Source organism: Schlegelella aquatica (assembly GCF_026013905.1).
GTDB classification, from domain to species: Bacteria; Pseudomonadota; Gammaproteobacteria; order Burkholderiales; family Burkholderiaceae_C; genus Caldimonas; species Caldimonas aquatica.
This window is the reverse complement of the sequence record NZ_CP110257.1, coordinates 2184862-2404759: the sequence shown is the minus strand read 5'-3', so window position 1 is coordinate 2404759 and position 219898 is coordinate 2184862. Positions and strand designations below refer to the sequence as shown.

Genomic DNA, 219898 nt, shown 5'->3' with positions numbered 1-219898 from the left:
GTCCGCCCATCTCGACCACGGCCTGGCCGGCGGCCAGCGACACCAGCCGAACGCCGTCCACCACGCCTCCCACGGGCACCGTGCGGGGGCTTCCGTTGATGACGAGCAAGGCCTTGTTGCCGAAGCTGCCGGTCAGGGCAACGGTCTCTGCGCGCACCGCGGCGGCGCACAGGCCCGCGGCTGCCAGGAGGAGAAGGTGGAGCCGCGAGTGCATGGGGCGCAAAGGGCGATCAGTCGCGGAAGTTGTTGAAGGACAGCGGCACCTCGGTGACCTCCTTGCGCAAGAGGGCGATCACCGCCTGCAGGTCGTCCTTCTTGGTGCCGCTCACGCGCACCGCATCGCCCTGGATGCTGGCTTGCACCTTCAGCTTGCTGCCCTTGACGAGCTGCTGGATCTTCTTGGCCAGATCCGACTCGATGCCGGCCTTGACCTTGACGAGTTGCTTGACCTTGTCGCCGCCGATCTTCTCGATCTTGTCGGCGAAGTCGAGGAAGCGCACGTCCACGCCGCGCTTGGTCATCTTGGCCAGCAGGATGTCGCGCACCTGGCCGAGCTGGAAGTCGCTGTCGGCATAGAGCGTCAGCTCCTTGTCCTTGTGCTCCACGCGCGCGTCGGAGCCCTTGAAGTCGAAGCGCGTGCCGATCTCCTTGTTGGACTGATCGACGGCGTTGCGCACTTCCACGAAGTTGGGTTCCAGGACGGTGTCGAAGCTCGGCATGGCGGTAGGGGCGGGCGAGAGGCCCGAGACGCGAATCGGCGAAAATTCTGCCATGCAAATCGAGCGAGGCGTGAGCCTGAAGCCCTACAACACCTTCGGCCTGCCAGCGGTGGCGCGCACCCTGGTGCGCATCGAGGCCGACGCGGACGTGCGCGCACTGCTGGCGCACCCGGAGCTGGGGCGCGCGCGCAAGTTCGTGCTGGGCGGGGGCAGCAACATCGTGCTCACGCGCGACGTCGAGCAGCTCGTGCTCAAAGTCGAGGTGCGCGGCTTGCGTCTGGTCGAGACCCGCGAGGACGCCTGGATCGTCGAAGCGGGGGCCGGTGAGAACTGGCACGACCTCGTCACGTGGACGCTGGAGCAGGGACTGCCGGGCCTCGAGAACATGGCGCTGATTCCGGGCACGGTCGGTGCGGCGCCGGTGCAGAACATCGGCGCCTATGGCGTCGAGCTCAAGGACCGTTTCGACTCGCTGGACGCCGTCGACCTCGTGACGGGCCGCACCGTGACCCTGACAGCGCCGATGTGCCGATTCGGCTACCGCGACAGCATCTTCAAGCACGAGTTGGCGGGCAAGAGCCTCATCACGCGCGTGCGCTTGCGCCTGCCCCGCCCCTGGCAGCCGGTGCTCGGCTACCTCGACCTGGAGCGCAAGGTGGCCGAGACGGGCATCACCGCGCCCGACGCGCGCCAGATCTACGACTGGGTGTGCGAGATCCGCCGGCAGAAGCTGCCGGACCCGCGCCTGCTCGGCAATGCCGGCAGCTTCTTCAAGAACCCGGTGGTCACGCCCGAGCAGTGCCGCGACATCATCGGCCGCGACCCGGAGATCGTGCATTACCCGATGCCCGACGGCACCTACAAGCTCGCGGCCGGCTGGCTCATCGACGCTTGCGGCTGGAAGGGCAAGTCCATCGGGCGCGCCGGGGTGTACGAGAAGCAGGCGCTCGTGCTCGTCAACCGCGGCGGGGCGATCGGGGCCGAAGTCGTCACCCTCGCCCGCGCCATCCAGGAAAGCGTGTACGGCCGCTTCGGCATCCGGCTCGAGCCGGAGCCGGTCGTCGCCTGAGCGGACCGGGCTCGATTTCCACCGGATCGCGCCGTCGGGGCCTCGGCACGGGCCTCGGCGCTCCGGGTCGGACGTCGCCGGCCCGGGGCCCTGCGCGATGTCGGCAAGGTGTTCGGCCGGCGCTTCCCGTCGGCCGCTTGCGTCAACCGAAGTGGCAGATGTAGTGGTAGGGCTCGGTCGTGCGGATCTCGAAGCTCGAGTCGCCCGGCACCGAGAACGACTCGCCGGCGCCGTAGCGCTTCCAGGACTGTTCCCCGGCGAGCTTGACCTCGCAGCTGCCGGCCACGCCTTCCATGATCTCCGGCGCGCCGGTGGTGAACAGCAGCGTGCCCGGCAGGATGACGCCGACGCTCTTGCGCGAGCCGTCCGCCAGCGTGAGGGTGTGCGAGACGCACTTGCCGTCGAAGTAGACGTTGGCCTGGGTGCGCACGGAAACATTGTGGAGGGTGTCGGTCATGGTGAGGGGGCCGAAGGGGCGGGCCGGACGAAAACGGCGCCCATGGTAGCGTGGTTCGCGCCGCATCCCACCTCGACGCGCCCGTCTCGGGCTCCAGGTCCGCTGGGCCATTCGAGGCAAAATAGCAACCTTTGCCTTGCGTGGGCGCGAGCGCATGTCGCGCCGCGTGGTCCGCGGCTTACGAGACGGTCGATCATGGCAACCATCCTGCAGAGTCTTCCCGTCGGCCAGAAGGTCGGCATCGCGTTTTCCGGCGGCCTGGACACCAGCGCCGCGCTCCACTGGATGCGCAAGAAGGGCGCGGTTCCGTACGCCTACACGGCCAACCTGGGCCAGCCCGACGAGCCGGACTACGACGCGATTCCGCGCCGCGCGATGGAATACGGCGCCCAGCAGGCCCGCCTGATCGACTGCCGCGCGCAGCTGGCCGCCGAAGGCATCGCGGCGTTGCAGTGCGGGGCCTTCCACATCTCGACGGCCGGCTTGACCTACTTCAACACCACGCCCTTGGGGCGCGCCGTCACCGGCACCATGCTCGTGGCCGCCATGAAGGAGGACGACGTCCACATCTGGGGCGACGGCTCGACCTTCAAGGGCAACGACATCGAGCGCTTCTACCGCTACGGCCTGATCGCCAACCCCTCGCTCAAGATCTACAAGCCCTGGCTGGACCAGACCTTCATCGACGAGCTGGGCGGTCGCGCGGAGATGTCGGCCTTCCTGCAGGCCTCGGGCTTCGACTACAAGATGTCGGCCGAGAAGGCGTACTCGACCGACTCCAACATGCTGGGCGCGACGCACGAGGCCAAGGACCTGGAGCACCTGTCCACCAGCATGAAGATCGTGCAGCCCATCATGGGGGTGGCCTTCTGGCGCGACGACGTCCCGGTCCAGCGCGAGGAGGTCAGAGTGCGCTTCGAGGAAGGGCGGCCGGTCGCGATCAACGGGGTGGAGTACCGCAACCTCGTCGATCTCATCCTGGAGGCCAACCGCATCGGCGGCCGCCACGGCCTGGGCATGAGCGACCAGATCGAGAACCGCATCATCGAGGCCAAGAGCCGCGGCATCTACGAGGCGCCCGGCCTGGCGTTGCTGTTCATCGCCTACGAGCGGCTGGTGACCGGCATCCACAACGAGGACACCATCGAGCAGTACCGCGACAACGGCCGGCGCCTGGGCCGGCTGCTGTACCAGGGCCGCTGGTTCGACCCACAGGCCATCATGCTGCGCGAGGCCGCCCAGCGCTGGGTGGCCCGTGCCATCACCGGCGAGGTGCGCATCGAGCTGCGCCGCGGCAACGACTACTCGATCCTCGACACCACCTCGCCGAACCTCACCTACAAGCCCGAGCGGCTGACGATGGAAAAGGGCGAGCTGAGCTTCACGCCGCAGGACCGCATCGGCCAGCTGACGATGCGCAACCTCGACATCGAGGACACGCGCGGCAAGCTCCAGGTCTACACGCAGGCCGGCCTGCTCACCACCGGCTCGGCCACGGCGCTGCCCGGCCTGCCCGCGGCCGAACAGGGCGAGTGATCGCGCAGGGCGCCGCGCGGCCGTCCGCGAGGCCGGCGGCGCGGCCGGGGCTGTCCGCCGGCCCCTGGCACGGGGCCTGACGACGCGGGGTGGGCCTTCGGGCCGCCTCAAAGGTCCGTGCGCAACTTCCAGATCTCGGGGAACAGCACCACGTCCAGCATCTTGCGCAGGTAGCCCACGCCCGAGGTGCCGCCGGTGCCTCGCTTGAAGCCGATCACACGCTCGACGGTGGTGACGTGGCGGAAGCGCCAAAGGCGGAAGGCGTCTTCCAGGTCGGTGAGCTCCTCGCCGAGCTGATAGAGATCCCAGTGGTGCTCGGGGTCGCGGTACACCGTGAGCCAGGCCTGCTCGACCTCGTCGCTGGCCACATAGGGTTGCGTCCAGTCGCGCTCGACGTGGCTCGCCGGCACCGGCAGGCCCCGCCGCGCCAGCAGGCGCAGCGATTCGTCGTAGAGCGAGGGCGCGCGGTAGAACGCCTCCACTTCGCGCAGCCGCTCCGGCTTGTGGGCGTGCGGCTTGAGCATCGCGGCGTTCTTGTTGCCCAGCGCGAACTCGATGCAGCGGTACTGCCAGCTTTGGAAGCCGCTGGAGTTCGACAGATACGGCCGGATCGCGGAGTACTCGGGCGGGGTCATCGTCGCCAGCACGTCCCACGCGTGCACCAGCTGCTCCATGATCTTCGAGACGCGGGCCAGCATCTTGAAGGCGGGCGCGAGTTCGTCTCGCGCGATGCAGCCGATGGCCGCGCGCAGCTCGTGGATCATCAGCTTCATCCACAGCTCGCTCGTCTGATGCTGCACGATGAACAGCATCTCGTTGTGGTCCGGCGAGAGCGGATGCTGGGCCGACAGCACCTCGTCCAGGTGCAGGTAGTCGCCATAGCTCATGTCCTTGGAGAAGTCGAGCTGCGCCCGCTCGCTCCGGACGATCTGTTCGGGGGTGTTCGTCGTGTTCATCTGAGGGCTCCGCGGTGTCTCCTGCGTCGCGCGCGAGGGATCAGGTCACCGCATGACGTTGGTTGAACTCGGGCCGGCGCCATTCGCCGCTTTCGAGCACGGCGCGCAGGTGCTCGACGGCGTCCCACACGTCCACATGGCGGCAATACAGCGGTGTGAAGCCGAAGCGCAGGATGTCGGGCATGCGCGCGTCGCCCGCACGGAAGTCGCCGATCACGCCGCGAGCGATCAGCGCCTGCACGATCGCGTAGCCGCCTTCTTCGCGAGTGAGGCAGACCTGGCTTCCGCGCAGCGCGTCCTCTCGCGGGCTCACCAGCGCGAGGCCGTGGCCGGCGCAGCGCTCTTCGACCAGGTCCATGAAGAGCTGCGTGAGGGCGAGCGACTTTTCGCGCAAGGCCGCCATGCCGCCCAGCGGCTCGGCGGCGAGCACGGTGTCGACACCGCATTCAAGCGCGGCCATCGACAGGATCGGCGGCGTGCCGCAGAGGTAGCGGGCGATGCCCGCCGCGGGCTTGTAGTCGGGCGTGAACTCGAACGGCGAGGCGTGGCCCATCCACCCGGCCAGCGGCTGCCAGAAGCGGTCCGCGTGACGCGGGTGGACCCACACGAAGGCCGGTGCGCCCGGGCCCCCGTTGAGGTACTTGTAGCCGCAGCCGATGGCGAAGTCGGCGTCGCACCCCTTGAGGTCCACCGGCACCGCCCCCGCCGAGTGCGCCAAGTCCCAGATCGCCAGCGCACCGGCCTCGTGGGCGCGGCGGGTGAGGACGGCCATGTCGTGCATGCGGCCCGTGCGGTAGTTGACGTGGGTGAGCATCAGCACCGCCACGTCCGGCCCGAGGCGTGCCTCGATCTCGTCGGCCTCCACCAGCTCGAGCGCCCACCCCAGCTCCTGCGCGACGCTCTGCGCGATGTAGAGGTCGGTGGGGAAGTTGCTGCGCTCGGACAGGATCACGCGGCGCTCGGGTGCGTCCGCCTGTGCGAGCCGGCTGGCCGCCACCAGCACCTTGTAGAGGTTCACCGAGGTGGAGTCGGCCGCCGTCAGCTCGCCGGCTTCCGCCCCCACGAGCCTTGCGATCTTCGCGCCCACCCGGTGCGGCAGGTGGATCCAGCCGGCCGTGTTCCAGCTGCGGATGAGGTCCTGTCCCCACTCGCACTCCACCACCTCCCGGATGCGTGCGGGCGTGGCGCGGGGCAGCACCCCCAGCGAGTTGCCGTCGAGGTAGATGACGCCCTCGGGCAGCACGAACTGCTCGCGCAAGGGAGCCAGAGGGTCGGCCCGGTCGCGGGCCTCGCAGTCTTGACGTGTGAGCATGTCGTCCTCGTGTCGTAGAGGCGGTGCCCGCTCTCGGCGGCCGGCACCGCGGTGGGTCAGAGTTCGCGCAGCACGGCGCGCACCGGGCTGGCGTCGGCCTCCATCAGCTTGAGCGGCAGGGCGATGAGTTCGTAGTCGCCCTGCGGCACGTCGTCGAGCACCAGGTTCTCCAGCACGCGCAGGTCGCGCCGCCGCAGCACCTGGTGGGCGTCCAAGGTCTTGCTCGGCGCCGGGTCGACCGACGCCGTGTCGATGCCCACCAGGATCACGCCCCGGTCGGCCAGCCACTCCAGCGTCTCGGGCGCGTAGGCCGCGAACTCGTCCACCCAGCGGTCGACCGGGGCCCGCTCGAAGGTGCGCACCAGCACGCGCGGCGGCATCCCCGCGGCGTGCGGAGCCAGGTCCTCCGGACGGATGAGCGGCCCCCGCCCGAGGCAGTGCACCACCCGGCACGGCCCCAGATAGGGGGCGAGGTCGAGGCGGCCGACCGCCTGGCCCTCCGCGGCGTAGTGCAACGGAGCATCGGCGTGCGCGCCGACGTGCGGCGAGAGCGTGAGGCGGCTCACGTTCACCGGGCAGCCGGGGCCGAGTTCGGCGGTCCAAGACTGCTGGTAGGGCGTGTCGCCCGGGAAAACGGGACTGCCGCTGGCGACGGGCGGCGAGATGTCCCACAAGCGCTTCATCGTGTCCTCCATGGCGCCCCTGCGCCCGTCCCGGGGGGCAGGGGCGCGGCCGTGCGCAAGGTCGCGGGATGTGGCTTTCGGCAGGAAGGCCGGACCGTAGCACCGGTGCCGAGGGCGTGGTGTCGGTTATTTCCAACGAATGAGGGTAACCCCGAATGGGCGCTTCGTCACGCCGAAAGAGGCGGCAGCCCGTGCCGCGCGCGGGCGCGTTCGCAGGCGTCGTCGCCCAGGCCCAAGGGGGAGCGCGCGCCGAACTCCCGGCAGGGCGAAGGGCGCCATTCGTAGATGCCACACCACGCGCGTTCTCCCACGCGCCCGACGAGCGCGGCACAGCGCGGACGGGCGTGGTCGGTGCCCCTCATGCGGCAAGTGTGATCGTTGACTTCGACGACCAGCCCGCTGGGCACGCGCCCGCCCGCGTCCTCGCATTCCTCTCGGGCGAAGTCGACGCGGAAGCTGGCGCAGCAGGCGCCGCAGCGGGTGCAGGGGTTGTCGGCGGGAGCGGTCATCGCAGGCGCGGGCGTGGACACCGGTATTGTCCCTCGGTGTTCCCGTCGCTGGGCTTCCCGGCGCTCTCAGGGGGCAGGGATGCGGATCAGAGATGCTCTGGGAGATGTGCGTCTCCGGGGCGCTGCGGGAGGGGCGGTGCGGCGGCGAGCCAGCCGCTAAGCTTGCCCCATGGGCTATCGCTTCCTCGCCGATGGACTGGTGCTGTTGCACCTGGCCTTCGTCGTCTTCGTCGTCGGCGGAGGCTGGCTCGCGTGGCGGTGGCCTCGTCTGGCGTGGCTACACCTGCCGGTGGCCGCCTGGGGCGTGTGGATCGAATGGAGCCGGGGGATCTGCCCTCTCACGCCGCTCGAAAATGCCTATCGCCGCCGTGCGGGCGAAGCGGGCTATTCCGGGTCGTTCGTCGAGCACTACATCCTGCCGGTGCTCTACCCGGCCGGGCTCACGCCCGAGACCCAATGGGTGCTGGGCGCGATCGTGCTGCTCGTGAACGTCCTGGCCTACGCGGGCCTGTGGCGCCGTCGCCGGCGCAATCTCACTCGATCCGGCCGAGCAGAAGGTGCTCCATGAGTGCCTTCTGCACGTGCATGCGGTTGTGGCTGCGGCTCGGCGCTCGTGCGCCTTCACATCGCGGGCGCGATGTGAGCCTGCGCCGGAACCGCATGCCCGGCCCTTCGGGCCGCCGGCCCGGCTTCTAGCCGATCCGGCCGAGCAGAAGGTACTCCATGAGTGCCTTCTGCACGTGCATGCGGTTCTCTGCTTCGTCCCAGACGACGGACTGGGGGCCGTCGATGACCTCGGCGGTGACCTCCTCGCCGCGGTGGGCCGGCAGGCAGTGCATGAAGAGGGCGTCCGGTTTGGCGACCGCCATCATCTCGGCATCGACGCACCAGTCGGCGAAGGCCTTGCGACGCTGCTCGTTCTCGGCCTCGAAGCCCATGCTGGTCCACACGTCGGTGGTCACCAGGTCGGCGCCCCGGCAGGCGTCCATCGGGTCCTTGAAGACCTGGAAGCAGCTGCGGTCCTGGATGCCCGCCACCTGCGGGTCGACCTCGTAACCGGTGGGCGTGCTCACGTGCACCTTGAAGCCGAGGATCTCGGCGGCCTGCAGCCAGGTGTTGGCCATGTTGTTGCCGTCGCCCACCCATGCGACGACGCGCCCTTCTATGGAGCCGCGGTGCTCGATGTAGGTGAAGATGTCGGCGAGGATCTGGCAGGGATGGAACTCGTTGGTCAAGCCGTTGATGACGGGCACGCGCGAGTTCGCGGCGAAGGCGTCCAGCTTGGTCTGCTCGTAGGTGCGGATCATCACCAGGTCGACCATGCGCGAGATGACCTTGGCGGTGTCCTCGATCGGCTCCGAGCGCCCGAGCTGGCTGTCGCCGGTCGTCAGGTGCACCACCGAGCCGCCGAGCTGGTACATGCCGGCCTCGAAGCTCACGCGGGTGCGGGTGGATGCCTTCTCGAAGATCATGGCCAGCGTGCGGTCCACCAGCGGGGTGTACTTCTCGTAGTTCTTGAACCGCTTCTTGATGATCGCCGCGCGCTCGAACAGATACGCGTATTCCTCGGCGCGCAAGTCCTTGAACTGCAGGTAATGCTTGATGAGGGGCAGTCCCGGTTTCATCGCTGGCTCCCGGTCAGGCGGGCGTTTCGGCAAGGAAGCTCTTGATCAGCGGGCAGAGGATCTCGACGACCTGTGAGGCTTCGCCCTCGGTCATGATGAGCGGTGGCACGAGCCGGATCACCCGGTCGGCCGTCACGCTGACGAGCAGGCCCGCTTCGAGCGCGCGTTGCAGCAGCACGCCGCAGGGGCGATCGAGTTCGACGCCGATCATCAACCCCTGTCCGCGGATGTCGGCGACGCCGGCCACGCCCGCCAGTTCGCGCTCCAAGCCGGCCTTGAGGGCCGCCCCGACGCGCGCCGCATTGTCCAGCAGGCCCTCTTCTTCCATGATGCGCAGCGTCTCCAGCCCCGCACGCATCGCCAGCGGGTTGCCGCCGAAGGTGGTGCCGTGGTTGCCCTGCTGCAGCACGTCGGCCGCTTTCGGCCCCGCCACGACCGCACCTACCGGCACCCCAGACCCCAGGCCCTTGGCCAGCGGCATCACATCCGGCTTGATGTCCGCCCACTGGTGCGCGAACCACTTGCCGGTGCGGCCGATGCCGCATTGCACCTCGTCGAGCATCAGCAGCCAACCGCGCTCGTCGCAGATGCGCCGCACGGCCTGCAGGTAGTCCACGCGTGCCGGGTTGATGCCGCCTTCGCCCTGGATGGTCTCGAGGAAGACCGCGACCACATTGGGCCGGCTGCGCGCCACGTCTTCGAGGGCCGCCACGTCGTTGAGCGGCACCCGCACGAAGCCGGGCACGAGCGGCTCGAAGCCCTTCTGCACCTTCGGATTGCCCGTGGCCGACAGCGTGGCGATCGAGCGGCCGTGGAAGGCGCGCTCGTAGACGACGATCTCCGGCAGGTCGATGCCCCGGTCGTGCCCGTACTTGCGCGCGATCTTGATCGCCGCCTCGTTGGCCTCCAGCCCGCTGTTGCAGAAGAAGACGCGGGCGAGGCCCGAGAGCTCGACCAGCTTGGCGGCCAGTTGCTCCTGCAGGGGCACGCGGTAGTAGTTCGAGCAGTGGATCAGCTTGGCGATCTGGTCCTGCAGCGCCGGCACCAGCTTGGGATGGGCGTGGCCCAGCGTGTTGACGGCGATCCCACCCAGCGCGTCGAGGTATTCACGGCCCTCGGTGTCCCACACGCGGCAGCCTCGCCCGTGCGACAGCGCGATCGGCAGGCGGCCGTAGGTGTTCATCAAGGGACTCTCGACGCTCATCGGTATCTCCCAGCAAGACAAAAACGAAAATGCGGAGGCGGCTCGCCACCCCATGCTTCGGGCGGGACGGGCCGGCTCCGCGTCGGCGTTCCATTCTATCGGGTGCGACGGGCCGACAGCGCAATGAAAGCCGGCGCTGGCACCATCCCGGCTGGATTCCGCTCGCCGCCCGCCGGCGTGGCGCGGTTCCCGTCCCGGCAGGCGCGAGGACACTCTTATATAAGATATCATTTCGAGGAGTGAAGCCGCGGCTGCGCACACTACACTTCGCATCCCGCTCGCAACCCGCCACAAGCGGCCCATTCACCTCCCGCCCATGACGACCTCCAAGCCCCGCGAGTTTTTCATCCAGGGGATCACCACCGATGGCCGCGTCTTCCGCCCGAGCGACTGGGCCGAGCGTTTGGCGGGGGTGATGTCGCAGTTCCGGCCGGGCGGACAGGTCCGGGGCCCGACGGCGCACTTGAGCTACTCGCCTTACTGCCTGCCCACCGTGGTCAACGGCGTGAAGTGCGTCGTCGTCAACGAAGCCGTGCGCGAGATCGAGCCCATGGCCTGGGACTTCGTCATGAATTTCGCGCGGGACAACAACCTGCAGGTGGTGGAGGCCTGCCTGCTGCCCGAGGAGCCGCGCAAGGCATGAGGGGCTGCTCGAGCGCCGCCCGCTGAGCCGGCACCCCGAAGCGAAGGTCCGATGCCGGCATACCCCCTTGCCCAAGAGCTGCGATTGCGATCGTCCCCGCGCGCCTGCGCAGGCCGGCGGCGCCCCTGAGCGACCATGAGCCACCAATGAAAAAGGCCCGCGCAAGCGGGCCTTTCGTTCACACAACCCGGTGTCGATTCTCAGGCGGACAGGGCCTTGATGGCGGCCGACAGGCGGCTCTTGTGGCGAGCGGCCTTGTTCTTGTGGAAGATGCCCTTGTCAGCGATCGAGTCGATCACCTTCTGGGCGCTCTGGAACAGCTCGGCGGCGCGAGCCTTGTCGCCGGCCTGAACGGCCTTCTGCACGTTCTTGACGGCGGTGCGGAACTTCGAACGCAGCGCGGAATTCGCGGCGTTGAGCTTGACGTCCTGGCGGGCGCGCTTGCGGCCAGAGGCGATCCGAACGGTCTTCTTGGCTTTGGACGAGGTGGCCATGTGCTTACTTTTCCGGGTTGAGCAAAGCCGCGAAGTATAGCATCCGCGCGCCGGGGCGGCCAGGGGTGCCCCGCAAGGCGGCAGGGCCCGTTCCTATAATGCGCCGGTCTTGCGCCGCCGCCCGCGGCGCCGCCCTCCGGCGTTGCCCCATGAACCTCCTCCGCGCCGCCTCCACTGTCTCACTGTTCACCCTAGCTTCGCGCATCACCGGCCTCGCCCGGGAGCTGCTCGTGGCGGCGGCCTTCGGCGCGAGCACCTGGACGGACGCCTTCAACGTCGCATTCCGCATCCCCAACTTGCTGCGGCGGCTCTTCGCGGAGGGGGCGTTCTCGCAGGCCTTCGTGCCCATCCTCGCCGAAACGCGCGCCCAGCGGGGCGACGAGGCCACGCGCGACCTCGTGGATGCGGTGGCCACCCTCTTGTTCTGGGTGCTGCTCGCGCTGTGCGTGGCGGGCGTGGTCGCAGCCCCGCTGCTCGTGTATGCGATGGCGGCCGGCCTTCCGCGGCCGGGGTTCGACGCCGCGGTTTCGATGACCCGCTGGATGTTCCCGTACATCGGCTTCATGTCGCTGGTCGCGCTGGCCGCGGGGGTGCTCAACACCTGGAAGCGCTTCGCAGTGCCGGCGGCCACGCCGGTGCTTCTCAACCTCGCGATGATCCTGGCGGCCGGGGTCCTGGCCCCCCGGTTCGCGGCCTGGGGCATCGAGCCGATCTACGCGATGTCGGCGGGGGTCGTCGCCGGGGGGCTGTTGCAGCTCGCCTTGCAGGTGCCGGCGCTCCTGCGCATCGGCATGCTGCCGCGGCTGCGCGGTCTGCGGGCCGCCTGGCACCACCCCGGGGTGCGGCGCGTCGTGCGGCAGATGGGACCGGCCGTGCTCGGGGTGTCGGTGGCGCAGCTCTCGCTGCTGATCAACACCCAGATCGCTTCGCACCTGCCGGCCGGCAGTGTGTCCTGGTTGACCTACGCCGACCGGCTGATGGAGTTCCCGACGGCGCTACTCGGTGTGGCATTGGGCGTGGTGTTGTTGCCGCAGCTGGCCTCCGCCCAGGCCCGCAAGGACGACGAGGGCTACTCGGGCCTGCTGGACTGGGGGCTGCGGCTGGTGGTCCTGCTCGCCTTGCCCTCGGCCGTGGCGCTGCTCGTCTTCGCCGAGCCGCTGGTCGCCTCGCTCTACCACTACGGTGCCTTCGCGGACCACGACGTCCGGCAGACGGTGTGGGCGCTGATGGGCTACGGCGTCGGCCTGCTCGGGCTCGTCGGCGTCAAGGTGCTGGCGCCGGGCTTCTACGCCAGGCAGGACATCCGCACCCCCGTGAAGATCGGCATCGTGGTGTTGGGGCTGACCCAGGCGATGAACGCGGCCTTCGTCCCCTTCATCGGGCACGCGGGGCTGGCCCTGTCGATCGGAGTGGCCGCGGTGGTCAATGCCTCCTGGCTGCTGCACGGTCTGAGGCGGCGCGGCGCCTGGCGGCCGGCGCCGGGGTGGGGGGTGTTCCTGGCCCGGGTGGTGCTTGCCACGGCGTTGCTCGCGGCATTGCTCGTTTACGCCGCGCAGGCCCTCGACTGGACGGCCCTGCGGGCCAGCCCCTGGGCGCGGCTCGGGTGGCTGGGCGCGACCCTGGTCGCCGCTGCCGTTCTGTACTTCGGCGCGTTGTGGGCGACGGGGCTGAGGCCGCGGGAGTTCCTGCGGCGCGGGCACTGAGCCGTTCTCCGTTGCACCGGCAGCGGGGCGGACGCGCCCCGCCTCCCGGGGCGAGGCGGGCCTCGCCCTCGTGGGGAGGAAGAACGCGCCTCCAGCGCCTACACTTGAGGCGATGCACATCGAGAAGCCCACGCCGCTCGACTACTTTGCCGCGCTGGTCGCCGACGACGAGAGCCTGCCGCTGACGGAGGCGGCGCTCGCCCTCGCCCAGGACGAGTTCCCGGACCTCGACCTGCAGGCCGTGCTCGCCGAGATCGACGCGCTGGGGGCGCGACTCAAGCGCAGGCTGCCGGCCGACGCCGGGCCGGTGCAGCGGCTGCGGCTGCTCAATCACTACTTCTTCCAGGAGCTGGGCTTCGGCGGCAACGTCAACGACTACTACGACCCGCACAACAGCTGTCTCAACGTCGTGCTGCGCACGCGCCGGGGCATTCCGATCTCGCTGGCGGTGCTCTACCTGGAGCTTGCCGGCCAGGTGGGGCTGAAGGCCAGCGGCGTCTCCTTCCCGGGGCATTTCCTCGTCAAGCTGCGCATGCCGCGTGGCGAGGTGGTGATGGACCCGTTCTCGGGCTTGTCGCTGTCGCGCGAGGAGCTGGACGACCGGCTCGAGCCCTACAAGCGCCAGCGCGGGCTGGTGGGCGAGTTCGACATGCCGCTCGGGCTGTTCCTTCAGGCTGCGACCTCGCGCGAAGTGCTGGCGCGCATGCTGCGCAACCTGAAGGAGATCTACCGCACCCGCGAGGACTGGCCCCTCTTGCTTCGCACCTGCGAGCGCCTCGTCATCCTGCTGCCGGACAGCCTCGACGAGCGGCGCGACCGCGGCCTGGCGTACGCGGAGGTGGGCCGCGACGAGGAGGCCATCGCGGACCTGAGCGTCTACGTGGCCCAGGCCGACGAGGCCGACGACCGCCTGGCCATCGCCGAGCGCCTGGACGAGCTGCAGCGCGGGCGCACCCAGCCGCGGTGGCATTGACCGCCCGTCAGCGCCGCTCCTTGGTGACGCGGCGGCCGGCGCCGTGCACCGGGCGACGGCGCTCAGACCACCACGGTCGCGGCCTCGCCTTGCGGGCGCGGGGCGATGCGGCCGATGCGGTAGACCGTCTCGCCGTGGCGGGCCAGGATGTCGGCCGTTCGGGCGGCGTCGGCTTCCGCGACCACCAGCACGAAACCGATGCCGCAATTGAAAGTGCGGTGCATTTCGTGCTCGGCGACCCCGCCTTCGCGCTGCAGCCAGGAGAAGATCTCCGGCCGGGGCCAGGTGCTCTGGTCGATCACCGCCTGGGTGCCGTCGGGCAGGCAGCGCGGGATGTTCTCGACCAGGCCACCGCCGGTGATGTGGGCCATGCCTTTGATGTCCACCTCGGCCAGCGCCGCCAGCACGGGCTTGACGTACAGGCGCGTGGGCGCCATCACCCGGCTGCGGAACTCCTGGCCATCCAGCGTCGCGGGCAGCTGGGTGCCCGCGCGCTCGACGATCTTGCGCACCAGCGAGTAGCCGTTGGAGTGCACGCCGCTGGACGCCAGGCCCAACACCACGTCGCCCGGGGCGATGCGACGCCCGTCCACGATGCGGTCTTTCTCGACCACGCCGACGCAAAAGCCCGCCAAGTCGTACTCGCCGGCCGGGTACATGCCGGGCATTTCGGCGGTCTCGCCGCCGATGAGCGCACAGCCCGAATCCTCGCAGCCGCGCGCGATGCCCCCCACGACACGGGCCGCGGTGTCGACATCCAGCTTGCCGCAAGCGAAATAGTCGAGGAAGAAGAGCGGCTCGGCCCCTTGCACCAGGACGTCGTTGACGCTCATGGCCACGAGGTCGATGCCGACGGTGTCGTGCATGTTCCACTCGAAGGCCAGCTTGAGCTTGGTGCCCACGCCGTCGGTGCCGCTCACGAGCACCGGTTGCCGGTAGCGCTTGGGCACCTCGAACAGCGCGCCGAAGCCGCCGATGCCGCCCAGCACGCCTTCGCGCAGCGTGCGTTTGGCCAGGGGCTTGATGCGTTCGACGAGGGCATCGCCGGCGTCGATGTCGACACCGGCATCGCGGTAGGACAGGGGAGGTTGAGACATGATCGGCGGTGCCGGCGCGCGGCGGCCGGCCTATAGAATTTGCGCGATTCTACCGGCGCCCGGGGGCCTGGCCCCGCGAGCGCGCTCGTCCCGAACTTCATGACCTTCTCCAACGCGCAACGTCAAGCGATGGCCTGGGCGGCCATCGCCGCGGCGGCCCTGTTGCTGCTGTGGCTGCTGGCCCCGGTGCTGATGCCGTTCCTGGTCGCCGCGGTGCTGGCCTACGCGCTGCACCCCGCGGTCGAGGCGCTCGCGCGCCGCCGGGTGCCGCGCATGGTGGCGGTGGGCCTGGTGGAAGCCGGCGCGATCCTCGCCCTGCTCGGGCTGCTCTTGCTGATGGTGCCGATCCTGTCCAAGGAGTTGCCCCTGCTGCGCGAGCAGATCCCGATGCTCGCGGCTCGGCTCAACGAGACGCTGGCGCCCTGGCTCGCCGAGTACGGCATCGACCTCAAGCTCGACATCGCGAGCATCAAGGCCTTCGTGCTCAAGTACCTCGACGCGAACCTCGAGGACTGGCTGGCCACCGCGCTGAGCTCCGCGCGCATCGGGGGCAGCTTCGTGCTGGCCATCGCGGGCAACGCGGTGCTGGTGCCGGTGGTGCTGTTCTACCTGCTGATGGACTGGCCCCGGGTGGTCGATCGCGCGCGCCAGGCGGTCCCGCCGCGGTTCCGGCCCGCGGTGGAGGGTTTCGTCGCCGAATGCGACGCCGTGCTCGGGCAGTACCTGCGGGGGCAGTTGCTCGTCATGGCGCTGCTGGCGATCTACTACAGCGTGGGCCTGGCGCTCTTTGGCTTCGATCTGGCCGTGCCGATCGGGGTGTTCACCGGTCTTGCGATGTTCATTCCCTACCTCGGCTTCGGCCTCGGGCTCGTGCTGGCGCTGCTGGCGGGCGTGCTCGAGTTCCAGAGTCTCTACGCCCTGGTGTCGGTCGCCGTCGTCTACGGTTCCGGGCAGGTGGTCGAAAGCCTGTTTCTCACCCCGCGGCTGGTAGGTGAGCGCATCGGCATGCATCCCATCATGGTGATCTTCGCGCTGCTGGCGTTCGGCCATCTGTTCGGTTTCATCGGCGTCCTGGTGGCGCTGCCGGTCAGCGCACTGCTCGTGGTGGCGGTGCGCCGGATGCGGGTGGCCTATCTGGGCAGCCGGCTCTACCTGGGGTGAGCATGAGGCAGTTGCCGCTCGGCCTCGGGCCGCAGGAAGTTCCGACGTTCGACAACTATGCTGTGGGGCCCAACCGCGCGGCCGTCGAGCATCTGTGCGGGCTCAACGGCCAGCACGCGCCGGCGCCCGTCTATCTTTGGGGAGAGCCGGGCACGGGCAAGACGCACCTCTTGCGGGCCCTGGCCCACGAGGTGGCCTCGCTCGGGGGTCGGGTCGGCTGGTTCGACCACACCGGCGGGCCGAGCGAGTTCGACGAAGGCTGGCGGCTCGTCGTCTTCGACAGCTGCGAACGCTACGGTCCGGCCGACCAGCATCGGGCGTTCGCCACCTTCGTGCAGGCCACGACGCACGGGCAGCTGATTGCAGCAGCCGGCCGCTGGCCGCCGGTCGACCTGCCTTTGCGCGAGGACCTGCGCACGCGCCTCGGGTGGGGGCCGGTCTTCCAACTCCTGCCGCTGTCGGAGGCGGAGTGCCGGGCCGTGCTGCGCCAGGCCGCGGACCGCCGCGGCGTGTTCCTGTCCGACGAAGTGATGAGCTACCTTCAAACCCGTTTTTCGCGCGACCTGGGCAGCCTCATGTCGATGCTGGACCGCTTGGATCGCTTCGCGCTGGCCACACAGCGAGCGGTGACCATCCCGCTGCTCAAGCAGATGCTGGCCGAGGAGGGGGCACCCGTCGCGCAAGGAGAGTTCCGATGAGTGCCGAGGCCCGGCCCGGCGCAGCCGGGTTGCCGCGCAACCTGTGCCTGTTCGACCTGGACCACACACTGCTGCCGATCGACTCGGACCACGCGTTCGGCGAGTTCCTGGTGCGCGTGGGGTGGGCCGACGCGCAGGAGTTCCGCCGGGGCAACGATGCCTTCTACGCGCAATACCGTGCGGGGCGCCTCGACATCGACGCCTACATCGAGTTCACGACCGCCCCGTGGCGCCACCGCAGCGCCGAGGAGCGCCGCTGGCTGCAGGGGCGCTTCGTCGAGGAGGTGGTGCGCCCGCACCTCAAACCCGCGGCGCTCGATCTCGTGCGGCGGCACCGCGAGGCGGGCGACCTCATCGCCATCGTGACCGCGACCAACGAGTTCGTGACGCGCCCGATCGCCGAGCTGTTCGAGGTGGAGCACCTGCTGGCCGTCGAGCTGGAGCGCGACGAGACCGGTACCATCACGGGACGCATACGCGGCGTGCCGTCGTACCAGGCGGGCAAAGTGACCCGCGTGGACCAGTGGCTCGCCTCGTTGGGCGCTCGCTGGGAAGACTTCGAGCGCACGAGCTTCTACAGCGATTCGCCCAACGACCTGCCGCTGCTGGAGCGCGCGAGCGACCCGGTCGCGACCAATCCGACGCCGGCCCTGCATAAGACCGCACAAGAACGCGGCTGGCGCATCCTGAAGCTGTTCCATGATCAAGAAATTCATCCATAAGCTGCTGGGCAAGAAGGCCGCCGACACGGCGGCGCCCGCCACCGTGCGCGGCCCGCTCCACCTGGGCAAGCGGGCCGAGGTGCCCAAGAGCGAGCACGGCATCGACGTGTCGCTGGTGGACGAGCGCGCCATCAAGGTGGTGCGCACGCTGACCGACGCCGGCTACGAGGCCTACATCGTCGGCGGCGCGGTGCGAGATCTGCTGCTCGGGCTGCGTCCGAAGGATTTCGACGTGGCCACCAATGCGACGCCGGAGCAGGTCAAAGCGTTGTTCCGCCGCGCCTTCATCATCGGGCGGCGCTTTCGCATCGTGCACGTGGTGTTCGGGCGGGGGCGCGAGCACGAGGTGATCGAGGTCTCCACGTTCCGGGCGTACCTCGATCCCTCCGCGGCCGAACAGGTGAACGGCAACGAGAAGACTTCCAAGGCGGAGCTGGCGGGCAAGAGCCACGTGGTCGACGCGAGCGGCCGCGTGCTGCGCGACAACGTCTGGGGCCCGCAGATCGAAGACGCCGCGCGGCGCGACTTCACGATCAACGCGATGTACTACGACCCGCAGCGCGAGATCGTGGTGGACTACCACGGCGGCATCAAGGACGTGAAGAAGCGCCTGCTGCGCATGATCGGCGACCCGGAAACGCGCTACCGGGAGGACCCTGTGCGTATCATCCGCGCGATCCGGTTCGCCGCCAAGCTCGGCTTCGAGATCGAACCCAAGACGCGCGGGCCGATGCACCGGATGGCCGCCTTGCTCGACAACGTGCCGGCCTCGCGCATGTTCGACGAGATGATCAAGCTGCTTCAGACCGGGCACGCGCTGGCCTCGCTGGAGCAACTGCGCAAGGAAGGGCTGCACCGTGGCGTGTTCCCCATCCTCGACGTCGTGCTCGACGAGCAGCAGCGGCACGACGGGCGCGAGCGCTTCGTGCAGCTGGCGCTGGCCGACACCGACCGGCGCGTGGCCGAAGGCAAACCGGTGGCGCCGAGCTTCATGCTCGCCTGCTTGCTGTGGCACGACGTCCTCGACCGCTGGGAGCGCCGCCAGTCGGCCGGCGAGCATCCGTTCCCGGCCTTGCAGGGAGCCATCGACGAGGTGTTCGATGCCCGCGTGGGCGACATCTCCGGACGCGGCAAGCTGGGCGCCGACATGCGCGAGATCTGGATGATGCAGCCGCGCTTCGACAAGCGCGTCGGCAATGCGCCTTACACCCTGGTGGAGCAGCCGCGGTTCCGCGCCGGCTTCGACTTCCTGCGCCTGCGCGCCGATGCCGGCGAAGTGGACGCCGAACTGGCCCAGTGGTGGGAGGCCTTCTCGCAGGCCGACGAGCACCGCCGCCGCCAGCTCATCGAGCAGGCGCGCGAGCAGGACAGCCGGCGCCGCGAGGCGGGCGAGGGAGCGCCCGCTGCGAAGAAGCGACGCCGTCGCCGTCGCAAGCCGCAGGCCGTGGCCACCCCTGCGGCCGACGCCGCCGATGCAGGCTGAGGCGCACGTTCCCCACCCGGGCTCGCACGGCCCGGCCGTGCTTGCCTATGTCGGGCTCGGTGCGAACCTGGGCGATGCCCTGACCACGCTGCGCGAGGCGGTGGCCGCCTTGCGGGCGTTGCCCACCGTCGACGAGGTTCGTGTCTCGCCCGTCTACCGCAGCGCGCCGATCGAGTCGAGCGGGCCCGACTATCTCAATGCCGTCGCCGCGGTGGTGACCACGATGCCGCCGCTGGACTTCCTCGCGCGGTTGCAGGCCATCGAGCAGGCCCATGGGCGGCTGCGGCCTTATCGCAATGCACCGCGAACGCTCGATCTGGACCTGCTGCTGTGGGGACAGGACCGCATCGCACTCCCCGAGCTGGAGGTGCCGCATCCACGGATGCACGAGCGGGCCTTCGTGCTGGCGCCGCTCGCCGATCTCGATCCCGATCTGGTCGTACCCGGTCGCGGTCCGGCCCGGGTGCTGCTCGACGCCGTCCAGGACCAGCGCCTGATCCGCCTGGCGCACTCCCTGGTTCCCGGCGACCCCGCCTGCGGAGTCACTCCATGACGTCTCATGCCCTCGGTGTCTCGGTGCAGACCATCGGCCTGCTCGTCGCCTCCAACGTCTTCATGACCTTCGCCTGGTATGGGCACCTCAAGAACCTCGCTACCGCGCCTTGGTACGTAGCGGCGTTCGTGAGCTGGGGCATCGCGCTGTTCGAGTACCTCCTGCAGGTGCCCGCCAACCGCATCGGCTACTCGAGCGGCGTCTTCTCGCTCGCGCAACTGAAGATCATGCAGGAGGTCATCACGCTCACGGTGTTCGTGCCCTTCGCGATGGTCTACATGAAAGTGCCGTTCAAGTGGGACTTCGTCTGGGCCGGGCTGTGCCTGGTGGGCGCGGTCTACTTCATCTTCCGTTCGTGAGTCCGGCCGGGCGGCGGGGGCGCGGCCCCGAGCTGTCACAATACGGCCATTTTTGCCCCGCGGGCGACCCTCGCGGGCGATGTGCCACACGACCCACACGGTTTCATCATGATCTTCGGCAAGCTGTTGCCTCGCGAGGGCAATTTCTTCGAACTGTTCAACCAGCACGGCGAGAAGATCGTCGAAGGCGCACGGGCCTTCATGGCGATGGTGCAGAACTACTCGGACCCGGCTGAACGCGAACGCTACGCGGTGCAAGTCGATGCGGCCGAGCGCCAGGCCGACAAGATCACCGCGGAGGTCAACCGGCTCCTGCACAAGACCTTCATCACGCCGATCGACCGCGAGCAGATCCATTCGCTGATCAATGCGATGGACGACATCCTCGATCTGCTGCAGGACTCGTCCGAGACCATGTCGCTGTACGACGTGCGGTCGATGACCGAGGAGGTCGAGCGGCTCACGGACCTGAGCGTCAAGTGCTGCGAGCGCGTGCGCCATGCGGTGTCGCTGCTGGCACAGTTGAGCAAGCGCGACGCGGCCGAGGCGGCGATCAAGACTTGCGAAGAGATCGACAAGCTCGAGTCCGATGCCGACCGCGTGATGCGCGCGGCCATGTCCAAGCTGTTCCGCGAGGAAGAGGACGTGCGCGAGCTCATCAAGCTCAAGGCGATCTACGAGCAGCTCGAAGCGATCTCCGACCGCTGCGAGGACGTGGCCAACCTGATCGAGGGCGTCGTCCTCGAGAACTCCTGAGTCGCGCTCCATGGACGCAGTACAGGTCGGCTTCTGGGTCGTCGTGATGCTGGTCGCGCTCGCGATCGCATTCGACTTCATGAACGGCTTCCACGATGCCGCGAACTCCATCGCCACCGTCGTCTCCACCGGGGTGCTCAAGCCGCAGCAGGCGGTGCTGTTCGCCGCCACCTTCAACTTCGTCGCGATCTTCGTGTTCCATCTGAAGGTCGCGGCCACGGTCGGCAAGGGCATCGTCGTGCCGGGCGTGGTGGACCACTATGTGGTCTTCGGGGCACTGATCGGCGCGATCGCGTGGAACGTGATCACGTGGTTCTACGGCATCCCGTCGAGCTCCTCGCATGCACTGATCGGCGGCATCGTCGGGGCCACGCTCGCCAAGGCGGGCTCGAGCGCGCTGATCGGCTCGGGCATCCTCAAGACGGTGGCCTTCATCTTCGTCTCGCCGCTGCTCGGCTTCCTGCTGGGTTCGTTGCTGATGGTGGTCGTCGCACACTTGTTCAGGCGGACCTCGCCGTTGCTGGTGGACAACTGGTTCCGCCGTTTGCAGCTCGTCTCGGCGGGGCTGTATTCGCTTGGCCACGGCGGCAACGACGCGCAGAAGACCATCGGCATCATCTGGATGCTGCTGATCGGCTCGGGCTACGCCGCCGCCACCGACACGGCGCCGCCGACCTGGGTGATCTGGGCGTGCTACATCGCGATCGCGGTGGGCACCATGTTCGGCGGCTGGCGCATCGTCAAGACGATGGGGCAGCGCATCACCAAGCTCAAGCCGGTGGGCGGCTTCTGTGCCGAGACGGGCGGGGCGATGACGCTCTTCCTGGCCACGGGGCTGGGCATCCCGGTGTCCACCACGCACACCATCACCGGCGCCATCGTCGGCGTCGGCTCGACCCGGCGTGCCTCCGCGGTGCGCTGGGGCGTGGCTGGCAACATCGTGTGGGCCTGGATCTTCACGATCCCGGCGTCGGCCTTCATCGCGGCGGTGTTCTACTGGGTCGGCCTGCAGATCTTCTGACGCGCCCGCGCCAAGGGCGGGGCGCTGTCTGCGCCCCGTCACTGGCTGATCTTGCGGGCTTCCTCGATCTGCGTCTCGAAGTAGCGCTGGAAGCCGTAGGCGATGGTCGCCATCAGCACGCCGGCGCCCACCATGAGCGCGACGATCACGCCGATCACCGCGCCCCATCCCGTGCGGTGCTCGGGGCCCTGGGGGTTGTGGCGCGCGTTCCACTTCTCGTCCGGCGTGAGGCCGTAGAGGATCGCGCAGAACATGCCTTGCGCGATCATGAGGCCGAGCAGCGGCACGAGCACCCACGACAGCCGGTCGTCCTGGCCGAACTCGATCATTCGTTGCACACCGATCACGCCCAGCGCAGTGGGCAGCGGGTGCAGCCAACCGAGGATGTCGCGCAGCCCATGCAGGTAAAGGCGGTGCAGCCCCAGGCTGCCTCCGAGGACGGCAATCCAGGTGGCGAGCGTCTTGGACTTGTACGGCCGCGCCGCAGAGCCGGTGGGGAAGGTCGCATTCATGGGAGCGCTACTGTAACGACAACGGCTCCAGCCCGGCGCAAGGAGCCACGCTTGGGCGGTGCGGCTGCACGCTATAATTTCGGGTTCTCAGCGCCGGCTGCCGGGCTTTGCCTCAGGCAGCACGTATCTACGGTGCTGACCTAGCGATCCGGCTGCCGAGCGCCTGTGTGTCTCCTGGTGCATCGCGCCCAACGAGAATTTCGAAGGAAAACATCATGGTCGTGATTCGACTCGCACGGGGCGGCTCCAAGAAGCGCCCGTTCTACAACATCGTCGCTGCCGACTCGCGTCACCGCCGCGACGGCCGCTTCCTGGAGCGTGTGGGCTTCTACAACCCCGTGGCCTCCGGCGCCGCCGAGAAGCTGCGCGTGGCGCACGATCGCGTCGAGTACTGGCTGAGCAACGGTGCGCAGCTGTCGCCCACCGTCGCCCGTCTCGTGAAGGAAGCCAAGGCAGCCACCCCGGCCGCCTGAGCTCGCTTCCACACGCCTGCCTTGATGCCGTGTCCGCCTGGCCTGGCGCAGCCGACGACGAGGTGGCGTGGCCCGACGATGCTGTCGAGGTCGGTCGCATCGTCGACGCCTGGGGGGTGAAGGGCTGGATCAAGGTCCAGCCCTACTCGGCCGATCCTCAGGCCCTGTTTTCCTCACGCCGCTGGTTCCTCCAGCCGCCGAACGGCCCGCGGCCCGCCGCCAAGCCCGGCGCGCCGGCGGCAGGTCCGATTCCCCGCCTGCTCAAGATCACCCACGCCCGTGAACACGGCGACTGGGTGGTGGCCTGTGCGCAGGAATTGCCCGACCGCACTGCGGCCGAGGCGCTCAAGGGGGCGCGGGTCTTCGTGTCGCGCGCCAGCTTTCCGACCGCCGCGCAGGACGAGTACTACTGGGTCGACCTGATCGGTCTGGAAGTCGTCAACCGCGAGGGGGCCGCGCTCGGGCGCGTGACGGATCTGCTGGACACCGGTCCGCACTGCGTGCTGCGCGTGCAGGCCGAAGTGCCCGGCGGCGAAGCGATCGAGCGGCTGATTCCCTTCGTGTCGGCCTACATCGACTCGGTGGATCTGGCCGCCCGCCGCATCGTGGCAGACTGGGGTCTCGATTACTGAGCGCCCCTGCCGGGCGGCCCGCCTGCCACCTCCTGCCCCCTTGCGGGCCGTTCATCTGCCGCTTGCTCGCCCGATGCGATTCGACGTCATCACGTTGTTCCCCGAGCTCTTCGAGCCCTTCCTGACGCAAGGGGTGACGCGCCGCGCCTACGAGAGCGGACAGGTGGACGTGCACTTGTGGCCGCTGCGCGAGCATGCGCTGGACAACTACCGGCGGGTGGACGACCGGCCGTACGGCGGCGGGCCCGGCATGGTGATGCTGGTCGAGCCGTTGGAGCGGGCGTTGGCCGCCGTGCGCGAGGCGCGGCGCGCCTCGGGCGCCCCAGCGGGGCCGGTCGTGTCCTTCTCGCCCGCCGGGCGTCGCCTCGACCAGCGGCTCCTGCGCGAATGGGCATCCGGCGAAGGAGCGATCCTGGTCTGCGGGCGCTACGAGGGCATCGACCAGCGCTTCATCGACCGCCACGTGGACGTGGAACTCAGCCTCGGCGACTTCGTCCTCTCGGGCGGCGAGATCCCGGCACTGGCCCTGCTGGATGGGATCGCGCGGCTGCAACCGGGTGTGCTGAACGACGCCCAGTCGCACGAGCAGGACAGCTTCTCCGACGGGTTGCTGGACTGCCCGCACTACAGCCGCCCGGAGGTGCTCGAGACGGATGAGGGGCCCTTGCCGGTGCCGGCCGTGCTGCTGTCGGGCCACCATGCCCAGATCGCGCGCTGGCGCCGGGAGCAGGCGCTGCGCCTGACGGCCGAGCGCCGGCCGGACCTGATCGAGGCGGCCCGGGCGGCGCGTCTCCTCAGCACCGAAGACGAGCGCTTCTTGGCTCGGCTATAATCGCAGGCTTTTCGATCCTCTACCCGCCCATGGCGGCCGGGGTGAGGCTTGCGGGTGCCCCGGCGGGGCGCCGGCGGCTTCATCCCAGGCAGCCTCTCACAAGCTCTTCGAAGGTTTGCGGCGCGGCACGATCACAGGAGAAACCATGGATCTGATCCGTCAGCTCGAGCAGGAAGAAATCTCCCGGCTCAACAAGAACGTCCCCGAATTCGCCCCCGGTGACACGGTGGTCGTCAACGTCAACGTCGTCGAAGGCAACCGCAAGCGCGTGCAGGCCTACGAGGGCGTGGTGATCGCCAAGCGCAATCGCGGCCTGAACAGCAGCTTCATCGTGCGCAAGATCTCCAGCGGCGAGGGCGTCGAGCGTACGTTCCAGCTGTACAGCCCGCTGATCGCCTCGATCGAAGTCAAGCGCCGCGGCGACGTGCGTCGCGCCAAGCTGTACTACCTGCGCCAGCGCAGCGGCAAGTCGGCCCGCATCAAGGAGAAGCTGGCCTAAAGCCTTCGAAGGCTCCCGGCTTGTCCTTCCCGCAGCCGCCTCGCGCCCACCGCGCAGGCGGCTTTTTCGTTTCGCACCGCCCATGGCATTGATCCTGGACCCGCAGCAAGTGCCCGTCATCGGCGTGGATGCCCACCTGCCGCCGGTGCCGGCCGAGCGCCTGCAACCCGAGCGGTTGCGGGAGCGCTTTCGGGCGCCGCCGGCGTGGCAGCCGGAGGTGAGCGCGGAGCGGCGCCTCGGCGGGCGCGAGCCGGCGCATGCCTCGGTGTTGGTGCCGCTGGTGATGCGCGACGAACTCACCGTGCTGCTGACGCGCCGCACCGAGCACCTGCGCGACCATGCCGGCCAGATCAGCTTTCCCGGCGGGAGGGCCGAGCCGCACGACCCGGACCCCGCCGCCACGGCTCTGCGCGAAGCCGAGGAGGAGGTGGGGCTCGCGGCGGAGCACGTCGAGGTGATCGGGCAGTTGCCGATCTACTCGACCGTGACGGCCTTCATGGTGACGCCGGTGGTCGCTTTGGTCCGGCCCGGGTTCGAGGTGCGCCCCGACCCCTCCGAGGTGGCCGAGGTCTTCGAGGTGCCCCTGGCGTTCCTGATGCAGCCCGCGCACCATCGCCGCCATGCGTTCGAGTTCGCCGGCGACCGGCGCGAGTTCTTCTCGATGCCGTGGGAGCGGCTGCGACCCGACGGCGGCGTCGACCGCTACTTCATCTGGGGCGCCACCGCGGCGATGCTGCGCAATCTCTATCGCTTCCTGGCGGCCTGACCGGCACCCGGCCCGCATGCGAAGGCCGGGCAGTGGCTTAGGCGCGGCCGAGCGCGGCGGCTATGATCCCGGCCATGAGTTTTTTCTCGGTGCTTTTCGCGTTGCTGATCGAGCAGCTCAAGCCGCTGCGGCGAGGCAACATGGTGCATGAGGCCCTGATGGGGTGGGTGCGCTGGACGGGGCGCAACTTCGACGCCGGCAAGGACGTCCATGCCTGGGTCGTGTGGATGGTGACGGCGCTGCTGCCGGCGCTCGCGACCTGGCTCATCTTCTACGCGATCGCGCAGTTCAGCATCTTGCTGGCCTTCGTGTGGAACGTGCTGGTGCTCTACCTCACGCTCGGCTTCCGGCAGTTCAGCCACTACTTCACCGACATCCGCGATGCCCTCGAACGCGGTGACGAGGTCGAGGCGCGGCGCCTGTTGGCCGAATGGCGGCACTTGGATGCGAGCGAGTTGCCGCGTACCGAGCTGCTGAGGCATGTGATCGAGCATTCGCTGATCGCTGCACACCGGCACGTGTTCGGGGTGTTCTTCTGGTTTGTGCTGCTCAGCACGCTGGGCTTCGGCCCGGCGGGGGCGGTGCTGTACCGGATGGCGGAGTTCTCCAGCCGCTACTGGGCCTATCGCAGCCGCACGATCGGGGTGCCGACCAACGCCCGCCTGATGGAGCTGGCCCAGCGCCTGTTCGGCTGGCTGGACCACGTCCCCGCGCGCCTGACGGCCTGCGGGTTTGCGATCGTCGGCAATTTCGAGGAGGCGGTGGACAGCTGGCGCCGGTACGCCGCGCTGTGGCGGTTCTCCAACGACGGCATCATCCTTTCGGCCGCCTCCGGTGCGGTGGGGGTGCGCCTGGGCGGCAGTGCCGCGCCCGGGATCACGCCCGACCGCACCAAGAGCTTCGAGGCCGGCGCGGTGAGCGATGCGGGCGAGGCCGAAGGCTCGACCGGCGGCATGGTGCCCGAGCTGGGGCACCTGCGCAGCATCGTCGGGCTCGTGTGGCGCTCGGTCGTGCTGTGGATGCTGCTGCTGGCGCTGCTGTCGTTGGCCAACTTGATCGGCTGACGCGCCGGCCGCCGCTGGGCTGCGCGGTCTTCAGTACGTCGGCCGGTCCAGCTCCTCGTGGATCTCTCGGTAGATGCGGTGGCGCGAGGCTGCGATGCGTCCCGCCTCCACCGCCGCCAGTACCGCGCAGCCGGGTTCGTGCAGGTGGGTGCAGTTGTAGAAGCGGCACCCCTTGGCGTGGGCCCGGATGTCCGGCATGTAGGCCGCGAGTTCCGCCGGGGCGATCTGGCGCAGGCCGAACTCCTGGAAGCCCGGGGAGTCGATCAGCGCGCTTTCGCGCTCCGAGTCGAGCCAGTACCACTGCGTGGTCGTGGTGGTGTGCCGCCCGGAGTTGAGGGCCTGGGAGATGTCGCCCACTTGCGCGCGGGCGTCGGGCACCATCAGGTTGATCAGCGTGCTCTTGCCGGTGCCCGAGGGGCCGAGCACCAGGGTGGCTTTGCCTTGCAGCAAGGGCGCAAGGCGCGTGCGGGCCGCGTCGGCCTCGGCCTTGAGGCTGGCCTCGATCACCTCATACCCCATCTCGCGGTAGGGCGCGAGGCGCTCGCGTGCAGTCGGGGCCCCGGGCAGGTCCACCTTGTTGAGCAGGATGCGCGCCGGGATGTCGGCGGACTCGGCGGCGATGAGCGATCGGCTGAGCTGCGACTCGCTGAACACCGGCTCGGTGGCCACGAGTACGAGCAGCTGGTCGATGTTGGCAGCGAACGACTTGGTGCGGAAGTCGTCCTGCCGGAAGAGCAGGTTGCGGCGAGGCTCGATGGCCTCGATCACGCCTTCGTCGCCGGTGTTGGAAAGCGTGGCCTGCCAGCGTACGCGGTCGCCGACGACGCAGTCGCTTTTCTTGCCGCGCGGGTGGCAGATGAGCCGGCGCCCGTCGGGCGTCTCGACCACGTAGTGACGGCCGTGTCCGGCCACGACCAGGCCCGTATCCAGTTCGACGTGCTTCACGGTGCAAGAGGGCGGGCGCCGGGTCAGGCCAGCAGCCGGTCCACCTTGGCCGCGCAGATGAAATCGTTGATCGAGATTCCGCCCACCGAGTGTGTGTTGAAGCGCACCTGGCAGCTGTCGTACTTGACGAGCAGATCGGGGTGATGGTCCTCGGCGTGCGCGATCCAGGCGAGCGCATTCACGAAGGCCATGGTTTCGTGGTAGTTGCGGAAGCGGTAGGTCTTCTCGATGGCGCCCTGGTTGAGCGCCCAGCCGGGGGCGGCGGCCAGGTGCGATTGCACCTCGGCATCGCTCATCGGTTGGCCGCCGTCCAGCGGCTGGCATTTGCGGGTGGACAGGTCGTTCATCATCGGGTCCTCGTCGTGAATGCGAAGTTCATCAACCGGTGTGCAGGCGCATCGCGGCCAGCCGCTCCGCGGCAGGCGGGTGCGAATAGTAGAAGCGCACGTACACCGGGTCGGGGGTGAGCGTGGAGGCGTTGTCCTCGTAGAGCTTGAGCAGCGCGGCGGCCAGATCGCGCCCGCTGGCTTGCTCGCAGGCGTAGGCGTCGGCCTGGTATTCGTGACGCCGCGAGAGCGCAGCCATCCAGGGCGTGACGAAGAACATGAACACCGGCCCGGCGAGCATGAAGAGCAGCAGCGCGACCGCGTGGTTGGGCGCGGCGAGGTTCGGCTCCACGCCGAGGCCGGTATAGAACCACGTTTGCCCGCCCAGCCAGCCGAGGAGCGCGAAGCCCGCCAGGCTGAAGGCGAAGATGCCGACCATGCGCTTGAGCACATGCCGGTGGCGGAAGTGCCCGAGCTCATGCGCGAGCACCGCCTCGACCTCGCCGGGCGAGAGCTTGGCCAGCAGCGTGTCGAAGAACACCACCCGCTTGGCGGCCCCCAAGCCGGTGAAGTAGGCGTTGGCGTGCGCGGAGCGCCGCGAGCCGTCCATCACGAACAGGCCCTTCGCCGAGAAGCCGCAGCGCGCCATGAGGGCTTCGACCCGCGAGCGCAGCGCCTCGTCCTGCAGGGGCTCGAACTTGTTGAAGAGCGGCGCGATCACTGTGGGGTACAGCACGAGCACCAGCAGGTTGAAGCCCACCCACACCGCCCAGGCCCACACCCACCACGACGGCCCGGCCGAACCCATGAGCCACAGCATGAGGGCCGCTAGCGGCAGGCCCAGCACGAGGCCGACCAGGGCGGCCTTGAGCAGGTCTGCGAAGAACATGCGCCAGGTCATGCGGTTGAAGCCGAAGCGCTGCTCGATGCGAAAGGTGCTCCAGGCCTCGAAGGGCAGGTCGAGGAGGGCGCCGATGAAGGCGAAGGCCGTCAGCAACGCGAGCTGGTAGACCATGTCGCCCAGGCGCGGCTGCACCGCGTCGCGCACGGCCACGTTGAGCGCGTCCAACCCGCCGAGCAGTGTCCAGCCGAGGACGACGGCGGCTCCCACGGCGGCCGTGAGCATGCCGAAGCGGGTCTTCGCGATGGTGTAGTGCGCCGCGCGCCGGTGGGCCTCGGGGGTGACGGTGCCCACGAAATCAACGGGGACCTGGTCTTGATGGGCCGCCACATGGCGGATCTGGCGGCCGGACAGCCACAGCCGCACTCCCAGCGAGGCGAGCAGGGCGACGGCGAAAAGGCCGGAGAGGATCGCAGATTGCATAGTCCGCAAGTGTAGAAGGCCACGGGCAAGGGGCCCCGAATCGCGGAAAATCCACCCTCTTGCCGGCAGGCGCCGCGAGCCCTCCTCGGGGCTCGTCTCGCACCGGCTCCAAGGAGATTGCATGACAGACCTGACCCCCGTGCCGTCTGCCGAGGCGGGCGGCGACGGCGCCATTCCCGCAGCACTGCCCTATTCGGACCAGAACCTCATCTGGATCGACCTGGAGATGACCGGGCTCGACCCGCTGCGCGACCGCATCATCGAGATCGCCGTGGTCGTGACCGACGCGCAGCTGGCCACGCGCATCGAGGGACCGGTGTTCGCGATCCATCAGAGTGACGAGGTGCTCGATGCGATGGACGCGTGGAACAAGGGCACGCACGGCCGCTCCGGCCTGGTCGACCGGGTCAAGGCCAGCCGCATCTCGGAGGCCGAGGCCGAGGAGCAGGTCATCGACTTCCTCCGGCGCTTCGTGCCCAAGAACGCCTCGCCGATGTGCGGCAACTCCATCTGCCAGGACCGGCGCTTCCTGGCGAACTACATGCCGCGACTGGAGGCCTTCTTCCATTACCGCAACCTGGATGTGAGCACGCTGAAGGAACTGGCCAAGCGCTGGAAGCCGGACGTCGCCGCTTCTTTCAAGAAGGCGCAGAAGCACACCGCATTGGCCGACATTCACGAGTCGATCGATGAGTTGGTCCACTACCGGGAGCAGTTCCTCCAACGCTGATCGCTGGCACCCCGAGCCCGGCGAGGCCGCCGAGAACCCGTGCCTGAGTTGCGGCGCCTGCTGCGCGCGGTTCCGGGTGTCGTTCTACTGGTCCGAGGCGGACGACGCGCCCGGCGGCTGGGTGCCGCACGGGCTCACGGTGCAGGTGTCGCCGCACCTGCGCGCGATGCGCGGCACCGAGGCGGGCTGCGGGCGCTGCGTCGCGCTGGATGGCGATGTGGGCGCGCGCGTGGCCTGCCGCATCTACGCCCGGCGACCTTCACCGTGCCGCCAGTTCGGCCGGCACGGCGAGGGCGGGGACGCCAACCCCCGCTGCAATGCGGCGCGGGCGGCGCACGGACTGCCGCCGTTGCCCGATCCGGTGCAGGTGCACCCCTTGGCGGCTTGAGGTCGATTCCCGGAGGTGGGTGCGAGGGGGCGGGCCGGCCGGACGCCCGTCCTCATGCCCCCGGTCGTCGCTCGTGATTCGCCGCGGCGCCGCTTCCCGTCGCCCAGCGGGCCTGCCACTCGGTGACGGCGCGGCCCAGCAGATCGGGCAAGGGCGCTGGGCGAAGGTGCAGGTCGAGCACCGCGGCCGCGGCGCACAGCGCCTCCACCGGCCGCGTGGCATCGAAGGCCGATGCGCCTGTCTGCTTGGACAGCTTCTCGCCCTGCTCGTCGCGCACCAGGGGCGTGTGCAGGTAGCGGGGTGTGGGCAGGCCGAGCAGCCGTTGCAGGTGGATCTGTCGCGGCGTGTTGTCCGCCAAGTCCTCTCCCCGCACGACGTCGGTCACCCCTTGGGCGGCGTCGTCCACCACCACGGCCAACTGGTAGGCCCACAAGCCGTCGGCCCGCTTGAGCACGAAGTCGCCCACCTCGCGGGTCAGATTCTGAGATTGCGCGCCGAGCCGCCGGTCGGTCCAGTCGATGGCGATGTCCTCCCAGCCCTCGGGCGTACGCCGCGCGGTGAGCGCACGCACGGCCCGGCCGGCGCGCCCCTGCAGCCCGCCGCGGCAGGTGCCCGGGTACACCAGCTCGCCGTGGCGCGGCCGCTCGATCCCCGCATCGGCCAAGGCCTGCAGCACGTCCTTGCGACTGCACGCGCATGGATAGGCCCAGCCGGCTGCGAGCAGGCGGTCCAGCGCAGCTTGGTAGTGCGCTTCGCGGGTGGATTGCCAGACGACCGGTTCGTCGGGGTGCAGTCCGCAGGCCGCCAGCTGGTGCAGGATGACCGCATCGGCCCCCGGCACACAGCGGGGCCGGTCCACGTCCTCGATGCGCACCAGCCAGCGGCCCCCGTGGACGCGGGCGTCCAGCCAGCTGGCGAGCGCCGCCACCAGGGAGCCGGCGTGCAGCGGACCGGTGGGCGAGGGAGCGAAGCGGCCGACGTATCGGGGCATGCGTGATCGTGTGCCGACGCTCAATGGCGCCAGCCGCCGTAACGCTCGAGCAGGGCCGCGCGCGTGGCGGGCCGCTCCAGCTGTTCGATCCACCATTGCAGCGCGAGGCCGGGGCGGCCGGCGCCCCGGGAGGAGGCCGCGACGCTGCCGGTGCGCCAGGCGTAGTAGAGCCGGATCGGGATGCGGGGCCGCGCCACCTCTTTGCGCACCAGGCGCCCCACCTCCACGTGGCCGTGCACCAGCGGCTCGGGCAGGAAGCCGCTGCCCAGGCCGCGCAGGATCGCCTCCAACTTCGACGCCACGCTGGGCACCGTGAGCACGTCCTGCCCGGGCAGCAGGTTCACCGTCAGCGGGCGCAGGCGTTCGGCCGAGTCCGCCACCGCGACCGCCCGGTGGTGCACCAGCAGCTCGTCGGTCAGCGGCTCCGGCGCTTGAGCGAGCGGGTGGTGCGGCGCGACGACGAACACAGGATGGAGGTCGCCCAGCGGCTGCACCGTGATGCCGGCCGGGGCATTCGGTTCGCCCGTGATGCCGAGTGCGAGATCCGCTCGGCCGGTGACGAGCGCCTCCCATGTGCCCGCGAGCACCTCCGACAGCAGGCGCAGCCGGGTGCCCGGCCCTTGCGGCGGGTTGAGTTGGTAGAACGCCTCGCACAGCTCGAAGACGGTGAGGCTCGAGAGGATGCTGTCCACCGCGATCGACAGCTGTGTTTCCCAACCGCAGGCCACGCGCTTGACGCGGTGCGCCACGGCGTCGATCTCCTGCAGCAGCCGCCGGCCTTCGGCCAGCAGTTCCTCGCCGGCGGGGGTGAGACGCGCCTGGCGCGAGCGTCGGTCGAACAGCAGCACGTCCAACGCTTCTTCCAGCTGCCGCACGCTGTAGGTGAGGGCCGACGGCACCTTGCCCAGCTCGCGCGCCGCGGCGGCGAAGCTGCCCGTGCGTGCGATCGCGTCGATCATCGCGAGCGCTTCGGGGGTGAGGGCGTGTCGGCGGTCCGGCATGGGTTCAATTCCGTTGAATGATGCCATCAAGCGCGCGCGCCGGCGCTGGGCCCCGCACTCCCCAAGATGAGAGGGTGCGACAGAAAGGACCACGATGATCACCTTGCGCCGCTCCCTGGAGCGCGGCTACGCCGACCACGGCTGGCTCAAGAGCTTTCACAGCTTCTCGTTCGCGGACTACCACGACCCGGCACACATGGGCTTCGGCAACCTGCGGGTCATCAACGAGGACAGGGTGGCGCCGGGAACGGGTTTCGCCACGCACGCGCACCGCGACATGGAGATCGTCTCCTATGTGCTCGAGGGCGCCCTGGCGCATCGCGATTCGCTCGGCAACGGCGCGGTCATCCGGCCCGGCGAGGTCCAGCGCATGAGCGCGGGCAGCGGCATTCGCCACAGCGAGTACAACGCCGCGGAGCAGACGACGCACTTCCTGCAGATCTGGATCCTGCCTCACACGCCGGGGCTGCCTCCCGGGTACGAGCAGAAGCGCTTCGAGGAAGCCGACAAGCGCGGGCGCCTGCGGCTGGTGGCCTCGCCCGACGCCGCCGAGGGATCGGTGAAGTTGCACGCCGACGCGCGCATGCACGTCGGGCTCTTCGACGGCGAGGAATCCGCCGACATGCCGCTGGATGCGGCGCGCAAGACCTACGTGCACGTGGCGCGTGGCCAGTTGGAGGTCAACGGGATCGCGCTCGGTGCCGGCGACGCCGCCAAGCTCGAAGGCGAGAGCCGCCTGCGGCTGACTGGCGCACGCGCGGCCGAGGTGCTGGTGTTCGACCTGGCGCCTTGATCGCAGCCACGCCGCTGCCCCCGCGCCCAGGGCCGGGCTTCGCCCGAGCAGCCGAAAGGCGCTGCGTGTCGTAGAGTTGGCCTCCATGCAACTGGCCGACTTCAAGATCCTTGCGCTCCTGCCGTGGCAGGACTGGCTCGCGCTGCTCGCGTTCTTTGCCGCCTGGATCGGCTATGCGCTCTTCGCCAAGCGCCGCACGGAGTCCGTGCAGTCGCTCCTGGCCACCACCAACCGCTACCGGCGCGAATGGATGCGACAGGTCACCTACCGCGAGGTGCGGGTGGTGGACGGGGTCGTGATCCAGAACCTCTCGTCCAGCCCGTCGTTCTTCGCCTCGACCACCATCCTCATCATCGGCGGCTTGCTCGCGCTCCTGGGCACGAGCGAGAAGGCGACCGAGTTGGTCAAGGAGATCCCGTTCGCCGCGCGCACCTCGACGCTGGTGTTCGACCTCAAACTGCTGCTGCTCACCGGCATCTTCATCTACGCCTTCTTCCGGTTCACGTGGTCGCTCAGGCAGTACACGTTCGGTGCCCTGATGGTGGCCTCGGCGCCCGACCCTGGCGTCTTCGAGCGCGGCGAGGCCTCGCGCGAGGAGTTTGCCGAGCGCGCCGGGCGCATCGTCGGCATGGCGGCCGAGACCTTCAACGACGGCCTGCGCGCCTACTACATGTCGTTCGCGGTGGTGGGCTGGTTCTTCTCGCCGTGGTGGTTCGCGATCGGCACGGCCGTCGTGGTGTGGATCCTCTACCAGCGCGAGTTCCACTCCGATGTGCTGGCCGTCCTGCGGGCTTAGGAGAATCGGAGGGGCGGGGGCCGGCCGGGCCTAGCCCACCGGCGCCAGGGCCGGGTCCAGCAACTCCCGCTCGTCGAAGACGAAGCAGGCACCGCGAAAGTGCGCGCCGCCTGTCTCCTCGAAGTACCTGAGGATGCCGCCCTCGAGCTGGTAGACGCGCTCGACCCCTTCGCGCTGCATCAGCAGGGCGGCCTTCTCGCAGCGGATGCCGCCGGTGCAGTAGCTCACCACCGTCTTGCCTGCCAGCTCGTCGCGATGTGCGCGCAGGGCCTGTGGAAACTCGCTGAACTTCTCGATGCGCCAGTCGATCGCCCCGTCGAATGCGCCCGCGTCCACCTCGAAGGCGTTGCGCGTGTCGAGCGTGACGACCGGACGGCCCTCGTCGTCGTGCCCTTGCGCGAGCCAGCGCGCCAAGGTGGCGGGCGCGACGGCGGGCGCACGGCCCTGCTCGGGGCGGATCGTGGGGTGGTTCATGCGGATGATCTCGCGCTTGACCTTCACCAGCAGCTTGCGGAAGGGCGCGGCGTCGGACCAGCTCTCTTTGGGCTGGAGGTCGGCGAAGCGGGCGTCGGCCCGCAGCTCATCCACGAAGGCGCGTATCCGCCCGGGCGCGCCGGCCAGGAACAGGTTGATGCCTTCCTCGGCGAGCAGCACGGTGCCCTTGAGTTCGAGCGCGGCCGCGCGTGAGCGGACGCTCTCGCGCAATGCGGCGCAATCGCTCAAGGTCACGAACTTGTAGGCGGAAATGTTGAGCACGCGGTTCACGCGCGGCATTCTAGGCTCCAGCCCCTGCCTACAATCCCCGGCATGGCTTTCGTACACCTGCGCACCCACACCGAATACTCCGTCGTCGACGGCACCTTGCGCATCGACGACATGGTGGCCGCAGCGGCTTCGGATCAGCAGGTCGCGCTCGCCATCACCGACCTGAACAACCTGTTCGGTGCGATCAAGTTCTACAAGGAGGCCCGCGGCAAGGGCGTCAAGCCCCTCATCGGTGCTGACGTGTGGGTCGAACCCGAGGCGGGCGAGCGCCAGCCGAGCCGCTTGCTGCTGCTGATCCAGAGTCGGGAGGGCTACCTCAATCTCTGCGAGCTGCTCGCGCGCGGCTGGACGCAGAACGTGCAGCGTGCGCAGGCGTGCCTCAAGTGGGAGTGGCTGGAGGCGATGAACGGTGGCCTCATCGCGCTGTCGGGCGCGGAGCAGGGGGCCGTCGGCCAGGCGCTCGCGGCCCGCGACCCTCGCCGTGCCGAGGCCGTCGCCCGGCGGCTGGCCGGCATCTTTCACAACCGCTTCTACATCGAACTGCAGCGCTACGGCCAGCCGGGCAACGAGGCCCACGTGCGCGCGGCCGTGCCGCTCGCGGCCAAACTCGGGCTGCCGGTGGTCGCCACCCATCCCGTGCAGTTCCAAACCCCCGAGGACTTCGAGGCGCACGAGGCGCGCGTATGTATCGCCGAAGGCGAGACGCTGGCCAACCCGCGGCGTATCAAGCGCTTCACGCGCGAGCAGTACTTCAAGACGCAGGCCGAGATGGAGGCGCTGTTCGCCGACATCCCGAGCGCGATCGCCAACACGGTGGAGATCGCCAAGCGATGCAACCTCACGCTCGTGCTCGGCAAGCCGCAGTTGCCGGACTTCCCGACGCCCGAGGTCGACGGCCGCCGCATGGCGATGGAAGAGTACTTCCGCTATGCCGCGCACGAAGGCCTCAAAGAGCGTCTGGAGCACTTGTATCCCGATGCCGAGGAGCGCGAGCGGCAGCGGCCGCGCTATGTCGAGCGGCTCGACTTCGAGATCGCCACCATCCTGAAGATGGGCTTCCCGGGCTACTTCCTCATCGTGGCCGACTTCATCAACTGGGCCAAGAACAATGGCTGCCCGGTGGGCCCGGGACGCGGCTCGGGCGCCGGCTCGCTCGTGGCCTATGCGCTGAAGATCACCGACCTCGACCCGCTGCGCTACAACCTGCTGTTCGAGCGCTTCCTCAATCCCGAGCGCGTGTCGATGCCCGACTTCGACGTGGACTTCTGCCAAAGCAACCGCGACCGGGTCATCGACTACGTCAAGGAGAAGTACGGTCGCGAGGCCGTCTCGCAGATCGCCACCTTCGGCACGATGGCGGCGAAGGCGGCATTGCGCGACGTGGGCCGCGTGCTGGGCATGGGCTACGGGCACGTGGACGGCATCGCCAAGCTGATTCCGGCGCCACCGGGCAAGACGGTGACGTTGAAGCGCCCCGGCGACAAGCCCGACCCCGGCCTCATCTACGCGCGCAAGGAGGCGCCCGAGATCGAGGAGCGCGAGAAGAACGAGGAAGAGGTCGCCGAGCTCCTGGCGCTGGCCGAGCGCGTCGAGGGCCTGGTGCGCAACATCGGCATGCACGCGGGCGGCGTGCTCATCGCCCCCGGCAAGATCACCGACTTCTGCCCGCTGTACATGCAACCGGGCAGCGATGCGGCCGTCTCGCAGTACGACAAGGACGATGTCGAGGCCATCGGCCTCGTGAAGTTCGACTTCCTGGGGCTGGCGACGCTCACCATCCTCGAGATGGCCAAGGAGTTCATCGTCCGGCGCCACCCGGACCAGAAGGACTTCGACTTCGCGAAGATCCCCCTCGACGACCGTGCGACGTTCCAACTGCTCTCCGAAGGCAAGACGGTCGCCGTGTTCCAGCTGGAATCACGCGGCATGCAAGGCATGCTGCGCGATGCCAAGCCGAGCGTGTTCGAGGACATCATCGCGCTGGTGGCGTTGTACCGCCCGGGCCCGATGGACCTGATCCCCAGCTTCTGTGCTCGCAAGCACGGCCGCGAGGAGGTCGTCTACCCGCACCCGCTGATGGAGGAGGTGCTCAAGGAGACCTACGGGATCATGGTCTACCAGGAGCAGGTGATGCAGGTCGCCCAGCGCCTGGGCGGCTACTCGCTCGGCGGCGCCGACCTCCTGCGCCGCGCGATGGGCAAGAAGAAGCCCGAGGAGATGGCCAAGCACCGGGTCATCTTCGCCGAAGGGGCGGCCAAGAACGGCATCGACGCGGACAAGGCGAACGAGATCTTCGACTTGATGGAGAAGTTCGCCGGTTACGGCTTCAACAAGTCGCACGCCGCGGCCTACGCGCTGCTGGCCTATCACACCGCCTGGCTCAAGGTGCACTACCTGGCCGAGTTCGTCGCAGCCAACATGAGCGTGTCGATCGACGACACCGACAAGCTCAAGGTGTTCTACGACGACGCGGTGCAGCTGGGCATCCGCTTCGAACCGCCCAATGTCAACACCGGCACCTACCGCTTCGAGCCGGTGGCCGACAAGGTCGTGCGCTACGGCCTCGGGGCGATCAAGGGCACGGGGCAGGGTGCGATCGAGGCCATCGTCCAGGCCCGCGAGGCCGGCGGCCCCTTCAAGAGCCTGTTCGACTTCTGCGGCCGCGTCGACCGCAGCCGCGTCAACAAGCGCGTGGTGGAGGCGCTCATCAAGGCCGGGGCGTTCGACGCCGTGGAGCCGGACCGCGCCCGCCTGCTCGCCAGCATCTCGCTGGCCTTCGAGTACGCCGACACGCAGGCTGCGCACGCGGACCAGGGCGGGCTCTTCGACTTCGGCGACTCGCACGCGTCCTCGACACAAGAGCCCGAGCTCGTGGCCGTGCCGGCGTGGACCCTCAGGGAGCGCCTCACGCACGAGAAGGTGGCGATCGGCTTTTATCTGTCCGGACACCTGTTCGATGAGTACGAGGCCGAGGTGCGGCAGTTCGCCCGCCGCAAGATCGCCGACCTCATCGACAGCCGGGAGCCGCAGCTGCTCGCCGGCATCGTGAGCGACCTGCGACTGGTCAACGGCCAGCGCGGGCGCGTCGCGATCTTCAAGCTCGACGACAAGAGCGACGTGATCGAGGCGGTGGCCAACGACGAACTGCTCGAGGCGCACCGCGATCTGTTCCGCGACGACGAACTGCTGATCGTGCAGGGCAAGGTCCAGCCGGACCGCTTCTCGGGCGGCCTGCGCCTGAACGTGCAGCAGGTCTGGGACCTGGCCGCCGCCCGGTGCCGGTTCGGCAAGTACCTGCGGGTGGCGGTCAACGGCAGTGCCCCGCCGGTGGTCGAACTGGTGCGCCAGCATCCGCCCAAGCGGGTCGAGACGGAGCAGGGCGAGCTGGTCCAGGGCTTGCCGGTGCGGCTCCAACTGTGGCGCGAGGGCTACTGCGGCGAACTGGACCTCGGGGACGAGGGGCGGTTCTTCCCGAGCGACGAGGCGTTGCGCCGCTGGCGGCAAGGAGCGCACGAGTCGCAGGCCGCGATCGTTTACGAGTAGTCACAGCTCGCCGACACCCGGGCGCCCTGGTGGCCCCCGGCCAGGTTACGCTTGGGGATGGGCAACTTTCCCTGCAGTCCATGAAGCGTGTCCTGTTCCTGTCTTCCCTTCTCGCGGCGTCGTTCGCGCCCGCGGCCCACGCCCTCGACGTGGGCGTGTCGATCGCGATCAGCCAGCCCGGCGTCTACGGCCGGGTGGACATCGGCCCTCAGCCGCCGGCCGTGCTCTACCCCCAGCCCGTCGTGATCGCGCAGCCCGTCGCCTACGCCCGGCCGGTGTACATGTGGGTGCCCCCGGGCCACGCGAAGAATTGGGGCAAGCACTGCCACCGCTACAACGCCTGTGCCGTGCCCGTCTATTTCGTGCGCGACGACCCCTACGGCGGCGGCCACCCCCACAAACACAAGCACAAGCATCGCGACTGAGGGCGGGGGCCCGGCGCAGCACCGCCCTGATCCGCGCCGCGGCTCAAGGGCGGGTTTGGGGCCATCGGGCGGTGTTTCTCCGAGGTTTGGCGGCGGGGGTGCTCACTACACTGGCCCGCATGGGAACGCCTCACACCCGCACCGGCCTGATCCTGATGGGCGGCGGCGCGCGCGCCGCCTATCAGGTCGGCGTTCTCCGCGCGATCGCGGAGATCGCCGAGCAGGCCGCCGCTCCCACCACCAATCCCTTCCCGATCATCGCGGGCACTTCGGCGGGCGCGATCAATGCCGCGGGCCTGGCCTGCGGGGCCGACGACTTCGGGCACGCGGTGCGCAGCCTCGACGCGGTGTGGTCGGCGCTGCACGCGGAGCAGGTCTACCGGGCGGACTCGCTGGGCATCCTGCAGACGGGGGCACGCTGGCTGTCGATGCTGTCGCTCGGCTGGCTCATCGCCCGATGGCGCCGGGCGCGGCCGCGCTCGCTGCTCGACAACTCTCCCTTGCACGACCTGCTCGGCCGGCTCATGGACACGCGCCGCATCGACTACGCGCTGCGCCATGGACACCTGCACGCGCTGGCCGTCACGGCGTCGAGCTACGCCTCGGGACACCATGTCACCTTCTACCAGTGCCGCGAGGATATCCAGCCCTGGACGCGCACCCAGCGCCTCGCGGTGCGCACCCGCATCACCCGTGATCACTTGCTGGCCTCGTCGGCCATCCCGTTCGTGTTTCCCGCCGTGCCGCTGGAGATCGACGGCCACATCGAGCACTTCGGTGATGGATCGATGCGGCAGGCCGCACCCATCTCGCCTGCGGTGCATCTCGGTGCGCAGCGGATTCTCGTGATCGGGGCGGGCCGCATGCACGAGCCCGCCGAGCGGCGGCCCGTCTCGGCCGACTATCCCACGCTCGCCCAGATCGCCGGCCATGCGCTGTCGAACATCTTTCTCGACGCGCTCGCCACCGACGTCGAACGCCTGCAGCGCATCAACCACACCTTGAGCCAGATGACCCCCGAACAGCGGGAACGCACGCGGCTGCGGCCGATCGACGTGCTCGTCATCGCGCCCAGCCAGCGGCTGGACGACATCGCCGACCGGCACGTGGGCGCGCTGCCCGCGCCGGTGCGCGCGTTGTTGCGAGGCATGGGCGTCACCAGCCGACCGGGCGACACCCGGGGCGCGGTGCTGGCCAGCTATCTGCTGTTCGAGCCGGAATACGTGCTCGACCTGATCGCGCTCGGACGCGCCGACACCCTGGCGCGGCGTGCCGACGTCGAACGCTTCTTCGGGTGGGAGCGGCCCGCGTCGGCGGCCGGGCACGACAGAGGCCGGCCGGCCGACCGCGAGCCCGCGATGGCCGATCAGCGCGAGTTCGCCGACGGCTGCGCCGACGCCGCCGTGGGCTTCAAGGCGGTGGCCAGCGCGTAACTCGCGCCTTCGATCCTGAGCCCCGCCTGCGACAGCCGGGCGGCGCTGGCCGGCCCGATCCCCGGCACGCGCTGGATGAAGTCGTCCCAGCCGCGAAACGGCCCCTTGCGCCGTTCGTCCAGGATGCGCTGTGTCAGCTTGGGCCCCAGCCCCTTGACCTCGGCCAACTGCACTGCCGTGGCGCGGTTCAACTCCACACGCACGGCACCCGCCGTGTGCCCGAGGCTCCACGGCAAGGCCAGCATCAGCGCAAGAGCCGCGCTGCGGAAGATGGTCATGTGTCGTGCCTCCCTCGGATCTTCGTTGCGGGCACGCCCGCCGTCCGTGCCATCTATCTTAGCCCCCGGGGGCGTGCGCCTCACCCCCTCCACGGGGGTCGCGGCCCGGTTCCGGGCCGCCGAGCACCGCGCCTCAGTCGTCTTCGAGCCGGCGCGGGGGATAGCTGTCCCAACTCTGGCACCCCGGGCACTGCCAGAAGTAGTGCGAGGCCTCGAAGCCGCAGGCGGCGCAGCGATAGCGCTGCAAGGGCTTGGCCGTCTGAGCGACGACCTGGTGCAGCGCCTGGACCTCGTCGGCGGACAGGGGTTGTGCCTGCCGGGCGGTTTCGTCCAGCAGGTGCACCGCTGCCGACACCGAGGGCTGGCGCACGAGTTGGGACGCCAGCCACTCGCGCCGCGCCTGCGCTTGAGGCTCCAGCTGCCGCAACGCCGCGAGCAGGTCCACCGACGGCAGCCGCTCGTACAGCGCCCGCAGCCGCTCGCGCGCCTGCGGGGCCAGTCCTGCGGCTTGGGCACTCGCGGCGTAATCGCAGGCGACGAGGCCGAACGACGCGGGGTTGCTGCCCAGGAGCTCGTTCCACTCCTGCACCGCCTCGGCATGGCGGCCGGCGCGTGCCAGGCGCTGGCCGGCCAACACGAGAGGCCGAGGGGCCTGCGGGGCGGCTTCGCGGGCTCGGCGCAGTGCCTCCTCGGCGGCCGAGGCGTCCCCGCGCGCGTCGGCATCCAGCGCCAACTCGCACCAGCAGTGCGAGATCCGGCTGGCGAAGGAGCCGGCCCCGGCACCCTCGAGCTTCTGCGCCATCTGAATGGCCTTGTCCCACTCCCGCGAGCGTTCGTACAGCGTCAGCAGGGCGAGCCACGCGTCGGTGCGAAAGGCGGTGTCCTCCAGCGCGCGATAGGCCGCCTCGGCCCGGTCGAACAGCCCGGCCTTGAGGAAGTCCTGCGCCAGCGCGTACTGCGCCCGCTCGCGCTCGGCGCGCGGCAAGTCCCCGCGGTTGAGCAGGTGCTCGTGGACGCGCACGGCGCGCTCGTACTCTCCGCGCCGACGAAACAGGTTCCCCAAAGCGAAGTGCAGGTCGGTCGTGTCCGGGTCCTGCTGCACTGCTTCGATGAAGGCATCGATCGCCTTGTCCTGCTGCTCGTTGAGCAGCAGGTTCAGCCCCTTGAAATAGGGGCGAGGCGAAGCACGCTCGTCACGCTGCAACTGGCGCAGGTCGATGCGCGAGGCCAGCCAGCCGAGGGCGAACGCGACCGGCAGCCCGAGCAGCAACCATTGGAAGTCAAAGTCCATCACGCGGGGGCATCAGCGGCTCGGGCGAAGGGGGCGGGGCCGCCTCCCCACGCGCGGGGGTTTCGCCCGTGGTGGAAGCGGAGGCGGCCGGCCGGTGCGATCGCGCGGCGCGGCGATGGCGCCACCAACTGGGCAGCATGGCGAGCGCACCGGCCACACAGCCGAGCGCAAACGCCGCCAACACGACGAACACCATCGGCGCCCGGGACTCGTAGCCGAAGAACCACTTGAGCGCCACTTCGTGCTGGTTGTTCAGCGCGAAGGCGAAGAGCACGAAGAAAAGAAAGGCTCGGAAGAGCCAAACCAGGGCTCGCATCGCGGGCATTCTAGCCTCGCGAGCAGCGCAAGGAGGGGATCGAGAGGCGGTGCGTGGTCGCGGCAGCGACCGCGGCGCGAGATGGCCCGAAGGTGGCCCGAAGGTGGCCCGAAGGTCGCGCTCAGGCGGAAGTGGCCTTGTGCGTCGCCTCGGAAGCGGCGGGAGCCTTGCGCGATGAAGGCTCGTCGGGCTCCACCGGCAGGTGGGCGTCGACCGCCTCGCGCAAGGCCTTGCCAGGCTTGAAGTGCGGCACCAGTTTCTCGGGGATGATCACCTGCTCGCCGGAGCGGGGATTGCGCCCCACCCGCGGCGGGCGGCGATTGATCGAGAAACTGCCGAAGCCCCGGATCTCGATGCGATGCCCACGCGCGAGCGCGTCGGACATCGCGTCGAGGATGGTCTTGACCGCGAACTCGGTGTCGCGGTGGGTCAACTGGCCGAAACGCTCGGCCAGCTGGTTCACCAGATCGGATCGGGTCATATCCTCGACGTGTGATCTCGGGGCTGGGCTTGCCAACGCGGGCTGGATCAGCCGTTGTTCTGCTGGTCGCCGCTCAGCTTGGCCTTCAGCAGCGCGCCCAGGCTGGTCGTGCCGGCCGTCTCGCGATCGGCCGACAGGCGCTGCAGCGCTTCCTGCTGGTCGGCGTTGTCCTTCGCCTTGATCGACAGCTGGATGCTGCGGGCCTTGCGGTCGATGTTGATGATCATCGCCGTGACCTGGTCGCCTTCCTTCAGCACGTTGCGGGCGTCTTCCACGCGCTCGCGGGAGATCTCGGAGGCACGCAGGTAGCCGGTGACGTCGTCGGCCAGCTGGATCTCGGCGCCGCGCGCGTCCACCGTCTTGACCGTGCCGGTCACCGTCGCACCACGGTCATGGACGGCCGTGTAGTTGCTGAACGGATCGGCGTCGAGCTGCTTGATGCCCAGCGAGATGCGCTCGCGCTCGACATCGATGCCCAGCACCACGGCTTCGACTTCCTGGCCCTTCTTGTAGTTGCGCACGGCGGACTCGCCCGGCTCGTTCCAGGACAGATCCGACAGGTGCACCAGGCCGTCGATGCCCGAGGCCAGGCCCACGAACACGCCGAAGTCGGTGATCGACTTGATCGGGCCCTTGACGCGGTCGCCGCGCTTGAAGTTCTGCGCGAACTCCTCCCAGGGGTTGGGCTTGCACTGCTTCATGCCCAGGGAGATGCGGCGCTTGTCCTCGTCGATCTCCAGGACCATGACCTCGACTTCCTCGCCGAGCGTCACCACCTTGGAGGGGGCGACGTTCTTGTTGGTCCAGTCCATCTCGGAGACGTGCACCAGGCCTTCGATGCCAGGCTCGATCTCGACGAACGCGCCGTAGTCGGCGATGTTGGTGACCTTGCCGAACAGGCGCGTGCCGGCCGGGTAGCGGCGCGAGACGCCGACCCAGGGGTCGTCGCCCATCTGCTTGAGGCCCAGCGAAACGCGGTTCTTCTCGGCGTCGAACTTCAATACCTTGGCCGTCAGCTCCTGGCCGACTTGCACCACCTCGCTGGGGTGGCGCACGCGGCGCCAGGCCATGTCGGTGATGTGCAGCAGGCCGTCGATGCCGCCCAGATCCACGAACGCGCCGTACTCGGTGATGTTCTTGACCACGCCGTGCACGATGGCGCCTTCTTGCAGCGTCTCGAGCAGCTTGGCGCGCTCTTCGCCCATGGAGGCCTCGATCACCGCACGACGGCTGAGCACGACGTTGTTGCGCTTGCGGTCGAGCTTGATGACCTTGAACTCCATCGTCTTGCCCTCGTAAGGCGTCATGTCCTTGACGGGGCGGGTGTCGATGAGCGAGCCGGGCAGGAAGGCGCGGATGCCGTTGACGAGGACGGTCAGGCCGCCCTTGACCTTGCCGGAGACGGTGCCGGTGACGAAATCGCCGGATTCGAGCGCGCGCTCGAGCTGCAGCCACGAAGCCAGACGCTTGGCCTTGTCACGCGACAGGATGGTGTCGCCGTAGCCGTTCTCGAGCGACTCGATCGCCACCGAGACGAAGTCGCCGACCTGGACTTCCAACTCGCCCTGGTCGTTGCGGAACTCGTCGATCGGGATGTACGCCTCGGACTTGAGGCCGGCGTTCACCACCACGTAGTTGTAGTCGATGCGCACGACTTCGGCGGTGATCACCTCACCGGAGCGCATTTCACCGCGCTTGAGCGATTCCTCGAACAGGGCGGCAAAGGACTCCGACCCTTGGGTGGCGGTTTGGGTTTGAGACATTCAGGTTCCTAAGGTGCCAGCACCGCTGGCGGGGTCAATCGCAACCGGGAGGCTGCGGGTCAGGTTGCAGATCCGGCCCCCGGATGTGCCGCGCGGCACGGGAGGGCGGAAGGCCGGGCCCAATCTCGCGAACGTCGGGGGCGGGGCGGGCCGCCCGGGCGTGGGCACCCGCGCAAGGCACCCTTCAGAACGGCCGACGCGCCTGCCACCAGGCCAGCACCTGCTGCACCGAAGCCTCGATGCTGAGCGCGGAGTTGTCCAGCGACCTCGCGTCTTCGGCAGGTTTGAGCGGTGCGGTGGCGCGGTTGCGATCCCGCTCGTCGCGCGACTCCAAATCCTGGCGAAGGTGGTCGATGTTAGCCGAAAACCCCTGAGAAATCAATTGCTTATGCCGGCGCTCGGCGCGCGTGGCGGCTGGGGCGGTCAGGAAGACCTTGAGGGCGGCGTCGGGGAAGACGACAGTGCCCATGTCGCGTCCGTCGGCCACCAGACCGGGGGCCCGCCGGAACGAGAGCTGCAACGCGTGCAGCGCCCGGCGCACCGCGGGGTACGCGGAGATGCGCGAGGCCGCCAGGCCGATCTCCTCGTGTCGGATGCGCTCGGTGATGTCCTCGCCGGCCAAGAGGATGCGGGGGGGATCGAAGCGCAGGGGGAGCTGGGCCGCAACGGCCGCGACCGCGTCCTCGTCCGCCAGGTCCGCGTGCGCGTGCAGCGCCGCCAGTGCCGCGCTTCGGTAAAGGGCACCCGAGTCGAGGTAGTGGTAGCCCAAGGCAGCCGCCACCCGGCTGGCGAGCGTGCCTTTGCCCGACGCCGTCGGCCCGTCGATGGTGATGACCGGCACGTCGGACGCGTCCGCCTGCACGACGGCGAAGAAGGTCTCGAAGTAGTCCGGGAAGGTCTTGGCCACGCACTTGGGGTCGAGGATGCGCACCGGCACGCGCTGCCCGGCCAAGGGGTTGAAGGCCGCGAGCGAGAAGCACATCGCCACCCGATGATCGTCGTAGGTGTGGATGGCCGCGGGCTTCCAGTGCTGCGGCGGGGTGATACGCAGCCAGTCCGCGCCTTCTTCGACCTGAGCGCCGAGCTTGGCGCACTCGGCGGCCATCGCGGCGATGCGGTCGGTCTCCTTGACGCGCCAGCTTGCGATGTTGCGCAGCGTGCAAGGCCCGTCGGCGTAGAGCGCCATGACGGCCAGCGTCATCGCTGCGTCCGGGATGTGGTTGCAGTCGAGGTCGATCGCACGCAGCGGCCAGGCACCGCGCGACACTTCCAGGCAGTTGGGCCCGCGCCGCACGCGCGCGCCCATCGCCTCGGCAGCCTCGACGAAGCGGATGTCGCCCTGGATGGAGCCCTCGCCGACGCCCTCGATGCGCACGGGCGCAGCTTCCGTGGCTGCCAGCGCGCCGAGGGCCACGAAGTACGATGCCGAGGAGGCGTCGCCCTCCACATGGATCTCGCCCGGCGAACGGTAGCGGCTGTCCGCGGGGACGACGAAGCGCTGCCAGCCGTCGCGGGCCACCTCGATGCCGAAGCGGCGCAGCAGGTTGAGCGTGATCTCCACGTAGGGCTTGGAGATGAGTTCGCCCTGCACCTCGACGGTGATCTCGCGCCCGGCGCTGGCCAGGGGCAGGGCGAGCAGCAAGGCGGTGAGGAACTGGCTGGAGACATCGCCGCGCACCCGGATCGGCGCGTCGATACGCAGCGCCCCGCCCGCCAGGCGCAAGGGCGGATAGCCTTCCTGCCCCAGATACTCGATGTCGCAGCCGATCTGGCTCAGCGCGTCGACCAGATCGCCGATGGGGCGCTCGTGCATCCGGGCCACACCGCTCACCTCGAAGCGGCCGCCCTCCTGCGCGGCCAGCAGCGACAACGCGGCGGCCAAGGGGCGCATCGCCGTGCCGGCATTGCCGAGGAAGAGCGAGGCCTCGCGCGTGTGCAGGCGCCCGCCCAGCCCGGTGACGACGCACTCGACGCCCTCCCGCCGCACCTCGCAGCCGAGCGTGCGCAGGGCTTCGATCATCACCCGCGTGTCGTCCGAGTCGAGCAGGTCGTGGATGCGTGTGGTGCCCTCGCTCAACCCGGCGAGCAGCAGCACGCGGTTGGAGATGCTCTTGGAGCCCGGCAGACGGACGGTGCCGGAGGCCGCGCGCAGCGGCGGCAGGTCGAGGAACGGGATCGCGTACATGCGGTCGGTGAGGAACTCAGCGCAGCGCGCCGGGCTTGGGCGTGTTCATCTGCCAGCCCGCGCGCGCTTCCGAGGCACTGCGGATCAGATCTTCCAGCGCCTCGGCATTGCCGCTGCGGATGACATGCTCGAGCGCATCGAGCGTGTGCCGGAAGCGCATCGACTGCTTGAGGACTTCCTCGCGGTTGGCGAGCAGGATGTCGCGCCAGACGGCCGGGTCGCTCGCCGCGATGCGCGTGAAGTCACGAAAACCGGGGCCCGCCAGCGAGAGAAAGTCCTTGCCCGCCGGCTGCTTGGCGATCGAGCTGAAGTAGGCGAACGCCAGCAGGTGGGGCAGGTGGCTCACGGCGGCGAAGGCCGCATCGTGGTTCTCGGGGCTCATCTTGAGCACCTGGCAGCCGATGGCCGCCCATACATCGGTGGCCTTTTGCACCAGCTGCGGGTCGGTTTGCGCCAGCGGCGTGAGGATCACCTGCCGGCCGGCGTAGAGCATCGCATCGGCGTGTTCGACGCCGGCCACCTCCTTGCCCGCGATCGGATGCGCCGGCACGAAGGACGCGACGCGGTCCTTCAACACCCGGCGGGCCGCATCGACCACGTCCCGCTTGGTCGAGCCCACGTCCATGAACAGCACGCCGGGCTCCACCAGGTGGCGGATGGCCTTGAAGGTGGCTTCGCTCGCCGCCACGGGGACGGAGATCAGCACGATGTCCGAGCCGCTGACGGCCAGCAGGGCCGACTCGGCCGCGGTGTCGATCACGCCCAGGCGCTTGGCCTTCTCGGTGGTGGAGGGGGACTTGCTGTAGCCGATGACCCGTCGCACCAGGCCCGCGCGCTTGAGCGCCAGCGCGAAGGAGCCGCCCATGAGGCCACAGCCGATGACCGCGAGTTGGTTGAACATCTCGGCGCCCGCGCTCCGGTCAGTGCACATCCACCGGATAGGTGCCCAGCAGCTTGAAGAAGGCGCACGCGTCTCGCAGCTCCTTGAGCGCCTGCGCCACGTGCGGCTGGTCCGGATGGCCCTGGATGTCGATGTAGAAGTAGTACTCCCACTGGCCGGAGCGCGCCGGGCGGGACTCGAAGCGCGTCATCGACACCCCGTACTGCTTGAGCGGCACCAGCATGTCGTGCACGGCGCCCGGGCGGTTCACGACCGACACCACCAGACTCGTGCAGTCGTGGCCCGACGCCTTCGGTTGCGGATGGCGGTCGGGGTGCGTCACGATGGCGAAGCGCGTGCGGTTGTGCGGGTCGTCCTGGATCGCGGGCGCCACGACATGCAGGCCGTATTCGCTGGCCGCACGTTCGCTCGCGATGGCGGCCAGGCTCGGGTCCTCGCTGGCCAGGCGCGCGCCCTCGGCGTTGCTCGCCACGGGGCGGCGCTCCACCTGCGGCAGATGGTTGCTCAGCCACAGGTGGCACTGCGCCAAGGCCTGCGGGTGGGCGCACACGGCGGCGATGCCCTCCAGCCCATTGTGCTTGCGCAGCAGGTTGTGGCGCACGTACAGGCTCGTCTCGCCGATGATGAAGAGCGGCGTGGTGAGGAACAGGTCGAGCGAGCGGGCCACCACGCCCTCGGTGGAGTTCTCCACCGGCACGACGCCGAAGTCCGCCGCACCCGCCGTGGTGGTGCGGAACACCTCGTCGATGCTGGCACAAGGCACCCGCACGATGGACGAGCCGAAGAAGCCGAGCGCGGCCAGCTCGCTGAAGGTGCCCGCGGGCCCCAGGTAGGCGACGCGCGTGGGGGTCTCGAGTGCGCGGCACGCCGACATGATCTCGCGCCAGATCGGAGCGACCGACTCCGTCTTCAGCGGCCCCTGGTTCACCGCCTTCAGCCCGTCGATGACCTGGGCCTCGCGCTCGGGGCGAAAGACGACCGAGCCCTCCTTCTTCTTGATCTCTCCGACCGCCTGGGCGAGCGAGGCGCGCTTGTTGAGCAGCGCCAGCAGTTCGCGGTCGACGGCGTCGATCTGGCGGCGCAGCGCGAGGAGATCGTCGTCGAGGGCCGGCACGGAAGGGGGCAGGGGCGTATCAGCCATGAGCAGCCGCAAATTCTCGCATGTAGTCCACCAGCGCTTGCACACCCTCGACCGGCATGGCGTTGTAGAGGCTGGCGCGCATGCCGCCCACGCTCTTGTGGCCTTTGAGCTGCAGGAGCCCGCGCTCCTTGGCGCCGGCGAGGAAGGCCTCGTTCAAGCGATCGTCCGGCAGGAAGAACGGCACGTTCATGCGCGAGCGGCAGCCTGGGGCCACGTTGTTGACGTAGTAGCCCGAGCCGTCGATGTGCCCGTAGAGGAGTGCGGCCTTCGCGACGGCGCGCCGCTCCATCTCGGCCACACCGCCTTGGCGCTTGAGCCACTGGAACACCAGGCCCGCGATGTAGATGGCGTAGGTCGGCGGCGTGTTGTACATCGAGCCGTTGTCGGCCACGATGCGGTAGTCGAAGGCCGAGGGGCAGACCGGCAGGGCGTGGCCGAGCAGGTCCTCGCGCACGATCACGATCGTGAGCCCGGCCGGGCCGATGTTCTTCTGTGCGCCCGCAAAGGCCAGCCCCACGCGCGACCAGTCGATCGGCCGCGAGAGGATGTGCGAGGAACAGTCGATCACCAGCGGCGCTCGGCTGCCCAGCGCGGCCAGGTCGGGCAGTTCGTGGAACTCCACGCCGTGGATCGTCTCGTTGCTGCAGATGTGCACGTACGAGGCCTCCGGGCTCAGCCGCCATTGGGCCGGCGAGGGCAGCGAGGTGTGCTTGTCGGACTCGTTGCTTGCGGCGAGCCGGGCCTCGCAATAGCGCTGCGCCTCCTTGTACGACTTGGCCGACCAGGAGCCGGTGACGACGAAGTCCACCACGCCCCCGCGCGAGAGGTTGAGCGGCACGATCGCGTTCTCGCCGATCCCGCCGCCTTGCATGAAGAGCACCTTGAAGTGCGCGGGCACTGCCAGCAGTTCGCGCAAGTCGGCCTCGGCCTGGGCGATGATGGCGCCGAACTCCCGGCCCCGGTGGCTCATCTCCATCACGCCCATGCCGCTGCCATGCCAGTCGAGCATCTCGGCCGCGGCTTGTCGCAGCACCTCCTCGGGCAATGCGGCCGGGCCAGCGGAGAAGTTGTAGGGACGGCGCTCCATGTCGTGTCTCGCGCTCACTTCTTGGGTTTGTCGGCGGATGCCCCCGAACCGGCGGCCGGCGGGCTGTCGGGCAGGCCCAGGTGTTTGCGCATGGCCGCTTGCAGTTGGCGGATCTTGGGCTCGACCGTCGGCTTGGTCTCGTCCACCAGCTTCTGCAGCAGGCTTTGCTGGACCTCCGGCAGCACTTCCTGGTACTTGCGATAGGCCGGCGACTCCAACCAGGCGATGACCTGCTTGAGCTCGTCTTCGGTCATCTTCTGTTCGAGCGCGGCGCCCAGCGTGGTGGGCAGCAGCTTGACGGCGCGATCGCGGATCAGGGGCGTGGTCTCGTCCAGGTACTTCTTGACCTCGGCCTCGATGTTCCTGGCGGCCTGCTGCCGCTTGGCCTCCGGCACCTGGGGCAGCACGCGGGCGGCTTCGGCCATCAACTGGTTGGCCGGCTGGCTCGCGAGGTTGCGAGCGATACCGTCCACCGCGGGCTGCTGCAGTTCCAGCAGCCGCTGCACGAGTTCCTTCTTGGTCTCGGCGGCGTGGGCGCCGAGCGCCAGGGCGGAAAGGGCGGTGGCGAGGAGAAGATGGCGAATTCGGATCATGCAGGGCTCCCTGTGCTCGGTGTGTGGAACATCGTGGACGGGCCGGTGCATGGCGCACCAGACCGTCCAGGCTCCACTATCTCAAACTAGTGGGACTCCTGCCCGTTCGGGTCTTCTTCCGGCCCTTCCGGATCGGCGGCCTTGTCGGCCGCGTCGTTCTCGACGATGCGCTGCAGCCCGCTGAGCTTGGAGCCGTCATCCAGCGCGATGAGCGTCACGCCTTGCGTGGCCCGGCCCAACTCGCGGATCTCGCTGACGCGCGTGCGCACGACCACGCCCCGGTCGGTGATGAGCATGATCTCGTCGCTCGGACGCACCAGGGTCGCGGCCACCACCTTGCCGTTGCGCTCGCTTTGCTGGATGGCGATCATGCCCTTGGTGCCCCGGCCGTGGCGCGTGTACTCGACGATGGGGGTGCGCTTGCCGTAGCCGTTCTCGGTGGCGGTGAGCACGCTCACCCGCGTGGCCGGGTCTTCCATCGCGTGGGTGTCGTCCTGGTCGGCCACCAGCATGGCGATCACGCTCTGGCCCGGCTCGAGGGACATGCCCCGCACCCCACGGGCCTGGCGGCCCATCGGCCGCACGTCGTTCTCGTCGAAGCGTACGGCCTTGCCGCCGTCGGAGAACAGCATCACGTCGTGCTTGCCGTCGGTCAGCGCGGCGCCGATCAGGTAATCGCCTTCGTCCAGGTCGACCGCGATGATGCCCGCCTTGCGCGGGTTGCTGAATTCGTCGAGAGCGGTCTTCTTGACAGTGCCCTGCGCGGTGGCCATGAACACGTAATGGTCGGCCGGGAAGCTGCGGAACTCGCCGGTCAGCGGCAGCACGACGGTGATCTTCTCCTCGGGCTGCAGCGGGAACATGTTGACGATCGGCTTGCCCCGGCTGGTGCGGCCGCCTTGCGGCACCTCCCACACCTTGAGCCAGTAGACCCGGCCGCGGTTGGAGAAGCACAGGATGTAGTCGTGCGTGTTGGCGATGAAGAGCTGGTCGATCCAGTCATCTTCCTTCGTCGCCGTGGCCTGCTTGCCGCGCCCGCCGCGACGCTGGGCGCGGTACTCGCCCAGCGGCTGGCTCTTGATGTAGCCGGCATGGCTGAGCGTCACCACCATGTCCTGCGGCGTGATCAGGTCCTCGGTGTCGAGCTCCTGGGCGTTGTGCTCGATCACGCTGCGACGCGCGCCCAGCTTGGTCTGGCCGAACTCCTGTTTGAGCGCGGTCAGCTCCTCCGAGATGATGGCCGTCACCCGCTCGGGCTTGGCGAGGATGTCCAGCAGGTCGGCGATCTGGGTCATGACCTCCTTGTACTCGCCGATGATCTTGTCCTGCTCCAGGCCGGTCAGGCGTTGCAGGCGCATCTGCAGGATTTCGCTGGCCTGGTCGTCCGAGAGGCGATAGAGTCCGTCGGCCTGCAGGCCGTACTGCGAGGGCAGGCCCTCGGGGCGGTAGGCGGCACGCCCGCCCGGCGTGTCGGCCTCGGCGCGCGCGAGCATCTCGCGCACCAAGGAGGAGTCCCAGGCGCGGCTCATCAGCTCCTGCTTGGCGATGGGTGGCGTCGGCGAGTTCTTGATGATCTGGATGAACTCGTCGATGTTCGCCAGCGCGACGGCCAGACCCTCCAGCACATGGCCGCGCTCGCGGGCCTTGCGCAGCTCGAACACCGTGCGGCGGGTGACGACTTCGCGGCGGTGCTCGAGGAAGATCTCCAGCAGGTCCTTGAGGTTGCAGAGCTTAGGCTGGCCGTCCACGAGGGCGACCATGTTGATGCCGAAGGTGTCCTGCAACTGCGTCTGCTTGTACAGGTTGTTGAGCACCACCTCCGGCACTTCCCCGCGCTTGAGCTCGATCACCACGCGCATGCCGGACTTGTCCGACTCGTCCTGGATGTGGCTGATGCCCTCGATCTTCTTCTCATTGACGAGTTCGGCGATCCGCTCCAGCAGGTTCTTCTTGTTCACCTGGTAGGGGATCTCGTCGATGATGATCGCTTGGCGCGCGCCCTTGTCGATCTCCTCGAAGTGGCACTTGGCGCGCATGACGACCTTGCCCCGGCCGGTCCGGTAGCCCTCCCGCACGCCGTTGAGGCCGTAGATGATCCCGGCGGTCGGGAAGTCGGGCGCCGGGATGATCTCCATCAATTCGTCCACCGAGGCCTGCGGGTTCCGCAGCAGGTGCAGGCAGGCGTCGACCACTTCGTTGAGGTTGTGCGGCGGAATGTTGGTGGCCATGCCCACTGCGATGCCGGCCGAGCCGTTGACCAGCAGATTGGGCAGCAGCGTCGGCAGCACCAGCGGCTCTTTCTCGGAGCCGTCGTAGTTGGGACCGAAATCGACCGTTTCCTTGTCGATGTCGGCCAGCATCTCGTGCGCGATCTTGGCCAGACGGATCTCGGTGTATCGCATGGCCGCCGCGTTGTCGCCGTCCACCGAGCCGAAGTTGCCCTGGCCGTCCACGAGCATGTGGCGCAAGGAGAAGTCCTGCGCCATGCGCACGATCGTGTCGTAGACCGCGCTGTCGCCGTGCGGGTGGTACTTACCGATCACGTCACCGACGATACGGGCCGACTTCTTGTAGGGCCGGTTCCAGTCGTTGTTCAGTTCGTGCATCGCATAGAGCACGCGCCGATGCACCGGTTTCAGGCCGTCGCGGGCGTCGGGCAGGGCTCGCCCCACGATCACGCTCATCGCGTAATCGAGATAGGAGCGGCGCATCTCCTCTTCGAGGCTGATAGGGAGAGTCTCTTTGGCGAACTGCGTCATGCGGGCGGAAATGGCGGTAGGCAGGCAGCGGGATTGCTGGCTGCATGGCGCCGCTGGGGCGGCGATCGTCAGGCGGCGCCCGAGGGTGGGAACCCGGGCGACGGACCTCCGGCCGACAGGACGCCAAAAGCGACCATTCTAATCGGGGGCAGTTGTGGTGACTCAGCAACATCGAGGATCGGTCGAAGGAAGGCGATAGACAAAAACTTGTCCATGTGACGTGCTATGGCACAATGAATCGTCGGGACCGAAACGCGCGAGTTACGGCGTGTTTCCTTCGATCCGTCTGTTTTTGAATGGACGCTACGCAGCCTGTCTGCGGCTTTTCTTGAGAGGAGAAACATGAACAAACTGAACAAAGTGGCGATGCTGTTTGCCTCGGCCGCACTGGCTTCCGGCGCGCTCGCCCAGTCGGTCGACAACTGGCGTAACAGCGATGGCAACGTCTGGAAGAACGGCACCAACGAACTGTGCTGGCGCAATGCCACCTGGACGCCCGCCACGGCCGACCAGAACTGCGACGGCGCCCTGAAGCCCGCTGCCGCTCCGGCTCCGGCCCCCGCGCCCGCCCCGGCGCCCGCTGCGGCGGCTCCCGCTCCGGCGCCGGCTCCGGCCCCCGCGCCCGCTGCCCCGACGAGCGAGAAGGTCACCTTCGCCGCCGACACTTTCTTCGACTTCGACAAGGCCGTCCTCAAGCCCGAGGGCAAGGCCAAGCTCGATGACCTGGTCAGCAAGATGCAGGGCATCAACCTGGAGGTCGTGATCGCTGTCGGCCACACGGATTCGATCGGCTCCGATGCCTACAACCAGAAGCTGTCGGTGCGCCGCGCCGAGGCCGTGAAGGCCTATCTGGTGAGCAAGGGCATCGAGAAGAACCGCGTCTACACCGAAGGCAAGGGCGAGAAGCAGCCCGTCGCCGACAACAAGACCTCCGAAGGCCGCGCGAAGAACCGTCGCGTGGAAGTGGAAGTCGTCGGCACGCGCACCCGCCGCTGATCCACGGTTCAGGCTTCAGCGGCCCCTTGGCCGCCGAGGCAGGCCTCGGAACCCCGCTGCGGCGGGGTTTTTTATTGCCCGCCCGCCCCTGCAGTGACCGCGAGGGCCGGGCCGCAGGCGCTACCATTACGGGATGTCTCAGACCCTCAACGCAGATCCCCAGGAACTGGCGAAATTCAGCGAACTGGCCCACCGTTGGTGGGACCCGGAGAGCGAATTCAAGCCTTTGCACCGCATCAACCCGCTGCGCCTGGACTGGATCGACAGGCTGGCCACGCTCAAGGGCAAGCGCGTCGTGGATATCGGCTGCGGGGGCGGCATCCTCTCGGACGCCATGGCGCGCCGGGGCGCCGCCGAGGTGCTGGGCATCGACCTGTCCACCAAGGCGTTGAGCGTGGCCCGCCTGCACGCGATGGAAGCGGGGACGCCCCACGTGGAATACCGCGAGGTGTCGGCCGAAACGCTGGCGGCCGAGCGCCCCGGTGAGTTCGACGTCGTGACCTGCATGGAAATGCTGGAGCACGTGCCTCAGCCGGATTCGGTGGTCCGCGCAGCCGCTGCGCTGGTCAAACCCGGAGGGTGGGTATTCTTTTCGACGATCAATCGCAACCCCAAATCGTTTCTATTTGCGATCGTCGGAGCCGAATATGTATTGCGCCTGTTGCCGCGCGGCACGCACGAATATGCCCGATTCATTCGCCCCAGCGAATTGGCGGGTTGGAGTCGCGCGGCGGGTCTGGACTGGGTGCAGACCCGCGGGCTGGAATACAACCCGTTGACCGACCGCTATTGGCTGTCGGACGACGTGAGCGTGAATTACCTCGTGGCATGTCGCAAGCCGTGATGCGGACCGCCCGATGGAGGCCCCCGCAGCCCGTGGGCGCGGTGCTGTTCGACCTGGACGGTACGCTGGCGGACACCGCGCCCGACCTGGCTGCGGCAGTCAACCGGATGCGGGTGCGCCGAGGGCGCGACGCCCTGCCTTTGGAGCTGCTGCGCCCGGTCGCTTCACACGGGGCTCGCGGGCTGCTGCGGGTGGGCATGGACGTGGGGCCGGAGCACCCGGACTTCGAGGGGCTCAAACGCGAGTTCCTCGACGAGTACGAGCGCGCGCTGGCCGTGCACACCCGCCTTTTCGATGGCGCGTCGTCGCTCCTCGACGCGCTGGAGCGGGCTGGCGTGGCGTGGGGGGTGGTGACGAACAAGGTGATGCGTTTCGCCGCTCCGGTGCTTGAAGGCCTGGGCCTCGCCGCGCGCGCGGGCGTGCTGGTGGGCGGAGACACCACGCCTCATCCCAAGCCGCACCCGGCACCTTTGCTGGAGGCGTGCCGCCGGCTCCAGGTCCCGGCACACCGGGCGGTGTACGTGGGCGATGACCTGCGCGACGTGCAGGCGGCGCGGGCGGCGGGGATGCCGGCGATCGCGGCGCGCTATGGCTACCTCGGCGATGGAGAGCCGATCGAACGCTGGGGAGCCGATGAGATCATCGACCACCTGGAAGAACTCGTGACGTTGTTGCACATCAAGCCCTCTTGAAGCAGGGCGAAGCGGCTCCACCTACAATGGCGACTCAAGGGGCCGACCTGGTTTCGACGTGGGTGCGGAATCAGTGCGGTGCATGCCGAGCACCAGTTCGCTCGTAAATCCACTGGAACAAGTTAACTGCGAACGACGAACGTTTCGCCCTCGCCGCTTAAACACCGGTGAGCCTCGCAACGGTTGGCCGATGGGCCGGGCCCGCAAGGGCTGCGAGGTCATTCACATCGGCTGGTACTGCGCCGGGTCACACGGCTCAGTACGAGATCCAGTGACTGGCGGCTTGGGTAGCGTGCTGCTGCGCGACCCAGCCGTGAGACTCAAATCAGACAGCTAAGCATGTAGATCTGCCTGAGGATGGCTTGCGGACGCGGGTTCGATTCCCGCCGGCTCCACCAACCGCCTGAAACCCGACCCCTCTCGGTCGGGTTTCTTTTTGCGCAAAGCGCGCGTGTGGGCGCGGTGTTCGCATGTGGCCTCGCGAGCGGCTCAGCCAGAAAGCGGCCTTTCAGGCCCGGCCGGCGCCTCTCTGTTCCGCACGCCAGTGCTCAGCGCTGCCAACCGTAGGTCCAGAACGCATCGTCGGCGCCCGGGCGCTTCAGCCGCTGCCAGCCCAGCGCATCGAAGAAGCCTTGCGCCTGCGGGTTGTCCTCGGCGACATAGGCGCGCCAGCGGTGGCGGGTCTGCATCGCGGGCAGCGCGAGCAAGGCGTGCAAGGCGCGCCTTCCCCAGCCTTGGCCGCGGCGCGTCGGATCGACGGCGACGTCGGTGATGACCCAGGCGTCGTGCTCGGCATCCGGGGTGAGGCCGATGACAGCGACGAGGGCGCCGTCGGCGAGCACCGCCCATTGCTCGCCCTCGGTGTCGGCCAGCACGTGCGCGAGCCATTCATCGTCCATGGGGCCCAGGTGCCGGTCCAGCAGTGGATCGGCGTACCAGCGCCGGTAGACGACGAAGTCGTCGGCCTGGAAGCGCCGCACGTTCAAAGTGGAACAGACAGCGTCGCGTTCGGTCATCCCTCGATCCCGATCTGGATCTCGATGCGGTTGGCGGGGGACTCGGGGCCGTGCCAGGCGTGATAGATCTCGCGGCTTTCGCCGCTCGTGCGCAGGCCCGCCTGGGCGATGGCTTGCAGCAGCGGTTGGTAGCCGCGGGTGAACAGTTCGGCCAGCGGCCCCTCATGGATCCGCCGCACACAGCGCAGCGCGGGCAGCAGGGGCAGGTCACCGCCCGTGGCCGGCAGACAGAAATCGAGATCGAACGGCGTGTGCGCGTCCTGCGGCAGGCCCCGGGCTGCGAAGATCGGCGCTCCGTTGACCGTCAGGCCGCGCGAGCGCGCTTCGGCGTGCAGCTCGGCGTAGGCCTGCGCGGCGTGCGTGCCGACGGTTTCGAGGCACAGGCGGTGCGTGCGGCGCAGCACCGCAGTGGGTGGGGTGGTGTGAAGCTGCATGCACGCTCCTGGCGGGATGTCCTCGGATTCGTCGTTCAGCCCAGCCCGACCAGCAGTGCGGCCAGGGCCAGGTGGGTGGTGGCATGGGCGGCCATGGCGGCTTCCAGGTGGTGGCGGCAGAACAGCCACCCATACACCACGGCGCCCAGCCCGTTGAGCAGCAGCGTGCGTGCCACCAACGCCGCATCCAGCTCGACCAGTGCCGCCAAGGCCGGCAGATGCGCGGCCCCGAAGGCCAGCGCCGACAGCGCAACAGCCAGCCCGAGCGCCAGGCGTGCACGCGCGGGGCCCAAGGCCCGCAGCAGCCCCCAGGCCAGCAGGCTCATCGCGCCCCAACGGGCGATGACCTCCTCGGCCAAGCCGCCGTACAGCAAACCGACGACGAGGCGTGATCCGGCCGTGCCGGCCTGGGCCTGCACCAAGGCGTGCCAGCCCTCGCCCCACGCGGGCGCCAACAGCCTGTCCAAGCCATGCACGGCGATGCCGACGAGGAGCCCCCATCCCACGCTTGTCGTCCACACCCCGAGTGGCTCGCGCGCCGGCGCTGTGCCGGCCAGGTGGCTGCGCAGACCCACCCGATGCGCCAGGGTAGCTCCCACGGCGCTGGCGGCGAGCACGAGCAGCAGCGGGTTCAGTGCCAGCATCGCGCGTTGCGCCCACGGCGGCAGTGTCGCCAGTTCGGGCGTGGCGGCCAGCAGCGCCGCAGGCGGCTGCAGCAGCAAAGCGGCCACGCCCAACAGACCGGCGGCCAGCACCGGCAGGGCGCGGCGCGACCAGGTCGAGGGCGCGGGATCGGGGCGGTTCATGGGCAGACTGCGAAAAGCGATGGAACGGCCCGAACCGCGACGATGCGCAGCATCGAGATGCCGAGGACGCCTCAATTATCATACAAGCGTATTTTTATGGAAGCTTCGCCATGGGCCGCCCCAAGTCCATCGACCGCGATGCCGTGCTCGACGTGGCCGAGGCGATCGTTCGCACCCAGGGGGCAGCGGCGCTGACCCTCGACGCCGTGGCCCAGGCGGCGGGTATCAGCAAGGGCGGCGTGCAGTCGTGCTTCGGCACCAAGGCCGCCTTGGTGGACGCGCTGTTCGAGCGCTTCGGGCAGGCCTACGAGCGCCGTTATCGCGAGGTGGCCGACACGGATCCCTCCCCGGTGGGCCGGGTGCGCGCGCATGTGGCGGCGACCTTCGGGTCGGACGAAGTCTCCAGCGCCAAGGCGGCGGGTCTGCTGGCGGCGCTGTTGCAATCGCCGCAAGAGCTGGAGAGCACCCGCCAGTGGTATCGCGAGCGTCTGCAGGGCCTGTGCATGGACACGCCCGAGCACCGATCAGCGTGGCTGGCCTTTCTGGCGGCCGAAGGCGCCTTCATGGTGCGCTACTTCGGCCTGGTGGAGATGAACGAGCGACTGTGGCGCGCGATCGAGGCCGAGTTGCAGCACACCCTCGCGCCCAGTGGCCCGGATCCCAGTGCCGACCCCAGGCGCCGCCCACCCCGTCGAAGGCGTTCGTAGAAGCCCCGCGTCAGCCCGTCGAGGCTTCCCGTCTGCGCCCGGGCCTGCTGATGAAATGGTGAAAGAGCCGCGGCCCCGGCGTGGAGGCCTCGTGATCGACATATCCATCGAGCGGCACGTTCATCCCGAAGACGAGGCGTGCCATGGCCTCACCCCCGCCGCGCGGCGTCGATGGCGGCGACGTCGATCTTGCGCATGGTCATCATGGCCGCGAAGGCGCGCTGGGCCTCGGGGCCGCCCGCGGCGAGCGCTTCGGTGAGCGTGCGCGGGATGATCTGCCAGTTCACGCCCCAGCGATCCTTGCACCAGCCGCATTCGCTTTCGCGGCCACCGTTGCCGACGAGGGCGTTCCAGTAGCGGTCGGTCTCTTCCTGCGTGTCGGTGGCGATCTGGAACGAGAACGCCTCCGAGTGCGGAAACCTCGGGCCGCCGTTGAGCCCGATGCAGGGAATGCCGCAGACGGTGAACTGGACGACCAGGACATCGCCTGCCCGGTTGCCGGGGTTGTCCATGGGCGAGCGATGCACGGCGGTGACGGCGCTGTCGGGAAACACCGAGGCGTAAAAGCGTGCGGCCTGCTCGGCTTCGCGGTCGTACCAGATGCACACGGTGTTCTTCGGGATCATCGCGACCTCCTCAGTGGGATGGTTGGGCCCGGCCCGCGCCGGCAGGGTGTTCATCGAAGCCTCCAGACCGGATGAGAGGCTGGACAATATGCGTTGATATCAACACAATAAAGTCATTGTGACCCGCCAGTTCCCGTTTGACAAGACGGTCGAGGTCGCGCAGGCCTGCTTGTGTCTGCACGCGCAGCGTGCCGCGCGGGTGTTGGCCCGTCACTTCGACGAGGTGTTTCGCCCGTTGGACCTGACCAACGGCCAGTTCTCGCTGCTGATGGCGTTGAACCGCCGGCAAGCGCCGACGGTGGGCGAACTCGCGCCCTTCCTGGCGATGGACCGCACCACGCTGACGGCGTTGATCAAGCCCCTGGAACGCAGAGGGTTGCTGGAAGTCGCTGCCGATGCGCATGATCGCCGCAAGCGCCGCGTACGCTTGACGGCGTCGGGGCATGCGCTGCTCGAGCGGGCCTACCCGCTGTGGTGTGAGGCGCATGCCGCCCTGGAGCAGCAATTCTGCGACGCCGCCACGCTGCGGGCGTTGCTGCAACAGGTCGTCGATCGCGCACAGACACGAGACGGGGCGACGGCCCGCAGCAGCGGTTGACAGCCGCGGGTGAACAGCTCCGCGAGCCGGCCTTCGTACCTCGGGCCGGCACAGCGTAGGCGCGGATGGTGCTCCCCTCGTAGGGCGCCGGCGGGACGCAGAACGCGACGTCGAAGGCGAGGTGCTGGTCCCGCGGCACGTCGTGCGCCGTGAGGGGCGGTGTGTGGGCTGGCAGGCCCCGCGTGGCGAGTTGCTTGACGCTCGCGAAGCAGCCTCTGTATCGTTGGTGCGGGACGCGTGTGGCGTCGGAAGCGTGGGTCGAATCCCGTCTTTTTTGTGTGCACGGGCTCAAGTTCGTGCGACTGGGGTCGATGACATATTGCTTGTGCTTCCGGCGCGGCCGTTTGTGAGCGGCGTCCGGACTGTCGAGGGAACATCGCAGGACCATCGTGCACCGACGTGACTGGCTGAAAGGGGCTGTGGCCTGGGGAAGTGCAGGCTTGATCGGCTGCAGCGCCGAGCGCGGGGTGCTTGCCCTTGGCGTGCATCCCTGGCCGGGCTACGAGTCCTTGTTCCTGGCCGAGCAGTTCGGCTGGATTCCGACTGCCGTGCAGTTGCGCAAGGGGCGGCGGGCAGGCGATTCCTTGGCTGCGCTCGCTGAAGGATCGCTGGATGGGGCTGCCATCACCCTGGATGAGATGATGAGGGCCCGCACGGAAGGGCTGCCGCTGGTCGCTGCGCTGGTATTCAACGACTCCATCGGGGCGGACGCGGTGCTGGTGCGTCCCGAGATCCGTGAATGGTCCCATCTCGTCGGCCGGCGGGTGGCGGTGGAGCATTCGGGCACGGGCGAGCTGGTCCTGAGCAAACTGCTCGAACTCTCGGGTTTACGACGCGACGAACTGAAGGTGCTGGACATCCCGCCGGACGGCCAGGTGCGTGCCTGGCAAGAAGGGCGCATCGACGCGGCCGTGACCTACGAGCCGGTGGCGAGTCGCCTGACGGCCCTCGGGGCTCGGCGCCTGTTGGACAGCAGTGCGTTTCCCGACCTGATCCTGGACGTGCTCGCGGTCCGTCGGGACCGGGTGGCCGGGAGGGACGAGGCACTGCGAGGTCTCGTCGCCAGTCACTTCCGTGCCCTGGAGCACCTGCGCGTGAGCCCCGATGACGCGTTGCGCAGGATCGCGGCGTGGCGGGGAACGACGGTCGAAGCGGTGCGGCGGTCTTTCTCGGGCCTGGAATTGCCCGGTCTGGAGCGCAACCACGCTTATCTGTCCGGCGCGGCGCCGAAGCTGGCGCGTACGGCTGCGGCGGTGAACCGGGTGCTGGTGGCCGGCGGTCTCGTGGCTCGGGGCGACGATCTGAAAGACCTCGCGGACGGGCGGTGGCTGCCCACCGAGCCGGTGGGAGATCTCAGATGAGGTTCGCACGCCGATGGGCGGGGTGGTGTCTCGCAACCTGGCTCACGTGGTGGTTCGCGGCCGGCGTGGCGGGCGCGAGCACGCTGACAGTCGATGCGCCGCCTTTGCGACTGGCCGTGTATGCGTACCGGTCCAAGGCCGTGATGGAGGAGCGCTTCCGGCCGCTTGCCGATTACCTCGCATCGCGTCTCGGGACACGGGTGGAGCTGCACGTGCTCACCCTGGACGAACTCGAGGATGCCGCCGCACACCGTCGGATGGACATGTTGATGACCAACCCGGTGCACTATGTGCAGCTGAGGGCACGCAATCACCTGACGGGGGCCCTGGCGACGCTGGTCTCGATCGAGGACGGGGTGCCGACCGAAAGCCTCGGGGGGGTGATCATCGTGCCGGCACGCCAAGGGGCGCCGCGCACGCTCAAGGACCTCAAAGGCCGCCGCATCGGCATTCCGGGGACGCGATTCCTGGGTGGCTACGCGGCGCAGGCCTACGAGCTCGAGCAGGTGGGCATACGGGTGCCGCGTGATGTTCAGTTGGTCGACCTCGGTTCTCACGATGCCGTGGTCCATGCAGTGACCAGCGGCAGAGTGGAGGCGGGATTCATCCGCACCGGCATCTTGGAGCACATGCGCGCCGAAAGCCCGGCACTCGAAGGTGCGGTGGAGGCGATCCACGTGCAGCGGCTGGCGGAGTATCCGTACCTGGTCTCCACGCGGCTGTATCCCGAGTGGCCTTTCGTGGTGCTGCCGCACCTGCCGCGCGAGCAGGTCGCGCGCATCGCCAGCGCGCTCTACAGCCTCTCGCCCGATCATCCGGCTGCGCGGGCGGCCCTCATCGCCGGGTTCAACCCGCCGGCCGACTACCTCTCGGTGGAACAGGTGATGCGCCGCCTGCGGTTCCCGCCCTTCGACCGGGTGGGCGAGCTGAAGTGGCAGGACGTCTGGGATCGGTACCGCGCGGCGATCCTCGTGGGCTCCGGGCTCACGGTGGTGCTCGCGGGCCTCGTCGCCCTGTTGCTCGTCAAGCAGCGCCAGTTGCTGACCGAACGGGCACGCCTGGCCGAGTTGAAGAACGAGTACAAGCGGGCGGCCACGCACGACGCGCTGACGGGCCTGCCGAACCGCCTGTTGCTGCACGACCGCCTCGCGCACGCGATCGCACGCGCCAAGCGCTACCAGACGCTGGTGGCGGTGGCGTTCGTCGACCTGGACGGCTTCAAGCCCGTCAACGACCGGCTCGGCCACGATGCCGGCGATGCGTTGCTCGTCGCGCTCGCCAGGCGCATGCAGGACGCCTTGCGGGCGACGGACACGCTCGCGCGCCTCGGGGGCGACGAGTTCGTGGCCGTGCTCGCCGATCTGCCGGACCGCGAGATGGCGTTCAAGCTCGTCGATCGACTGAACGAGCTGTTGTCCCAGCCGTTCCCCCTCGCAGGCGAGGAGGTGAGGTTGTCGGCCAGCATCGGGGTCGCCTTGTACCCGGCTGACGGGGTCGACGAGGCGGATCAACTCGTGCGCCTGGCCGACCAGGCCATGTACCGCGCCAAGCGCGACGGCAAGAACCGCGTGGCGGCCGCGTTTCCCATGGCCGCCTGAGCGGCGCACTCGATAGAAAGAAGAGAAAGAAGACGGGGCGATCAGCGTGCCGACGTCCCCGGCGGGGAAGGATCGGCGTCGGCACCGAGGACCTTGCGCTCCGGGCGCGTGCACAGCCACACCGCGACGATGAGCAGCAGCGCGTAGAGGGTGCCGCGCAACCAAGTGGGCACCTGGGCGAACCACAGCATCGCGGCGCTGCCGGCCATCATCGTGCAGGCCAACCACTTGGCGCGGCGCGAGACCGCGCCGTACTCGCGCCACTCACGGATCGGCGTGCCGTAACGCGGGTGGTTGAGCAGCCACACCTCCAGTTGAGGCCAGCCGCGCCCGGCCGCCCACGCGGCGAGCAGCACGAACGGGACGGTCGGCATCACCGGCAGGAAGATGCCGATGAATCCGAGGGCCAGGGCGGCCAGGGCCAACAGGCGCCAGAGGAGTTGTTGCGTGCGACGGATCACGACGGACTGGAAGACGCGCCCCGGTGGGGGCCGCAGCGCCGATTCTCGCTCCAACGGCGAGGCACGTGGCCGGGCCGGGGGCGAACCCGCCGGCTCTTCAGGCCAGGAAGCGGTCGAGCATGCGTCGGCTGGCTTTGTCCAGGGCGCCCAGGTCGTCGATGCGGAAGTGCAATCCGTGGCCGTCGGTGACGAGCAGGCCGCCGCCCGGCAGGCGACGGATGTCCTCCTCGGCCTTGAGCAGCAGCCGGGCGGGGCCCCGGTCGGTCTCGACCTCCCAGGTGCTGGGCGTGGCGAAGCTGGAGACGTGGACGAGCCGGCGGATGCGCGGCGCGAAGTCGCGCACGGCGAGCTCTTGCTCGAGCAGCTGCCGCAGGGGCTCCGGCAGGGCGGACAGGCGGTCGATCCAGGCGAGTTCGTGGCCGTCGGGGCCGACGAGGGAGACGCCCTCGTCGGGCGCCGAAAGCGGGAAGGCACGCACCGGCGTCACCCCTTCGTGCACGTGCCCGTCAGGGGCGGTGAGCACGAGACGGCCGCGCGGGTTGCGGTGCAGGTCGAGGTCGCAAGGCATGGTAGGGGTTGCGGGCATGGGGGTGCTCGTCAGCGGGTCAGGCGGCGCGGGCGGCGCCGTCCTTCTCCCAGGAGCCCGGTTCGGGCAGGGGGGACTCGTGGTCCACGTTGCGGGCCTGGGCCTCGTACAAGCGCCAGTACGCGCCCTTGCGTGCCATCAGTTCGTCGTGCGGGCCCACCTCGACGATCTCGCCGCGGTCCATGACGACGAGGCGGTCGGCGCGCCGCAGCGTGCTGAGGCGGTGCGCGATCGCGATGGTGGTGCGACCCTGCACCAGGTTGTCGAGCGCCTTCTGGATCTCCTTCTCCGTCTCGGTATCGACCGACGAGGTCGCCTCGTCGAGGATGAGGATGCGCGGGTCGATCAGCAGCGCGCGCGCGATGGAGATGCGCTGACGCTCGCCGCCCGACAGACCCTGGCCGCGCTCGCCGACGAGCGAGTCGTAGCCGTGCGGCAGGCGCATGATGAACTCGTGGGCGTGCGCGGCGCGCGCGGCGGCGATGATCTCCTCGCGCGTGGCGTCGGGCTTGCCGTAGGCGATGTTCTCGGCGATGGTGCCGAAGAAGAGGAAGGGCTCTTGCAGCACGAGGCCGATGTGACGGCGGAAGTCGGCCACCGCCACCGAGCGGATGTCGGTCCCATCCACCCGGATCGAGCCCTCGGTGACGTCGTAGAAGCGGCAGATCAGGTTGACCAGCGTGCTCTTGCCCGAGCCGCTGTGGCCGACCAGGCCGATCATCTCGCCCGGCGCAATCGACAGGCTCACCCCCTTGAGCACCTCCCGGTGGCCGTAGCGGAACCGCACGTTGCGCACGTCGATGCGGCCCTTGACTTCAGGCATGGGCACCGGCTGGGCGGGCTCCGGCACGCTGGAGACGTGATCGAGGATGTCGAAGATGCGCTTGGCGCCCGCCGCCGCCTTCTGCGTGACCGAGACGATGCGGCTCATGGAGTCGAGCCGGGTGTAGAAGCGGCCGATGTAGGCGAGGAAGGCCGTGAGCACGCCCACGGTGATCTGGTCCTTGGCGATCAGCCAGATGCCGAAACCCCAGACGACCAGCAGGCCCACCTCCGTCAGCAGCGAGACGGTGGGCGAGAAGAGCGACCACGTGCGGTTGAGCCTGTCGTTGACCGCGAGGTTGTGGCGGTTGGCGTCGCGGAAGCGCTGGGCCTCGCGCTTTTCCTGGGCGAAGGCCTTGACGACGCGGATGCCGGGGATGGTGTCGGCCAACACGTTGGTGACCTCCGACCAGACGCGGTCGACCTTCTCGAAACCGGTGCGCAGCCGCTCGCGCACGATGTGGATCAGCCAGGCGATGAACGGCAGCGGCAGCAGCGTCACCAGCGCGAGCCACGGGTTGATGGAGAACAGGATGAGCGCGGTCATCGCGATCATCAGCACGTCGGTGGCGAAGTCCAGCAGGTGCAACGACAGGAAGATGTTGATGCGGTCGGTCTCGGAGCCGATGCGCGCCATCAGATCGCCGGTGCGCTTGCCGCCGAAGTACTCCAGCGAGAGCTTGAGCAGGTGCTCGTAGGTGGTGGTCCGCAGGTCCGCGCCGATGCGCTCGGACACGAGCGCGAGGATGTAGGTGCGCGCCCAGCCGAGCAGCCAGGCCACGAGTGCCGCGCCGAGCAGGCCGGCCAGGTAGAGCGCCACCACTTCGGGCTCGATGGGTTTGCCGTTCTGGTAGGGGATCAGCACCTCGTCCATCAACGGCATCGTGAGGTAGGGGGGGACCAGCGTCGCTCCGGTGGAGCCCAGCGTCAGCAGGAAGCCGGCCAGCAGCTGCCAGCGGTAGGGCCGGGCAAAGCGCCACAGACGCAGCAGCGTCCAGGTCGAGGGGGAGGTGGACTCGGGCTCCGGGGTGCAGCGAGGGCATTCCTCCTCGTCGGGCTCCAGCGGCAGGTCGCAGCGTTCGCAGGCCCGCTCCGGGGCCGGCAGGGGCGTGCCGTGGGCCAGGCTCTCCACCTGTTGACCGAAACGCTGGACGAGGCGCTGGGCCTCGCGCTGGTGCGCCAGGGTGTAGTGCCACCGGGCGAGCAACCGCTCGCCGTTGCCCAGCTCGACCGTGCCGACGCCGGATTGTTCAGCCAGCTGCAAGCTCAAGCCGGAGGTGAGCGTCCACTCCGACCACGGTTCGGCCCCCGGCATCCGGCCCAGCAGGCGACGGTTTGTCACAACCAGCCACCCCTGGCCGAAGCGCAAGGACGCGTCCAAGTCAACCGGGAGCGCCGCCAGGACGTTTTCACCTTCAACCAGCCGGTGCCCGAGTTCCTTGCGCCAGGCGCCAGTGGCCGGGTCCGGTTCAATCTTCGTCATTGGGGGTCGGTTTGTCATTGTCGAAAGCGGTGCGGCGCGAGAGCGCCAGGGGGCAGGGCACGCCCGGGAGCCGGGGTGCGCGTGCGCCGAGCAAGGGGCTGCAAGCTTATCCCAGCGTGCAAGGCCAACTGCTCTCTCACGCACAGCCCCCTTTCGCGGTTGACAATACCGCCCGCTCGGCCGACCCCGCCGGGCGCCGGGCCGCCCACGGTGTGCGCTTGCGCACGGGTGGCGCCGGGGCGCCCGGCCTCTCGACCCCCCGATCCGACTCCCACGTGCGACCCCAGCCATGAGCCACAAAGACATCCGCATCTTGCGCGTTCTGTACCTCGACGGCCCCAACATCTGGACGTACCGGCCCGTGCTGGAAGCCTGGGTGGACATCGGCGAGCTGGAGGAGTCCCCGTCCAACATGATTCCCGGCCTGTACGAGCGCCTGAGCAGCTGGCTGCCGGGGCTCGTCGAGCACCGCTGCGGTGTGGGCGAGCGCGGTGGCTTCCTCCAGCGCTTGCGCGAGGGCACCTGGCCCGCGCACATCATGGAGCACGTGGCCATCGAGTTGCAGAACATGGCCGGCATGCAAACGGGCTTCGGCAAGGCCCGCTCCACCTCCAAGCGGGGCGTGTACAAGCTCGTCTTCCGCACGCGGCAGGAGCAGGTCGGCCGCGCCGCGCTGCAAGCCTCGCGCGATCTCGTGATGGCGGCGATCGAGGACCGGCCGTTCGACGTGGCCGGCACCGTGCAGCGGCTGCGCGAGATGGTGGACCGACTGTGCCTGGGCCCCAGCACGGCGTGCATCGTGGAGGCGGCCACCGACCGCCGCATTCCGCACATCCGGCTCACGGAGGGCAACCTGGTGCAACTGGGGTACGGCGCGCGTCAGCGCCGCATCTGGACGGCCGAGACCGACCGCACCAGCGCGATCGCCGAGAGCATCTCCAGCGACAAGGACCTCACCAAGCGTCTGCTCGAGACCTGCGGCGTGCCCGTCCCCGAGGGGCGCGTGGTGTCGAGTCCGTCCGACGCATGGGACGCGGCCGAGGAGATCGGCGTGCCGGTGGTGGTCAAGCCCTCCGATGCCAACCACGGGCGCGGCGTGTCGATCGAACTGACGACGAAAGAGCAGGTCGAGGCCGCCTACGAGGTGGCGCTCGCCGAGGGCAGCGAGGTGATCGTCGAACGCTTCGTGCCCGGTTACGAGCATCGCCTGCTCGTCGTCGGCGGGCGGGTCGTGGCCGCCTCGCGCGGCGACGCGGCCTCGGTGGTGGGGGACGGCCGCTCCACGGTGGCCGAGCTCGTCGCCAAGCAGATCAACAGCGACCCGCGGCGCGGCGAGGACGAGATCTTCCCGCTGGACATCGTGCGCGTCGACGACCCGCACGTGAGGCTCGAGCTGGAGCGGCAGGGCTACACGAAGGAGTCGGTGCCGCCGGCCGGTCAGACGGTGCGCGTGCTGCGCAACGGCAACCTGGCGATCGACGTGACCGACCAGGTGCACCCCGACGTGGCCGAGATGGCCTCCCTGGCCGCGCGCGTGGTCGGGCTGGACATCGCCGGTGTGGACTTGGTGGCCGAGGACGTCTCGCGCCCGCTCGCCGAGCAGCGCGGCGCCATCGTCGAGGTCAACGCCGGGCCGGGTCTGCTCATGCACCTGAAGCCGGCCGAGGGCCAGCCGCGCCCGGTGGGCCGGGAGATCGTCAACCATCTCTTCCCGGCCGAGGAAGATGGCCGTATCCCCGTCGTGGGCGTGACCGGCACGCGCGGCACGGCGCTGGTCTCGCGCCTTGCGGCCTGGCTGATCCACCTGGGCGGCCGGCACACCGGCGTGGCCTGCGGCGACGGGCTGTACCTCAACCGCCGGCGGGTGGATGCCAAGCCCTGCGCGACCTGGGAAGCCGCTCAACGCCTGCTGATGAACCGCGCGGTGGAAGCAGCCGTCATCGAGAACGGGGCGCGCGCCATCCTCACCGAGGGTCTCGCGTACGACCGCTGCCAGGTGGGCGTGGTGACGGACGTCAGTGGCGCGGGCGTCGTGCCCGATTGCTACGTCGAGACGGGCGAGCAACTCTACGACGTGCTGCGCACGCAGGTGGACGTGGTGCTACCCGAGGGCACGGCCGTGCTGAACGCGGAGGACGAGCGGGTGGTGCGCATGGCCTCGCTGTGCGATGGCGACGTGCTCTTCTACGGGCGCGAAGCCGCGCACCCGGTGATCGAGTCGCACGTGGCGGCGGGCGGCCGGGCGGTGTTCGTGCGCGGGCCGCGCGTGGTGCTGGCCCGTGGGCGCGAGGAAACGCCCCTGATCGAGTTGCGTTGCCTGCCGCAAGCGCCCGCGGTCCCGGCGCCCGAGATGCTCGCCGCCCTGTTGGCCGCCGTCGGCGCAGCCTGGGCGCTGGGCCTCGCGCCGGACCTCATCCGTGCCGGCATCAAGACGTTCCAACCGGAGGTGCCTCGCTGTCCCGAGCCCGCCGCGGCCCCTGCGCCGCTGGCGCTGGCGGCGTGAGTGGTGAGCGGCCCGGGCGCGGTGGTCCTGCGGCGCGCCCCCGGCGACCGGCCCCGCGGGGTCGGTCCGGCGACTCTCTGAAAGAGTGAATCGAATGGAAGTATCACGACTGCGGGCCCTGCGCGGTCCGAACCTGTGGAGCCGGCACACCGCCATCGAGGCGGTCGTCTCCTGCACCGAGGCCGAGCGCCGGCTCGAGTCGATGCCCGGCTTCGAAGGGCGCCTGCGGGCCCTGTTCCCCGAGATCGGGCCGCTGCGCCCGCTCGGCGGTGACGGCCCCATCAGCATGGCGCATGCGCTGATGCAGGCGGCGCTGGGCTTGCAGGCGCAAGCCGGTTGTCCGGTCACCTTCAGCCGCTGCACCCCCACGGTGGAACCGGGCGTCTACCAGGTGGTGGTGGAGTACAGCGAGGAGGTCGTCGGGCGCCTGGCGTTCGAGCTGGCCGAGGCGCTGGTGCGCGCCGCGGCCGAGGACCGCAGCTTCGATCTGGCCGGCGCGCTCGCCCGGTTGCGTGAGCTCGACGAGGACGTGCGGCTGGGGCCGAGCACCGGCTCCATCGTGCAGGCTGCGGTGGCGCGCGGCATTCCGTATCAGCGCCTGACCGAAGGCAGCCTGGTGCAGTTCGGCTGGGGCAGCAAGCAGCGGCGCATCCAGGCCGCCGAGATGGACCGCACCAGTGCGATCGCCGAGTCGATCGCGCAGGACAAGGAGCTGACCAAGAAGCTGCTGCACGCCGCGGGTGTGCCCGTGCCGCTCGGCCGGCCGGTCAGCAGCGTGGAAGACGCCATCGCCGCGGCCGAGGAGATCGGCTGGCCGGTGGTCGTCAAACCGCGCGACGGCAACCAGGGCAAGGGCGTGACCGTCAACATCCAGACGGTCGATCACCTGACGATCGCCTACCGCGCGGCGGTGGCGATCAGCGAGGAGGTGATGGTCGAGCGCTTCATCCCGGGCTACGACTTCCGTCTGCTGGTCGTGGGCGACAAGCTCGTGGCCGCGGCTCGCCGCGACCCGCCTCATGTGATCGGCGATGGGGTGCACACCGTGCGCCAGCTGGTGGATCAGGTGAACCAGGACCCGAGGCGCGGCGACGGTCACGCCACGTCGCTCACCAAGATCCGCATCGACGACATCGCGTTGGCGCGCCTGGAGCTGCAGGGGTTCACGCCGGAGTCGGTGCCGCCCAAGGGTTTGCGCGTCGTGCTGCGCAACAACGCCAACCTGAGCACCGGCGGTACCGCCACCGACGTGACGGACGACGTGCACCCCGAAGTGGCTGCCCGCGCCGTGGCGGCTGCGCGGATGGTGGGTCTGGAGATCTGCGGCGTGGACGTCGTCTGCGAGACGGTGTTGCAGCCGCTCGAAGAGCAGGGCGGCGGCATCGTCGAGGTGAACGCGGCGCCCGGGCTGCGCATGCACTTGAGCCCCTCGTACGGCAAGGGCCGCGCGGTGGGTGAGGCGGTGATCGCCAACATGTTCGACGAGGGCGAGGACGGCCGCATCCCCGTGGTGGCCGTGACGGGCACCAACGGCAAGACGACGACGGTGCGGCTCATCGCGCACATCCTCTCGCGCCAGGGCTTGCGGGTCGGCATGACCAACACCGACGGCGTCTACATCGGCTCGCGTCGCATCGACACCGGCGATTGCAGCGGCCCGCGCAGCGCCCGCAAGGTGCTCATGCACCCCGACGTGGATGCAGCCGTCTTCGAGACGGCCCGCGGCGGCATCCTGCGCGAGGGGCTCGCCTTCGACCGCTGCAAGGTGGCCGTGGTCACCAACATCGGCGAGGGCGATCACCTCGGCCTCAACTACATCACCACGGTCGAGGACCTCGCCGTGGTCAAGCGCGTCATCGTGCAGAACGTGGCGCCCGACGGCGTGGCGGTGCTCAACGCGGCCGACCCGGTCGTGGCCCGCATGGCAGACAACTGCCCCGGCTCGGTCACGTTCTTCGCGATGGACCGCTATCACCCGCTGATGGCAGCGCACCGTGCGCAGAACAAGCGCGTCGTGTTCGTGCAAGACGGCCAGATCGTCGCGGCCGAGGGGCCGGTGGTGCATCGCATCCCGCTGGCCGAGATCCCGATCACCCGCGGCGGCACGATCGGCTTCCAGGTCGAGAACGTGATGGCGGCCACGGCCGCCGCGTGGGCGCTCGGCATCGACTGGGAGGTGGTGCGCATGGGTTTGCTCACCTTCGAGAACGATGCCGACAACGCGCCCGGTCGCTTCAACGTCTTCACTTATCGCGGCGCGACGCTGATCGCAGACTACGGGCACAACCCCGACGCGATGGCAGCCCTGGTGGGGGCCGTGGAGGCGATGCCCGGCGAGCGGCGCATCGTCGTCATCAGCGGTGCCGGGGACCGGCGCGACGAGGACCTTCGCGCGCAGACGCGCATCCTCGGCAAAGCGTTCGACGAAGCGATCCTCTATCAAGACCAATGCCAGCGCGGCCGCGCCGACGGCGAGGTGCTCGCGTTGCTGCGCGAAGGCTTGGAAGGGGCTCCCCGCACGCGGCGTGTCGACCAGATCCGGGGCGAGTTCCTCGCCATCGACACGGCGCTCGAGCGCCTGCGCCCGGGCGACTTGTGTCTGGTGCTGATCGATCAGGTCGAGGAGGCGCTCGCGCACATCGCGCGTCGGATCGCAGAAGGCTGAAAGCCCGCGATTTGTGTGAGGATCACGCCTTCACACCAACGAGAGGAGCGTGAAGGTGTCGAGCCTGCTTCCACCCTGTTCTTTCAGCGCCGTTCCTGCAGCCCCACACGATCGCGCGGAGATCGCCGCGCTGCTGGCCCGCTGCGGGCTGGGCCGTGAGCACTTTCGTGTCGAGACGGGCGAGTTCTTCGTGGTGCGGGAGCAGCCGCATGTCGCGGCGTGCGCCGCGATCGAGCGACGGGGCGAGGTTGCGCTGCTGCGCTCGGTGGCGGTGGACCCCGCGCGGCGCGCCGAAGGTCTGGGCCGCGCCGTGGTGCTGGCAGCGCTGCACCGGGCGCTGGAGGCGGGCGTGCGCGAAGTCTGGCTGCGCAGCGAGGACGCGCAGGACTACTGGGCGCTGCACGGCTTTCGCATCGCGCCGTCGCAGGCTGCCCCCGCAGCCCTCCTGGAGGTGCAGGAGTTGGAGTCGCAAGAGTTGGACGGCCGGCGTGGGGCGCCTGCCACCCTGATGCGCCTCGACCTGTCGGCCGGCCTCCTCGTGCGCCCGGCCGAGAAGGCCGACATGGCGCAGGTGCTCGCGATCTACAACCACGAAGTGCGCACCAGCACCTCGACCTATCAGTATGCGGAGCGCACGCTCGAGGAGCAGGTCGCGCAGTGGGAGCTCAAGCGCAGCGACGGGCATGGCTTCTTCGTCGCGACCACGCTCGACGGGCGCATCGCGGGCTATGCGACGTATGGACTGTTCCGCCCGCGCGAAGGCTGGCGCTTCACCTGCGAACACTCGGTGTACCTGCACGCCGACTGGCGCGGCCGTGGCGTGGGCAAGCTGCTCATGGCGCCGGTGATGGCTCACGCGCGTCGGCGGGGCTTCCACGTGATGGTCGGGGTCGTCGACGCCGCCAACGAAGCCTCGGTGCGCTTGCACCGCTCGCTCGGATTCGACGTGGCGGGCATCATCAAGGAAGGCGGCTACAAGTTCGACCGCTGGCTGGACGTGGCCCTGCTCCAGGCCCGCCTTTGAGGCGGGCGTGCCGGCTTCGGCTACCATCGCGCCCGTTTTCGGTACGTCGGAAGGAGATCTGCGATGGCGATGGATGTGGTCGACTACGAGGTCCGCGGTGCGGAGATGCAGTTCGTCGAGATCGAACTCGATCCCGGCGAAGCGGCGATCGGCGAGGCCGGCAGCCTCATGTTCATGGACGCCGGCATCGAGATGGACACGGTGTTCGGCGATGGCTCCAAGCAGCAGGGCGGCTTCTTCGGCAAGCTGCTCGGCGCGGGCAAGCGGCTCATCACCGGCGAGTCGCTGTTCACCACCGTCTACACCAACCAGGCCTCCGGCAAGAAGCGCGTGGCCTTCGCCGCCCCGTACCCGGGCAAGATCCTGCCGATGGACCTGCGCAGCCTGGGCGGCACCTTGCTGTGCCAGAAGGACTCGTTCCTCTGTGCGGCGCGAGGCGTGTCGCTGGGCGTCGCGTTCCAGCAGAAGCTGTCGGTCGGCTTCTTCGGAGGCGAAGGCTTCATCATGCAGCGGCTCGATGGCGACGGGCTGGCCTTCGTGCATGCGGGCGGCACGGTGGTCAAGCGCGAGTTGCAGCCGGGCCAGACGCTGCTGATCGACACCGGCTGTGTCGTCGCCTACACGCCCAGTGTCGAGTTCGAGATTCAGTACGTGGGCAAGATCAAGACGGCTCTTTTCGGCGGCGAGGGCGTGTTCCTGGCCAAGATGACCGGCCCGGGCACGGTGTGGCTTCAGTCCTTGCCGTTCTCGCGGCTGGCCTCGCGCGTGTTCGCCGCGGCACCGCAACTCGGGGGCTCTCGTGAGGAGGGCTCTCTGCTCGGCGGTTTCGCCGGCGGCGGGTTGCTCGGCAGCGTCCTGGGCGGCGACGACGAGTAAGCCGCACCCTCGCCCCAGGGACTGCTGCCCTCCAAAAAAATGGCTTGGATGCGGCCGATGCCGCGTCCAAGCCCGAAGGAGGTCGGAAACCTCTTGTTCAACCTGGGAAGCCTGGCGGCACGGTTGCGGCGTGCCGCGCAGGGACGTGGGGAGTCACCCGGCGGCGAGCACCCCCGCCGCCTGGGCGCCGGGCGTGCTTAGAACGAGTGACGCACGCCGACGACGAACTCGGTGATGTCGTTGTCGTCGGCGGTGGTCAGACCGCTCGGCACCGAGCCGTGCCAGCGGGTGCGCGTGCTGCCCGCCACGTTGTCGTCATTGCGGAACTGCGTGAGCGACGTGTACAGGGCGGTGCGCTTGGAGAAGTCGTACTGATAGCCCACGCCCAAGGCCTGCGTGTCGTTGTTGCCGCCCTTCGGGTTGCTCAGCACGTACTGCGCACGCACCAGGTGGCTGCCGAAGCGGTAGTCGCCCCCCAGCCAGGCGCCCTTGCCATCCGCGTTGGCGGCGGTGCCGTCGTTGAAGTGGAGGTAGCCGCCCATCACCCGCGCGTTGCCGAAGCTGTAGGCCGCGGCGAGGGTGGTGGTGCGGGCCTTCAGGGCGGACTCGTTCTTGTCGTCGACGTAGGACAGCATCGCGTCCAGGGGGCCGGCGGTGTAGCGCGCGTAGATGTCGGCCACGCGCGTCTTGCCCACGCCGGCCGTGTTCTCACCGAAACCCCACAGGGCACCCACACGGAAACCGTTGAACGACGGGGTTTCGTACTTGATCGAGTTGTTCACCCGGGCCGGGCCGCCGGTGAAGTTCGTCGAGGAGCCTCCGCCGCGCACCGGCTCGTAGGCGCTGCCTGGGCCGAACCCGCCGATGACCGTCGTGCTGGGACCATAGCTGCTGTTGGTGAAGGCGCTGAAGTCACCGGACGCGAGATACAGGCTGCTGTACTGACGGCCCAGCGTCAGCTGACCGGCGGTCGAGGAGCCCAGGCCGACGAAGGCCTGGCGACCCCAAAACACGCCGCTCTGGCCGACCGAGCCGTCGTCGAGGTTGATGCCGTGTTCCAGCGTGAACAGCGCGCGCAGACCGCCGCCCAGATCCTCCACGCCGCGCAAGCCCAGCCGCGAGCCGTTCAGGCCGCCGGACTGCAAACGGGTGAGGGTTTCGTCGCCGTCGGCGACCTGCAGGAACGCATCGGCCACGCCGTAGATGGTGACCGAGCTCTGCGCCTGAACGGCACCGGCTGCCGCCAGAGCGAGAGCGGACAGAGCCAGCTTCTTGATTGCCATGAGATCTCCTTGTCGTTGGAACTTCGCCGCCGTGGGCGGCGACCGTGCGTCGAGGCCCGGGCTCAAGCCCCGGCACTCGAACGAGCGGCAAGCTTAGGGTTCACCCTCTTGACTTGGGTGGTCGAGTTTCCTCAATAGCGCATTTCCGTTTCGGCAACGATCGCCGGAAGCCGCGCGGGGCAAGGCCTGGGGGCCGGGTGGTGGTCGTGCCGCCGTGGGACGCTGTCACCGTTTCGCGACACCGAGGCGGCTTTCCCTGTTCTTTTCAGCAGGAGTAGCGGGCTTGGTGAGCAAGGGCAATGATTTCTCGCCTTCTTCCTCGTAAAAGATCGTTAAGCTTGTGTCTTGCATGAACCGATGACGCAGCGCGGCCCTTTGGAAAAGGCCCCACGAATGCTGCGCGTCCTTGGAGGGAACCTTGTCTACACGCGTCGACCGCCTCGTCTCGCGCTGGCTCGCCATGGTGTTGCCAGCGGCCGTTCTGGTTCTGTTCGCCCTCGTTGCGCCGGCGGCCCGGGCGCAGTCGAAGCATCTGGCCCCGGGGTTCGATGCGCTTCCGGCCGACGCCAAAGTGATCGTCGCGCCGCTGGACGTCGAGCTCTTCTCCATCAGCGCCGGCGGCGTCCTCGAGCCGCGTGCCGATTGGACGGCACAAGCCCAAACGCATATCCGCAATGCCCTCAAGGCGAGGGTGGCGCAGTTGGGGCTTCGTTCAGACGAGATGGATGACGCCTCCGCCGACGAACTGGCCGAAGTTCTTCATTTGCACGCCGCCGTGGCGCAGGCCATTGCCTTGCATCACAGCTTCGGCGGTGCGTGGGCGCTTCCCACCAAGGAAGGCAAGCTCGATTGGACCTTCGGTGACACGATGAAGGTGTTGCAGGAGCGCACGGGCGCGCGGTACGGGTTGTTCACCTGGGTTCGTGACAGCTACGCCAGCGCCGAGCGGGTCGCGACAATGATCGTGCTCGCGGCGCTCGGTGTGGGCATCAGCGGCGGGGTGCAGATCGGCTACGCCTCGCTCGTCGATCTCGAGACCGGCCGCGTGGTGTGGTTCAACCAGCTTGCCCGGGGTGTCGGGGACTTGCGCGAGGAGTCCAAGGCGTTCGAATCGGTCAATGCGCTGCTCGCCGGGTTTCCTGTCACCAGGAAATGAAGCGGCGCGCCCTGGTCGCCCTCGGCTGCGCTCATTGCGCCGGCTGGCTTGCCCGTGGCGCATGGGCGCAAGAGCCGGCGGTCTTGAGCTTGCCTGGGCGCTTCTCCCGTCCCGACCTCGCCACGGATGAGGGTGGGTTGTGGGCCTTGATGGACCGGGAGGAGACCCGATTGCGCCGCAGCCCGTTCGTGGTGCGCGACCACGGGCTGCGCGAGTACCTGCACGGGCTCGCATGCCGGCTTGCCGGCGAGCATTGTCCCGACATCCGGGTGTATCCGGTGCGCACGCCGTGGTTCAACGCCAGCATGGCGCCCAACGGGATGATGCAGGTGTGGACGGGCCTGCTGCTGCGGGTAGAAAACGAGGCGCAGTTGGCGGCGGTGCTGGGGCACGAGATCGGTCACTACCTGCGCCGTCATGCGCTCGAGCGCCTGCGCGACGCCCGCTCGCGCAGCGCCTTCGGCCAGATCCTCGGCGTCGCACTCGGGGGGGTGGGGCTCATCGCGCAACTGGCCCTGCTCGCCGGGGCCTATGCTTACTCGCGAGAGCACGAGCGGGAAGCCGACGTGCTCGGACTGCGATTGATGCGGGAGGCGGGCTACGATCCCCGCGAGGCGGCGAAGGTCTGGGACAACCTGCGTGAAGAACTGGCCGCGGGCGCCGGCGGGGACCCGGCCAAGAAGAGTGTGCTGTTCGCCACCCATCCGGCCACGGACGAGCGCAGTGCCTCGCTCAAGGTACTGGCCAGTGAAGGCGGCGGCGCCACGGGCGAGCAGGAATATGCCCGGCGCATCGCGCCGTTCTTGTACGAACTGATGGAAGACGAGCTTCGGCGCGCGCAGTACGACGAGACGCTCGTCCTGTGCGAACGGCTCTTGCGTCGCCAGCCCGAGCGCGCGGACCTGCTGTACTTCCGCGGAGAGGCGAGGCGCCTGCGTAACGGGCCCGGCGACGCCGAGCTCGCGCTGGAGGACTTCCAGCAGGCCCTCGCCCGTGGCAGCGAGCCCCCGGCGCTGCACCGCAGTCTCGGATATGTCTACCTGCAGCGGGCGGATCGGCCCGCGGCGCGAAACTCGTTCAAGCGATACCTGGATGCCGCGCCTCAGGCCGCGGATGCGGCTCTCATTCAACACTACCTTACGGAACTCGGTTCATGAAGCGACTGCTCCTCTTTGTCGTGGCCCTCGTCCTTGCCGGGTGTGCCCAAATGACGAAAGTCGGACCCGGTGAAACCGTGGTGGACGGCAAGCTCGTGGTCAAGCTCGATGGCTCGTGGAACCAGTCGGCGCTGAAGGTGGTGCCGACGGCCACCACCTGGACGGTGGACGGCCTGAGCGTGGACCGGTTGCACTTCTTCGTCGGCTTGCCCGACGGAGCTACCCTGGCGCCGGTGGCCAAGGACGCGCGGCCTCTCGTGTTCAAGGCGGCCATGCCTGCGCACGAGATCGTCTCGCTGTACCAAGGCCTGTTGACCCGCGACGGATCGAGCTTCACCTTGTCTCGCCTGGAGCCGGTGGAGTTCCTCGGCGCGCCGGGCTTCCGGTTCGAGTACCTGCTGGTGCGCAAGGGCGACGACGTGCGGCTGCAGGGGGTGGCGTACGGAGTGGTCCGTGATCGTCAGCTCTACCTCATGGACTACGCTGCTCCGCGGTTGGGCTTCTTTCCTCGTCACCGCCCGCAAGTGGAGCTGATCGCGCGGGGCGCGCGTTTGAAGAGCTGACCTTCGGTGCCGACGTCAGAAGCCGGAGCCGGGTTGTTGCAGGAAGGCCAGTTCTTCCGGTGTCGAGGGGCGGCCGAGGATGGCATTGCGATGCGGGAAGCGGCCGAAGCGGGCGATGATGTCGCGGTGGAGACGGGCGTAATGCAAGGCGCCGTCTAAGTCCGGGTACTCGGTGCAGAGCCGGGTGAAGAGCTCCACGCTGCGCTCCTGGGCGGCGAGGTCTTCCGCGTGCTCGAACGGCATGTAGGCGAACCAACGCTGCAGGGGCGCCAACTCGCGGTCCAGCCCCTGGTCGGCCAGTGCGCAGGCCGCGTCGAGCGCGAGTGCATCGCCTGCGAATGCGCGCGGCGTGTCGCGGAAGGCGTTGCGGGTGAACTGGTCCAGCACCAGGATGCGCGCCAGCCGGCCCGCGGGCACGGCATCCCACTCCCGATGCCCGCCCGCGAGCGCGGACTCGATCAACCCACCGAACTGCCGGCGTATCGCGGCATCGAAGGACGCGTCCTTCAGGAACCACTCGCGTCGCGGTTGCCCATGGCCCGGCTGTTCGGGCCGGAGGTACCAGAACTCGAGCACCTGGTGTGCCGAGTCCGGGAGCCGCTTGCTCATGCGCGCAACTTCGCCGTCTCCGGGTGGCGCTCCATGTAGCGCCGCACGTAAGAGCACAAGGGGTTGACCTTGAGGCCCTCGCGCTCGGCATGGGCCAGCGCCTCGCGCACGAGGGCTGCGGCGATTCCCCGGCCCTGGAGGGCCGATGGCACGCCGGTGTGGGTCATGTGCATGACCCCGTCTCGCAGTTGGTAGTCGGCCACGCTCAACTGCCCCTCGATGAGGGCTTCGAAGCGCTGGCGCTCGGGGTTGTGGGTGACGTCGATGCTGTGAGCCATGGCAGTTTCGCAGTGTGGGTCGCCCATTGTGGTCTGGATCCGCGGTCCTTGCAGGCCACCACGCGGTGGGGTCGTCTGTGGGGCGAGATGAGCCGGGCGGCCTCCCCACCGGGGGGCCGGCAGTCCGCGTGCCTGCGAAGGGTGTGCGCACGCGCGCTTTCAGCTGCCGGGAGCGGGCGTTGCCTCGGCCCCCGGCCGCGGGCTCCCCTGCTCGAGCCGCACGATGTCATGCTGGCCCAGCCGGATCTGGGTTCCGTAGCTGCGGTACTGCTTGTCGAGCGCATCGACGCGGGCCTTGAGGGCCTCGCGATCGGCGATGGCACTCCAGTGGCGTTCCAGCGTGTGCTGCGCGAGATCCATGAGTTTGGCGTTGAGTGTGCGCTCGGCGGCGTCCATCAGCAGCGCGACGGCCTCGTCGGGCCGGCCGGACAGGGTGTGGGAGACCGCTTCCTCGGCGCGGGCGCAGGTGGACGCATAGCACTCGCGGATGAGGGCATCGAAGTCCGGTCGTCCGTGCGCGGCCCGGCTGAGCAGTTCGCAACTGGCGCGCGAGACGGCAAACCGTGCAGCCAGCGTCTGAAGATGTTCGGACAGCTCGGGGAACTTGACCTCACGGCGCAGCAGCCGGGCGAGGACGGCCAGCAGGTTGCTGGCCGCCTCGAACTCGAAGTCGGGCGCGCGCAGTTCCTGCAGCAGACCTTGGGTCCTCATCACGGCTTCGGCGATCTGGCGCTCGAGCAGCGCGCGCACGATCTGGATCACTTCCTCGAAGCGTCGCAGCCGGGCGCTCTGCGGCTGGCCTTCCCGAGACGCCTTGATCGAGCTCAGGCACTGGGTCACGCCGCGGAGGTCGCCTGCGTCGAACTTGAGCAGGGCCAGCAGGACGAGCCCTTGGAGGTCGAACACCTTGGAGTTGAGCCCGAGGATGACGGCGCGCTGCAGGGCGACGCCCGCTTCGTGCGGAGTGCCGTGATAGAACGCCAGCACGCCCAGCTTCTGCACGCGCGCGACGCAGCCCGGGGCCAGGTCGCAGCCGCGCCTGAGCGCGGCCAAGGCGGCGTCGGGCTCGCCGCTTTCCAGCAGCACGCGGCCCATCACGTCGTAGGCGTCGGCGTAGTGGGGTTGGTCATTCAGCAGGCTTTCCAGCGTCCGGCGGGCCTTCTGCACGCCGCCGGCCTGGTACTCGGAGCGCGCGATGCCCAGCCTGGCCCAGGGCAAGGCCCGCGTGGCGAGGATCGCCTCGAACAGCTTCTGCGAGCTGTGAGGCTTGCCGAGCTTGAGCCAGAGCTCCGCGCCGATGCGCGCCGCCTGAATCCAGCATGCGCTGCGCGTTTCGAAGCGGGCCTGACAGAGCTCGGCCGCTGCGAGGTAGTCGCGCGCCTCGATCTTCTGGATGACGTCGCGCAGGACGCGTTTGCGATGCCGGGCTTGCACCAGGCGCTCGCGCAAGGCCTCCTCGGTGTGCGGCTTGATGAGGTAGGCGTCGAGCGCGGCTTCGGCGGCTTCGGCCACGCGCTCGTAGCCTGCCTCGCTCGAGATCATCACGACGACCGTGGACAGGGGCAGGATCTGGGCGAGACGCAGGTCGTCGATCAGGTCCTGCCCGGTCATGGCCTGACCCTCGAAGTGGTACTCGCACACCACGATGTCGAAATGGCGGTACTCCAGCGCCTTGCGAGCGTCTGCCGCGCGACTGGTTTGCACGACCTGCCTGACTCCGAAGTCCCTCAGCATGTTGGTGAGAATGCTGCGGGAGGCCGGGTTGCCGTCCACGACCAGGGCGGTCGCACAGCCGATTTCTGCGTCCAGCGGTTTCATCCTGCTGTGGGACCGCCTGGAAGCGGTCGCGCTCCTCCGACACCGCAGTGTGAGGCCCAGCCGTGAGGGAGATCAAGGAAATAAGTGGGGAAACATGAGTCATCGTGGAGGCATATCGGGCGAACGGACCTGGCCTGGTGCGACGCTGGACGAGGGGGCGGACCTTCCGCCGCAGTCGAGGTGGTTCTTCGCGCTCTGGCCGCCCGCGCCGGTTCGCGAGGCGCTGGCCCAGCAGCAGGCGCGCTGGACGTGGCCGCGCCGCGCGCGGCTCGTGCCTGCCGCGCGACTCCATCTCACGCTGCATTTCCTGGGGCCGCTGGAGCCGTCCCGGCGAGCACTGCTGATGTCGCTGCCCGCCGTGCCCTTCGAGCCGTTCGAGTTCGCCATCGAGCGTGCAGGCCGATGGCGCGGCATCGCGTGGATGGGGCCCGGCGAAGTGCCCTTGCCGCTGCTGGCGCTTCATGCGGCTTTGGGAGAGCAACTGCGCGAGCGGGGGTTCGAACTGGAAGACCGCGCTTACGCTCCCCACGTCACGATGGCCCGCGAGGCGGCGGGAGCGTGTGAGCCGCGCGTCATCGACCGGGTGCAGTGGACGGTGCGCGAGTATGTGCTGGCCGCCTCCGTGCCGGGAGAGCGGCGCGACTATGCGGTGTTGCGGCGGTTCTCGGCTTGGTCGGGCGGGGCCGCGTCGGTGCGGTAGAGCGGCAACCGGGCGCCGCAGTGGCGGCAGAAGTTCGCGTCCGGCGGGTGGTCCTCGGTGAGGCACTCCGGGCAGGTGCGTGTGGTGACCGGCCGGTGGCGCAGGCTCGTCATTTCTGCCGTCACGATGCCGGTGGGCACCGCCAGCACGCCCCAGCCGAGCAGCATCATCAGCGAGGCGATCGCGCGGCCGAGGTCGGTCTTCGGGGTGATGTCGCCGAACCCGACGGTGGTCATCGTCGTGATCGCCCAGTACACGCCGATGGGGATGTTGTGGAAGCCGTGTTCGGGGCCTTCGACCACGAACATCAGCGTGCCCATCACGAGCACCACCATCGCGACGAAGCCCAGGAACACGATGATCTTGCGCCGGCTGCTGGCGAGGGCCCGCGCGAGCATGCGGTACTCGGCCGCGTAGAGGGTGAGCTTGAAGATCCGGAAGATGCGCAGCAGGCGCAGGATGCGCACGTCGATCAGCGCATGCAGCTCCGGCACCAGGATGGCCAGGTACGTGGGCAGGACCGCGAGCAGATCGATCATGCCGAAGAAGCTACGTGCATAGCGCCACGGGTGTCGCACGCAGGCGAGCCGCGCGATGTACTCGGCGGTGAAGAGCAGCGTGAAGGTCCACTCGAGGGCGTCGAACCAGGCCCCGTAGCGCCGGTTGAGGGCCTGCACGCTGTCCAGCACCACGACCAGCACGCTGAGGAGGATGGCGCCGATCAGTGCGATGTCGAAGAGACGCCCGGCACGGGTGTCGGCCTCGAAGATGACGATGTACATCTGCTCGCGCCAGCCCTCGGTGGGCCGACCGAACTCGGCGGCCTGCTCCTGCACGGAGGCGGCCGAAGGCGAAGGCAGGATGGCGCGGTCGTCGGGGCGTGGAGGAGGGTTCATCGCACGGAGCAGGCAGGGCGGGCCGGCGAGGCCGAGGGGCCGACGCGAGGCCGCAGTGCCGCCAGCTTAGCAGTTGGCGGACCAGGGGCCGCGCGCCCTCTGCGAGATGGGCCGCCCGGGGCCTCACGCCACGCTCAGGGCCTCGAGCACGGGTCTGCCGACGAGGCGCCGCGCGAGGACGCCTCCAGACCCGCACTGGTGACCCGCGCCGGGAGGCCGGATGAGGGGCAGGGGTTTTGGCGCCATGGCGTCGTAAGCTCTCGGTCATGAACAAACACGAACCGACCACCGCAGAACTCACCTACGTGCGCGGCGCCCCCGCCGTGCAATTGCGCGCGCCCGATGGTGCGCAGGCCACCGTGTTGCTGCTGGGCGCCCAGGTGGTGTCCTGGATACCGGCCGCAGGGCAGGAGCAGCTCTACTTCTCGGACCGCGCCCATCTGGAGGAAGGCAAGCCCGTGCGCGGCGGCGTGCCGGTGATCTTTCCCCAGTTCGACCAGCTCGGCCCTTTGCCGAAGCACGGCTTTGCACGTGACCGCCGCTGGAAGCTCGTGCGAGCGGAGGTGGGCGGCGACGATGCGCTGGCCGTGCTGCACCTGGGAGACGACGAGGCGACCCGGCGCCTGTGGCCGCACCGCTTCGACGCCGAGCTCACCGTGGTCGTGGGAGGTGCGCGTCTGGACATCGAACTCGCCGTGGAGCACCCGGGCCCGGCGGACGCGCGCTCCTACAGCTTCACGGCGGCGTTGCACACCTACCTGCGCGTGCGCGAGGTGGAGGAAGCCAGCGTCGAGGGGTTGGGCGGACTGCGCTTTCGCGACAAGGTGCGCGGCGTCGAGGACTGGGAGCACCGGCACCGCCTCACTGTCGACCAGGAGGTGGACCGGATCTACTTCGACACACCCAAGCCGATCGTGCTCCACGATGGCCGGCGCCGCGTCAAGGTCGAGAACCAGGGCTTCAAGGATGCGGTCATCTGGAACCCCTGGGTCGAGAAGACGGCCTCGTTCGACGACATGGCGCCGACCGACTTCCGTCGCATGCTGTGCATCGAGGCGGCGTGCATCGAAGAGCCCGTCACGCTGCGACCGGGCGAGCACTGGTGGGGCCGGCAGACGCTCACCGCGTATTCCTGAGCGCTTGCCTGGCGCAGAAGAACCCCCAGGAGGATCGTTCCTTCCGCCTTGCGCGCGTCTTGCTTGTCAGTGCGCGCTGACACGGCCCGCGTCCCCGGGCCGACATTCGGCTCACGGCTTGCTGCGTAGAGTGGACTGCATCGATCGGTTCACATTGCACGGGAGGCTGCCATGCTGTCCGTCTTGCCTGCCTGGGTCGCCGCCGTCGCGCTCTGCGCTGCGAGCGTGGTCGCGTCGAGGCCTGCCGCCGAGCCTTCGGTGCGGGCGCTTGCATCTCCAGGCTGGAAGGACGGTTGCTCGGCGATGCCCCGCGACGAGACGGGCCGCCGGCCCGGTGTGCGTCTGGTGGCAGGCCCACGCTCGATGCCCCGCTACTGCGGAGACAGCGATGGGCAGCGCCCTCCTGTGCCGGGCACGTCGCCGGGAGAGCCGGGCTGGGTCCGGCTGGACTCCTCGGCGCCGGTACCGGCGGGTCGGCTCGTCGTGTGACCCCGATCGTTCATCCGCGAGGCCGCGCGAGGCGCGGTCCTCGATCGATGCCGCCGCACGGCGGCGCAGGGAACGCAAAGGAGTGAGCGATGAAAAGGACCTTGACGATGCTGGGCGCGGTGGCCGCTGCGGTGGCGCTGACGGCGTGCGGTGACCGCGAGCCGGACGACCGCACCGCGGGACAGAAGCTCGACTCGGTGATTGCCAAGGCAGACCGGGAGACCGAGCAGATGCAGGCCCAGGCCGAACGGGCGGCGCAGCGCACGCGCGAGGCCGCCGGCGCCGCGGCCGACGCCACCGAACGCGGCGTGGAGCGGGCGGGCGATGCGATCTCGGATGCGGCCATCACCGCGTCGGTGAACGCCGAGTTCGCCAAGGACAACCAGCTCAGCGCGCTCGGGATCGACGTCGATACCGAGAACGGTCGGGTGACGTTGTCGGGCAAGGCGCCCAATGAGGCGGCCCGCGAGCGGGCCACCCAACTGGCTTCGAGCGTGCGCGGCGTGGTGGCGGTCGATAACCGACTGCGGGTGGAGAACACACAGAGCCGCACGACGCAGTAAGGAGGCGCCGGACGTCAGGCGGCGGCCGCGCGCGAAGGAGATGCGCGGTCAGCCGTCGACGGGGTGCATCTGTTCGGGCGCCGGCTCGAACGGCAGGCGCAGCGGCGGGCGAGGCACCCGCCGATCGGCGCACTCGGCGTGGTCGATCAGCCGCAACGCGGCCGCGCGCGCTTCGGTGAGGAAGTCCAGCATGATGGGCGAACTGTCGGCCAGCGTGCGCCGATCGCCATGGAACTCGGGGTGCCATTGCACCCCGCGCGCGTAGCCCTTCGTCCAGCGGATGGCTTCGACCACGCCATCTTCGCTGGAGACCGCTTCCACTTCGATATCCCGGCCCAGCTGGCGGATGGCCTGGTGGTGGATGCTCGTCACGCGCAGGCGCAGGGCGCCGCGGTAGATCTGCGCGAGCCGGCTGCCGGGCACGAACGTCACTTCGTGTTCGAGCCGGTCGTACAGGTCCGGGTCCACATGCGGCTGCGCGTGCGGGCACTGCGTGGCGACGTCCTGGTAGAGCGTGCCGCCGAAGGCCACATTGAGCAGCTGGCAGCCCCGGCACACCCCGATCACGGGCTTGCCGTGCTGGAGGAAGGCTCTCAGCAGGGCGAGTTCGTAACGGTCGCGTACCGCGTCGCCGGCCCACCGTGGATCGAGCGGCTCCTGGCCGTACGTTTGAGGCGCCACGTCGGCTCCGCCTTGCAGCACCAGCCCATCCAGTTCGTTGACGTACTCGACGACGGACAGATGCCTTGCGGCGCGGCGGCTGTCTTCTGCCACGGCGGGGATCATGAAAGCCATGGCGCCGTGCTCCATGATCCAGTGCGCCAGCGACTGTTCGAGGTACTGCAGGGTCTTGTTCTTGAATCCCAGCTCGGCGGGGACTTGGTACATCAATCGCGCCGAGATGCCGATGCGCAAGGGGCGGGTCGTGCCCGCGGGCGAGTTCATGCCGGTTCTCTTCCTTCGGTCTTCTCGCCGGCTCGCGGGCCGGTTGCCCATGCCGGGGCAAGCAGCGAGCCGGCGAAGACGCCGATGCTCGCAGTGTGCCGCGAACTGCATCGCCACGCACGAAGGGGCCGCATCGTGACCGGCCGTGTGCGCGAGAATGAAGCGATGCGTTGGATCGACTTCGAGTTGCGCGGCGACTTCATCACGCTGGACCGGCTGCTCAAGGCCACGGGGTTGGCAGAGACCGGCGGGCAGGCCAAAGCCCTGGTGGCCGAGGGCAAGGTGCAGGTCGATGGGCGCGACGAGCTGCGCAAGAGCTGCAAGCTGCGCGCGGGCCAGGTGGTGGCGGTGCCTGGGGCGCGCGTGCGGCTGCACCCGCCCGTCGCGCTCGCGCCTGCGATCCCCGCGACTTCCTAGATGAGCGAAGAGCGGGGCGCGGTCACGTGGCTGGCGAGGTACTCGCGCACGGCCACGGCCTGCGGGCCGACGGCCTCGACGGCGCTGCGGATCTCTTCCTCGCCCACGCCGAGCTCGGTCACCCAGTACTCGAGCTCGGCGGGGTCGTCCACGTCCACGGCAACGCGTTCATGGCCGGGGCGATCGAAAACCTCGCTCGTCATTGCAGTCCTCCTTCGGTCGGCGGGCGGCGTGCGGCCGGCCTCGCCGTGGCGGCAGGCAAGGCGTGTACCCCGCGGGGGTGCCTTGGGCGACCACCCGGCGCGACCGGCTCCCCGGGCACCAGGCGGCGGTGATCCCTGCGCCCGCGCAGCGGGCAGGCGTCCGGCGAGCGGTCCTTTATGGGGTTCGAAGTAGAGCGGCCACTCTAATCAGGGAAGAAGTACCGATTTTTCCTCCTGTTGCTGCACTTTTGATCCGTTCATGAGGTCTCATATCGGTCCCAAACCCGGAAACCTCATGAAGCCATTCGCCTCCTGGCCCCGTTGGGTACAAGTCGTCGCCGGCGCCCTCGCCGGCTTTTCCGTGTTCGGCGCCGCCGTGGCGTTCGACTACCACGCCACCTCGGGCTCTGCCGGTGCCCCGCGCACCGAGCTGGCCGCCCAGTTCGAACGCGAAGCCCCCAGCTGGCTCGATCATCCCCGCAACGTGTCCGACTTCGCGCAGGCCGTCGCGGCCGGCGAGGTGGCCGCCGTCGGCGTGGACGGCGACCGCCTGCTCGTCACCACCCGCGCGGGAGACCGCTACAGCACGCAGCTGCTGTCCTCGCGCGACGGCCTCAAGGAGCGGCTGGAGGCGATGAGCCGTGAGCACGGCTTTGCGCTCACGCCCGTGCGCGTGGATGAGCGCAGCACCGGCGAGAAGATCCTGGCGAGCGCGGGCACCGTGTTGCAGCGTGCGATGGGCTTGCTCACCGTGGTGGTGATGGCTCTCATCGTCGTGTACCTGGTGCGTCAGACGCAGGGCTCCGGCGGCAAGGCGAAGCTCGCGGAGCGTCCGACGACGCGGTTCGACGACGTCATCGGCTCTGCCGAGGCCAAGGCCGCATTGCAGCAGGTGACAGCCTTCATGCGGGACCCGCAGAAGTACCTCGCGCTCGGCGCGAAGCCGCCGCGCGGCGTGCTGCTCGAAGGCCCTCCCGGCACCGGCAAGACCCTGCTCGCGCGAGCCCTGGCCGGCGAGTGCGGGGCCAACTTCATCGCGGTGGACGGCTCGCACTTTTCCAGCATGTTCTATGGGGCGGGCATCACCAAGGTGCGCGAGCTGTTCGCGACGGCTCGCAAGCATGCGCCGTGCATCGTCTTCATCGACGAGTTCGACGGCATCGGCAAGCGCTCCACCGGGGCCAAGGTGGCCGGCGGGCAGTCGGAGGAGAACCGCATCATCAACAAGCTCCTGGTGGAGATGGACGGGTTCGAGGCGAGCGAGAACGTGGTGGTCATCGGTGCGACCAACCATGTGGGGAACGTCGACGAGGCCCTGCGTCGACCCGGCCGCTTCGACCTGGTGGCACGGGTGGCACTGCCCAACGTGCACGAGCGGCACGCGTTGTTCGCCTTGTGCCTGGCGCGTGTGAAGGCCGAACCGGGATTCGACCTGGAGGCGCTGGCCCGCTCGTCTTCCGGCTTGTCGCATGCCGACATCACCAACGTGGTGAACCGGGCGGCGGTGATGGCGGCCGAAGAGGGCCGCGAGGAGGTCACGCAGGAGCACGTGCATCGAGCGCTCGAGGCGCACCAGCTGGGCGGCGAGGTCTCCAGCGTCAAAGCGATGTTCACACCGGAGGCGCGCCATCGCATCGCCATCCACGAGAGCGGCCACGCGGTGGTGGCTCACGTGCTGGGCGCAGGCACCGTGGAGCGCGTCACCATCGAGCCTCGCGGCCAGGCCCTGGGCGTGACTTTCGTCACGCGCGAGAACGAGATCCCACTCTATGGCGAACACGAACTGCGCTCCCGGCTCGCGATGATGCTCGCCGGGCGCGAGGCCGAGCTGATGGTCTTCGGCAACACCACCTCCGGCGCCTCCGACGACCTCAAGCGGGCGTCGGAGCTCGCCGTGGACATGGTGAGCGCCATGGGCTTCAGCCGCGAGTTCGGCCTGCTCAGCCTGCACGGCGTGCCCGAGAAGCTGGTGGGGCCGCACATCCAGGAGCGCGCCTTGGCCGAGGCCCGTACGCTGCTGGAGGAAGCGCAGTCCGCCTGCCGCGAAGCGTTGCACCGCCATCGGGACGCGTTGCACCGACTCACCGATGCCCTGCTGCAGCACGAGACGGTGTCGGGGGCGGCGCTGCGCGCCCTGCTGCCGGTGACGGACGACTCGGGCACCCCCGCGCTGCACGCCCCGGCCTTGCGCGTCGCGCTGCAGGGGGATGCGCAGGCTGCCTGAGGAGGGGCCGCGCCGGACGGCGTGAGCAGGGCCGGCCGAGGCAGGCAGGGAGCTTGCTGGAGCGGTGGGCGCTTTGCCCATCGAGCCTCGGCCATCATGCATCCCGTCGTGCGAGCTGCTTCGCCTGCCACCCGCGCCCCCGGCGCGCACGCAAGACTCGCTGCTGCCGCGCAGGCGGGCGATGACGACAGGCCCGCGACGGAGCTCGCCCGGTGCGAGGAGCCCGGCCCCGCGGCGCCCTTGTGTTCAGAGCAGGCGCCGCTCGTCGTGGTGTTGAACCGCCGCTCGGGTGCGCGCCCGGCGCACGAGGCGGCCGACCTCATCGAGCGCTTGACCCGCGAGGCCGGGCGCGCCTGCCGCGTGCATGCCGTGCGGCGCGGGGCGCATGTGCCGGCGGTGGCGCGAGCGGCGGTGGAGGAGGCGCGGCGCCTGGGAGGCATCCTCGTGGCCGCCGGCGGCGACGGCACGCTCAACGCCGTCGCGCAGGAAGCCTATCGGGAGAGCCTGCCGTTCGCCGCTTTGCCGCAGGGTACTTTCAACTACTTCGGCCGCGAGCACCGCCTGTCGCTGGAGCTCGAGCAGGCCCTCGCGTCGCTGCTGAAGGCGCGGCCGCGCGCCGTCCAGGTGGGAGAGGTCAACGGCCGGCTGTTTCTCGTCAACGCCAGCGTGGGCTTGTATCCACGCGTGCTCGAGGAACGCGAGGCGGCCACCCGCGAGCACGGGCGGCATCGGTGGGTGGCCCTGTGGTCCGGGATACGCACGGTCCTGCGCGAGCGTCGGCGTCTCGCGCTGCGGGTGGAGCTCGACGGGGAGCCGCGGCTGCTGGAGGCGGCCACGATCTTCGTCGGCAACAACCGCCTGCAGTTGGACCGGCTGGGGGTGGCTCAGGCAGAAGCGCTCGATCATGGCCAACTGGTGGCCCTGTGGGTGCGGCCGCTCGACCCGGTTTCCACACTCGGGCTGCTGTGGAAGGGCGCCACCGGGCAACTCGAGCAGGCCCGGGCGGTGGAGAGCTTCGGCTTCCGCGAATTGGAGGTGGAGTCGCTCAGTGGGGCCACTCGCCCGCGCTGGCTGAAGGTCGCGATCGACGGTGAAGTGCTGTGGCTGCGCACCCCGCTGCGGTTCCGCCCCGCGCCGCGGCCCCTGTGGTTGATGGCCGAGCCTCCGGGGGCCTGAGGCGGTGAGCCTGCTGCTGCACTTGTCCGACACCCATTTCGGCACCGAACTGCGCGGGCCTGCCGAGGCGCTGCGCGAGCTGGTGCGCGAACAGCAACCGGCGCTGGCGGTGATCTCGGGCGACCTCACGCAGCGTGCGCGGCGCGCTCAGTTCCGGGCGGCGCGCGCGTTCCTGGACGCTCTGGGAGTGCCCGCGGTGCTCGCCATCCCCGGCAACCACGACATCCCGTTGTTCAACGTGCTGGGCCGCCTCCTTGCGCCGTACCGCGGCTATCGGCGATGGGTGCAGGCGGACCTCGAGCCCGAGTTCGAGGACGACCGCTGGCTGGTGCTGTGCGTCAACACCACCCGCCGCTACCGGCACAAGGACGGAGAGGTGTCGAGGGCGCAGGTCGAACAGGTCGCCGCGCGATTGCGGCGCGCGCGAGGCGGCGATCAGATTCGCATCGTCGTCACGCACCAACCGGTGCTCGCCGTGCGCGACGAGGACCGGCACAACCTGCTGCACGAGCGGGAGACGGCTGTGCGCGCCTGGGTCGCGGCCGGTGCAGACCTGGTGTTGGGCGGACACATTCACCTGCCGTATCTGCGAGCCCTCGATGAGGCCTATGCCGGGCTTCCTCGCCGAGCTTGGGCGGTGCAGGCCGGGACGGCCGTTTCGCACCGCATACGCGACGGCATCCCCAATTCGGTCAACCTCATCCGCGCGCTTGCGGGACGGCAATGCGAAGTGGAACGCTGGGACTGGGACGGTGCCTGCAAGCGCTTCGCGAAAGTGTCGCTGCGCCGGCTGAGGCTGGACCCTTGAATCCGGCCAGGCCCCGGTCGCCGAGTGCGGCCCCCCGGCTTGTGCCCGACCCCCCGAGGGGGTGGTCGGCCCGGCTTCGGGCCAACGGGCGCCCCGGGTTGGCCAGGCGCAGCGGTCATCGCCAGATCTGCGCGTCGACCTGTCCGCGCAGTGTCTTGTGCTCGGCCGCGCGGAAGCGCGGCTCGCGGCCCCGCTTCTTCTGCTCGAAGTAGTCGCGGGTGAGGGCGGCCACCGTCCCGGACAGCAGGACGATGGCCACCAGGTTGATCGTGGCCATGAGCCCCATGGAGGCGTCGGCCGCGTTGAACACGGTGGCCACCGTCTCGTACGAACCCCACATCACCATCGCCATCGCGGCCAGGCGCAGTCCGGTGACGGGGCCCCGGCCGCCCAGGCCCAGGTAGACCATGCAGTTCTCGGCGTAGACGTAGTTGGCGATGATGGACGTGAACGCGAAGAAGAAGATCGCGGTGGCGACGAAGTAGTCCCCCGCCGCTCCGATGTGCACCGAGATGGCGGCCTGGGTCAGCTTGGTGCCGGTGAGCTCGGAGCCGGGCTGGAGGGTGCCCGACAGCAGGATCATGAGGGCGGTCGCGGTGCAGATGACGATCGTGTCGATGAACACGCCCAGCGCCTGCACGAAACCCTGGCTCGCGGGATGGTGCGGCACGGGTGTCGCCAGGGCCGCGCCGTTGGGGGCCGAGCCCATGCCGGCTTCGTTGGAGAAGAGGCCGCGCTTGACGCCGTTGAGCATGGCTGCTGTGACGGAGCCCGCGACGCCTCCGGCCGCTTCGTGCCAGCCGAAGGCGCTCTTCACGATGCTCGCGAGCACCGCGGGCACCGCGTCGTACCGGACGATCACCACGTAGAGCGCGACCAGCACGTACGCGATGGCCATGAACGGCACGAGCATCTCGGAGATCGAGGCCACGCGCCGCACACCGCCGAAGATCACGGCCGCCGCGAGGATGGCCACACCCACCCCCACTGCCAGCTTGGGCACGCCGAAGGCTTCTTGCACCGCCTCGGCGATCGAGTTCGCCTGCACGGCATTGAACGCCAGGCCGAAGGTGAGGATGAGGCATACCGAGAAGACGACGCCGGCCCAGCGCGCGTTGAGGCCCTTTTCCATGTAGAAGGCCGGCCCGCCGCGGTAGCCTCCGCGCTCGTCGCGGGTCTTGTAGAGCTGGCCGAGCGTGCTTTCGGCATAGGCGGTGGCCATGCCGACCAGGGCCACCATCCACATCCAGAAGATGGCCCCCGGGCCGCCGAGGTTGAGCGCCACAGCGACGCCGGCGATGTTTCCGGTGCCCACGCGGGAGGCGAGCGTGGTGCACAGGGCCTGGAAGGGCGTGATTCCCGACCGGTCCCCGCGGCTGCCGCGACCGAGCCGGAAGAACTCGGGGAAGTGGCGGAACTGGATCAGGCCCAGCCGCAACGTGAAGAAGACGCCGACGGCGAGCAGGCCGTAGATGAGCACGTAGCTCCAGAAGAAGGTGTTGAGCAGGTCGATCAGTGCGTCCATCGAAGGCAGGCTCCCGTGTGCCGCACGAACGGGCGGTGGCCGGGAGGCACGGTGCGTGGTGAAGCTCGCGATCCTAAGGTCGCGTCTTCCGGCCTCACGTATCCAAGTGCTTGCGCAGTGCTTGCGCGGTCGCGCTCACTGCACGTCTGACTGCAGGGAGTCCATCCGCGCGCTCGCGGCAGGCGCCCGAGAAGCGTCGAATCGTTCATGGTGGGCTGCTGGATCTGGACGACCCGGGCGGGCGTGCAAGCTCTCGCGCCCGCGATGCCGTGATCGAGGTCACGCGAGCGGTCAGAAGAGGAGCGGCACCCGGGGGCAGTCTGTTGCATCCTTGCGCCTGGCCGTCGGTGCCCTGGCCTCCCGTGAGGCGGCCAGTGCGGCGACGAAGGCGGGCCGGGAGCCCGGACGAGGACAGGAGCAGCGGGTGCGATCGAGCGGGTGGGCGAAGCGATGGAATTCGATCCGGTCATGGGCGGTCACCGGGGCGTGCGTGGCCGCCGCTTTGCTGGCCTGGCCCAGCCATGCCAGCCGCGCGGGCGGGGACTCCTCCTCCCTGAAGAATGGCGAGGTGCACCGCCTGGTGTCGCACGTCCTGCGCTCCGACGACCATCGCGGCAGGCCTTTCGCGGTGGTGGACAAGAAGCACGCGCTGCTCTACGTGTTCGAACGGCAGGGCAGGCTGGTCGGCGCCACCTCGGTCCTGCTCGGGCAGGCGGTCGGAGACCGCACCTGGCCCGGCGTGGGGGACAAGCCCCCCTCGCAACTGCTGCCCCACGAGCGGACCACGCCGGCGGGCCGGTTCGACAGCGAGCCAGGCGTCAACCTCCAGGGCGAGGACGTGGTCTGGTTCGACTACGACGCGGCCCTCGCACTGCACCGCGTGCGTCCCGGCACTGCCGAGAGCCGGCGCCTCCAGGCGCTCGCCACCCCGCAGGCCGCCGACAATCGCCAGTCGCTGGGCTGCGTGGTCGTGCCGGTTCGGTTCTACGACTCGGTGGTGCGCCCGGTGCTCGGCCGGGCCCGCGGCGTGGTCTACGTGCTGCCTGAAGACGGCCGGGCGGACCGTCTGCTGGATGCGCTCACGTTCTGAGTTCGCTCAGGGTGGGTGGCTGCCGGGGCGTGAATAATCCGCTTTTCGGCACGCAGTTCCGCAATTTCTTCAAGCTCCCGGGGCCCAGAATCCGCTTCCGTCGGCATGGGCCCGGCCCTGCTGCACACGATGTGGCAGGCGCGGCCCTGCGCGCCCAAACCCTACGAAGGAGATGACCATGTTCGCATGCGCGAAGAAGAATGTGTGGGGCACCGTGGCCAGCCTGGCCCTCGCCGCGATGGCGAGCGCGCCCGCCCTGGCGCAAACCACGGTGAAGATCGGCCTGAGCAGCCCGCTGTCGGGCGCGCAGACCGCCCACGGGCAGGACAACCTGGCGGGCGCCAAGCTCGCGGTGCAGGAACTCAACGCCAAGCCGATCCAGGTGGGCGGCAAGCCGGTGCGCTTCGAGCTGGTGGCCGAGGACGACCAGGCCGATCCGCGTCAGGGTGTGCAGGTCGCGCAGAAGCTGGTCGACAGCGGCGTGCGCTTCGTCGTCGGGCCCTACAACTCGGGCGTGACGATGCCGGCCTCGCGCGTGTACAACGACGCGGGCGCCATCGTCGCCACGGTCGCGTCCAACCCCAAGATCACCGAGCAGGGCTTTGCCCGTCTGTTCCGCGTGGGCCCGAGCGACACGCAGCTGGGGGCCAACATCGCCACCTACGCCGCCAAGGAGCTCAAGCTCAAGCGCGTGGCCATCATCGATGACCGCACCGCCTACGGCGTGGGCGTGGCCGACGAGTTCGCCCGCGAGGCCAAGGCCCAGGGCCTGACCATCGTCGGTCGCGAGTACACCTCGGACAAGGCCATCGACTTCACCGCGGCCCTGACCACGCTCAAGGCGCAGAACCCCGAGGCGATCTTCTTCGGCGGCTATGCGCCGCAGGCGGGCCCGATGGTGCGCCAGATGAAGTCGCTGGGTTTGAATGCCAAACTGCTTGGCGGCGACACCATCTGCTCGACCGAGACGGCCAAGCTCGCCGGCAACGAACTGGTCGAGAACAACGTGTGGTGCACGCAAGGCGGTGCGCTGCTCGACAAGGCCACCGAAGGCAAGGCCTTCATCGAGAAGTACCGCGCGGCCAACAAGCGTGACCCGCTGACGTATGCTGTGTCGTTCTACGACGCCGTCCACATGATCGCGCAGGCCATGCAGAAGGCCAACTCGACCGATCCGGCCAAGGTGGCGCAGGCCATCAGCAGCGGCAGCTACAAGGGCGTGGCCGGCACCTATGCCTTCGATGCCAAGGGCAACCTGAAGTCCTCGCCGGTGACGGTGTTCACCTTCCGCAAGGGCGAGCCGGCTCCGATCGCCTCGTTCTGAGCGTCGTGACGTGACCTGCCCCGCGCGTGTGCCCCTTTTTCGCGTCAGGCCATCGCCTCGGCCGCCTGGGCCGCGCGCACCTCGGCGCGCACGGCTTCGGTGAGCTCGGCCTTGAAGGCCGCGAACTCGGCCGTCGTCTTGATCGAGTAGTGGCGCGGGTACGCGAAGGGGACCTTCACATCCAGCTTGATGCGCCCGGGGCGTGCGCTCATCACCACCACCCGGCTGCCCATGAAGACGGCCTCGTCGATGTCGTGCGTGACGAAAAGGACGGTCTTGCGCTCGGCCTCCCAGATGCCGAGCAGGAGCTCCTGCATCAGCTCGCGCGTCTGGTGGTCCAGCGCGCCGAAGGGCTCGTCCATCAGCAGCATGCGCGGGTCGTTGGCCAGGGCGCGGGCGATCGCCACGCGCTGCTGCATCCCGCCCGACAGTTGCTTGGGGTAGTGGTGCTCGAAGCCTGTCAGCCCCACCTTGGCGATGAAGGCACGCGCCACCTCGACCTGCCGGGTGCGTGGCCAGCCGCGCTCGCGCAGGCCGAAGCACACGTTGTCCAGCACGTCCAGCCAGGGAAAGAGCGTGTAGCTCTGGAACACCATGCCGCGGTCGGCGCCCGGCCCCTCGATCGGCCGGCCTTCGAGCAGCACCTCGCCCGAGGAGGGCTGGTCCAGCCCGGCCACGATGCGCAGCAACGTGCTCTTGCCGCAGCCGCTGGGCCCCAGCACGGTGATGAAGTCGTTCTCCGCCACGTCCAGGTCGGTGGCTTGCAGGGCCAGCGTCTCGCCGCCTCCCGAGGTGCGAAAGCGCCTCGACACCCCGCGTATGGACAAGAAGGCACTCGCGTTCGAAGGGGTCATGGTCGTCATCCGGTCAGCGGCCGAGCTCGGCCCAGGGGAAGAGCCTGCGGTTGAACCACTTGAAGGCGAAGTCGCTGACGAGGCCGATGAGGCCGATCACGATGATGCCGAAGATGATCTGATCGGTGGCGAGCAACGCCTGGCTGTCGGTGATCATGTGGCCGATGCCGCTGGACGCACCGATCAACTCGGCGACGATCACGTAGGTCCACGCCCAGCCCAGCACCATGCGCAGGATCTCGGCGATCTGCGGTGCGGCACCCGGGATCAGCACGCGCCGCACGAGCGTCGCATCGGTGCTGCCCAGCGTGTAAGCGGCTTCGACGAGATCGCGTCGGGCGTTGCCCACGGCCACCGCGATCATCAGCACCAGTTGGAAGAAGCTGCCGATGAAGATGACCGCGAGCTTCTGCGCCTCGCCGATGCCCGCCCACAGGATGAGCAGTGGGATGAAGGCCGACGCCGGCAGGTAGCGTGCGAACGAGACGAAAGGCTCGAAGAACGCCTCGATCGGCTTGTAGGCGCCCATCGCCACGCCCAGGGGCAGGGCCACCGCCGCTGCGATCAGGAAGCCGCCCACCACCCGCCACACGGTCATGCCGATGTCGTGCAGGAAATCGAACTGCACGAGCAGCCGCCAGCCGCTGACGAGCATCGTCCACGGATCGGCGAGGAAGGTCGGTGGCACCACGCCGCCGAAGGTGATGCCTGCCCAAAGCGCCACGAACAGCACGAAGAAGGCCACGCCGAGCAACACGCGCGTGGTCGCAGGCACCGGCTCCAGCGGACGCCAGAGCCTGCGACGGCGGGGCGCGGCGCGGCTGGCGGGCGCCTGCGTGCCGGGGGTGTCCACCGCGCGGGTCCAGCGGGATGCCGAGCCCGCACTGCTCATTGGATGAACCTCTTGTCGGCCAGCTTGGTGAGGTCGGGGATCTGCCGGATGATGCCGGCTTCGAGCAGCAGTTCGGCGGCCTCCTTGCTGAACTGCGCGTGCTCGCCGCTGAAGAACTTCTGGTTGGCGGCGCGGTCCTGCCAGCGCAGGTACTTCTGCGAAGCCTCGAACTGCTCGGCCGTCTGCTTCACGTCGGCGCCCATGATCTCGAAGCTCTTCTTCGGATCGTTCTTGATCATCTCCAGCGCCTGGAAGTAGCCGTCGGCCAGCGCTTGAGCGGCCTTCGGGTTCTCGGCCAGGAACTTCGGCGTGCAGCCGAAGGTGTCCATCACCATCGGGTAGTCCAGCGTGGTGGCGATGATCTTGCCCGCCTCGGGCTTGGCCCGCACGGCCGAGAGGTACGGCTCGTAGGTCATCGCCGCGTCGATGCCCGCGTTGCCCGCGATCATCGCGTTGGCGGCAGCCTGGGGCTCGAGGTTGACGATCTTCACGTCCTTGAGGCTGAGCCCGTTCTTCTTCAGCATCCAGGCCAGCGTGAAGTAGGGGGCGGTGCCCGGCGCACTGGCGGCCACCGTCTTGCCGCGAAGGTCGGCGATCTTCTGGATCTCGGGCTTGACGACCATGCCGTCGGCGCCATAGCTCTTGTCGAGCTGGAAGATCTGCGTCGTCGCCACGCCATTGGCGTTCCAGACGATCCAGGTCTCCACGGTGGTGGCGGCGCACTGCACGTCGCCCGAGGCGATCGCCAGGTGCCGGTCCTTCTGGGGGATCTTCTTGAGCGTGACATCCAGTCCGAGCTTCTTGTAGATGCCCGCCTCCTTGGCGAGGGTCAGGGGGGCGAAGCCGGTCCAGCCCGAGATGCCGATGGTGACCTTCGTCTCCTGGGCCTGAACGACGCTCACGCAGGCCGCGAATGCCATCGCGACGAGTTTGGCTTTCATTGCGCTTCTCCTGGTCGAACGAACGCCCCTCGGGCGCCTTGCCAATGTAGTTGTATAGACAAGGACGGACAACCCGGGAAGATTGCGGAACTTCCCTAGTAGCGGCGGCTGGCCTGCTTGTATAGACAAGGTCGCCCCACTACCATGCGGGCATGGAAGTCAGCATGACGGGGCCTCGCGCGGCGTCCGCCTCGTATCTCAAGGTCAAGCAGCATCTGAAGGACGGGTTGGCGGAGGGCCGCTGGCGGCCGGGGCAACTGATGCCGTCGGAGGCCGAGTTGGTCGCGCAATTCGGCGTGAGCCGCATGACGGTCAATCGCGCGTTGCGGGAGCTGCAAGCCGAGGGGTTGGTCGAGCGCGTGCAGGGCGTGGGCACCTTCGCCGCGCAGTTGCACCATGTCTCGTCGACGCTCACCATCCGCGACCTGCACGAGGAGATCGAGGAGAGGGGCCATCGGCACGATGCCCAGGTGCACCTGCAGGCGCGCGAGCCGGCGAATGCGGCCGTGGCCCACCGGCTGGGCGTCAAGCCGGGCGCGATGGTGTTCCACACCCTCATCGTGCATCGCGAGAACGGGGTCGCGCTTCAGTGCGAGGACCGCTACGTCAACCCGGCCGTCGCGCCCGACTACCTCGGCGTCGATTTCACCCGCATCACACCCACGCGCTACCTGCTGCAGGTGGCCCCCATCTGGGACGCCGAGTACGTGCTCAGCGCCTGCCCCGCGAGCCCCGAGGAGGCGCGGCTGCTGGACATCGCCGAGGGCGACGCGTGCCTCGTCATCGAGCGGCGCACGGTCTTCCGGGGCGTGCCCATCACCTGGGCACGACTGGTCCACCCTGGCGTGCGATACCAGATCGCCGGCCGCTTCAGCCCGTAGGCGCGGCTCAAACGTTGCTCGTCGCGCGCACCTCGGCCAGGGTGGTCAGACCCTGCAGCACCTTCTCGATGCCGTCTTGTCGCAGAGTGCGCATGCCCTCGCGCAGGGCCTGATGAAGCAGTTCTTCGGAGCGGGCCCCGGTCTGCATGAGCCGGCGCACCTGTCGCGAGGCCACCATCAGTTCATGGATGCCTACGCGACCCCGGAAGCCGGTGTGGCCGCACTTGTCGCACCCCGCGCTGTGGTGGTGCACCAGCTTGCCCTGGCGCCCGTAGCGCTCGACCCACTGCCGCAGCACCTCGTCGCGTTGCAGCTGCGGCTCGTCTGCGGGGCAGCCGTGCAGGTAGTCGGCCAGCAGCTCCTCGATTTCTTCGTCCGTCGCGGGGCGCGAGACACGGCATTCGTTGCACAGCCGCCGCACGAGCCGCTGCGCGAGCACGCCCAGCAGCGAATCCGCGAAGTTGAACGGGTCCATGCCCATGTCGAGCAGCCGCGTCACCGTCTCGGGCGCGCTGTTCGTGTGCAGGGTCGACAGCACCAGGTGTCCGGTCAATGACGCCTCGATGGCGATGCGCGCGGTTTCCTCGTCGCGGATCTCGCCGACCATGATGACGTCCGGGTCGGCTCGCAGGAAGGCGCGCAACGCCTTCGCGAAGGTCCAGTCGATCTTCGGGTTGACCTGGACCTGCCGCAGCCCCGGCTGGGTGATCTCCACGGGGTCCTCGGCCGTCCAGATCTTGCGCTCGGGCACGTTGATGTAGCTGAGGGCCGAGTGCAGCGTCGTGGTCTTGCCCGAGCCGGTCGGGCCCACGCACAGCACCAGGCCGTACGGCCGCTGCATCACGTCCTTGAGGCGCTCCAGGTTGCGCTCCGACAGCCCGAGGTCGTCGAGCGGCAGCGGCTTGGCCGAGGCCAGAATGCGCATCACCACGTCTTCCAGCCCGTTGTTGGTCGGGATCGTGGCCACGCGCAGCTCGATCTTGTGCCCGGGCGCGAAGCGTGCGAAGTTGATCTTGCCGTCCTGGGGCTTGCGACGCTCGGAGATGTCCAGGTCGCACATGATCTTGATGCGCGAGATCAGCGCGTTGCGATAGGTATGCGGCAGCTCCTGGTACGGGTGCAGCAGCCCGTCCTTGCGAAAGCGGATGCGCACCTTCTCGCGGCCGGGATAGGTCTCGATGTGGATGTCCGAGACGCCCTGGGCATGGGCCTCGATGATCATCGTGTTGATGAGCCTCACGAGCGAGTTGTCCGACTGCTCGATCTGCCCCTCGTCCTCGTCGCCGGCGGCCGAGATCTCGCGCTCCAGCGACTCGATGAGCTTGCCGGCGTCGACCGGCTCGAAATCCAGCGTGAGCGGCTGTACGCCCAGGTGCGGCGCCCACACGTCGGTCACGCCGATGCGGGCATAGGCGGTGCGGATCGCCTCCTCGATCGTGCCGGCCCGCGCGAGCGCGGGCACGATCTTGATCTGGCTCGCGAACTCCAGTTCTTCCAGGGTGGGGCGGCTGGAGGGGTCCTCCAACGCCACCACCAGGCGGCTGTCGCGCAGCAGCAGTGGCAGTGCGTGCAGGCGCATCGCCATGGCGAAGGGCACCTTGCGCAGCGCCTCGGCCTCCACTGGGAAGCTCGTCACGTCCACGAGCGGGTAGCCCATCTTGTGCGCCAGCGCCGCCTGCAGGTCCTGACGCGAGACCAGGTTGCGACGCACCAGCAGTTCGCCCAGAGGAACGCTGCGATCTTCCTTCTGCTGCTCCAGCGCTTCGTCGAGCTGCGCCGCCGTGATCAAGCCGAGCGAGACCAGCGCTTCGCCGATGCGCACCATGGGCATGCGCGACTGCTGATCGAGGGCAGTGAGCAATTGCTCCGGGGTCACGACGCGCCGCGTCAGCAAGATGTCGCCCAGCTTGCGACTGCGCATCTCCTGCTGCTGGGCCGCGGCCTGCTCGATCTGCTGCGCGGTGGCCGCGTTCTGTGCCACCAGCAATTCCCCGATGCGCGGGCCGACCTCCACCTGCTCGTAGTGCTGCCGCGGGATGAAAAGCCGCGTGACGCCGCCTTCGTCATCGGCCGGCGGGAAGAGGAACAAGCCGAAGTCGGTCTCGGCGTGGCCCACCGTCTCGCCCTCGAGGGTGCCCTGCGCGCCTCGCACGCGGTACGTCATGCGCGGGCGCAGATCCAGCATCGCCGCATGCGGGTCGTCCCGTGGGGCCGGCAGCGGAGCGAGCACATCCAGCAGCCGCAGGCTGCGGAACTGATCGAAGCGCAAGGGCATCGTCGTGCGCGCCGGCGGCACCTGCACATGCACCACGCCTTCGTCCGGAACGAAAAAGATCAATCGTCCGCGCATCGTGCGTCCGTTGAGTCCTTCGACCTCGCACGTCATCGGTTGCAACTGCTCGGTCGGGGCGGGGTAGGCCCCGAACGGGGGCGTGGGCCAGCGGAACGACGGGCGCGCCGTCTTCTCCCGACGGGGCAGGGGGTCGAGCGACGGCAAGTCGTCCAGCGGCATCGGAACGGTGGCGTCGCCGGGGTTGATCGAAGGCAAGGACATGACGTGTGGCGCGAGTGTGGGGAGGCGTTCGCAACGGCACGGTGCTTGTGAAGGCACACTGACCGATGGCAACACTATGAGGCCCGCGCAGGCGGCACAATGCATACAGAAGCCCCGGAGTTGGGTCGTATTTCCCGGTTTGCCCGTGTTGATGGTGACGCACAGGCGCGGGCATACTGCGGGCCGCCCGACCCGGTGCCGGCCATCGGGGATCCCTCCGGTTTACCGTAGGCAGCTGCACACCTTGGACTTCTCCATCGTCGCCATCGCGAGCTCGGTGCTCGGGCTGCTGCTTGCGGCCCTGCTCGCGTTGACGTTGCGCAAGGTGCCTGCCTCGGAGGGGGCCGAGCTGTGGGCCGTGGCGGTCGTTCCCCTGGGCATCGGCAGCTTCCTTGTCGGCCAGGGCGAGTCCTTGCCGGCGCTGCTGCTCGTGCTGCGCGAGCCCGTCCTGCTCGCCGGCTACGGACTGCTGCTCATCGGCCTGCGACAGTACCTGCATCGCAGCCGCCCCTGGGCCCTGGCGGGTTGCGTCGTCCTCGCGGCGCTCGCGGCCAGCGCGGCCTTCGTCGCCGCCTGGCCCAGCCAGCCCGGCCGCATGATGGTGAGGCAGGCCGGCATCGCGGTGCTCATGACGGCTGCCGCCTTGACCTTGAGGCACGTGGACGGCAGCCTGGTGCGCGAGGTGCGCTTGTTCCTGCAGGGGGCGTTCGGCTGCATCGCGGTGCTCGCCCTCGGGCGGTTCGCGCTCTTCCTGCTGCCCGGCGGGTGGAGCGACAAGCAGCTGTTCTTCTTCCACGACTTCGCCGGCATGGTCACCACGATGCTGGTCCTCGGTGTCATCGCCGGTCTGACCCTGCTCATGACCTCGCGGATGAACGAGGCGCTCGCCGAGGTCTCGCTGCGTGACGGCCTCACCGGGCTGCTCAACCGCCGCGGGTTGGAAGACGCGGCGGCCTCGGCCCTGGCCTTCGCGCGCCGTGTCGGCCGGCCGGTGGCCTTGCTGACGATGGATCTCGATCACTTCCGCACCGTCAACGAGCGCTACGGCCACCCGGGCGGAGACGATGTGCTGCGGCAGTTCGCGCACCTGCTCGCCGATCGCTTCGCCGACCAGGAGCTGGTCGGGCGCCACGGCGGGGAGGAGTTCGTCGTCGTGCTCCCTGGCGTGGACGGTCCCTCCGCCCTGGCCCGGGCCGAGCACTTCCGCAAGGCCGTGGCCGCCCATCCGTTCGCCGTCGGCCCCGACCCGGCCGTGCGAATCACGGTGAGCATCGGAGTGGCCGCACTGAGCGCCCATGAGAGCTGGGGCTCGCTGCTCGCACGTGCCGATGAGGCCATGTACGCCGCCAAGGCGCAAGGGCGCAACTGCTCACGCCTGGCGCCCGCCCCGGCCGCAGAGCCGCAGGCCAGCCTGGCGGGAGGCATCGCATGATCGAGTCGGTGCTCACGCTCGGGGCGCCCCAGTTCTGGGGGCTGGTCACGGCCTACGTGGTGCAGCTGCTGGTGGCCGCGATGCTCGTGGCAGTCCTGATGCGCTCCGTCCCGGACATCCCCGGGCCGGGCTGGTGGCTGGCCGGTATCCTGGTGAGCCTGGGAGGGATGCTCGTGGCCGGCGCGCAGATGGAAACGACCGTGCCCTGGCGCCGGGCCGTGTATGTGCTGGGCGACACCGCGCTGCTGACCGGCATCGGCCTCATCGGCGAGGGCCTGCGGCGCTTCTTCGGCCACCGGCCGGGGCTCCTGGCCGTCGGCGCGTTGGTCGCCGCCGAAGTCCTCGTCGGCGGCTGGTTGGAGCTGCGAGGCCGCTCCGGAATGCATGTCGTTCTCACCTCGATGCTCGCGATGGTCTTGTGGTGGCACGCCGCCTGGGTGGCCGCGCGGGAACTGCGCCCCGGGTATCGCGCGCTGCTGCTCGGTGTGCTGCTGTGCGCGCTTGTGCAGTCCGCCGGCTGGGGCTTGCGCGCCGCGCTGGTCGGCTGGGGGCGCCTGCAGGACAACGTCGCCGCGGCCAACTCCGTCCTCGCGCTCGTGTCCTTCGTGGCCAGCGGCGTGCTGGCGCTGCTGTTCGTGCTGCTGGTCAACTTCCGTTTGGGCGAGCGTCTGAGGCAGCTGGCGATCCGCGATCCGCTCACCGGCGCTCTCAACCGCCGCGGCTTCGAGATCGCCGCCGGGCGACTCGCGACCCTCGCGGTGCGCATGGGGCAACCGATCGCGTTGCTCATGCTCGACCTCGACCACTTCAAGCGGGTCAATGACACCTACGGTCACGAGGTCGGCGACCGCGTCCTGCGCGCGCTGGTGCAGCTCGTGCACCGGGCCAAGCGGGAGACGGACGTCTTAGCGCGCCTCGGTGGCGAGGAGTTCTGCCTCGTCCTGCCCGGCACCGATGTGCCGGGGGCCAAAGTGTTCGCGGATCGGCTGCGTCGCAGCTTCGAGGCGCTGGAGATCGACACCGGCCGCAGCTTCGTCAGCTGCACCATGAGCATCGGTGTCGCCTACGCTTCCGCCAGTGCCCTGGCCGAGGGCCGGGCAGACATCGTCGATCTGCTGCGGCAGGCCGACGAAGCCCTCTACGAGGCCAAGCGGGCCGGCCGCAACCGCATCAGGATCTTCGCTTCCCCCGAGGTCCTGTCGAGCCGGATCGACTCGCGGCTGTTCGTGACCACCGGGAACATGGAACTGACGCCGCCCGGCCACTGAGTGCCGGCTCGCGGCGCGCTGGCGCGGGCGCATCCCCCCGGGCCCGCATGCACACCCCCCACGCCACGCCTGCCCGCGTGGCCCCGGCGTCACAGGTCCCGAGGACGGAACGTGATGACGATGGGCGAGGGCACCTTTCCGTTCTCGTCGCGCGGCAGCGTCTGCGTCTTGTCGATCGCGCGCAGCACGGCCTGGTCCCACTCGGCGTTGCCGCTCGGGCGCAGCAGGCGCGACGAGACGATGGTGCCGTCGGGCGCGGCGCGCACTTCCACCTCGGCTTGCGGGTTGCCGCTCGCCACGTCGGTGTAGACGATGTTCGGCCGGATGCGGGCCCGCAGCTTGGCCGCGTAGCCAGGCGAAGGCGAGCCGGCAGCGCCGCCCTCGCGGACGCCGCTCGGGGCGGTGCCACTGCCGGCCTCGGTCATCAGCCGCTTGAGCCTTTCTTCGCGCTGGGCCTGGAGGCGCTTTTCCTGCTCCTCGGCCAGGCGCCGCTGCTCGGCCTCCTTGCGCTGCTGTTCTTCGCGCTTCTTGCGCTCGGCGAGCTTCTTCTCCTCTTCCTCACGCTTTTTCTGCTCGGCGAGCTTGCGGGCCTCTTCCTGGCGCTTCCTGCGCTCGGCCTCTTCCTTCTCGCGCTGCTCCTTGAGCTTGCGCTCGCGCTCCAGGGCGATGTCGGCTTGACGGTCCGGGGCCTGAACCGGTGCCGGCTCCGCCTGCTTGCGCGCAGGAGGGGGCACCGGCGAGACCTTCTCCTGTTCGGGCGGCGGTGGGGCCGGGGCGGCGGCTTGCGGCACGGCGGCCCACAGCTCGGCCTCCACCGCGTCGGGCTCGCTCGACCGCCAGTTCACCCCCAGCGCCAGGCCCACCACCAGCAGCACGTGCATCAGCAGCGCCAGCAGCAGGCCGCGGCCGCGAGCATCGGGTGCCCGCGGCATCAGGTCGTCGCGGTCCGTCGGAGCGTTCATGACGTGGATTTGACGGCCAAGCCCACCCGCTGCACGCCGGCGCGCTGCAGGGTGTCCATCACCTTGATCACCGCCTCGTACTTCACCGACTTGTCGGCCGAGATGACCACCGGCACCGACTGGCCGCCCTCCTGGGCCGACTTCACTTCAGCGGCCAGGCGGTTGAGCGCCACCGGGCCCGCGTCCTTGCCGTCGATGCGCAGCTTGATCGACTCGTCGCTGCCCACCACCACTTCCACCACCTTGTCGGGCTGCCGCGGGGCCTTGCCGACGCTGGGCAGGTCCACCAGGCCCGTGGTGATGAGCGGTGCGCTGACCATGAAGATGATCAGCAGCACCAGCATCACGTCGATGAAGGGCACCATGTTGATCTCGCTGATCGTGCGCCGGCGCGATCCGCCGCGGGGTGTCACCGCTGGCATCGCCGCCTCCTCAGACCTTGGCCGGCTGCCCCGGGCTCACGCCCTGCGCCTGGCCGATGTTGCGGTGGAGGATGTTCGAGAACTCCTCGATGAAGGTCTCCAGCTTGATCGCGATGCGGTCGATGTCGCGCGCGAAGCGGTTGTAGGCAATGACGGCCGGGATGGCGGCGAACAGGCCGATGGCGGTCGCCACCAACGCCTCCGCGATGCCGGGCGCCACGGTGGCCAGCGTGACCTGCTGCAAGTTGGCCAGGCCGGTGAAGGCATGCATGATGCCCCACACCGTGCCGAACAGGCCGATGTAAGGCGCCACCGAGCCCACAGTGGCCAGGAACGACAGATGCGACTCCACCGCGTCCATCTCGCGCTGGAAGCTGGCGCGCATGGCGCGGCGGGCCCCATCGAGCAGCGCACCCCCGTCCGTCACCCGCCGCTCGCGCAGCTTCAGGAACTCGCGCATGCCCGAGGCGAAGATGCGCTCCATCGGCCCCGCGTGGCGGGCGCTCTCGGCCGCCATGCCGTACAGGTCGTTGAGATTGCGGCCCGACCAGAACTCACGCTCGAAGTCGTCGTTGAGGGTGCGCACGCGCCCCAGGCCGAAGAACTTGCCGAAGATGACCGTCCAGCTCGCCAACGACATCAAGAGCAGCACGCCCATCACGATCTGCACGACGAAGCTCGCCTGCAGCACCAATTGGATGATCGACAAGTCCTGGTTCATCGAAGTTTCTCGTAGATCTCTGAAGGGATGCGCCGCGGGCGAAAGCTCGCGACGTCCACGCAACCGATTTTGATGTCGCCCTCGGCCAGCAAGGTTCCCTCGCACCACGCCTGCTGCACGATTTCGAACGACGCCGCCGCGGCACGGCGCACCTGCACCGTGACTTCGAGCAGGTCGTCCAGGCGCGCGGGGCGCAGGTAGCGCACGGCCGTGTGCGCGACGACGAACATCACGCCCGTCTCGGCCCGCATCCGCTCCTGCGAAAAGCCGGCCGAACGCAGCCACTCGGTGCGGGCCCGCTCGAAGAACTTCAGGTAGTTGGCGTAGAACACGACGCCGCCGGCGTCGGTGTCCTCCCAGTACACGCGGATCGGAAACCGGAAGGCTGCACTGGCCCCCGGCGCCTGCGGTTCGGACATGCGTTGAGCCTGCGCAGCCCGCACGGGGCCGCACGCTGGCAGTCGAAGAAAGGCGAATTATCGCGCAGTGCGCGCGTACACCGGGCCCCAGAGGGGATGCCCCACCTCGGACTTGCTCAGCGCGAAAGCCGGGTCGGCCTGGCGCGCCGCCCGGAAGGCGGCCTCGCACTGGGCCGTGCGCCGGCTCGTGCAGTAGATGAACGCGAGGTACTTGTGCGCCGCGGCCTGGTCCTTCGGGGAGGCCAGACCGGCCTGCAGCGCGCGATTGAGCTGCCGTTCCGACTCGTCGTAGTGCGCGTCCTCGTAGGCGCGAATGCCGGCGAGCAACGCTTTTTCGGCGGGGCGCTCGGCGAGTTCGGTCACGCCCGGTGGCGGCGAGGGGTGCAAGGGTGCACAGGCGCCGAGCACGGCGCTCGCGGCGAGCAGCGGGTAGAGCAAAGGCTTCATGGTCCGAACTTGTGCTTGACCGTGACCGGTTGGCCCGGGCTCACGTTCACCGTCACGGAGTGAGGCGGGAATTCGTCGTTGCGCAAGGTGATCGTGTGCCGGCCTTCCGTCAACGTGAGCCGGTTGAGTGGCGGCACGGTGCCGGCCGCCTGGCCGTCCACTTCCACGTGCGCCCAGGGGCTCACCGCCAGGGTCACCGTGCCGGTGGCCGCGGGGACCGCGGGCGTCGCCACGGTCGGGACGACAGCGCCGTTGGCCGGCTTGCCGGCCGACTCCCGGGGGCGCCTTGCGGGAGCGGGCGGCGTCCCGGAGCCGGCTCGCGCGAGAGCGCCCGGTTGCCCGGCCGCGGCCGTCGCCGCGCCTGCCGAGCTGTCTGCCGTCCTCTGAGCCACCGCAGGCGGCGGGGCGGTCGCCTGCGCAGGAAGTTCGGCTGCATCCGTGGCCGCGGACGAGGCGGCGGGGACCGCGGCGTGGGCGCCGGGCGCCGCCGCGTCCTCGGCCGTCGGCGCCGTGTCGTGGCCGAACCGGTACGCCGCACTTGCCACCACCAGGGCCGCGCCGCCGCCCAGGAGCAGCCACAGCCCGGTGCGCTGGCGGTGCCGGGCCTGGGCCCGCTCCTGTTGCGCGCTGGCGTCGGCCTCTTCCTCGAGCCAGTGGCGCAACTCGCGCGAGAACACGCGGGCCGAGCGGTAGCGGTCGTCCGGGTTCTTCTCCATCGCGCGCGCCGCAATGGCCGACAGTGCCGGCGGCACCTGCGGGTTCACCTCGTGCGCCGGCGCAGGGCGGTGCGCGATCACCGCCGTGGCGATGTCGCTGAGCGTGGCCCCCTGGAACGGCTTGGTGCCGGTGAGCAGCTCGTACAGCACCACGCCGAGCGAGAACACGTCGCACCGCCGGTCCACGGGTTCGTGGCGCACCTGCTCGGGCGCCATGTAGTACGGTGAGCCGACCGCGAACTCGTCGCCGCCGGACGGGCTCTCCTGCTGGCTGGCGACGCGGGCGATGCCGAAGTCCAGCACCTTGGGCTGGGTGCGGCCCACCATGAAGATGTTGGCCGGCTTGACGTCGCGATGAACGACCCCCTTGGAATGGGCATACGCGAGCGCGTCGGCCACCCGCCGGACCAGCAGTGCCGCTTCATCGGGTTTGGGCCGCCAGCCCTCCTTCAAGAGCTGCCGCAGGTCCTTGCCCTTGAGCAACTCCATCGCGATGTACGCGCCTTGCTCACTGGTGCCGGCATCGAAGACGGTGACGATGTGCGGGTGCGTGAGGCTCGCCACCGCGCGCGCCTCGTTGAGGAACATCTCGTTGAACCGCTCCCGGCCTTCCGGAGAGAGGTCCACGCTCAGCGTCTTGATCGCCACGAGCCGCGAGAGCAGCGGGTCCTGCGCGGCATACACGGTGCCCAGGCCGCCTTCGCCGAGTCGGTACTTCAACGCGTACCGGCCGATGTGCCCGATGGTGGGCAGCCCGTCGTAGTCGCCCGTGCCCGGGCGTTCAGCTTCCAGGATGGAGTCCGGCAGATCGCCCGCCGCCGTGTCGCGCTCGTGCAGCGGCGACGCCGGATGCCTGCCCGGTGCAGCATCCGCATCCCGGCCCGGTTCGCCGGGCAGCGCGAGGACGGTCTTCTGGAATTCCACGGTGTCGGCAGAATAGACGAACTTCTCGCAAGCTCTCAATCGAAGCAGCCGTGAGAAACGTCGCTTATTCTCGCGCTTGCGGTAACGTCTTGTGACCCCGAACCGCTCGTCCGGTGGGCATCGCCGCTCGTCGCGGGCTACAAGACCTGCGAGAGCCGATCCACCGCCTCCTCGAGCAGGTCACGCCGGCTCGCATAGGAGAAGCGCACATAGCGGTCGGTTTGCGCGCGGCCGAAGTCGCGCCCGGGCGTGATCGCGATCTGCGCCCGGCGCATCAGTTCGAACACGAAGTCCCAACTGCTCGTGTGGTGCGCCGAGCAATCCGCCCACGCGTAGAACGCGCCGTCGGGCATCACCGGCACGCGCAACCCGAGCCGCTCGAGGGCCGGCACGAGGTAGTCCCGGCGCGCGCGGAACTCCGCGCGCCGCCGCTCGTACTCGTCGATGCTCTCGGGCTCGAAGCAGGCGAGGGCGGCGTGCTGCGCCACCGTGGACGGGCAGATGTAGAGGTTCTGCGCGAGCCGCTCGACGGCAGGCAGCATCGCCTCGGGCACCACCAGCCAGCCGAGCCGCCAGCCGGTCATGCAGAAGTACTTCGAAAAGCTGTTGATCGTGATGACGTCGTCGCCGAGTTCCAGGGCGCTGTGGCCGTAGGCCTCGTCGAAGCTCAGGCCCAGATAGATCTCGTCGACCAGCGTGACCCCGTCGTGCCGGCGCACCGTCTCCACGATGCGTCGCATCTCGTCTCGCTCGATGGACGTGCCCGTCGGGTTGGACGGCGAAGCGAGCAGCACGCCGCGCGTGTGCTCCCCCCAGCAGGCGCGCACCTGCTCGGCCCCGAGCTGAAAGCGCGTGGAGGGCCCGCTTTCCACCAGCACGGGCCGCCCTCCCGCCGCCGTCACGAAGTGCCGGTTGCAGGGGTAGCTGGGGTCCGGCATCAGCACCTCGTCGCCGGCCTCGACGAGCGCGAGACAGGCCAACTGCAGGGCCCCCGACGCGCCCGCGGTCAAGACAATGCGCCGCGCCGGCACGTCCACCGCGAAGCGGTCGCGATACCAGCCGCTGATGCGCTCACGCAGCGCTTCGAGGCCGAGCGCCGGGGTGTACTGCGTGCGCCCTTCGCGCACGCAACGCTCCGCCGCCTCGCGCACGGGCTCGGTCGCCGTGAAGTCGGGCTCCCCGATGTTCAGGTAGATCATCGGCCGGCCGCCTCGGGCAGGGTCGCACAAGGCGCTGCGGGCGAGTTCGTCCGCGGCCTTGGCGCACTCCATCACATAGAAGGGCTCGATCGCTTGCGTGCGCCGGGCGAGCCTCATCGCAGGTTCCTCCGCTCGCCGGCCGTGAAGGGTGCGCCGAGGGGCAAGCGCGTCTGGATCGGCTCGGTGGCGACGCTCATATGCGCTCGTTCACTGGCGCTGGCGCCCGGCCTGCACCTCGACCGGGCGCAACTCCACGGCCGCCTTGTCGAGCACGCCGTTCACGTACTTGTGCCCGTCGGTGCCGCCGAACGATTTCGCCAGTTCCACCGCCTCGTTGATCGCGACCTTGTAGGGCACGTCGATGCAATGCTTGAGTTCGTACACGCCGATCATCAGCACCGCGTGCTCGACCGGCGAGAGCTCGGTCGTCTTGCGGTCCACGTGCGCGGCGAGCGTCGCATCGATGTCGGCCGCTTCGCGGATGCAGCCGTGCAGCAGCGCGTCGAAGTGGGCCAGATCGGCCTTGGCGAAGCCTTCCAGCTCGCGCAGGTGCGCCTCGATCTCGCCGGGCTGTGCGCCGCCGACCAGCCACTGGTACAGCCCCTGCAGCGCAAACTCGCGCGAGCGTCGCCGCGCCGACTTGACCGCGGCGCGCTTGGGACCGGACTTGTCCGCTTTGGGTTCTGAATCACTCACGACAATTCTTCCAACAACTTCGCCATCTCCAGCGCCACGCGGGCGGCATCGCGGCCTTTGTCCTCGGCCCGTGCCCAGGCCTGCGCCTCGTTTTCGACGGTGAGGATCGCGTTCGCGATGGGCAGCCGGTAGTCGAGCGACACGCGGCTCACGCCCGCACCGCTTTCGTTGGCCACAAGCTCGAAGTGGTACGTCTCGCCGCGGATGATGCAACCGAGGGCGATGAGCGCTTCGAAATGCTCCGACTCGGCCATCGCCTGCAGGGCCACCGGCACTTCCAGCGCGCCGGGCACGGTCACATGCCGGACGTGGCGGCGCTCCACGCCGTGCGCGAGCAACTCCTCCAGGCAGGTCTGCGCGAGCCGATCCGTGACGGCCTGGTTGAAACGGGCCTGGACGATGCCGATCCGCAGGCCCTTGCCATCGAGTTCGCGGGCCTGGCCCTTGTCTGCGCCTTGCATAGCGGTGATTCCTTGACGAACGAAAGGCCGGTGCTGCTCAAGCCTCGGCTTCGACGAAGCCGGTGACTTCCAGACCGTAACCGCCCACCAGACTGGGCATGCGGCGCGGGCGGCCCAACAGCTTCATGCGTCCCACCCCGAGGTCTCGCAGGATCTGGGCGCCCACGCCGTATGTGCGCAGATCCATTTGCGCGTTGCGCCTCGGAGCCGCCTCGGCATTCGGCGAGAAGCGCTCCAGCAGGCTGTCGACTCCTTCTCCGCAGTTGAGCAGGACCGCCACTCCGCGGCCTTCGTCCTGCAGCCGCTGCAAGGCGCTGGCCAGCGGCCACGAGTGCGTCGAGTGGCCGGCATCGAGCAGATCGAACACCGACAAGGGCTCGTGCACCCGCACCAGCACCTCCTGCTCCGCGTTCCATTGCCCCAGGGTGAGGGCCAGGTGCAGCCCGCCCGAGTGGTCGCGGTAGGCGGTGCAATCGAACCGCCCCGCCGGGGTGGCGAGCGCGCGCTGCCCGACGCGCTGGATCAGCGTTTCGTTGCGGCTGCGGTACTCGATCAGGTCGGCGATCGTGCCGATCTTGAGTCCGTGTTGCTCGGCGAAACGCTCCAGGTCGGGCAGGCGCGCCATCGTCCCGTCGTCGTTCATGATCTCGCAGATCACCGCGGCGGGCGTCAGACCCGCCATGCCGGCGAGATCACAGCCCGCCTCGGTGTGCCCGGCGCGCATCAGCACGCCGCCCTCCTGGGCCTGCAGCGGGAAGATGTGTCCCGGCTGCACGAGATCGCTGGGCTTGGCGTCGCGCGCCACCGCCACCTTCACCGTATGCGCACGGTCGGCGGCGGAGATGCCGGTCGTCACTCCTTCGGCGGCCTCGATCGAGACCGTGAAGGCCGTGCCGTGCTTCGTACCGTTGCGCGACGCCATCGGCGGCAACTGCAGCCGCTCGCACCGCTCGCGCGTGAGCGTGAGGCAGATCAAGCCGCGGCCGTACTTGGCCATGAAGTTGATCGCCTCGGGTGTGACGTGATCCGCGGCGATGACGAGGTCGCCTTCGTTCTCGCGGTCCTCCTCGTCGACGAGGATGACCATGCGGCCCGCGGCGAGCTCCGCAATGATTTCGGGGACGGGGGAGATGGGCATGGCCGCCATTGTAGGTGGGGCCGGCAGGGCCCCGGCCGAGGGCCGTCTTTGCGGACGGCCTGCGCCGACGCGAGGGGTCTGGCCCGCAGAGCGTCCGAGGCTCGATCGAAGGTCGAGCAAGCCCCGGACGGCGGGGCCCGCAGCCGCGGGACTCTCCCCCGGCGCCGGCCGGTGGCCGCCGCCTCCTCCTTGATGTCCGGCGCCTGCGCGCCCCCCCCCCCGCCCTGGGCTCCTAGCCGGTGCTCAACATGCGCTCGACGTAGCGCGCGATCAGGTCGATCTCCAGATTGACGAGGTCGCCTTCTGCCAGCCCACCCAGCGTCGTCTGCTGCAGCGTATGGGGGATGAGGTTGATGCTGAACTCGGTCCCGTCGTCGCGGTCTTCGATGCGATTGACGGTGAGGCTGACCCCGTTGACCGTGATCGAGCCCTTGCGCGACAGATAGCGCGCCAGCTCCCGCGGCGCGAGGACGCGCAGCTCCCATGACTCCCCCACGGGCCGGAACCACGTGACGCGGCCCAGGCCGTCCACATGACCCGTCACGATGTGGCCGCCCAGCCGGTCCTCGGCGCGCAGCGCCTTCTCCAGATTCACCGGCCCCGGCGCGGCCAGCCCCGCCGTGCGCGACAGGCTCTCCTGAGAGATGTCCACCGTGAAGGAGCGCCCGGCCACGTCGAGCGAGGTGACGGTCATGCACGCGCCATTCAGGGCAATGCTGTCGCCCAGTTGCACGTCGTCCAGATAGCCCTGCGGGGCCTCGATGGTCAGCCGCTTGCCATGGGCGGCGGACGCCCCCAAGGGCTCCACCGCCAGGATGCGCCCCACGCCGGTGATGATGCCTGTGAACATGCGGGCATTGTCTCAGGATTGTCAGCCAGTACCGGCGTGCAGAGCGGGCACCGGGGGGAGGGCCCCACCCCCTCAGAACCGCTCGCGGCCGGGCGGCCGGGCGCGAATGCGCAGGTCCTCTCCCACGGGCTGCACCTCGAGAAAGCGCAGCCCCACGGCCTCGTCCAGGCTTTGCAGCGGCCCGAAGCGCAGCATCTCGCGACCCAGGCCGAGCAACTTGGGCGCCAGGTAGATCAGGAACTCGTCCACCAGGCCCTCTCGCAGCAGCGAGCCGTTCAGCTTGTGGCCCGCCTCCACGTGCAGCTCGTTGATGCCCCGTCGAGCCAAGTCCCGCAGCATGGCGCTCAGGTCCACCTTGCCCGAAGGCCCGGGGCACAGCGCGACCTCGGCTCCCCGCGCCTCGAGCGCTGCCCGGCGCACCACGTCGTCCTGCGCGGCGTAGATCAGCACCGAGCCGGGCGATTGCAGGATGCGGGCGCCAGGGGGCGTTTCCAGCCGCGAATCGACGATCACCCGCAAGGGCTGCCTCGGCGTTTCTACCTCGCGCACATCCAGGCGCGGATCGTCCTCCAACACGGTGCCGATGCCGGTGAGCACGGCGCCCGCTCGGGCGCGCCAGGCATGGCCGTCGGCACGGGCCGCTGCACCCGTGATCCACTGACTGCGCCCGTTGTCGAGCGCGGTGCGCCCGTCCAGCGAGGCCGCGATCTTCATGCGCACCCAGGGCACCCCGCGCACCATGCGGGAGAAGAACCCGATGTTGATTTCCCTCGCTTCCCGGTCCAGCAGTCCGACCTCCACCTGGATCCCGGCGGCGCGCAAGCGCTCGATGCCGCGGCCTGCCACGAGGGGGTTCGGGTCCTGCACGGCCACCACCACACGGGCCACCCTGGCCTCGACGAGCGCATCCGCGCAGGGCGGGGTGCGGCCGAAGTGGGAACAGGGCTCGAGCGTCACGAAGACCGTCGCGCCGGCCGTCGCCACGCCCAGCTCGCGGGCGCGCGCCAGCGCGTCAGCTTCGGCGTGCCGATGACCGGGCGGCTGCGTGTGGCCGAGGATGGGGGCGCCTGCCGTCGGAAGCAGGACGCAGCCTACCGCAGGGTTCGGCGGCGCGTGCCAAAGCGACCTGTGGGCTTCCTCCAGCGCACGCTTCATCCACTGCGCGTCGGCGAGGTCACCCCCCTTGGGGGATACGGTTCGGGGCGCCATTTCTCTAGACTGTCATGCACAACAAGACGCAAGGATAGGGAGGGACTGTACCCGTGCATCGTCGCTGGTGCTCACGGCCGCGTTCGTGCGGCCGCTCGCTTCTCGAGATCATGACCGTGCTCGGTGTGCTGAGCGTTCTCGCTGGCGCTGCGTCTCCGAGCATGGCGCGTTTGGTGGCGCGCTACCAACAGCAGGCGGCCCTATCGGCTCTGTATGCCCACCTCTCCATGGCAAGGCAGATGGCCGTCGCCAAGGGGCAGCGCATCACGGTGCGGGCGGCGCCGGCGGGCTGGCACCAGGGCTGGGAGGTCTTCGCCGACACGAACCGCAACGCCCTGCTCGACGAAGGCGAGACGGTCCTGGCCGTGGGTCAGGCCCGCCGAGTGCACATTTCGGCGAGAGGGCCGATGGCCGAGTATGTGTCGTTCGATCCTGCGGGGTGGCCCGTGCAGGCGAACGGGGCGTTCCTGAGTGGCCGGTTCGTCATATGTTCGCCGGGGGACCCGCACACACATCTGTTGGTGATGAGCGCCGCCGGGCGGATCCGACAGGAACGAGCGCAGGGCCACTGCCCTCAGGCATCCTGAGGAGGGGCGGGGGCCGTCCCTCCCTTACTTCCAGCAGTCGCTCACCGCAGTTCCAGTCACGCTCACCTTCTTTTCACCGCGGTGATTGAAGCTCAAGGTACCGCACTTCGTGTCCAACGTGGCTTGGTGACCCTGCGGGACGGCTTCGATCGTGTAGCTGCCGGCGGTCGGCTCTCCGGCGGCGAACTGCAACACGTACTGGCCGGCGAGGTCGGTCGTGCACTGCGTGCTGGGGAATGTCACTGCCACGCCGGCGGCGGTCTGGTCGTACCGCATGTTGGTCGCATAAAAGCGCTCCATGAACTGCGATACCTCGAGCAGGCACGACTGAGCGGTCGCTCGGCGCGACGTCATCACGTGCTGCTGGTAGCTCGGATAGGCAATCGAAGCCAGGATGGCCACGATCGCGACGACGATCATCAGTTCGACGAGCGTGAAACCCTCGGTGCCTGATCGCGCCCGACGTTCACTTGCAAAGGAGCTGCGGAAGGTCTTCATACCGATCCCATCATCGCTTCACGATTTCCCGCCAGGAGATCCGGCCGGCAGCCGAGATGTTCACGCCGACGGAGTTGAGTTGGCCCTTCGATCCCCCGACAGCCAAGCGGTTGCCCACGACGATCGCTTCGGTCGGCATGCCGACGCCGAGGTCCACCGACCCCACGATCTTTCCGGCGATCATGTCTGAGCTGTTGAAGGCACGGTCGGCGTTGAGGTCGAAGAAGACGTCGTCGAGCGCGGTGCCGGTGAAGGGGTTGATGGCGTTCACGTACCCGCGGCCCGCCGCCGAGCATTGGGTCGATTCGGGAATGATGCTGCTCGCCAGCAGCACCGGCCGGCCCAGATTCACCACGCGGGAAGCCGAGACGATGCGCTCTCCCTCGACCTTGCTGCCGACCTTGAGATCGACGAACCACCCTTGCTTGCCGATCATGTCGTTCGATGATGAGGTCGAGAACGCGCGCACCGACAGGCCCGACACCGTGCCTTGCTCGACGATGTGGCGTTCCCGAAGCTCAGAGCGGCTGCTGATTTGCGCGTCGTTGTCGATGATTCCATACCACGTTTGAACCTGCTGGTTCGTGGGGTCGCCGGCAGCCAGGTAGCGGCCCGTTCCGAACAGAACGAAACGTTTGCCTCGGTTGGGGTCGCCGTTCACATCATTGACGACTGCAGCGGGCTGTCCGGTGATGGGTTGTCTCGCGCCGGAGGCGTCCTTGGCGACGAACAGAGGAGCGGGAGACGCTTCGGAGCCGAAGGCCACTTTCCACCCGCTGGACGACTTGCCCGTGAGGTCGAACTTCCAGAGATTGCCGAGGAGGTCTCCGGCGTACACGTAGTCCGCCGTCCCGTCACGGTCCATGTCGAGAACTGCAGGGGAGCCCAAGCCGTTCGAAGTTGCCGACGAGCCGGCCTTGGTGTCGATCTTGACGGTCTTGCCCGAATCGAGCTCGACGACATAAAGCACCGCCCGTTCGTTCGCGCTGTTGTAGCCATTGCCGAAGATCGCGACCCACTTGCCGTTGTTCGCTTTGGCGATCACGATCTTCCCGAGGACCAGGCCCATGTCGTTGTCGCCAGCTCCGATTTCCCACAGCACGTTGTTTCCGGAGAAGGAGCCGGGGTTGGTGACGTCCAGTCCGAAGACGCCTTTGCCCCCTCGTCCGAGTGCGGCCACGAGGTAGTTCTTGTCCTTCGTCTGCGTCTTGGCGGAGACGGCGATCTCGCCGTCCACGAAGTAGCGGTGGTTGTAGTGCGGCTCGCTCAGCGTCTTCAGAGCCCCGATCAGCGACCCAGGGATGTAGGCGAACTTCTCCACGCCGCTGCTGGCGTCGAATGCATGGAGCATCCCGTCGTTTGCACCGATGAAGAGGGTGTTGGAGTCCGCGCTGTAGGCAGGCGAGGAGTTCACGATGTCGCCCAGGAGGCTCGGGCGGGTCCGATAGACGCCGTCGGGCTGCGAGCGCTCCTTGCTGCGGTTCCCCCGGAGATAGAGCAGCACGTCCTCGCTGCCGAGCGCCGTCTTCTGCGCAGTCGTCAACGCATTCCAGCGGAACTCGATGCCGTTTCCATTCTGGTCGCTGCGGGTGTAGATCCTACGGCTGTCGTGCGCCGGAATCTTCTCGGACGCGAGCCATTTGGGAGTGGCGCCAATACCCTGCCCCGAGATGGAGAAGGCCTTGAGTTCTCCCGTCCAGGCGCCTGCGATGTAACTCGCCTGGTAAACCGTCGTGCCCGTGTCGAGTTGGGTGCTGTTGGCCGAGACATTGGACGCCGAGCTGACCTGCTCGCTGATCGTCCCCAAGGCTTGGCGGATGCCCTCGTTGAGTTGCTTCGGGTCGCTGGCCGCGACGAAGCGCCCCCGGCCGTTCACCGTGGCGTGCCACAGGTCGTCGATTCGCTCCGCGTCCTCGCGATCCGTCGGATCGGGCCAGACCTTGCTCCCGGCCGTGAGCGCCGGCAAGTCGGCGGCGGGATCGAGCGTGCCCCGCAGTCCGATGGAAATTCCGAACGTGACCATGTGTTGCCAGTTGGCGGGATTCCCACTGGTGGTGGGCACGATGTTGGACAGGTCGGGTCTCAGATCGGTCTTCCAGTAGTGCATCGCCACGTCGGCCAACGTGTTGGAATGGTTGTCCTTGTAAGGGGTGCTGGGGGTGTAGTTCACTCCACCCGCCGTGCCATCGGCATTCCCGACGGGGGTGTAGCCGGTCGTGGAGTTCCAGTACCCGTCGGTGGTGAGGATGGCGAAGTTCTGCCGACATGCGACCTGGTTCGACGCGGGTTCCGGTCCCCAAGGCCCATCCTTGCCGGTGTCAGAGAAGTACTGGCCCGCTCGCTGGAGCGCCGGGATCAGGGGCGTGCTGCCGCTCGCCCGCGCCTTGTAAAGAGCGTCATACCACTTTTGCTTGTTGTCGCCCCGGAAGAGACCGCCGTCGCTTTGCACGGGGATGTCGAAGCGGCCGCGGTTCCAGATGGAGGTGTATCCCACCCGGTAGTTCTCGCCGAGGTCGGCAAAGGCGCTGCCGGCAGCAGCCTTGGCCACTTTGATACGGGTGCGGTGATAGGAATACCAGGTGGCGAAATTCTTCAGTTCGTCCGCAACGCTACGCTTCGTCTTGGAGTCGACCTCGGTGGTTTCGGTGCAATTGCGGCTCCACGTCGCCTTTGCGGCGTTGAACTCGCAACGCTCGATCCGGATGACCGAGTTGTCCTTGTAGATCCGGAACCTGTAGTAATCGGAGCGAGTCGCGCTCGAGATGGGCGGCACCGAGTCCGTCTTGCCGGCGTAGTACACCCTGTCGCTCTCGGACAGGTCGATGCTGTCCCTCAGTTCATCGTCGTCGGAATAGGCGTCGGTGTAGGTGGTGCCCCCGGTCTTGTAGCTGCCGTCGGCGTTGCGCCAAGCCGTGTAGGTGACGCGGGGGTTGTAGTAGATGGTGTTGATGGAATGGTTGTGCCGCCGCCATTCGGGGGGGTTGGAAAGCGAGGGCATCTCGTCATCCGCCATCGATCCGGAGTCGTCGAGGATGAAGAGAACGTTGGGAGGCACGAGGGTCCCGGACTGAAGGGGGATCGGTGGAATGTCGATCGCAGCCAGGACCGTGGACGACAGGCCGAAATGAAGGGCCAGCAAGGCGGCGCACGCTCGAAGCCAGCTCTTCTGCGCTTTCGTATGGAGGTGGTTCTTCATGATGCTCTCCCGGCGCAATCAAGGGGCTGTGAACATCGATTGCAAGGTGACCTCGGCGCGGTCCGCTCCGGCTTCGCTCTTCGCCGTGACCCGGTACAGCTTGCAGGTCGTCGCCGTGTAGGCGTTTCCGGGGTTGCAGGGGAAGCCGATGCCCATGTACTCGACGAGATACCGCGGGGTCCCGGCGAGGCTGCCTAGCGAGCCCGACACGCTTGCCCAGTTGTCCTTCGGTTGCTGGTCCCAGGGGGCTACGCACATCGGGTCTGGCATCCCGCACAGGCCTGTGCCCGCCGCACAAGGCTGGAGGTCACACTGATCCGGGTTCGGGTCGTCGTCCGGGTACTTGTGCGTCGGGAACCCGACGTTCGGAGTGGCTGCCTGGGCTTGAGCGAGCGCGGCGGCCTCGCCTGCCCGTAGCGCGGCCTCCGCAGCTTGGAACGCCAGGTTGCGGTCGTACTGGTTGGCAGCCATCTTCTCCTGCAAGATCACCCCACGAAGGCTCGCCACGCCGAGCAGCGTGACGACGATCAGCAGCACCAAGGCCACGATCAGCGTGGCGCCCCGAAGGGAGCGGGGATGAGAGACGATGCGAGGCTTCATGACAGGCGGTTGCGTAGGCCGATGACGTGTATGGACTGCCGGCGCAAGGCTTGTCCGTCTGTTCCGACTCGCTCGCTTCCCTGGAAGGTCAAGGTCAGACGCACTGAAACGACCGAATTCCAGTCGATGACACCGGCGGGGGGCACGTAGTCGGTTGCCAGGGTGGTGCCGCTGCTGCTGAGGAAGGCCACCTCCATGTCCTCGACACCCTCGACGATCTCTTCGACTTGGACGGTCGCAGCCGAATCGAGCCGCGCCCGAAAGAGCGAGCGGCCCGTACGTCCGTCGGCGCGTGTGAAGTTTCCGATGTACCAAGCCTCGGCGGCGAGCTTCATGAGCTGCCCGCCTTGGAACTCGTACTGCGTGCCGACCGCCGAGCACACGACGGGCAGGCCCAGTCCCTTGGTGCAATTGCCGGGCGACCGCGCGTTGCCGGTGTTGTGCACGATCGTGACGTTGCTGGAGTTGCTGTTGGTCGCCTGGAAGATCGCGGCCTGCTTGTAGTCGCACACGAGCAGGACATCGCCGTCTTTCACGCCGTGCGCGATGCTGCCGACCTTGAACTCGGCCGAGGTGGGGTTGTGCGACACGACCGGGACCGCACTGTTGCTGTCGCCATACAGGATCACGATGGCCTCCGTGCCGGGCACCCGCTCTGCATGGCCCGTTCCGAAGCCCTTGACCGGAAACTCATCGGACCCACCATAGCCGCGCAGCCCCTCTCCCCATTGCGCCCACCAAGTGGTCGCAGTGTTGTTGAGCACGTTGGCCGTGGGCAGATTGCGGCCACACGGCGAACCACCGGCTTCGCGGATGCTGCGCGCCATCAGTTCGAAGGCGGTGCGAGCGTTCTCCTGGACGCGGGCGAGTTGTTCGGTGGTGCGGAATGCCTCCCGGTTGGACAGGAAGACGGCGATGACGCCGCCCAGGATCAGCAGGCCCAGTACGATCGCGACCATCAGCTCGACCAGCGTCAGGCCTCGCAGGGATCGGTGTGACCGATGCTGCCCGGCGCGGCGGGACCCGCGGAATGGAGAGGGCGTGAGGGGGTTCATAGGCGGGTGGTCGTCTCGATCATCTGGAACCGTTCGTCGCCCTCGAGGTTGCGGTCTTCCCAATAGACACGCACGGTGCAAGACGCGGAGTCGCAGGTGATCTCTCCGCAGGTGGAGACGCGGTCGCCGAGTTCGGCTTTCAAGGCCTGGATCCACGCTTCCTGGTCGTTCGAGATCAGGGTCGAGCCATCGTTGAGCGCCGTGCAGGTCTTGCTCAGGTCGTATGCGCCTGCCTTGGCTTGTTCGGCATTGACGCGCATCGCGTCGAGCATGAAGTAGCTCAGCATCACGGCCTGGCTGCGGTCGAAGGCCGCTTGGTTGTTCTTGAGCGCGCGTGCCTGCAGCCCCGCGATACCGAGAATCCCGATGGACAGCACGAGGACGGCGACGAGGACTTCGACCAAGCCCGCACCTCGCTGGGCCCGGCCGGCTCTTGAATGGGGGGATCTATTGCTTGCCCACATAGACCGATGCCACGTTGACGTAGATGAAGCGGCTCAGGCTCGTCCCTTCCAAGGTCACCTGCCGTCTGCCCGCGGGGGTGCTGTCGGTGAGCACGGCACCCGTGCCCGGGTCATAAGCAATGCCGTCCGCGCGGAAGTCGACACAGTGGGCCGCCACCTGCACGCCGGGGGCGAGGTCTCCCCGTCGAAGCTCGGCGCCGCCCTTGATCGAGACCGTCCAGCGATTCTCGGCCGGCCGGACGCAGTATTGGACGGCTGCGTTGCGCCGGATGGCCTCGGCACGCGCCGTCTGCAGCGCGCCCACCATCTCGTTGACTTGGGCCGTGAGCCGGTTGCCGCGGATCGTCTCGACGAAGCTCGGAGCGGCCACAGCGGCAACGACCGCCAGCACGGCGAGGACGACCATGAGCTCCACGAGCGTGAGGCCGCGCATGCCGCGTGCAGGTGGTGACGGAGATCGACGACGGGTGAGCCAGCTCATGGGGATCGACTGGTGCTGCTGGTTGGGGACGGCCGGCAAGCGGCATCGAAGCCGCGAGCGGACAGTACCAAGTCGGTTGAAAGCGGTGCCGGGCCAGTCGATGAGTGGGCCGATCGGCGTGATGGGCGGTCAGTCGCGCGAGATGCTCAACGTCGTTTGCGTGACGTTTCTCTCACCGCTTCCATGAACTCGCTCACGTCGTCGAAGCTGCGGTAGACGGAGGCGAAGCGGATGTAGGCGACCTTGTCGAGGCGCTTGAGTTCGCGCATGACGAGCTCGCCGACGAAGGTGCTGGTGACTTCGCGCTCGCCGCTGTGGAGCAGCGAGTTCTCGATGCGGGCGACGGCGAGGTCGACGGCCTCCGCGCTGACCGGGCGCTTGCGCAGGGCCAGGTTCATCGAGGCGCGCAGCTTGGCGCGGTCGTAGTCGGTGCGCCGGCCGTCCTTCTTGACGATGGACGGGAACTCGATGTCGGCGCGTTCGTAGGTGGTGAAGCGCTTGTCGCAGGCGACGCAGCGTCGCCTGCGGCGGATGACGTCGCCCTCGTCCGATTCCCGGGTCTCGACGACCTGGGTCTCTTCGTTGCCGCAGAAGGGGCAGCGCATGACGGGCGAGGGCGGGCGGTCAGCCGTAGACCGGGAAGCGCCGGGTCAGCTCGTGGACCTGGGCGCGCACGCGGGCGATCGTGGCCTCGTCGCGCGGGTGGTCGAGCACGTCGGCGATGAGGTGCGCGGTCTGCACGGCCTCGGCCTCCTTGAAGCCGCGGGTGGTCATGGCCGGTGAGCCGAGCCGGATGCCGCTCGTGACCATGGGCTTTTCCGGGTCGTTGGGGATCGCGTTCTTGTTGCAGGTGATGTGCGCCTGGCCCAGCACCGCCTCGGCCTCCTTGCCGGTGATGCCCTTGGCGCGCAGGTCCACGAGCATCACGTGGCTCTCGGTGCGGCCACTGACGATGCGCAAGCCGCGGCTGACCAGCGTTTCGGCCAGCGCCTGGGCGTTCTTCACGACCTGCTGCTGGTAGGCCTTGAACTCGGGGGTCAGCGCCTCCTTGAAGGCGACGGCCTTGGCGGCGATGACATGCATCAGCGGGCCGCCCTGGATGCCGGGGAAGATCGCGCTGTTGATCTGCTTGGCGACATGGTCCTTCATGAGGATGATGCCGCCGCGCGGGCCGCGCAGGCTCTTGTGCGTGGTGGAGGTCACGACGTCGGCGAACGGCACCGGGTTGGGGTAGACGCCGCCGGCGATCAGCCCCGCGTAGTGGGCCATGTCCACCATGAAGTACGCGCCCACGGCCTTGGCGACGCGGGCGAAGCGTTCGAAATCGATGCGCAGGCTGTAGGCCGACGCACCGGCGATGATGAGCTTGGGCTTGTGCTCGTGCGCCAGCCGCTCCATCGCGTCGTAGTCGATCTCTTCCTTGTCGTTGAGACCGTAGCTCACGACCTTGAACCACTTGCCCGACATGTTGAGCGGCATGCCGTGGGTGAGGTGGCCGCCTTCGGCCAGGCTCATGCCCATGATGGTGTCGCCGGGCTGCAGCAGCGCGAAGAACACGCCTTGGTTGGCCTGGGAGCCCGAGTTGGGCTGCACGTTGGCGTGCTCCGCACCGAACAGGGCCTTCAGACGGTCGATCGCCAGTTGTTCGACGATGTCCACGTACTCGCAGCCGCCGTAGTAGCGTTTGCCGGGGTAGCCCTCGGCGTACTTGTTGGTCAGCTGCGAGCCCTGCGCCGCCATCACGGCCGGGGAGGCGTAGTTCTCGGACGCGATCAGCTCGATGTGCTCTTCCTGGCGCTGGTTTTCCTGCTGGATGGCGGCCCAGAGTTCGGGATCGACGTTGGCGATGGTGGAAACGGTGCGGTCAAACATGTCCGGCAGTCCTCTTCGGTGCTAGATGTCCCTCAACTCGGCGGCGCCGCAGCGGGCGCGCGAGATCGAAAGGGCTGCCCAGGCGAACGGCGGAGCGGGCCCGGACCGAACCGGGGCCGACCGCACTTCCCGGTGGTGCACCACCTCGGGCTCGCCGGCTGCGCGGCCGGGGCCTTATCGCCAGTTGTGCGGCAACGGTTAGTGTAGCGGATGCGCCTGGGGGCCCGGCCGGCAGCCGGTCATTGGGCCCAGGCGACGCGCTCGACGTTCTTCGTCGGGCCGGCGTCGACGGCGGGGACCGCGGAGGCGGCGGCTTCGGGAGCGGCCGGTTGAGCGGCTTGCAGCAGTTGGGGCGCGAAGATCGGCACCTTCTGCCCGGCAGCCACCCGCTTGAGGTAGGTCTGCTCGGACAGGACCTTGCCGACGTACCCGCCGTCGGTGTCCAGATTGGCCGCACCGACGTAGTAGCGCAGGCCGCCTTCGAGGCTGCCGGCGCGGGCGATGCACTCTTTGAGCACCTGCACGCCGACGCGAAGGTTGGCGATCGGATCGAAGGCCGCATGCACGCCGCCGAAGGGCTCGTACTTGTCGTCGTGCACCCGCGTCATCACCTGCATCAGCCCCTGCGCCCCCACGGAGCTCTGAGCGAACGGGTTGAATCCGGACTCGATCGCCATGATGGCGAGGATGAGGGTCGGATCCACGCCCGCCCGCTGCCCCACGTTCCAGGCCTCCTGCACGAGGCGCGCGACGGGCTCCGGGGCGACGCGGTAGCGTCGGGCCAGCCACGTGGCGACGGCCGCCTGCTGCTTCGACAGCTCGCGGGGGTCGGCCGCCGTGGCCCGCTGGATCGCGGCCGGCTCGGCCAGCAGCGTGAGCAGTCCGTCGGAGGATTGCTCCAGCCGGGCCTCGTGACGGGCCTGCAGCCAGCCGAGGGTACGTGTTTCGAGTTCGTGGCGCAGCTCGGGTTGGGCGAGCCCGAAGGCCCCTGCGGCGATGACGGCCAGACCGATCATCGCCAGGCCGTTGTGGCTGATTTCCAGCAGACCCTGGCCGACGTCTTTGACGAACACCGTGACCGAGGCGACGGTCGCATTGCGCACGCTCTCGAGCGAGCGGCACAAGGATTCGAACGCTGTCATGTCACTCCTTTCCTGCCGCGCTCCGCGAGGCCCGCCGAGGCGGGGGCGGGGGACGGGGCGACGGCGATAATGCGCCGCGCGCCACGCCGGCACTGCAACAAGCGGTGCCCGAGCGAAACTGCGCGCGACAGATGAGCTGCGGTGGCAGCGTCGCACCGAACAGGCGGTGCGGGTAATCCCCTAACTGCGGGACGGGCGGATTCTAGGGACCGGTCAAATAACGGGTCAAGAATAAGGTTTTTGTGCTTTATGCTGGAATCGATATGAAGTACGCGGATCTGCGTGCGTTTCTTCACGGACTGGAGCGAGACGGGGATTTGTGCCGCGTGCGTCAGCCGGTCTCGCCCCATCTGGAGATGACGGCGTTGGCCGACAGGGTGCTCAAGGCCGACGGCCCGGCGCTGCTGTTCGAGCAGCCGGCGGGGCACCGGATGCCGGTGTTGGCGAATCTGTTCGGCTCCACCCGGCGGGTGGCGCGCGCGATGGGGGCGGCGGGCGTGGGTGAACTGCGCGACATCGGCCGCCTGCTCGCCACGCTGAAGGAGCCGCAGCCGCCGCGCGGGCTGAAGGACGCGGGGCAACTGGTGCAGATGGCCAAGGCCCTGTGGGACATGAAGCCTGCGGTGGTACGCACGGCACCATGCCAGGAAGTGGTGTGGGAGGGCAGCGAGGTCGACCTCGGCCGACTGCCCATCCAGCACTGTTGGCCGGGCGATGCCGCGCCTCTCATCACCTGGGGGCTGGTCGTCACACGGGGGCCGCAAGGCGTGCCCCAGGCGCGGCGCCGTCAGAACCTGGGCATCTACCGGCAGCAGGTCATCGGGCCGCAGCAGGTCATCATGCGGTGGTTGGCTCACCGAGGCGGGGCGCTCGACTTCCGCGAGTTCGCACTCGCGCGGCCGGGGCAGCCGTTCCCGATTGCCGTGGCCTTGGGGGCCGATCCAGCCACCACGCTCGGCGCGGTGACGCCGGTGCCGGACACGCTTTCGGAGTACCAGTTCGCCGGTCTGCTGCGCGGCAGCCGCACCGAGGTGGTGGACAGCGCGGTGGGCGAGGGCGAATGGAAGCTGCAGGTGCCGGCCACGGCCGAGATCGTGCTCGAGGGCCACATCCCGCCGGCCCCGGCGGGGTACGAAGGCGTCTCGCCGGCCGGGGTGCCGCTGAAGGAGAGGGGCGGCTACCTGCATGCGCTGGAGGGCCCGTATGGCGATCACACCGGGTACTACAACGAGCGGGAGTGGTTTCCGGTGTTCGAGATCTCGCGCATCACGACGCGGCGCGCCCCCATCTATCACAGCACTTACACCGGCAAACCGCCGGACGAGCCGGCAGTGCTCGGGGTGGCGCTCAACGAGGTGTTCGTGCCGATCCTGCAGAAGCAGTTCCCCGAGATCGTCGACTTCTATCTGCCGCCCGAAGGGTGCAGCTACCGCATGGCGATCGTGAGCATGCGCAAGTCGTACCCGGGCCACGCGAAGCGGTTGATGTTCGGCGTGTGGAGCTTCCTGCGGCAGTTCATGTACACCAAGTTCATCGTCGTCACCGACGATGACGTGGACATCCGCAACTGGCAGGACGTGATCTGGGCCATCACGACGCGCATGGACCCCGTGCGTGACACGACGCTGGTCGATCACACGCCCATCGACTATCTTGACTTCGCATCGCCTGTTTCCGGCCTGGGCGGGAAGATGGGCCTGGACGCGACCCACAAGTGGCCGGGCGAGACGGAGCGCGAGTGGGGGCGTGTGATCGAGATGGACCCCGATGTGCGCCAGCGCATGGACGCGCTGTACGAGCAGATCCTGGGCGGGACCAGCGGCCAATGAGCGCCGCCTGCGTCATTGGAAAGCGCGATTGACCGTACCGGAAGACTGGCAGTATCGTTACTGCGCCTGTATGTGAATTGCGGGCATCATCGAGGCGCAGTCGCTGCGCACGAAGGGGCCCCGGAACGAGTCTTCCAGAGCCTCGCCAGGTGGTCTGGGCCACCGCCCCCCTCCGCGCCTTCGAGCCGGAGGGGTTTCTATTGGGCCGTCTGTCTCGACGAACGGCAAAGCGGGGCCGGCCCTGACCCTGGGGCCGGCCTTGGCCCTATTCGTGCGCCCCCGGGGCGTGCGCCCCACCCCCCAGGGGGTCAGGCACCGACCAGCCAGGCCAGCAGCTCGCGCAGCACGACGCGGTTCTCGTACAGCCCTTCGCTGCTCGGCAGCCACTCCAGCGCCGGCGCGGTGCGGCGGACGTGGAAGCCCATGGGGGCGCCCACCACCTGCATGTCGTTGCCGAGGACTTCACGGAAGGAGCGCAGTGCCCTCGGCATGTGCCACGCGTGCGTGACGATGATCACCTTGCGCACCCCGGCGCTGCGCAGGAGGGCGGCGGTGCGGGCGGCGTTCTCATGCGTGTCGCGCGACAAGTCCTCCACCCAGCGCAGGCGCAGGCCGAACTCCTCCTGGGCGAGCCGCTCGGCGATGCGTGCCTCGGGGGTCTCGCCGTCCAGCTGGGACCATCCCAACCCCCCGCTGAACCCCAGCGGTGCACCCGTGGCACGCGCCAGCCACACCCCGTAGCGCAGCCGCTGGTGCGAGGCGGGGGTGAGGTCGGAGACCCCGTACTCGGGGGCGCGCGGCTTCATGCCGCCGCCGAGCACGATGATCGCCAACTCGGTGCGGCCGCGAGGCTGCGCCTTCACTTCCTTGCGCAACGCCTCGATGTCGGCCTGCGTCCATGCGGGCGGCGTGCGCAGCACGAATTGCTGCAAGACGCGGGCGAAGCCGCTCGTCGAGGTGAGCCACAAGCCGAGGCAGGCGGCGAGGACGAGCGTGAACCCCAGCACCCGGCGGGGCAGGATGAGTCGCGCGCCGACGAGCACGAGCAGGATCAGCGAAGCGGGCGGCAAGACCAGGGCAGTCAGCAGGGGCTTGTAGGCGGAAAGGAACTCAGGCATGGGCGGATGTCAGCTCTTCCGACGAAAAGCCCGCAGCTTACGCGACGAGCACGCCGCCGGCGCGCCCTGAGTGGAGCGGGGCGCAGCCGCGCGGACCTCGACCTCGACTGCTATGCTGGAATCGAGTCCCTGGACGGTGCCTCCCTGGACGGTGCCTTCGAGTCCTCGGACGGTGCCTCGAACCCGAGCGCTTCTGGCTGGAGCACGACGATGACCCCGACCGACGGCGCGCAGCGCGAAACCATCTACCTCGCAGGCGGTTGTTTCTGGTGCCTGGAGGCGGTCTACGACAGGGTCGAAGGCGTGCTGGACGTCGAGTCGGGGTACGCGAACGGCCACGTCGAGCGACCCACCTACGAGGAAGTGTGCAGGGGCGACACCGGTCATGCGGAGGTGGTCAAGGTGGTGTTCGACCCCGCCCGCATCGCGCTGCGCGAGCTGCTGGAGATCTTCTTCGTGATCCACGACCCGACCACGCTGAACCGTCAGGGCAACGACGTGGGGCCGCAGTACCGCTCCGGCATCTACTGGGTGGACCCGCGCCAGGCCGACGTGGCGCGCGAAGTGATCGCGTCGCTCGCGACGAGCGGCGCGGTGGCCGGCCGGGTGGTGACGGAAGTGGAGCCGCTGCGGCAGTACTGGCCGGCCGAGGACTATCACCAGAACTATTTCGCCAAGCACCCCCACCAGGGCTATTGCTCCTACGTGGTGGCCCCGAAGGTCGAGAAGTTCATGAAGACCTTTTCGAGCAAGTTACGCAAGGGGTGAGTCCGGGCCCCTAGAATCGCCGCCCGTATGGCAGGACGGGCAGGGCGCGGGATCATCGGCAGACGGCGTGCGGCGGCCCCGGCATGGGGCTGGTGGCTGGCCCTTGCGCTCGTGGCTGCGCAATGGCTGGGGGTGCTGCATCGCGCGGCACATGTGCCTGCTGCGGGCGCGGAGCACGCCGCGGCCTCGGCTCCCGTGCGCGAGGTCTCGCGCTGGGCTTCCTGGTTTGGCGACCATGCCGACGAGCGTGCCTGCCTGGTGTTCGACCACGCCACGTGCGCCGACGCCGCGCATGTCGCGGTGGCCCTCGTGGTCGAGTCGCCGGCCCCTTCCGTGCCGCGGGCCCGGCCGTGCCCCTGCCGCCGAGGCGCGCCCGCACGCGCTTTCGACGCACGAGCGCCGCCGGCCTTCCTGAGCTGATCGTTCCTGTTGCGCCCTGCGTCCGGGCCGCCGCGAGCGGCACGGTCGAGGGGTGCCCGTCTTTCATGCGGACCGCACCGGCCCGGCCGGCCGATCGACCGCGACCGGCCCGGCCCGCGCCGCGCCTCGGCCGTCGGCTGCGCGGCGCACGGTCCTTCCGATGCTCAGGATCTTGCTCATGAACGCTTTCCACTCCGAGGGCCGGCCCCGCGTGCGCGGCCCCGTCGCTTCTTTCCACCTGTGGTCCTTCCCCCCTTCCAGCGGGGCAGCACGGGGGCTCGCGCGCTCGCCCGTCGGGTGGGCGTGCGCCTTGGCCTGTGCGGTCTCGCCGGTCGCGGCTCAGGCCGAGCAGGCGCTGCCCACGGTCGTCGTCACCGGCAACCCCCTGGGCCAAGCAGAGCCCGCTGCCCCGGTGGTCGCTCTCGAGGGCGACGCGTTGGCGCGCCGTCGGGGCGCGACGCTCGGCGAGACGCTCGACGGCCTGCCGGGCGTGTCGTCCAGCTACTTCGGGCCGAACGCGAGCCGGCCGGTGATCCGCGGGCTGGATGGCGACCGGCTCCGGGTCTTGCAGAACTCGGGCGCGTCGGTGGACGCGTCCAGCCTCAGCTTCGATCACGCCGTGCCCCTGGACCCGTTGGTGGTGGACCGGGTGGAGGTGCTGCGAGGGCCGGCTGCGCTGATGTATGGCGGCAGTGCCGTGGGCGGGGTGGTGAACGCGCTGGACAACCGCATCCCGCGAGCGCCTGTGAGCGGTGTGACGGGCTCGGCGGAGCTGAGAGCGGGCGGGGGCGCCTCGGAGCGGGGCGGTTCGGCCCTGGTCGAAGCGGGCGATGGGCGGATCGCGGTCCATGCCGACGCGTTCTCGCGCGAGACGGAGGACTTGCGGGTGCCGCGCTTCGTGCCCCGCACGCCGGACGGTGCGGCGGGCGCGGCGACGCGGCGCATCGAGAACTCTCAGTCCGATGCGCGCGGGGGAGCGCTCGGTGCCGCGCTCACCTTCGACCGCGGCTACCTCGGGGCTTCGGTGGATGCGTACCGCAACGACTACGGCGTGGTGGTGGAGCCCGAGGTCGCGATCCGCATGCGGCGCGAGCGGCACGCCCTGGCGGGCGAGTGGCGGCCGCAAGGGGGCTGGTGGCGCGCGGTCCGTATGCAGTTGAACCACACCGACTACCGCCACGATGAGGTGGAGGGCGAGGAGGTCGGCACCCGTTTCCGCAGCCAAGGCGCGGACGGTCGGTTGGAACTCGTGCACCGCCCCTGGGCGGCCCTGGGGGGCGCCCAGGGCGTGGTGGGACTCCAGGTCGAGCGCTCGGACTTTGCCGCGCTGGGCGAAGAGGCCTTCGTGCCGAGCACGCGCACGCGCTCGAGCGCGGTGTTCGTGCTCGAGGAATGGACCACAGGTGCGCTGCGGTGGTCCGCCGGCGTGCGCCGCGAGCAGGTGCGCGTCGGCTCGGACGGCGACGCGCCCGGGGAGGAGATGCGCTTCGGAGCCGCGTCCGAGCGGCGCTTCGGGCTCGGCAGTGCGTCGCTCGGGCTGAGTTCAGAGCTCGCCGGCGGGTGGCGGCTGGGCGGCAGCCTGTCGTACACCGAGCGTGCGCCGACGTTCTACGAGCTCTACGCCCGGGGCGTTCACGTGGCGACGGGCGCGTACGAGCGCGGGGACCCGGCTCAGCGCAAGGAGCGCGGCACGCACCTGGAGCTGAGCGCACAGTGGAAGGAGGACTCGAACTCGCTCAAGGCGAGCGCTTTCGCCAGCCGCTTTTCTCGCTTCATCGCGCTGGAGGGCACCAAGGAGGTGGTGGAGGAGCCGGGGGAGGACGGGGAGGTCGCCTCGTACCCCGTGTACGCGTTCCGCGGGGTGAGGGCGCGCTTCCACGGCGTCGAGCTCGAGGCGCGCCGTCGGGTGGCCGCGCGGCCCGCCCGCATCGAGCTGGAGGCGCGTCTGGACTGGGTGCGGGCGTCCAATGCGGACACTGGCGAGCCGCTGCCCCGCATCTCGCCTGCCCGGTTGACCCTGGGAGCGCAGGCCGCCCGCGGGGCCTGGCAGGCCGGTGCCGAGGTCCAGCATGCGGCCCGCCAGTCTCGCGTGCCGGGCGACGACGTGCCGACGCCGTCCTACACGCTGCTGCACCTGCACGCCCGCTACCGGGTGCAGGCGGGCGCCAGCCATTGGACTTGGTTCGTGCAGGCGCGCAACCTCACGAACCGGCTCGCCTACAACGCCGCTTCGATCCGCACCGTGCGTGAGTTGGCGCCGCTGCCGGGCCGGGCTCTGCAGGTGGGCTTGAGGGCGAGCTTCTGACACAAGGGGGGCGCCTCGGGCCCCCGGGCCGCGCGCGGCTCGCAGCCGGTCGAAGACGCGCCTGCCCCGTTGCCCGGGTCTTGGGCGGGCCGGAAGAGGATGGCACACTGCGCGGGACGCAGCCCCGACCGGTCCCCATGCCCCTCCCTTCTCTTCCGGCCGCCCCTGGATGGGCGCACGCCCTGCTCGACCTTGCGGCCGAGCCGATGGCGGTATGGGACGCCCAGGGCGAGCGGCTCTATGCGAACCGGGCCTGGGAGTCCTGCTTCGGTGGCGGCTCGCACGAGGCATGGTTGTCGCGCCTGGGCGAGCCGCTGCAGACACGGGTGCGCGAGGCGTTGAGGCGAGGCGAGGGCGTCGCACCGGTGCGGGCGACTTGGCTGCCCTCGCTGGCCTGCGGGCGCCTCGATCCATCGGAGGGCGAGTTCGCCCTGTCACCCTGGCCTGCGGCCGAGGGGGCTGCCCCTGCCGGTGGCACCCCCGTGCACGAACGCTGCTGGCTTGCGCGCTGGTTGCCCCTCCAGGCACAGCACCGGGCCGAGCGCCGTGCCGAGATCCTGGCCGAGCGGCTGGAAGTGGCCCAGGAGTTCGGGCGTCTGGGCGTCTGGGGCCGCGACCTGAGATCCGGCGGCGGCTTCTGGGACGCCCATGTGTTCCGGTTCTTCGGCATGCCGGTGCGTGAGGGGGCCCCCTCGTTCCAGGAGGCGAACGAGCGCGTGCACCCGGAGGACCAGGAGCGGCTGCGGCGCCTGTGGTATCGGAGTCTGGAGGCGGAGGGCCGCTACGACGTGCACTACCGCGTGGTGCAACCCGACGGCAGCCTGAAGCGCATCCATTCGCAGTGGATGGTCAAGGCGGACGCCTCCGGCCGGCCGGCTCGCGTGGTGGGTGTGATGATGGACGACACCGACAGCTACGAGATCGGGCGGCGCATGGAGTCGATCTCGACGCATCTGGCGATGGCCGCGGAGCTGGTCGGGCTCGTGATCTGGCACCAGGACTGGGCGAGCGGCATCACGCACTTCAACGACGAAGGCGCGCGCCTGCTGGGATTGCAGCACGCGCGCCCGCTGCACATCGAGGAGATCTACGCGCACCTGCATCCCGACGACCGGCCGGTGGCACGGCAGGCGAGCGAGCGCGCCTTGCGCGCGGACGCTCCGGTCGACGCGATGCTGCGCTACCTGCAGCCCGATGGCAGCACGCGACAGGTGCTCACGCGCCGCGTGGCCGAGCGTGACGCAGACGGCCGTTGCGTGGCGATCATCGGCGTCGCGCTGGACCTGACCGACCGCGAACGCACCGAGGCCGAATTGCGCGAGGCCCGGCATCGCATTGCCCTCGCCGCACAGGGCGTGGGCATGGGCACGTGGGAGCGCGATCTGGTGCACGACGTCTCGTACTGGGACGCCCAGATGTACCGCTTGCGCGGTCTGCGCCGAGACGAACCCCGGCCTGCCAACGAGTTGCGCATCGCCTGCGTGCATCCGGACGATGTGGAGCCGATGCTGCGGACCTACCGCGAGGCGTGGCAGGACCGGGGCTGCGATGTGGTGGGTCACGAGTTCCGGGTGGTGTGGCCCGATGGCTCTGTCCACTGGCTGGCCAGTCGCGCCCGCATCTTGCGGGACGCCAGCGGGCGGCCGGTGCGCATGCTGGGAGTGAACTGGGACATCACCGAAGTCAAGCAGGCCGAGCAGATCCGACGCGAGAAGGAGGCGGCCGAGCAGTCGAGCCGCGCGAAGTCCGAGTTCCTCGCGCGCATGAGTCATGAACTGCGCACGCCGCTCAATGCCGTCCTCGGGTTTGCGCAGGTGTTGCAGGCCGACCAGGAAGAGCCGCTGTCGGGGCCGCAACGCACGCGGGTGGACCATATCGTCGCCGCGGGGCGCCATCTGCTCGCGCTGATCGACGACGTGCTGGACCTGGCGCGCATCGAATCGGGCGCGGTGCAACTCGAAGCCCGCGTGATCGCGCTGCAGGACGCAGTGGTGGACGCGGTGGAACTCGTCGCCCCGATCGCACGGCGTGCAGACATCGCGGTCCACCTCGGCCCCCTGCAGGGCTGGGTGGTGGCCGATCGGCTGCGGCTGCGTCAGATCCTCATGAACCTGCTGTCGAACGCCGTGAAGTACAACCGCCCGGGAGGGGAGGTCACCGTGAGCGGGCAGTCCCGGCCCCCCTGGGCGTGGATCGAGGTGCGCGACACCGGCATCGGGATGAGCGAGGAGCAGCTCAAGCGCCTCTTCGAGCCCTTCAACCGGTTGGGCAGGGAGCGCGAGGGCATCGAGGGCACGGGCATCGGGCTCGCGATTGCGCAGCAGCTCGCGCAGCACATGGGCGGCCTCATCAAGGTGCGCAGCCGGCCGGGGGAGGGCAGCGAGTTCAGGCTCTGGCTGCCCGCGGGCGAGGACGGCCAGCGCGGCGCGTCGTGGACGTCACCGGCTGCGCACGAGGTGCCCTCCGTGCGCCCGCGCGCCTCACACCTGCTCTATGTCGAGGACAACCCGGTCAACGTGCTGCTGGTGGAAGAGCTGGTGCGTCTGCGCCCCGGTGTGCAACTGTCCGTGGCCACCAGCGGTGCCGAAGGAGTGGAGATGGCGCGCAGCCTGCAGCCCGATCTGGCACTCATCGACATGCAGTTGCCCGACATCACCGGCGAGGAGGTGCTCAGGCGACTGCGTGCGGACCCTTCCACCGCGTACCTGCGATGCATTGCGCTGTCGGCCAACGCGATGCAGGAGGACGTGGATCGTGCATTGGCCGCAGGCTTCGAAGCCTACTGGACCAAGCCGATCGACGTGAAGCGCTTTTTGCACGCCCTGGACGAGACGCTCGCGACCGAATGAAGTGAAGGCCCGGCCTGGAACGGGGCCGGGCCGCCACGCAGGGCGAGACGGGGCTGCTCAGGGTGCCAGACGCTCGCGCACCCAGTGGCCGTCCACGAGGCGGTAGCACAGACGGTCGTGCAGGCGCGACTTGCGCCCTTGCCAGAACTCCCAGCGGTCGGGCGTCAGGCGAAAGCCGCCCCAATGCGGCGGCCGTGGCGGGTTGAGGCCGAACTGGGCCGCATAGCGCGCTGCGTTGGCGACGAGCACGGCGCGCGAGGCGATGGGCCGGCTCTGGGGCGAGGCCCACGCTCCGATGCGGGAATCGAGCGGGCGCGAATGGAAGTATTCGTCGGATTCGGCGTCGCTCGTTTTTTCGACCTTGCCCTCGATGCGCACCACCCGTTCCAGCTCGACCCAATGGAACTGCAACGCGGCATACGGGTTATGCGCGAGCTCGCGTCCCTTGCGGCTTTCGTAGTTCGTGTACCAGACGATGCCGCGGTCGTCGCAGCCTTTGATCAGCACCACGCGGGTCGAGGGGCGCAGATCCGGTCCGACGGTGGCGACCGTCATCGCATTCGGCTCGGGAATCTGCGCGCGGATCGCCTCGCTCAGCCAACGCTCGAACTGCACACGCGGGTTCGGGTCCGCTGCATGCTCGTCCAATTCGGCGCGTTCATAACTCTTTCGGAGATCGGCGAGCTTCTTGTCCATGACGGGCAGTATAGGCAGCGCGCCTGCTCGGCCTGTGCGGGCTGACAGGCCGGGCAACTCCGTAGGGAGAGATACCACTTCATGAGGGGCCCCGTCTGCGGTTCCATCATGACTGCGCGCCGGGCCCGTGCAGGCGCATCGTACGCAGGAACAATGATCGTGATGGACTCCTCTCCCGTGGTGATCGTTCTAGCTGCCGGCGCCGGTTCGCGGTTCCATGGGCAGGGACACAAGCTGACGCAGGAGTTCGGTACTTCGAGCGTCATCGGCACTACGCTCACGAACGCGATCCTGAGCGGCTTGCCCGTGCGCGTCGTGACGACTGCGGAGTTGGAACCTCACATGCTTCAATGGGTGCCGCCCGACCACGTCGTGCGGGTGGCGTTGCCGGACGACGAGTCCGAGTGGGGCATGGGCTACTCGATCGCGGCTGGCGTGCGGGCCAGTGGCCAGGCTCCCGGCTGGCTGGTGATGCCCGGAGACATGCCGCTCGTGCAGCCGTCCACCTTGCGTGCAGTGGCTGCGGCGCTCGCCGAGCATCCCGTCGCCTTTGCGCAGCACGGTGGGCGGCGAGGCCACCCTGTGGCATTCGCGAGCGAACTCTACTCGGAGCTCGCGCGGCTGACGGGCGACACCGGCGCGTCCCGCATCGTGGCGCGCTATCCCGCCGCGGCAGTCAATGTCGGCGATCCCGGCGTGCTGTTGGACCTCGACACACCGGACGATCTCGCGGCGCTGCAAGCTCTGCACGGCGAGGGCGGTGGCGCGGGAACGGCGCGGTAGGGAGCCGATGCGGCCGTGGCGGGCCTCAGCCGAGCAGGCCGTGCCGTCGGGCGAGCATGAGCACGGCCTCCACGCGCCGGTCGCGGATGCCGTGTGAGAGCAGGCTCTCCTGCGTGCGGTGCACGTACTCGAGCGTGGTGCCGTAACGCCCCTTGGCGCTGCGCAGGATCTCCAGCAGGCGGGGCTCGGGCAGTTCTCCCGTGTAGTTCGGGCTGGTGCGGCTGAGCGTGAATCCAAGGGCGCGCACCAGCCCTTGATGCGTTCGGCACGGCAACCAGCGCGGGTCGTACACGCCGGTGGGCATCTCACGCTGCCACAGGCGGTCGAGCTCCCGGCGGGCGAGGGGGGCCGGCACGCGAAAGACGACCCCCTGGCACGAGCCGCCCGGCATCAATGCGAACACCAGGCCCGGCACCTCCGGCGTGCCCCGGTTGATGCGCGACCACATCCGCAACGCGCGGTGGTAGCCGAGCACACGCGCCATGCGTCGCTCGATGTGTTCGACCTCGGGGTTCCAGATGAGCGAGGCATAGCCGAAGACCCAGAGGTCGCCCCCGTCCCACTGGCGCAAGGTTTGCTCCAGCAGCAGTTGGGGATCGCGCAGCGCGAGCGGGTGCACATCGAGCAACGTCGGGTGCGAGACCGGCCCGGGGCGCGCGTGGCGGTCGTGCGAAGTCATGGATGGTCAGGACATTGTTTCGATTTGACCATGTAACTAGGTTACCTAATAATCGGAGCCATGGTTACAAGCAGCATCTCCAGCATCAACAGCCAGACGTGCCGATGAATCCCGTCATCGCCAGAGTCACCGAGCGCATCCGGCGTCGCAGCGAGGCGACGCGCGGCGCCTACCTGCTTCGCGTCGCCCGCGCGGCGGACCGCCCGCGAGGTGCCGACCGGATGGGGTGTGCCAACGTGGCACATGCCTTCGCGGCCCTGCCGCCGCCGCTCAAAGTCAAAGTCCTCTCCGAGCGGGCGCCCAACATCGGCATCGTCACCGCCTACAACGACATGCTCTCGGCGCACCATCCGTACGCGGGCTATCCGCAGGTCATCAAGGACGAGGCGGCACGCCTGGGCGCAACGGCGCAGGTGGCCGGGGGCGTGCCCGCGATGTGCGACGGTGTCACGCAAGGCCTGCCGGGCATGGAGCTGAGCCTCTTTTCGCGCGACACCATCGCGATGGCCACCGCGGTCGCGCTGACGCACGACGTGTTCGATGCGGCGCTGCTGCTGGGCATCTGCGACAAGATCGTGCCCGGTCTGCTCATCGGCGCCTTGCACTTCGGCCACCTGCCCTGTGTGTTCGTGCCCGCAGGTCCGATGAGCACCGGCCTGTCCAACAGCGAGAAGGCCCAGGTGCGCGAGTTGTATGCGCAGGGGCTGGTGGGGCGCGAGCAATTGCTGGAGGCCGAATCGAAGGCCTACCATGGCCCCGGCACCTGCACTTTCTACGGCACGGCCAACAGCAACCAGATGCTGATGGAGGCGATGGGCTTGCACGTGCCCGGGGCCGCTTTCATCCCGCCCCACACCGAGTTGCGCGAGGCGCTCACCCGCGAGGCGGTGCGCACCGTGCTGGCCAACATCAAGGGCAAGCGCTTTACGCCGATCGGCCACTTGGTGGATGAGCGCAGCATCGTCAATGCGATGGTCGCGCTTCTGGCCACCGGCGGCTCGACCAACCACCTCATCCACTGGGTGGCGGTGGCTCGTGCGGCCGGCCTCGTGATCGACTGGGACGACTTCTCGGAGCTGTCGGCCGTGGTGCCGCTGCTGGCGCGCGTGTACCCCAACGGCAGCGCCGACGTGAACCAGTTCCAGGCCGCCGGTGGGCCGGGCTTCGTGCTGCGGGAGCTGCTGGACGGCGGGCTGCTGCATGCCGACGTGCTGACCGTGGCGCTAGAGGGCTTGCGGGCCTACACCCGCGTGCCGGTGCTGCAGGAAGGCGCGCTGCGCTGGCAGGACCTGCCCGAGGCCAGCGGCGACGAGGGCATCGTGCGCGGGGTGGCGGCGCCGTTCAGTCCCACGGGGGGCCTCAAGGTCCTGCAGGGCAACCTCGGCCGGGCGGTCATCAAGGTCTCGGCCGTGCCGCCGGACAGGCACATCATCGAGGCGCCGGCGCTGGTGTTCGACAGCCAGGAGGCGTTGCAGCAGGCGTTCAACGACGGGCAGTTGGAGCGGGACTTCGTCGCGGTCGTGCGCTTCCAGGGCCCGCGGGCCAATGGCATGCCCGAACTGCACAAGCTCACCCCGCCGCTCGCAGTGCTGCAAGGCAAGGGATACCGCGTGGCGCTGGTCACCGACGGGCGCATGAGCGGGGCTTCGGGCAAGGTGCCGGCTGCGATCCACGTGAGCCCCGAGGCGCTGGCGGGCGGTGCGCTGGCCAAGCTGCGTGACGGGGACCTCATCCGCCTCGACGCGGTGAAAGGCACGCTCGATGCACTCGTGCCCGAGGTGGAGTGGGTGGCGCGGCCGGTGGCCGAGCGCAGCGCGGAGCAGGCCCAAGACTGTGCCCACATGCTCGGACGCGAGCTCTTCGGCGGCATGCGCCGCAACGTCACCAGCGCCGAGGAAGGCGCCTGCACCTGGTTGTGAACCTGGTCGTGAGGAAGGACCTTGTGATGAGCACCCTCGAGCTGGCCTCCCACGGCCCTGTGATCCCCGTCATCGTCATCGACCGGCTGCAGGACGCGGTGCCGCTCGCCGAGGCCTTGGTCGCCGGCGGCGTGCGTGTGCTGGAAGTGACGCTGCGCACGCCGGTGGCGCTGCAATGCATCGAGGCGATCGCCAAGGCGGTGCCCGAGGCCATCGTGGGCGCCGGCACGGTGCGTACCGGCTTGGATGCGCAATCCGCCAAGGACGCGGGCTGCCGTTTCGCGGTCAGTCCGGGCTACACGCCCGAGATCGGACGTGCCTGCCAAGACCTCGGGCTCGCGCTCTTGCCTGGGGTGTCCACGGCCAGCGAGGTGATGACCGCCAACGCCGATGGCTACCACTTCCTGAAGTTCTTCCCGGCCACGGCCGCGGGGGGCGTGCCGATGCTCAAGGCCCTGGCCGGTCCGTTTCCCGACGTGTACTTCTGCCCCACCGGCGGCATCACCCTCGAGACGGCACCGCAATTCCTTGCACTGCCGAACGTGAAGGTCTGCGGCGGCTCGTGGCTCACCCCGGCGGATGCGGTGCGCGAGGGGGACTGGCCCCGCATCACGCGCCTCGCACAGCAGGCAGCGGCGCTGCGCCGCGGCTGAACAGAGCAGAAGGCAGAAGGGCCGTCCTGCGCGGCGGGATCATCCCGCCGGTTTGCGCTCGATGAGCTCGATCTTGTAGCCGTCGGGGTCGGTCACGAAGGCGATCACCGTCGTGCCCCCCTTGACGGGCCCCGGCTCGCGGGTGATCGTGCCGCCCGCCGCACGGATGCGCTCGCATGCCGCGTAGGCGTCGGGCACCTCGATCGCGATGTGACCGTAGGCCGTGCCGAGGTCGTAGCGGTCGACGCCGTAGTTGTAGGTGAGTTCGATCTCGGCGTGCTCGGGATTGGTGCCATAGCCGACGAAGGCGAGGGAGTATTGCTGCTCGGGGCGGTCGGTCGTGCGCAGCAGCTTCATGCCCATCACCTGGGTGTAGAAGTCGATCGAGCGCTGCAGATCGCCGACGCGCAGCATCGTGTGGAGGATTCTCATTGCGGTGCGAAGAAGAAGGTCGGGACGCCAACGATAAAGCACGTCGCTCAGCGGCGCACGACGGCGGCGCGATGACCGTGACGGCAGCCCCGGTGGGCTGTCGCGGGCTCGTGGTGCACCGGGGCCCCCGGAAGGCGAGCCGTCTGGGTGTCGGACCGTCTGGCGGACCGTCTGGGTGTCGGACAATGGGCGCAGATCGGTCGTGAGGGGTTGTTCGTGCTGACGTTGTTCGCCGCCGCGCTCGTGCTTGGTTTCGTCTTCAATGCCGCGCCGGGAGCGGTCTTCGCCGAGACGGTGCGCCAAGGGGCGCGTGGCGGCTTCCGGCCCGCGTTCGCGGTGCAGATCGGCTCGCTCGTGGGCGATGCCTTGTGGGCGGTGCTGGGGCTTGCCGGTGTCGGACTCCTGCTCCAAAACCCCGCGCTGCGAGCCCCGGTCGGCGTGGCGGGCGTCGCGTACCTCGTGTGGCTCGCGTGGGATGCCTGGAAGGCCGCGAGCCACGAGTTCAATGTGCAGGGAGCGCCGATGGTGGCCTCCCGCAAGGCATTGCGCGCCGGCATCCTCCTGTCGGTGACCAACCCCCAGAACGTGGCCTATTGGGCTGCCGTGGGCAGCGCGATGGGCGCCGTGGGCATCCACCAACCGACCGCGGGCGACTACGGGGTGTTCTTCGCAGGCTTCATGGCCTCGTCCGTGCTGTGGGCCTTCATTTGCGCCGCGCTGGTCGACCGCCTGTTCCGCCGTGTCGGAGCGCAATGGGCGCGTTGGACTTATCGAGCCTGCGCGGTGGCCTTCCTGGTGCTGGCACTGTCGTCGCTGCGCGACCTGGTCGGGCCACGCCCCGCGACCGAGGCAGCCAGCCCCCGGGCCGTGGTGAACGGCCGGCCCTGAGCGCGAGGCCGGCCTCGCGGTGCCGCGGTGAACGCCGACGGGCGCGTGCGCCGGCGCGTCTCGGGCAAACCCTGAGGTAATCCTGCGGCTTGCCGTCCCCAGAGCTCACCCTCTACGCTGCGGGCAGGAATCACTGCGGAGTTCGATGTGACGACCTCTTTCCTGCACGAAAGCTCCGGGCGTGGGGGCGGCCGCGGGGCGTCGGCCCGGGCCAAGGGGCCCCGGCAACCGGCTGTCGGCCCGCGCGCATGCCGGCGCCCGGACGCGGCGTTGCCGGGGGCGTTCGACGTGCGCGGCCGGCACGCCTTCTCGTGCCACGCCCTGCGGGAGGTGCGGCGCGCATGAACCTCGCCCACCTTTTGGTGCGTGCCGCCGGCACGGCGGGGGACCGGCCGGCGGTCTTTCTGGGCACGCACGCGCTGCACAGCTACCCTGCGCTCGCACGGCGCGCGGCCTCGTTGGCCGGTGCGCTGCAGGGCCGATGGCGCTTGGCGCCCGGCGAGCGCGTCGGCATCTTCGCCACCAACCACCCGGCCGTGCTGGAGATCCTTTTCGGCTGCTGGTGGGCGGGGTTGGCGGTCGTGCCGATCAACCCCAAGCTGCATCCGCGCGAGGCGCAGTACATCCTCTCGCACAGCGGCGCGTCGCTGGTGTTCACGACGGAGGACATCGCCGCGGGCCTGGAGGGGCAGTGCAAGGCGTTGCCGTCTCTGAAGGAGATCGTGTGCATCGAGCGGCCCGACTATGAGCGGCTGTTGCAGGCCGAGCCGCTGCCGGGACCGCTGCACCGCGCGCCCGAGGAGCTGGCCTGGCTGTTCTACACCTCGGGTACGACCGGCCGTCCCAAGGGCGTGATGATCACGCACCGAAACCTGATGGCGATGACGCTGTGCTACTTCGCCGACGTGGACTCGGCGCAGCCGCAGGACGCGGTGCTGTATGCGGCGCCGATGTCGCATGGCGCCGGGCTGTACGGGCTGCCGCACGTGGCCGCCGCGGCGCGCCACGTGGTGCCCGACAGCCGCGGCTTCGATCCGGCCGAGATCCTCGCGCTGGCACGGCACCACCGCGACGTGTCGATGTTCGCGGCGCCCACCATGGTGCGCCGGCTGGTCGAGCAGGCTGCCGCGCAAGGCGAGGAGGGCGACGGCTTGAAGACGGTGGTCTATGGCGGCGGGCCGATGTACCTCGAGGACATCCAGCGCGCGCTGAAGGTGATGGGCCCGCGCTTCGTGCAGATCTACGGCCAGGGCGAGAGCCCGATGACCATCACCGCGCTCGCGCGCCGGCACCTGATGGACACCAGCCATCCGCGCTACTTGCAGCGCCTGGGCTCCGTGGGTGTGGCGCAGACGGCGGTGGAAGTGCGCGTCGCCGACGAGGCCGGGCGCGACCTGCCCGCTGGCGAAACCGGCGAGGTCGTGGTGCGCGGCGACACCGTGATGGCCGGCTACTGGTGCGACCCCGAGGCCACCGCGCGCACGATCCGCGACGGGTGGCTCTACACCGGCGACATGGGCAGCCTCGACGAAGACGGCTTCCTCACGCTGCGTGACCGCTCGAAGGACGTGATCATCAGCGGCGGCTCCAACATCTACCCGCGCGAGGTCGAGGAGGTGCTGCTGCGGCACCCGGACGTGGCGGAGGTTTCCGTCGTCGGCCGGCGCGATGCGCAGTGGGGCGAGGTGGTGGTGGCCTTCGTCGTGCCGCGCACCGGCGCGTCGCTGCACGCCGATGCGCTGGACGCGCTGTGCGTCGAGCACATCGCCCGCTTCAAGCGGCCCAAGGAGTACGTCTTCGTCGAGGCCTTGCCGAAGAACCACTACGGCAAGGTGCTGAAGACCGAGCTGCGCGCGCGGCTGCAGGCTGGACCGGACGCGGCGCGCTGACGCCGGAGGACACCCATGGACGACACCTTCCTCAAGGGGCGCACCGCACTGGTCACCGGGTCGGTGCAAGGCATTGGCCTGGCGATCGCCGAACGCCTGGCACGGGCGGGCGCGGCGATCGTGCTGCACGGTCTGGCGACGCAAGCGCAGGCCGCCGAGGCCGAGGCGGCGCTGCGGTGCGCCGGCGCCGAGGACGTGCTGTTCCTGGACCACGACCTGCGCGCACCCGCGGCCGTCGAGGCCCTGATGGACCGCGCGCTCGGCTGGCGCGGCGGGCTGGACGTGCTGGTCAACAACGCCGGCATCCAGTTCACCGCACCCATCGTCGAGATGCCGCCGCAACGCTGGGACGCGATCCTCGCGATCAACCTGACGGCCGCCTTCCACACCATGCGTCGCGCGCTGCCCGGCATGCTCGAGCGCGGCTACGGGCGCGTCGTCAACATCGCCTCGGTGCACGGGCTCGTGGCCTCCATGCACAAGGCTCCGTATGTGGCGGCCAAGTTCGGGCTGGTGGGCCTCACGCGTGTGGCTGCGCTGGAGTGCGCGGCCGCGGGCACGCGCGACAGCGGCGGTGTCACCGCCAACTGCATCGCACCGGGCTGGACCGAGACGGCGATCATCGAACCGCAGATCGTCGCGCGCGCGGTGCAACTCGGCATCGACCGCGACGCGGCGGTGCGTGACCTGCTGCGCGAGAAACAGCCCAGCCTTCGCACCTCGCGTCCCAGCGAGATCGCCGAAGTGGCCGCGATGCTGTGCCGCCCGTGGGCGCACAACATCAACGGCATCACGCTGCCGGTCGATGGGGGCTGGACGGCCCAGTAGCGAGCGCCGCGCAGCCGGTATGCCTTTGCCCCCGGGGCTTGCGCCCCACCCCCCGAGGGGGTTGTCGGCCCGGCTTCGGGCGGCCGGGCGCCGGGCCTATCTTTGCCCCCGGGGCTTGCGCCCCACCCCCCGAGGGGGTTGTCGGCCCGGCTTCGGGCGGCCGGGCGCCGGGCCTATCTTTGCCCCCGGGGCTTGCGCCCCACCCCCCGAGGGGTTGTCGGCCCGGCTTCGGGCGGCCGGGCGCCGGGCCTCAGGAGATGCCCGCCAGCCGCGAGACCATTTCGGTGGGCGTACGGACCTTGAGCTTGCGCATCAGGCGTGCCCGGTGGGCGTCGACGGTGCGCGGGCTGATGCCCAGGATGCGCGCGATCTGCTTGGTGGTCTTGCCCTCGACCAGCAACTGAGCGATCTCGCGCTCGCGCACGGTGAGCGGCGCGATCACGGGCCGCCGCTCGGAGATGTCCTCGAACATCCACACGGCGCAGCCGAAGGGGTCTTCGCGATCCAGCGAGCGACCCGCCACATGACACCAGAACAGGCGGCCGCCGCGGTGTTTCATGATCCGCTCGTCGGCGTAGCGGCCGCTGTCGCGCATGACCTGCAGCCCTCGCTCGCCGATGCGGTGGAACTCCTCGACGGAGGGGTACAGCACCGACATCGACGCCCCCGCCAGCTCCTGCGGCGCATAGCCGAACATGGAGCCGAAGGCCTCGTTGCAGCGCTGGATCACCCGGTCGCGCGAGACGCACAGGCCCACGGGAGCCAGATCGAAGGCCAGTTCGAGGTCGGAGCCGGAGAAGGGCGGTTCGCACGGGTGCATCGCAGCGCGACAGGATATCGGCACGCGATGCAGCGGACCATGAGGGATGGCCCGCCGGGGTGGTCGAAGAGGAAGCTGGCGGGGCGCATCGGGGGTCAGCCGGGCGCACGACGATCGGCGCGGTCGAGCAGGCGCGCCGCGCTCCAGGCGGCCGCTGCCAGGTAGGCGAGGCCTCCGGGCACCCACATCACGAGGCCGGCGAGTTGCTGGTCCCAGAGGTCACGCGATTCGCGCAGATACAGCGGCTGTGGCGCGAAGGTCAGGAGGGCGCCCAGCAGCCCGGTGTGCATCAGCGTGAAGAGCAGGGCGGCCAGCGCCCCCAAGCCGCGGGCCGCGGGAGCGCGCCACACCGACCACCAGAAGATCCAGGCAGTGAGAAGGAAGCTGGCGTGCTCGAGCACGTGCCAGCCCTCGTGCAGCAAAGCGGCGGTGTAGGGCCCCGGTGCATGCCAAGCCCAGAGGGCCAGCGCATGCACGGTGGCCGCCGCCATCGGTGCCGCCGCCAAGCGCAGCGGCCCGCGCGCGAGCGCCACGGGCAGGCGGCCGAAGCAGGCGCGCCACTGCGGCAAGGGCTGGGCCACGACGAGCAACGGGGCGACGCCGACGATCAGGACCATGTGCTGGACCATGTGCATCGCGGTGCTGTGGGCGGCCCAATCGTCGAGCGGCCCGAACAGGGCCACACCGGCGAGCAGCAGCGCGGTGTGGAACGCCAGCGCCTGGGCGGGGCGCGCGGGCACCCGCGCGGCCCCCAGGGCGTGCCCCACCCAGGCGAGCACGTAGAGTGCTTGCAGGAGCCACGCCGGCGCGTGCTCCACCCCGCCTTGCCACCCCCCGTGAGCGGCCACCGGGCCACTCGCAAGGCTCGCACCGGCGGCCAGCGTGAGGCGGGCGAGCGGCCTCATGCGCACACCGGCAACCAGCCCAAGGGCAGCGCGACGAAAGCCACGCTCAGGGCCGCGGCGAGGTGGAGGCACGCCCCGGCTGCCGCGACGAACCGGCCGGCGCCCTGGGCCTGGCGCCCGGCGCGCAGGCACCGCACGGCCCCGAAGGCCAGCCCCACGAGGACGAGCGCCGTCGACGCGAGCAGCAGGCCCCTCAGCAGCCCCGGCGAAACCCCGCTCCCGCGCTGCTCGGCGATGCATCCGAGGGACACGCCGGCGTAGACCCCGACGAACCAGACGGCCCACACGGCGAGCCCGAGCACGAGCTGCAACGGATGGAGCGCGGGCTTCATCGCAGGACTCCCAAGACGAGGGGAGCGCCGGGCAGGACGAGCGCGGTGGCCCACGCAATGCCCGCGCTGAACCACCACAACTGCAGCAGTACCGCCGGCTCGTAGGGCGCGAAGGCCCCGACATAGCGATGGCGCACGCGCAGCACCTGCAAGGCCGTGGTGACCGTGGCGAGCGCGCCGTGCACGACGGCGTAGATCAGCATGAAGATCATCACCGCGTCGTGGGCGCTTCGCTGCGGCACGAGGGGGGCTTGCGCGATCTGCCAGCCGAGCACCGCGCAGTGAGCGGCACCGAGCAGCGTGGCGAGGACGAGACCGGGGACCAGGCGGCCGTCGTGTCCGCGGCGCAGGTGCGCCTGCACGTGGCGCAACGACCCCGCGGCGGCCGTCGCGAGCGCCGCCGCGGCGGCCAGGGCGGTGGCGCTCACCGGCGACTGCGCCGGCGGCTCGAACTCGGGGGCCACCACCCACAGGTACAGCCAGCCGAACACCAGCGAGCCGTACAGCGCCGTGTCGGCCAGCAGCGTCGAGCCCATGCCCCACAGGCCGGGGCCGTCGAAGGTGCGCGAGTGCAGCCGAAGGCCGGGTGGGACGTCATCGTCCTGGGGCGCGCAGCTCGGGTGCATGCCGTTCTCCCACGACCACCGCAGCAAGGCCGCGAAGGCCGCGATCGCGGCGACGATCGCGAGGGCATGGACCTTGGTCAGCAGCCCGATGCACACCAGCCCGATGGCGGCGGCTGCCGTCAGCGGCCACCAGGAGTTGCCGGGCAGGTGGATCACCTCGCGAGGCTCGCCGGTGATCGGGTCCGTGCCGAAGGTTTCGCGGCGGCCGTGCCGTGCATGGGCCAGCGCATGCATGCCGCGCTCGATGCTCTCGGGCAGTCGAGGTTGCTCCCACAAGGGATGGCGGGCCTCGATGCGCGCTTGGCTGGCGAAGTTGTACGGTGCGGGCGGCATGGCGCAGGCCCACTCCAGCGTGTCCGCGCCCCACGGGTTGCGCGGGGCGCGCCGGCCGACGCGGGCGTGCGTGGCGAGGTCGACGACGACCATCGCGATGCCCGCCGCCATCACGAAGCCGAAGATCGAGGACACGAGGTTCGGCAGCTCCCAGCCCAGGCCGGCCTCGTAGGTGTAGATGCGGCGCGGCATGCCGAGCAGCCCCGTCCAATGCATGACCAGGAAGGTGCCGTTGAAGCCGATGAACGTGAGCCAGAAGCCCCACCGGGCCAGCCATTCCGTTGGCATGCGGCCGGTGGCCAGAGGCAGCCAGTAGTACAGCCCGGCCAGCAGCGGAAAGAGCACCCCCCCGACGAGCACGTAGTGCATGTGCGCCACGACGAAATGCGTGTCGTGCACTTGCCAGTCGAAGGGCACGAGAGCCAGCATCACGCCGGTGAGCCCACCGGCCACGAAGACCACGAGGAAGCCCACGAGCCACAGCATCGGGATGCGCATCTCGGGACGGCCCGTCCACAACGTGGCCAGCCACACGAAGATCTGGATGCCGGTGGGCACGGCGACCAGCATGCTGGCCGCGGAGAAGAACGCCATCGCGAGCAACGGGATGCCGACCGTGAACATGTGGTGCACCCACAAACCGAAGCTGATGAAGCCGGTGGTGACGACGGCCACCACCGTCCAGCGGTAGCTGACCAGCGGACGGCGGGCGAACACGGGCACCAACGTCGAGACGACCCCGGCCGCCGGCAGGAAGATGATGTAGACCTCCGGGTGGCCGAACAGCCAGAACAGGTGCTGCCACAGCAGCGGGTCGCCGCCGCGATTCACGTCGAAGAAGGCCCAGCCGGCCGCGCGCTCCAGCTCCAGCAGGATGCTGCCGAGGATGAGCGGCGGAAAGCCCACGAGGATCATCACCGACGTGACGAGGATGTACCAGGCGAAGATCGGCATGCGGTGCAGCGCCATGCCGGGCGCACGCGTGCGCAGGATCGAGACGAGCAGCTCCACAGCCCCTGCGACCGAGGAGATCTCGACGAAGGTGATGCCGATCAGCCAGAAGTCGGCGTTCACGCCGGGGCTGTAGGTGCGGCTCGACAGAGGCGTGTACATGAACCAGCCCGAGTCGGGCGCGAGGCCGAGCACCAGGCTCGACGTGAAGATGACGCCGCCGAAGAGGTAGCACCAGTACCCGAAGGCGCCCAGCCGCGGAAAGACGAGGTCGCGTGCGCCGATCATCTTCGGGATCAGGTAGCACGCCAGGCCTTCGACCATCGGCACCGCGAACAGGAACATCATCATCGTGCCGTGGGCCGTGAAAGCTTGCTGATAGGCCTGGGCGCTCATGAAGCTCTGCCCCGGCAGGGCGAGCTGCGAGCGCATCAGCATCGCGAGCACGCCGGCCACGAGAAAGAACACGAACCCCGTGACCATGAAGCGCAGCCCCACCGTGGTGTGATTCACGATGGTGAGCGCGCGCCAGCCGGTGGGGTTGCGCCAGACGCGCTCGAGTTCGGCATGCAGGTCGGCCGGGTCGCGGGCAGGCGGGTTCGTCGTCATCGGGCAACGGGTGCGGTGGCGGTGGAGGCGGCGGGCGCCGGGGCAGGCGTGGAGGCGGGAGCGGCGGTCGGGCCTTCCGAGTGCAGCCAGCGTTCGAACTCCTCGGCCGGCAGGGCCTGCACGCGCAGGCTCATGTGCGCGTGGCCCGGCCCGCAGAACTCGGCGCACGGAGCATGGAAGACGCCCGCCCGGTCGGCCCGCAGGTGCACGCGATGCGTGCGGCCGGGGATCGCATCGACCTTGACCCCGAGGCGCGGCACCCAGAACCCGTGGATCACGTCGCGCGTGGAGACGTCCACCGCGACGGTGCGTCCCACCGGCAACACCAGCTCGCCCGCGAGCTGCCGGCCGCTGGCGGGGTAGCGCACGTCCCAACCCCAGCGGTAGCCGGTGACTTCGACGTGCAAGGGCGGCACGCGGGCGTCGGCCGGGACGCGGCCCGCGGGTATGCCGAATGCCAAGAGCAGCGCGATGCTGACGAAAGGCAGCAGCACGCCGCCGCCCCAGATCCAGCGCGCCGCCGTCCGCCGGGACGAGGCCTCGTCCCGCTGCCGGCTGTTTCGCAGGAGCGCATAGCACCACAGGGCGACCACGACGAGCCACACGATGGAGCCGTACCCGAGCATCCACCACCACAGCTGCGCGATGTCCCTCGCCGCCGGCCCGGCCGGGTCCACGATGGAAGCCGGCCCTGTGCAGCCGGCGAGCACCGGGCACCATGCCGCGACGGGCCGCCCGCCGATGAGGAGGGCTGGCTGATGCCACGCCAGGAAGAACCGATCGCCAGCCGCGCGGCGATCGCGGGGCACCCGTTGCACCCGATGATGATCCACTTTCCCGTGGCCGCCCTGATCGGGCTCGTCGCCGTCGATGTGGCCTTCCTCCGAAGCGCCGACCCGTTCTGGGCGCGCGCGGGGGTGTGGTTGGCGGGCGTGGGCGCCCTGGGCGGTTGGGCCGCGAGCATCGCGGGGCTGATCGACCTCTACACCGTGGCCCGCATACGCCGGCTCATCACCGCCTCGTGCCACGCCATCATCGCGGTGATGATGCTCTCCGTCGCCACGATGAACTGGCTGCTGCGCGTGGGCGACGCGGGCGCCATGGTGCGCCCCTGGGGCCTGTACCTGTCCTTGCTCACGGCCGTGCTGATCGCATTGGCCGCCTACCTCGGCGGACGCCTGGTGTACGAGCACACGGTGGGTGTGGACACCAGCGAATGAAGGGCCGCGCCCGGCGGCTGCACACGGTGCTCGGCGCGTGTTCATCGCGGTCACAGGGGCTTGGCGAGCACGAGCCACAGGACGGCCAGAATCAGACCGATGCCGGCGAACCCCGCGAAGGCGGCACCCCGCCGGATCGCACGGGCGTCGCCGCCGCCCTCGAGGCGGATGGTGAGCACGCCGCACCAGGCGTGGACGAGCACGAGGCCCGCGACCGCCGTGAGCTTGGCGACGAGCCAGACCCCGAGCGTGAAGTCCGCGACGAAGACCGCCGTGCCGGAGGCGATCGCGAGCAGCGCGGCGGGCGTGGCTGCCAGCGTGAAGAGGGCCCGCAGAGGCAGCGGTGCGGCCGATGCGTCAGGCGCCGGGCGCGCGCTGCCCGCCAACGCGGCGGCCAGGTAGAGCAGGCTCGCGCACCACAGCACGAGCGCGACGATGTGCAGGAGCTTGAGCCAGGGCATCTCGGTCGGAGCGTGCAACGGCCCAGGCTCCAGCAAATCCCGCGCCCGCAGCGGTGCGGGCGGTTCGCATAATGCGGGTCGACTTCAGGAGACCCCCTCGATGCTTGCCGACCACACGCCTTACCCCCACCTGCTCGCGCCGCTCGACCTCGGTTTCACCACCTTGCGCAACCGGGTCCTGATGGGCTCCATGCACACCGGGTTGGAAGACGGCCGCCGGCTCGACAAGCTGGCCGTCTACTTCGCCGAGCGCGCCCGCGGCGGGGTGGGGCTCATCGTCACCGGCGGCTTCGCACCCAACGTGGCGGGCTGGGTCAAGCCCTTCGCCGGGCGCATGTCCAGCCGGGCCGCGGTGAGCCGTCACCGCGAGGTCACGCAGGCCGTGCATGCCGAGGGCGGCAAGATCGCGCTGCAGATCCTCCACACCGGGCGCTACGCCTACCACCCCTTCGCCGTGGCGCCGTCCCCGCTCAAAGCGCCGATCTCGCCCTTCCGGCCGCGCGAGTTGAGCGCCCGCGGCGTGCAGCGGCAGATCGACGCCTTCGTGCGCTCGGCCGTGCTCGCCCGCGAGGCGGGCTACGACGGCGTCGAGATCATGGGTTCCGAGGGATACCTCATCAACCAGTTCCTCGCCGCCTGCACCAACCAGCGTACCGACGAGTGGGGCGGCAGCTACGACAAGCGCATGCGCTTCGCGGTGGAGATCGTGCAGCGCACGCGCGAGGCGGTCGGGCCGGACTTCATCCTCATCTTCCGCCTGTCGATGCTCGACCTCGTGCCCGGCGGCAGCACCTGGGACGAGGTGGTGGCGCTCGCCCGTGCCGTCGAGCGGGCCGGTGCCACGCTCATCAACACCGGCATCGGATGGCACGAGGCCCGCGTGCCCACCATCGCCACCAGCGTGCCCCGGGCGGCCTTCACCTGGCTCACGCGCAAGATGAAGGGCGAGGTCGGCATCCCGCTCGTCACCACCAATCGCATCAACACGCCTGAAGTGGCCGAAGCGATCCTCGCGCGCGGCGACGCCGACATGGTGTCGATGGCGCGCCCGCTGTTGGCCGATGCCGAGTTCGTGCGCAAGGCGGCCGAAGGCCGCGCCGACGAGATCAACACCTGCATCGCCTGCAACCAGGCCTGCCTGGACCACATCTTCGTCAACAAGACGGCGACGTGCCTGGTCAACCCCCGGGCCTGCCGCGAGACGGAGCTGGTGTGGGGGCCCGTGCGCCGCAAGCGCCGCCTGGCCGTGGTGGGGGCGGGGCCGGCCGGGCTGGCGGCTGCCACGGTGCTCGCCGAGCGAGGGCACGAGGTGGACCTGTACGAGGCGGCCGAGGAGATCGGCGGCCAGCTCAACATGGCCAAGGTCGTGCCAGGCAAGGAGGAGTTCCACGAGACCTTGCGCTACTTCGGCAAGCGCCTCGCGCTCACCGGCGTGCGCGTGCATCTGGGCTCGCGCGCGACGGCCGAGTCGCTGCTCGCGCGCGGATACGACGAGGTGATCCTGGCCACCGGCGTGGTGCCCCGCGACCCCCGCATTCCCGGCCAGCAGCACCCCAAGGTGCTGAGCTACATCGACGTGCTGCGCCACCGCAAGCCGGTGGGCCGGCGCGTGGCCATCGTCGGGGCGGGGGGCATCGGGTTCGACGTGGCCGAGTACCTCGTGCATGACGGGCACTCCAGCACGCTGGACTTGCAGGCGTGGCTGGCCGAATGGGGCGTGGCCGACCCGGCTGCCGCGCGCGGAGGCGTCGAAGGCGTCATGCCGCGCATCAGCCCGCCGGCGCGCGAGGTGTACCTGCTGCAGCGCACCGAAGGCAAGCTCGGCGCGCGCCTGGGCAAGACGACCGGATGGATCCACCGCACCTCGCTCAAGCACAAGCAGGTGCGCATGATCGGCGGGGTGCACTACGAGGAGATCGGCGACCGGGGCCTGCTCATCTCACGCGGCGAGCGGCGGGAGGACCCGACCTGGCTGGAGGTGGACCATGTCGTCCTGTGCGCGGGGCAGGAGCCTCAGCGGGAACTCGAAGCCGGCCTGCGTGCCGGCGGGGTGCCGGTGCACCTCATCGGGGGCGCGCACGTGGCGGCCGAGCTGGACGCCAAGCGCGCGATCGAGGAAGGCACCCGCCTCGCCGCGAGCGTCCAGTAGGAATGCAGCGGCGGGCGGGCACTCAGGGGTTCCTCAGGGGTCAGTTGCCCTTGATCTCGGGCGTCCGGGTGGCCTCGCCTTCGCCCAGGGAGCCCGGCAGCTGCGAGCCACGGGGTTCATCGTGGATCGAATCGTAGTCGGCGCCGTACATCCCGGTGCGGCTCGAGTAGGCGTCGTACTGGTCCACCGTGCTGCTGCTCGAGCCCCCCGTCGCCGAGGAGGGCGAGCCCTGCACCGATTGGGGCTCCTGGGACGGCGAGGTGCTCATCGTGGCGCTGCCGGCCCCGGCCGCGCTGTCGGGCGTGCCGGCTGCGCCGCCCTGCGCATAAGACCCGACGGCGAAGGTCGCCGCCACCACACATCCGATCAAGTGTTTCATTTGCATCTTCTGGTTCCTTTCCTCCGTGAAAACGTTGCACACAACGAGGGGGCCGCAGGGCCGGCGCGTCGAGTAGGGGCCGCGAGATGAGCCCCGGCGGCCCGGCCCGATCCCTCTGCAGCTGAAGTAGCAGAGGGCGTGCCCAGCGGTCCCCGCGTTCGGGCGGAGGAACATCCCCAGTAGACAAGGCGGGGCTGGACGCGAAGCGCGAGCGTCGAGGCCGCAGGGGCCCGCAGCGGCATGCGGGTAAGTAAGAACGCAAGACAGCGGCCCTCGCCCGGGCCCGTCGCCCCGCCGAGGATCGAGGGTGCCGGCGAGCCGGCCGGAGCGTCAGCGTGGCGGCTCGTACGCCACGCGTGCGCGCTGGGCGACCCAGGCGGCGAAGTCGCGGGCCATCTCGTGCGAGATCTCGTGCCCGCCCGGGTAGTCGCGGTAGACCAGCCGCACACGGTGCTCGGCCAGGGTGTGCATCGTGTCCACCGCATGCTCGCAGGGGATGACGTCGTCGGCCCCGCCGTGCGCGAGGAAGGCGTGCAGACGCGCGAGCTGGTCGGTGGGGGCGAGCTGCCACTTCACTTGCGAGAGGATGCGTCCGCTCAGCATGCCGATGGCCGCGACCTTGTCGGGCCGTGTGAGGCCGACGCTCGCCGCGATGACCGCCCCCTGGCTGAACCCGGCCACGTAGAGCTGCCGGGGGTCGAAGGGGTGCACCTGCCGCAGTTGGTCGATGAAGCGCAGCAGGAGTTGCCGGGCCGCCTCGGCCTGGTCGGTGTCGGGCCGCAGGCCGAGGGCGGTTTCCCGCAGGGTGTACCAGGCATAGCCTCCTTGCGCGGCCGCGAGGGGCGCGCGCACCAGCGCCACCCCGACGTCCGGGGGCAGCAAAGGCACGAGCGGGGCCAGGCTGGACTCGTCCCCCCCGGCGCCGTGCAGAAGGAGCAACAGGGGCCGCCGCGTCGCGCCGGCGTGGGCGGCTCTGAGGCGAAACGGCAGTGCGAGGTGAGGGGACACGACCGTCTTGCTCAAGACGTGGGGGGTGGGCGGCAGGGGCGCAGAGCTTGCAAGGGTCATAGGGAGGCTGCGGCCGGGCGGCGGGTTTCAGGCACGGGGGCGGCCCCCCGGGGGCCGGTCGTCGCTCTGGCCCTTGAGCACGCGGAAGATCTCGGCGCCCAGCTTCGCCAGCATCAGCGGCTTCGTCACGAAGCCGTCGGCGCCGGCGGCAAAGCAGGCGGTACGCTCGGCCGGTGCATAAAAGGCGCTGCAGACGATGATCGGAAAGGCGGGCAACTCCCCCTGTGTTTGCAGGCGCCGAAGCTCCCGCATCGTCGCCAGACCGTCCAGACGGGGCATCTGAACATCCATCAGCACCGCCAAGGGCGGATCGCTGCGGGACGACTCGATGGCATGCACCCCGTCGTCGGCGGTGCGCACCGGGTATCCGAGCGCCCGCAGCATCTCGCTGGCCAGCAGCTGGTTGACCGGGTTGTCTTCCACGACGAGAAAGTGCATCGCACCGGCGCTTCGGGCCATGCGCCCATGCTACTCCCCCCGGCGACCGCAGCCCGGCGACAGACCCCGGTGCGAGTGGGTCGAAACACCTGCCGCCCGCGCCCAGGGCGACAGCGCCGCTCCTGCTCGCGCCCGCAAGTCCGGCGCGCGGCGGCTCAGCGGCCCAGACGGCCCGCGCGGAAGTCCTCGACCGCCTGGTGGATCTGCTCGTGCGAGTTCATCACGAACGGTCCGTACTGCACGATCGGCTCGCCCAACGGCTGCCCCGCGATCAACAGCGCCCGGGCCGGCTCCTCGGCGGCGTGCAGGACGATGCCGTCGGCGTGCTCTTCGTTGCCGAAGATCGCCATGTGCCGGACCGGCACCTCCCGCCCGCCGGTGCGCAATCGACCTCGGTAGACGTAGGCGAAGGCGTTGTGCGAGGCGGGCAGCGCCTGCGCGAAGGAGGCCTGCGGCTCCAAGTGCACGTCCAGGTACAGCGGCTGCGTGCGCTCGCGCGACACCGCCCCCGCCACCCCGTGGCTCTGGCCGGCGATCACGCGCACCCGCACGCCCGGCAGATCGAACTGCGGGATTTCGGCCGGCTGGATGTCGCGGTACCACGGCTCGCACATCTTCTCGTCGGCAGGCAGGTTCAGCCACAGTTGGAAGCCTTCCATGCGGCCCTCCTCCTGCTCGGGCATCTCCGAGTGGATGAGGCCGCGCCCGGCCGTCATCCACTGCACGCCGCCCGACTGCAACAATCCCTCGTGCCCGGCGCTGTCGCGGTGGCGCATGCGCCCGGTGATCATGTAGGTGACGGTCTCGAAGCCGCGGTGCGGGTGGTCCGGAAAGCCCGCACCGTAGTCCCGCGGGTCGTCGCTGCCGAAGGCGTCCAGCATGAGAAACGGATCCAGCCGCCGCTGCAACGGCTGGGCCAGCACGCGGGTGAGCTTCACCCCCGCGCCGTCGGACCCCGGTGTGCCGCGCACGAGCTGCTCGACCACGCGGGGGCGGCGGACCGCGTCCGTGGCGAGGGGGACGGAAGGCGTCGGTGTGTTCACGGCAAGGCTCCTCGTACGGTCAAACGGCGAGCGGCTCGGTGATCGCGTCGATGCGCGCCCGCGCGGCGGCAATCGCCTCGCGCTCGGCCTCGGCCCCCAGCGCCAGCCCCTCGGCGTAGATGAACTCCACGTCCGTCATCCCCAGGAAGGCGAGCACCATGCGCAGATAGGGCACCTGGGTATCGGCCGGCGTGTCGCGGTACTGTCCGCCGCGCGTCAGCACGACATACACCTTCTTGCCGGTGAGCAGACCTTCGGGGCCGTGCTCGGTGTAGCGGAAGGTGACGCGCGCACGCGAGATCGCATCGATCCAGTTCTTGAGCGCAGCGGGCACGCCGAAGTTGTACATCGGAACGGCCAGCACGACCACGTCGGCGCCCTGGATCTCCTCGATCAGCGCGTCGTCCATCGCCACGCGACGCGCCTGCTCCGGTGTGCGGGCGTCCTCGGGCGTGAACAGCGCCTGGAGGGCCGCCTCGTCCAGGGCCGGGTGCGGCCGGCGCGACAAGTCGCGCACGACCAGGCGAGCGTCGGGCCGGGCTTCGCGCAGCCGTTCCACCAGCCGGGCGGCCAGCGCGGTGGAGTGAGAGCCTTCGGTGCGGGCGCTGGAGTTGACTTGCAGGATGTTCATCTTCCGATCTCCTGGCCGGGCAGGGCCCGGGGTTGACGATGGAGATCACTCTATTGGTGCCAAAGGGTGATAAAAAGCGGCCAGCGGACATTAGATCGTTCCGCTGAGGGAACAATCTTGCAGATCGATCCGAACGACCTGCTGCTCTTCGCCAGGGTCGCCGACACCGGCAGCTTCACGCGGGCTGCCGAGCGCCTGGGCCTGCCCAAGAGCAGCGTGTCGCGGCGTCTGGCCGCGCTGGAGCGCTTGTTGGGCGAGCAACTGCTTCTGCGCACCACGCGCAAACTGAGCCTCACCGATTTCGGCCGTCATCTGCTGGAGCACGCGCGGCAGGTCGCAAGCGAAGTGGAGGCGGCACAGGCGCTCGCGTTGCACCGGCAGGCCCAGCCCAGCGGCCGGCTCAAGGTCTCGCTGCCAGGCGACCTTGCCGGGCTGGACGTCGAGCTGCTGCTCAGGCAGTTCCTGACGCGCTACCCACAAGTCTCGCTCGAGCTCGACATCACGCCGCGGCGGGTCGATCTGATCGGCGAGAACTACGACCTGGCGATCCGCATGGGCGAGCTGGAAGACGACGCCAGTCTCGTCGCGCGCCGGCTTTTCGACCACGAATGGGGGCTGTACGCGTCCCCGTACTACCTGGCGCTCCACGGGGAGCCGCGAGAGCCCGAGGAGTTGCACGCTCATCAGGGCCTGACGCTGCGCACCCGCGCGGGAGACGCGTGGCCTTGGCAGCTCGCCCGCGGCGAGGAAGGATGGAAGGGGCTGGCGCCACCGCGCGTCATCGCCAACTCGCCTCCGCTGCTGATGCGCCTGGCCGAGCAAGGCGCGGGCATCGTTGCGCTGCCGCACACCGTGGTACGGCAGGCCTGCCCGGTGCAGGCAGGACAGCGGCCTTCGCTGGTGCGCGTGTTGCCCGAGTGGTGCCTGCCCCGCACCCAGGCCTGGGCCGTCATGCCCGGCCGGCGCCTCGTCCCGGCCCGCACGCGGGCCTTTCTCGACATGCTGCAGCAGGCGATCGACGAGGCCGGCCTGTCCGACGCGCCGCGGCGAGGCTGAAAGCCAGCGGAGCCGGCGGCTCCCGCCGGGGCCGGTGGGCGCGAGTCCTTCCGGTCCAGGCCCTGTGCCCCGCGGCTGCCGCGCCAAACCCCCGAGATGGGCGTGGCCTGCGCCGGCCAGCCTGAGTAGAGTCAGGCAGCCCTCTCGTGGACCGGCCACCCGATCCGGCAGCACGGCGCGGGCTGCAGGAAGACGCCGACGGTTCCGACCGCCTCGGCGCTCCAGCAAAGCCAGGGAGACGAACACCATGCTTTCAAGCCATGCACTGGAGGAGATCGATCGGGCACTGGCCGCTCAAGAGAGCTGGCTGGGACACATCGAGCGCAAGGCCTCGGCGCATCGCATCCTCAGTACGCTGCCTTACGGCAAGGTCCCCTTCTGGAACCGGGTGGTCGAGACGGTCGGCGCCCGACCCAACCGGCTCAGCCGGCTGACGGCGAAGGCGGGCATTCCGGACGCGAGCCTGATCGCCAGATTGCTGTGGCGGGCGCCCCGCTATGACGTCGTGCTGCTGGCGGGCGGCGAGCGCGCGGATCTGCTCTACGTGGCCTTGGCCGCGCTGTGCCCCTGGATACGCACCCCGCACATCATCGTGGACGCGCACTGGCAGAAGGCCTCGGGTGGGCCGGGGCTTCTGCAGCGAGGGCTGCTGCGCCTGGCGCGCCGGCTGCTCCACGAGGTGCAGCCGCATTCGGCCGAGGAAATTGCGATCTACGAGCGCGAGTTCGGGGTGCCCGCCCGCCTGCTGCGGCCCGTCCCCTGGTCCACGTCGCTCATCGGCTACGACATCCGCCCGGCCGAGCCGGCGCAGCCCTTCGTCCTCACTGGCGGGCAATCGTTTCGCGACTATCCGGTCTTCCTCCGCGCCGCGGGCGAGTTGGGCGTGCCTGTCAAGATGGGGCTACCGCCGGGCGCCGTCTCGCCCGAGATACGGCGTCTGGTCGAGGCCTTTCCGTGCGTCGAGTTGCACACCGAGTGGAGCAATCGGGACTACTTCGAACAGATCTCGGCCTGCTCGGTCTTCGCGATGCCGATCGAACAGAACCTGACCCGATCCACGGCCGACCAGACGATCCTGAATGCCATGCACCAAGGCAAGATCGTCGTCGCGACCGACTCGATCGGGCCGAGGATCTACCTGCGCGACGCGATCAACGGCTTCCTGGTGCGCGAGCCGACGGTGGAGGCGTGGAAGTCCGTCCTCGCCCGCGCTTTGAACCTGACGCCCGAGGAGCGGGCCGCAATGGCCGACCAGGCGGCATTCGATGCCCGGGTTCGATTCAACGAGCGCATCCGCCTGGGGCGCACGCTCGACAACGCGCTCAGCGCGCTGGATCCTTCCCACCGGCCGTCATGGGCTTGCCAGCTGGCCCGGGTGCTGGGGCCCAAGGCGGCGTCTTCACGTGCTGCCTGAGCGCAAGACGTCGGCCGCCAGCCTCGGGGCAGGGCGTCGAAGCGGGGCAGGGCACGCCGATTGCCCCGGCTGCGCCGAAAGGAGCCTTGCCATGACCGACACCACCCGAAGATCCTCACCGGAATCTTCCCAAGGATCGCCTCAGGAAGCGCCTCAGGAAGCGCGTCAGGAAGCGCGTCAGGAAGCGCGTCAGGAAGCGCGTCAGCAATCCACCCAAGGATCGCACCCGTCGCCCGAGGGGTCGCCGCAGCGATCGACCTCCACCCCACCCAAGGAGTCCTCTGCCAAGCCCGAGGAGCAGGAAAAGCTCGAGACCTACCAGGAGCGGCTCGACGAGGCGCTGGAAGAGACGTTTCCCGCCAGCGATCCCATCTCTCCGAGTGCGGCCGAGCACATCGAGCGCAGCACCAGCACGCCCAAGGACGACAAGGATTGGGAGCTCGAACCCAAGGACCGGCCGCAGAAGGAAGAGTGAGTCCCCCTTCGGACCCCTCGCCGGGCGGTACTCCGCCGAGGCCCCGGCCCGAGGCGGCAGCAGGCGGCGCGCGCTTCGGCCCCACAATAGGGCCGGTGCCCTCGGCCGTCCGTCGGCTGCGGGCAGCCTATCGCCTGTGGAAGACCATGCCGCTGCCCGTTCGTCTGCGTTCCCTCGCCCGCACCTTCGTCACCGGCCTGCTGGCCGTGCTGCCCCTGGCTGTGACGATCACCGTCCTCGTCTGGATGGGGATGCTCGTCTATCACTGGCTCGGGCCCCACAGCATCCTCGGCAGCATCCTCATCGGCATCGGCGTCGGCGTGGCCGGTTCGGAGGCCATTGCCTACCTGTTCGGCATCGTGATCGTGCTGGCCTTCGTGTTCCTGCTCGGTCTGGCAGTGGAATCCGGTGTGCAGCGCGGGTTGCGGCGCGCCGTCAATACGATGCTGCTGCGCATCCCGGTGGTGCGCACCATCTACGATGTGATCGACCGGTTCGTCGCCCTCGTGACGAAGAAGGACGGCAAGGAAGGGCTCAAGTCGATGAGCCCGGTGTGGTGCCATTTCGGTGGACCGGGCGGGGCGGCGGTGCTCGGTCTGCTGTCGGGGCCCACGCCGGTGGAACTCAACGGCCGGCCCTATCTGGCGGTGCTCATCCCCACCGCGCCGGTGCCCATCGGCGGCGGCCTGCTCTACGTGCCGCAGGAGTGGGTGCAACCTGCCGATCTCGGTGTCGAGGCGGTGACGAGCATCTACGTCTCGATGGGCGTGTCTTCGTCGCAATACCTCAAGAGCTTTCCGACCGGGGGAACACCGCATGGATGACCGGCGCCTCGTCCTGGGTCAATTGCTGTTGCCGGCCGGCGTGACCGCACGCTTCGAGCTGCGGCACGACCGCTGGCTTGCCGACGAGTCCCAAGGCCTGCTGCGCTGGCACGACGGGCCGCTGGAGTGCCGCGACGGCGACACGCTGCTCCTCGTGGCCAAGGACATGGGCGCGGCCGTGGTGCTCCAGGGCCTGGACCCGGCCTCGGTCGAGGCGGGCAGCCGAGGGCCGGGCGTGCTCCTTCAGGCCGGACGTGACGAGTACGCCTCGTCGGCCATCGAATGGGAAGTCCGAGAGGTGGTGGAGGCGCCGCTGTAGCCGTCGGCCTGGTGCCCCACCGAGGGCGCCTTGGCGGCCGATCTGCCGCCGATCTGCGACCGCGGTGAGGCTCGCGGGGCCGCACACCGAGGGGCTTCGCTAGGCTTGCGACACCTCGCCCTGGTGGTGGGCCTTCTCGGCCTCGCGACGGGTCTTCCAGTCTCCCAAGTGATAGCAACGCACCAGACCGTCCTCGGCTTGGGCCAGCAGGCGGTTGCGGCGCAGGGGTTGCGGCGGGCGGCACGGGCGGCCCCCTTGCACGAGATGAGCCACCGTCAGGCTGTCGTACTCCAGCTCGGCCAGATAGTCGAAGGTGCCGCCGAACAGCAGTGCGCGCGGTGACTGCTCGTCACCCACCAGCACGAGGTACTTCCCGCAAGTGGAACGCTCCATGTCAATTGTGCCGTCGATGCAGAAGTCGGAATGCACAGCATGCTAGGACTCCATGACACGACGGCGAATCCCCACGTGTCCGACGCCGCTGTCAGCCCATGCCTACAAGGCGGCGTCGCGACGCTCCCCCAAGATCGAGCAAGAGGGTCTGCCGTGCGGCTGCCGGGTACGCCGCGTGCTCGCGGGCATCTGACGCGCCCGCCGCGCACCCGCCCGACCACGATTCCACTCGCACCGCCCATGAACGCCGTCCAAAGCGAGACCCTCGACATCCTCCAACAGGTTCTGCGCCAGTCCTTGCTGGCCTTGGCCGCTTCGTCGCGCGCCAACATGCCCTTGTTCGCCTCCGCACTCGAAGCGGCCTCGCACAACGAGGCCCTGCATCCCGTCGCCCGCGCCATGTTGGCGGAGCTCTCGGAAAGCGCGGGCATCGTCGCGCCGTTCTCGGCCACCAAGCAGTAGATGCGAGCGCCTCACTGCACCCGCAGGTGCCGGGCGCGCCACTCGAGCACCGCGTAGAGCGCGGCCGCCACCGTCAGGGGCGCGAGGTAGTACACGGCGCGGTACGCGACCAGGGTGGCGACGAGCTCGGGGCGCGAGAACTTCCACCCCAGCAGACCGATGAACACGGCCTCGAGCACGCCCAACCCGGCCGGCACGTGCGTCACCACGCCTGCCACGGCGCTCACCATCAGCACCGCCACCACCGTGCCGAAGGCCAGCTGTTGGCGAAAGAGCACGTAGAGGACGCAGGCGATCGCCAGCCAGTTGCACGCGGACAGCGCGAACTGCGCGAGCGCCAGCGGCCACGAGGGCAGGGCCAGTTCGTGTCCGCGCCAGGTGTAGCTGCGACGGCGTGAGAAGGCGCACAGGCCCAGGTAGGCGGCCGCCACGGCCAGAAGGGCGATCCCGAGCCAGCGCAGTCCGGTGCTGCCCAGCTTCCAGTCCTGCGGCAGTTCCACCGTGCCGGAGACGAACACGGTGCCGGCCAGCAGCAGGTAGCCCAGCCAGTTGGTGAGCACGCTGAACCCGAGCACCCGCGAGATCTGGGCCTGGTCGAGCCCCAGGCGAGAGTACAGGCGCAGCCGGAAGCCCACTCCGCCGACGAGCGAGCCCAGGTTCAGGTTGAAGGCGTAGCTGACGAAGGTAATGGCCAGCACGCGGCCGGCCGGCAGGCGATGCCCCGCGTAGCGGCGTGAGAGCAGGTCGTAGCAGCTGTAGAGCGCATAGCTCACCGCCGCGATGCCGGCGGCCGAGGCGAGGGTGATCGCGTCGTACCGGCGGATCGCCTTGCGCACCTCCTGCCAGTCGAGCTCGCGCGCTTGGTTGGCCACGAGCGTCACCACCAGCACCAGGAAGAGCCACGGCAGCACGCGCTTGATACGCGGCCAGTGGCGCCGCCAGCCGCTGGCTGGGACACCGGCGCGGCCGGAGGGCGGCGCATGGTGCGAAGAAGGCGCGCCTCTTTCCGCGGTGGCGCGGGGGCTGCGGGCGGCGCCCTGGGGCCTGCTCTTGCCGGTGCTTGCAGTCACAGGCCGTGCGCTTCCTTGGGCGCGGTCTCGCGTGCGTGGTCGGCCGTGCCGAGCGCGGCATCGCCCTCGCGCGGCAGGATGTGCTCCATCCTGGGCGTGTGGGCCGGCAGCAAGCCCACCCACGCCGGAAAGCGCCGCGCGAAGTGGTAGGCCAGGAAGCTGAGCGCCAGCCGCAAGGGGTTGCGGCTCGAGACCTCCTCGGATGTGATGAGCCTGCAGTGGCTGCGCACGAGCCCGTCGAGCCGCTCGTACAGCCGTTGCGCGAAGGCACGATCGCGCACGACGACGTTCGCCTCGAGATTGACCGCCAGGCTCAAGGGGTCGAGGTTGCTCGAGCCCACCGTCGCCCACTCTTCGTCGATCACGGCCACCTTACCGTGCAGCGGGCGCTCGCAGTACTCGTAGATCCGCACGCCTTCCCTGAGCAGATAGTCGTACAGCATGCGCCCGAAGAACTGCACCCAGCGCATGTCCGGCTGACCCTGCAGCACGAGGCGCACGTCCACGCCGCGGCGCGCCGCGTTGCGCAGCTCGCGCAGCAGCCGATAGCCGGGGAAGAAGTAGGCGTTGGCGATCAGCGCTCTCCCCTTGGCGCGGCGCAGGGCGTCGATGTAGTGCTCCTCGATGTCGGTGCGGTGCCCCTGGTTGTCCCGCACCACGAAGAGCGCGACGGCGTCTTGGGTGTCGAGCGGGGCGGGCGCCAGGTGCCGGTGGCCCGGCCAGTGCCACCACCGGCGATGCTGCTCGCGCGTGCCGCCCACCACCTGCGCGGCGAATCCGTGGATGTCGGCCACCACCGGGCCCTCGATCTCGATCGCGTAGTCCTGCTTGGCCTCGGGCCCGAACTCCTGCAGGTGATCGAGCGAGAAGTTGATGCCACCCACGAAGGCCAGCGTCGCATCGACCACCACGATCTTGCGGTGCATGCGCCGGAAGAGGTTGGTTCGCAGGCCCAGCAACTTGGGCTGCGGGTCGAACACGTGAAAGTGCACGCCCGCGGCCGTCATGCCTTCGATGAACTCCTCGGAGAGGTCCGGGGAGCCGTAGCCGTCGACGGTGAGGTGCACCGTCACGCCCCGGCGCGCCGCGGCGATCAGCTCGTCCCGCAAGGCGCGCCCCACCTTGTCGTCGAACAAGATGAACGTTTCGATCAGCACCTCGCGCTGCGCGGCGCGGATCGCCTCGAACACCCGAGGGTAGTAGGCCTCGCCGTTTTCCAGCAGGCGGATCCGATTGCCGGGGCGCCACACGTTCATAGCTCGATCTCCGCGGCGAGGGGCGAGTGGTCCGACAGGTGGGCCCAGGGGCGCTGCGGCATCGGCATCGGGCGGAAGCGGCGCACGCCGCGCACGTAGATGCGATCGAGCCGCAGCATCGGAAACCGCGCCGGGAAGGTGCGCGGCGGGCGCCCGTGCGTGTGGGCGTGGACCTCGGCCAGCCCCGCGTGTGCGAGTTGCTGCTCGGCCGACACCCGCCAGTCGTTGAAGTCGCCTGCCACGACCAGAGGGGCCTCGGACGGCACCTGCTCGTGGATCAACTCGCACAGCAAGCGCAGTTGCACGCGCCGGTGCGCCTCGCGCAGCCCCAGGTGGACGCAGATCGCGTGCAGTTCGCGGTCTTGCCCCGGCACCCCGATGGCGCAGTGGAGCAGGCCGCGCTTCTCCGGGCCGCTCACCGAGGCGTCGCGGTTCTCGTAGCGCAGGATCGGGTACTTGGACAGCACCGCATTGCCGTGGTGACCGAACGGGTAGACGGCATTGCGGCCGTAGGCATAAGCCGTCCAGATCGAGTCGGCCAGGAACTCGTAGTGCGGTGCGTCGGGCCAGTTCTCCACACGCTGGGGGTGCCGTTCGTGCATGCCCTGCACTTCTTGCAGGAACACCACGTCGGCCGACACCTCGCGCACGGCATCGCGCAGTTCGTGCAGCATGAAGCGCCGGTTGAACGCGGTGAAGCCCTTGTGCGTGTTCACCGTCAGAACGCGCAGGGTCAGGGATTGCGCCCGCGTCCTGTGGGCACCGGGCAGAGGGTTCTCGAAAGTTCTGAGCATCGTCCTGTTCGTCCGGGCCGGTGCGCGGTCGGGTGGGACATGCAGGGCATGCTACGTACCGGCGACGCAGCGCACGACTCCCGAATCACTCACGTCCTTGTCGGACGGCTCCGACAGCGCGGGCAATCGGCGCGCCCGTGGACGGGCTCGTGGGGGCGCGAGGCTAGGAGGGGGCGGCTTGCCGGTGCACCGTCTGGGCCAAGCGCGCGAGAGCGGCGCGGTCGAGCGAGCCCGACGACAGGGCGTAGCCGAAAGCACCGTCCACCCAGTACATCACCTGTACCCCCGCCTCCTCGGCGAAGCGGAATCCGGCTTCCGTGCCCGTCGGAAGTTCGGTCGTGAGGTAGAGCGTGAGCCGGCGGCCGCCCGCGTCCTGGTACATGAACTGGGCGACCGGGCGTGCCCGCCCGGGCAGGAGACGACCGCCTATCAGTTCGAAGCCGTCCGGGGTCAGGTCGGGTGCATGCACCCCCACCCCCATGCGTTTGCTCAGCCATGCGACCAGCGGCTCGAGTTGCGCCACCTCGACCGGGCGTCGCGCGTCCGGGGCGTAGACCACATGCGCGACGGCGGCCTGCCGCGGCAAGGCGGCCAGGGCGGCGGGCGTTCTGGCCGACCACGCTTCGCGCGCGCCCCAGCCTGCCGCCAAGCCGAGCACGCCAGCCAGCCATGCCGCCGCCCAGCGCTGCTGCCACCAACGGACGGGTGAGGCCGCCTGCATCGTGGGCCACCAGCCGGCCGGCAGGGGCTCCTGCGGGAGGCGGCCGAAACGCTCGCGCAGGGCCGCCCGTTGCGCAGCCCAGTCGCGCACCCGCGCCGCATCGTGCGGGTGGTCGGCCAGATGACGCTCCACCCGTGCGCGGGCGGCCGCATCGAGCTCGTCATCCACATAGGCGTGGAGCTCGAGGTCGGTCACCGGTGCGTCGTTCATTTCACCACCCTCAGAGAGGTGCCCGCGCGGGGCTCGTCGCGAGCGCCGTTCCGCCAGGCGCGCAGCTTCTCTCGCGCACGGGCCAGGCGCGACATCACGGTGCCCACCGGCACGCCGAGCGCCTGCGCCACTTCCTCGTAGCGCAGTTCCTCCACGCACACCAGCAGCAGCACCTCGCGTTGCTCGTCCGGCAGACGGGCGACGGCGGCCTCCAGGTCCTGCCATTCGAGCCAACGTGCGGGGTCGCCGCCCTGCGCAGGCTCGGCAGGCGCCTCCTCCAGCGGCACCACCGCGGCCGGGGCGCGCCGAAGCTGGTCCACGCGCACGTTGTGCATGATCCCGAAGAGCCAGGCACGCAGCTCGCCTTCGCCGCGCCACTGATGCAGACGCGTCCAGGCGCGCTCCAGCGTGTCTTGCACCAGGTCGTCGGCCTGCGCGGCGTCTCCCACCAGCGCGCGGGCATAGCGCCGCAGCCGGGGCAGGCAGGCAAGCAGGGCCTGGGCTCGAGGGTCCATGTGAGGTCAAGCGTTCTCGCGTTCCTGCCCCGTGGCGCAGCCGGGGGCAGCCGGGGCAGGGGCACGAGGCGGGGCGGTGTCAGGGCCGGGCCAGGCGCCACACGCCGTTCACACCATCGCCCGTGCGGTCGCCCGGCTTCTGGTCGCGCACCCACAGGTACAACGGCTTGCCCTTGTACGCCCACTGGCGCGTGCCGTCGTCGCGGACGACGATGGAGTAGGGCTCGCTGGCCTTCGCGTCGGCCGGCGCCGCCAGCGGGGGCCAGTTCGTGGCGCACTGACCGTTGCACACGCTCTTGCCGGCGCCCACCGGGTCGCGGTCGAAGGTGTAGAGCGTCATGCCCGCCCGGTTGACGAGCACGCCGTCGGTGACCTTGACCGGCGGTTCGGCGGAACTCATCGCGGCGCATCCGCCCAGCAGGGTGGCGGCCAGCACGCAGGCACTCAGGGTGGATCTGATCATCAGGCTCTCCTCGGAAATCCAGGGGGACGGCGTGCTGCCATGCACGCGCAAGGCGGTAGACGTGCGCCGAGGCCGTTTTATTCCGCTTCGTATCATCCACCACTCACCCCCGACCCACACGGCCATGCCACGCTTCGCCGCGAACCTGACCTTGCTCTACACCGACCGGCCCTTCCTGGAGCGCTTCGCCGCCGCGGCGGCCGATGGATTCGAGGCCGTCGAATGCCTGTTCCCCTATGACCACCCCCCGCAGGCGATCGCCGAGCGCCTGAGGGAGTGCGGCCTCACCCTGGCCCTCATGAACCTGCCGCCCGGCGACTGGGCGGCCGGTGAGCGGGGGCTCGCCGCGTTGCCGGGGCGGGAGGTCGAGTTCCGGCAAGGGCTCGAGCGCGGGCTCGCCTACGCCCGCGCCACGGGGTGCCGGCGCCTGCACGCCATGGCGGGCGTGGCGCTCCCCGGCGCCCCGAGGAACGAGATGCACCGGACCTTCGTGGAGAACTTGCGCGCCGCCGCCCGGCGCGCCGCCCAGGAGGGCGTGACCCTCACCATCGAGCCGATCAACCTGCGCGACATGCCGGGGTACTTCCTCAACTTCCAACAACAGGCGCACGACGTCGTGGAGGAAGTGGGCGAGCCGGCCCTGGCCGTGCAGATGGATCTCTACCACTGCCAGATCATGGAAGGCGACCTCACCCGACGCCTGGAGCGTCATCTTCCCCGGGTGGCCCACATCCAGATCGCCGGCGTGCCGGACCGCCACGAGCCGGACGCCGGCGAGATCCACTATCCGTGGGTGTTCGAGCTTCTGGACCGGCTGGGATACGACGGCTACGTGGGCTGCGAGTACCGCCCGCGCGGCGAAACGTCGGCCGGGCTGGGGTGGCTGCGGCGCTGGCGCGCACGGGGCGAGCAGGCCGGCGAGGGCGCCTGAGCCCCGGGGCCTTCGGGGCAGGGCGCAGCACAGCCTGCACCGTGCCGGGCGCGGCGTTTGCTCCATGCTGGCCGTGCGATGCGTCTCGTCCTGCGCTGCTCACCCGCCGCCGGCGCCTCCGGGGCGCGCGTGGCGCAGCGCGCTTCTGGCACTGTGGGCCGCCTGGTGGTTGAGCGGCTGCGCCAGCCTGCCCGCGGCCGTGGCGAGCGAGCCCAGCTTCGCCTGGTCGCGGCCGCAGGCCACGCGGCTGGGGCAGGTGGCGGCCGCCTCCAGCCCGCAGCCCCGCTACTCCGGCTTTCGGCTGCTGGTCTCCGGCGAGGAGGCGTTCGCCACGCTGCGCACGCTGATCCGCTCTGCGCAGCGCACGCTGGACCTGCAGTACTACCTGATCCACAACGACGGGTCGACGCGCGCGCTGCTGCAGGACGTGAAGGCCGCCGCGGATCGCGGGGTGCGGGTTCGCTTCCTGCTCGACGACATCCATACCGCCGATGTCGAGGCGGAGCTGCTCGAACTCTCCGCCCATCCGCACATCGACGTGCGCCTGTTCAACCCCTTCCCCGGCGGCCGCTTCTCGATGGTCACGCGCGTGTTCTCTTCGCTGACGGACATCGCTCGCATCAATCAGCGCATGCACAACAAGATGCTCGTCGCCGACAACGCCCTGGCCGTCACCGGAGGCCGCAACCTGGGCGATCCCTACTTCCTGCGCAGTCCGCAGAGCAACTTCCTCGACCTGGACGTGCTCGCCGCCGGGCCGGTGGTGCAGCAGCTTTCCCACGCTTTCGACACCTACTGGAATCACCGGCTCGCCTACCCGGTCGAGTCCCTCGCGCGCAAGGAGGAGGGGCGCGGCAAGGGGCGTGCAGGGCAGGGCGCGGAGGAAGACGGCCTCGAGGCCGACGGCATCCCCGCACCGTCGTCCCCGGCCCCCGGCGTGCACGAGGGCCGGGCGCAAGGCCGCGATACTCCGGCGCCCTCGCTGCTCGCGCCCGCGAAGGAGGGCGGGCAGGCCGCCCCGTCCCGCCTGGAGCGCGAGCTTGCGCGAGGCCGGCTGCAGCTCGACTGGGCCCCGGCGACGCTGCTCGTCGATCAGCCTTCGAAGATCGCCAGCGAAGGCGACCCGGCCTCGACCGAGACGATCGCCGACGACGTGGCGGCACTGCTGCGCAGGAGCGAGCACGAGGCCGTCATCATCTCGCCCTACTACGTGCCCGGCGCGCGCGGCCTGGCACTCGTGCAGGAGCTGCGGGCCAAGGGCGTGCGCGTGAGGGTGCTGACCAACTCCCTGGCCGCCACCGACGCACCGGTGGTGCACATCGGCTACGCCCGCTACCGCCCCGAGCTGGTGCGGCTGGGGGTCGAGCTGCACGAGTTGGAGCCGCGGATCGCCGCACCCCGCACCCGGCACATCGGCTCGTTCGGTTCCTCACGCGCCAGCCTGCACGTGAAGGCCGTCGTCGTGGACCGCCGCCTCCTGCTGGTGGGTTCCATGAACATGGACCCGCGCTCGGAGCGGCTCAACACCGAGATGGGCCTGGTGGTGCGCAGTGCGGCGCTGGCCGATGACCTGGTTCGCCTCTATGACGGTGTGACCGCCGACCACAGCTATCGCGTCGAACTCGACGACGAGGGCCGCGTGCGGTGGGTGAAGGGCACCGGGGCCGCCGCCCAGGTGCATACCAGCGAGCCGCAGGCCAGCGCGTGGCTGCGGCTGATGCTGTGGATGCTGACCCCTTTCGCGCCGGAGGAGATGCTGTGAGCAGGCGTGCGGCGAGGCGGCCCGCTCACGCCTTGCGACCCGGCGCGACCCGCCTCACTTGAGGATGTCGCCCAGGCACAGGTACTTGATCTCCACGTAGTCGTCCATCCCGTGGTGCGAGCCCTCGCGGCCCAGGCCCGACTGCTTGACCCCGCCGAAGGGCACTTCGGCCACCGCGATCAGCCCCGTGTTCACGCCCACCATGCCGTATTCCAGCGCCTCGGCCACGCGGAAGATCCGCCCGATGTCGCGGCTGTAGAAGTAGCTCGCCAGGCCGAACTCCGTCGCGTTGGCCAGCGCGATCACGTCCTCCTCGGTCTTGAAGCGGAAGACGGGCGCGACCGGGCCGAAGGTTTCCTCGCGGGAGCACAGCATCTCGGGCGTGGCGTCCGCCAGCACCGTGGGTTGGAAGAATCGGCCTTCCAGCCGCTGACCGCCGGCCAGCACGCGCGCGCCCTTTTGCACCGCATCCTGCACGTGCCGCTCGACCTTGGCCACGGCCTGGTCGTCGATCAGCGGGCCCTGCACCACGCCCGGCTCGAACCCGTTGCCGACCTTGAGCCCGCGGGTCTTGTCGGCCAGCTTGGCGACGAACGCCTCGTAGATGCCCTCCTGCACATAGAGCCGGTTGGCACACACGCAGGTCTGACCGGCGTTGCGGTACTTGCTGGCGATGGCGCCTTCCACCGCGCTGTCCAGCTCGGCATCGTCGAAGACGATGAAGGGCGCGTTGCCGCCCAGCTCCAGCGAGAGCTTCTTGATCGTCGGCGCACATTGCTGCATCAGGATGCGGCCGACCTCGGTGGAGCCCGTGAACGACAGGTGCCGCACGGTATCGCTGGCGCACATGACCTTGCCGACCTCGATCGAGCGGGCGGCATCGGCCGTCACCACGTTCAGCACGCCGGCCGGAAAGCCCGCGCGCACCGCGAGCTCCGCGGTGGCCAGCGCCGACAGCGGCGTCTGCTCGGCCGGCTTGATGACCACCGGGCACCCGGCTGCGAGCGCCGGCGCGACCTTGCGGGTGATCATCGCGATCGGGAAGTTCCACGGCGTGATGGCCGCGCACACCCCGATCGGCTGCTTGATGACGACGTAGCGCTTGTTGGGGTCGGTGGTCGGGATGGTTTCGCCATAGACCCGCTTGGCCTCCTCGGCAAACCACTCGACGAAGCTCGCGGCATAGGCGACCTCGCCCTTGGCCTCGGCCAGGGGCTTGCCTTGCTCGGCCGTCATGATGCGCGCGAGGTCCTCGGCGTGCTCGCGCAGCAGATGGAACCACTTCATCAGCACCGCGTGGCGCGCCTTGGCCGTCATCGCGCGCCAGGCCGGCCATGCCTCGTCGGCCGCCGCGATGGCGCGCTGCGCATCGGCCGCCCCCAGGTTCGCCACGTTGGCCAGCTTCTGGCCGGTGGCCGGGTCGGTCACGTCGAAGCGGCTGTCGCCGCGCACCCACTCGCCCGCGATCAGCGCGTCCGTCTTGAGCAGGGTGGGGTCCTTCAGCGTGGCAAGGGGAGAAGTCTTCATGTCCATGGCTCGGGCTCGCCCAGGAGGGGTGGTGAAAGGGGGGTGGGAACGGCCTATGTTACGGCCGTGGCTGCGCGGGCGTTGTCACCCTGGCGCCATGCGCCGCCCGCGTGGGCGGCAGGCCGCTGCCTATAATCGAAAACTTCGTCAAATCAAGCATTTACGCCCTGCGAGGCAGCCAAGCGCAGATGCACGGGCCGCCCGCGCGCCGGCGGGAAGACGCCCCGCATCGAGCGCCCGGCCCCCTATGCCGATCGGAAAGCACCGGATGAAAGCCGCCGAGATCCGCCAGACGTTCCTCAAGTTCTTCGAATCCAAGGGCCACACCATCGTCCCGTCGAGCCCGGTGGTGCCCGGCGACGACCCGACGCTCTTGTTCACCAACGCCGGGATGAACCAGTTCAAGGACGTCTTCCTCGGCTTCGACAAGCGGCCCTACACGCGGGCCACCACCGCGCAGAAGTGCATCCGCGCCGGCGGCAAGCACAACGACCTCGAGAACGTGGGCTACACCGCCCGCCACCACACGTTCTTCGAAATGCTCGGCAACTTCAGCTTCGGCGACTACTTCAAGCGCGACGCGCTCAAATACGCCTGGGAGCTCCTGACCGAGCACTTCAAACTGCCCAAGGACAAGCTCTGGGCGACGGTCTATGCCGAGGACGACGAGGCCTACGACATCTGGGTCAAGGAGATCGGCCTGCCCGCCGAGCGCGTCGTGCGCATCGGCGACAACAAGGGCGCGCGCTACGCCTCCGACAACTTCTGGATGATGGGCGACACGGGGCCGTGCGGCCCGTGCTCCGAGATCTTCTACGACCACGGGCCGGAGGTGGCCGGCGGCCCCCCGGGCAGCCCCGACGCCGACGGCGACCGCTACATCGAGATCTGGAACAACGTCTTCATGCAGTTCAACCGCACCGAAGACGGCCAGATGCACCCGCTGCCCAAGCCCAGCGTGGACACCGGCATGGGGCTGGAGCGCATCGCCGCCGTGCTGCAGGGCGTGCACTCCAACTACGAGATCGACCTGTTCGTGAACCTCCTGGCCGCGGCCAAGCAGGCGGTGGACGTGGCCGGTGCCAAGGACTGCGACCCGGCGTCGCCCTCGCTCAAGGTCATCGCCGACCACATCCGGGCCTGCTCGTTCACCGTGGCTGACGGCGTGATCCCCGGCAACGAGGGCCGCGGCTACGTGCTGCGCCGCATCTGCCGCCGCGCGATCCGCCACGGCTACAAGCTCGGCGCGCGCGCGCCGTTCTTCCACCGGTTGGTGCCCGCGCTCGTCAAGGAGATGGGCGAGGCCTACCCCGAGCTGCGCCAGCAGCAAGAGCGCATCACTGACGTGCTCAAGCAGGAGGAGGAGCGCTTCTTCCAGACCATTGCCAACGGCATGGAGATCCTGGAGTCGGCGCTCGCGACGCTGGCTCAGGCGGGCAAGAGCGAGCTCGACGGCGAGACGGCCTTCAAGCTGCACGACACCTACGGCTTCCCGCTGGACTTGACCGCCGACGTCTGCCGCGAGCGCGGCGTGACGGTGGACGCGGCCGGCTTCGACGCCGCCATGGCGCGCCAGCGCGAGCAGGCCCGTGCGGCCGGCAAGTTCAAGATGGCGCAAGGCCTGGAGTACGCTGGCGTGCCCACCACCTTCCATGGCTACGACAAACTGGTGCATGAGCAGTGCCAGGTGGTCGCGGTGTACGTGGACGGCACGGCGGTGCCGTCCGCCCGCGCGGGCGACGACGCCGTGATCGTGCTCGACCACACGCCGTTCTACGCCGAGTCCGGCGGTCAGGTGGGCGACACGGGCGAGCTGCGCAACAACACCAGCCGCTTCCTCGTCGAAGACACGCAGAAGATCCAGGCTGACGTGTACGGCCACCACGGCCGCGTGGTCGAAGGCGAGATCAAGGTGGGCGACACCGTGAGCGCCCGCGTGGATGGCGAGAAGCGCGCCCGCACGGTGCGCAACCACAGCGCCACGCACCTGATGCACAAGGCCCTGCGCGAGGTGCTGGGCCCCCACGTGCAGCAGAAGGGTTCGCTCGTGACGCCCGAGCGCACCCGCTTCGACTTCTCGCACCACGCGCCGCTCACCGCGGAGGAGATCCGCCGCATCGAGGCCCTGGTCAACGCTGAGATCCTGGCCAACGCCGACACACAGGCACGGGTGATGCCCATCGAGGAGGCGCAAAAGCTCGGAGCCATGATGCTGTTTGGCGAGAAGTACGGCGACCAGGTGCGCGTGCTGGACATCGGCACGAGCCGCGAGTTGTGCGGCGGCACGCACGTGCGCCGCACGGGCGACATCGGCCTCTTCAAGATCGTCTCCGAAGGAGGCGTGGCCGCCGGTATCCGCCGTATCGAGGCCGTGACCGGCGACAACGCGCTGGCCTACCTGCAGTCGCTGGAATCGACCGTGCAGCAGACCGCCTCGACCCTCAAGGCCACGCCGGCCGAGCTGCAAAAGCGCGTCTCGCAGGTGCTCGAGCAGGTGCGCTCGCTCGAGAAGGAGGTCGCCACGCTCAAGGCCCGGCTGGCCGCTGCGCAAGGCGACGAGCTGCTGGCCCAGGCGGTGGACGTCAAGGGCCTGAAGGTGCTGGCCGCCACGCTGGACGGCGCCGACGCCAAGGCGCTGCGCGAGACGATGGACAAGCTCAAGGACAAGCTCAAGTCCGCGGCCATCGTGCTCGCGGCGGTGGACGGCGGCAAGGTGCAACTGGCCGCCGGCGTCACGCCCGACGCGACGGCCAAGGTCAAGGCGGGCGAGCTGGTCAACTTCGTCGCCCAGCAGGTGGGCGGCAAGGGCGGCGGCAAGCCCGACATGGCGATGGCCGGTGGCACCGAGCCGGCCAAGCTCGGCCCGGCTCTCGCCTCGGTCCAGGGCTGGGTCGCCGAGCGGCTCTGAGCACGCACGCAAGGCGCCGGGACTGACGTGAGCCGCACCGTGCCTCGTAGGACCCTCCTGCCCGCTCCCCAGCGCCGAGCGCGGGGCTGGTCGGCCGGCGCTCTGACCGCGCTGCTGGCGGGCTGGGGGCTCGTCGCAGGCGCTCAGGAGCCGGCCGTCACCTCGCCCGCCCCGGCGGGCACGGGGGTGGTCACCGCCAGCCCGCTCGGGCCCCTTGGTTCTGCCGCCGGCCGGGCCCCCGCGGCCCCGCCCGCCGCGGCCACGCCGCCCGGCGCATCCACCGATGCGCCATCGACCTCCGGTTCGGCCTCCGGTTCGGCCTCCGGTTCGGCCTCCGGTGTGGGGGCCGGCGCTGCCGCCGCGCCGCTCGCCCACGCGGCCGTGCGCGTCTTCATCGAGGGTTGCGTGCGCCACGAAGGCGCTCTCACGGCCGTCGTCGACTGGGCGCTGACGCAGGGGTTCGAACCCCTGGATGCGAGCGACGAAGGCGCGCGCACCCTGTTGGACGGCGGGTACGGCGCGGTGCTGGCCGCGCGCGCGACGGCCGAGCCCGTCTTGCTCGCCGTCAGCGCCGACGGGCGCTGCACCGTCTGGGCCGAGCGGGCTCCCGGGCCCCTGGTGCATCAGGCGCTGCTCCTTGCCACCTCGCAGCTCGCCGAGCGGGGGCGGCTGCAACTCGTGGTGGATCGCACGGTGGAGCGGGCGGGCGCCTGGCGGCGCCACGTGCAGTGGCGCTACCGCCGCGCGGGCGGCGCCCAGGACTGGGCCCTCGGGGCGGTGACGACGCTGGGCGAGGCCCCGTCCGCCCAGGCCCTGCAACTCGCCCGTCTGCCGGCGGCCCCGGGCTTCGATCCCGACGGTCAGCCGCGCTGAGGGGGCCGCACCGGGCAGAAGCGCCCGCCACCCGTGCCGCTCGTGGTCCGGTCGCCGCGCGGGCCCTACCTGCACAGGATCGGGGCCGAAGATCAGCCGTAGCTCAGCGGGGTCGCCTTGCCCCAGAACACCCGGTAGGCGAAGATGGTGTAGCCGATGATCGCCGGCACCGTGATCGCCGCGCCAATCAGGATGACGACCAGGGAGTTCGTGGCGCTCGCGGCCTCCCACAGGGTCATGCGGTCCATCACGACGTAGGGGTAGAGGCTGTAGGCCAGGCCGAAGAAGCCGAGCACGAACACCGCGATCACGAGCACGAAGGGCACCCAGCACAGCTTGCCGCGGATGCGGGAGGAGTTGAGCAGCGCGCGTACGGCGCCCAGGGCGAGCGCGGTCGTGAGCGGGATGGGCAGCAGCGCGATGAACGCCGGCATGCTGAACCACCGTTCGCGCACGGTCTCGCTCGCCCAGGGCGTGGCCAGCGAGATCATCCCCATGCCCAGCACCACCGGCACCCAGGCCGCCTTGGCCCAGTCGATCGCGCGGCGCTGCAGCTCGCCCTCCGTCTTCAAGATGAGCCAGGTGGCCCCCAGCAACACATAGGCCGCCGGCAGCGCGAGCGCGATCACGGCCGCGAACGCGGTGGGCAGCACGCCTTCGGCGAAGCCGGTGACGTAGCGGCCGAGCATCCACCCCTGCGCCAGCGAAGCCAGCGTCGAGCCGGCGAAGAACGCGTGGTTCCACAACGGCTTGTGCTGCGCCCGTGCCTTGACGCGGAAGTCGAACGCGACCCCCCGCAGGATCAGCCCGACGAGCATCACCGCGGTGGGCAGGTACAAGGCGGTGAGCACGACCCCATGGGCCTTGGGGAACGCGATCAGCAGAATGCCCACGCCCAGCACCAGCCACGTCTCGTTGGCGTCCCAGAACGGCCCGATGGAGGCGACCATCGTGTCCTTCTCCGCATCGCTGGCGCGCAGCATCAGCATGCCCACCCCCAGGTCGTAGCCGTCCAGGACGACGTAGGCCAGCATGGCCAGCCCCATCAGGCCCATGAAGATCACGGGCAGCACGGTCTCGAGCGTCGTCATGCGCGTTCTCCTTGGGATGCGGGCAGCGGGGGGGTCAGGGCGCCGACGGGCGTGCGCGCCTCGTCGGCTCGTTCCTGCGCGACCACCTCCTCGGGCTTCTCCGCCAGGTACTTCAGCACGGCCACGTACGCCAGCGTCAGCACGGCATAGAGCAGCAAGTAGGCGGTGAGCGTCGCCGCGATCATCGGGGAGGGCACGTCGGAGGCGACCTCCGCGGTGCGCAGCAGCCCGAACACGATGTACGGTTGGCGGCCGATCTCCGTGACGTACCAGCCCGCCACGGTGGCCACCCAACCGGAGAACGTCATGCCCGCCAGCGTCCACAGCAGCGGTCGCGGCAAGGCCCCCGCCTCCCAGCGGCGCCTGCGTGCCATCCACCAGCCGACCCAGCTGACGGCCAGCATCAGCAGTCCCACCCCCACCATGAGGCGAAAGGCGAAGAAGATCGGGGCGACCGGGGGGTGCCGACCCTCGAACTCCGACAACCCCTTGATCTCGCCGTCCCACTCGTGGGTGAGGATGAGGCTGCCGGCGCGCGGAATGCCCACCGCATACTCGTTGCGTCGCTCGGCCTCGTTCGGCACCGCGAACAGCAGCAGCGGGGCGCCTCGTTCCGTCTCCCAGATGCCTTCGAGGGCGGCGATCTTCTGCGGCTGGTGCTCGAGCGTGTTGAGGCCGTGCAGGTCGCCCACGAGGATCTGCAAGGGGATCAGAGCCGCGGCGAGCGTGAGCCCCGTGCGCAGCACCACCGGGGTGGCCTGGTGGGCGGCGCCGCGCAAGAGCTGCCAGGCCGCGAGCCCCGCCAGCAGGAACGCCACCGTCAGCCCCGAAGCGATCAGCATGTGCGCAAGCCGATAGGGAAACGAGGGATTGAACACCACCTCGAACCAGGAGCGCACGTGGAACTCGCCGTCCACGATCTCCACCCCGGCGGGGGTCTGCATCCAGGAGTTCAGGCTCAGGATCCAGAAGGCGGACATGGTGGTGCCGAAGGCGACGAGGAAGGTCGCGATCAGGTGCACCCGCTCGGAGACCTTGCCGTGCCCGAAGAGCATCACGCCGAGGAAGGTCGCCTCGAGAAAGAAGGCGGTCAGCACCTCGTAGCCCAGCAGCGGGCCGGCCACGTTGCCTGCCCGTTCCATGAAGCCGGGCCAGTTGGTGCCGAACTGGAAGCTCATCGTGATGCCGGAGACGACCCCCAGCGCGAAGGTGAGCGCGAAGACCTTGGTCCAGAAGCGGTAGGCCGAGAGCCAGGCGTGGGAGCGGGTGCGCAGCCAGCGCCATCGGAAGAACAGCAGGACCCAGCCCAGCGCGATGCTGATGGTCGGGAAGAGGATGTGGAAAGTGATGTTCGCCGCGAACTGGATGCGGGCGAGTAGCAGAGCGTCCATGAGAGTCCTCGTCGGTGGTCACGCGCCGCTCTTGCCGCCCGGCAGGACCTTCATCTTGCCGGTCAGTTCGAGCAGCTTCTGCACCTTGGACCCCATGCGCATCAGCTGCACCAGGGTCTTGGTGTCCATGCGCTGCACGTCGTCGAACCAGGTCGTGATGAGTTCGATCAGGTCGTGCATGCCTTTCATGCGCTCCTGCGCGATGCGGTCCTCCTCGGTGGCCGGTTTGTCCATCAGCGCGCTGCGCAGCATGGACAGCGTCGGCTCGATCTCGCGGCGCCGGCGCTCTTCGGCCAGCGTGCGGAAGATTTCCCATGGCTCGGTCGGCGCCTCGAAGTACTCCCGCCGGTCGCCGGGCAGGTGCTTGAGGCGCACCAGCCTCCAGGCCTGCAGCTCCTTCAGGCCCATGCTCACATTGGAGCGGGAGAACTCGAGCTGCTCGGCGATCTCCTCGGCGTGCAGAGGGCGCGGCGAGACGAAGATGAGCGCGTAGATCTGGCCGACCGTCCGGTTGATGCCCCAACGGCTGCCCATCTCTCCGAAGTGGGACACGAAGCTGCGCACGAGGGGAGACAAGCTGCTCATGAAGGCCTCCGGGGGTGTCAAGGCGGCGGGTTGCGTTCGATCAAGCAATGCTTGAATTTTCAGGATTTTCTGAATCTTTGCAAATTCGGGGTTGATGCCGGCGAAATGCCCCGCGAAACGCCCGCGCTCCGGCAGGCGGGACGGGCAGACGAACGGGCAGACGAACGGGCAGACGAACGGGCAGACGAACGGGCAGGCGAACGGGCAGACGAACGGGCAGACGAACGGGCAGACGAACGGGCAAGCGAACGGGCAGGCGCGTGCCATCGCGGGCGGGTCCAGCGCCGGTCCCGCATCGAGCGAGCGGCTTCCCGGCGATCGCCTCTCGGGGCAAGGGCTCGCCGAGCCCCAGTGCCTCGAGGGTGGGGACGGCCTCGCACCCGTGGGGGCGTCGGCTCTTGTCGATAATCGCCGCCCATGTCGTGCCTTTCCCGTCGCGCCGCGTTGCATCGCTTGTTCTGGGTCAGCCTGGCACTGGGGGCGTCGCCCCGCCCGTCCGCGGCCCGGGCGCTCGTGAAGGCGTGGCCCGCCGGGCGGCCCACGCCCGCGCTCGCGCTGCCCGACCTCCACGGCACCGTGCGCCGCAGCTCCGAGTGGCTGGGCAAGGTGGCGGTGATCAACTTCTGGGCCAGTTGGTGCGAGCCCTGTGCGGCGGAGATGCCCAGCCTGCTGCGCCTGGCCGAGGCGCGCGCCGACCGCGGCGTCGTCGTGGTCGCGGTCAACTACCAGGAGGGGTCGGCCAAGATCCGGACCTTCCTCGAGACCGTGCTCGGAGAGGTCCCCGAGAGCCTGCTCATGCTGCTGGACCGCGACGGAGCGGCCGCGCGCGCGTGGACGCCGCGCGTGTTCCCCAGCACGGTGATCCTCGACCGTCAGGGGCGCGCGCGCTGGCTGGTGGTGGGCGAGATGGACTGGGCGGGCGAGGCGGCCCTGGCGCTCGTCGACCGGCTTTGAGCGGGCGAACGAGGCGCTGGCCGACGCCGCCTGCCGGCCGGTGAGGCCGCCGAGGGTCCGGATGGGCCGCGCGGCACCCGAACAGGGATAATCCCGACCTCCCCGGGCGCGAGCGCGCCCGCGATCGAGTCCACCGATGACATCCAACGCCTCCACGCCCGTTTGCCCATCGCTCGCCCGCCGTCGGGTCTGCGCCTGGCTGGCCGGCACGCCGGTCTTGACCGCGCCGTCCTGGGTCGCCGCCGCGAGCGCCGCACGACGCTTCGAGCCGCGGCCGCTCGCGTGGCGCGAGTTCGAGCTGACCACGCGCGTGGAGGTGCACTCGCACGAGGGGCCGACGAGGGTGTGGCTGCCGGTGCCCTCGATCGACAGCGGCTACCAGCAGTCGCTCGACAGCCGCTGGAGCGGCAACGCCAGCCGCGTGCGCTTGACGAGCGACGCTGCCTACGGCGCGCGCATGTTGGTGGCGGAGTTCGATGCCCACGTCCTGCGACCCACGCTCGAACTCACCTCCCGCGTGCGCACCCGCGACCGCGCGACCGACTGGTCGCGACCGACTCCGGCCCGCCTCGATCCGGCCGCGCAGCGGGCCTGGACGCAGCCGACCGAACTGATGCCGACCGACGGCATCGTGCTCGAAACGGCCCGCGAGGTCACGCGCGGTGCACGCACCGACGTCGAGAAGGTGCGCCGGCTGTACGAGTGGGTCGTGCGCACCACCTACCGCGAGCCGCAGGTTCGCGGCTGCGGCGTGGGCGACATCAAGTCCATGCTCGAGACGGGCAACTTCGGCGGCAAGTGCGGCGACATCAACGCCTTGTTCGTGGGGCTGTGCCGCGCGATCGGCGTGCCGGCGCGCGACGTCTACGGCATCCGGCTGGCGCCCTCGGCATTCGGCTACCGCGAACTGGGCGGCAACCCCGCCAACCTCAATTCGGCGCAGCATTGCCGTGCGGAGGTGTTCCTGCGCGAGTACGGCTGGGTGGCGATGGACCCGGCCGATGTCGGCAAGGTGATGCGCCTGGAGTCGGCCGATTGGATCAAGGACCCGCAGCATCCGCTGGTCGCGCCCGTCTACCGGGGCCTCTTCGGAGGCTGGGAGGGCAACTGGCTCGGCTTCAACATGGCGCACGACGTCGCGCTGCCCGGCTCGCCGGGCCCGCGCCTCGGCTTCTTCATGTACCCTCAAGGCGAAGGGCCCGGCGGGCGCTTCGACCCGCTGGACCCCGACCGCTTCAAGTACACCATCACCGCCCGGGAGATCGGAGCGGCATGATCGCGCCGGCCCTGCTGTCTGCGACCGACCCGAAGCCCCTGCGCTGATTGCGAGCCTCCATGAGCATAGCCGACACCCCCGAGTTGCAAGGCCGCCGCATCGTGCTCGGCCTGTCAGGCGGCATCGCCTGCTACAAGAGCGCCGAGCTCGTGCGTCTGCTGGTCAAGGCCGGCGCGAGCGTGCACGTGGTGATGACCGAGGCCGCACAGCACTTCGTCACGCCCGTCACGTTCCAGGCCTTGTCGGGGCATCCGGTCTACACCGACCAATGGGACGCCCGCGAGCCGAACAACATGGCGCACATCAATCTCACGCGCGGCGCCGACGCCATCGTGATCGCGCCGGCCAGCGCCGATGGCATCGCGAAGCTGGCCCAGGGCCGGGCGGACGATCTGCTCAGCCTGCTGTGTCTGGCGCGCCCCTGGGGGGCGGGCGAAGAGCGCTGCCCGCTGCTCCTGGCACCGGCCATGAACCGGGAGATGTGGGCGCACCCGGCCACGCAGCGCAACGTCGCGCAGGTGCGGGCCGACGGTGCGCTCGTGCTCGGACCGGCGTTGGGCGACCAGGCTTGCGGCGAAGTGGGCGACGGGCGGATGCTCGAGCCCGAGGAACTGCTGGAGGAGATCGTCGCCGCCTTGCGGCCGAAGAGCCTGCTCGGTCGCAAGGTGCTGGTGACGGCCGGCCCCACTTTCGAGGCGATCGATCCCGTTCGTGGCATCACCAACCTCTCCAGCGGCAAGATGGGCTTCGCCATCGCACGGGCCGCGCGCGAAGCCGGCGCCGAGGTGACCCTGGTGGCCGGGCCCGTCGCCCTGGCCACGCCGCGGGGCGTGCGCCGCCTCGATGTGCGCAGTGCGCAGGAGATGCATGACGCGGTGGTGCCGATCGCTGCGCAGTACGACGTCTTCGTCGCCACGGCGGCCGTGGCCGACTGGCGGCCCGCGACGCTGGCCCCGCACAAGATCAAGAAGGACGGCAAGAAGCTGGCCCCCAGCTTCGAGCTGACCGAGAACCCCGACATCCTCGCCACCGTGGCCGCGCTGCCGAAGCCGCCCTACTGCGTGGGTTTCGCGGCCGAAAGCGAGAACCTGCTCGCCCACGCGCGCAGCAAGCTCGAGCGCAAACGCGTGCCGCTCGTGGTGGGCAACCTGGGCCCCGCCACCTTCGGCAAGGACCACAACAGCCTGCTGCTGGTGGATGCACAAGGCCATCGCGAGCTGCCGCCGGGCGGCGGGATGGCCGACAAGCAGACCCTGGCGCGCCTGCTCGTGGCCGAGATCGCGGGCCGGCTGGCCGCTTATCAAGCATGACCATGACCCTCATCGATCTCAAGGTGCTCGACCCCAGGGTGGCGGACTTCCTGCCGGCCTACGCCACACCCGGCAGCGCGGGGCTCGACTTGCGCGCCTGCTTGGACGAACCTGTGGTGCTGCAACCGGGCCAGTCGGCACTGATTCCCACCGGCCTGGCCATGCACATCGCCGACCCGGGGCTCGCCGCCTTGATCCTCCCGCGCTCCGGCCTCGGGCACAAGCACGGCATCGTGCTGGGCAATCTCGTCGGTCTGATCGACTCCGATTACCAGGGGCAGCTCATGGTGAGCTGCTGGAACCGCGGCCACGAGTCGTTCACCGTGCAACCCTTCGAGCGCATCGCGCAGATGGTCATCGTGCCCGTCGTGCAGGCGAGCTTCCGGCGCGTCGAGGAGTTCGGCACCTCGCAGCGCGGCGAGGGCGGTTTCGGCTCGACCGGCAAGCACTGAGCGCGGCGACCGCGGCGAGCGTCTTCCACGCGCTCGCATCGTGCGCGCAGGGAGCCGGCCGCGGGAGGGGAGCGAACCGGGCTCAGTGCACCTGCCCGGGGGGCGGCATCACCGTGTTCATCACCGTGAACACCGGCTCGCTGACCGAGCGCTGCTCGATCTCCTCGGGCGTGGCCGGCCGCACGTCTCGCACCTTGAGCGTCAGGCGCAGCGCGATGCCGGCCAGCGGGTGGTTGCCGTCGAGCACCACGTGGCTGTCGTAGACCTCCGTGACGGTGTAGATGCGATCGGTCGGCATGCCGGGCGTCGTCGTTCCCTCGGGAGGCCCGTCGAACTGCATGCCGGGCTCGATCTGCTCGGGGAACAGGTGGCGTTCCTCGAAGAAGACCAGCGAGGAGTCGTAGTCGCCGAAGGCCTGGTCCGGCTCGAGCTGCACCTGCGTCTCGAATCCGGTTTCCTGTCCCTCGAGCACTTCCTCGACCTTGGCGAGCAGGTCGTCTCCTCCGTAGAAGAACTCCACCGGATCGCTCAGCTCGTCGATCAGGTTGCCCAGGGTGTCTTCGAGTCGCCAGGTGAGACTGACGACGCAGGGAGCGGATATCAGCATCGGCCAATGATCGCACAATGGCGGGCATGGACATCGACCAAAAGCTCTCACTGCTCGGGGGGCTCAGCCCTGCTCAGTTCATGCGCCGCCACTGGCACAAAAAGCCCTTGCTCGTTCGCCAGGCGGTCCCTGGCATCCAGCCCTTGCTGACGCGCACGCAACTGCTGGCCTTGGCCGGCGAAGAGGGTGTCGAGTCGCGCCTCGTCGTGCGCCAGGGCCGCGAGTGGCAACTGCGGCAGGGGCCTTTGCCCCGCCGGGCGCTTCCCCCGATCACCCAAAGCGGTTGGACGGTGCTGCTGCAAGGCATGGATCTGCACGACGAATCGGTGCACCGGCTCATGCAGTCGTTCCGGTTCGTGCCCGATGCACGACTGGACGACCTGATGATCTCCTACGCCACCGACGGGGGCGGCGTGGGCCCGCATTTCGACTCCTACGACGTGTTCCTGCTGCAGGTCCACGGGCAGCGGCGCTGGCGCATCGGGCGCATGGCCCATGCCGAGTTGGAGGAGGGCGTGCCGCTCAAGATCCTCAAGCACTTCGAGCCCGAGGAGGAGTACGTCCTCGAGCCGGGCGACATGCTGTACCTGCCGCCGCGCTGGGCGCACGATGGCGTGGCGGTGGGCGAGTGCATGACCTATTCGATCGGGTTTCGCGCCCCTCGCCGCAGCGAACTCGTCCGCGAGGTCGTGGCTCGCATGATCGAGGCCTACGAGGAGGAACTCGACGAGGACCGCGATCCGCTGTACCGGGACCCTTCACAGCCGGCCACCGAGATGCCGGGCGAGGTGCCGGCGGCATTGCATGAGTTCGCGCGCCGGGCGATCGATGCGGTGCTCGCCGACGAACGCGCACTGGCGCGCGCCCTGGGCGAGTACCTGAGCGAGCCCAAGTGCCACGTGGCTTTCGAGATCGCGGAGGCGGACGACGTGCGCGCGGGCGTGCGCCTGGACCGGCGCAGCCGCATGCTCTACGACGACGCCCATGTGTTCATCAACGGGGCATCGTATCGGGCCACTGGACGCGACGCGGCCCTGATGCGCAGGCTGGCCGACCAGCGCCAGCTGGAGGCGGCAGATGTCGCTCGCTTGAGCCCGGAGGCGTGCGAGTTGCTCCAGCAGTGGGCGGACGACGGTTGGGTGCACCCCCGGAGTGCGGAGGTCGACGATGACTGACGAGGCGGACGCGGGCGGCCTGCATCCCGGCCCGATCGCCGGGCGGCCCGCCTTCCAGCAGGCACTGCGCGAGGCCTTCGCCCACGCGGCGGCGGCCGGTGCTCGCGAGCTGTGGTGCTGCGACGTGGACTACGCGCAATGGCCCCTGGGCGAGCGCGCCGTGGTCGAGGCGCTGCAGGCCTGGGCCTACGGTCACCGCCGGCTGGTGATGCTGGCCTCCCGCTTCGACGAGGTGCCTCGGCAGCATGCCCGTTGGGTGGCCTGGAGGCGGACTTGGAGCCATGCCGTCGTCTGCCGGGCCCTGCCCGAGCTCAAGCCCGACGACATTCCCTGCCTCTGGTGGGGCGGGGACGTGCAGTTGCGGCTCTTCGATACACAGCGGTACCGGGGTGCAGTGGAGACCCAGGCATCGGATTTGCTGCAAAGCCGGGAGATGCTGGGCGAACTGTGGCTGCGGAGCATCGACGCCTTCCCGGCCACCACCTTGGGACTATGAATTCTGGTTTTCCCGGATCTATAATTTCCGGCTGGGCAAGGAAATGCTCACGCGTTCCAAGTCTTGGTTGGGACTCAGCGCTCAGGAGGAGTTCCGACGATTACCGGTAATTGGTCGAACTTTTCGAGGAAATAAGGAATGAAAAAGTCGCTTCTGTTGGCTTCCGTGATCGCTGCCCTGGCGCTGGCCGCTTGCGGCAAGAAGGAAGAGCCGGCTCCCGCTCCGGCCCCCGCTGCTGAGGCCCCCGCCCCGGCGCCCGCTCCGGTGGCTTCTGCCCCGGCCGACGCTGCTTCGGCTCCGGCTGACGCTGCTTCTGCTGCTGCCCCGGCTGCTTCCGCCGCGTCGCAGTAATCCCCGTCAGAATCGACGAGAAAAGCCGCTCGACACCGAGCGGCTTTTTGTTTCGCGGCTCAGACTTCGAGCCAGCCGAATCCGCGCGACGCGTCTGCGACCACGATGTCGTCAGGCTCGGCCCCGAGTGCCGCGGCGAGCGCTGCGGCAGCCAGGGCCGGGCGGTTGTTCTCCTCGCTCAAGTGAGCCGCCACGACATGCCGCAGACGGCCGTGACGGCAGCTTCGCAGGATCTCGTGCGCCGTCTCGTTGGACAAGTGGCCGTGCGGGCCCGCGATGCGCGTTTTCAGGAAGGCGGGATAGCGCGAGCGCCGCAAGAGCTCCGGGTCGTGGTTGCACTCCAGGATCAAGGCTTCGCAGCCGGCGAGTTGCTGGAGCAGATGAGGCGTGTGCGTGCCGGCGTCCGTCAACACCCCGAGCCGCGCGCGACCGTCGCTGCACACGAGCTGCAGCGGCTCGCGGGCGTCGTGGGGCACGGTGTATGGCAGCAGGTGCAGGTCCCCGAGGGCGATGGCTTCGCCGTCTCGGGCGGGGTGCCAATGCGGCCCCAGGTCTTCGCGGCATGCCAGCCACGTTCCCTGGCTGGCCCACACTGGGAGTCGGTGCCGGCGCGCGAGTGCTGCCGCGGCGCCGACATGGTCGCTGTGCTCATGGGTGACGAAGACCGCGTCGAGGTCTCCTGCGGCCAACCCGAGCAGCGCGAGCCGCGCGTCGAGCTCGCGCAACGACAGCCCGCAGTCGATCAGAAGCCGCGTGACCGTCGTGCCGCTGCGCGCCTCGACCAGCGTGGCGTTGCCGGAGCTGCCGCTGCCCAGACTGCAAAAGCGCAGCATCGGCGCGGCCCGCCCGTCACTTCAGATCGTCTGCCAACAGCTGGAGGATGCGCTCGCCGTTGCCGCTGCGGTCCGGCGCGCCTTGGGCGTCCAGCACCGAGACCAGCGTGCGCTCGCCTTCGCTGCGCACCGCGATGCGGTAGCGGCTGGGCGCAGGCGCGTTGCGGTCGGACGAACCGAACCAGCGGCTCAACAGCCCGGGCTCGCGGCGGTCCTTGCTCGCATCCGGCGCGACATAGCGCACGTAGTAGGTGCCTTGCCCGCGATCGCGGTCTTCGACGGTGAAGCCGCTGCGGTCCAGCGAGAGCCCGACGCGCCGCCAGGCGCGGTCGAACCCTTCGTCGAGCTGCACGGCACGGCCGCCGGCGACCTCGACGACCCGTGCCTTGGCGGGTGCGCTCGGGGCGTTTGCGACCGCTGCGCGCGCTTCCTCAGGCTTGGCGCCGAGCTTGACCATCAGGCGCGAGAGCATGTCGGCCTCGAGTTGCGGGTCGGGCTTGCGGGGCTGCCAGCGGGTCTGGTCCTGCTGCTGGTTGGTGTAGACCTCTTCCATCCCGCGGTGGCTGATGTAGATCTCGGTGCCGGCGGGCGTGCGCTCGACGCGGGTACGGAAGCGGTCGAGCTCACCGGTGGAGTAGAACGACTCCAGCACGCGGCCCAGCGTGCGGCGGATGATGTCCATCGGCAACTTGGCGCGGTTCTCGGCCCAGTCCGTCTCCATCACGCCCGTTTGCGGCGAGTCGGTGGTGAGGTTGAATCCCAGCTCTTGCCAGAAGGCGCGCAGTTGCGGCCACACCTGCTCGGGCGTCTGCGAGGTCACGAGCCAACGCTCGTCGCCCGCGCGCACGATGCGCACATCGCCGATCGACGAGGGCGCCACCGTGCTCGCGCCGCTGGTGCCCCGCGGGGCGCTCGCCTGCGCGCGCTCCAGTTCGGCCGCGCTCACGCTGCCGCCGCCAGGCACCTGGTAGCGCGCATCGCGCTGCAGTTGGGTGAGGTCCGGCGGCACTTCCAGCCGTGCGGACTTCGATCCGCCGCTGCGGTAGTCCACCCGGTCGCCTTCCATCAGCGAGTTCAGCGAGGAGCAGCCGGTGAGGGCCGCCGCCACGAGGGTCGCCAGCGCAGTGCGTCGCACGAGGAGCGGTTGCCGAGACAGGGGCACGTTCACAGAAAGGTTCTCCGGCACGGGATCGGGTCGAGGTGGGCGGCGCCCGTCGCGGGCACCGGCAGGCGCGTCACAGCAGCTCGGCCTCGCGCAGGGCTTGTTCCAGCGCGGCGTGGTGCGCGGCGGACAGCGGCACCAGCGGCAGGCGCAGTGCCGGGCCGGCCTTGCCCATGCGGGCCAGGGCCCACTTGACGGGGATGGGGTTGGGCTCGACGAAGAGCAGCTTGTGCAGCGCCAGCAGCTTCATGTGGATCTGAACGGCGCGCTTGGCGTCCCCGGCGATGGCCGCCATGCACAGCTCGTGCATCGCCCTGGGGGCGACGTTGGCGGTGACGCTCACGTTGCCGTGGCCGCCGAGCAGCATCAGCGCGATGGCGGTCGGGTCGTCGCCGGAGTAGACCGAGAAGTGCTTGGGCACCTGCTTGATGAGCCAGGCGGCACGGTCGATGTTGCCGGTGGCCTCCTTGATGCCCACGATACCGGGCACTTCGGCCAGCCGCAGCACCGTCTCGTGCTGCATGTCGGCCACGGTGCGGCCGGGCACGTTGTACAGGATCATCGGGATGTCCACGGCCTGCGCAATGGCGCGGAAGTGCCGGTAGATCCCTTCCTGCGTGGGCTTGTTGTAATAGGGCACGACCTGCAGCGTGCAGTCGGCGCCGACCTGCTTGGCGTACTTCGACAGCTCGATGGCTTCGCGCGTGGAGTTGGCGCCCGCGCCGGCCATGATCGGTACACGACCCTTCGCGTGCTCGACGGCCACGCGAATGATCTCGGCCTGCTCCTCGACGGTCACGGTCGGTGACTCGCCCGTGGTGCCGACGACGCCGATGCAATCCGTGCCCTCGGCGATGTGCCAGTCGATCAGGCGGCGCAGGGTGTCGTAGTCCACGCTGCCGTCTTCGTGCATCGGCGTGATCAGCGCGACGATGCTGCCAACAATCGGTCTCATGCGTCTGGTTTCCTCGGAATCTGGCGATTGTGCCACGCGGGGCGGCTAGGGCACGGGCTCCAGCGGGTAGCGGGGGGCGCAGGCTGCGGCGCGCTCGCGCACGGCGGCGACGCGCTGCACGTAGCGCGCGGGCTCGTCCAGGAAGCCGTCCTCATAGGCCACCACACGCAGTTCGCCCCGCATAGGCCACCACACGCAGTTCGCCCCGCACGGCGTCGAGCAGTTCGCCCGGGCGCAGCAGGAAGTGGGGGTTCGACGGCCGCCCGACGGTCTCCTGGCCGGTCGCGAAGGTTTCGTACAGCAGCACGCCGCCCGGCGCCACCGCCTCCACGATGCGCGGCAGCAGCGGGCGCCACAGGTAGTGGGTGACGACGACCGCATCGAAGCGCCGGCCCTCGAACGGCCACGGGCCGGATTCGATGTCGGCGACGAGGATCTCGGCGATCTCGCGCAGGCCCTCGACGGCCCCGGCGTCGCGGTCCACCCCGGTGACGCGGGCACCGCGCGAGGCGAACCAGCGCACGTGGCGGCCGCTGCCGCAGGCCACGTCGAGCACCGTCGCGGTGGCTGGCACCAGATGCGACCAGCGCCGGATCCAGGGCGACGGGTGAGACACCCCGGGGTGAGCCGCGGCGGCGCTCATCGCCGGGCCTTCGAGGGCGGCGCGGCGTCGCGGTTGAGCGCGGCCAGCGCCATGCGGTCCACCACCCGAGGGGCCACGAGCTTGAGCCAGCGGCCGAGCTTGCCCTTGGTCGTCATCACCACCTCGCGCCGGCGCTGCTCGACGCCGTCGAGGATCAGGCGGGCGCAGGCGGCCGGGCTCATCGCGCCGCGTTCATCGAGGCCGCTGCGGCCGGCGGGCTCGCCGGCGGCGTTGAACCCGCGGTAGCGGATCCCGGTGGCGACGACGCCCGGGTAGGCCAGCGTGACCGACACGCCGTGCGGGATCAGCTCGACCCGCAAGGACTCGAAGAAGCCGTTCATCGCGAACTTGGTCGCGCTGTACGCCGTGCGGCCCGGCACGCCGACGAGGCCGGCCAGGCTGCTCACGGCGGCGATCCGGCCGCGGCTCGCCTGCAGATGGGGCAAGGCGGCGTGGGTGCACCAGACCGCGCCCCAGAAGTTGATGCGCATGAGCGTTTCGTACCAGCCGAGGTCGCGCACCTCCTCGAAAGGCGCATGGGCCGACATGCCCGCGTTGTTGATGAGCACGTCGAGCCGGCCGAAAGCGTCGACGGCAGCGTCGACGAGGGCGCGGCAGTCGTCTTGGCGCGAGACGTCGGTGGGTTGCACGAGCGCCTGCGCACCGCAGGCGCGGCAGTCGGCCGCCACCGCCTCGAGCTTGTCGGCGCTGCGCGCGGCCAGCACCAGGGCCACGCCGGCTTGCTCGCGGCGCGCCAGTTGCCGGGCCATCTCGGCCCCGATCCCGTCCGAGGCTCCCGTGAGGACGACGACTTTCATGCCAGAGGCGCCGCGCCGTTCAAAAGCAGCTCCAGAGCTGGTTGGCCAGGCTCATCATGAGCCCGGGACGCAGGTAGGCGAGGAACACCGCGGTCAACCCCGCGGCCGCCGCAACCCAGGCGACGCCGCGCAGCCAGCGCGAGGGCGGAATCCGGCGCGTGTCCATCCCCGCATCATGCCGCAGCCGGGGCCGGCCGGGCGATGGCGCTTTCCCGCACCGGCAGGTTCACCAGCCCGGCGAACACGCCCAGCGCGACTGCGATCCACCACACCACGTCGTAGGTGCCGGTCGCGTCGTACAGCTTGCCGCCGAGCCACACGCCCAGGAACGAGCCGATCTGGTGCGAGAAGAACACGAAGCCCCCCAGCATCGACAGGTACTGCACGCCGAAGATCTGCGCCACCACCGCATTGGTCGGCGGCACGGTCGACAGCCACAGCAGCCCCATGACCGACGAGAACACATAGACGCTCATCGGCGTGAGCGGCACGCTGAGGAACACGACGATCGCCACCGAGCGCAGGAAGTAGATGGCCGAGAGGATGTAGCGCTTGGGCATGCGCTGGCCCAGCGCACCCGCGGCATAGGTGCCGATCACGTTGAACAGGCCGATCAGCGCGAGCGCATAGGTGGCCACCTGCGGGGACATGCCGTGGTCCTTCAGGTAGCTGGGCATGTGCACGCCGATGAACACGACCTGGAACCCGCACACGAAGTAGCCGGCCATCAGCAACTGGAAGCTCGGGTAGCCGAAGGCCTCGCGCAGGGCCTGGCCGATGCTCTGATGGCCCGCCGCCGCGCGCGTGCTCTGCGGCTCTTTGAGGCCGAGGCCCAGCGGGGCGATGGCCAGCGCCAGGCAGCCGAGGATGAACAACGCCTGCTGCCAGCCGAAGCTGCCGATCAGCCAGTTTTCCACGGGCACCATCAGGAACTGGCCGAACGAGCCGGCGGCGGCCGTCACCCCCATGGCCCAGGAGCGCTGCTCCGGTGCGACATTGCGGCCGATCACGCCATAGACGATCGCGTAGGTGGTGCCCGATTGCGCCAGGCCCAGCATCAGCCCCGCGCTGCCGGTGAAGGCGAGCCCCGAGGTGGCCAGGCCCATCAGCACCAGCCCGGCCGCGTAGAGCAGCGCGCCGACGACCAGCACGCGGAAGGCGCCGAAGCGGTCGGCCAGCATCCCGGCGAACGGGCCCGCGGCGCCCCACATCAGGTTCTGCACCGCGATGGCGAAGGCGAAGGTCTCGCGCGTCCAGCCGCGGTCCATCGTGATCGGTTGCAGCCACAGACCGAAGCCGTGGCGTATGCCCATGGACAGCGTGACGATCAGGGCGCCGCACAAGACCACCTGGGTCATCGACAGGCGCGCGGCAGGGGTGGGGGAGACTGTGGACTGCATCCGGCGCACTGTAGCCAAAAGTGGCGCGCGCTGCAGGAGGCCGCCCGGGCGGGAAGGTCGCCGCGAGGCTCCTAGAATTCGCCGCCATGGCAAGCAAACCGAGCAGTTCGAGAGCCGCAGCGGGCCGGTCCGAGGCCGGCTATGGCGAGGCGTCGATCCGGGTGCTCAAGGGCCTGGAGCCCGTCAAGCAGCGGCCGGGCATGTACACGCGCACCGACAACCCGCTGCACATCGTGCAGGAGGTGATCGACAACGCCGCCGACGAGGCCCTCGCCGGCCACGGCCGGCGCATCGCCGTCACCGTGCATGCCGACGGGTCGGTCAGTGTCGAAGACGATGGGCGGGGCATCCCGATCGGCCTGCACCCCGAGGAGAAGGTGCCGGTGGTGGAGATCGTCTTCACGCGGCTGCACGCCGGCGGCAAGTTCGACAAGGGCTCGGGCGGCGCCTACAGCTTCTCGGGCGGGCTGCACGGCGTCGGGGTGAGCGTGACCAACGCGCTCGCCCGGCGGCTGGAAGTGACCGTCTGGCGTGACGGCCAGGTGGCGAGCCTGGCGTTCTCGGGCGGCGACGTGATCGAGCCGCTCAGCAAGCGCAAGGCCGGCCCCGAGGACCGCAATAGCGGCACCACCGTGCGCGTGTGGCCGGATGCCAAGTACTTCGAGAGCGCGGAGCTGCCCAAGCAGGAACTGGTGCACCTGTTGCGCAGCAAGGCCGTGCTGATGCCGGGCGTCACCGTCACGCTCACCTACGAGAAGAGCGGGGAGACCCAGACCTGGCGCTACCAGGGCGGCTTGCGCGACTACCTGCTGCAGACGCTGCCGGCGGACCCGGTGATCAGCCTCTTCGAGGGCGAGCACTATGCGCGCGAGAGCGAGACCGAGAACTTCGCCGAGGGCGAGGGTGCGGCCTGGTGCGTGGCCTTCACGGAAGAAGGCTCGCCGGTGCGCGAGAGCTACGTGAACCTGATCCCGACGGTGGCCGGCGGCACGCACGAGGCGGGGTTGAAGGACGGACTCTTCGCGGCCGTCAAGAACTTCATCGACCTGCACTCGCTGTTGCCCAAGGGCGTCAAGCTGATGCCGGAGGACGTGTTCTCGCGCGCGAGCTTCGTGCTGTCGGCCAAGGTGCTGGACCCGCAGTTCCAGGGGCAGACCAAGGAGCGCCTCAACAGCCGCGACGCCCTGCGGCTGGTGTCGACCTACGTGAAGCCGGCGATGGAGCTGTGGCTCAACCAGCACGTGGACCAGGGCAAGCGCCTGGCCGAGCTGGTCATCCGCCAGGCGCAGGCGCGCCAGCGCGCCGGGCAGAAGGTCGAGAAGAAGAAGGGCTCGGGCGTGGCGGTGCTGCCCGGCAAGCTGACCGACTGCGAGAGCCGCGACACCTCGCACAACGAGCTGTTCCTCGTCGAGGGCGACTCCGCGGGGGGCAGTGCCAAGATGGGGCGCGACAAGGAGTTCCAGGCGGTGCTGCCGCTGCGCGGCAAGGTGCTCAATGCGTGGGAGGTCGAGCGCGATCGGCTCTTTGCCAACAACGAGATCCACGACATCGCGGTGGCGATCGGCGTGGACCCGCATGGTGTGGGCGACGAGCCGGACCTCTCGGGACTGCGCTACGGCAAGATCTGCATCCTCTCGGACGCCGACGTGGACGGCTCGCACATCCAGGTGCTGCTGCTCACGCTCTTCTTCCGTCACTTTCCGAAGCTCATCGAGCGCGGGCACGTGTACGTCGCCCGGCCGCCGCTGTTTCGCGTCGATGCCCCGGCGCGCGGCAAGAAGCCCGCGGCCAAGCTCTACGCGCTGGACGAGGGGGAGCTCGCGGCCATCCTCGACAAGCTGCGCAAGGAGGGGTGCCGCGAGGGGGCGTGGACGATCAGCCGCTTCAAGGGCCTGGGCGAGATGAGCGCGGAGCAGTTGTGGGAAACCACGCTGAACCCGGACACGCGGCGGCTGCTGCAGGTACGCTATGGCGACCTGGACTTCGCGGCGACCGAGAGCTCCATGAACAAGCTGATGGGCAAGGGCGAGGCCCAGGCCCGGCGTGAACTGATGGAGCTGCACGGCCATGCGGTCGAAGTCGATGTCTGAGGCAGCACGCCCGCGCGAGGCCGCCCCGTCGCGCGGCCGCGCGGCGCCCCAGGGTTCACCACCATGCAAGGCCCGGCGTGACCCGGGCCGAGGAGACGCCGGATGATCGGCAATGCCCGCGTGCGCCTGAGGCCCACGCTGCTGGACGACCTGGACTTCGTCATCTCGGTCGAGAACGACCCGGTCAACCGGCCCTTCATCACGCCGTGGGAGCGCACGCAGCACGAGGCGGCGGTGCGCTTCCCGGACTTCCGGCACTTCATCATCGAGGCGGGCGAGTCGTCGCAGCCGGTCGGGTTCGTGATCCTCGTCGGCTGCCGCAACCCGCACCGTTCGGTGGAGCTCAAGCGCATGGTGGTGCAGGCCAAGGGGCAGGGGCTGGGGCGGGCGTGCCTTCGCCTGCTCAAGAAGGTGGCCTTCCACGACCTCAAGGCCCATCGGTTCTGGCTGGACGTGCGGGTGCCCAACACTCGTGCGAAAGCGTTGTACGAGACCGAGGGCTTCGTCGAGGAAGGGCGGTTGCGCGAGAGCGTGCGCACCGACGGCGGCTACGAGTCGCTGGTCGTGATGTCGATGCTGGAAGACGAATACGACGCCCGCTGCGAGGCGGGCCTGGAGAAGGCGGACTGAAGACCTCCGCCGCAGGGTTGCGATGAGCCAAGAGACGTTCGATCTGTTCGACAACGCCACGGCCGACGGGGGCGAGGCGCTGACGCTGGCGCGTTACGCCGAGCGGGCGTACCTGGAATACGCGCTGTCGGTGGTCAAGGGCCGGGCCCTGCCCGATGTGACCGACGGGCAAAAGCCGGTGCAGCGCCGCATCCTCTATGCGATGCAGCGCATGGGCCTGGGCTACACCGGCGCCGCCGGCGCCAAGCCGGTCAAGAGCGCGCGCGTGGTGGGCGATGTGCTGGGCCGCTTCCATCCGCATGGCGATCAGGCCGCCTACGACGCGCTGGTGCGCATGGCGCAAGACTTTTCGCAGCGCTATCCGCTCATCGACGGGCAGGGCAACTTCGGCTCGCGCGACGGCGACGGCGCGGCGGCGATGCGCTACACGGAAGCGCGCCTTTCGCCCATCGCGCGCCTGCTGCTCGACGAGATCGACGAGGGCACGGTGGACTTCGTGCCCAACTACGACGGCTCGACCGAGGAGCCCCGTCAGTTGCCCGCGCGCCTGCCCTTCGTGCTGCTCAACGGCGCGAGCGGCATCGCGGTGGGCTTGGCCACCGAGGTGCCCTCGCACAACCTGCGCGAGGTGGCGGCCGCCGCCGTCGCGCTGCTCAAGAACGACAGGCTCTGCGACGACGAGCTGATGACCCTGCTGCCGGGCCCGGACTTCCCCGGTGGGGGGCAGATCATCAGCAGTGCCGCCGACATCCGCGAGGCCTATGCCACCGGCCGGGGCAGCCTGAAGGTGCGCGCCCGCTGGAAGATCGAGGACCTCGCACGCGGGCAGTGGCAGCTCGTCGTCACCGAGCTGCCGCCGGGCGTGAGCTGCCAGAAGGTGCTGGAGGAGATCGAGGAGCTCACCAACCCGAAGGTCAAGGCCGGCAAGAAGACGCTCACCTCGGAGCAGCAGCAACTCAAGGCGACGATGCTGGGCCTGCTGGACGTGGCCCGCGACGAATCGAGCAAGGACGCGCCGGTGCGTCTGGTGTTCGAGCCCAAGACCAGCCGCATCGACCAGCAGGAACTGGTGCGCGCGCTCCTGGCCCACACCAGTCTCGAGACCTCGGTGCCGGTCAACCTGACGGTGGTCGGCGGCGACGGGCGGCCGACGCAGAAGCCGCTGCGGCAGATCCTCACCGAATGGACCGCCTTCCGACTGCAGACGGTGCAGCGGCGCACACGGCATCGGCTCGACCGGGTGCTGGACCGCATCCACGTGCTCGAGGGCCGGCAGCTGGTGCTGCTGAACATCGACGAGGTGATCCGCATCATCCGCAATGCCGACGAGCCCAAGCCGGCGCTGATCGCGCGCTTTCGCCTCACCGACCGGCAGGCCGAGGACATCCTCGAGATCCGGCTGCGCCAGCTCGCGCGCCTGGAGGCGATCAAGATCGAACAGGAGCTCGCCTCGCTGCGCGAGGAGCAGACCAGGCTGGAGGACATCCTTGCCAGCCCGGCGAGTCTGCGTCGCACGGTGATCAAGGAGATCGAGGCGGACGCGAAGCAGTTCGGCGACGAACGCCGCACGCTCATCCAGGAGGACAAGCGCGCCGTCGCCGAGGTGAAGGTGATCGACGAGCCGGTCACGGTGGTCGTGAGCCAGAAGGGTTGGGTGCGTGCGCGCCAAGGCCACGGGCACGATCCGATGGCTTTCGCGTTCAAGGCCGGCGACGGGCTGTACGGCACCTTCGAGTGCCGCACGGTGGACACGCTGCTGGTGTTCGGCTCCAACGGCCGCGTCTACAGCGTCCCCGTCGCCTCGCTGCCCGGCGCCCGGGGCGACGGCCAGCCGGTGACGACCATGATCGAGCTGGAGGCCGGCACCCAACTGGCGCATTACTATGCCGCGCCGGCCGACACCACGCTGCTCTTGGCGAACACGGCCGGCTACGGGCTGCTGGCCCGCGTGGGCGACATGTTGTCGCGCCAGAAGGGCGGCAAGAGCTTCCTCACGCTGGACGAGGGCGCGCGCCTCCTGCCACCGGCCGCGGTGGGGGCAGGCACGCAGGTGGCGTGCCTGTCGATGAGCGGGCGGCTGCTCGTTTTCGCGCTCGACGAGCTGAAGCTCCAGTCCAATGGGGGGCGGGGGCTGACGCTGATGGACGTCGACGCCAAGGACCCGCTGGTGTCCGTCGCGGTGTTCGCCACGACCTTGCGCGTGCAGGGCACCGGCCGCGGCGGCAAGCCGAAGGACGAGGAACTGCGCGGCGCCGCCCTCGCCACGTACGTCTCGAAGCGAGCGCGCAAGGGCAAGGCGGCGGACCTGGCGATGAAGCCGCAGCGGGTGGTGGGAGCCTGAGGCCCGGCGCTCGGCCGTCCGGAGCCGGGCCGTGACCCCCGTGGGGGGTGGGGCGCACGCCCCGGGGGCAAAGACATATGCCCGGCGCTCGGCCGCCCGGAGCCGGGCCGTGACCCCCGTGGGGGGTGGGGCGCACGCCCCGGGGGCAAAGACATATGCCCGGCGCTCGGCCGTCCGGAGCCGGGCCGTGACCCCCGTGGGGGGTGGGGCGCACGCCCCGGGGGCAGAGATACATGCCCCGCGCTCGGCCGCCCGGGGGCGGCCTGTCAGTCGGCGTTGCGTCGCAGTACGAGCCAGGCGGCCACCACCGCCATCACGGCGAACAAGGCGCCGCTCCAGGACTCGTACGGCAGCCCGAGCAGCGTGACGGCGGCGTCGGCGCACGAAGCCTCGATGCGGAACAGGAAGGGCACCGCACCTTCCAGCCCCAGGGCCGTGATGATGCGGTCGGCCAGCGTGAGATTGCACGAGAACGCCTTGGCGGCCACGGTGTTCTGGTACACGGCGGCCGCCACGCCGCTGGCGGACAAGAGCCCGGCGATCGCTGCCATCGTGCGTTGCCACACGGCGCCTCGTCCCAGCCAGCCCAGCCCGCACACCAGCGCGATGGCGAGGAAGATCACCCGTTGCAGGATGCACCACGGGCACGGCGCCATGCCGTACGCGTACTGTGAGACGAGCGCCGCGCCCACGGCCGCCAGGCTGACGAGGCTGCCCAGCCCGAGCAGCGCCCTGCGGTTCGTCAGGAGTCGAGAGGAGACCAAGCCGGATTCCTTCTGAGTGGACGGGGCTTACTCGACCTCGGCGATCAGTTCGATCTCCACGCACGCGCCCAGGGGGATCTGCGCGACGCCGAAGGCGCTGCGCGCGTGTGCGCCGCGCTCACCGAAGACCTCGCCCAGCAACTCGGACGCGCCGTTGGTGACCAGGTGCTGCTCGGTGAAGGTGGGCGCGCTGTTCACCAGGCTCATCACCTTGACGATGCGGCGCACCTTGTCGAGATCGCCCACGGCCGCATGGAGGGTGCCGAGCAGGTCCACGGCCACTGCGCGCGCCGCCGCCTTGCCTTCCTCGGTACCGAGGTCCTTGCCGAGTTGACCGACCCAGGGCTTGCCGTCCTTCTTGGCGATGTGGCCGGACAGGAACACCAGGTTGCCGGTGCGCACGAACGGCACGTACGCCGCGGCCGGCGTCGCCACCGGGGGCAGTTCGATGTTCAGCGCTTTCAGACGGTCATAGACGGACATGCAGGAACTCCTCGGAAGAATCGTCGGCTTCGGCGGCCCTCGAGCGTGAGGCGTCGCGGGCAAGGCGCCCCGCCGCAAGCCGTGCCAGCCCGCAATGCTATCGCGCGCGGGCCCGCTGCATCGGCCCGCGCAGCCCGCCCCTCGTGAACGGCTCGGCGCAAACCCCCAAGAGGAGGTATTGCCTGCGCCCGGGGCTCACCCACAATCTCGCGATCCGAACCGCAACGGCAAGCAAAGGCCGCGCCGTGGCGACTCGCCGCTCAGGGGGCGAGACAAGAACCGAGACAAGAACGACCGAGGGAGGGACCGTGAGCCGCATCGTGTTTGCGGCGGCGATGCCGTTGGCGTGGCTGCTCGGCGTCGGCATCCAGTTGACACAGGCAGCGCTGTACCGGCCATCGGCGTACGGACTCGCATGTGCCGGGGGGCTCGTGCTCTGGTGGCTCGCGCGGCGCGGCACTCGATGGCGGCAGTGGCTCGCCCCGGCGGGCCTCGCTTGCCTGGGCTTCGGCATCGCCGGCTGGCATGCGACCGAGCACAGTGCGCAGCGTCTGCCCGCCTGGCTCGAAGGAGCGGACCTCTCGGTGGTCGGCCGCGTGGACGGTCTGGCGCAGCGCGCGCCGGGGGCATGGCGCTTCGTCCTCGAGGTGGAGGAGGCCTCGCATGCGGGCCGTCCGGTGCCAGTCCCCCGGCGCATCCAGCTCACCTGGTACATGGGCGGCTTCGCGGCGGACCGCGCCAGTGTGTCCGCGCGGCCCCGGCAGGCGCCGCCGCTGGAGCCCGGGCAGCGGTGGCGCTTCACGGTGCGCCTGAAGCAACCGCACGGGGCGAGCAACCCGCACGGCTTCGACGCCGAGCTGTGGTGGTTCCAGCAGGGCATCGGCGCGATCGGGCATGTGCGCGCGAAGAAGGGCGAGTTCGAGCCCCGGCTGTTGGACGCCGACGCCGCGACGCCCGTGGACCGATGGCGGCAACGGGTGCGCGAAGCGATCCTCGCCGACGTGCCCCACGAGCGCTCCGCGGGGGTGATCGCGGCGCTGGTGCTGGGGGACCAGTCCGCGATCCACCAGGACGACTGGGAGGTCTTCCGCATCACTGGCGTTGCGCATCTCGTCGCCATCAGCGGGCTGCATCTGACCATGTTCGCGTGGGTCGCCTCTGCCGCAGCTTCGGCGCTGTGGCGGCGGTGCGGGGCGGCCCCGCTCGCGTGCCCTGCCCCGGTGGTGGGGCGGTGGGCGGGTGTCGGCTGCTCAGCGGCTTACGCGGTCTTCGCCGGCTGGGGGGTGCCGGCCCAGCGCACCGTCTGGATGCTGCTGACCGTGGCCTTGCTCCAGCAGTCGGGTCGGCGATGGCCGTGGCCGCTCGTGCTCCTCGCCGCGGCTTGCGTGGTCACGCTGTTCGATCCCTGGGCTTTGCTCCAGCCCGGTTTCTGGCTGTCCTTCGGTGCGGTGGGGTTGCTGCTGGCGGCCGAGAGCGACACCCGGGCAGACGGCGCCGCACGGCGGCCGGCGGTCCTGGGCGGCGGCGCCCGGGTCGAAGGCGCCCTTCGCTGGGCGGTGGGCCATCTGCGGAGCTTCCTGCGCACGCAGGCGGTCGCGACGATCGGCCTGGCCCCGCTGGGGCTCCTCTTTTTCCATCAGATCTCGCTCGTCGGCTTCGTGGCCAACCTGGTGGCGGTGCCGCTCATCACGCTGCTCGTCACGCCGCTGGCGCTGCTCGGCTGCCTGGTGCCCGGCGGATGGTGGGCCGCCTCGGCCCTGCTGCAAGGGCTCGGTACCTGGCTCACGGGCCTTGCCGGCTTCGAGCATGCCCGCTGGTTCGCGGCCGCAGCGCCGGCGTGGGCGGTGGGCCTGGGCTTGGCCGCAGGCGCCCTGGCCGTGATGCGCGTGCCGCGCTCGGCCAAGCTGCTCGCCGTGCCCCTGGCGTTGCCGATGTTGCTGCCGCCGCAGCCTCGGCCGGCTGCGGGCGAGTTCGAGCTCTGGGCGTTGGACGTGGGCCAGGGCACCGCGGTGGTGGTGCGTACCGCGCGCCACACCTTGCTGTATGACACCGGGCCGGCGTACTCCGGGGAGAGCGATGCGGGCGAGCGCGTGGTCGTGCCGGTGTTGCGGGCTTGGGGCGAGCGGCGGCTGGATCGGGTGGTGGTCTCCCACCGCGACATCGACCATGCCGGGGGCGCCTCCTCGGTGCTCGCGGCCTATCCGAGCGCGGAAGTGTGGAGTTCGCTCGAGGACGAGCACCCGTTGCTCGATGCGGTGCGCCACCATCGCCGGTGCGAGGACGGGTCGGCCTGGGAGTGGGACGGTGTTCGGTTCGAGGTGCTGCACCCCGGGCCCGCACAGCGGGCGCCGCCCCTCAAGCCGAACCAGGTCTCGTGCGTGGTGAGGATCCGCGGTGCCCGCCACAGCGCCTTGCTGGCGGGCGACATCGAGCGCCACGAAGAGGCGCGGCTCGTCGCGCTGCACGGGGCGAGGCTGCGCGCCGACTGGCTGCTCGCTCCGCATCACGGCAGCAAGACGTCCAGCACGGCGGACTTCCTGGCGGCGGTGCAGCCCCGGGTGGCCGTGTTCCAGGCGGGTTACCGCAACCGCTTCGGCCATCCCGCGGCGGAGGTGCTGGGCCGCTACCGCGAGCGGGGTGTCGAGGTGGTCACCTCGCCGGTCTGCGGCGCCTACCGCTGGTCCTCCGGGCAGGGGCAGTGCGAACGCGAGCGGCGGCCCCGCTATTGGCACCACCGCCCGGCAGGGCCCTGAAGCCCGAGCTCGTGTGGAATCTCACAGGGAGGAGGGATCGACACCTTCATTTGCGGGGTGACGCCGGCCGGACGGCGGGGCACAGTGAAGCCTCAAGCTGTATCGAGGTGTACCCATGTTCAAGTTCGGCAAGACCCGCGTTCGCACTGTCACCCGCGACGCCGCTCCTTCGACCTTGGACAGTGCGGCTCTCTACGGTCCGATTCCCAGGGACGCGGCGACCCGCTCTCCCAACGGCTGGCTGGACTCCTCACAGGACCTGCGGGAGGGCTTGGAAGTGGTCGAGCTGGAGGCGGCGGAATGGCCGTTCGAGCCGCAGCCGGCCCGGCGCTGAGTCCGTCTGCCGGGGCGCCGGAGGCCGCTGCTGACCCGCCTCACCGTGTGGCGGCCGCCACGGCGGCCACGGCCCGTCCGAGTTCGATCACGGCCATGGCGTAGTAGCTCGACCAGTTGTAGCGGGTGATCACATAGAAGTTCTCGGTCCCGGCGACGTAGCTCGGGGCGGCCTCGCCGTTCTGCAGCTCGACCAACGCCAGCTTCCCCGGGTGCCGCTGTGCCTCCTCCGGCAAGGCGGCACCGAGCTCGAGGAACTCCTGCGGCGAAAAGCTGGGCAGGATGTCCGGCCCGAGCAGGACGGCGAGCTGGGCCCTGTCGGCGGGCACCGACACCTCGTAGTGCGTGGGCTGGCCGCGCTGCCATCCAAACTCGGCCAGGTAGTGGGCCACGCTGCCGATCACGTCGGCGGCACTGCGGTGCAGGTCGGCATGGCCGTCGCCGTCGAAGTCCACCGCGAAGCGGTTCCAGCTGCTGGGCATGAACTGGGGCATGCCCATCGCCCCGGCATACGAGCCGCGCACCTCGGCCGGGTCGAGCCCTTCGCTGCGGCACATCACCAGGAACTGCGCGAGCTCGTCGCGGAAGAAGGCGGTGCGGTCCTTGCGCCCGGGGGGGAAGTCGAACGACAGCGTGGCCAGCGCATCGAGCACGCGGAAGTTGCCCATGTGCTGGCCGTAGAGCGTCTCGACGCCGACGATGCCGACGACGATCTCCGGTGGCACGCCGTACATCTCCTGCGCCTGCTTCAGCCATCGCTCGTGCGTGCGCCAGAACTCGACGCCGGCGCGAATGCGCCGCGGCTCGATGAACCGGCTGCGGTAGGCGGCCCAGTTCTTCGGCGTTCCCGCGGGAGGGGGCATGATGAGCCGGGCCACGGCGGGCACGTAGCGGGCGCGCGCGAGCACTTCACGCGTCCAGGCGGCGTCGAGCTGGTGGCGGGCTGCGATCTCCTCCGCGTAAGCCTGGACGTCAGCCCGGCTGCCGTAAGTGACGAGGTCCGGGGCCTGGTCGGACACCGTGCGGCTGCGAGGGCCAGCGCAGACGGCAGGAGGCAGGAGCCCCAGCGAGAGCGCCAGGAGCAGCGAGAGGGTGGGTAGGACGGGGCGGAGCATCAGGGGGCGAGGAAACGGGAATGTGACCGTGGGATTCGAGGTGATGGGGCGGGGCCCGGGGCCGCGTCAACGCGACCGCCTCGGCACACCGGGCCGGTCGTCCACTGTAGCGGGGGCAGGGCCTGGCGATGCACCGCCGCGGACGGGCCGCGTCAAGGGCGGCAGCTGGGCAAGGGCCTGGAGCAGGCGTTCCTCCGCAGGCCCTGCCAGTGTAGAAGCGGACCGGAACGCCCGGGCCCAGCGCGACAGGAGTGAGGCGGCGGTCTTCTTGCTCCCGAGCCGGGCTGACGAGGGGGCGTAGCGCTGCGCCTCGAGCTCGATCAGGGCCTGCGCGAGCGGTCGGGCGGCCTCGCCCCAGTGCTCGAGCGCCAGGACCGCCAGTGTGCGGGGAGGCGTGTGCGGGGGCGTCTGGAGGCCGTGCCGGCCGAGCCGCCGGCGCACCCGCTGGTAACGCCGCACCCAAGGGTCTTGCCGCTGGCGGTCCCACCACGCCCAGGCCGCGGCGGCCGTGCTGGCCGCCACGAGCAGCCCGATCAGAAGCAGGGCCAGATCGCGCCAGTCCGGCGCCCGAAAGCCGATCCGACGCAAGAGGTCGAGCTGCCGGCCGCGCGAGTAGTTGAGCACCCACTGGTTCCAGGCGTTGTTGAGGGCCTCCCATCGGTGGCGCAGATCCAGCCAGAACTGCGCATTCACCGCTTGCAGTGCCGATTGCACGAGCCCGGGGGCCGGGCGCAGTGCGACGGCGTGTTCGATGCGCTCGGGCGCGACGGCGGCGGTCGGATCGGCACGCACCCAGCCGCGGCCCGGCTGCCAGTACTCGGCCCATGCGTGTGCGTGGCTGTGCCGCACCAGGTAGTAGCCGTCCAGCGGGTTGCGCTCGGCGCCCTGGTAGCCGGTGACGATGCGCGCAGGCACGTCCAGCGCGCGCATCACCACGACGAAGGCCGCCGCGAAGTGCTCGCAGAAGCCGGCCTTGCGGTCCAGCCAGAACTCGTCGATGGCATGGCGGCCCTCGGCGTCTCCGTAGAGCCCGGGCGACAGGGTGTAGCTGAATCCGCCCCTGCGGATGTGCGCGAGCACCGCCCGGGCCAGGGTGTCCGCGTCCGCCCGGGCATAGCGCGGGTCGCGGCGCAAGGCGGCCGCCCAGGCCAGCGTGCGCGGGTTATAGCCGGGCGGAAGCTGCAGGTAGTCCTGCAGGCCCAGCACCGGCTCGCGCGGCCCGTGGCGAAAGCGCAGGTAGGCGACCGCCTCCACGCGGTGCCGCTCCATCAGCGGCCGCGGCAGCACCCATTGCAGGTCGGCTCGTCGCCGGGGCTGCAACTCGTCGAAGGCGGGCAGCTGCGGCGTCGCCTCCAGCGTGGGGATGACGGCGACCTTGGTCGGCTCGAGGGTCAGCTCGTAGGCCCACCCCGGGCCCTCCACCTGGAGCGCGGCCGGCACCCGCTGGGCCGGCTCCCAGGCGCTTTCGCGCAGGGGGCGCCACTCGCGGCCGTCGAAGGCGGCGAGCACCGGCCCGCGGAAGTACAGCGCCTCGGGCGGGGGCGCCGCCCCGAGGAAGCGCACCCGCATGGCCACCCCGTCGTCCAACGCCAGCTCGGCCACCGAGCCCATGCGCATCGAGTTGCCGAGACCGGTGCGCCCCGAGGTCGCATCCTCCGGCAGCCCCCACAGCGGGCCGAACCGCGGGAACAGCACGAAGAGCGCGAACATCACCGGTGCCCCGAAGAGGCACATGCGCAGCGCCAGGCGGGCGGCGGCCGCCAGCGACGGGTGGCCCACCGGCATGTGCGCCAGGACGACCGCAGTCAGCAGGGCCCACACGGCCACCAGCATCGAGGCGGCCAGCAGCAGCGACTGCGAGTACAGGAAGTGCGTGAGCACGAGGAAGAAGCCGAGGAAGAACACCACGAAGGCGTCCCGGCGGGCCCGCAGTTCCATCGTCTTGAGCGACATCAGCACCACGACGAGCGTGACACCCGCGTCCTTGCCCACCAAGGTGCCGTGCGACAGGTACGTGGCCCCCAGAGCGCCGACGAGCACGAGCGTCGTGAGCCACCGAGGCGGCATCGGCCGGTGGCCGAGCGCCAGCGTCGCGCGCACCAGCAGCATCACGAGCGCAAGCGCGACGCACCACGCTGGCAGGTGCAGCGCGTGAGGCGCGATCACCCACCCGATGACGCCGAGCAGGAAGAGCGTGTCGCGCGTCTCCCGCGGCAGGTGGCGCCAGCCGGGCCAACGCAGCTGGGCGATAGGCGACGTCGGGCCGGTCATCCGCTTCATCCCCATTCCGCCAGGGCCGTCAGGCAGCGCCGCTTGTGCGCCTCGCCGTGGTCGGGCCCGAGTTCGAGGCCCGGCAGGCGCAGTCCGTAGAGGACGCCCCTCGCCTCGGCGGCGAGCACCCAGGCGGCCAGACGCGAGAGCCGCGTTTCCACGTCGGCCACCCCGGCGGCCGCGTAGTCCAGCCACACTTGCCGTGCCAGGGGCAGCGCCATCTCGCGGCTCACGAGCTCGTCGTTCTTGGCCGCCTTCTTCCACAGCACCGTCTTGAGCGGATCGCCCCGGCGGTAGGCCCGCACGCCCTCCGTGTCGCCGCCTTCGGCCGTGCGGCGGGGCCCTTGGTCCTGCGCCGGGCCGGCGCCGGCGGGCAGGGGCGGGGCCGGCTCCTCGGGCTTGGGGTACGCGAGGGCGCGGGCGGCGGGTCGCCAGACCGACCAGACCCGGAAGACGCCGAGCGGGAATCGCGTCTCGACGACGAGCACGGGCAGCGGGTGCCAGCCGCGGCGCGGAAGGCGCACGGCCAGACGCGCCTGCCCCTGCGCCTGGGCGCCCACGTCCGTCCAAACCCAGCCCGACTCGCCCTCGTGCGGCCGCAGGCCGATGCCGAAGCGCGGGCGGCTCGACGGGCTGGTCAGGGTCACGTCCAGGTGAGCCGCCTCGCCGGCAAACACCGGGGCCGGAGGCTTGAGGCGCAGTTGCAGGCCGCGCAGGTTGGCGTGCGTGAGGTGCATCGCCGCGATGCCGGCACCGGCGAGCAGGAAGGTGAGCAGGTAGCCCAGACTGAGCTGGTAGTTGATGGAGGCGAGCAGCAGCACGACGAGCGTGCCCGCGTACGCGAGGCCGGCGCCGGTCGGCAGGATGTAGACGTTGCGCTGCGTCAGGGTGAGGGCGTCGTCGGCCGGCAGGCGCGCGAGCCACCAGTGGCGCACGCGCGCTCTCCAGCCCGCGGGCCGGGGGTCGAGGGCCGGCAAAGGGGAGGCCGCCATGCCGAGCGCGTTCAAGGCAGAGGCACGGCCTCGATCATCGCCCGCACCTGCTCGGCGCGTCCCCGTCCGCTGCCGGCCGCAGGCACGAGCCGGTGCGCGACCGTTTGCGGCAGGATGGCCTGCACGTCGTCCGGCGCCACGTAGTCGCGGCGGTCGAGCAATGCCCGCGCCTTGGCGGCGCGCAGCACCGCGATGCCGGCACGCGGGCTCAGCCCCTCGACGAACCACTGGCCCGAGCGCGTGGCCGCGATCAGGTCCTGGAGGTAGTCCAGCAGGGCGTCCGATGCATGGACGGCGCGCACGGCCTGTTGTGCCTCCAGCAACTCGGCAGGCGTCATCACCGGCTGGAGCTGCTCGATCGCCGCGCGCCGATCGGAACCCGCGAGCAGCTGGCGCTCCGAGGCGCGGTCGGGGTAGCCGAGCGTGATGCACATGAGGAACCGGTCGAGCTGAGACTCGGGCAGCGGGTAGGTGCCGAGCTGGTCGTTCGGATTCTGGGTGGCGATCACGAAGAACGGCGAGGGCAGCGCCCGGGTCTCTCCCTCGACCGTCACCTGGTGCTCCTCCATGGCCTCCAACAAGGCGCTCTGCGTCTTCGGGCCCGCACGGTTGATCTCGTCGGCCAGGAGCACCTGCGTGAACACCGGCCCGGGGTGAAAGACGAAGGCCTCCTTGCCGCGCTCGTACACGCTCACCCCCACCAGGTCCGAGGGCATCAAGTCCGCGGTGAACTGCACCCGCGCGAAGCGCAGGCCGAGCGAGACGGCCAAGGCGTGCGCGAGGGTGGTCTTGCCCACGCCGGGGACGTCCTCGATCAGCAGGTGCCCGCCGGCCAGCAGGCAGGCGATGGAGTCCCGCACCTGGGCCTGTTTGCCGACGATGATCGTGTTAATCTGATCGAGCAGGCGCTGAAGCCGAGCATGCAAGGGCGTGGTCATGGCCGCGCACCTTAACCGAATCTTCAAGACCTCGACGGGGACAAACTTCACGATGGCCACCGGCTACTTCAGCCACCCCGACTGCCGACGGCACGACATGGGCCGCGGCCACCCCGAATGCCCCGAACGCCTCGACGCCATCCACGACCAGTTGCTCGCCAGCGGCGTTGACGTGGCCCTGGAGCACCGCGCAGCCCCCTTGGCGCAGGACCGGGATCTTCAGCTCGCTCACCACGCCGCCTACGTCGCCAACCTGAAGGACCTGATGCAGCAGGTCGCGGCCACCGGCGAGCGCCGCTCGGTCGACCCGGACACCGCCATCGGCCCCCATACGCTCGCCGCCGCCCTGCGCTCGGCCGGAGCCGCCGTGGCGGCGACCGATGCCGTGATCGACCGGGAGCTCGACAACGCCTTCTGCGCGGTGCGCCCGCCGGGGCACCACGCGACCCGGGACCGGGCGATGGGCTTTTGCTTCTTCAACAACGTCGCCGTCGCGGCGCGGCATGCGCTGGACGTGCGGCGACTCAAGCGCGTGGCCGTGGTGGACTTCGACGTGCATCACGGCAACGGCACCGAAGACATCCTCGCCGGCGACGACCGGGTGCTGATGGTCAGCTTCTTCCAGCATCCGTTCTACCCCTACAGCGGGGACGCCCCGGCTGCCGACAACATGGTCAACCTCCCCGTGCCGGCCTACACCCGCGGGATGGAGATCCGTGAGCTGATCGAGAGCATCTGGATTCCGCGCCTCGAGCGCTTCAAGCCGGAGATGATCTTCATCTCGGCGGGCTTCGACGGCCACCGCGAGGACGACATGGGGCAGCTGGGTCTGGTGGAGGCCGACTACGAGTGGATCACCCGCCGGATCAAGGACGTGGCCGAGCGGTACGCCAAGGGGCGCATCGTCTCGTGTCTCGAGGGCGGCTACAACCTCTTGGCGCTGGGCCGCAGCGTCACGGCGCACCTGCGCGTGCTGGCCGGGGTGTGAAGGGGTCGACGGCGCGGCGGTGCGGCGTGCCGACAGCGGCCGCGGCCGACGCTATCCTTTGAGCCCCTGACGCGCCAGGGCGGCTCGCGCCGCCGGATGCCTCCATGATGCCCACCACCGACTTCGAAGCGCTGCTGCGCGCCATCGCCCGCCCCTCGGCCCTCGTCGAACTCGCGGTAGTCCTGGCCTGCATCCTGCTGGCCTGGGGCGTCGTGCGGCTGCTCCGAGGGGCGCGGTCGGGGCACCACTCCGTGTGGTTCGGCCGCCGCATCTTCGACGGGGTGCTCTTTCCGGTGCTGGCGCTGGCTTTCGTTTTCGGCGCCAAGCTGGCCCTCGCCTCGGTGGTGCCCCCCGCCGTCTTCCGGCTCGCCATCCCGGTGCTGCTGTCGCTGGCCGTCATCCGGCTCAGCGTGCGGGTGCTGTCGGTCGCCTTTCCGGCCTCGGGCATGGTGCGCGCGGCCGAGCGCACCATCTCGTGGATGGCCTGGCTGGCGGTGGTGCTCTGGGTCACCGGGGTGCTGCCCGTGCTGATGGAGGAACTCGATCAGATCCGGTGGTCGTTCGGCAAGACGCAGGTGTCGCTGCGCAAGATCATCGAGGGGACGCTGTCGGCCGGTTTCGTGATGATGATCGCGCTGTGGGTCTCGTCCGCCGTCGAGGCCCGCCTGCTGAAAGGAGCGGTGGGCGAGCAACTCTCGCTGCGCAAGGCGGGCGCCAACCTGTTGCGCGCGGTGCTCTTGTTCGTGGGGCTGCTCGTCGCTCTGTCGGCCGTCGGCATCGACCTCACCGCCCTGTCGGTGCTCAGCGGCGCGCTGGGGGTGGGCATCGGCTTCGGCCTGCAGAAGCTCGCGGCCAACTACGTGAGCGGCTTCGTGATCCTGGCCGAGCGCTCGTTGCGCATCGGCGACTACGTGCGCGTGGACAACTTCGAGGGGTGGATCACCGACATCACGACCCGCTACACCGTCATCCGCGCGCCGAACGGGCGCGAGTCGATCGTCCCGAACGAGACCCTCATCACCACCCGCGTCGAGAACTGCTCGCTGGCCGACCGCCACGTGCTGCTCCAAAGCGTGGTGCAGGTGGCGTACGGCACCGACGTGGCGGCGCTGCGCGCCAAGGTGGTGGAGGTCGTCTCGGCGGTCGAACGGGTGATGAAGGACCCGGGGCCGTCGTGCCATCTCACCGGCTTCGCGGCGGACGGCCTGGAACTGACCGTGTACTTCTGGATCGCCGACCCGGAGAACGGCCAGGCCAACGTGCGCTCGGACGTCAACCTGGCGATCCTGAACCTGTTCGAGCGCGAGGGCGTCGAGATCCCGTACCCCCAACGGGTGCTGCGAGTGATCGGCGGCCCCGACGCTTCGGCGCAGGGCCCCGCGCGCCCGCAGGAGACGGCCGACACCCAGCGAGCGGCGGCCTGAAGACAGGGGCCGGGGAGGGCGGCTAGGGGGCCTCGGCGACAGGGCTTGGCCCCGAGGAGGCGAGGCCCCGCGAGGGCCTTGTATCTTCGCCCCCGGGGCGTACGCCCCACCCCCCACGGAAGTGACGGCCCGGCTCCGGGCGGCCGAGCGCCAGGCCTCAGACCGCCGCGACCGGGATCTTGCCGATCTTGGCCTGCCAGACTTTCGGGCCCTCGATGTGGGCGCTGGTGCCGCCTGCATCGACGGCCACCGTCACCGGCATGTCCTTGACCTCGAACTCGTAGATCGCTTCCATGCCGAGGTCCTCGAAGCCGACGACTTTGGCCGACTTGATCGCCTTCGAGACGAGGTAGGCCGCCCCGCCGACCGCCATCAGGTAGGCGCTCTGGTGCTTCTTGATCGCCTCGATGGCCACCGGGCCGCGCTCGGCCTTGCCGATCATCGCGATCAGGCCCGTCTGGGCCAGCATCATCTCGGTGAACTTGTCCATGCGCGTGGCGGTGGTGGGGCCGGCCGGGCCGACCACCTCGTCGCGCACCGGGTCCACCGGGCCGACGTAGTAGATGACGCGGTTGGTGAAGTCCACCGGCAGCTTCTCGCCACGGGCGAGCATGTCCTGGATGCGCTTGTGCGCGGCGTCGCGGCCGGTGAGCATCTTGCCGGACAAGAGCAGCGTCTCGCCTTGCTTCCAGCTCGCGACCTCTTCGCGTGTCAGCGTGTCCAGGTTGACGCGGCGGCTCTTGTTGTAGTCCGGCGCCCAGTTGACGTCGGGCCACAGGTCCAGGCTCGGCGGCTCGAGGTAGGCCGGGCCGGAGCCGTCCAGCACGAAGTGCGCATGGCGCGTGGCAGCGCAGTTCGGGATCATCGCCACCGGCTTGGAGGCCGCGTGGGTCGGGTACATCTTGATCTTGACGTCCAGCACCGTCGTCAGGCCCCCCAGGCCCTGGGCCCCGATGCCCAGCGCGTTGACCTTCTCGTACAGCTCCAGCCGCAGCTCCTCCAGCTTGTTGCGCGGGCCGCGCTGCTGGAGCTCGTACATGTCGATGTCCTCCATCAGCGCTTCCTTGGCCAGCAGCATCGCTTTTTCGGCGGTGCCACCGATGCCGATGCCCAGCATGCCGGGCGGGCACCAGCCGGCGCCCATTTGCGGCACCGTCTTGAGCACCCAGTCGACCAGGTTGTCGCTCGGGTTCATCATCACGAACTTGGACTTGTTCTCCGAGCCGCCGCCCTTGGCCGCGACGATGACGTCCACCTTGTCGCCCGGCACCACCTCCATGTGGATGACGGCGGGGGTGTTGTCCTTCGTGTTCTTGCGCTCGAACTGCGGGTCGTCGAGCACCGAGGCGCGCAGCTTGTTCTCGGGGTTCAGGTAGCCGCGCCGCACGCCCTCGTTGATCGCGTCGGCGATCGAGCCGGAAAAGCCCTCCCAGCGCACGTCCATGCCGATCTTGAGGAACACGTTGACGATGCCGGTGTCCTGGCAGATCGGGCGCTTGCCTTCGGCGCACATGCGCGAGTTGGTCAGGATCTGCGCGATGGCGTCCTTGGCGGCCGGCGACTCCTCGCGCTCATAGGCGCGGGCCAAGTGGGCGATGTAGTCGGCCGGGTGGTAGTAGGAGATGTACTGCAGGGCCGCGGCCACGCTTTCGACGAGGTCGTCGTATCGGATGGTGGTGCTCATGTGGGGACGGGGTACAGCCGTGGGTGAGTGGGGCAAGGCCGCGAGCGCAGCCGTCATGCGGCCGCCGGGCCAGCCGCAAGTGTACTGAAGAAGCCATCCGGTCTTGCCCGCAGACCGCACAGGGGGCGCGCAAGAGCCCGTCAAGAGCCCTTAGAGCGCGCTCGGTTGAATCGGGCGAAGGCGGGGCTGCTTCCTACAATGCCCGCTCGCCCGGCGATGCATTGCGGCTATGCCGCGGCCTTGCCGTCCCCCCCCCCCGCTTGTCCGCAGGAGCACGATGGGTCTGCTCAGCTCGATCGTCTGCCTGCCGCTGATCCTCGGCACGCTCGCCTGCACGTGGATCGGTGGCCGCAACACCCCCGCGCGCCGCCGCGCGGCGGCCGGCGCGGCCGCCGCCGTCACCCTGGCCGCCTTGGCGCTGCTCATCGTGCTCGGCGGCTCCGTCTTCGACGGGGAGGTGCGGGTCGAGCGCACGTCGTGGGTGCCCGCACTCGGGCTCAATCTCGGTTTCCGACTCGACGGACTGGCCCTCATGTTCGCCGGGCTGATCACGGCCATGGGGCTGCTCATCGTCGCCTACGCCGCGTTCTACCTGCACGAGGACGACCCGGCCGGCAAGTTCTACGGCTTGCTGATGCTCTTCATGGGCGCGATGCTGGGCATCGTGCTGGCCGACAACCTGCTCCTGCTCGTCGTGTTCTGGGAGCTGACCAGCATCTCGTCGTTCCTGCTGGTGGGGTACTGGGGGCACCGGGAGGACGCGCGTGCGGGCGCGCGCACGGCGCTCACCGTCACCGGCGGCGGGGGGCTGGCGCTGCTGGCGGGCGTGGTGCTCCTCGGGCAGATCGCCGGCACCTACGAGCTGTCCGAGTTGCTCGAGCGCGGCGAGGCCGTGCGGGCCGACCCGCGGTTCGGGGGGGCGCTCGTGCTGATCCTGCTCGGCTGCTTCACCAAGAGTGCGCAGTGGCCGTTTCACTTCTGGTTGCCCGAAGCGATGGCGGCGCCCACGCCCGTGTCGGCCTATCTGCACTCGGCCACGATGGTGAAGGCGGGCCTCTTTCTGCTCGCGCGGCTGTACCCGGTGCTGGGCCCCAGCCCGGCCTTCGAACTGATCGTGGGCAGCGTCGGCCTGCTGACGATGACGCTCGCCGCCTTCATCGCCATCTTCCGCCATGACCTCAAGGGCCTGCTGGCGTACTCGACCATCAGCCACCTGGGGCTCATCACCTTCCTGATCGGTCTCGCCTCGCCGATGTCGGCAGTCGCGGCGGTGTTCCACATCCTCAACCATGCGAGCTTCAAGGCGGCGCTGTTCATGGCTGCGGGCATCGTCGACCACGAGACCGGTACGCGCGACATGCGCCGGCTCGGCGGGTTGATGCGGCTGATGCCCTGGATCGGCACGATCGGGCTGCTCGGGGCCGCGGCGATGGCCGGCGTGCCGCTCTTCAACGGCTTCGTGAGCAAGGAGATGATGCTGGACCAAGCGGTGCAGTCGCGCCTGTGGGGCACCCTCAGCTGGGCCGTGCCGCTGCTGGCGACCCTGGCCAGCCTGTTTTCGGTCGCCTACTCGCTGCGCTTCGCGCACGACACGTTCTTCAACGGCCCGCCGCGCGATCTGCCTCACCCCCGCCCCCACGAGCCGCCATTGGGCATGAAGCTGCCAGCCCTCCTGTTGATCGCGATCTCCATCGCGGTGGGCCTGCTGCCTGCGATGATCGCCGGGCCCCTGGTGGAGGTGGCGGCGAGCGCCGTGCTCGGTGCACCCGCGCCGCAGCATCACCTGGCTCTCTGGCACGGGCTCGGCTGGCCGCTGCTCATGAGCGGCATCGCGCTGGCGGGCGGGGCGCTGCTGTACATGGGGCTGCAGCAGCGGGGCGGACTGCATCGCTACACCACGAAGGCCTGGGGCGGCAAGACCGTGTTCACGGCACTGGTCGAGGGCTTGTTCCGCGGCGCAGGGCGACTGACGGCGGCGCTCGAGAACGGTTCGCTGCAGCGCTACGTCGCCTGGATGCTCGCGGCCGCCCTCGTGCTGGGCGCCTGGCCCCTATGGCAACCCGGGGCGGAGGGCCTGGCCGCGGGCGATCGCCCCTTGCTGCCCGCCCCGCCGCTGGCGGTTGCCGTGTGGCTGGCCCTGGTCGTGGCCGGTGCGGCCCTGGTCGTGATGCACCGCCAGCGCTTCCTGGCGGTCGTGCTGGCCGGCGCGGTCGGCCTGGTGGCGTCGCTCGCCTTCTTGTCGCTCTCCGCGCCGGACCTGGCCATGACGCAGCTCTCGGTGGACGTGGTGTCCACGGTGCTGCTGCTCATGGGGCTGGCCCTGCTGCCGCAGACGTCTCCTCGCGAGTCGCCCGCCTGGCGTCGGGGGCGCGATGCGCTCGTCGCGCTGCTGGGCGGAGGCGCAGTGAGCTGGGTCACGTGGCTGATGCTCACCCGCGACCATGACTCGATCTCCTGGTACTTCCTGGAGCAATCGGTGCCCGGCGGTGGCGGCACCAATGCCGTCAACGTCATCCTGGTGGACTTTCGAGGCTACGACACCTTCGGCGAGATCACCGTGCTCGGCATCGCGGCGATCGGTGTGTTGGCGCTGATGGAAGGCTTGCGCGTGCGCCGCCCGGCCCTCGACCCGCGGGGGCGCCCCTGGAGCTTCAGGGCCGAGCCGGTGATGCTGCGGGTGGTGGCACGACTGGTGCTGCCGATCGCGCTCGTGCTCAGCGCCTACATCTTCTGGCGCGGGCACAACCTGCCGGGCGGCGGGTTCATCGCGGGCCTCGTCACGGCGGTGGCGCTGGTGCTGCAGTACATGGCCGTGGGCCAGGGATGGGCCGACACGCTGTTGCATGCCGGCGGCGGTCGCCGCTTCGTGCGCTGGATCGGCGCCGGGCTCGGTCTCGCTGCCCTCACCGGGCTCGGGTCCTTCGTCTTCGGTCAACCCTTCCTGACCAGCGCGCACGGCCACCCGAGTGTGCCGGTCCTCGGCGAGTTGCCGCTCGCCAGCGCGGCCTTGTTCGATCTGGGCGTCTATGTCACGGTCGTGGGGTCGACACTGCTCACCTTGTCCGTCTTGGCGGGCGCCAGCAAGGAGCCGGCCGCCACCCCGAGGAGCCCCGCACCATGAGCATGGAGTTTCTCGTGGCCACCGGCATCGGCTGGGTCACGGCGTGCGCCATCTACCTGATGCTGAGGGGCCGCAGCTTTCCAGTGGTCCTCGGTCTGACGCTCCTCGGCTACGCCGTCAACGTGTTCATCTTCGCCATGGGCCGGCTGTGGAGCGCCGCGCCGCCCGTCCTGCTGTCCGACGCTGCGGTGGCCGACCCGCTGCCGCAGGCGCTCGTCCTCACTGCCATCGTCATCGGTTTTGCCACCACCGGCTTCGTGATCGAGCTGGCGCTGCGCAGCCGGCACGACAACCGCACCGATCACGTCGATGGCACCCACCGGCAGGCCGAGCGCGACGAGGCACACCAGGACGAGGCGTCCATCGGGGGGCACCGGCGATGAGCTTCTTCGACCACCTCCCCGTCCTGACGGTGCTCCTGCCGGCGCTCAGCGCCGTGCTGCTGCTCCTGCTGGGCGACCAGGGCGCCGACGTCCACGGCGGCCACGCGCACCCGAAGTTGCTGTGGGCGCGCCGCATCGGCCTCGTCAGTACGGCGCTGGGTCTCGTGCTGGCCGTGCTCCTGGCTCTCGGGGCGGCCGACGGTGACCTGAGGGTCTACCGGCTGGGGGCTTGGCCGGCGCCCTACGGCATCGCGCTGGTGGTGGACCGCCTGAGCGCCTCGATGCTGCTGCTCACCTCCGTGATCGCGCTGGCCGCCCTGTGGTATGCGGCCGGCGGCTGGGACGCGCACGGCCGTTACTTCCACGCGATCTTCCAGTTCCAGCTGATGGGCCTGAACGGCGCCTTCGTGACGGGCGATCTGTTCAACTTGTTCGTGTTCTTCGAGGTGCTGTTGATCGCCTCCTACGTGCTGACGGTGCACGGGCAGGGCGGGCCACGCCTGCGGGTGGGCCTGCAGTACGTGGTGCTCAACCTCCTGGCCTCGGCGCTCTTCCTGATCGGGGTGGCCCTCATCTACGCCCAGACCGGCACACTCAACTTCGCGGACCTGGCACTGCGCGTCGCGCAGGTCCCGGCGCCGGAGGCCGCGGTGCTGCAAGCCGCGGCGCTGGTGCTGCTGGTCGTCTTCGGCTTCAAGGCGGCGATGATGCCCCTCTCTCTGTGGCTGCCCGCCACTTATGCCGCCGCCAGCGCGCCCGTGGCGGCGCTCTTTGCCGTGATGACCAAGGTCGGCATCTACGCGATCGTGCGCGTCCACGGCGTGATCTTCGGCGAGGGGGCCGGCGACTCCGCGTTCGTGGCCCGGGATGTCCTGCTGCCGCTCGCGCTGGCCACGGGCGTCGTCGGCGTGGTCGGTGTGCTGGCCGCGCGCACCTTGCCGCGCCTGGTCGCCTGGCTGAACGTGGCGTCGATCGGCACCGTGCTCGCCGCGGTGGGGCTCTACTCGCCGCTCGCGTGGTCGGCCGCGATCTTCTACATGCTCAACAGCAGCCTGGTGATCGCCGGGCTCTTCCTGCTGTCGGAGCTGGTGGCCGCGCAGCGCGGCGACGTGGCCGACCGCCTGGTGCCGGCGTTGCCGGTCGCGCAGCCGGCCTTGCTCGGACTGATGCTGCTGCTCGCCTCGGCCTCGACGGCCGGGCTGCCGCCGTTGCCCGGCTTCATCGGCAAGCTGATGATCCTCGAAGCCTCGCTGTCTCATTCGTGGCAAGCCGGGGTGTGGAGCGTCGTGTTGGGCGTGGGGTTCCTGACCATCATCGGGCTGGCGCGCGCGGGCAGCATCCTGTTCTGGCAGGTTCGCCCGGGGCCGCAGGTGGGCCTGCGGGCCGGTGCGAGTCCCAAGCTCCTGGCCGCCACCTGGACGCTGCTGCTCGCAAGCGTGGCGATGAGCGTGCTGGCCGCGCCGATCGAGCGCTACACCCGGGCGGCCGCCGAGCAGCTCGGCGATCGCGTCGCCTACGCCCGGGCGGTGCTGGGCGAGGGCGCCCGGCCGTCCGGCACCGTTCGGCCCTACGACGGCCGGGGCGCGCGCCCACCCATGCGCAAGGAGGGCCCCGAATGACGAGCCGCCACACCCCCCCGCCGGCGGAGCGCCGCTGGCTGGCCCACCCGTCGCTGTCGGTGCTGCTGGCGGCGGTCTGGCTGCTGCTGCAGCAGAGCCTGCACGTCTCGCAACTGCTCGCCGCCGCACTGTTCGGTCTCGTCGTGCCGGGGCTGGTGCACCGTTTCTTGGGCCCGAGCGTGCGGGTGCGCCGGCTCGACCGGGCCCTCCAGTTCGGGGTCCTGGTGCTGTGGGACATCGTCGTGTCCAACCTCGTCGTCGCCCGCCTCGTGCTGAGCCCCGGGTCGAACCCCCATCCCGCCTGGGTGAGGGTCCCCCTGCGGCTTCAGCATCCCGCGGCCATGACGCTGCTGGCCTCGGTCATCACGATGACGCCGGGCACGGTGTCTTGCGTGGTGGACGAGCACCGGCGCGAAATCCTCGTGCACGCCCTCGACTGCCGCGATGCCGAGGCGCTGGCGCGGCAGATCGCCGATCGCTATGAGCGGCTCTTGCTGGAGATCTTCGAATGAACCTGCCGCTGGTGGAGTGGGCGCTGAACTTCGCTTTTGCCTGCCTGGGCCTGGCCCTGGTGCTGTGCTCGGTGCGCCTGCTGCGCGGCCCCCACGCGACGGACCGCGTGCTGGCACTGGACACCATGTACATCAACGTCGTGGCGCTGGTGATCCTTTACGGCATCCGCTTCGACACGCACATCTACTTCGAGGCCGCGCTGATCGTCGCCCTTCTGGGGTTCGTGTCGACCGTGGCGCTGGCGCGCTATCTGAGCCGCGGCGACGTGATGGAGTGAGCCCATGTTCGAGAGTTTGCAACCCTGGGCCCAGGTGGCGATCGCCGCCATGCTCGTCGTCGGCGGCGTCTTCGCGCTGGTCGGCGCGATCGGCATGCTGCGGTTTCCGGACTTCTACATGCGCCTGCATGCGCCCACCAAGGCCACCACGCTCGGCGTGGGCGGCGTGCTCATGGCCAGCATGCTGGTCAACTGGGCGCAGGGCGAGTTCGGCCTGCACGAGCTTCTGATCACGCTGTTCCTGTTCGTGACCGCTCCGGTGTCGGCCAACCTGCTCGCGCAGGCGGCGCTGCACCTGCGCGTCCCGGCGAAGGCCCCGCCTCCCGCCGACCAGCCCCGGCCCTGAGGCCCGGCGCCCGGCCGCCCGAAGCCGGGCCGTGCCCACCTCGCGGCAAGCATGCCGCTCGGATTCGCCAGGCACGCGGCCGTGCGCAGGCACGCCCGCGTGTCCAAGCTCATCCCCCTCGGGGGGTAGGGCGCAAGCCCCGGGGGCAAAGATATGTGCCCGGCGCCCGGCCGCCCGAAGCCGGGCCGTGCCCACCTCGCGGCAAGCATGCCGCTCGGATTCGCCAGGCACGCGGCCGTGCGCAGGCACGCCCGCGTGTCCAGGCTCATCCCCCTCGGGGGGGGGCGCACGCCCCCGGGGGCGCTCAATGCGTGTCGGTGGCCAGCAAGCGGTCGGTGAATGCGATGGCGATGGCCGACAGCAGGAAGGCGAGGTGGATGATCGTCTGCCACATCAGCACCTGCGTCTCGGTGTTGCCGGCATTGATGAAGGTCTTGAGCAGGTGGATCGACGAGATGCCGATGATGGCTGTGGCCAGCTTGACCTTCAGCACCGAGGCGTTCACGTGGTTCAACCACTCCGGCTGGTCCGGGTGGCCTTCGAGGTTCATGCGTGAGACGAAGGTTTCGTAGCCGCCCACGATGACCATGATGAGCAGGTTCGAGATCATCACCACGTCGATGAGGGCCAGCACCACCAGCATGATGATGGTCTCGTTCAACCCCGTGATTTCGAAGTCGGCCTTGTAGCCGATGCTGTGCACCAGCTTGTCCAGGGCGGCCTGGCTGCCCCAGGCGGCCTCCAACAGGTGGATCAGTTCGACCCAGAAGTGGTAGACGTAGATCCCCTGGGCCACGATGAGGCCCAGGTACAGCGGCAATTGCAGCCAGCGGCTGGCGAAGATCAGGTTGGGCAGAGGGCGCAGACGCGCGGCGCGCTCTTCGGTCGGGGTACGGCTCATGGACCGATCAGGGATAGTACGGATTTCGCGCATTCTAGTGGGGGCCCCATCTTTCAAAGCTTGGCGCGGCAGAGTAAGCCGTTCGTAAGAGCCTCGCCCTAACGTACTCACCCGCACCGACGGGGCATCGCGCGCCCCGCGACAAACGCCAGAAGGAGACATCCATGTCCAGCGCCGAGCACACCACCAAGGTCTATCCCCCGCCTGCGTCGATCGTGCAGGGGGCCCACGTGTCGGGGATGGAGGCGTACCGGAAGCTGTGCGCCGAGGCCGAGGCCGACTACGAAGGCTACTGGGCCCGCCTCGCGCGCGAGTTCGTCGTCTGGAAGAAGCCCTTCACCAAGGTGCTGAACGCGAGCGACGCGCCGTTCTACAAGTGGTTCGAGGACGGCACGCTGAACGTGTCCTACAACTGCCTCGACCGCAACGTGGAGGAGGGGCGCGGCGACAAGGTCGCGATCATCTTCGAGGCCGACGACGGCCAGGTCACGCGCGTGACCTACCGCGAATTGCTCGAGAAGACCTGCCGCATGGCCAATGGCTTGCGTGAGCTGGGCGTCAAGAAGGGCGACCGCGTGGTGATCTACATGCCGATGTCGGTCGAAGGCGTCGTGGCCATGCAGGCCTGCGCGCGCATAGGTGCCACGCACTCCGTCGTCTTCGGCGGCTTTTCGGCCCAGTCGCTGCGCGACCGCATCGAGGACGCGGGCGCGGTGATGGTCATCACGGCCGACGAGCAGATGCGCGGCGGCAAGCAACTGCCCCTCAAGGCCATCGTCGATGAGGCCATCGGCCTGGGCGGCTGCGACAGCGTGCGCCACGTCGTCGTCTACCGGCGCACCGGCGGCCAGATCGCCTGGACGTCGCGCGATCGCTGGCTGCACGAACTGGTCGACAAGCAGCCTTCCACCTGCGAGCCCGAGTGGGTCGAGGCCGAGCATCCGCTGTTCCTGCTCTACACCTCCGGCTCCACCGGCAAACCGAAGGGGGTGCAGCATTCCTCCGGCGGCTACCTGCTGCACGCCACGCTCACCACCAAGTGGACGTTCGACCTCAAGCCCGACGACGTCTTCTGGTGCACGGCCGACATCGGCTGGGTCACCGGCCACACCTACATCACCTACGGGCCCCTGGCCAACGGCGCGACCGAGATCGTGTTCGAGGGCGTGCCCACCTACCCGGACGCCGGCCGCTTCTGGAAGATGATCCAGCAGCACAAGGCGACGATCTTCTACACCGCGCCGACGGCCATCCGCTCGCTCATCAAGGCGGCCGAGGCCAACCCGTCCACCCATCCGCGCCACTACGACCTCGGCTCGCTGCGCATCCTCGGCTCGGTCGGCGAGCCGATCAACCCGGCCGCATGGGAGTGGTACCACGAGCATGTGGGCGGCGGCCGCTGCCCCATCGTCGACACCTGGTGGCAGACCGAGACCGGCGGCCACATGATCACGCCGCTGCCCGGAGCCACGCCGCTGGTGCCCGGCTCCTGCACGCTGCCGTTCCCCGGCATCATGGCGGCGATCGTCGACGAGACGGGCCAGGACGTGCCCAACGGACATGGCGGCATCCTGGTCATCAAGAAGCCCTGGCCGAGCATGATCCGCACCATCTGGGGCGACCCGGAGCGCTTCAAGAAGAGCTACTACCCGGCGGAGCTCAAGGGCTACTACCTGGCCGGCGACGGTGCGAGCCGCGACGCCGAGCGCGGCTACTTCACGATCACCGGGCGCATCGACGATGTGCTCAACGTCAGCGGCCACCGTATGGGCACGATGGAGATCGAATCGGCCCTCGTCTCGCACACCGAGCTGGTCGCCGAGGCGGCCGTCGTGGGGCGCCCGGACGAGACCACGGGCGAGGCCATCGTCGCCTTCGTCGTGCTCAAGCGCCCCCGCCCGACCGGCGAGGAGGCCAAGCAGATCGCCAACGAGCTGCGCAACTGGGTCGCCAAGGAGATCGGCCCCATCGCCAAGCCCAAGGACATCCGCTTCGGCGACAACCTGCCCAAGACGCGTTCGGGCAAGATCATGCGCCGCCTGCTGCGCTCCATCGCCAAGGGCGAAGCCATCACCCAAGACACGAGCACCCTGGAGAACCCCGCGATCCTCGAGCAGTTGGCGCAGACCAACTGATCGAGGCGGCGCGCAAGCGCCGGCCCGCGCAGCGGGTACGCGGGGGGCGGGGCGCGCTCATATCGCAAGGCGATGTGAGCGCGCACCAGAATCCCTGGCTCGAGCAGTTGGCGCAGACCCACTGATCGAGGCGGCGCGCAAGCGCCGGCCCGCGCAGCGGGTGTATCGCTTCTTCCTGCGGCCCGGCATCCAACCGGGCCGCACTGCTTTCCGGCCTCGGGTATTCTCGCGGGTTTTCCCTCTGCCAGCCCCATGGCCCGCCTCGCTGCCTTCTTCTCCGACAGCCGTGCCCTTGCCCGGCTCGCCGCACCCATCGTCTTGTCCCAGGTCGCGTTCGTCCTGATGGGGCTGATCGACACGGTCATGTCGGGTCATGCCGGGGCCGAGGAGCAGGCCGTCGTCGGGTTGGGCGTGGCGTTGTGGATCCCGGTCTTCATCGGGCTGATGAACGTGGTGCAGGCGGTCAGCCCCCTCGTGGCCCATCACCATGGGGCCGGCGACTACCGCGCCATCGTGACCGACACCCGCGAGGCGATGTGGCTCGCGGTGTGGGCGGGGCTGGTGCCACTGGCTCTGCTGCCCTTCGTCCCCTCGTTGTTGCGCGGTGCCGGCATCGCACCGGGGCTGGCCGACAAGACCACGCTGTTCCTCTACGGCATCGCCTGTGGCCTACCGGCGGCCCTCATGTTCCGGGCGCTCGCCTTCTACTCCGCGAGTGTCAATCAGCCCAAGCCGATGATGGTGCTCGCCTTTCTCGGGCTCGGCATCAACAGCTTCTTCAACTGGGTGCTGATCTACGGCCACTTCGGCTTCCCCGCACTCGGTGGCGCCGGCTGCGGCTGGGCCACGGCCATCGGCATGTGGAGCGGCCTGGTGGGGCTGGTCTTGTGGACTGCCTTCGCGCGGGCCTACCGGCCCTTTCGCGTCTGGAGCGGTGGCTGGAGTTGGCCCACCTGGCCAGGCCAGAAGCGGCTGCTGAAGCTCGGCCTGCCGATGGGGGGCGCCGGGCTCGCCGAGGTGGCGGCGTTCGCCGGCATCGCGGTCCTGGTGGGCCGGTTCGGCGCAGTGCAGATCGCGGCGCACCAGGTGGCTCTGAACTTCGCCTCGCTGCTCTTCATGCTGCCGATGGGCATTTCCTCGGCGCTGGCCATCCAGGTCGGCCACCGGCTGGGCGCGGGCGATCCGTATCAGGCCCGCAGGATCGCTTGGACGGGCGTCGCGCTCGGTCTGATCGTGGCCGCCGTCGTGGTCGGGCCGGTCGTGCTGTTGCGCCACGAGATCACGGCTGTCTACAGCAACGACCCGGGGGTGCGTGCCCTGGCCGCTTCGCTCCTGCTGTGGGCGGCCCTGTGGCAGTTCTTCGATGCGACGCAGGTCTGTGCCATCGGTGCGTTGCGCGGCTACAAGGTCACGCTGATGCCCATGGTGCTGATGCTCGCCGCCTTCTGGCTGGTGGGCATCCCGCTCGGGGCCTGGCTCGGCTACGACGGCGGGTTCCTCGCCCGCCCGCTGGAGGTGCACGGCTTCTGGATCGGCTTGGTGGTGGGCCTCCTGCTCGTCTCGGTCGGGCTGGTCTGGGCCTTGTGGGCGGTGTCCGAGGCGGCGGTGCGCGAGCGCTCGGCCGTCGTGGGGCAGGGGGCGGCATGAGCAGTTTCCCGCCTGCACTCACGCCGGAAGGCGGCCGAGCGCCGCAGGAAGCGGCGCCGACGGCGCAGCCGTCGGCCTCACGGCCGGTGGCCTGGGTCGACTTCGCCGCGCCGTGCGAGGGCGCCGAGCCCGTGCGCGGCGTGTTCGTCCAGCCCCTCGCCGTCCACCAGGCCTGTCGCCCCGAGGAGGTGGTCGCGGTGCTGCAGGCGGCCGAGGCGGCCGCGCGGGCGGGGCGGTGGTGCGTGGGCTACGTGGCCTACGAGGCGGCGGCCGCGTTCGATCCGGCCTTCGAGGTGCACGAGCCCGCCACGGGCGGGCTGCCGCTCGCGTGGTTCGCCGAGTTCGAGGCCCTCGAGCCCTGGCCGACGGCGGCGGGCCACGGCGGTTACGAGCCCCTGCATTGGGCCAGCCGACTGGGCGCGGAGGCCTTTGCGCGCAACATCGCGCGCATCCACCAGGCGATCGCCGACGGCGAGGTCTACCAGATCAACTACACCTCCCCGTGGACCACCCCGTTCCAGGGGGACCCGCTGGCCCTGTTCCATGCGCTGCTGGGGGCCCAGCCCCAGAGCTACGCCGCTTGCCTCGACACCGGTGCAGGCCACGTGCTGAGCCTCTCGCCCGAGCTGTTCTTCGATTGGCGCGATGGGCGTCTGCTGACGCGCCCCATGAAGGGGACCGCCCCACGGGGCGAAACCCCCGAGGAGGACCTGCGTCGGGCCGAGGGCCTGCGCACCCACGAGAAGGAGCGCGCCGAGAACCTGATGATCGTGGACCTCATCCGCAACGATCTGTCGCGGCTGGCCGAAGCGCACAGTGTGCGGGTGCCGCGCCTGTTTCACACGCAGGCCTGGCCGACGGTCTGGCAGATGACCTCCGACGTGGTCTGCCGCACACGGCCGGGCACGACGCTCGTCGACGTGTTCCGGGCGCTGTTTCCGTGCGGCTCGGTCACCGGCGCGCCGAAGGTGCGTGCCATGCACTGGATCCACCGGCTGGAAACCGAGCCTCGAGGGGTCTATTGCGGGGCGGTGGGCCTGCTCCAACCCGGGGGCGTCGCGACGTTCAACGTCGCCATCCGCACCGTCGAGGTGGGAGGGCAACAGGCCCGCTGCGGGATCGGCAGCGGCATCACCGCCGACGCCCGGGCCGCCGCGGAGTACGAGGAATGGCGCGTCAAGCGGGGCTTCCTCGAGCGGGCGGCACGGCCCTTCCAGCTGCTCGAGACGATGCGAGTGAGCGCCGGCCAGGTGGCGCGCTGGGCTTACCATCGCGCGCGCCTCGAGCGCGCCGCGCAACACTTTCGCTACCCCTGGGCCGCCGACCGCATCGAGCGTGAGGTCTCGGCCGCGGCCTCCATCCTGCGCGAGGGCCGGCTGCGGCTGCTGCTCGGGGCCGACGGGGCGCTCGCGCTGGAGCCGGGCCCGTTGCCCGTGACGCCGCCGCGGCCCGTGGTCGTGCTCGCGCGCGAGCCGATCGACGGCTCGAGCGAGTTCGTGCGCCACAAGACGACACGTCGCGAGCACTACGAGCGCCTCGCGCTGGAAGAACCCGCAGTGTTCGACACCCTCCTGTGGAACGCTCGCGGGGAACTGACCGAGTTCACGCGCGGCAACGTGGCTGTTCGCATCGAGGGGCAGTGGTACACGCCCCCCGAGTCCTGCGGCCTGCTGCCCGGAGTCATGCGTCAGTCCCTCATCGACGCGGGGAAGCTGCTCCCGCGTGTCCTGCGGCGCGAAGACCTGCGCCGAGCGCAAGGGCTGGCGTTCGTCAACAGCCTGCGCGGCTGGGTCGGCGTGACGCTGGAAGACCGCCCCGTGCGCCAGCGGCGCTGAGCCCACAGCGCCGCGCCTTTCCGGCACGGCGAGCACAAAAGAAAGCCCCGCGGGCCTGGACGGCGCGCGGGGCAGTGCCACGGCCCGGCGTCGGCCGGGCGGGCCCGATCACTTCTGGCTCAGGATCCACTGCACCAGTTGCTTGGCCTCGGCCTCGCTCACCTGCGGGTTGGCGGGCATCGGCACCTGGCCCCAAGCACCCGAGCCTCCCTTCAAGACCTTCTGCGCCAGCTTGTCCACCGCGTCCTTCTGGCCGGCGTACTTGGCAGCCACGTCCTTGTAGGACGGGCCCACCAGCTTCTTGTCGACGGCGTGGCAGGCCATGCAGTTCTTCTGCTGCGCCAGCTGCTGGTTGGCGAAGGCGGGAGCGGCAAACGCCGCGGCGCAAGCGGCGGCGAGGGCAACGACGTACTTCATGGCGTCCTTTCGTTCGACGTGGGGTTGGTCATGCCGGCCGTCGCGGCCACCGCGGGCTCGACGGTCGATTGGGGTACATTCCCTCAACGGATTCTAGTGGGACGGGTTGACACGCGCTCGGTGCACCGGGCGCCGTGCAGGAGAAGAATCGCATGTGGTTCGTGGCGTTGGGCCTGCTTCTCGTGCTGCTCAAGTGGGCAGAGTTCGGAGTGGTGGCCAGTTGGTCGTGGTGGGCCGTTCTGGCGCCCTTCGGCGTCGCCGTGTTGTGGTGGGCGTGGGCCGACGCCTCCGGCTACACCAAGCGCCAGCAGATGCGCAAGATCGAGGAGCGCGTCGCCGAGCGCCGGAAAAAGAACCTCGACGCGCTGGGCCTCAAGGAGCGTCGCCGGCGCTGAGCGGACGACCCGGCCCCCCCTCCGAAGGCGAGGCGGCCGGGCATCCCGCCCGTGCTCAGAAGGCGTCGAGCACCGCGCCCGTGCTCGCGCTCGAGGCGTTCTTCGCGAACTTCGCCAGCACGCCGCGCGTGTAGCGGGGCGGCGGCGGCGTCCACGCGGCGCGCCGGCGCGCCAGTTCCTTGTCGCTCACGTTCAGCTGCAGCAGCAGGCGGTGGGCGTCGATGGTGATGGAGTCACCCTCCTGCACCAGCGCGATCGTGCCGCCCACTGCGGCTTCCGGCGCCACGTGGCCCACGACCATGCCCCACGTCCCGCCCGAGAAGCGGCCGTCGGTGATGAGCCCGACCGACTCGCCCAGTCCCTGGCCGATCAGCGCGCCGGTGGGTGCCAGCATCTCGGGCATGCCCGGGCCGCCCTTGGGCCCCAGGTAGCGCAACACCATCACGTCACCCGCCTTGATCTTGCCGTCCATGATGGCCTGGAGCGCCGACTGCTCGTCGTCGAACACCCGCGCCGGGCCGGTGATGGTGGGGTTCTTGAGACCGGTGATCTTGGCCACTGCTCCCTCGGTGGCGAGGTTGCCGCGCAGGATGGCCAAGTGTCCCTCCGCATACATGGGGTTGGAGATCGGGCGGATCACGTCCTGGTCGGCGCGCGGCTCAGAAGGCACGTCCGCCAGGTTCTCGGCCACCGTCTTGCCGGTGATGGTCATGCAGTGGCCGTGCAGCAGCCCGGCCTCGAGCAGGATCTTCATCACCTGCGGGATCCCGCCGGCGCGGTGCAGGTCGACCGCCAGGTACTTGCCCGAGGGCTTGAGGTCGCACAGCACGGGCACCTTCTTGCGCACGCGCTCGAAGTCGTCGATCGTCCATTCCACGCCAGCCGCGTGTGCGATGGCGAGGAAGTGCAGCACCGCGTTGGTGGAACCGCCGATGGCCATGATCACCGCCACCGCGTTCTCGATCGACTCGCGCGTGACGATGTCGCGCGGCTTGAGATCCTTCTTGACCGCCTCGACCAGCGCGCGGGCGGAGGCCTTGGTGCTTTCGATCTTCTCGTCGTGCACGTTGGCCATCGTGGAGGAGTAGGGCAGGCTCATGCCCAAAGCCTCGAAGGCCGAGCTCATCGTGTTGGCGGTGTACATGCCGCCGCACGAACCGGTACCGGGGATGGCGCGGCGCTCGATCTCGCAGAAGTCCTCCTCGCTCATCTTGCCGGCCGAGAACTGGCCCACGGCCTCGAAGACGCTCACGATGTTCAGATCTTGCCCTTTGTAGTGGCCGGGCAGGATGGTGCCGCCGTACACGTAGATGGCCGGCACGTTGGCGCGCAGGATGCCCATCATGCCGCCCGGCATGTTCTTGTCGCATCCGCCGATCACCAGCACGCCGTCCATCCACTGGCCCTGCACGCAGGTCTCGATGCAGTCGGCAATCACCTCGCGCGAGACGAGCGAGTACTTCATGCCCTCGGTGCCCATCGCCATGCCGTCGCTGATCGTCGGCGTGCCGAAGACTTGCGGGTTCGCCCCCGCCTGGCGGATGCCTTCCACCGCGGCGTCGGCCAGCTTCTGCAGCCCGGCGTTGCAGGGCGTGATGGTGGAGTGGGCGTTCGCGATGCCGATCATCGGCTTGGAGAAATCCTCCGCCTGGTAGCCCAGGCCGTAGTACATCGAGCGGTTCGGCGCGCGGGCGACGCCCTCGGTGATGTTGCGGGAGCGGCGGTTGTAGCTCATGGAAGCCTCGTGGGGAGGAGAAACAGGTCAGCCCGCGCAGTATGCGCGCAACCGGTCTTCTGTTCCAATATATCTTCGATCCACGACTGATTCGCTGTGTATATCAATGGAACTGAGGCAACTCCGGCAGTTCGTCGCAGTGGCCGAGGAGTTGCACTTCGGCCGGGCCG

213 protein-coding genes, 1 other RNA gene, 1 pseudogene and 1 riboswitch (2 of these 216 running past the window's edge) are annotated in these 219898 nt (G+C 69.6%); of the genes and pseudogenes, 102 read left to right on the top strand and 113 right to left on the bottom strand.

Annotated features, from left to right (window positions below):
- Positions 1-214, bottom strand: the 5' end (the start) of a protein-coding gene (locus OMP39_RS10975) for a retropepsin-like aspartic protease family protein (protein WP_264891763.1). 437 nt of this gene lie to the left of the window's left edge; only the first 214 of its 651 coding nucleotides appear in the window; its start codon is at positions 212-214; its stop codon lies off the left edge, out of view.
- Between the two features lie 16 nt (positions 215-230).
- Positions 231-719 (bottom strand): YajQ family cyclic di-GMP-binding protein, encoded by a 489-nt coding sequence (locus OMP39_RS10970; RefSeq protein ID WP_264894539.1) that lies wholly within the window; start codon positions 717-719, stop codon positions 231-233.
- Positions 720-771: 52 nt separating this feature from the next.
- Here OMP39_RS10970 and murB point away from each other — a divergent pair, with 52 nt between their 5' ends.
- Complete coding sequence (gene murB / locus OMP39_RS10965) at positions 772-1788, top strand: UDP-N-acetylmuramate dehydrogenase (protein WP_264891762.1); 1017 nt, start codon at positions 772-774, stop codon at positions 1786-1788.
- A 142-nt stretch (positions 1789-1930) separates the two neighbouring features.
- On the opposite strand, the gene ppnP is transcribed toward murB, so the two are convergent.
- Positions 1931-2245, bottom strand: coding sequence for a pyrimidine/purine nucleoside phosphorylase (ppnP, locus tag OMP39_RS10960; protein WP_264891761.1), 315 nt, complete (start codon positions 2243-2245; stop codon positions 1931-1933).
- Between the two features lie 195 nt (positions 2246-2440).
- Here ppnP and argG point away from each other — a divergent pair, with 195 nt between their 5' ends.
- Positions 2441-3781 (top strand): argininosuccinate synthase, encoded by a 1341-nt coding sequence (gene argG, locus OMP39_RS10955; protein ID WP_264891760.1) that lies wholly within the window; start codon positions 2441-2443, stop codon positions 3779-3781.
- A 107-nt stretch (positions 3782-3888) separates the two neighbouring features.
- Here the strand turns inward: argG and kynA are convergent, their stop codons facing one another.
- The 4 genes from kynA to OMP39_RS10935 form a co-directional block, all read right to left on the bottom strand.
- Entirely contained in the window at positions 3889-4737 is an 849-nt protein-coding gene (gene kynA / locus OMP39_RS10950) for a tryptophan 2,3-dioxygenase (RefSeq protein WP_264891759.1), read from the bottom strand.
- Between the two features lie 40 nt (positions 4738-4777).
- Positions 4778-6049: a kynureninase gene (kynU, locus tag OMP39_RS10945; RefSeq protein ID WP_264891758.1), complete on the bottom strand. Its 1272-nt coding sequence runs from the start codon at positions 6047-6049 to the stop codon at positions 4778-4780.
- Positions 6050-6105: 56 nt separating this feature from the next.
- Positions 6106-6732 carry an arylformamidase gene (gene kynB / locus OMP39_RS10940; RefSeq protein ID WP_264891757.1) on the bottom strand — a complete coding sequence of 209 codons (627 nt, stop codon included), beginning with the start codon at positions 6730-6732 and terminating at the stop codon, positions 6106-6108.
- Between the two features lie 167 nt (positions 6733-6899).
- Positions 6900-7241, bottom strand: a complete 342-nt coding sequence (locus OMP39_RS10935; protein ID WP_264891756.1) for a YkgJ family cysteine cluster protein — start codon at positions 7239-7241, stop codon at positions 6900-6902.
- Positions 7242-7410: 169 nt separating this feature from the next.
- Between OMP39_RS10935 and OMP39_RS10930 the strand changes: the two genes are divergently transcribed.
- Positions 7411-7809, top strand: a complete 399-nt coding sequence (locus OMP39_RS10930; RefSeq protein ID WP_264891755.1) for a DUF2784 domain-containing protein — start codon at positions 7411-7413, stop codon at positions 7807-7809.
- A 124-nt stretch (positions 7810-7933) separates the two neighbouring features.
- On the opposite strand, the gene argF is transcribed toward OMP39_RS10930, so the two are convergent.
- Together argF and OMP39_RS10920 are read right to left on the bottom strand one after the other, a co-directional pair.
- Positions 7934-8866, bottom strand: a complete 933-nt coding sequence (gene argF, locus OMP39_RS10925) for an ornithine carbamoyltransferase (protein WP_264891754.1) — start codon at positions 8864-8866, stop codon at positions 7934-7936.
- Between the two features lie 13 nt (positions 8867-8879).
- A complete protein-coding gene (locus OMP39_RS10920) occupies positions 8880-10070 on the bottom strand; it encodes an acetylornithine transaminase (protein ID WP_264891753.1) in 1191 nt (396 codons plus the stop codon).
- 316 nt (positions 10071-10386) lie between these two features.
- Here OMP39_RS10920 and OMP39_RS10915 point away from each other — a divergent pair, with 316 nt between their 5' ends.
- Positions 10387-10713, top strand: coding sequence for a DUF3579 domain-containing protein (locus tag OMP39_RS10915; protein WP_264891752.1), 327 nt, complete (start codon positions 10387-10389; stop codon positions 10711-10713).
- Between the two features lie 200 nt (positions 10714-10913).
- On the opposite strand, the gene rpsT is transcribed toward OMP39_RS10915, so the two are convergent.
- On the bottom strand, positions 10914-11207 hold the full coding sequence (gene rpsT / locus OMP39_RS10910) for a 30S ribosomal protein S20 (RefSeq protein WP_264891751.1): 294 nt from the start codon (positions 11205-11207) through the stop codon (positions 10914-10916).
- Positions 11208-11356: 149 nt separating this feature from the next.
- Here rpsT and murJ point away from each other — a divergent pair, with 149 nt between their 5' ends.
- A complete protein-coding gene (murJ, locus tag OMP39_RS10905; protein WP_264891750.1) occupies positions 11357-12910 on the top strand; it encodes a murein biosynthesis integral membrane protein MurJ in 1554 nt (517 codons plus the stop codon).
- A 112-nt stretch (positions 12911-13022) separates the two neighbouring features.
- Entirely contained in the window at positions 13023-13883 is an 861-nt protein-coding gene (locus OMP39_RS10900) for a SirB1 family protein (protein WP_264891749.1), read from the top strand.
- A 62-nt stretch (positions 13884-13945) separates the two neighbouring features.
- Here the strand turns inward: OMP39_RS10900 and purM are convergent, their stop codons facing one another.
- Positions 13946-14980: a phosphoribosylformylglycinamidine cyclo-ligase gene (gene purM, locus OMP39_RS10895; protein WP_264891748.1), complete on the bottom strand. Its 1035-nt coding sequence runs from the start codon at positions 14978-14980 to the stop codon at positions 13946-13948.
- 99 nt (positions 14981-15079) lie between these two features.
- On the opposite strand from purM, the gene OMP39_RS10890 reads away from it, so the two are divergent.
- The 8 genes from OMP39_RS10890 (at position 15080) to OMP39_RS10855 (ending at position 21733) form a co-directional block, all read left to right on the top strand.
- A complete protein-coding gene (locus OMP39_RS10890) occupies positions 15080-16141 on the top strand; it encodes an AI-2E family transporter (protein WP_264891747.1) in 1062 nt (353 codons plus the stop codon).
- Between the two features lie 2 nt (positions 16142-16143).
- The gene (gene hda, locus OMP39_RS10885; RefSeq protein WP_264891746.1) at positions 16144-16839 is read left to right on the top strand and encodes a DnaA regulatory inactivator Hda; all 696 of its coding nucleotides are present in this window, start codon (positions 16144-16146) and stop codon (positions 16837-16839) included.
- Complete coding sequence (locus OMP39_RS10880; RefSeq protein ID WP_264891745.1) at positions 16836-17561, top strand: histidinol-phosphatase; 726 nt, start codon at positions 16836-16838, stop codon at positions 17559-17561. Before hda ends, OMP39_RS10880 begins: the two co-directional genes overlap by 4 nt.
- The gene (gene pcnB, locus OMP39_RS10875) at positions 17539-19044 is read left to right on the top strand and encodes a polynucleotide adenylyltransferase PcnB (protein ID WP_264891744.1); all 1506 of its coding nucleotides are present in this window, start codon (positions 17539-17541) and stop codon (positions 19042-19044) included. The genes OMP39_RS10880 and pcnB overlap by 23 nt, the downstream gene beginning before the upstream one ends.
- Complete coding sequence (gene folK / locus OMP39_RS10870) at positions 19034-19597, top strand: 2-amino-4-hydroxy-6-hydroxymethyldihydropteridine diphosphokinase (protein WP_264891743.1); 564 nt, start codon at positions 19034-19036, stop codon at positions 19595-19597. Before pcnB ends, folK begins: the two co-directional genes overlap by 11 nt.
- Positions 19594-19956 (top strand): DMT family protein, encoded by a 363-nt coding sequence (locus tag OMP39_RS10865; protein WP_264891742.1) that lies wholly within the window; start codon positions 19594-19596, stop codon positions 19954-19956. The genes folK and OMP39_RS10865 overlap by 4 nt, the downstream gene beginning before the upstream one ends.
- A gap of 108 nt (positions 19957-20064) precedes the next feature.
- Positions 20065-20712 (top strand): DUF47 domain-containing protein, encoded by a 648-nt coding sequence (locus tag OMP39_RS10860; RefSeq protein ID WP_264891741.1) that lies wholly within the window; start codon positions 20065-20067, stop codon positions 20710-20712.
- A gap of 10 nt (positions 20713-20722) precedes the next feature.
- Positions 20723-21733, top strand: coding sequence for an inorganic phosphate transporter (locus OMP39_RS10855; protein WP_264891740.1), 1011 nt, complete (start codon positions 20723-20725; stop codon positions 21731-21733).
- A 38-nt stretch (positions 21734-21771) separates the two neighbouring features.
- Here OMP39_RS10855 and OMP39_RS10850 read toward each other — a convergent pair whose 3' ends face one another.
- On the bottom strand, positions 21772-22245 hold the full coding sequence (locus tag OMP39_RS10850) for a hypothetical protein (protein ID WP_264891739.1): 474 nt from the start codon (positions 22243-22245) through the stop codon (positions 21772-21774).
- A gap of 215 nt (positions 22246-22460) precedes the next feature.
- On the opposite strand from OMP39_RS10850, the gene rpsP reads away from it, so the two are divergent.
- From rpsP to OMP39_RS10820, 6 genes are all read left to right on the top strand, one after another.
- Complete coding sequence (gene rpsP / locus OMP39_RS10845) at positions 22461-22718, top strand: 30S ribosomal protein S16 (RefSeq protein ID WP_264891738.1); 258 nt, start codon at positions 22461-22463, stop codon at positions 22716-22718.
- Positions 22719-22747: 29 nt separating this feature from the next.
- A complete protein-coding gene (gene rimM, locus OMP39_RS10840; protein WP_264891737.1) occupies positions 22748-23350 on the top strand; it encodes a ribosome maturation factor RimM in 603 nt (200 codons plus the stop codon).
- 73 nt (positions 23351-23423) lie between these two features.
- The gene (gene trmD / locus OMP39_RS10835; protein WP_264891736.1) at positions 23424-24182 is read left to right on the top strand and encodes a tRNA (guanosine(37)-N1)-methyltransferase TrmD; all 759 of its coding nucleotides are present in this window, start codon (positions 23424-23426) and stop codon (positions 24180-24182) included.
- 145 nt (positions 24183-24327) lie between these two features.
- Positions 24328-24681, top strand: coding sequence for a 50S ribosomal protein L19 (gene rplS, locus OMP39_RS10830; protein WP_264891735.1), 354 nt, complete (start codon positions 24328-24330; stop codon positions 24679-24681).
- Positions 24682-24763: 82 nt separating this feature from the next.
- Positions 24764-25447 carry a CoA pyrophosphatase gene (locus OMP39_RS10825; protein WP_264891734.1) on the top strand — a complete coding sequence of 228 codons (684 nt, stop codon included), beginning with the start codon at positions 24764-24766 and terminating at the stop codon, positions 25445-25447.
- A 74-nt stretch (positions 25448-25521) separates the two neighbouring features.
- The gene (locus OMP39_RS10820; protein ID WP_264891733.1) at positions 25522-26511 is read left to right on the top strand and encodes a CobD/CbiB family protein; all 990 of its coding nucleotides are present in this window, start codon (positions 25522-25524) and stop codon (positions 26509-26511) included.
- 30 nt (positions 26512-26541) lie between these two features.
- On the opposite strand, the gene rsgA is transcribed toward OMP39_RS10820, so the two are convergent.
- From rsgA to OMP39_RS10805, 3 genes are read right to left on the bottom strand one after another with little or no spacing between them, the layout of a single operon-like run.
- Positions 26542-27456, bottom strand: a complete 915-nt coding sequence (gene rsgA / locus OMP39_RS10815) for a ribosome small subunit-dependent GTPase A (RefSeq protein ID WP_264891732.1) — start codon at positions 27454-27456, stop codon at positions 26542-26544.
- Between the two features lie 23 nt (positions 27457-27479).
- Entirely contained in the window at positions 27480-27803 is a 324-nt protein-coding gene (locus OMP39_RS10810) for a 4a-hydroxytetrahydrobiopterin dehydratase (protein ID WP_264894537.1), read from the bottom strand.
- Positions 27804-27834: 31 nt separating this feature from the next.
- On the bottom strand, positions 27835-29106 hold the full coding sequence (locus OMP39_RS10805; RefSeq protein WP_264891731.1) for a M48 family metallopeptidase: 1272 nt from the start codon (positions 29104-29106) through the stop codon (positions 27835-27837).
- Positions 29107-29227: 121 nt separating this feature from the next.
- Here OMP39_RS10805 and orn point away from each other — a divergent pair, with 121 nt between their 5' ends.
- On the top strand, positions 29228-29836 hold the full coding sequence (orn, locus tag OMP39_RS10800) for an oligoribonuclease (RefSeq protein WP_264891730.1): 609 nt from the start codon (positions 29228-29230) through the stop codon (positions 29834-29836).
- Entirely contained in the window at positions 29796-30224 is a 429-nt protein-coding gene (locus OMP39_RS10795) for a YkgJ family cysteine cluster protein (RefSeq protein ID WP_264891729.1), read from the top strand. The genes orn and OMP39_RS10795 overlap by 41 nt, the downstream gene beginning before the upstream one ends.
- A gap of 52 nt (positions 30225-30276) precedes the next feature.
- Here the strand turns inward: OMP39_RS10795 and gluQRS are convergent, their stop codons facing one another.
- Both gluQRS and OMP39_RS10785 read right to left on the bottom strand, forming a co-directional pair.
- Complete coding sequence (gluQRS, locus tag OMP39_RS10790) at positions 30277-31215, bottom strand: tRNA glutamyl-Q(34) synthetase GluQRS (protein ID WP_264891728.1); 939 nt, start codon at positions 31213-31215, stop codon at positions 30277-30279.
- A 20-nt stretch (positions 31216-31235) separates the two neighbouring features.
- Complete coding sequence (locus OMP39_RS10785) at positions 31236-32216, bottom strand: LysR substrate-binding domain-containing protein (RefSeq protein ID WP_264891727.1); 981 nt, start codon at positions 32214-32216, stop codon at positions 31236-31238.
- Positions 32217-32310: 94 nt separating this feature from the next.
- Here OMP39_RS10785 and OMP39_RS10780 point away from each other — a divergent pair, with 94 nt between their 5' ends.
- Positions 32311-33009 carry a pirin family protein gene (locus OMP39_RS10780; RefSeq protein WP_264891726.1) on the top strand — a complete coding sequence of 233 codons (699 nt, stop codon included), beginning with the start codon at positions 32311-32313 and terminating at the stop codon, positions 33007-33009.
- 85 nt (positions 33010-33094) lie between these two features.
- Positions 33095-33805 (top strand): DUF599 domain-containing protein, encoded by a 711-nt coding sequence (locus OMP39_RS10775; protein WP_264891725.1) that lies wholly within the window; start codon positions 33095-33097, stop codon positions 33803-33805.
- Between the two features lie 30 nt (positions 33806-33835).
- Here OMP39_RS10775 and OMP39_RS10770 read toward each other — a convergent pair whose 3' ends face one another.
- Positions 33836-34570, bottom strand: coding sequence for a sulfurtransferase (locus OMP39_RS10770; protein ID WP_264894536.1), 735 nt, complete (start codon positions 34568-34570; stop codon positions 33836-33838).
- Positions 34571-34612: 42 nt separating this feature from the next.
- Here OMP39_RS10770 and dnaE point away from each other — a divergent pair, with 42 nt between their 5' ends.
- From dnaE to OMP39_RS10755, 3 genes are all read left to right on the top strand, one after another.
- Positions 34613-38113, top strand: a complete 3501-nt coding sequence (gene dnaE, locus OMP39_RS10765; protein WP_264891724.1) for a DNA polymerase III subunit alpha — start codon at positions 34613-34615, stop codon at positions 38111-38113.
- Positions 38114-38193: 80 nt separating this feature from the next.
- Complete coding sequence (locus OMP39_RS10760; RefSeq protein WP_342454856.1) at positions 38194-38538, top strand: hypothetical protein; 345 nt, start codon at positions 38194-38196, stop codon at positions 38536-38538.
- Positions 38539-38657: 119 nt separating this feature from the next.
- Complete coding sequence (locus OMP39_RS10755; protein WP_264891723.1) at positions 38658-39971, top strand: patatin-like phospholipase family protein; 1314 nt, start codon at positions 38658-38660, stop codon at positions 39969-39971.
- On the opposite strand, the gene OMP39_RS10750 is transcribed toward OMP39_RS10755, so the two are convergent.
- The 11 genes from OMP39_RS10750 to gyrA form a co-directional block, all read right to left on the bottom strand.
- Positions 39905-40249, bottom strand: a complete 345-nt coding sequence (locus OMP39_RS10750; RefSeq protein WP_264891722.1) for a ComEA family DNA-binding protein — start codon at positions 40247-40249, stop codon at positions 39905-39907. The genes OMP39_RS10755 and OMP39_RS10750 overlap by 67 nt on opposite strands.
- A 133-nt stretch (positions 40250-40382) precedes the next feature.
- A complete protein-coding gene (gene lapB / locus OMP39_RS10745; RefSeq protein WP_264891721.1) occupies positions 40383-41540 on the bottom strand; it encodes a lipopolysaccharide assembly protein LapB in 1158 nt (385 codons plus the stop codon).
- The gene (locus OMP39_RS10740; protein WP_264891720.1) at positions 41530-41856 is read right to left on the bottom strand and encodes a LapA family protein; all 327 of its coding nucleotides are present in this window, start codon (positions 41854-41856) and stop codon (positions 41530-41532) included. Before OMP39_RS10740 ends, lapB begins: the two co-directional genes overlap by 11 nt.
- Positions 41857-41977: 121 nt before the next feature.
- The gene (locus OMP39_RS10735) at positions 41978-42337 is read right to left on the bottom strand and encodes an integration host factor subunit beta (RefSeq protein ID WP_264891719.1); all 360 of its coding nucleotides are present in this window, start codon (positions 42335-42337) and stop codon (positions 41978-41980) included.
- A gap of 47 nt (positions 42338-42384) precedes the next feature.
- Entirely contained in the window at positions 42385-44100 is a 1716-nt protein-coding gene (gene rpsA / locus OMP39_RS10730) for a 30S ribosomal protein S1 (protein WP_264891718.1), read from the bottom strand.
- 184 nt (positions 44101-44284) lie between these two features.
- Positions 44285-46285, bottom strand: a complete 2001-nt coding sequence (locus OMP39_RS10725) for a bifunctional 3-phosphoshikimate 1-carboxyvinyltransferase/cytidylate kinase (RefSeq protein ID WP_264891717.1) — start codon at positions 46283-46285, stop codon at positions 44285-44287.
- Between the two features lie 16 nt (positions 46286-46301).
- Positions 46302-47186, bottom strand: a complete 885-nt coding sequence (locus tag OMP39_RS10720; RefSeq protein ID WP_264891716.1) for a prephenate dehydrogenase — start codon at positions 47184-47186, stop codon at positions 46302-46304.
- Between the two features lie 19 nt (positions 47187-47205).
- Positions 47206-48327 (bottom strand): prephenate dehydratase, encoded by a 1122-nt coding sequence (gene pheA / locus OMP39_RS10715; RefSeq protein ID WP_264891715.1) that lies wholly within the window; start codon positions 48325-48327, stop codon positions 47206-47208.
- The gene (gene serC, locus OMP39_RS10710; protein ID WP_264891714.1) at positions 48320-49414 is read right to left on the bottom strand and encodes a 3-phosphoserine/phosphohydroxythreonine transaminase; all 1095 of its coding nucleotides are present in this window, start codon (positions 49412-49414) and stop codon (positions 48320-48322) included. The genes pheA and serC overlap by 8 nt, the downstream gene beginning before the upstream one ends.
- A 14-nt stretch (positions 49415-49428) precedes the next feature.
- Complete coding sequence (locus OMP39_RS10705; RefSeq protein ID WP_264891713.1) at positions 49429-50007, bottom strand: DUF2059 domain-containing protein; 579 nt, start codon at positions 50005-50007, stop codon at positions 49429-49431.
- Positions 50008-50093: 86 nt separating this feature from the next.
- On the bottom strand, positions 50094-52766 hold the full coding sequence (gene gyrA / locus OMP39_RS10700) for a DNA gyrase subunit A (protein ID WP_264891712.1): 2673 nt from the start codon (positions 52764-52766) through the stop codon (positions 50094-50096).
- A 342-nt stretch (positions 52767-53108) separates the two neighbouring features.
- Between gyrA and ompA the strand changes: the two genes are divergently transcribed.
- From ompA to ssrA, 4 genes are all read left to right on the top strand, one after another.
- Positions 53109-53762 carry an outer membrane protein OmpA gene (gene ompA, locus OMP39_RS10695; RefSeq protein WP_280925509.1) on the top strand — a complete coding sequence of 218 codons (654 nt, stop codon included), beginning with the start codon at positions 53109-53111 and terminating at the stop codon, positions 53760-53762.
- 133 nt (positions 53763-53895) lie between these two features.
- Positions 53896-54606, top strand: a complete 711-nt coding sequence (gene ubiG, locus OMP39_RS10690; RefSeq protein ID WP_264891711.1) for a bifunctional 2-polyprenyl-6-hydroxyphenol methylase/3-demethylubiquinol 3-O-methyltransferase UbiG — start codon at positions 53896-53898, stop codon at positions 54604-54606.
- On the top strand, positions 54591-55298 hold the full coding sequence (gph, locus tag OMP39_RS10685; RefSeq protein ID WP_264891710.1) for a phosphoglycolate phosphatase: 708 nt from the start codon (positions 54591-54593) through the stop codon (positions 55296-55298). Before ubiG ends, gph begins: the two co-directional genes overlap by 16 nt.
- Before the next feature lie 38 nt (positions 55299-55336).
- Positions 55337-55696: a transfer-messenger RNA gene (ssrA, locus tag OMP39_RS10680) on the top strand.
- A 150-nt stretch (positions 55697-55846) separates the two neighbouring features.
- Here the strand turns inward: ssrA and OMP39_RS10675 are convergent.
- Genes OMP39_RS10675 through OMP39_RS10665 form a run of 3 tightly spaced genes read right to left on the bottom strand, consistent with a single transcriptional unit; the run spans position 55847 to position 57554 of the window.
- Positions 55847-56314, bottom strand: coding sequence for a GNAT family N-acetyltransferase (locus OMP39_RS10675; RefSeq protein ID WP_264891709.1), 468 nt, complete (start codon positions 56312-56314; stop codon positions 55847-55849).
- Positions 56311-56748, bottom strand: a complete 438-nt coding sequence (locus OMP39_RS10670; RefSeq protein WP_264891708.1) for a GyrI-like domain-containing protein — start codon at positions 56746-56748, stop codon at positions 56311-56313. The genes OMP39_RS10675 and OMP39_RS10670 overlap by 4 nt, the downstream gene beginning before the upstream one ends.
- Before the next feature lie 35 nt (positions 56749-56783).
- The gene (locus OMP39_RS10665) at positions 56784-57554 is read right to left on the bottom strand and encodes a CPBP family glutamic-type intramembrane protease (RefSeq protein WP_264891707.1); all 771 of its coding nucleotides are present in this window, start codon (positions 57552-57554) and stop codon (positions 56784-56786) included.
- A 110-nt stretch (positions 57555-57664) separates the two neighbouring features.
- Here OMP39_RS10665 and OMP39_RS10660 point away from each other — a divergent pair, with 110 nt between their 5' ends.
- Positions 57665-58261 carry a TetR/AcrR family transcriptional regulator gene (locus OMP39_RS10660; protein WP_264891706.1) on the top strand — a complete coding sequence of 199 codons (597 nt, stop codon included), beginning with the start codon at positions 57665-57667 and terminating at the stop codon, positions 58259-58261.
- Between the two features lie 149 nt (positions 58262-58410).
- On the opposite strand, the gene OMP39_RS10655 is transcribed toward OMP39_RS10660, so the two are convergent.
- Complete coding sequence (locus OMP39_RS10655) at positions 58411-58887, bottom strand: VOC family protein (RefSeq protein ID WP_264894532.1); 477 nt, start codon at positions 58885-58887, stop codon at positions 58411-58413.
- 118 nt (positions 58888-59005) lie between these two features.
- Between OMP39_RS10655 and OMP39_RS10650 the strand changes: the two genes are divergently transcribed.
- The 3 genes from OMP39_RS10650 to OMP39_RS10640 all read left to right on the top strand — a co-directional run bounded on the left by OMP39_RS10650 (position 59006) and on the right by OMP39_RS10640 (position 62444).
- The gene (locus tag OMP39_RS10650) at positions 59006-59485 is read left to right on the top strand and encodes a MarR family winged helix-turn-helix transcriptional regulator (RefSeq protein ID WP_264891705.1); all 480 of its coding nucleotides are present in this window, start codon (positions 59006-59008) and stop codon (positions 59483-59485) included.
- 389 nt (positions 59486-59874) lie between these two features.
- A complete protein-coding gene (locus OMP39_RS10645; protein ID WP_264891704.1) occupies positions 59875-60846 on the top strand; it encodes an ABC transporter substrate-binding protein in 972 nt (323 codons plus the stop codon).
- Entirely contained in the window at positions 60843-62444 is a 1602-nt protein-coding gene (locus tag OMP39_RS10640; RefSeq protein WP_264891703.1) for a PhnD/SsuA/transferrin family substrate-binding protein, read from the top strand. The genes OMP39_RS10645 and OMP39_RS10640 overlap by 4 nt, the downstream gene beginning before the upstream one ends.
- 41 nt (positions 62445-62485) lie before the next feature.
- On the opposite strand, the gene OMP39_RS10635 is transcribed toward OMP39_RS10640, so the two are convergent.
- The 3 genes from OMP39_RS10635 to OMP39_RS10625 all read right to left on the bottom strand — a co-directional run bounded on the left by OMP39_RS10635 (position 62486) and on the right by OMP39_RS10625 (position 65814).
- A complete protein-coding gene (locus tag OMP39_RS10635) occupies positions 62486-62905 on the bottom strand; it encodes a YbaN family protein (protein WP_264891702.1) in 420 nt (139 codons plus the stop codon).
- A gap of 97 nt (positions 62906-63002) precedes the next feature.
- The gene (locus tag OMP39_RS10630; RefSeq protein WP_264891701.1) at positions 63003-63491 is read right to left on the bottom strand and encodes a cyanophycin metabolism-associated DUF1854 family protein; all 489 of its coding nucleotides are present in this window, start codon (positions 63489-63491) and stop codon (positions 63003-63005) included.
- A 19-nt stretch (positions 63492-63510) separates the two neighbouring features.
- Complete coding sequence (locus OMP39_RS10625; protein ID WP_425340627.1) at positions 63511-65814, bottom strand: cyanophycin metabolism-associated ABC transporter; 2304 nt, start codon at positions 65812-65814, stop codon at positions 63511-63513.
- A gap of 271 nt (positions 65815-66085) precedes the next feature.
- Here OMP39_RS10625 and OMP39_RS10620 point away from each other — a divergent pair, with 271 nt between their 5' ends.
- The 4 genes from OMP39_RS10620 (at position 66086) to OMP39_RS10605 (ending at position 72864) form a co-directional block, all read left to right on the top strand.
- Positions 66086-68299, top strand: a complete 2214-nt coding sequence (locus tag OMP39_RS10620; RefSeq protein ID WP_264891699.1) for a cyanophycin synthetase — start codon at positions 66086-66088, stop codon at positions 68297-68299.
- Between the two features lie 94 nt (positions 68300-68393).
- The gene (gene cphA, locus OMP39_RS10615; protein ID WP_264891698.1) at positions 68394-70964 is read left to right on the top strand and encodes a cyanophycin synthetase; all 2571 of its coding nucleotides are present in this window, start codon (positions 68394-68396) and stop codon (positions 70962-70964) included.
- A 49-nt stretch (positions 70965-71013) separates the two neighbouring features.
- Positions 71014-71988 (top strand): GNAT family N-acetyltransferase, encoded by a 975-nt coding sequence (locus tag OMP39_RS10610; protein ID WP_264891697.1) that lies wholly within the window; start codon positions 71014-71016, stop codon positions 71986-71988.
- 63 nt (positions 71989-72051) lie between these two features.
- The gene (locus OMP39_RS10605; protein WP_264891696.1) at positions 72052-72864 is read left to right on the top strand and encodes a TIGR00266 family protein; all 813 of its coding nucleotides are present in this window, start codon (positions 72052-72054) and stop codon (positions 72862-72864) included.
- Between the two features lie 197 nt (positions 72865-73061).
- Here OMP39_RS10605 and OMP39_RS10600 read toward each other — a convergent pair whose 3' ends face one another.
- Entirely contained in the window at positions 73062-74147 is a 1086-nt protein-coding gene (locus OMP39_RS10600; RefSeq protein WP_264891695.1) for a porin, read from the bottom strand.
- A 418-nt stretch (positions 74148-74565) separates the two neighbouring features.
- Here OMP39_RS10600 and OMP39_RS10595 point away from each other — a divergent pair, with 418 nt between their 5' ends.
- From OMP39_RS10595 to OMP39_RS10585, 3 genes are all read left to right on the top strand, one after another.
- The gene (locus OMP39_RS10595; RefSeq protein WP_264891694.1) at positions 74566-75303 is read left to right on the top strand and encodes a hypothetical protein; all 738 of its coding nucleotides are present in this window, start codon (positions 74566-74568) and stop codon (positions 75301-75303) included.
- An 83-nt stretch (positions 75304-75386) separates the two neighbouring features.
- Positions 75387-76460: a M48 family metallopeptidase gene (locus tag OMP39_RS10590; RefSeq protein WP_264891693.1), complete on the top strand. Its 1074-nt coding sequence runs from the start codon at positions 75387-75389 to the stop codon at positions 76458-76460.
- Positions 76457-77023, top strand: a complete 567-nt coding sequence (locus OMP39_RS10585; RefSeq protein WP_264891692.1) for a hypothetical protein — start codon at positions 76457-76459, stop codon at positions 77021-77023. The genes OMP39_RS10590 and OMP39_RS10585 overlap by 4 nt, the downstream gene beginning before the upstream one ends.
- 15 nt (positions 77024-77038) lie before the next feature.
- On the opposite strand, the gene OMP39_RS10580 is transcribed toward OMP39_RS10585, so the two are convergent.
- The 3 genes from OMP39_RS10580 to OMP39_RS10570 all read right to left on the bottom strand — a co-directional run bounded on the left by OMP39_RS10580 (position 77039) and on the right by OMP39_RS10570 (position 79728).
- A complete protein-coding gene (locus OMP39_RS10580) occupies positions 77039-77632 on the bottom strand; it encodes a DUF924 family protein (protein ID WP_264891691.1) in 594 nt (197 codons plus the stop codon).
- Positions 77629-77910 (bottom strand): GNAT family N-acetyltransferase, encoded by a 282-nt coding sequence (locus OMP39_RS10575; RefSeq protein ID WP_264891690.1) that lies wholly within the window; start codon positions 77908-77910, stop codon positions 77629-77631. Before OMP39_RS10575 ends, OMP39_RS10580 begins: the two co-directional genes overlap by 4 nt.
- 159 nt (positions 77911-78069) lie before the next feature.
- Positions 78070-79728, bottom strand: coding sequence for a response regulator (locus OMP39_RS10570; protein WP_264891689.1), 1659 nt, complete (start codon positions 79726-79728; stop codon positions 78070-78072).
- A 94-nt stretch (positions 79729-79822) separates the two neighbouring features.
- Here OMP39_RS10570 and thpR point away from each other — a divergent pair, with 94 nt between their 5' ends.
- Positions 79823-80428 carry an RNA 2',3'-cyclic phosphodiesterase gene (gene thpR / locus OMP39_RS10565; RefSeq protein WP_264891688.1) on the top strand — a complete coding sequence of 202 codons (606 nt, stop codon included), beginning with the start codon at positions 79823-79825 and terminating at the stop codon, positions 80426-80428.
- Here thpR and OMP39_RS10560 read toward each other — a convergent pair.
- A complete protein-coding gene (locus tag OMP39_RS10560; protein WP_264891687.1) occupies positions 80371-81324 on the bottom strand; it encodes an ion transporter in 954 nt (317 codons plus the stop codon). The genes thpR and OMP39_RS10560 overlap by 58 nt on opposite strands.
- A gap of 266 nt (positions 81325-81590) precedes the next feature.
- Here OMP39_RS10560 and OMP39_RS10555 point away from each other — a divergent pair, with 266 nt between their 5' ends.
- The gene (locus tag OMP39_RS10555) at positions 81591-82460 is read left to right on the top strand and encodes a D-hexose-6-phosphate mutarotase (protein WP_264891686.1); all 870 of its coding nucleotides are present in this window, start codon (positions 81591-81593) and stop codon (positions 82458-82460) included.
- A 578-nt stretch (positions 82461-83038) separates the two neighbouring features.
- Positions 83039-83512, top strand: a complete 474-nt coding sequence (locus tag OMP39_RS10550) for a BON domain-containing protein (protein WP_264891685.1) — start codon at positions 83039-83041, stop codon at positions 83510-83512.
- A gap of 48 nt (positions 83513-83560) precedes the next feature.
- Here OMP39_RS10550 and OMP39_RS10545 read toward each other — a convergent pair whose 3' ends face one another.
- Positions 83561-84457: a gamma-glutamyl-gamma-aminobutyrate hydrolase family protein gene (locus OMP39_RS10545; protein ID WP_264891684.1), complete on the bottom strand. Its 897-nt coding sequence runs from the start codon at positions 84455-84457 to the stop codon at positions 83561-83563.
- Between the two features lie 165 nt (positions 84458-84622).
- Between OMP39_RS10545 and OMP39_RS10540 the strand changes: the two genes are divergently transcribed.
- Positions 84623-84874 (top strand): RNA-binding S4 domain-containing protein, encoded by a 252-nt coding sequence (locus OMP39_RS10540; protein ID WP_264891683.1) that lies wholly within the window; start codon positions 84623-84625, stop codon positions 84872-84874.
- On the opposite strand, the gene OMP39_RS10535 is transcribed toward OMP39_RS10540, so the two are convergent.
- Positions 84871-85077: a DUF3606 domain-containing protein gene (locus OMP39_RS10535; protein WP_264891682.1), complete on the bottom strand. Its 207-nt coding sequence runs from the start codon at positions 85075-85077 to the stop codon at positions 84871-84873. The genes OMP39_RS10540 and OMP39_RS10535 overlap by 4 nt on opposite strands.
- Positions 85078-85372: 295 nt before the next feature.
- Here OMP39_RS10535 and OMP39_RS10530 point away from each other — a divergent pair, with 295 nt between their 5' ends.
- The 3 genes from OMP39_RS10530 to OMP39_RS10520 all read left to right on the top strand — a co-directional run bounded on the left by OMP39_RS10530 (position 85373) and on the right by OMP39_RS10520 (position 89285).
- Positions 85373-87301, top strand: a complete 1929-nt coding sequence (locus tag OMP39_RS10530; protein ID WP_264891681.1) for an ATP-dependent metallopeptidase FtsH/Yme1/Tma family protein — start codon at positions 85373-85375, stop codon at positions 87299-87301.
- 267 nt (positions 87302-87568) lie between these two features.
- On the top strand, positions 87569-88477 hold the full coding sequence (locus tag OMP39_RS10525; protein WP_264891680.1) for a diacylglycerol/lipid kinase family protein: 909 nt from the start codon (positions 87569-87571) through the stop codon (positions 88475-88477).
- A gap of 4 nt (positions 88478-88481) precedes the next feature.
- The gene (locus OMP39_RS10520) at positions 88482-89285 is read left to right on the top strand and encodes a metallophosphoesterase family protein (protein ID WP_264891679.1); all 804 of its coding nucleotides are present in this window, start codon (positions 88482-88484) and stop codon (positions 89283-89285) included.
- A 115-nt stretch (positions 89286-89400) separates the two neighbouring features.
- On the opposite strand, the gene OMP39_RS10515 is transcribed toward OMP39_RS10520, so the two are convergent.
- On the bottom strand, positions 89401-90810 hold the full coding sequence (locus OMP39_RS10515; RefSeq protein WP_264891678.1) for an alanine/glycine:cation symporter family protein: 1410 nt from the start codon (positions 90808-90810) through the stop codon (positions 89401-89403).
- Between the two features lie 490 nt (positions 90811-91300).
- Here OMP39_RS10515 and OMP39_RS10510 point away from each other — a divergent pair, with 490 nt between their 5' ends.
- Together OMP39_RS10510 and OMP39_RS10505 are read left to right on the top strand one after the other, a co-directional pair.
- Positions 91301-91900, top strand: a complete 600-nt coding sequence (locus tag OMP39_RS10510; RefSeq protein WP_264891677.1) for a L,D-transpeptidase — start codon at positions 91301-91303, stop codon at positions 91898-91900.
- Positions 91901-92078: 178 nt separating this feature from the next.
- Positions 92079-93224: a branched-chain amino acid ABC transporter substrate-binding protein gene (locus OMP39_RS10505; protein ID WP_264891676.1), complete on the top strand. Its 1146-nt coding sequence runs from the start codon at positions 92079-92081 to the stop codon at positions 93222-93224.
- Between the two features lie 44 nt (positions 93225-93268).
- Here the strand turns inward: OMP39_RS10505 and OMP39_RS10500 are convergent, their stop codons facing one another.
- Genes OMP39_RS10500 through OMP39_RS10490 form a run of 3 tightly spaced genes read right to left on the bottom strand, consistent with a single transcriptional unit; the run spans position 93269 to position 95911 of the window.
- Entirely contained in the window at positions 93269-94078 is an 810-nt protein-coding gene (locus OMP39_RS10500; RefSeq protein ID WP_264891675.1) for an ABC transporter ATP-binding protein, read from the bottom strand.
- A 13-nt stretch (positions 94079-94091) separates the two neighbouring features.
- Positions 94092-94970 (bottom strand): ABC transporter permease, encoded by an 879-nt coding sequence (locus OMP39_RS10495; protein WP_264891674.1) that lies wholly within the window; start codon positions 94968-94970, stop codon positions 94092-94094.
- Entirely contained in the window at positions 94967-95911 is a 945-nt protein-coding gene (locus OMP39_RS10490; protein ID WP_264891673.1) for an ABC transporter substrate-binding protein, read from the bottom strand. The genes OMP39_RS10495 and OMP39_RS10490 overlap by 4 nt, the downstream gene beginning before the upstream one ends.
- Before the next feature lie 164 nt (positions 95912-96075).
- On the opposite strand from OMP39_RS10490, the gene hutC reads away from it, so the two are divergent.
- Positions 96076-96792: a histidine utilization transcriptional repressor HutC gene (gene hutC / locus OMP39_RS10485; RefSeq protein WP_264891672.1), complete on the top strand. Its 717-nt coding sequence runs from the start codon at positions 96076-96078 to the stop codon at positions 96790-96792.
- Positions 96793-96799: 7 nt separating this feature from the next.
- Here the strand turns inward: hutC and OMP39_RS10480 are convergent, their stop codons facing one another.
- Complete coding sequence (locus tag OMP39_RS10480) at positions 96800-99346, bottom strand: GspE/PulE family protein (protein WP_264891671.1); 2547 nt, start codon at positions 99344-99346, stop codon at positions 96800-96802.
- Positions 99347-99590: 244 nt separating this feature from the next.
- Here OMP39_RS10480 and OMP39_RS10475 point away from each other — a divergent pair, with 244 nt between their 5' ends.
- A complete protein-coding gene (locus OMP39_RS10475) occupies positions 99591-100778 on the top strand; it encodes a GGDEF domain-containing protein (RefSeq protein WP_264891670.1) in 1188 nt (395 codons plus the stop codon).
- Positions 100775-102046 (top strand): GGDEF domain-containing protein, encoded by a 1272-nt coding sequence (locus OMP39_RS10470; protein ID WP_264891669.1) that lies wholly within the window; start codon positions 100775-100777, stop codon positions 102044-102046. The genes OMP39_RS10475 and OMP39_RS10470 overlap by 4 nt, the downstream gene beginning before the upstream one ends.
- A gap of 89 nt (positions 102047-102135) precedes the next feature.
- Here OMP39_RS10470 and tolA read toward each other — a convergent pair whose 3' ends face one another.
- From tolA to ribD, 12 genes are all read right to left on the bottom strand, one after another.
- Positions 102136-103008, bottom strand: a complete 873-nt coding sequence (tolA, locus tag OMP39_RS10465; RefSeq protein WP_264891668.1) for a cell envelope integrity protein TolA — start codon at positions 103006-103008, stop codon at positions 102136-102138.
- Positions 103005-103430 (bottom strand): protein TolR, encoded by a 426-nt coding sequence (gene tolR / locus OMP39_RS10460; RefSeq protein WP_264891667.1) that lies wholly within the window; start codon positions 103428-103430, stop codon positions 103005-103007. Before tolR ends, tolA begins: the two co-directional genes overlap by 4 nt.
- A gap of 10 nt (positions 103431-103440) precedes the next feature.
- The gene (gene tolQ, locus OMP39_RS10455; RefSeq protein ID WP_264891666.1) at positions 103441-104151 is read right to left on the bottom strand and encodes a protein TolQ; all 711 of its coding nucleotides are present in this window, start codon (positions 104149-104151) and stop codon (positions 103441-103443) included.
- Positions 104148-104570, bottom strand: coding sequence for a tol-pal system-associated acyl-CoA thioesterase (gene ybgC / locus OMP39_RS10450; RefSeq protein ID WP_264891665.1), 423 nt, complete (start codon positions 104568-104570; stop codon positions 104148-104150). Before ybgC ends, tolQ begins: the two co-directional genes overlap by 4 nt.
- Positions 104571-104627: 57 nt before the next feature.
- Positions 104628-105017, bottom strand: coding sequence for a TssQ family T6SS-associated lipoprotein (locus tag OMP39_RS10445; RefSeq protein ID WP_264891664.1), 390 nt, complete (start codon positions 105015-105017; stop codon positions 104628-104630).
- A complete protein-coding gene (locus OMP39_RS10440; RefSeq protein WP_264891663.1) occupies positions 105014-106696 on the bottom strand; it encodes a serine/threonine-protein kinase in 1683 nt (560 codons plus the stop codon). Before OMP39_RS10440 ends, OMP39_RS10445 begins: the two co-directional genes overlap by 4 nt.
- A gap of 98 nt (positions 106697-106794) precedes the next feature.
- The gene (locus tag OMP39_RS10435) at positions 106795-107973 is read right to left on the bottom strand and encodes a pyridoxal phosphate-dependent aminotransferase (protein WP_264891662.1); all 1179 of its coding nucleotides are present in this window, start codon (positions 107971-107973) and stop codon (positions 106795-106797) included.
- A 90-nt stretch (positions 107974-108063) separates the two neighbouring features.
- A complete protein-coding gene (gene nusB / locus OMP39_RS10430) occupies positions 108064-108558 on the bottom strand; it encodes a transcription antitermination factor NusB (protein WP_425340675.1) in 495 nt (164 codons plus the stop codon).
- Positions 108549-109013, bottom strand: coding sequence for a 6,7-dimethyl-8-ribityllumazine synthase (gene ribH, locus OMP39_RS10425; protein WP_264891660.1), 465 nt, complete (start codon positions 109011-109013; stop codon positions 108549-108551). Before ribH ends, nusB begins: the two co-directional genes overlap by 10 nt.
- Before the next feature lie 37 nt (positions 109014-109050).
- On the bottom strand, positions 109051-110151 hold the full coding sequence (gene ribBA / locus OMP39_RS10420; RefSeq protein ID WP_264891659.1) for a bifunctional 3,4-dihydroxy-2-butanone-4-phosphate synthase/GTP cyclohydrolase II: 1101 nt from the start codon (positions 110149-110151) through the stop codon (positions 109051-109053).
- A gap of 232 nt (positions 110152-110383) precedes the next feature.
- Entirely contained in the window at positions 110384-111001 is a 618-nt protein-coding gene (locus OMP39_RS10415) for a riboflavin synthase (RefSeq protein ID WP_264891658.1), read from the bottom strand.
- A 72-nt stretch (positions 111002-111073) separates the two neighbouring features.
- Positions 111074-112156 carry a bifunctional diaminohydroxyphosphoribosylaminopyrimidine deaminase/5-amino-6-(5-phosphoribosylamino)uracil reductase RibD gene (gene ribD / locus OMP39_RS10410; RefSeq protein WP_264891657.1) on the bottom strand — a complete coding sequence of 361 codons (1083 nt, stop codon included), beginning with the start codon at positions 112154-112156 and terminating at the stop codon, positions 111074-111076.
- A gap of 164 nt (positions 112157-112320) precedes the next feature.
- Here ribD and OMP39_RS10405 point away from each other — a divergent pair, with 164 nt between their 5' ends.
- Positions 112321-112797, top strand: a complete 477-nt coding sequence (locus tag OMP39_RS10405) for a GspH/FimT family pseudopilin (RefSeq protein ID WP_264891656.1) — start codon at positions 112321-112323, stop codon at positions 112795-112797.
- Between the two features lie 24 nt (positions 112798-112821).
- On the opposite strand, the gene OMP39_RS10400 is transcribed toward OMP39_RS10405, so the two are convergent.
- The 9 genes from OMP39_RS10400 to OMP39_RS10355 form a co-directional block, all read right to left on the bottom strand.
- Positions 112822-113295, bottom strand: a complete 474-nt coding sequence (locus OMP39_RS10400) for a type IV pilin protein (protein WP_280925508.1) — start codon at positions 113293-113295, stop codon at positions 112822-112824.
- A gap of 10 nt (positions 113296-113305) precedes the next feature.
- The gene (locus OMP39_RS10390) at positions 113306-116491 is read right to left on the bottom strand and encodes a pilus assembly protein (RefSeq protein ID WP_264891655.1); all 3186 of its coding nucleotides are present in this window, start codon (positions 116489-116491) and stop codon (positions 113306-113308) included.
- An 18-nt stretch (positions 116492-116509) separates the two neighbouring features.
- On the bottom strand, positions 116510-117091 hold the full coding sequence (locus tag OMP39_RS10385) for a pilus assembly PilX family protein (RefSeq protein ID WP_264891654.1): 582 nt from the start codon (positions 117089-117091) through the stop codon (positions 116510-116512).
- Entirely contained in the window at positions 117088-118050 is a 963-nt protein-coding gene (locus tag OMP39_RS10380) for a PilW family protein (RefSeq protein WP_483413720.1), read from the bottom strand. Before OMP39_RS10380 ends, OMP39_RS10385 begins: the two co-directional genes overlap by 4 nt.
- Positions 118051-118142: 92 nt before the next feature.
- Positions 118143-118550 carry a type IV pilus modification protein PilV gene (pilV, locus tag OMP39_RS10375; protein ID WP_425340626.1) on the bottom strand — a complete coding sequence of 136 codons (408 nt, stop codon included), beginning with the start codon at positions 118548-118550 and terminating at the stop codon, positions 118143-118145.
- Positions 118551-118593: 43 nt separating this feature from the next.
- Complete coding sequence (locus OMP39_RS10370) at positions 118594-119091, bottom strand: GspH/FimT family pseudopilin (RefSeq protein ID WP_264891651.1); 498 nt, start codon at positions 119089-119091, stop codon at positions 118594-118596.
- Positions 119092-119237: 146 nt separating this feature from the next.
- On the bottom strand, positions 119238-119696 hold the full coding sequence (gene nrdR / locus OMP39_RS10365) for a transcriptional regulator NrdR (protein ID WP_264891650.1): 459 nt from the start codon (positions 119694-119696) through the stop codon (positions 119238-119240).
- Between the two features lie 19 nt (positions 119697-119715).
- Complete coding sequence (gene glyA, locus OMP39_RS10360; RefSeq protein WP_264891649.1) at positions 119716-120963, bottom strand: serine hydroxymethyltransferase; 1248 nt, start codon at positions 120961-120963, stop codon at positions 119716-119718.
- A gap of 69 nt (positions 120964-121032) precedes the next feature.
- Positions 121033-121135: riboswitch (ZMP/ZTP riboswitch) on the bottom strand.
- A 67-nt stretch (positions 121136-121202) separates the two neighbouring features.
- Positions 121203-122105 carry a lytic transglycosylase domain-containing protein gene (locus OMP39_RS10355; protein ID WP_264891648.1) on the bottom strand — a complete coding sequence of 301 codons (903 nt, stop codon included), beginning with the start codon at positions 122103-122105 and terminating at the stop codon, positions 121203-121205.
- 263 nt (positions 122106-122368) lie between these two features.
- On the opposite strand from OMP39_RS10355, the gene OMP39_RS10350 reads away from it, so the two are divergent.
- On the top strand, positions 122369-123934 hold the full coding sequence (locus OMP39_RS10350) for a UbiD family decarboxylase (RefSeq protein WP_264891647.1): 1566 nt from the start codon (positions 122369-122371) through the stop codon (positions 123932-123934).
- 308 nt (positions 123935-124242) lie between these two features.
- Here the strand turns inward: OMP39_RS10350 and OMP39_RS10345 are convergent, their stop codons facing one another.
- A complete protein-coding gene (locus OMP39_RS10345) occupies positions 124243-125052 on the bottom strand; it encodes a YdcF family protein (protein ID WP_264891646.1) in 810 nt (269 codons plus the stop codon).
- A 210-nt stretch (positions 125053-125262) separates the two neighbouring features.
- On the opposite strand from OMP39_RS10345, the gene msrA reads away from it, so the two are divergent.
- The 4 genes from msrA to OMP39_RS10325 all read left to right on the top strand — a co-directional run bounded on the left by msrA (position 125263) and on the right by OMP39_RS10325 (position 131394).
- Complete coding sequence (msrA, locus tag OMP39_RS10340) at positions 125263-125820, top strand: peptide-methionine (S)-S-oxide reductase MsrA (RefSeq protein WP_264891645.1); 558 nt, start codon at positions 125263-125265, stop codon at positions 125818-125820.
- Positions 125821-125847: 27 nt separating this feature from the next.
- Positions 125848-126240 carry a hypothetical protein gene (locus OMP39_RS10335; protein WP_264891644.1) on the top strand — a complete coding sequence of 131 codons (393 nt, stop codon included), beginning with the start codon at positions 125848-125850 and terminating at the stop codon, positions 126238-126240.
- 178 nt (positions 126241-126418) lie between these two features.
- The gene (locus tag OMP39_RS10330) at positions 126419-128545 is read left to right on the top strand and encodes a TonB-dependent receptor (protein WP_264891643.1); all 2127 of its coding nucleotides are present in this window, start codon (positions 126419-126421) and stop codon (positions 128543-128545) included.
- Positions 128546-128682: 137 nt separating this feature from the next.
- The gene (locus OMP39_RS10325) at positions 128683-131394 is read left to right on the top strand and encodes a hybrid sensor histidine kinase/response regulator (RefSeq protein WP_264891642.1); all 2712 of its coding nucleotides are present in this window, start codon (positions 128683-128685) and stop codon (positions 131392-131394) included.
- A 57-nt stretch (positions 131395-131451) separates the two neighbouring features.
- Here the strand turns inward: OMP39_RS10325 and pdxH are convergent, their stop codons facing one another.
- On the bottom strand, positions 131452-132090 hold the full coding sequence (gene pdxH, locus OMP39_RS10320) for a pyridoxamine 5'-phosphate oxidase (protein ID WP_264891641.1): 639 nt from the start codon (positions 132088-132090) through the stop codon (positions 131452-131454).
- A 162-nt stretch (positions 132091-132252) separates the two neighbouring features.
- On the opposite strand from pdxH, the gene OMP39_RS10315 reads away from it, so the two are divergent.
- Positions 132253-132873, top strand: coding sequence for a nucleotidyltransferase family protein (locus OMP39_RS10315; RefSeq protein ID WP_264891640.1), 621 nt, complete (start codon positions 132253-132255; stop codon positions 132871-132873).
- Positions 132874-132898: 25 nt separating this feature from the next.
- On the opposite strand, the gene OMP39_RS10310 is transcribed toward OMP39_RS10315, so the two are convergent.
- Entirely contained in the window at positions 132899-133552 is a 654-nt protein-coding gene (locus tag OMP39_RS10310) for a gamma-glutamylcyclotransferase (protein ID WP_264891639.1), read from the bottom strand.
- Positions 133553-133656: 104 nt separating this feature from the next.
- Between OMP39_RS10310 and edd the strand changes: the two genes are divergently transcribed.
- Both edd and OMP39_RS10300 read left to right on the top strand, forming a co-directional pair.
- Positions 133657-135471, top strand: coding sequence for a phosphogluconate dehydratase (edd, locus tag OMP39_RS10305; protein WP_264891638.1), 1815 nt, complete (start codon positions 133657-133659; stop codon positions 135469-135471).
- Positions 135472-135497: 26 nt separating this feature from the next.
- Complete coding sequence (locus OMP39_RS10300; protein ID WP_264891637.1) at positions 135498-136124, top strand: bifunctional 4-hydroxy-2-oxoglutarate aldolase/2-dehydro-3-deoxy-phosphogluconate aldolase; 627 nt, start codon at positions 135498-135500, stop codon at positions 136122-136124.
- 39 nt (positions 136125-136163) lie between these two features.
- Here the strand turns inward: OMP39_RS10300 and gloA are convergent, their stop codons facing one another.
- On the bottom strand, positions 136164-136556 hold the full coding sequence (gene gloA / locus OMP39_RS10295; RefSeq protein ID WP_264891636.1) for a lactoylglutathione lyase: 393 nt from the start codon (positions 136554-136556) through the stop codon (positions 136164-136166).
- A 147-nt stretch (positions 136557-136703) separates the two neighbouring features.
- Here gloA and OMP39_RS10290 point away from each other — a divergent pair, with 147 nt between their 5' ends.
- From OMP39_RS10290 to OMP39_RS10280, 3 genes are all read left to right on the top strand, one after another.
- Positions 136704-137444: a LysE family translocator gene (locus tag OMP39_RS10290; RefSeq protein ID WP_264891635.1), complete on the top strand. Its 741-nt coding sequence runs from the start codon at positions 136704-136706 to the stop codon at positions 137442-137444.
- Positions 137445-137785: 341 nt separating this feature from the next.
- Positions 137786-139333: a class I adenylate-forming enzyme family protein gene (locus tag OMP39_RS10285; protein WP_264891634.1), complete on the top strand. Its 1548-nt coding sequence runs from the start codon at positions 137786-137788 to the stop codon at positions 139331-139333.
- A 15-nt stretch (positions 139334-139348) separates the two neighbouring features.
- Positions 139349-140161, top strand: a complete 813-nt coding sequence (locus OMP39_RS10280) for a 3-hydroxybutyrate dehydrogenase (protein WP_264891633.1) — start codon at positions 139349-139351, stop codon at positions 140159-140161.
- Positions 140162-140411: 250 nt separating this feature from the next.
- On the opposite strand, the gene OMP39_RS10275 is transcribed toward OMP39_RS10280, so the two are convergent.
- The 5 genes from OMP39_RS10275 to coxB all read right to left on the bottom strand — a co-directional run bounded on the left by OMP39_RS10275 (position 140412) and on the right by coxB (position 145414).
- Positions 140412-140981 (bottom strand): PAS and helix-turn-helix domain-containing protein, encoded by a 570-nt coding sequence (locus OMP39_RS10275; RefSeq protein ID WP_264891632.1) that lies wholly within the window; start codon positions 140979-140981, stop codon positions 140412-140414.
- Between the two features lie 95 nt (positions 140982-141076).
- Entirely contained in the window at positions 141077-141886 is an 810-nt protein-coding gene (locus OMP39_RS10270; RefSeq protein ID WP_264891631.1) for a cytochrome c oxidase assembly protein, read from the bottom strand.
- The gene (locus OMP39_RS10265; RefSeq protein ID WP_264891630.1) at positions 141883-142218 is read right to left on the bottom strand and encodes a hypothetical protein; all 336 of its coding nucleotides are present in this window, start codon (positions 142216-142218) and stop codon (positions 141883-141885) included. Before OMP39_RS10265 ends, OMP39_RS10270 begins: the two co-directional genes overlap by 4 nt.
- Entirely contained in the window at positions 142215-144737 is a 2523-nt protein-coding gene (gene ctaD, locus OMP39_RS10260; protein WP_264891629.1) for a cytochrome c oxidase subunit I, read from the bottom strand. The genes OMP39_RS10265 and ctaD overlap by 4 nt, the downstream gene beginning before the upstream one ends.
- On the bottom strand, positions 144734-145414 hold the full coding sequence (gene coxB / locus OMP39_RS10255; RefSeq protein WP_264891628.1) for a cytochrome c oxidase subunit II: 681 nt from the start codon (positions 145412-145414) through the stop codon (positions 144734-144736). The genes ctaD and coxB overlap by 4 nt, the downstream gene beginning before the upstream one ends.
- 81 nt (positions 145415-145495) lie before the next feature.
- On the opposite strand from coxB, the gene OMP39_RS10250 reads away from it, so the two are divergent.
- Entirely contained in the window at positions 145496-145957 is a 462-nt protein-coding gene (locus OMP39_RS10250) for a DUF2231 domain-containing protein (RefSeq protein ID WP_264891627.1), read from the top strand.
- Positions 145958-146007: 50 nt separating this feature from the next.
- Here OMP39_RS10250 and OMP39_RS10245 read toward each other — a convergent pair whose 3' ends face one another.
- Complete coding sequence (locus tag OMP39_RS10245) at positions 146008-146436, bottom strand: CopD family protein (RefSeq protein ID WP_264891626.1); 429 nt, start codon at positions 146434-146436, stop codon at positions 146008-146010.
- Positions 146437-146518: 82 nt separating this feature from the next.
- Between OMP39_RS10245 and OMP39_RS10240 the strand changes: the two genes are divergently transcribed.
- On the top strand, positions 146519-148567 hold the full coding sequence (locus tag OMP39_RS10240) for an NADPH-dependent 2,4-dienoyl-CoA reductase (RefSeq protein WP_264891625.1): 2049 nt from the start codon (positions 146519-146521) through the stop codon (positions 148565-148567).
- Between the two features lie 40 nt (positions 148568-148607).
- Here OMP39_RS10240 and OMP39_RS10235 read toward each other — a convergent pair whose 3' ends face one another.
- The 5 genes from OMP39_RS10235 to OMP39_RS10215 form a co-directional block, all read right to left on the bottom strand.
- Positions 148608-148946, bottom strand: a complete 339-nt coding sequence (locus tag OMP39_RS10235; RefSeq protein ID WP_264891624.1) for a hypothetical protein — start codon at positions 148944-148946, stop codon at positions 148608-148610.
- A gap of 330 nt (positions 148947-149276) precedes the next feature.
- Positions 149277-149885: an alpha/beta hydrolase gene (locus OMP39_RS10230; RefSeq protein ID WP_425340625.1), complete on the bottom strand. Its 609-nt coding sequence runs from the start codon at positions 149883-149885 to the stop codon at positions 149277-149279.
- 156 nt (positions 149886-150041) lie between these two features.
- Positions 150042-150473: a response regulator gene (locus OMP39_RS10225; protein WP_264891622.1), complete on the bottom strand. Its 432-nt coding sequence runs from the start codon at positions 150471-150473 to the stop codon at positions 150042-150044.
- Between the two features lie 134 nt (positions 150474-150607).
- Complete coding sequence (locus OMP39_RS10220) at positions 150608-151495, bottom strand: pirin family protein (protein WP_264891621.1); 888 nt, start codon at positions 151493-151495, stop codon at positions 150608-150610.
- A 19-nt stretch (positions 151496-151514) separates the two neighbouring features.
- Complete coding sequence (locus tag OMP39_RS10215; protein ID WP_264891620.1) at positions 151515-152126, bottom strand: FMN-dependent NADH-azoreductase; 612 nt, start codon at positions 152124-152126, stop codon at positions 151515-151517.
- A 117-nt stretch (positions 152127-152243) separates the two neighbouring features.
- Here OMP39_RS10215 and OMP39_RS10210 point away from each other — a divergent pair, with 117 nt between their 5' ends.
- The 5 genes from OMP39_RS10210 (at position 152244) to OMP39_RS10190 (ending at position 156214) form a co-directional block, all read left to right on the top strand.
- The gene (locus tag OMP39_RS10210) at positions 152244-153182 is read left to right on the top strand and encodes a LysR family transcriptional regulator (protein WP_264891619.1); all 939 of its coding nucleotides are present in this window, start codon (positions 152244-152246) and stop codon (positions 153180-153182) included.
- Positions 153183-153429: 247 nt separating this feature from the next.
- Positions 153430-154596: a glycosyltransferase gene (locus OMP39_RS10205; protein WP_264891618.1), complete on the top strand. Its 1167-nt coding sequence runs from the start codon at positions 153430-153432 to the stop codon at positions 154594-154596.
- Positions 154597-154687: 91 nt separating this feature from the next.
- Positions 154688-155071, top strand: a complete 384-nt coding sequence (locus OMP39_RS10200; protein ID WP_264891617.1) for a hypothetical protein — start codon at positions 154688-154690, stop codon at positions 155069-155071.
- A 146-nt stretch (positions 155072-155217) separates the two neighbouring features.
- A complete protein-coding gene (locus OMP39_RS10195; RefSeq protein WP_264891616.1) occupies positions 155218-155895 on the top strand; it encodes a DUF502 domain-containing protein in 678 nt (225 codons plus the stop codon).
- Positions 155888-156214: a hypothetical protein gene (locus tag OMP39_RS10190; protein WP_264891615.1), complete on the top strand. Its 327-nt coding sequence runs from the start codon at positions 155888-155890 to the stop codon at positions 156212-156214. The genes OMP39_RS10195 and OMP39_RS10190 overlap by 8 nt, the downstream gene beginning before the upstream one ends.
- Positions 156215-156313: 99 nt before the next feature.
- Here OMP39_RS10190 and OMP39_RS10185 read toward each other — a convergent pair whose 3' ends face one another.
- Positions 156314-156607, bottom strand: coding sequence for a hypothetical protein (locus OMP39_RS10185; protein WP_264891614.1), 294 nt, complete (start codon positions 156605-156607; stop codon positions 156314-156316).
- 240 nt (positions 156608-156847) lie between these two features.
- On the opposite strand from OMP39_RS10185, the gene OMP39_RS10180 reads away from it, so the two are divergent.
- The gene (locus OMP39_RS10180) at positions 156848-157069 is read left to right on the top strand and encodes a hypothetical protein (protein ID WP_264891613.1); all 222 of its coding nucleotides are present in this window, start codon (positions 156848-156850) and stop codon (positions 157067-157069) included.
- A gap of 11 nt (positions 157070-157080) precedes the next feature.
- Here the strand turns inward: OMP39_RS10180 and OMP39_RS10175 are convergent, their stop codons facing one another.
- From OMP39_RS10175 to OMP39_RS10150, 6 genes are all read right to left on the bottom strand, one after another.
- A complete protein-coding gene (locus OMP39_RS10175; protein WP_264891612.1) occupies positions 157081-157980 on the bottom strand; it encodes a lysylphosphatidylglycerol synthase domain-containing protein in 900 nt (299 codons plus the stop codon).
- A 155-nt stretch (positions 157981-158135) separates the two neighbouring features.
- Complete coding sequence (gene clsB / locus OMP39_RS10170) at positions 158136-159395, bottom strand: cardiolipin synthase ClsB (protein ID WP_264891611.1); 1260 nt, start codon at positions 159393-159395, stop codon at positions 158136-158138.
- Complete coding sequence (locus OMP39_RS10165) at positions 159392-160189, bottom strand: endonuclease/exonuclease/phosphatase family protein (RefSeq protein ID WP_264891610.1); 798 nt, start codon at positions 160187-160189, stop codon at positions 159392-159394. The genes clsB and OMP39_RS10165 overlap by 4 nt, the downstream gene beginning before the upstream one ends.
- 163 nt (positions 160190-160352) lie before the next feature.
- Positions 160353-161120 (bottom strand): anti-sigma factor family protein, encoded by a 768-nt coding sequence (locus tag OMP39_RS10160; protein WP_264891609.1) that lies wholly within the window; start codon positions 161118-161120, stop codon positions 160353-160355.
- On the bottom strand, positions 161117-161635 hold the full coding sequence (locus OMP39_RS10155; protein ID WP_264891608.1) for an RNA polymerase sigma factor: 519 nt from the start codon (positions 161633-161635) through the stop codon (positions 161117-161119). The genes OMP39_RS10160 and OMP39_RS10155 overlap by 4 nt, the downstream gene beginning before the upstream one ends.
- A gap of 79 nt (positions 161636-161714) precedes the next feature.
- Positions 161715-162098: a COG4315 family predicted lipoprotein gene (locus OMP39_RS10150; RefSeq protein WP_264891607.1), complete on the bottom strand. Its 384-nt coding sequence runs from the start codon at positions 162096-162098 to the stop codon at positions 161715-161717.
- 124 nt (positions 162099-162222) lie between these two features.
- Here OMP39_RS10150 and otnI point away from each other — a divergent pair, with 124 nt between their 5' ends.
- Both otnI and OMP39_RS10140 read left to right on the top strand, forming a co-directional pair.
- Entirely contained in the window at positions 162223-163029 is an 807-nt protein-coding gene (gene otnI / locus OMP39_RS10145; RefSeq protein ID WP_264891606.1) for a 2-oxo-tetronate isomerase, read from the top strand.
- A 64-nt stretch (positions 163030-163093) separates the two neighbouring features.
- Positions 163094-164791, top strand: coding sequence for a phospholipase D family protein (locus tag OMP39_RS10140; protein WP_264891605.1), 1698 nt, complete (start codon positions 163094-163096; stop codon positions 164789-164791).
- A gap of 54 nt (positions 164792-164845) precedes the next feature.
- On the opposite strand, the gene OMP39_RS10135 is transcribed toward OMP39_RS10140, so the two are convergent.
- On the bottom strand, positions 164846-166324 hold the full coding sequence (locus tag OMP39_RS10135) for an NAD-dependent succinate-semialdehyde dehydrogenase (protein ID WP_280925507.1): 1479 nt from the start codon (positions 166322-166324) through the stop codon (positions 164846-164848).
- Between the two features lie 262 nt (positions 166325-166586).
- On the opposite strand from OMP39_RS10135, the gene alaS reads away from it, so the two are divergent.
- Positions 166587-169226, top strand: a complete 2640-nt coding sequence (gene alaS, locus OMP39_RS10130; protein ID WP_264891603.1) for an alanine--tRNA ligase — start codon at positions 166587-166589, stop codon at positions 169224-169226.
- Between the two features lie 39 nt (positions 169227-169265).
- Positions 169266-170099: an NMCC_0638 family (lipo)protein gene (locus OMP39_RS10125; RefSeq protein WP_264891602.1), complete on the top strand. Its 834-nt coding sequence runs from the start codon at positions 169266-169268 to the stop codon at positions 170097-170099.
- Positions 170100-170191: 92 nt separating this feature from the next.
- Here OMP39_RS10125 and OMP39_RS10120 read toward each other — a convergent pair whose 3' ends face one another.
- Genes OMP39_RS10120 through OMP39_RS10110 form a run of 3 tightly spaced genes read right to left on the bottom strand, consistent with a single transcriptional unit; the run spans position 170192 to position 173166 of the window.
- Positions 170192-171190, bottom strand: a complete 999-nt coding sequence (locus OMP39_RS10120; RefSeq protein ID WP_264891601.1) for a cytochrome d ubiquinol oxidase subunit II — start codon at positions 171188-171190, stop codon at positions 170192-170194.
- Positions 171187-172581 carry a cytochrome ubiquinol oxidase subunit I gene (locus tag OMP39_RS10115; RefSeq protein WP_264891600.1) on the bottom strand — a complete coding sequence of 465 codons (1395 nt, stop codon included), beginning with the start codon at positions 172579-172581 and terminating at the stop codon, positions 171187-171189. Before OMP39_RS10115 ends, OMP39_RS10120 begins: the two co-directional genes overlap by 4 nt.
- 18 nt (positions 172582-172599) lie before the next feature.
- A complete protein-coding gene (locus OMP39_RS10110) occupies positions 172600-173166 on the bottom strand; it encodes a GbsR/MarR family transcriptional regulator (RefSeq protein ID WP_264891599.1) in 567 nt (188 codons plus the stop codon).
- 417 nt (positions 173167-173583) lie between these two features.
- Here OMP39_RS10110 and OMP39_RS10105 point away from each other — a divergent pair, with 417 nt between their 5' ends.
- The 4 genes from OMP39_RS10105 (at position 173584) to dut (ending at position 177158) form a co-directional block, all read left to right on the top strand.
- The gene (locus OMP39_RS10105; RefSeq protein ID WP_264891598.1) at positions 173584-174120 is read left to right on the top strand and encodes a TlpA family protein disulfide reductase; all 537 of its coding nucleotides are present in this window, start codon (positions 173584-173586) and stop codon (positions 174118-174120) included.
- 136 nt (positions 174121-174256) lie between these two features.
- Entirely contained in the window at positions 174257-175396 is a 1140-nt protein-coding gene (locus tag OMP39_RS10100; protein ID WP_264891597.1) for a transglutaminase-like domain-containing protein, read from the top strand.
- Between the two features lie 59 nt (positions 175397-175455).
- On the top strand, positions 175456-176706 hold the full coding sequence (gene coaBC / locus OMP39_RS10095) for a bifunctional phosphopantothenoylcysteine decarboxylase/phosphopantothenate--cysteine ligase CoaBC (protein ID WP_264891596.1): 1251 nt from the start codon (positions 175456-175458) through the stop codon (positions 176704-176706).
- A 2-nt stretch (positions 176707-176708) separates the two neighbouring features.
- Positions 176709-177158, top strand: a complete 450-nt coding sequence (gene dut, locus OMP39_RS10090; protein WP_264891595.1) for a dUTP diphosphatase — start codon at positions 176709-176711, stop codon at positions 177156-177158.
- Between the two features lie 82 nt (positions 177159-177240).
- On the opposite strand, the gene OMP39_RS10085 is transcribed toward dut, so the two are convergent.
- Positions 177241-177765 (bottom strand): FKBP-type peptidyl-prolyl cis-trans isomerase, encoded by a 525-nt coding sequence (locus OMP39_RS10085; RefSeq protein WP_264891594.1) that lies wholly within the window; start codon positions 177763-177765, stop codon positions 177241-177243.
- A gap of 26 nt (positions 177766-177791) precedes the next feature.
- On the opposite strand from OMP39_RS10085, the gene OMP39_RS10080 reads away from it, so the two are divergent.
- A complete protein-coding gene (locus OMP39_RS10080; RefSeq protein WP_264891593.1) occupies positions 177792-178940 on the top strand; it encodes a JmjC domain-containing protein in 1149 nt (382 codons plus the stop codon).
- Positions 178933-179436 carry a hypothetical protein gene (locus tag OMP39_RS10075; protein WP_264891592.1) on the top strand — a complete coding sequence of 168 codons (504 nt, stop codon included), beginning with the start codon at positions 178933-178935 and terminating at the stop codon, positions 179434-179436. Before OMP39_RS10080 ends, OMP39_RS10075 begins: the two co-directional genes overlap by 8 nt.
- Positions 179437-179846: 410 nt before the next feature.
- On the opposite strand, the gene OMP39_RS10070 is transcribed toward OMP39_RS10075, so the two are convergent.
- The 7 genes and pseudogenes from OMP39_RS10070 to OMP39_RS10040 form a co-directional block, all read right to left on the bottom strand.
- Positions 179847-180617 carry an MBL fold metallo-hydrolase gene (locus OMP39_RS10070; RefSeq protein ID WP_264894530.1) on the bottom strand — a complete coding sequence of 257 codons (771 nt, stop codon included), beginning with the start codon at positions 180615-180617 and terminating at the stop codon, positions 179847-179849.
- Between the two features lie 19 nt (positions 180618-180636).
- Positions 180637-181782 carry an outer membrane protein assembly factor BamC gene (gene bamC, locus OMP39_RS10065; protein WP_395142510.1) on the bottom strand — a complete coding sequence of 382 codons (1146 nt, stop codon included), beginning with the start codon at positions 181780-181782 and terminating at the stop codon, positions 180637-180639.
- A 73-nt stretch (positions 181783-181855) separates the two neighbouring features.
- On the bottom strand, positions 181856-182737 hold the full coding sequence (gene dapA, locus OMP39_RS10060; protein WP_264891591.1) for a 4-hydroxy-tetrahydrodipicolinate synthase: 882 nt from the start codon (positions 182735-182737) through the stop codon (positions 181856-181858).
- Positions 182738-182782: 45 nt separating this feature from the next.
- A pseudogene (locus tag OMP39_RS10055) lies at positions 182783-183380 on the bottom strand (class I SAM-dependent methyltransferase).
- Positions 183377-184198, bottom strand: a complete 822-nt coding sequence (locus OMP39_RS10050) for an SDR family oxidoreductase (protein ID WP_264891590.1) — start codon at positions 184196-184198, stop codon at positions 183377-183379. The pseudogene OMP39_RS10055 and the gene OMP39_RS10050 overlap by 4 nt, the downstream one beginning before the upstream one ends.
- A 19-nt stretch (positions 184199-184217) precedes the next feature.
- The gene (locus tag OMP39_RS10045; RefSeq protein ID WP_264891589.1) at positions 184218-184364 is read right to left on the bottom strand and encodes a hypothetical protein; all 147 of its coding nucleotides are present in this window, start codon (positions 184362-184364) and stop codon (positions 184218-184220) included.
- Positions 184365-184371: 7 nt separating this feature from the next.
- Positions 184372-185598 carry an MFS transporter gene (locus OMP39_RS10040; RefSeq protein ID WP_264891588.1) on the bottom strand — a complete coding sequence of 409 codons (1227 nt, stop codon included), beginning with the start codon at positions 185596-185598 and terminating at the stop codon, positions 184372-184374.
- An 86-nt stretch (positions 185599-185684) separates the two neighbouring features.
- Between OMP39_RS10040 and OMP39_RS10035 the strand changes: the two genes are divergently transcribed.
- From OMP39_RS10035 to parC, 3 genes are all read left to right on the top strand, one after another.
- On the top strand, positions 185685-187688 hold the full coding sequence (locus OMP39_RS10035; protein ID WP_264891587.1) for a DNA topoisomerase IV subunit B: 2004 nt from the start codon (positions 185685-185687) through the stop codon (positions 187686-187688).
- A gap of 102 nt (positions 187689-187790) precedes the next feature.
- A complete protein-coding gene (locus tag OMP39_RS10030) occupies positions 187791-188318 on the top strand; it encodes a GNAT family N-acetyltransferase (protein ID WP_264891586.1) in 528 nt (175 codons plus the stop codon).
- A 22-nt stretch (positions 188319-188340) separates the two neighbouring features.
- Complete coding sequence (gene parC / locus OMP39_RS10025; RefSeq protein WP_264891585.1) at positions 188341-190659, top strand: DNA topoisomerase IV subunit A; 2319 nt, start codon at positions 188341-188343, stop codon at positions 190657-190659.
- Positions 190660-190925: 266 nt separating this feature from the next.
- Here the strand turns inward: parC and OMP39_RS10020 are convergent, their stop codons facing one another.
- Both OMP39_RS10020 and OMP39_RS10015 read right to left on the bottom strand, forming a co-directional pair.
- Positions 190926-191423: a disulfide bond formation protein B gene (locus OMP39_RS10020; protein WP_264891584.1), complete on the bottom strand. Its 498-nt coding sequence runs from the start codon at positions 191421-191423 to the stop codon at positions 190926-190928.
- A gap of 27 nt (positions 191424-191450) precedes the next feature.
- Positions 191451-191906, bottom strand: a complete 456-nt coding sequence (locus OMP39_RS10015; protein WP_264891583.1) for a RidA family protein — start codon at positions 191904-191906, stop codon at positions 191451-191453.
- Between the two features lie 308 nt (positions 191907-192214).
- On the opposite strand from OMP39_RS10015, the gene OMP39_RS10010 reads away from it, so the two are divergent.
- Positions 192215-194659 carry a DNA internalization-related competence protein ComEC/Rec2 gene (locus OMP39_RS10010; RefSeq protein ID WP_264891582.1) on the top strand — a complete coding sequence of 815 codons (2445 nt, stop codon included), beginning with the start codon at positions 192215-192217 and terminating at the stop codon, positions 194657-194659.
- 115 nt (positions 194660-194774) lie between these two features.
- Positions 194775-194993: a hypothetical protein gene (locus OMP39_RS10005; RefSeq protein ID WP_264891581.1), complete on the top strand. Its 219-nt coding sequence runs from the start codon at positions 194775-194777 to the stop codon at positions 194991-194993.
- A 40-nt stretch (positions 194994-195033) separates the two neighbouring features.
- Here the strand turns inward: OMP39_RS10005 and mltB are convergent, their stop codons facing one another.
- The 4 genes from mltB to OMP39_RS09985 all read right to left on the bottom strand — a co-directional run bounded on the left by mltB (position 195034) and on the right by OMP39_RS09985 (position 200308).
- Positions 195034-196107, bottom strand: a complete 1074-nt coding sequence (gene mltB / locus OMP39_RS10000) for a lytic murein transglycosylase B (protein WP_264891580.1) — start codon at positions 196105-196107, stop codon at positions 195034-195036.
- A gap of 66 nt (positions 196108-196173) precedes the next feature.
- The gene (locus OMP39_RS09995) at positions 196174-198387 is read right to left on the bottom strand and encodes a transglutaminase TgpA family protein (protein ID WP_264891579.1); all 2214 of its coding nucleotides are present in this window, start codon (positions 198385-198387) and stop codon (positions 196174-196176) included.
- Entirely contained in the window at positions 198384-199370 is a 987-nt protein-coding gene (locus tag OMP39_RS09990) for a DUF58 domain-containing protein (protein WP_264891578.1), read from the bottom strand. Before OMP39_RS09990 ends, OMP39_RS09995 begins: the two co-directional genes overlap by 4 nt.
- An 11-nt stretch (positions 199371-199381) precedes the next feature.
- A complete protein-coding gene (locus OMP39_RS09985) occupies positions 199382-200308 on the bottom strand; it encodes an AAA family ATPase (protein ID WP_264891577.1) in 927 nt (308 codons plus the stop codon).
- Positions 200309-200360: 52 nt separating this feature from the next.
- Between OMP39_RS09985 and OMP39_RS09980 the strand changes: the two genes are divergently transcribed.
- Positions 200361-201296: a histone deacetylase family protein gene (locus OMP39_RS09980; RefSeq protein WP_264894526.1), complete on the top strand. Its 936-nt coding sequence runs from the start codon at positions 200361-200363 to the stop codon at positions 201294-201296.
- Between the two features lie 104 nt (positions 201297-201400).
- Positions 201401-202720, top strand: a complete 1320-nt coding sequence (locus OMP39_RS09975) for a mechanosensitive ion channel family protein (protein ID WP_264891576.1) — start codon at positions 201401-201403, stop codon at positions 202718-202720.
- A gap of 157 nt (positions 202721-202877) precedes the next feature.
- Here the strand turns inward: OMP39_RS09975 and OMP39_RS09970 are convergent, their stop codons facing one another.
- The gene (locus OMP39_RS09970; RefSeq protein WP_264891575.1) at positions 202878-204404 is read right to left on the bottom strand and encodes a fumarate hydratase; all 1527 of its coding nucleotides are present in this window, start codon (positions 204402-204404) and stop codon (positions 202878-202880) included.
- 277 nt (positions 204405-204681) lie between these two features.
- Here OMP39_RS09970 and OMP39_RS09965 point away from each other — a divergent pair, with 277 nt between their 5' ends.
- From OMP39_RS09965 to OMP39_RS09940, 6 genes are read left to right on the top strand one after another with little or no spacing between them, the layout of a single operon-like run.
- The gene (locus OMP39_RS09965) at positions 204682-207525 is read left to right on the top strand and encodes a monovalent cation/H+ antiporter subunit A (RefSeq protein WP_264891574.1); all 2844 of its coding nucleotides are present in this window, start codon (positions 204682-204684) and stop codon (positions 207523-207525) included.
- Positions 207522-207908, top strand: coding sequence for a Na+/H+ antiporter subunit C (locus tag OMP39_RS09960; RefSeq protein ID WP_264891573.1), 387 nt, complete (start codon positions 207522-207524; stop codon positions 207906-207908). Before OMP39_RS09965 ends, OMP39_RS09960 begins: the two co-directional genes overlap by 4 nt.
- On the top strand, positions 207905-209527 hold the full coding sequence (locus tag OMP39_RS09955; RefSeq protein WP_264891572.1) for a monovalent cation/H+ antiporter subunit D: 1623 nt from the start codon (positions 207905-207907) through the stop codon (positions 209525-209527). The genes OMP39_RS09960 and OMP39_RS09955 overlap by 4 nt, the downstream gene beginning before the upstream one ends.
- Positions 209524-210039: a Na+/H+ antiporter subunit E gene (locus OMP39_RS09950; RefSeq protein ID WP_264891571.1), complete on the top strand. Its 516-nt coding sequence runs from the start codon at positions 209524-209526 to the stop codon at positions 210037-210039. The genes OMP39_RS09955 and OMP39_RS09950 overlap by 4 nt, the downstream gene beginning before the upstream one ends.
- The gene (locus OMP39_RS09945; RefSeq protein ID WP_264891570.1) at positions 210036-210317 is read left to right on the top strand and encodes a K+/H+ antiporter subunit F; all 282 of its coding nucleotides are present in this window, start codon (positions 210036-210038) and stop codon (positions 210315-210317) included. The genes OMP39_RS09950 and OMP39_RS09945 overlap by 4 nt, the downstream gene beginning before the upstream one ends.
- Before the next feature lie 4 nt (positions 210318-210321).
- A complete protein-coding gene (locus OMP39_RS09940) occupies positions 210322-210663 on the top strand; it encodes a Na+/H+ antiporter subunit G (protein ID WP_264891569.1) in 342 nt (113 codons plus the stop codon).
- Between the two features lie 304 nt (positions 210664-210967).
- Here OMP39_RS09940 and OMP39_RS09935 read toward each other — a convergent pair whose 3' ends face one another.
- Complete coding sequence (locus tag OMP39_RS09935) at positions 210968-211564, bottom strand: TIGR00645 family protein (protein ID WP_264891568.1); 597 nt, start codon at positions 211562-211564, stop codon at positions 210968-210970.
- Positions 211565-211728: 164 nt separating this feature from the next.
- On the opposite strand from OMP39_RS09935, the gene acs reads away from it, so the two are divergent.
- The 3 genes from acs (at position 211729) to pabB (ending at position 217181) form a co-directional block, all read left to right on the top strand.
- Positions 211729-213699, top strand: a complete 1971-nt coding sequence (gene acs, locus OMP39_RS09930; protein ID WP_264891567.1) for an acetate--CoA ligase — start codon at positions 211729-211731, stop codon at positions 213697-213699.
- A 252-nt stretch (positions 213700-213951) separates the two neighbouring features.
- The gene (locus OMP39_RS09925; RefSeq protein WP_264891566.1) at positions 213952-215346 is read left to right on the top strand and encodes an MATE family efflux transporter; all 1395 of its coding nucleotides are present in this window, start codon (positions 213952-213954) and stop codon (positions 215344-215346) included.
- Positions 215343-217181, top strand: coding sequence for an aminodeoxychorismate synthase component I (gene pabB / locus OMP39_RS09920; RefSeq protein ID WP_264891565.1), 1839 nt, complete (start codon positions 215343-215345; stop codon positions 217179-217181). The genes OMP39_RS09925 and pabB overlap by 4 nt, the downstream gene beginning before the upstream one ends.
- 108 nt (positions 217182-217289) lie before the next feature.
- On the opposite strand, the gene OMP39_RS09915 is transcribed toward pabB, so the two are convergent.
- A complete protein-coding gene (locus OMP39_RS09915; RefSeq protein WP_264891564.1) occupies positions 217290-217598 on the bottom strand; it encodes a c-type cytochrome in 309 nt (102 codons plus the stop codon).
- 152 nt (positions 217599-217750) lie between these two features.
- Between OMP39_RS09915 and OMP39_RS09910 the strand changes: the two genes are divergently transcribed.
- The gene (locus OMP39_RS09910) at positions 217751-217993 is read left to right on the top strand and encodes a TIGR04438 family Trp-rich protein (RefSeq protein WP_264891563.1); all 243 of its coding nucleotides are present in this window, start codon (positions 217751-217753) and stop codon (positions 217991-217993) included.
- A gap of 55 nt (positions 217994-218048) precedes the next feature.
- Here OMP39_RS09910 and ilvD read toward each other — a convergent pair whose 3' ends face one another.
- On the bottom strand, positions 218049-219728 hold the full coding sequence (gene ilvD / locus OMP39_RS09905) for a dihydroxy-acid dehydratase (RefSeq protein ID WP_264891562.1): 1680 nt from the start codon (positions 219726-219728) through the stop codon (positions 218049-218051).
- 106 nt (positions 219729-219834) lie between these two features.
- On the opposite strand from ilvD, the gene OMP39_RS09900 reads away from it, so the two are divergent.
- Positions 219835-219898, top strand: partial view of a LysR family transcriptional regulator gene (locus OMP39_RS09900; protein ID WP_264891561.1) — the 5' portion only. The gene runs 818 nt beyond the window's last position; 64 of the gene's 882 nt are visible here — the first part of the coding sequence; its start codon is at positions 219835-219837; its stop codon lies off the right edge, out of view.

What these genes read in the sequence shown, in the direction of transcription:
- OMP39_RS10970 (WP_264894539.1), bottom strand. Translation starts at nt 719, where the DNA reads ATGCCGAGCTTCGACACCGTCCTGGAACCCAACTTCGTGGAAGTGCGC.
- murB (WP_264891762.1), top strand. Translation starts at nt 772, where the DNA reads ATGCAAATCGAGCGAGGCGTGAGCCTGAAGCCCTACAACACCTTCGGC.
- ppnP (WP_264891761.1), bottom strand. Translation starts at nt 2,245, where the DNA reads ATGACCGACACCCTCCACAATGTTTCCGTGCGCACCCAGGCCAACGTC.
- argG (WP_264891760.1), top strand. Translation starts at nt 2,441, where the DNA reads ATGGCAACCATCCTGCAGAGTCTTCCCGTCGGCCAGAAGGTCGGCATC.
- kynA (WP_264891759.1), bottom strand. Translation starts at nt 4,737, where the DNA reads ATGAACACGACGAACACCCCCGAACAGATCGTCCGGAGCGAGCGGGCG.
- kynU (WP_264891758.1), bottom strand. Translation starts at nt 6,049, where the DNA reads ATGCTCACACGTCAAGACTGCGAGGCCCGCGACCGGGCCGACCCTCTG.
- kynB (WP_264891757.1), bottom strand. Translation starts at nt 6,732, where the DNA reads ATGAAGCGCTTGTGGGACATCTCGCCGCCCGTCGCCAGCGGCAGTCCC.
- OMP39_RS10935 (WP_264891756.1), bottom strand. Translation starts at nt 7,241, where the DNA reads ATGACCGCTCCCGCCGACAACCCCTGCACCCGCTGCGGCGCCTGCTGC.
- OMP39_RS10930 (WP_264891755.1), top strand. Translation starts at nt 7,411, where the DNA reads ATGGGCTATCGCTTCCTCGCCGATGGACTGGTGCTGTTGCACCTGGCC.
- argF (WP_264891754.1), bottom strand. Translation starts at nt 8,866, where the DNA reads ATGAAACCGGGACTGCCCCTCATCAAGCATTACCTGCAGTTCAAGGAC.
- OMP39_RS10920 (WP_264891753.1), bottom strand. Translation starts at nt 10,070, where the DNA reads ATGAGCGTCGAGAGTCCCTTGATGAACACCTACGGCCGCCTGCCGATC.
- OMP39_RS10915 (WP_264891752.1), top strand. Translation starts at nt 10,387, where the DNA reads ATGACGACCTCCAAGCCCCGCGAGTTTTTCATCCAGGGGATCACCACC.
- rpsT (WP_264891751.1), bottom strand. Translation starts at nt 11,207, where the DNA reads ATGGCCACCTCGTCCAAAGCCAAGAAGACCGTTCGGATCGCCTCTGGC.
- murJ (WP_264891750.1), top strand. Translation starts at nt 11,357, where the DNA reads ATGAACCTCCTCCGCGCCGCCTCCACTGTCTCACTGTTCACCCTAGCT.
- OMP39_RS10900 (WP_264891749.1), top strand. Translation starts at nt 13,023, where the DNA reads ATGCACATCGAGAAGCCCACGCCGCTCGACTACTTTGCCGCGCTGGTC.
- purM (WP_264891748.1), bottom strand. Translation starts at nt 14,980, where the DNA reads ATGTCTCAACCTCCCCTGTCCTACCGCGATGCCGGTGTCGACATCGAC.
- OMP39_RS10890 (WP_264891747.1), top strand. Translation starts at nt 15,080, where the DNA reads ATGACCTTCTCCAACGCGCAACGTCAAGCGATGGCCTGGGCGGCCATC.
- hda (WP_264891746.1), top strand. Translation starts at nt 16,144, where the DNA reads ATGAGGCAGTTGCCGCTCGGCCTCGGGCCGCAGGAAGTTCCGACGTTC.
- OMP39_RS10880 (WP_264891745.1), top strand. Translation starts at nt 16,836, where the DNA reads ATGAGTGCCGAGGCCCGGCCCGGCGCAGCCGGGTTGCCGCGCAACCTG.
- pcnB (WP_264891744.1), top strand. Translation starts at nt 17,539, where the DNA reads ATGATCAAGAAATTCATCCATAAGCTGCTGGGCAAGAAGGCCGCCGAC.
- folK (WP_264891743.1), top strand. Translation starts at nt 19,034, where the DNA reads ATGCAGGCTGAGGCGCACGTTCCCCACCCGGGCTCGCACGGCCCGGCC.
- OMP39_RS10865 (WP_264891742.1), top strand. Translation starts at nt 19,594, where the DNA reads ATGACGTCTCATGCCCTCGGTGTCTCGGTGCAGACCATCGGCCTGCTC.
- OMP39_RS10860 (WP_264891741.1), top strand. Translation starts at nt 20,065, where the DNA reads ATGATCTTCGGCAAGCTGTTGCCTCGCGAGGGCAATTTCTTCGAACTG.
- OMP39_RS10855 (WP_264891740.1), top strand. Translation starts at nt 20,723, where the DNA reads ATGGACGCAGTACAGGTCGGCTTCTGGGTCGTCGTGATGCTGGTCGCG.
- OMP39_RS10850 (WP_264891739.1), bottom strand. Translation starts at nt 22,245, where the DNA reads ATGAATGCGACCTTCCCCACCGGCTCTGCGGCGCGGCCGTACAAGTCC.
- rpsP (WP_264891738.1), top strand. Translation starts at nt 22,461, where the DNA reads ATGGTCGTGATTCGACTCGCACGGGGCGGCTCCAAGAAGCGCCCGTTC.
- trmD (WP_264891736.1), top strand. Translation starts at nt 23,424, where the DNA reads ATGCGATTCGACGTCATCACGTTGTTCCCCGAGCTCTTCGAGCCCTTC.
- rplS (WP_264891735.1), top strand. Translation starts at nt 24,328, where the DNA reads ATGGATCTGATCCGTCAGCTCGAGCAGGAAGAAATCTCCCGGCTCAAC.
- OMP39_RS10825 (WP_264891734.1), top strand. Translation starts at nt 24,764, where the DNA reads ATGGCATTGATCCTGGACCCGCAGCAAGTGCCCGTCATCGGCGTGGAT.
- OMP39_RS10820 (WP_264891733.1), top strand. Translation starts at nt 25,522, where the DNA reads ATGAGTTTTTTCTCGGTGCTTTTCGCGTTGCTGATCGAGCAGCTCAAG.
- OMP39_RS10810 (WP_264894537.1), bottom strand. Translation starts at nt 27,803, where the DNA reads ATGAACGACCTGTCCACCCGCAAATGCCAGCCGCTGGACGGCGGCCAA.
- OMP39_RS10805 (WP_264891731.1), bottom strand. Translation starts at nt 29,106, where the DNA reads ATGCAATCTGCGATCCTCTCCGGCCTTTTCGCCGTCGCCCTGCTCGCC.
- orn (WP_264891730.1), top strand. Translation starts at nt 29,228, where the DNA reads ATGACAGACCTGACCCCCGTGCCGTCTGCCGAGGCGGGCGGCGACGGC.
- OMP39_RS10795 (WP_264891729.1), top strand. Translation starts at nt 29,796, where the DNA reads ATGAGTTGGTCCACTACCGGGAGCAGTTCCTCCAACGCTGATCGCTGG.
- gluQRS (WP_264891728.1), bottom strand. Translation starts at nt 31,215, where the DNA reads ATGCCCCGATACGTCGGCCGCTTCGCTCCCTCGCCCACCGGTCCGCTG.
- OMP39_RS10785 (WP_264891727.1), bottom strand. Translation starts at nt 32,216, where the DNA reads ATGCCGGACCGCCGACACGCCCTCACCCCCGAAGCGCTCGCGATGATC.
- OMP39_RS10780 (WP_264891726.1), top strand. Translation starts at nt 32,311, where the DNA reads ATGATCACCTTGCGCCGCTCCCTGGAGCGCGGCTACGCCGACCACGGC.
- OMP39_RS10775 (WP_264891725.1), top strand. Translation starts at nt 33,095, where the DNA reads ATGCAACTGGCCGACTTCAAGATCCTTGCGCTCCTGCCGTGGCAGGAC.
- dnaE (WP_264891724.1), top strand. Translation starts at nt 34,613, where the DNA reads ATGGCTTTCGTACACCTGCGCACCCACACCGAATACTCCGTCGTCGAC.
- OMP39_RS10760 (WP_342454856.1), top strand. Translation starts at nt 38,194, where the DNA reads ATGAAGCGTGTCCTGTTCCTGTCTTCCCTTCTCGCGGCGTCGTTCGCG.
- OMP39_RS10755 (WP_264891723.1), top strand. Translation starts at nt 38,658, where the DNA reads ATGGGAACGCCTCACACCCGCACCGGCCTGATCCTGATGGGCGGCGGC.
- OMP39_RS10750 (WP_264891722.1), bottom strand. Translation starts at nt 40,249, where the DNA reads ATGACCATCTTCCGCAGCGCGGCTCTTGCGCTGATGCTGGCCTTGCCG.
- lapB (WP_264891721.1), bottom strand. Translation starts at nt 41,540, where the DNA reads ATGGACTTTGACTTCCAATGGTTGCTGCTCGGGCTGCCGGTCGCGTTC.
- OMP39_RS10740 (WP_264891720.1), bottom strand. Translation starts at nt 41,856, where the DNA reads ATGCGAGCCCTGGTTTGGCTCTTCCGAGCCTTTCTTTTCTTCGTGCTC.
- OMP39_RS10735 (WP_264891719.1), bottom strand. Translation starts at nt 42,337, where the DNA reads ATGACCCGATCCGATCTGGTGAACCAGCTGGCCGAGCGTTTCGGCCAG.
- rpsA (WP_264891718.1), bottom strand. Translation starts at nt 44,100, where the DNA reads ATGTCTCAAACCCAAACCGCCACCCAAGGGTCGGAGTCCTTTGCCGCC.
- OMP39_RS10725 (WP_264891717.1), bottom strand. Translation starts at nt 46,285, where the DNA reads ATGTACGCGATCCCGTTCCTCGACCTGCCGCCGCTGCGCGCGGCCTCC.
- OMP39_RS10720 (WP_264891716.1), bottom strand. Translation starts at nt 47,186, where the DNA reads ATGTTCAACCAACTCGCGGTCATCGGCTGTGGCCTCATGGGCGGCTCC.
- pheA (WP_264891715.1), bottom strand. Translation starts at nt 48,327, where the DNA reads ATGGCTGATACGCCCCTGCCCCCTTCCGTGCCGGCCCTCGACGACGAT.
- serC (WP_264891714.1), bottom strand. Translation starts at nt 49,414, where the DNA reads ATGGAGCGCCGTCCCTACAACTTCTCCGCTGGCCCGGCCGCATTGCCC.
- OMP39_RS10705 (WP_264891713.1), bottom strand. Translation starts at nt 50,007, where the DNA reads ATGATCCGAATTCGCCATCTTCTCCTCGCCACCGCCCTTTCCGCCCTG.
- gyrA (WP_264891712.1), bottom strand. Translation starts at nt 52,766, where the DNA reads ATGACGCAGTTCGCCAAAGAGACTCTCCCTATCAGCCTCGAAGAGGAG.
- ompA (WP_280925509.1), top strand. Translation starts at nt 53,109, where the DNA reads ATGAACAAACTGAACAAAGTGGCGATGCTGTTTGCCTCGGCCGCACTG.
- ubiG (WP_264891711.1), top strand. Translation starts at nt 53,896, where the DNA reads ATGTCTCAGACCCTCAACGCAGATCCCCAGGAACTGGCGAAATTCAGC.
- gph (WP_264891710.1), top strand. Translation starts at nt 54,591, where the DNA reads ATGTCGCAAGCCGTGATGCGGACCGCCCGATGGAGGCCCCCGCAGCCC.
- OMP39_RS10675 (WP_264891709.1), bottom strand. Translation starts at nt 56,314, where the DNA reads ATGACCGAACGCGACGCTGTCTGTTCCACTTTGAACGTGCGGCGCTTC.
- OMP39_RS10670 (WP_264891708.1), bottom strand. Translation starts at nt 56,748, where the DNA reads ATGCAGCTTCACACCACCCCACCCACTGCGGTGCTGCGCCGCACGCAC.
- OMP39_RS10665 (WP_264891707.1), bottom strand. Translation starts at nt 57,554, where the DNA reads ATGAACCGCCCCGATCCCGCGCCCTCGACCTGGTCGCGCCGCGCCCTG.
- OMP39_RS10660 (WP_264891706.1), top strand. Translation starts at nt 57,665, where the DNA reads ATGGGCCGCCCCAAGTCCATCGACCGCGATGCCGTGCTCGACGTGGCC.
- OMP39_RS10655 (WP_264894532.1), bottom strand. Translation starts at nt 58,887, where the DNA reads ATGATCCCGAAGAACACCGTGTGCATCTGGTACGACCGCGAAGCCGAG.
- OMP39_RS10640 (WP_264891703.1), top strand. Translation starts at nt 60,843, where the DNA reads ATGAGGTTCGCACGCCGATGGGCGGGGTGGTGTCTCGCAACCTGGCTC.
- OMP39_RS10630 (WP_264891701.1), bottom strand. Translation starts at nt 63,491, where the DNA reads ATGCCCGCAACCCCTACCATGCCTTGCGACCTCGACCTGCACCGCAAC.
- OMP39_RS10625 (WP_425340627.1), bottom strand. Translation starts at nt 65,814, where the DNA reads ATGACAAACCGACCCCCAATGACGAAGATTGAACCGGACCCGGCCACT.
- OMP39_RS10620 (WP_264891699.1), top strand. Translation starts at nt 66,086, where the DNA reads ATGAGCCACAAAGACATCCGCATCTTGCGCGTTCTGTACCTCGACGGC.
- cphA (WP_264891698.1), top strand. Translation starts at nt 68,394, where the DNA reads ATGGAAGTATCACGACTGCGGGCCCTGCGCGGTCCGAACCTGTGGAGC.
- OMP39_RS10605 (WP_264891696.1), top strand. Translation starts at nt 72,052, where the DNA reads ATGGCGATGGATGTGGTCGACTACGAGGTCCGCGGTGCGGAGATGCAG.
- OMP39_RS10600 (WP_264891695.1), bottom strand. Translation starts at nt 74,147, where the DNA reads ATGGCAATCAAGAAGCTGGCTCTGTCCGCTCTCGCTCTGGCGGCAGCC.
- OMP39_RS10585 (WP_264891692.1), top strand. Translation starts at nt 76,457, where the DNA reads ATGAAGCGACTGCTCCTCTTTGTCGTGGCCCTCGTCCTTGCCGGGTGT.
- OMP39_RS10580 (WP_264891691.1), bottom strand. Translation starts at nt 77,632, where the DNA reads ATGAGCAAGCGGCTCCCGGACTCGGCACACCAGGTGCTCGAGTTCTGG.
- OMP39_RS10575 (WP_264891690.1), bottom strand. Translation starts at nt 77,910, where the DNA reads ATGGCTCACAGCATCGACGTCACCCACAACCCCGAGCGCCAGCGCTTC.
- OMP39_RS10570 (WP_264891689.1), bottom strand. Translation starts at nt 79,728, where the DNA reads ATGAAACCGCTGGACGCAGAAATCGGCTGTGCGACCGCCCTGGTCGTG.
- thpR (WP_264891688.1), top strand. Translation starts at nt 79,823, where the DNA reads ATGAGTCATCGTGGAGGCATATCGGGCGAACGGACCTGGCCTGGTGCG.
- OMP39_RS10560 (WP_264891687.1), bottom strand. Translation starts at nt 81,324, where the DNA reads ATGAACCCTCCTCCACGCCCCGACGACCGCGCCATCCTGCCTTCGCCT.
- OMP39_RS10555 (WP_264891686.1), top strand. Translation starts at nt 81,591, where the DNA reads ATGAACAAACACGAACCGACCACCGCAGAACTCACCTACGTGCGCGGC.
- OMP39_RS10550 (WP_264891685.1), top strand. Translation starts at nt 83,039, where the DNA reads ATGAAAAGGACCTTGACGATGCTGGGCGCGGTGGCCGCTGCGGTGGCG.
- OMP39_RS10545 (WP_264891684.1), bottom strand. Translation starts at nt 84,457, where the DNA reads ATGAACTCGCCCGCGGGCACGACCCGCCCCTTGCGCATCGGCATCTCG.
- OMP39_RS10540 (WP_264891683.1), top strand. Translation starts at nt 84,623, where the DNA reads ATGCGTTGGATCGACTTCGAGTTGCGCGGCGACTTCATCACGCTGGAC.
- OMP39_RS10535 (WP_264891682.1), bottom strand. Translation starts at nt 85,077, where the DNA reads ATGACGAGCGAGGTTTTCGATCGCCCCGGCCATGAACGCGTTGCCGTG.
- OMP39_RS10530 (WP_264891681.1), top strand. Translation starts at nt 85,373, where the DNA reads ATGAAGCCATTCGCCTCCTGGCCCCGTTGGGTACAAGTCGTCGCCGGC.
- OMP39_RS10515 (WP_264891678.1), bottom strand. Translation starts at nt 90,810, where the DNA reads ATGGACGCACTGATCGACCTGCTCAACACCTTCTTCTGGAGCTACGTG.
- OMP39_RS10505 (WP_264891676.1), top strand. Translation starts at nt 92,079, where the DNA reads ATGTTCGCATGCGCGAAGAAGAATGTGTGGGGCACCGTGGCCAGCCTG.
- OMP39_RS10500 (WP_264891675.1), bottom strand. Translation starts at nt 94,078, where the DNA reads ATGACCCCTTCGAACGCGAGTGCCTTCTTGTCCATACGCGGGGTGTCG.
- OMP39_RS10495 (WP_264891674.1), bottom strand. Translation starts at nt 94,970, where the DNA reads ATGAGCAGTGCGGGCTCGGCATCCCGCTGGACCCGCGCGGTGGACACC.
- OMP39_RS10490 (WP_264891673.1), bottom strand. Translation starts at nt 95,911, where the DNA reads ATGAAAGCCAAACTCGTCGCGATGGCATTCGCGGCCTGCGTGAGCGTC.
- hutC (WP_264891672.1), top strand. Translation starts at nt 96,076, where the DNA reads ATGACGGGGCCTCGCGCGGCGTCCGCCTCGTATCTCAAGGTCAAGCAG.
- OMP39_RS10480 (WP_264891671.1), bottom strand. Translation starts at nt 99,346, where the DNA reads ATGTCCTTGCCTTCGATCAACCCCGGCGACGCCACCGTTCCGATGCCG.
- OMP39_RS10470 (WP_264891669.1), top strand. Translation starts at nt 100,775, where the DNA reads ATGATCGAGTCGGTGCTCACGCTCGGGGCGCCCCAGTTCTGGGGGCTG.
- tolA (WP_264891668.1), bottom strand. Translation starts at nt 103,008, where the DNA reads ATGAACGCTCCGACGGACCGCGACGACCTGATGCCGCGGGCACCCGAT.
- tolR (WP_264891667.1), bottom strand. Translation starts at nt 103,430, where the DNA reads ATGCCAGCGGTGACACCCCGCGGCGGATCGCGCCGGCGCACGATCAGC.
- tolQ (WP_264891666.1), bottom strand. Translation starts at nt 104,151, where the DNA reads ATGAACCAGGACTTGTCGATCATCCAATTGGTGCTGCAGGCGAGCTTC.
- ybgC (WP_264891665.1), bottom strand. Translation starts at nt 104,570, where the DNA reads ATGTCCGAACCGCAGGCGCCGGGGGCCAGTGCAGCCTTCCGGTTTCCG.
- OMP39_RS10445 (WP_264891664.1), bottom strand. Translation starts at nt 105,017, where the DNA reads ATGAAGCCTTTGCTCTACCCGCTGCTCGCCGCGAGCGCCGTGCTCGGC.
- OMP39_RS10435 (WP_264891662.1), bottom strand. Translation starts at nt 107,973, where the DNA reads ATGAGGCTCGCCCGGCGCACGCAAGCGATCGAGCCCTTCTATGTGATG.
- ribH (WP_264891660.1), bottom strand. Translation starts at nt 109,013, where the DNA reads ATGCAAGGCGCAGACAAGGGCCAGGCCCGCGAACTCGATGGCAAGGGC.
- ribBA (WP_264891659.1), bottom strand. Translation starts at nt 110,151, where the DNA reads ATGCCCATCTCCCCCGTCCCCGAAATCATTGCGGAGCTCGCCGCGGGC.
- OMP39_RS10415 (WP_264891658.1), bottom strand. Translation starts at nt 111,001, where the DNA reads ATGTTCACAGGCATCATCACCGGCGTGGGGCGCATCCTGGCGGTGGAG.
- ribD (WP_264891657.1), bottom strand. Translation starts at nt 112,156, where the DNA reads ATGAAGCGTGCGCTGGAGGAAGCCCACAGGTCGCTTTGGCACGCGCCG.
- OMP39_RS10405 (WP_264891656.1), top strand. Translation starts at nt 112,321, where the DNA reads ATGACCGTGCTCGGTGTGCTGAGCGTTCTCGCTGGCGCTGCGTCTCCG.
- OMP39_RS10400 (WP_280925508.1), bottom strand. Translation starts at nt 113,295, where the DNA reads ATGAAGACCTTCCGCAGCTCCTTTGCAAGTGAACGTCGGGCGCGATCA.
- OMP39_RS10390 (WP_264891655.1), bottom strand. Translation starts at nt 116,491, where the DNA reads ATGAAGAACCACCTCCATACGAAAGCGCAGAAGAGCTGGCTTCGAGCG.
- OMP39_RS10385 (WP_264891654.1), bottom strand. Translation starts at nt 117,091, where the DNA reads ATGAAGCCTCGCATCGTCTCTCATCCCCGCTCCCTTCGGGGCGCCACG.
- OMP39_RS10380 (WP_483413720.1), bottom strand. Translation starts at nt 118,050, where the DNA reads ATGGTCGCGATCGTACTGGGCCTGCTGATCCTGGGCGGCGTCATCGCC.
- OMP39_RS10370 (WP_264891651.1), bottom strand. Translation starts at nt 119,091, where the DNA reads ATGAGCTGGCTCACCCGTCGTCGATCTCCGTCACCACCTGCACGCGGC.
- nrdR (WP_264891650.1), bottom strand. Translation starts at nt 119,696, where the DNA reads ATGCGCTGCCCCTTCTGCGGCAACGAAGAGACCCAGGTCGTCGAGACC.
- glyA (WP_264891649.1), bottom strand. Translation starts at nt 120,963, where the DNA reads ATGTTTGACCGCACCGTTTCCACCATCGCCAACGTCGATCCCGAACTC.
- OMP39_RS10355 (WP_264891648.1), bottom strand. Translation starts at nt 122,105, where the DNA reads ATGACAGCGTTCGAATCCTTGTGCCGCTCGCTCGAGAGCGTGCGCAAT.
- OMP39_RS10350 (WP_264891647.1), top strand. Translation starts at nt 122,369, where the DNA reads ATGAAGTACGCGGATCTGCGTGCGTTTCTTCACGGACTGGAGCGAGAC.
- OMP39_RS10345 (WP_264891646.1), bottom strand. Translation starts at nt 125,052, where the DNA reads ATGCCTGAGTTCCTTTCCGCCTACAAGCCCCTGCTGACTGCCCTGGTC.
- msrA (WP_264891645.1), top strand. Translation starts at nt 125,263, where the DNA reads ATGACCCCGACCGACGGCGCGCAGCGCGAAACCATCTACCTCGCAGGC.
- OMP39_RS10335 (WP_264891644.1), top strand. Translation starts at nt 125,848, where the DNA reads ATGGCAGGACGGGCAGGGCGCGGGATCATCGGCAGACGGCGTGCGGCG.
- OMP39_RS10330 (WP_264891643.1), top strand. Translation starts at nt 126,419, where the DNA reads ATGAACGCTTTCCACTCCGAGGGCCGGCCCCGCGTGCGCGGCCCCGTC.
- OMP39_RS10325 (WP_264891642.1), top strand. Translation starts at nt 128,683, where the DNA reads ATGCCCCTCCCTTCTCTTCCGGCCGCCCCTGGATGGGCGCACGCCCTG.
- pdxH (WP_264891641.1), bottom strand. Translation starts at nt 132,090, where the DNA reads ATGGACAAGAAGCTCGCCGATCTCCGAAAGAGTTATGAACGCGCCGAA.
- OMP39_RS10315 (WP_264891640.1), top strand. Translation starts at nt 132,253, where the DNA reads ATGGACTCCTCTCCCGTGGTGATCGTTCTAGCTGCCGGCGCCGGTTCG.
- OMP39_RS10310 (WP_264891639.1), bottom strand. Translation starts at nt 133,552, where the DNA reads ATGACTTCGCACGACCGCCACGCGCGCCCCGGGCCGGTCTCGCACCCG.
- edd (WP_264891638.1), top strand. Translation starts at nt 133,657, where the DNA reads ATGAATCCCGTCATCGCCAGAGTCACCGAGCGCATCCGGCGTCGCAGC.
- OMP39_RS10300 (WP_264891637.1), top strand. Translation starts at nt 135,498, where the DNA reads ATGAGCACCCTCGAGCTGGCCTCCCACGGCCCTGTGATCCCCGTCATC.
- gloA (WP_264891636.1), bottom strand. Translation starts at nt 136,556, where the DNA reads ATGAGAATCCTCCACACGATGCTGCGCGTCGGCGATCTGCAGCGCTCG.
- OMP39_RS10285 (WP_264891634.1), top strand. Translation starts at nt 137,786, where the DNA reads ATGAACCTCGCCCACCTTTTGGTGCGTGCCGCCGGCACGGCGGGGGAC.
- OMP39_RS10280 (WP_264891633.1), top strand. Translation starts at nt 139,349, where the DNA reads ATGGACGACACCTTCCTCAAGGGGCGCACCGCACTGGTCACCGGGTCG.
- OMP39_RS10275 (WP_264891632.1), bottom strand. Translation starts at nt 140,981, where the DNA reads ATGCACCCGTGCGAACCGCCCTTCTCCGGCTCCGACCTCGAACTGGCC.
- OMP39_RS10270 (WP_264891631.1), bottom strand. Translation starts at nt 141,886, where the DNA reads ATGAGGCCGCTCGCCCGCCTCACGCTGGCCGCCGGTGCGAGCCTTGCG.
- OMP39_RS10265 (WP_264891630.1), bottom strand. Translation starts at nt 142,218, where the DNA reads ATGAAGCCCGCGCTCCATCCGTTGCAGCTCGTGCTCGGGCTCGCCGTG.
- ctaD (WP_264891629.1), bottom strand. Translation starts at nt 144,737, where the DNA reads ATGACGACGAACCCGCCTGCCCGCGACCCGGCCGACCTGCATGCCGAA.
- OMP39_RS10250 (WP_264891627.1), top strand. Translation starts at nt 145,496, where the DNA reads ATGCCACGCCAGGAAGAACCGATCGCCAGCCGCGCGGCGATCGCGGGG.
- OMP39_RS10240 (WP_264891625.1), top strand. Translation starts at nt 146,519, where the DNA reads ATGCTTGCCGACCACACGCCTTACCCCCACCTGCTCGCGCCGCTCGAC.
- OMP39_RS10235 (WP_264891624.1), bottom strand. Translation starts at nt 148,946, where the DNA reads ATGAAACACTTGATCGGATGTGTGGTGGCGGCGACCTTCGCCGTCGGG.
- OMP39_RS10225 (WP_264891622.1), bottom strand. Translation starts at nt 150,473, where the DNA reads ATGGCCCGAAGCGCCGGTGCGATGCACTTTCTCGTCGTGGAAGACAAC.
- OMP39_RS10215 (WP_264891620.1), bottom strand. Translation starts at nt 152,126, where the DNA reads ATGAACATCCTGCAAGTCAACTCCAGCGCCCGCACCGAAGGCTCTCAC.
- OMP39_RS10205 (WP_264891618.1), top strand. Translation starts at nt 153,430, where the DNA reads ATGCTTTCAAGCCATGCACTGGAGGAGATCGATCGGGCACTGGCCGCT.
- OMP39_RS10200 (WP_264891617.1), top strand. Translation starts at nt 154,688, where the DNA reads ATGACCGACACCACCCGAAGATCCTCACCGGAATCTTCCCAAGGATCG.
- OMP39_RS10195 (WP_264891616.1), top strand. Translation starts at nt 155,218, where the DNA reads ATGCCGCTGCCCGTTCGTCTGCGTTCCCTCGCCCGCACCTTCGTCACC.
- OMP39_RS10190 (WP_264891615.1), top strand. Translation starts at nt 155,888, where the DNA reads ATGGATGACCGGCGCCTCGTCCTGGGTCAATTGCTGTTGCCGGCCGGC.
- OMP39_RS10185 (WP_264891614.1), bottom strand. Translation starts at nt 156,607, where the DNA reads ATGGAGCGTTCCACTTGCGGGAAGTACCTCGTGCTGGTGGGTGACGAG.
- OMP39_RS10180 (WP_264891613.1), top strand. Translation starts at nt 156,848, where the DNA reads ATGAACGCCGTCCAAAGCGAGACCCTCGACATCCTCCAACAGGTTCTG.
- clsB (WP_264891611.1), bottom strand. Translation starts at nt 159,395, where the DNA reads ATGAACGTGTGGCGCCCCGGCAATCGGATCCGCCTGCTGGAAAACGGC.
- OMP39_RS10165 (WP_264891610.1), bottom strand. Translation starts at nt 160,189, where the DNA reads ATGCTCAGAACTTTCGAGAACCCTCTGCCCGGTGCCCACAGGACGCGG.
- OMP39_RS10160 (WP_264891609.1), bottom strand. Translation starts at nt 161,120, where the DNA reads ATGAACGACGCACCGGTGACCGACCTCGAGCTCCACGCCTATGTGGAT.
- OMP39_RS10155 (WP_264891608.1), bottom strand. Translation starts at nt 161,635, where the DNA reads ATGGACCCTCGAGCCCAGGCCCTGCTTGCCTGCCTGCCCCGGCTGCGG.
- OMP39_RS10150 (WP_264891607.1), bottom strand. Translation starts at nt 162,098, where the DNA reads ATGATCAGATCCACCCTGAGTGCCTGCGTGCTGGCCGCCACCCTGCTG.
- otnI (WP_264891606.1), top strand. Translation starts at nt 162,223, where the DNA reads ATGCCACGCTTCGCCGCGAACCTGACCTTGCTCTACACCGACCGGCCC.
- OMP39_RS10140 (WP_264891605.1), top strand. Translation starts at nt 163,094, where the DNA reads ATGCTGGCCGTGCGATGCGTCTCGTCCTGCGCTGCTCACCCGCCGCCG.
- OMP39_RS10135 (WP_280925507.1), bottom strand. Translation starts at nt 166,324, where the DNA reads ATGGACATGAAGACTTCTCCCCTTGCCACGCTGAAGGACCCCACCCTG.
- alaS (WP_264891603.1), top strand. Translation starts at nt 166,587, where the DNA reads ATGAAAGCCGCCGAGATCCGCCAGACGTTCCTCAAGTTCTTCGAATCC.
- OMP39_RS10120 (WP_264891601.1), bottom strand. Translation starts at nt 171,190, where the DNA reads ATGACGACGCTCGAGACCGTGCTGCCCGTGATCTTCATGGGCCTGATG.
- OMP39_RS10115 (WP_264891600.1), bottom strand. Translation starts at nt 172,581, where the DNA reads ATGGACGCTCTGCTACTCGCCCGCATCCAGTTCGCGGCGAACATCACT.
- OMP39_RS10110 (WP_264891599.1), bottom strand. Translation starts at nt 173,166, where the DNA reads ATGAGCAGCTTGTCTCCCCTCGTGCGCAGCTTCGTGTCCCACTTCGGA.
- OMP39_RS10105 (WP_264891598.1), top strand. Translation starts at nt 173,584, where the DNA reads ATGTCGTGCCTTTCCCGTCGCGCCGCGTTGCATCGCTTGTTCTGGGTC.
- OMP39_RS10100 (WP_264891597.1), top strand. Translation starts at nt 174,257, where the DNA reads ATGACATCCAACGCCTCCACGCCCGTTTGCCCATCGCTCGCCCGCCGT.
- coaBC (WP_264891596.1), top strand. Translation starts at nt 175,456, where the DNA reads ATGAGCATAGCCGACACCCCCGAGTTGCAAGGCCGCCGCATCGTGCTC.
- dut (WP_264891595.1), top strand. Translation starts at nt 176,709, where the DNA reads ATGACCCTCATCGATCTCAAGGTGCTCGACCCCAGGGTGGCGGACTTC.
- OMP39_RS10085 (WP_264891594.1), bottom strand. Translation starts at nt 177,765, where the DNA reads ATGCTGATATCCGCTCCCTGCGTCGTCAGTCTCACCTGGCGACTCGAA.
- OMP39_RS10080 (WP_264891593.1), top strand. Translation starts at nt 177,792, where the DNA reads ATGGACATCGACCAAAAGCTCTCACTGCTCGGGGGGCTCAGCCCTGCT.
- OMP39_RS10075 (WP_264891592.1), top strand. Translation starts at nt 178,933, where the DNA reads ATGACTGACGAGGCGGACGCGGGCGGCCTGCATCCCGGCCCGATCGCC.
- dapA (WP_264891591.1), bottom strand. Translation starts at nt 182,737, where the DNA reads ATGAGACCGATTGTTGGCAGCATCGTCGCGCTGATCACGCCGATGCAC.
- OMP39_RS10050 (WP_264891590.1), bottom strand. Translation starts at nt 184,198, where the DNA reads ATGAAAGTCGTCGTCCTCACGGGAGCCTCGGACGGGATCGGGGCCGAG.
- OMP39_RS10045 (WP_264891589.1), bottom strand. Translation starts at nt 184,364, where the DNA reads ATGGACACGCGCCGGATTCCGCCCTCGCGCTGGCTGCGCGGCGTCGCC.
- OMP39_RS10040 (WP_264891588.1), bottom strand. Translation starts at nt 185,598, where the DNA reads ATGCAGTCCACAGTCTCCCCCACCCCTGCCGCGCGCCTGTCGATGACC.
- OMP39_RS10035 (WP_264891587.1), top strand. Translation starts at nt 185,685, where the DNA reads ATGGCAAGCAAACCGAGCAGTTCGAGAGCCGCAGCGGGCCGGTCCGAG.
- OMP39_RS10030 (WP_264891586.1), top strand. Translation starts at nt 187,791, where the DNA reads ATGATCGGCAATGCCCGCGTGCGCCTGAGGCCCACGCTGCTGGACGAC.
- parC (WP_264891585.1), top strand. Translation starts at nt 188,341, where the DNA reads ATGAGCCAAGAGACGTTCGATCTGTTCGACAACGCCACGGCCGACGGG.
- OMP39_RS10015 (WP_264891583.1), bottom strand. Translation starts at nt 191,906, where the DNA reads ATGTCCGTCTATGACCGTCTGAAAGCGCTGAACATCGAACTGCCCCCG.
- OMP39_RS10005 (WP_264891581.1), top strand. Translation starts at nt 194,775, where the DNA reads ATGTTCAAGTTCGGCAAGACCCGCGTTCGCACTGTCACCCGCGACGCC.
- mltB (WP_264891580.1), bottom strand. Translation starts at nt 196,107, where the DNA reads ATGCTCCGCCCCGTCCTACCCACCCTCTCGCTGCTCCTGGCGCTCTCG.
- OMP39_RS09995 (WP_264891579.1), bottom strand. Translation starts at nt 198,387, where the DNA reads ATGAAGCGGATGACCGGCCCGACGTCGCCTATCGCCCAGCTGCGTTGG.
- OMP39_RS09990 (WP_264891578.1), bottom strand. Translation starts at nt 199,370, where the DNA reads ATGGCGGCCTCCCCTTTGCCGGCCCTCGACCCCCGGCCCGCGGGCTGG.
- OMP39_RS09985 (WP_264891577.1), bottom strand. Translation starts at nt 200,308, where the DNA reads ATGACCACGCCCTTGCATGCTCGGCTTCAGCGCCTGCTCGATCAGATT.
- OMP39_RS09980 (WP_264894526.1), top strand. Translation starts at nt 200,361, where the DNA reads ATGGCCACCGGCTACTTCAGCCACCCCGACTGCCGACGGCACGACATG.
- OMP39_RS09975 (WP_264891576.1), top strand. Translation starts at nt 201,401, where the DNA reads ATGATGCCCACCACCGACTTCGAAGCGCTGCTGCGCGCCATCGCCCGC.
- OMP39_RS09970 (WP_264891575.1), bottom strand. Translation starts at nt 204,404, where the DNA reads ATGAGCACCACCATCCGATACGACGACCTCGTCGAAAGCGTGGCCGCG.
- OMP39_RS09965 (WP_264891574.1), top strand. Translation starts at nt 204,682, where the DNA reads ATGGGTCTGCTCAGCTCGATCGTCTGCCTGCCGCTGATCCTCGGCACG.
- OMP39_RS09960 (WP_264891573.1), top strand. Translation starts at nt 207,522, where the DNA reads ATGAGCATGGAGTTTCTCGTGGCCACCGGCATCGGCTGGGTCACGGCG.
- OMP39_RS09955 (WP_264891572.1), top strand. Translation starts at nt 207,905, where the DNA reads ATGAGCTTCTTCGACCACCTCCCCGTCCTGACGGTGCTCCTGCCGGCG.
- OMP39_RS09950 (WP_264891571.1), top strand. Translation starts at nt 209,524, where the DNA reads ATGACGAGCCGCCACACCCCCCCGCCGGCGGAGCGCCGCTGGCTGGCC.
- OMP39_RS09945 (WP_264891570.1), top strand. Translation starts at nt 210,036, where the DNA reads ATGAACCTGCCGCTGGTGGAGTGGGCGCTGAACTTCGCTTTTGCCTGC.
- OMP39_RS09940 (WP_264891569.1), top strand. Translation starts at nt 210,322, where the DNA reads ATGTTCGAGAGTTTGCAACCCTGGGCCCAGGTGGCGATCGCCGCCATG.
- OMP39_RS09935 (WP_264891568.1), bottom strand. Translation starts at nt 211,564, where the DNA reads ATGAGCCGTACCCCGACCGAAGAGCGCGCCGCGCGTCTGCGCCCTCTG.
- acs (WP_264891567.1), top strand. Translation starts at nt 211,729, where the DNA reads ATGTCCAGCGCCGAGCACACCACCAAGGTCTATCCCCCGCCTGCGTCG.
- OMP39_RS09925 (WP_264891566.1), top strand. Translation starts at nt 213,952, where the DNA reads ATGGCCCGCCTCGCTGCCTTCTTCTCCGACAGCCGTGCCCTTGCCCGG.
- pabB (WP_264891565.1), top strand. Translation starts at nt 215,343, where the DNA reads ATGAGCAGTTTCCCGCCTGCACTCACGCCGGAAGGCGGCCGAGCGCCG.
- OMP39_RS09915 (WP_264891564.1), bottom strand. Translation starts at nt 217,598, where the DNA reads ATGAAGTACGTCGTTGCCCTCGCCGCCGCTTGCGCCGCGGCGTTTGCC.
- OMP39_RS09910 (WP_264891563.1), top strand. Translation starts at nt 217,751, where the DNA reads ATGTGGTTCGTGGCGTTGGGCCTGCTTCTCGTGCTGCTCAAGTGGGCA.
- ilvD (WP_264891562.1), bottom strand. Translation starts at nt 219,728, where the DNA reads ATGAGCTACAACCGCCGCTCCCGCAACATCACCGAGGGCGTCGCCCGC.